The 230,686-nt window shown below is 35.9% G+C and carries 226 protein-coding genes, 1 tRNA gene, 1 other RNA gene and 1 riboswitch (1 of these 229 running past the window's edge); of the genes, 74 read left to right on the forward strand and 154 right to left on the reverse strand.

Annotated features, from left to right (window positions below):
- Nucleotides 1–133, reverse strand: partial view of an ArsR/SmtB family transcription factor gene (locus ACN5L8_RS05600; protein ID WP_419172546.1) — the beginning only. The gene continues 176 nt to the left of window position 1, outside the view; only the first 133 of its 309 coding nucleotides appear in the window; the start codon lies at nt 131–133; the stop codon falls past the left edge of the window.
- 90 nt (nt 134–223) lie between these two features.
- On the opposite strand from ACN5L8_RS05600, the gene ACN5L8_RS05605 reads away from it, so the two are divergent.
- Nucleotides 224–1,282: an alkene reductase gene (locus ACN5L8_RS05605; RefSeq protein WP_419172547.1), complete on the forward strand. Its 1,059-nt coding sequence runs from the start codon at nt 224–226 to the stop codon at nt 1,280–1,282.
- Nucleotides 1,282–2,259 (forward strand): LLM class flavin-dependent oxidoreductase, encoded by a 978-nt coding sequence (locus ACN5L8_RS05610; RefSeq protein ID WP_419172548.1) that lies wholly within the window; start codon nt 1,282–1,284, stop codon nt 2,257–2,259. Before ACN5L8_RS05605 ends, ACN5L8_RS05610 begins: the two co-directional genes overlap by 1 nt.
- Nucleotides 2,260–2,322: 63 nt before the next feature.
- On the opposite strand, the gene ACN5L8_RS05615 is transcribed toward ACN5L8_RS05610, so the two are convergent.
- The 8 genes from ACN5L8_RS05615 to ACN5L8_RS05650 form a co-directional block, all read right to left on the reverse strand.
- Entirely contained in the window at nt 2,323–3,603 is a 1,281-nt protein-coding gene (locus tag ACN5L8_RS05615) for a TRAP transporter large permease (protein WP_419172549.1), read from the reverse strand.
- The gene (locus ACN5L8_RS05620) at nt 3,603–4,064 is read right to left on the reverse strand and encodes a TRAP transporter small permease (RefSeq protein ID WP_419172550.1); all 462 of its coding nucleotides are present in this window, start codon (nt 4,062–4,064) and stop codon (nt 3,603–3,605) included. Before ACN5L8_RS05620 ends, ACN5L8_RS05615 begins: the two co-directional genes overlap by 1 nt.
- Nucleotides 4,061–5,062, reverse strand: a complete 1,002-nt coding sequence (locus ACN5L8_RS05625) for a C4-dicarboxylate TRAP transporter substrate-binding protein (protein ID WP_115361145.1) — start codon at nt 5,060–5,062, stop codon at nt 4,061–4,063. Before ACN5L8_RS05625 ends, ACN5L8_RS05620 begins: the two co-directional genes overlap by 4 nt.
- A 108-nt stretch (nt 5,063–5,170) precedes the next feature.
- A complete protein-coding gene (locus ACN5L8_RS05630; protein WP_419172551.1) occupies nt 5,171–6,022 on the reverse strand; it encodes an SDR family oxidoreductase in 852 nt (283 codons plus the stop codon).
- Between the two features lie 18 nt (nt 6,023–6,040).
- Complete coding sequence (ygiD, locus tag ACN5L8_RS05635; protein WP_419172819.1) at nt 6,041–6,841, reverse strand: 4,5-DOPA dioxygenase extradiol; 801 nt, start codon at nt 6,839–6,841, stop codon at nt 6,041–6,043.
- A 257-nt stretch (nt 6,842–7,098) separates the two neighbouring features.
- Entirely contained in the window at nt 7,099–7,296 is a 198-nt protein-coding gene (locus tag ACN5L8_RS05640; protein WP_115361149.1) for a cold-shock protein, read from the reverse strand.
- 16 nt (nt 7,297–7,312) lie between these two features.
- On the reverse strand, nt 7,313–8,011 hold the full coding sequence (locus ACN5L8_RS05645; protein ID WP_412474244.1) for a hypothetical protein: 699 nt from the start codon (nt 8,009–8,011) through the stop codon (nt 7,313–7,315).
- 305 nt (nt 8,012–8,316) lie between these two features.
- On the reverse strand, nt 8,317–9,363 hold the full coding sequence (locus ACN5L8_RS05650; RefSeq protein ID WP_419172552.1) for a methyltransferase domain-containing protein: 1,047 nt from the start codon (nt 9,361–9,363) through the stop codon (nt 8,317–8,319).
- Nucleotides 9,364–10,007: 644 nt separating this feature from the next.
- Between ACN5L8_RS05650 and ACN5L8_RS05655 the strand changes: the two genes are divergently transcribed.
- From ACN5L8_RS05655 to ACN5L8_RS05670, 4 genes are all read left to right on the forward strand, one after another.
- Nucleotides 10,008–11,756, forward strand: a complete 1,749-nt coding sequence (locus ACN5L8_RS05655; protein ID WP_419172553.1) for a hypothetical protein — start codon at nt 10,008–10,010, stop codon at nt 11,754–11,756.
- Between the two features lie 11 nt (nt 11,757–11,767).
- A complete protein-coding gene (locus ACN5L8_RS05660) occupies nt 11,768–12,598 on the forward strand; it encodes a LysR family transcriptional regulator (protein WP_419172554.1) in 831 nt (276 codons plus the stop codon).
- 213 nt (nt 12,599–12,811) lie between these two features.
- Entirely contained in the window at nt 12,812–13,165 is a 354-nt protein-coding gene (locus tag ACN5L8_RS05665) for a hypothetical protein (RefSeq protein WP_334679038.1), read from the forward strand.
- Nucleotides 13,166–13,202: 37 nt separating this feature from the next.
- Nucleotides 13,203–13,643: a methylglyoxal synthase gene (locus tag ACN5L8_RS05670; RefSeq protein ID WP_419172555.1), complete on the forward strand. Its 441-nt coding sequence runs from the start codon at nt 13,203–13,205 to the stop codon at nt 13,641–13,643.
- Here ACN5L8_RS05670 and ACN5L8_RS05675 read toward each other — a convergent pair.
- Nucleotides 13,640–14,806 carry a hypothetical protein gene (locus tag ACN5L8_RS05675; protein WP_419172556.1) on the reverse strand — a complete coding sequence of 389 codons (1,167 nt, stop codon included), beginning with the start codon at nt 14,804–14,806 and terminating at the stop codon, nt 13,640–13,642. The genes ACN5L8_RS05670 and ACN5L8_RS05675 overlap by 4 nt on opposite strands.
- Before the next feature lie 38 nt (nt 14,807–14,844).
- Nucleotides 14,845–15,147: a hypothetical protein gene (locus tag ACN5L8_RS05680; RefSeq protein WP_419172557.1), complete on the reverse strand. Its 303-nt coding sequence runs from the start codon at nt 15,145–15,147 to the stop codon at nt 14,845–14,847.
- A 145-nt stretch (nt 15,148–15,292) separates the two neighbouring features.
- Between ACN5L8_RS05680 and rluF the strand changes: the two genes are divergently transcribed.
- Nucleotides 15,293–16,222, forward strand: a complete 930-nt coding sequence (gene rluF / locus ACN5L8_RS05685) for a 23S rRNA pseudouridine(2604) synthase RluF (protein ID WP_334679036.1) — start codon at nt 15,293–15,295, stop codon at nt 16,220–16,222.
- A 22-nt stretch (nt 16,223–16,244) separates the two neighbouring features.
- On the opposite strand, the gene ACN5L8_RS05690 is transcribed toward rluF, so the two are convergent.
- The gene (locus ACN5L8_RS05690; RefSeq protein ID WP_419172558.1) at nt 16,245–16,742 is read right to left on the reverse strand and encodes a hypothetical protein; all 498 of its coding nucleotides are present in this window, start codon (nt 16,740–16,742) and stop codon (nt 16,245–16,247) included.
- 97 nt (nt 16,743–16,839) lie between these two features.
- Nucleotides 16,840–18,132, reverse strand: coding sequence for an ABC1 kinase family protein (locus tag ACN5L8_RS05695; RefSeq protein WP_419172559.1), 1,293 nt, complete (start codon nt 18,130–18,132; stop codon nt 16,840–16,842).
- A gap of 59 nt (nt 18,133–18,191) precedes the next feature.
- Between ACN5L8_RS05695 and ACN5L8_RS05700 the strand changes: the two genes are divergently transcribed.
- A complete protein-coding gene (locus tag ACN5L8_RS05700) occupies nt 18,192–18,956 on the forward strand; it encodes an SDR family NAD(P)-dependent oxidoreductase (RefSeq protein WP_419172560.1) in 765 nt (254 codons plus the stop codon).
- On the forward strand, nt 18,950–19,600 hold the full coding sequence (locus ACN5L8_RS05705; protein WP_419172561.1) for a flavin reductase family protein: 651 nt from the start codon (nt 18,950–18,952) through the stop codon (nt 19,598–19,600). Before ACN5L8_RS05700 ends, ACN5L8_RS05705 begins: the two co-directional genes overlap by 7 nt.
- A 19-nt stretch (nt 19,601–19,619) precedes the next feature.
- Here ACN5L8_RS05705 and ACN5L8_RS05710 read toward each other — a convergent pair whose 3' ends face one another.
- From ACN5L8_RS05710 to ACN5L8_RS05725, 4 genes are all read right to left on the reverse strand, one after another.
- Nucleotides 19,620–20,054: a hypothetical protein gene (locus tag ACN5L8_RS05710; protein WP_133296918.1), complete on the reverse strand. Its 435-nt coding sequence runs from the start codon at nt 20,052–20,054 to the stop codon at nt 19,620–19,622.
- 229 nt (nt 20,055–20,283) lie between these two features.
- Nucleotides 20,284–20,814: a hypothetical protein gene (locus tag ACN5L8_RS05715; protein ID WP_115361187.1), complete on the reverse strand. Its 531-nt coding sequence runs from the start codon at nt 20,812–20,814 to the stop codon at nt 20,284–20,286.
- A 122-nt stretch (nt 20,815–20,936) separates the two neighbouring features.
- A complete protein-coding gene (locus ACN5L8_RS05720; RefSeq protein WP_419172562.1) occupies nt 20,937–21,647 on the reverse strand; it encodes a cyclase family protein in 711 nt (236 codons plus the stop codon).
- A gap of 16 nt (nt 21,648–21,663) precedes the next feature.
- The gene (locus tag ACN5L8_RS05725; protein ID WP_334679027.1) at nt 21,664–22,005 is read right to left on the reverse strand and encodes a MerR family transcriptional regulator; all 342 of its coding nucleotides are present in this window, start codon (nt 22,003–22,005) and stop codon (nt 21,664–21,666) included.
- Nucleotides 22,006–22,083: 78 nt separating this feature from the next.
- On the opposite strand from ACN5L8_RS05725, the gene ACN5L8_RS05730 reads away from it, so the two are divergent.
- Entirely contained in the window at nt 22,084–22,923 is an 840-nt protein-coding gene (locus ACN5L8_RS05730; RefSeq protein WP_419172563.1) for an MBL fold metallo-hydrolase, read from the forward strand.
- Here ACN5L8_RS05730 and ACN5L8_RS05735 read toward each other — a convergent pair.
- The gene (locus tag ACN5L8_RS05735; RefSeq protein WP_162929540.1) at nt 22,920–24,233 is read right to left on the reverse strand and encodes a M23 family metallopeptidase; all 1,314 of its coding nucleotides are present in this window, start codon (nt 24,231–24,233) and stop codon (nt 22,920–22,922) included. The genes ACN5L8_RS05730 and ACN5L8_RS05735 overlap by 4 nt on opposite strands.
- A 67-nt stretch (nt 24,234–24,300) precedes the next feature.
- The gene (locus ACN5L8_RS05740) at nt 24,301–24,804 is read right to left on the reverse strand and encodes a GrpB family protein (protein WP_419172564.1); all 504 of its coding nucleotides are present in this window, start codon (nt 24,802–24,804) and stop codon (nt 24,301–24,303) included.
- A gap of 77 nt (nt 24,805–24,881) precedes the next feature.
- Nucleotides 24,882–24,995, forward strand: a riboswitch (TPP riboswitch).
- Here ACN5L8_RS05740 and ACN5L8_RS05745 point away from each other — a divergent pair.
- The gene (locus tag ACN5L8_RS05745) at nt 24,986–27,025 is read left to right on the forward strand and encodes a TonB-dependent receptor (protein ID WP_419172565.1); all 2,040 of its coding nucleotides are present in this window, start codon (nt 24,986–24,988) and stop codon (nt 27,023–27,025) included. Its footprint overlaps the riboswitch before it by 10 nt.
- A 25-nt stretch (nt 27,026–27,050) precedes the next feature.
- Here the strand turns inward: ACN5L8_RS05745 and ACN5L8_RS05750 are convergent, their stop codons facing one another.
- Nucleotides 27,051–28,028 carry a type II secretion system protein gene (locus tag ACN5L8_RS05750; RefSeq protein WP_419172566.1) on the reverse strand — a complete coding sequence of 326 codons (978 nt, stop codon included), beginning with the start codon at nt 28,026–28,028 and terminating at the stop codon, nt 27,051–27,053.
- A gap of 254 nt (nt 28,029–28,282) precedes the next feature.
- Here ACN5L8_RS05750 and ACN5L8_RS05755 point away from each other — a divergent pair, with 254 nt between their 5' ends.
- Complete coding sequence (locus ACN5L8_RS05755) at nt 28,283–30,031, forward strand: cystathionine beta-synthase (protein WP_419172567.1); 1,749 nt, start codon at nt 28,283–28,285, stop codon at nt 30,029–30,031.
- Here ACN5L8_RS05755 and mnhG read toward each other — a convergent pair.
- The 7 genes from mnhG to mbhE are packed head-to-tail and all read right to left on the reverse strand — an operon-like array spanning nt 30,028 to nt 35,277.
- A complete protein-coding gene (gene mnhG / locus ACN5L8_RS05760; protein ID WP_419172568.1) occupies nt 30,028–30,336 on the reverse strand; it encodes a monovalent cation/H(+) antiporter subunit G in 309 nt (102 codons plus the stop codon). The two genes, ACN5L8_RS05755 and mnhG, sit on opposite strands and share 4 nt — an antisense overlap.
- Entirely contained in the window at nt 30,333–30,602 is a 270-nt protein-coding gene (locus ACN5L8_RS05765; protein ID WP_419172569.1) for a monovalent cation/H+ antiporter complex subunit F, read from the reverse strand. Before ACN5L8_RS05765 ends, mnhG begins: the two co-directional genes overlap by 4 nt.
- Entirely contained in the window at nt 30,599–30,922 is a 324-nt protein-coding gene (locus ACN5L8_RS05770) for a Na+/H+ antiporter subunit E (protein WP_115361208.1), read from the reverse strand. Before ACN5L8_RS05770 ends, ACN5L8_RS05765 begins: the two co-directional genes overlap by 4 nt.
- A 10-nt stretch (nt 30,923–30,932) precedes the next feature.
- Nucleotides 30,933–32,405 (reverse strand): complex I subunit 5 family protein, encoded by a 1,473-nt coding sequence (locus ACN5L8_RS05775; protein WP_419172570.1) that lies wholly within the window; start codon nt 32,403–32,405, stop codon nt 30,933–30,935.
- Complete coding sequence (locus ACN5L8_RS05780; protein ID WP_120404370.1) at nt 32,405–32,722, reverse strand: NADH-quinone oxidoreductase subunit K; 318 nt, start codon at nt 32,720–32,722, stop codon at nt 32,405–32,407. The genes ACN5L8_RS05775 and ACN5L8_RS05780 overlap by 1 nt, the downstream gene beginning before the upstream one ends.
- A 1-nt stretch (nt 32,723) precedes the next feature.
- Nucleotides 32,724–33,149: an MnhB domain-containing protein gene (locus tag ACN5L8_RS05785; protein ID WP_334679019.1), complete on the reverse strand. Its 426-nt coding sequence runs from the start codon at nt 33,147–33,149 to the stop codon at nt 32,724–32,726.
- A complete protein-coding gene (gene mbhE / locus ACN5L8_RS05790; protein WP_419172571.1) occupies nt 33,142–35,277 on the reverse strand; it encodes a hydrogen gas-evolving membrane-bound hydrogenase subunit E in 2,136 nt (711 codons plus the stop codon). The genes ACN5L8_RS05785 and mbhE overlap by 8 nt, the downstream gene beginning before the upstream one ends.
- A 121-nt stretch (nt 35,278–35,398) precedes the next feature.
- Between mbhE and ACN5L8_RS05795 the strand changes: the two genes are divergently transcribed.
- A complete protein-coding gene (locus ACN5L8_RS05795) occupies nt 35,399–36,295 on the forward strand; it encodes a LysR substrate-binding domain-containing protein (RefSeq protein WP_115361219.1) in 897 nt (298 codons plus the stop codon).
- A 29-nt stretch (nt 36,296–36,324) separates the two neighbouring features.
- Here the strand turns inward: ACN5L8_RS05795 and ACN5L8_RS05800 are convergent, their stop codons facing one another.
- From ACN5L8_RS05800 to ACN5L8_RS05845, 10 genes are all read right to left on the reverse strand, one after another.
- Nucleotides 36,325–36,552: a hypothetical protein gene (locus tag ACN5L8_RS05800; protein WP_419172572.1), complete on the reverse strand. Its 228-nt coding sequence runs from the start codon at nt 36,550–36,552 to the stop codon at nt 36,325–36,327.
- A gap of 252 nt (nt 36,553–36,804) precedes the next feature.
- Complete coding sequence (locus tag ACN5L8_RS05805; RefSeq protein ID WP_419172573.1) at nt 36,805–37,143, reverse strand: hypothetical protein; 339 nt, start codon at nt 37,141–37,143, stop codon at nt 36,805–36,807.
- A gap of 1 nt (nt 37,144) precedes the next feature.
- Nucleotides 37,145–37,504 (reverse strand): DUF6488 family protein, encoded by a 360-nt coding sequence (locus tag ACN5L8_RS05810; RefSeq protein WP_334679016.1) that lies wholly within the window; start codon nt 37,502–37,504, stop codon nt 37,145–37,147.
- A 9-nt stretch (nt 37,505–37,513) separates the two neighbouring features.
- The gene (locus ACN5L8_RS05815) at nt 37,514–38,284 is read right to left on the reverse strand and encodes a HupE/UreJ family protein (RefSeq protein WP_419172574.1); all 771 of its coding nucleotides are present in this window, start codon (nt 38,282–38,284) and stop codon (nt 37,514–37,516) included.
- A gap of 43 nt (nt 38,285–38,327) precedes the next feature.
- On the reverse strand, nt 38,328–38,702 hold the full coding sequence (locus tag ACN5L8_RS05820) for a hypothetical protein (protein ID WP_419172575.1): 375 nt from the start codon (nt 38,700–38,702) through the stop codon (nt 38,328–38,330).
- 90 nt (nt 38,703–38,792) lie between these two features.
- Nucleotides 38,793–39,263, reverse strand: a complete 471-nt coding sequence (locus ACN5L8_RS05825; protein ID WP_419172576.1) for a hypothetical protein — start codon at nt 39,261–39,263, stop codon at nt 38,793–38,795.
- A 69-nt stretch (nt 39,264–39,332) separates the two neighbouring features.
- Nucleotides 39,333–39,605: an RNA recognition motif domain-containing protein gene (locus ACN5L8_RS05830; protein WP_115361235.1), complete on the reverse strand. Its 273-nt coding sequence runs from the start codon at nt 39,603–39,605 to the stop codon at nt 39,333–39,335.
- 250 nt (nt 39,606–39,855) lie between these two features.
- On the reverse strand, nt 39,856–40,065 hold the full coding sequence (locus tag ACN5L8_RS05835) for a DUF4177 domain-containing protein (RefSeq protein ID WP_115361237.1): 210 nt from the start codon (nt 40,063–40,065) through the stop codon (nt 39,856–39,858).
- Nucleotides 40,066–40,077: 12 nt separating this feature from the next.
- Entirely contained in the window at nt 40,078–42,399 is a 2,322-nt protein-coding gene (locus ACN5L8_RS05840) for a NeuD/PglB/VioB family sugar acetyltransferase (RefSeq protein WP_419172577.1), read from the reverse strand.
- The gene (locus tag ACN5L8_RS05845) at nt 42,399–44,201 is read right to left on the reverse strand and encodes a polysaccharide biosynthesis protein (protein ID WP_419172578.1); all 1,803 of its coding nucleotides are present in this window, start codon (nt 44,199–44,201) and stop codon (nt 42,399–42,401) included. The genes ACN5L8_RS05840 and ACN5L8_RS05845 overlap by 1 nt, the downstream gene beginning before the upstream one ends.
- A 400-nt stretch (nt 44,202–44,601) precedes the next feature.
- Here ACN5L8_RS05845 and ACN5L8_RS05850 point away from each other — a divergent pair, with 400 nt between their 5' ends.
- Genes ACN5L8_RS05850 through ACN5L8_RS05865 form a run of 4 tightly spaced genes read left to right on the forward strand, consistent with a single transcriptional unit; the run spans nt 44,602 to nt 49,342 of the window.
- Complete coding sequence (locus ACN5L8_RS05850; RefSeq protein ID WP_419172579.1) at nt 44,602–45,525, forward strand: lipopolysaccharide biosynthesis protein; 924 nt, start codon at nt 44,602–44,604, stop codon at nt 45,523–45,525.
- Nucleotides 45,515–46,717: an O-antigen polymerase gene (locus ACN5L8_RS05855; RefSeq protein WP_419172580.1), complete on the forward strand. Its 1,203-nt coding sequence runs from the start codon at nt 45,515–45,517 to the stop codon at nt 46,715–46,717. The genes ACN5L8_RS05850 and ACN5L8_RS05855 overlap by 11 nt, the downstream gene beginning before the upstream one ends.
- Nucleotides 46,710–47,939: a glycosyltransferase family 4 protein gene (locus ACN5L8_RS05860; protein ID WP_419172581.1), complete on the forward strand. Its 1,230-nt coding sequence runs from the start codon at nt 46,710–46,712 to the stop codon at nt 47,937–47,939. Before ACN5L8_RS05855 ends, ACN5L8_RS05860 begins: the two co-directional genes overlap by 8 nt.
- A complete protein-coding gene (locus tag ACN5L8_RS05865) occupies nt 47,939–49,342 on the forward strand; it encodes a right-handed parallel beta-helix repeat-containing protein (protein WP_419172582.1) in 1,404 nt (467 codons plus the stop codon). Before ACN5L8_RS05860 ends, ACN5L8_RS05865 begins: the two co-directional genes overlap by 1 nt.
- Here ACN5L8_RS05865 and ACN5L8_RS05870 read toward each other — a convergent pair.
- Genes ACN5L8_RS05870 through ACN5L8_RS05880 form a run of 3 tightly spaced genes read right to left on the reverse strand, consistent with a single transcriptional unit; the run spans nt 49,339 to nt 52,071 of the window.
- Nucleotides 49,339–49,851, reverse strand: a complete 513-nt coding sequence (locus tag ACN5L8_RS05870) for a polysaccharide biosynthesis/export family protein (RefSeq protein WP_115361251.1) — start codon at nt 49,849–49,851, stop codon at nt 49,339–49,341. The two genes, ACN5L8_RS05865 and ACN5L8_RS05870, sit on opposite strands and share 4 nt — an antisense overlap.
- Nucleotides 49,852–49,879: 28 nt before the next feature.
- On the reverse strand, nt 49,880–51,358 hold the full coding sequence (locus ACN5L8_RS05875) for a hypothetical protein (protein WP_419172583.1): 1,479 nt from the start codon (nt 51,356–51,358) through the stop codon (nt 49,880–49,882).
- The gene (locus tag ACN5L8_RS05880) at nt 51,355–52,071 is read right to left on the reverse strand and encodes a hypothetical protein (protein ID WP_419172584.1); all 717 of its coding nucleotides are present in this window, start codon (nt 52,069–52,071) and stop codon (nt 51,355–51,357) included. Before ACN5L8_RS05880 ends, ACN5L8_RS05875 begins: the two co-directional genes overlap by 4 nt.
- 168 nt (nt 52,072–52,239) lie before the next feature.
- Here ACN5L8_RS05880 and ACN5L8_RS05885 point away from each other — a divergent pair, with 168 nt between their 5' ends.
- From ACN5L8_RS05885 to ACN5L8_RS05905, 5 genes are read left to right on the forward strand one after another with little or no spacing between them, the layout of a single operon-like run.
- The gene (locus ACN5L8_RS05885) at nt 52,240–52,680 is read left to right on the forward strand and encodes a hypothetical protein (RefSeq protein ID WP_419172585.1); all 441 of its coding nucleotides are present in this window, start codon (nt 52,240–52,242) and stop codon (nt 52,678–52,680) included.
- Entirely contained in the window at nt 52,677–53,057 is a 381-nt protein-coding gene (locus ACN5L8_RS05890) for a PilZ domain-containing protein (RefSeq protein WP_419172586.1), read from the forward strand. The genes ACN5L8_RS05885 and ACN5L8_RS05890 overlap by 4 nt, the downstream gene beginning before the upstream one ends.
- Nucleotides 53,058–53,070: 13 nt before the next feature.
- Nucleotides 53,071–54,354 (forward strand): nucleotide sugar dehydrogenase, encoded by a 1,284-nt coding sequence (locus ACN5L8_RS05895; RefSeq protein WP_419172587.1) that lies wholly within the window; start codon nt 53,071–53,073, stop codon nt 54,352–54,354.
- Nucleotides 54,354–55,388, forward strand: a complete 1,035-nt coding sequence (locus ACN5L8_RS05900) for an NAD-dependent epimerase/dehydratase family protein (protein ID WP_120404354.1) — start codon at nt 54,354–54,356, stop codon at nt 55,386–55,388. The genes ACN5L8_RS05895 and ACN5L8_RS05900 overlap by 1 nt, the downstream gene beginning before the upstream one ends.
- Nucleotide 55,389: 1 nt before the next feature.
- Nucleotides 55,390–56,541 carry a glycosyltransferase family 4 protein gene (locus ACN5L8_RS05905; RefSeq protein WP_162929534.1) on the forward strand — a complete coding sequence of 384 codons (1,152 nt, stop codon included), beginning with the start codon at nt 55,390–55,392 and terminating at the stop codon, nt 56,539–56,541.
- A 3-nt stretch (nt 56,542–56,544) separates the two neighbouring features.
- Here the strand turns inward: ACN5L8_RS05905 and ACN5L8_RS05910 are convergent, their stop codons facing one another.
- Genes ACN5L8_RS05910 through ACN5L8_RS05920 form a run of 3 tightly spaced genes read right to left on the reverse strand, consistent with a single transcriptional unit; the run spans nt 56,545 to nt 60,964 of the window.
- Nucleotides 56,545–56,967 carry a hypothetical protein gene (locus ACN5L8_RS05910; RefSeq protein ID WP_419172588.1) on the reverse strand — a complete coding sequence of 141 codons (423 nt, stop codon included), beginning with the start codon at nt 56,965–56,967 and terminating at the stop codon, nt 56,545–56,547.
- Entirely contained in the window at nt 56,958–59,471 is a 2,514-nt protein-coding gene (locus tag ACN5L8_RS05915; RefSeq protein WP_419172589.1) for a putative inorganic carbon transporter subunit DabA, read from the reverse strand. Before ACN5L8_RS05915 ends, ACN5L8_RS05910 begins: the two co-directional genes overlap by 10 nt.
- On the reverse strand, nt 59,471–60,964 hold the full coding sequence (locus ACN5L8_RS05920; RefSeq protein WP_419172590.1) for a proton-conducting transporter membrane subunit: 1,494 nt from the start codon (nt 60,962–60,964) through the stop codon (nt 59,471–59,473). Before ACN5L8_RS05920 ends, ACN5L8_RS05915 begins: the two co-directional genes overlap by 1 nt.
- 150 nt (nt 60,965–61,114) lie before the next feature.
- On the opposite strand from ACN5L8_RS05920, the gene ACN5L8_RS05925 reads away from it, so the two are divergent.
- Entirely contained in the window at nt 61,115–61,411 is a 297-nt protein-coding gene (locus ACN5L8_RS05925) for a helix-turn-helix transcriptional regulator (RefSeq protein WP_115361269.1), read from the forward strand.
- 10 nt (nt 61,412–61,421) lie between these two features.
- On the opposite strand, the gene ACN5L8_RS05930 is transcribed toward ACN5L8_RS05925, so the two are convergent.
- The 4 genes from ACN5L8_RS05930 to ACN5L8_RS05945 form a co-directional block, all read right to left on the reverse strand.
- Nucleotides 61,422–64,478 (reverse strand): efflux RND transporter permease subunit, encoded by a 3,057-nt coding sequence (locus tag ACN5L8_RS05930; protein ID WP_419172591.1) that lies wholly within the window; start codon nt 64,476–64,478, stop codon nt 61,422–61,424.
- 12 nt (nt 64,479–64,490) lie between these two features.
- Nucleotides 64,491–65,720, reverse strand: coding sequence for a TolC family protein (locus ACN5L8_RS05935; RefSeq protein WP_419172592.1), 1,230 nt, complete (start codon nt 65,718–65,720; stop codon nt 64,491–64,493).
- Nucleotides 65,721–65,943: 223 nt separating this feature from the next.
- A complete protein-coding gene (locus ACN5L8_RS05940; RefSeq protein ID WP_419172593.1) occupies nt 65,944–66,636 on the reverse strand; it encodes a gamma-glutamyl-gamma-aminobutyrate hydrolase family protein in 693 nt (230 codons plus the stop codon).
- Complete coding sequence (locus ACN5L8_RS05945; protein ID WP_419172594.1) at nt 66,636–67,604, reverse strand: amidoligase family protein; 969 nt, start codon at nt 67,602–67,604, stop codon at nt 66,636–66,638. The genes ACN5L8_RS05940 and ACN5L8_RS05945 overlap by 1 nt, the downstream gene beginning before the upstream one ends.
- Before the next feature lie 199 nt (nt 67,605–67,803).
- Between ACN5L8_RS05945 and ACN5L8_RS05950 the strand changes: the two genes are divergently transcribed.
- The 4 genes from ACN5L8_RS05950 (at nt 67,804) to ACN5L8_RS05965 (ending at nt 69,427) form a co-directional block, all read left to right on the forward strand.
- The gene (locus tag ACN5L8_RS05950; RefSeq protein WP_115362289.1) at nt 67,804–68,280 is read left to right on the forward strand and encodes a ferritin-like domain-containing protein; all 477 of its coding nucleotides are present in this window, start codon (nt 67,804–67,806) and stop codon (nt 68,278–68,280) included.
- A gap of 27 nt (nt 68,281–68,307) precedes the next feature.
- The gene (locus tag ACN5L8_RS05955; protein WP_115361279.1) at nt 68,308–68,511 is read left to right on the forward strand and encodes a hypothetical protein; all 204 of its coding nucleotides are present in this window, start codon (nt 68,308–68,310) and stop codon (nt 68,509–68,511) included.
- Between the two features lie 21 nt (nt 68,512–68,532).
- A complete protein-coding gene (locus tag ACN5L8_RS05960; protein ID WP_115361281.1) occupies nt 68,533–68,784 on the forward strand; it encodes a hypothetical protein in 252 nt (83 codons plus the stop codon).
- 166 nt (nt 68,785–68,950) lie between these two features.
- Entirely contained in the window at nt 68,951–69,427 is a 477-nt protein-coding gene (locus ACN5L8_RS05965) for a TraR/DksA family transcriptional regulator (protein WP_120404345.1), read from the forward strand.
- A gap of 59 nt (nt 69,428–69,486) precedes the next feature.
- Here ACN5L8_RS05965 and ACN5L8_RS05970 read toward each other — a convergent pair whose 3' ends face one another.
- On the reverse strand, nt 69,487–69,948 hold the full coding sequence (locus ACN5L8_RS05970) for a hypothetical protein (protein WP_419172595.1): 462 nt from the start codon (nt 69,946–69,948) through the stop codon (nt 69,487–69,489).
- 107 nt (nt 69,949–70,055) lie between these two features.
- Between ACN5L8_RS05970 and ACN5L8_RS05975 the strand changes: the two genes are divergently transcribed.
- On the forward strand, nt 70,056–70,910 hold the full coding sequence (locus tag ACN5L8_RS05975; protein ID WP_115361289.1) for a LysR family transcriptional regulator: 855 nt from the start codon (nt 70,056–70,058) through the stop codon (nt 70,908–70,910).
- A 13-nt stretch (nt 70,911–70,923) separates the two neighbouring features.
- Here ACN5L8_RS05975 and ACN5L8_RS05980 read toward each other — a convergent pair whose 3' ends face one another.
- Together ACN5L8_RS05980 and ACN5L8_RS05985 are read right to left on the reverse strand one after the other, a co-directional pair.
- On the reverse strand, nt 70,924–71,349 hold the full coding sequence (locus ACN5L8_RS05980) for a cytochrome b/b6 domain-containing protein (RefSeq protein WP_419172596.1): 426 nt from the start codon (nt 71,347–71,349) through the stop codon (nt 70,924–70,926).
- The gene (locus tag ACN5L8_RS05985) at nt 71,349–71,615 is read right to left on the reverse strand and encodes a PepSY domain-containing protein (RefSeq protein WP_115361293.1); all 267 of its coding nucleotides are present in this window, start codon (nt 71,613–71,615) and stop codon (nt 71,349–71,351) included. Before ACN5L8_RS05985 ends, ACN5L8_RS05980 begins: the two co-directional genes overlap by 1 nt.
- Nucleotides 71,616–71,727: 112 nt before the next feature.
- Between ACN5L8_RS05985 and ACN5L8_RS05990 the strand changes: the two genes are divergently transcribed.
- The 3 genes from ACN5L8_RS05990 to ACN5L8_RS06000 all read left to right on the forward strand — a co-directional run bounded on the left by ACN5L8_RS05990 (nt 71,728) and on the right by ACN5L8_RS06000 (nt 73,971).
- On the forward strand, nt 71,728–72,381 hold the full coding sequence (locus ACN5L8_RS05990; RefSeq protein WP_334678979.1) for an endonuclease I family protein: 654 nt from the start codon (nt 71,728–71,730) through the stop codon (nt 72,379–72,381).
- 310 nt (nt 72,382–72,691) lie between these two features.
- Nucleotides 72,692–73,297, forward strand: a complete 606-nt coding sequence (locus ACN5L8_RS05995; protein WP_419172597.1) for a hypothetical protein — start codon at nt 72,692–72,694, stop codon at nt 73,295–73,297.
- Nucleotides 73,298–73,335: 38 nt separating this feature from the next.
- Nucleotides 73,336–73,971, forward strand: a complete 636-nt coding sequence (locus ACN5L8_RS06000) for a transposase (RefSeq protein WP_120404340.1) — start codon at nt 73,336–73,338, stop codon at nt 73,969–73,971.
- A gap of 61 nt (nt 73,972–74,032) precedes the next feature.
- Here the strand turns inward: ACN5L8_RS06000 and ACN5L8_RS06005 are convergent, their stop codons facing one another.
- From ACN5L8_RS06005 to ACN5L8_RS06015, 3 genes are all read right to left on the reverse strand, one after another.
- Nucleotides 74,033–74,701, reverse strand: coding sequence for a hypothetical protein (locus ACN5L8_RS06005; protein ID WP_419172598.1), 669 nt, complete (start codon nt 74,699–74,701; stop codon nt 74,033–74,035).
- Between the two features lie 61 nt (nt 74,702–74,762).
- The gene (locus tag ACN5L8_RS06010) at nt 74,763–76,079 is read right to left on the reverse strand and encodes an APC family permease (protein ID WP_419172599.1); all 1,317 of its coding nucleotides are present in this window, start codon (nt 76,077–76,079) and stop codon (nt 74,763–74,765) included.
- Nucleotide 76,080: 1 nt separating this feature from the next.
- Nucleotides 76,081–76,572, reverse strand: coding sequence for a hypothetical protein (locus ACN5L8_RS06015; RefSeq protein WP_419172600.1), 492 nt, complete (start codon nt 76,570–76,572; stop codon nt 76,081–76,083).
- Nucleotides 76,573–76,648: 76 nt separating this feature from the next.
- Between ACN5L8_RS06015 and ACN5L8_RS06020 the strand changes: the two genes are divergently transcribed.
- Nucleotides 76,649–78,481, forward strand: a complete 1,833-nt coding sequence (locus ACN5L8_RS06020) for an OPT/YSL family transporter (RefSeq protein ID WP_419172601.1) — start codon at nt 76,649–76,651, stop codon at nt 78,479–78,481.
- Nucleotides 78,482–78,539: 58 nt separating this feature from the next.
- Here ACN5L8_RS06020 and ACN5L8_RS06025 read toward each other — a convergent pair whose 3' ends face one another.
- From ACN5L8_RS06025 to ACN5L8_RS06040, 4 genes are all read right to left on the reverse strand, one after another.
- On the reverse strand, nt 78,540–86,387 hold the full coding sequence (locus ACN5L8_RS06025) for a hypothetical protein (RefSeq protein ID WP_419172602.1): 7,848 nt from the start codon (nt 86,385–86,387) through the stop codon (nt 78,540–78,542).
- Nucleotides 86,388–86,633: 246 nt separating this feature from the next.
- Nucleotides 86,634–86,897: a hypothetical protein gene (locus tag ACN5L8_RS06030; RefSeq protein ID WP_115361312.1), complete on the reverse strand. Its 264-nt coding sequence runs from the start codon at nt 86,895–86,897 to the stop codon at nt 86,634–86,636.
- Between the two features lie 60 nt (nt 86,898–86,957).
- On the reverse strand, nt 86,958–87,086 hold the full coding sequence (locus tag ACN5L8_RS06035) for a hypothetical protein (protein ID WP_255509241.1): 129 nt from the start codon (nt 87,084–87,086) through the stop codon (nt 86,958–86,960).
- Nucleotides 87,087–87,089: 3 nt separating this feature from the next.
- Nucleotides 87,090–87,674: a YajG family lipoprotein gene (locus tag ACN5L8_RS06040; RefSeq protein ID WP_419172603.1), complete on the reverse strand. Its 585-nt coding sequence runs from the start codon at nt 87,672–87,674 to the stop codon at nt 87,090–87,092.
- Nucleotides 87,675–87,911: 237 nt separating this feature from the next.
- Here ACN5L8_RS06040 and ACN5L8_RS06045 point away from each other — a divergent pair, with 237 nt between their 5' ends.
- Nucleotides 87,912–88,346: a hypothetical protein gene (locus tag ACN5L8_RS06045; RefSeq protein WP_115361316.1), complete on the forward strand. Its 435-nt coding sequence runs from the start codon at nt 87,912–87,914 to the stop codon at nt 88,344–88,346.
- A gap of 34 nt (nt 88,347–88,380) precedes the next feature.
- Here the strand turns inward: ACN5L8_RS06045 and ACN5L8_RS06050 are convergent, their stop codons facing one another.
- Both ACN5L8_RS06050 and ACN5L8_RS06055 read right to left on the reverse strand, forming a co-directional pair.
- Nucleotides 88,381–88,851, reverse strand: coding sequence for a 3-hydroxyacyl-ACP dehydratase FabZ family protein (locus ACN5L8_RS06050; RefSeq protein WP_412474201.1), 471 nt, complete (start codon nt 88,849–88,851; stop codon nt 88,381–88,383).
- Between the two features lie 3 nt (nt 88,852–88,854).
- Nucleotides 88,855–90,255, reverse strand: a complete 1,401-nt coding sequence (locus tag ACN5L8_RS06055; protein ID WP_419172604.1) for a phytoene desaturase family protein — start codon at nt 90,253–90,255, stop codon at nt 88,855–88,857.
- A gap of 173 nt (nt 90,256–90,428) precedes the next feature.
- Between ACN5L8_RS06055 and ACN5L8_RS06060 the strand changes: the two genes are divergently transcribed.
- The gene (locus ACN5L8_RS06060; RefSeq protein ID WP_419172605.1) at nt 90,429–90,851 is read left to right on the forward strand and encodes a hypothetical protein; all 423 of its coding nucleotides are present in this window, start codon (nt 90,429–90,431) and stop codon (nt 90,849–90,851) included.
- 15 nt (nt 90,852–90,866) lie between these two features.
- The gene (locus ACN5L8_RS06065) at nt 90,867–91,268 is read left to right on the forward strand and encodes an alkyl hydroperoxide reductase (protein WP_419172606.1); all 402 of its coding nucleotides are present in this window, start codon (nt 90,867–90,869) and stop codon (nt 91,266–91,268) included.
- A 6-nt stretch (nt 91,269–91,274) separates the two neighbouring features.
- On the opposite strand, the gene ACN5L8_RS06070 is transcribed toward ACN5L8_RS06065, so the two are convergent.
- The 3 genes from ACN5L8_RS06070 to ACN5L8_RS06080 form a co-directional block, all read right to left on the reverse strand.
- Complete coding sequence (locus ACN5L8_RS06070) at nt 91,275–91,670, reverse strand: hypothetical protein (protein ID WP_419172607.1); 396 nt, start codon at nt 91,668–91,670, stop codon at nt 91,275–91,277.
- Nucleotides 91,671–91,767: 97 nt separating this feature from the next.
- Entirely contained in the window at nt 91,768–92,745 is a 978-nt protein-coding gene (locus ACN5L8_RS06075; RefSeq protein ID WP_419172608.1) for an SAM-dependent methyltransferase, read from the reverse strand.
- Nucleotides 92,746–92,862: 117 nt separating this feature from the next.
- Complete coding sequence (locus tag ACN5L8_RS06080; RefSeq protein WP_419172609.1) at nt 92,863–93,810, reverse strand: LysR family transcriptional regulator; 948 nt, start codon at nt 93,808–93,810, stop codon at nt 92,863–92,865.
- A gap of 58 nt (nt 93,811–93,868) precedes the next feature.
- Here ACN5L8_RS06080 and ACN5L8_RS06085 point away from each other — a divergent pair, with 58 nt between their 5' ends.
- The gene (locus ACN5L8_RS06085; RefSeq protein WP_419172610.1) at nt 93,869–94,426 is read left to right on the forward strand and encodes an NAD(P)H-dependent oxidoreductase; all 558 of its coding nucleotides are present in this window, start codon (nt 93,869–93,871) and stop codon (nt 94,424–94,426) included.
- A gap of 32 nt (nt 94,427–94,458) precedes the next feature.
- On the opposite strand, the gene ACN5L8_RS06090 is transcribed toward ACN5L8_RS06085, so the two are convergent.
- The 15 genes from ACN5L8_RS06090 to ACN5L8_RS06160 form a co-directional block, all read right to left on the reverse strand.
- Nucleotides 94,459–95,115 (reverse strand): cupin domain-containing protein, encoded by a 657-nt coding sequence (locus tag ACN5L8_RS06090; RefSeq protein ID WP_419172611.1) that lies wholly within the window; start codon nt 95,113–95,115, stop codon nt 94,459–94,461.
- 43 nt (nt 95,116–95,158) lie between these two features.
- Nucleotides 95,159–95,353, reverse strand: coding sequence for a YwbE family protein (locus tag ACN5L8_RS06095; RefSeq protein ID WP_115361335.1), 195 nt, complete (start codon nt 95,351–95,353; stop codon nt 95,159–95,161).
- A gap of 14 nt (nt 95,354–95,367) precedes the next feature.
- The gene (locus ACN5L8_RS06100; protein ID WP_419172612.1) at nt 95,368–95,895 is read right to left on the reverse strand and encodes a flavodoxin domain-containing protein; all 528 of its coding nucleotides are present in this window, start codon (nt 95,893–95,895) and stop codon (nt 95,368–95,370) included.
- Nucleotides 95,896–96,020: 125 nt separating this feature from the next.
- On the reverse strand, nt 96,021–98,519 hold the full coding sequence (locus tag ACN5L8_RS06105) for a hypothetical protein (protein WP_419172613.1): 2,499 nt from the start codon (nt 98,517–98,519) through the stop codon (nt 96,021–96,023).
- 139 nt (nt 98,520–98,658) lie between these two features.
- Nucleotides 98,659–99,840: a hypothetical protein gene (locus ACN5L8_RS06110; protein ID WP_419172614.1), complete on the reverse strand. Its 1,182-nt coding sequence runs from the start codon at nt 99,838–99,840 to the stop codon at nt 98,659–98,661.
- 111 nt (nt 99,841–99,951) lie between these two features.
- Nucleotides 99,952–100,494: a thermonuclease family protein gene (locus ACN5L8_RS06115; RefSeq protein WP_419172820.1), complete on the reverse strand. Its 543-nt coding sequence runs from the start codon at nt 100,492–100,494 to the stop codon at nt 99,952–99,954.
- Complete coding sequence (locus ACN5L8_RS06120; protein ID WP_419172615.1) at nt 100,463–101,194, reverse strand: DUF6998 domain-containing protein; 732 nt, start codon at nt 101,192–101,194, stop codon at nt 100,463–100,465. Before ACN5L8_RS06120 ends, ACN5L8_RS06115 begins: the two co-directional genes overlap by 32 nt.
- 18 nt (nt 101,195–101,212) lie before the next feature.
- Nucleotides 101,213–101,935: a hypothetical protein gene (locus ACN5L8_RS06125; protein ID WP_419172616.1), complete on the reverse strand. Its 723-nt coding sequence runs from the start codon at nt 101,933–101,935 to the stop codon at nt 101,213–101,215.
- A 3-nt stretch (nt 101,936–101,938) separates the two neighbouring features.
- On the reverse strand, nt 101,939–104,527 hold the full coding sequence (locus ACN5L8_RS06130) for an AAA domain-containing protein (RefSeq protein WP_419172617.1): 2,589 nt from the start codon (nt 104,525–104,527) through the stop codon (nt 101,939–101,941).
- A 4-nt stretch (nt 104,528–104,531) separates the two neighbouring features.
- The gene (locus ACN5L8_RS06135; protein WP_419172618.1) at nt 104,532–105,293 is read right to left on the reverse strand and encodes a hypothetical protein; all 762 of its coding nucleotides are present in this window, start codon (nt 105,291–105,293) and stop codon (nt 104,532–104,534) included.
- A gap of 17 nt (nt 105,294–105,310) precedes the next feature.
- The gene (locus ACN5L8_RS06140) at nt 105,311–105,439 is read right to left on the reverse strand and encodes a hypothetical protein (RefSeq protein ID WP_419172619.1); all 129 of its coding nucleotides are present in this window, start codon (nt 105,437–105,439) and stop codon (nt 105,311–105,313) included.
- A gap of 38 nt (nt 105,440–105,477) precedes the next feature.
- Nucleotides 105,478–105,603, reverse strand: coding sequence for a hypothetical protein (locus ACN5L8_RS06145; RefSeq protein WP_419172620.1), 126 nt, complete (start codon nt 105,601–105,603; stop codon nt 105,478–105,480).
- An 81-nt stretch (nt 105,604–105,684) separates the two neighbouring features.
- Nucleotides 105,685–106,902 carry a PD-(D/E)XK nuclease family protein gene (locus ACN5L8_RS06150; RefSeq protein WP_419172621.1) on the reverse strand — a complete coding sequence of 406 codons (1,218 nt, stop codon included), beginning with the start codon at nt 106,900–106,902 and terminating at the stop codon, nt 105,685–105,687.
- 1 nt (nt 106,903) lies between these two features.
- Nucleotides 106,904–107,503, reverse strand: a complete 600-nt coding sequence (locus tag ACN5L8_RS06155) for an HNH endonuclease (protein WP_419172622.1) — start codon at nt 107,501–107,503, stop codon at nt 106,904–106,906.
- Nucleotides 107,500–109,458: a DUF2779 domain-containing protein gene (locus ACN5L8_RS06160; protein WP_419172623.1), complete on the reverse strand. Its 1,959-nt coding sequence runs from the start codon at nt 109,456–109,458 to the stop codon at nt 107,500–107,502. Before ACN5L8_RS06160 ends, ACN5L8_RS06155 begins: the two co-directional genes overlap by 4 nt.
- Nucleotides 109,459–109,683: 225 nt before the next feature.
- Between ACN5L8_RS06160 and ACN5L8_RS06165 the strand changes: the two genes are divergently transcribed.
- On the forward strand, nt 109,684–110,613 hold the full coding sequence (locus tag ACN5L8_RS06165; protein WP_419172624.1) for a hypothetical protein: 930 nt from the start codon (nt 109,684–109,686) through the stop codon (nt 110,611–110,613).
- On the opposite strand, the gene ACN5L8_RS06170 is transcribed toward ACN5L8_RS06165, so the two are convergent.
- The 5 genes from ACN5L8_RS06170 to ACN5L8_RS06190 all read right to left on the reverse strand — a co-directional run bounded on the left by ACN5L8_RS06170 (nt 110,610) and on the right by ACN5L8_RS06190 (nt 118,285).
- A complete protein-coding gene (locus ACN5L8_RS06170) occupies nt 110,610–113,591 on the reverse strand; it encodes an SNF2-related protein (RefSeq protein ID WP_419172625.1) in 2,982 nt (993 codons plus the stop codon). The two genes, ACN5L8_RS06165 and ACN5L8_RS06170, sit on opposite strands and share 4 nt — an antisense overlap.
- Nucleotides 113,588–114,994: an EH signature domain-containing protein gene (locus ACN5L8_RS06175; protein WP_419172626.1), complete on the reverse strand. Its 1,407-nt coding sequence runs from the start codon at nt 114,992–114,994 to the stop codon at nt 113,588–113,590. Before ACN5L8_RS06175 ends, ACN5L8_RS06170 begins: the two co-directional genes overlap by 4 nt.
- Nucleotides 114,963–115,883, reverse strand: coding sequence for a hypothetical protein (locus ACN5L8_RS06180; RefSeq protein ID WP_419172627.1), 921 nt, complete (start codon nt 115,881–115,883; stop codon nt 114,963–114,965). The genes ACN5L8_RS06175 and ACN5L8_RS06180 overlap by 32 nt, the downstream gene beginning before the upstream one ends.
- 8 nt (nt 115,884–115,891) lie before the next feature.
- The gene (locus ACN5L8_RS06185) at nt 115,892–117,706 is read right to left on the reverse strand and encodes a hypothetical protein (protein ID WP_419172628.1); all 1,815 of its coding nucleotides are present in this window, start codon (nt 117,704–117,706) and stop codon (nt 115,892–115,894) included.
- A gap of 375 nt (nt 117,707–118,081) precedes the next feature.
- A complete protein-coding gene (locus ACN5L8_RS06190) occupies nt 118,082–118,285 on the reverse strand; it encodes a hypothetical protein (RefSeq protein WP_419172629.1) in 204 nt (67 codons plus the stop codon).
- A 189-nt stretch (nt 118,286–118,474) separates the two neighbouring features.
- Between ACN5L8_RS06190 and ACN5L8_RS06195 the strand changes: the two genes are divergently transcribed.
- From ACN5L8_RS06195 to ACN5L8_RS06205, 3 genes are read left to right on the forward strand one after another with little or no spacing between them, the layout of a single operon-like run.
- Complete coding sequence (locus ACN5L8_RS06195; RefSeq protein WP_419172630.1) at nt 118,475–118,669, forward strand: hypothetical protein; 195 nt, start codon at nt 118,475–118,477, stop codon at nt 118,667–118,669.
- Nucleotides 118,669–119,988 (forward strand): radical SAM protein, encoded by a 1,320-nt coding sequence (locus ACN5L8_RS06200; RefSeq protein ID WP_419172631.1) that lies wholly within the window; start codon nt 118,669–118,671, stop codon nt 119,986–119,988. Before ACN5L8_RS06195 ends, ACN5L8_RS06200 begins: the two co-directional genes overlap by 1 nt.
- Nucleotides 119,988–120,368 (forward strand): hypothetical protein, encoded by a 381-nt coding sequence (locus tag ACN5L8_RS06205; RefSeq protein ID WP_419172632.1) that lies wholly within the window; start codon nt 119,988–119,990, stop codon nt 120,366–120,368. The genes ACN5L8_RS06200 and ACN5L8_RS06205 overlap by 1 nt, the downstream gene beginning before the upstream one ends.
- On the opposite strand, the gene ACN5L8_RS06210 is transcribed toward ACN5L8_RS06205, so the two are convergent.
- Together ACN5L8_RS06210 and ACN5L8_RS06215 are read right to left on the reverse strand one after the other, a co-directional pair.
- Complete coding sequence (locus ACN5L8_RS06210; RefSeq protein WP_419172633.1) at nt 120,369–123,635, reverse strand: Eco57I restriction-modification methylase domain-containing protein; 3,267 nt, start codon at nt 123,633–123,635, stop codon at nt 120,369–120,371.
- A gap of 31 nt (nt 123,636–123,666) precedes the next feature.
- Nucleotides 123,667–123,924, reverse strand: coding sequence for a cold shock domain-containing protein (locus tag ACN5L8_RS06215; protein ID WP_419172634.1), 258 nt, complete (start codon nt 123,922–123,924; stop codon nt 123,667–123,669).
- Between the two features lie 176 nt (nt 123,925–124,100).
- On the opposite strand from ACN5L8_RS06215, the gene ACN5L8_RS06220 reads away from it, so the two are divergent.
- A complete protein-coding gene (locus tag ACN5L8_RS06220; protein ID WP_419172635.1) occupies nt 124,101–126,692 on the forward strand; it encodes a Z1 domain-containing protein in 2,592 nt (863 codons plus the stop codon).
- A 20-nt stretch (nt 126,693–126,712) separates the two neighbouring features.
- Here ACN5L8_RS06220 and ACN5L8_RS06225 read toward each other — a convergent pair whose 3' ends face one another.
- The 7 genes from ACN5L8_RS06225 to ACN5L8_RS06255 form a co-directional block, all read right to left on the reverse strand.
- Nucleotides 126,713–127,684, reverse strand: coding sequence for a hypothetical protein (locus tag ACN5L8_RS06225; protein WP_419172636.1), 972 nt, complete (start codon nt 127,682–127,684; stop codon nt 126,713–126,715).
- A 325-nt stretch (nt 127,685–128,009) separates the two neighbouring features.
- Nucleotides 128,010–128,381, reverse strand: a transfer-messenger RNA (tmRNA) gene (gene ssrA / locus ACN5L8_RS06230).
- 419 nt (nt 128,382–128,800) lie between these two features.
- Nucleotides 128,801–129,289 carry a hypothetical protein gene (locus ACN5L8_RS06235; protein WP_115361425.1) on the reverse strand — a complete coding sequence of 163 codons (489 nt, stop codon included), beginning with the start codon at nt 129,287–129,289 and terminating at the stop codon, nt 128,801–128,803.
- Nucleotides 129,282–129,416 (reverse strand): hypothetical protein, encoded by a 135-nt coding sequence (locus ACN5L8_RS06240; protein WP_419172637.1) that lies wholly within the window; start codon nt 129,414–129,416, stop codon nt 129,282–129,284. Before ACN5L8_RS06240 ends, ACN5L8_RS06235 begins: the two co-directional genes overlap by 8 nt.
- Nucleotides 129,417–129,798: 382 nt before the next feature.
- A complete protein-coding gene (locus tag ACN5L8_RS06245) occupies nt 129,799–130,377 on the reverse strand; it encodes a pyroglutamyl-peptidase I (protein ID WP_419172638.1) in 579 nt (192 codons plus the stop codon).
- A 1-nt stretch (nt 130,378) separates the two neighbouring features.
- On the reverse strand, nt 130,379–131,200 hold the full coding sequence (locus ACN5L8_RS06250) for a hypothetical protein (RefSeq protein WP_419172639.1): 822 nt from the start codon (nt 131,198–131,200) through the stop codon (nt 130,379–130,381).
- Between the two features lie 46 nt (nt 131,201–131,246).
- A complete protein-coding gene (locus ACN5L8_RS06255) occupies nt 131,247–134,996 on the reverse strand; it encodes a hypothetical protein (protein ID WP_419172640.1) in 3,750 nt (1,249 codons plus the stop codon).
- A gap of 656 nt (nt 134,997–135,652) precedes the next feature.
- Between ACN5L8_RS06255 and pal the strand changes: the two genes are divergently transcribed.
- From pal to ACN5L8_RS06275, 4 genes are read left to right on the forward strand one after another with little or no spacing between them, the layout of a single operon-like run.
- Nucleotides 135,653–136,144 carry a peptidoglycan-associated lipoprotein Pal gene (gene pal / locus ACN5L8_RS06260; RefSeq protein ID WP_115361433.1) on the forward strand — a complete coding sequence of 164 codons (492 nt, stop codon included), beginning with the start codon at nt 135,653–135,655 and terminating at the stop codon, nt 136,142–136,144.
- 12 nt (nt 136,145–136,156) lie between these two features.
- The gene (locus ACN5L8_RS06265; protein ID WP_115361435.1) at nt 136,157–136,468 is read left to right on the forward strand and encodes a DUF4398 domain-containing protein; all 312 of its coding nucleotides are present in this window, start codon (nt 136,157–136,159) and stop codon (nt 136,466–136,468) included.
- Between the two features lie 21 nt (nt 136,469–136,489).
- Nucleotides 136,490–137,269, forward strand: coding sequence for a tetratricopeptide repeat protein (locus ACN5L8_RS06270; protein ID WP_115361438.1), 780 nt, complete (start codon nt 136,490–136,492; stop codon nt 137,267–137,269).
- Between the two features lie 13 nt (nt 137,270–137,282).
- Nucleotides 137,283–138,893 (forward strand): multiheme c-type cytochrome, encoded by a 1,611-nt coding sequence (locus ACN5L8_RS06275; protein ID WP_419172641.1) that lies wholly within the window; start codon nt 137,283–137,285, stop codon nt 138,891–138,893.
- 4 nt (nt 138,894–138,897) lie between these two features.
- Here ACN5L8_RS06275 and smpB read toward each other — a convergent pair whose 3' ends face one another.
- From smpB to ACN5L8_RS06300, 5 genes are read right to left on the reverse strand one after another with little or no spacing between them, the layout of a single operon-like run.
- Nucleotides 138,898–139,347: an SsrA-binding protein SmpB gene (smpB, locus tag ACN5L8_RS06280; protein WP_115361442.1), complete on the reverse strand. Its 450-nt coding sequence runs from the start codon at nt 139,345–139,347 to the stop codon at nt 138,898–138,900.
- A 2-nt stretch (nt 139,348–139,349) separates the two neighbouring features.
- Nucleotides 139,350–140,153 carry a 16S rRNA (adenine(1518)-N(6)/adenine(1519)-N(6))-dimethyltransferase RsmA gene (rsmA, locus tag ACN5L8_RS06285; protein ID WP_115361444.1) on the reverse strand — a complete coding sequence of 268 codons (804 nt, stop codon included), beginning with the start codon at nt 140,151–140,153 and terminating at the stop codon, nt 139,350–139,352.
- A complete protein-coding gene (gene tsaD / locus ACN5L8_RS06290; protein WP_419172642.1) occupies nt 140,153–141,226 on the reverse strand; it encodes a tRNA (adenosine(37)-N6)-threonylcarbamoyltransferase complex transferase subunit TsaD in 1,074 nt (357 codons plus the stop codon). The genes rsmA and tsaD overlap by 1 nt, the downstream gene beginning before the upstream one ends.
- 50 nt (nt 141,227–141,276) lie before the next feature.
- Nucleotides 141,277–142,611 (reverse strand): hypothetical protein, encoded by a 1,335-nt coding sequence (locus ACN5L8_RS06295; RefSeq protein WP_419172643.1) that lies wholly within the window; start codon nt 142,609–142,611, stop codon nt 141,277–141,279.
- Between the two features lie 53 nt (nt 142,612–142,664).
- A complete protein-coding gene (locus tag ACN5L8_RS06300) occupies nt 142,665–143,603 on the reverse strand; it encodes a calcium/sodium antiporter (protein WP_419168803.1) in 939 nt (312 codons plus the stop codon).
- 23 nt (nt 143,604–143,626) lie between these two features.
- Between ACN5L8_RS06300 and ACN5L8_RS06305 the strand changes: the two genes are divergently transcribed.
- Nucleotides 143,627–144,118: a hypothetical protein gene (locus tag ACN5L8_RS06305; protein ID WP_334678921.1), complete on the forward strand. Its 492-nt coding sequence runs from the start codon at nt 143,627–143,629 to the stop codon at nt 144,116–144,118.
- On the opposite strand, the gene ACN5L8_RS06310 is transcribed toward ACN5L8_RS06305, so the two are convergent.
- From ACN5L8_RS06310 to ACN5L8_RS06355, 10 genes are all read right to left on the reverse strand, one after another.
- Nucleotides 144,087–145,052 (reverse strand): hypothetical protein, encoded by a 966-nt coding sequence (locus ACN5L8_RS06310; RefSeq protein WP_419172644.1) that lies wholly within the window; start codon nt 145,050–145,052, stop codon nt 144,087–144,089. The two genes, ACN5L8_RS06305 and ACN5L8_RS06310, sit on opposite strands and share 32 nt — an antisense overlap.
- Nucleotides 145,049–146,065 (reverse strand): hypothetical protein, encoded by a 1,017-nt coding sequence (locus ACN5L8_RS06315; RefSeq protein ID WP_419172645.1) that lies wholly within the window; start codon nt 146,063–146,065, stop codon nt 145,049–145,051. The genes ACN5L8_RS06310 and ACN5L8_RS06315 overlap by 4 nt, the downstream gene beginning before the upstream one ends.
- Complete coding sequence (gene hpt, locus ACN5L8_RS06320; RefSeq protein WP_115361458.1) at nt 146,058–146,570, reverse strand: hypoxanthine phosphoribosyltransferase; 513 nt, start codon at nt 146,568–146,570, stop codon at nt 146,058–146,060. The genes ACN5L8_RS06315 and hpt overlap by 8 nt, the downstream gene beginning before the upstream one ends.
- Before the next feature lie 12 nt (nt 146,571–146,582).
- Nucleotides 146,583–147,425, reverse strand: a complete 843-nt coding sequence (locus ACN5L8_RS06325) for a uracil phosphoribosyltransferase (RefSeq protein WP_115361460.1) — start codon at nt 147,423–147,425, stop codon at nt 146,583–146,585.
- Complete coding sequence (locus tag ACN5L8_RS06330) at nt 147,409–148,071, reverse strand: thymidine kinase (RefSeq protein WP_115361462.1); 663 nt, start codon at nt 148,069–148,071, stop codon at nt 147,409–147,411. The genes ACN5L8_RS06325 and ACN5L8_RS06330 overlap by 17 nt, the downstream gene beginning before the upstream one ends.
- Nucleotides 148,072–148,201: 130 nt before the next feature.
- Nucleotides 148,202–148,873, reverse strand: coding sequence for a hypothetical protein (locus ACN5L8_RS06335; RefSeq protein ID WP_115361464.1), 672 nt, complete (start codon nt 148,871–148,873; stop codon nt 148,202–148,204).
- A 47-nt stretch (nt 148,874–148,920) separates the two neighbouring features.
- Nucleotides 148,921–149,469: a hypothetical protein gene (locus ACN5L8_RS06340; protein ID WP_419172646.1), complete on the reverse strand. Its 549-nt coding sequence runs from the start codon at nt 149,467–149,469 to the stop codon at nt 148,921–148,923.
- Nucleotides 149,469–150,962 (reverse strand): Gldg family protein, encoded by a 1,494-nt coding sequence (locus ACN5L8_RS06345; protein ID WP_419172647.1) that lies wholly within the window; start codon nt 150,960–150,962, stop codon nt 149,469–149,471. The genes ACN5L8_RS06340 and ACN5L8_RS06345 overlap by 1 nt, the downstream gene beginning before the upstream one ends.
- Nucleotides 150,959–151,717, reverse strand: a complete 759-nt coding sequence (locus ACN5L8_RS06350; RefSeq protein WP_115361470.1) for an ABC transporter permease — start codon at nt 151,715–151,717, stop codon at nt 150,959–150,961. Before ACN5L8_RS06350 ends, ACN5L8_RS06345 begins: the two co-directional genes overlap by 4 nt.
- Nucleotides 151,714–152,628, reverse strand: a complete 915-nt coding sequence (locus ACN5L8_RS06355) for an ABC transporter ATP-binding protein (RefSeq protein WP_419172648.1) — start codon at nt 152,626–152,628, stop codon at nt 151,714–151,716. The genes ACN5L8_RS06350 and ACN5L8_RS06355 overlap by 4 nt, the downstream gene beginning before the upstream one ends.
- A 150-nt stretch (nt 152,629–152,778) precedes the next feature.
- On the opposite strand from ACN5L8_RS06355, the gene ACN5L8_RS06360 reads away from it, so the two are divergent.
- Nucleotides 152,779–153,765, forward strand: coding sequence for a DHH family phosphoesterase (locus tag ACN5L8_RS06360; protein WP_115361474.1), 987 nt, complete (start codon nt 152,779–152,781; stop codon nt 153,763–153,765).
- An 11-nt stretch (nt 153,766–153,776) separates the two neighbouring features.
- On the opposite strand, the gene ACN5L8_RS06365 is transcribed toward ACN5L8_RS06360, so the two are convergent.
- On the reverse strand, nt 153,777–154,220 hold the full coding sequence (locus ACN5L8_RS06365) for a hypothetical protein (protein WP_115361476.1): 444 nt from the start codon (nt 154,218–154,220) through the stop codon (nt 153,777–153,779).
- A gap of 439 nt (nt 154,221–154,659) precedes the next feature.
- Here ACN5L8_RS06365 and ACN5L8_RS06370 point away from each other — a divergent pair, with 439 nt between their 5' ends.
- Both ACN5L8_RS06370 and ACN5L8_RS06375 read left to right on the forward strand, forming a co-directional pair.
- A complete protein-coding gene (locus ACN5L8_RS06370) occupies nt 154,660–155,313 on the forward strand; it encodes a hypothetical protein (RefSeq protein ID WP_115361478.1) in 654 nt (217 codons plus the stop codon).
- Between the two features lie 142 nt (nt 155,314–155,455).
- Nucleotides 155,456–156,088: a hypothetical protein gene (locus ACN5L8_RS06375; RefSeq protein ID WP_115361481.1), complete on the forward strand. Its 633-nt coding sequence runs from the start codon at nt 155,456–155,458 to the stop codon at nt 156,086–156,088.
- A 330-nt stretch (nt 156,089–156,418) separates the two neighbouring features.
- Here ACN5L8_RS06375 and ACN5L8_RS06380 read toward each other — a convergent pair whose 3' ends face one another.
- From ACN5L8_RS06380 to ACN5L8_RS06400, 5 genes are read right to left on the reverse strand one after another with little or no spacing between them, the layout of a single operon-like run.
- Complete coding sequence (locus ACN5L8_RS06380; protein ID WP_419172649.1) at nt 156,419–157,903, reverse strand: hypothetical protein; 1,485 nt, start codon at nt 157,901–157,903, stop codon at nt 156,419–156,421.
- 5 nt (nt 157,904–157,908) lie between these two features.
- Nucleotides 157,909–159,171, reverse strand: a complete 1,263-nt coding sequence (locus ACN5L8_RS06385) for a TRAP transporter large permease (protein WP_115361485.1) — start codon at nt 159,169–159,171, stop codon at nt 157,909–157,911.
- Nucleotides 159,152–159,649 (reverse strand): TRAP transporter small permease, encoded by a 498-nt coding sequence (locus ACN5L8_RS06390; protein WP_115361487.1) that lies wholly within the window; start codon nt 159,647–159,649, stop codon nt 159,152–159,154. Before ACN5L8_RS06390 ends, ACN5L8_RS06385 begins: the two co-directional genes overlap by 20 nt.
- Nucleotides 159,650–159,652: 3 nt before the next feature.
- A complete protein-coding gene (dctP, locus tag ACN5L8_RS06395) occupies nt 159,653–160,642 on the reverse strand; it encodes a TRAP transporter substrate-binding protein DctP (RefSeq protein WP_115361489.1) in 990 nt (329 codons plus the stop codon).
- A 13-nt stretch (nt 160,643–160,655) separates the two neighbouring features.
- Nucleotides 160,656–161,621 (reverse strand): TRAP transporter TatT component family protein, encoded by a 966-nt coding sequence (locus ACN5L8_RS06400; protein ID WP_115361491.1) that lies wholly within the window; start codon nt 161,619–161,621, stop codon nt 160,656–160,658.
- Between the two features lie 363 nt (nt 161,622–161,984).
- Between ACN5L8_RS06400 and ACN5L8_RS06405 the strand changes: the two genes are divergently transcribed.
- Entirely contained in the window at nt 161,985–162,173 is a 189-nt protein-coding gene (locus tag ACN5L8_RS06405) for a hypothetical protein (protein ID WP_115361493.1), read from the forward strand.
- A gap of 5 nt (nt 162,174–162,178) precedes the next feature.
- Here the strand turns inward: ACN5L8_RS06405 and ACN5L8_RS06410 are convergent, their stop codons facing one another.
- The 4 genes from ACN5L8_RS06410 to ACN5L8_RS06425 are packed head-to-tail and all read right to left on the reverse strand — an operon-like array spanning nt 162,179 to nt 164,979.
- Nucleotides 162,179–162,661 (reverse strand): hypothetical protein, encoded by a 483-nt coding sequence (locus ACN5L8_RS06410; protein WP_120404244.1) that lies wholly within the window; start codon nt 162,659–162,661, stop codon nt 162,179–162,181.
- On the reverse strand, nt 162,658–163,023 hold the full coding sequence (locus tag ACN5L8_RS06415) for a DUF167 domain-containing protein (protein ID WP_120404243.1): 366 nt from the start codon (nt 163,021–163,023) through the stop codon (nt 162,658–162,660). Before ACN5L8_RS06415 ends, ACN5L8_RS06410 begins: the two co-directional genes overlap by 4 nt.
- The gene (locus ACN5L8_RS06420; RefSeq protein ID WP_240406488.1) at nt 163,002–163,556 is read right to left on the reverse strand and encodes a Maf family protein; all 555 of its coding nucleotides are present in this window, start codon (nt 163,554–163,556) and stop codon (nt 163,002–163,004) included. Before ACN5L8_RS06420 ends, ACN5L8_RS06415 begins: the two co-directional genes overlap by 22 nt.
- Nucleotides 163,540–164,979, reverse strand: coding sequence for a hypothetical protein (locus ACN5L8_RS06425; protein ID WP_133296927.1), 1,440 nt, complete (start codon nt 164,977–164,979; stop codon nt 163,540–163,542). Before ACN5L8_RS06425 ends, ACN5L8_RS06420 begins: the two co-directional genes overlap by 17 nt.
- A 147-nt stretch (nt 164,980–165,126) precedes the next feature.
- On the opposite strand from ACN5L8_RS06425, the gene ileS reads away from it, so the two are divergent.
- Complete coding sequence (gene ileS, locus ACN5L8_RS06430; RefSeq protein WP_334678916.1) at nt 165,127–168,258, forward strand: isoleucine--tRNA ligase; 3,132 nt, start codon at nt 165,127–165,129, stop codon at nt 168,256–168,258.
- Between the two features lie 29 nt (nt 168,259–168,287).
- Here the strand turns inward: ileS and ACN5L8_RS06435 are convergent, their stop codons facing one another.
- The 7 genes from ACN5L8_RS06435 to rho form a co-directional block, all read right to left on the reverse strand.
- The gene (locus ACN5L8_RS06435) at nt 168,288–169,328 is read right to left on the reverse strand and encodes a hypothetical protein (protein WP_412474142.1); all 1,041 of its coding nucleotides are present in this window, start codon (nt 169,326–169,328) and stop codon (nt 168,288–168,290) included.
- Nucleotides 169,329–169,338: 10 nt separating this feature from the next.
- Nucleotides 169,339–170,346, reverse strand: coding sequence for a hypothetical protein (locus ACN5L8_RS06440; RefSeq protein WP_419172650.1), 1,008 nt, complete (start codon nt 170,344–170,346; stop codon nt 169,339–169,341).
- A gap of 94 nt (nt 170,347–170,440) precedes the next feature.
- Nucleotides 170,441–170,776 carry an HIT domain-containing protein gene (locus tag ACN5L8_RS06445; protein WP_115361510.1) on the reverse strand — a complete coding sequence of 112 codons (336 nt, stop codon included), beginning with the start codon at nt 170,774–170,776 and terminating at the stop codon, nt 170,441–170,443.
- A 10-nt stretch (nt 170,777–170,786) separates the two neighbouring features.
- Nucleotides 170,787–172,037 (reverse strand): UDP-N-acetylglucosamine 1-carboxyvinyltransferase, encoded by a 1,251-nt coding sequence (gene murA, locus ACN5L8_RS06450; protein WP_115361513.1) that lies wholly within the window; start codon nt 172,035–172,037, stop codon nt 170,787–170,789.
- Entirely contained in the window at nt 172,030–172,914 is an 885-nt protein-coding gene (locus ACN5L8_RS06455; RefSeq protein ID WP_334678912.1) for a HemK/PrmC family methyltransferase, read from the reverse strand. The genes murA and ACN5L8_RS06455 overlap by 8 nt, the downstream gene beginning before the upstream one ends.
- 11 nt (nt 172,915–172,925) lie before the next feature.
- Nucleotides 172,926–173,990 carry a peptide chain release factor 1 gene (gene prfA / locus ACN5L8_RS06460; RefSeq protein ID WP_115362293.1) on the reverse strand — a complete coding sequence of 355 codons (1,065 nt, stop codon included), beginning with the start codon at nt 173,988–173,990 and terminating at the stop codon, nt 172,926–172,928.
- Nucleotides 173,991–174,017: 27 nt separating this feature from the next.
- Complete coding sequence (gene rho, locus ACN5L8_RS06465; protein ID WP_115361517.1) at nt 174,018–175,265, reverse strand: transcription termination factor Rho; 1,248 nt, start codon at nt 175,263–175,265, stop codon at nt 174,018–174,020.
- A gap of 213 nt (nt 175,266–175,478) precedes the next feature.
- Between rho and ruvX the strand changes: the two genes are divergently transcribed.
- The 6 genes from ruvX to ACN5L8_RS06495 all read left to right on the forward strand — a co-directional run bounded on the left by ruvX (nt 175,479) and on the right by ACN5L8_RS06495 (nt 184,293).
- Nucleotides 175,479–175,937 carry a Holliday junction resolvase RuvX gene (gene ruvX / locus ACN5L8_RS06470; protein WP_115361519.1) on the forward strand — a complete coding sequence of 153 codons (459 nt, stop codon included), beginning with the start codon at nt 175,479–175,481 and terminating at the stop codon, nt 175,935–175,937.
- A gap of 33 nt (nt 175,938–175,970) precedes the next feature.
- On the forward strand, nt 175,971–177,026 hold the full coding sequence (gene mltG, locus ACN5L8_RS06475; protein WP_115361521.1) for an endolytic transglycosylase MltG: 1,056 nt from the start codon (nt 175,971–175,973) through the stop codon (nt 177,024–177,026).
- A gap of 13 nt (nt 177,027–177,039) precedes the next feature.
- Nucleotides 177,040–178,137 (forward strand): FliG C-terminal domain-containing protein, encoded by a 1,098-nt coding sequence (locus ACN5L8_RS06480; protein ID WP_115361524.1) that lies wholly within the window; start codon nt 177,040–177,042, stop codon nt 178,135–178,137.
- A gap of 128 nt (nt 178,138–178,265) precedes the next feature.
- The gene (locus ACN5L8_RS06485) at nt 178,266–179,819 is read left to right on the forward strand and encodes a hypothetical protein (protein ID WP_419172651.1); all 1,554 of its coding nucleotides are present in this window, start codon (nt 178,266–178,268) and stop codon (nt 179,817–179,819) included.
- Between the two features lie 140 nt (nt 179,820–179,959).
- A complete protein-coding gene (locus ACN5L8_RS06490) occupies nt 179,960–183,586 on the forward strand; it encodes a hypothetical protein (protein ID WP_419172652.1) in 3,627 nt (1,208 codons plus the stop codon).
- A 335-nt stretch (nt 183,587–183,921) separates the two neighbouring features.
- Nucleotides 183,922–184,293, forward strand: coding sequence for a TraR/DksA family transcriptional regulator (locus tag ACN5L8_RS06495; protein ID WP_115361530.1), 372 nt, complete (start codon nt 183,922–183,924; stop codon nt 184,291–184,293).
- 74 nt (nt 184,294–184,367) lie between these two features.
- Here ACN5L8_RS06495 and ACN5L8_RS06500 read toward each other — a convergent pair whose 3' ends face one another.
- A complete protein-coding gene (locus ACN5L8_RS06500) occupies nt 184,368–184,586 on the reverse strand; it encodes a hypothetical protein (RefSeq protein WP_133296928.1) in 219 nt (72 codons plus the stop codon).
- A 292-nt stretch (nt 184,587–184,878) separates the two neighbouring features.
- On the opposite strand from ACN5L8_RS06500, the gene ACN5L8_RS06505 reads away from it, so the two are divergent.
- Nucleotides 184,879–186,027, forward strand: coding sequence for a S8 family serine peptidase (locus ACN5L8_RS06505; RefSeq protein WP_115361534.1), 1,149 nt, complete (start codon nt 184,879–184,881; stop codon nt 186,025–186,027).
- Nucleotides 186,028–186,037: 10 nt separating this feature from the next.
- On the opposite strand, the gene ACN5L8_RS06510 is transcribed toward ACN5L8_RS06505, so the two are convergent.
- On the reverse strand, nt 186,038–186,700 hold the full coding sequence (locus tag ACN5L8_RS06510; RefSeq protein WP_334678909.1) for a hypothetical protein: 663 nt from the start codon (nt 186,698–186,700) through the stop codon (nt 186,038–186,040).
- A 63-nt stretch (nt 186,701–186,763) separates the two neighbouring features.
- On the opposite strand from ACN5L8_RS06510, the gene lnt reads away from it, so the two are divergent.
- Nucleotides 186,764–188,215, forward strand: coding sequence for an apolipoprotein N-acyltransferase (lnt, locus tag ACN5L8_RS06515; protein WP_334678908.1), 1,452 nt, complete (start codon nt 186,764–186,766; stop codon nt 188,213–188,215).
- Here the strand turns inward: lnt and ACN5L8_RS06520 are convergent.
- Nucleotides 188,212–189,177 (reverse strand): KpsF/GutQ family sugar-phosphate isomerase, encoded by a 966-nt coding sequence (locus tag ACN5L8_RS06520; protein ID WP_334678907.1) that lies wholly within the window; start codon nt 189,175–189,177, stop codon nt 188,212–188,214. The genes lnt and ACN5L8_RS06520 overlap by 4 nt on opposite strands.
- 65 nt (nt 189,178–189,242) lie before the next feature.
- Between ACN5L8_RS06520 and ACN5L8_RS06525 the strand changes: the two genes are divergently transcribed.
- The gene (locus tag ACN5L8_RS06525; protein WP_133296929.1) at nt 189,243–189,761 is read left to right on the forward strand and encodes a hypothetical protein; all 519 of its coding nucleotides are present in this window, start codon (nt 189,243–189,245) and stop codon (nt 189,759–189,761) included.
- Here ACN5L8_RS06525 and ACN5L8_RS06530 read toward each other — a convergent pair.
- The 5 genes from ACN5L8_RS06530 to ACN5L8_RS06550 form a co-directional block, all read right to left on the reverse strand.
- Nucleotides 189,758–192,946, reverse strand: a complete 3,189-nt coding sequence (locus ACN5L8_RS06530; protein WP_419172653.1) for an efflux RND transporter permease subunit — start codon at nt 192,944–192,946, stop codon at nt 189,758–189,760. The two genes, ACN5L8_RS06525 and ACN5L8_RS06530, sit on opposite strands and share 4 nt — an antisense overlap.
- Before the next feature lie 117 nt (nt 192,947–193,063).
- Nucleotides 193,064–193,855: a class I SAM-dependent methyltransferase gene (locus tag ACN5L8_RS06535; protein WP_115361547.1), complete on the reverse strand. Its 792-nt coding sequence runs from the start codon at nt 193,853–193,855 to the stop codon at nt 193,064–193,066.
- Nucleotides 193,856–193,882: 27 nt separating this feature from the next.
- Nucleotides 193,883–194,257: a DUF6165 family protein gene (locus ACN5L8_RS06540; protein WP_115361549.1), complete on the reverse strand. Its 375-nt coding sequence runs from the start codon at nt 194,255–194,257 to the stop codon at nt 193,883–193,885.
- Nucleotide 194,258: 1 nt separating this feature from the next.
- A complete protein-coding gene (greB, locus tag ACN5L8_RS06545; RefSeq protein WP_419172654.1) occupies nt 194,259–194,750 on the reverse strand; it encodes a transcription elongation factor GreB in 492 nt (163 codons plus the stop codon).
- Nucleotides 194,740–195,207 (reverse strand): low molecular weight protein-tyrosine-phosphatase, encoded by a 468-nt coding sequence (locus tag ACN5L8_RS06550; RefSeq protein WP_115361553.1) that lies wholly within the window; start codon nt 195,205–195,207, stop codon nt 194,740–194,742. The genes greB and ACN5L8_RS06550 overlap by 11 nt, the downstream gene beginning before the upstream one ends.
- Before the next feature lie 49 nt (nt 195,208–195,256).
- On the opposite strand from ACN5L8_RS06550, the gene def reads away from it, so the two are divergent.
- On the forward strand, nt 195,257–195,769 hold the full coding sequence (def, locus tag ACN5L8_RS06555) for a peptide deformylase (protein ID WP_120404231.1): 513 nt from the start codon (nt 195,257–195,259) through the stop codon (nt 195,767–195,769).
- Nucleotides 195,770–195,812: 43 nt separating this feature from the next.
- Here def and ACN5L8_RS06560 read toward each other — a convergent pair whose 3' ends face one another.
- Nucleotides 195,813–196,265 (reverse strand): hypothetical protein, encoded by a 453-nt coding sequence (locus tag ACN5L8_RS06560; protein ID WP_334678903.1) that lies wholly within the window; start codon nt 196,263–196,265, stop codon nt 195,813–195,815.
- Between the two features lie 252 nt (nt 196,266–196,517).
- On the opposite strand from ACN5L8_RS06560, the gene ACN5L8_RS06565 reads away from it, so the two are divergent.
- A complete protein-coding gene (locus tag ACN5L8_RS06565) occupies nt 196,518–197,801 on the forward strand; it encodes a hypothetical protein (RefSeq protein ID WP_419172655.1) in 1,284 nt (427 codons plus the stop codon).
- A gap of 9 nt (nt 197,802–197,810) precedes the next feature.
- Nucleotides 197,811–199,943: a phospholipase D-like domain-containing protein gene (locus ACN5L8_RS06570; RefSeq protein ID WP_120404229.1), complete on the forward strand. Its 2,133-nt coding sequence runs from the start codon at nt 197,811–197,813 to the stop codon at nt 199,941–199,943.
- A 28-nt stretch (nt 199,944–199,971) separates the two neighbouring features.
- Here the strand turns inward: ACN5L8_RS06570 and ACN5L8_RS06575 are convergent, their stop codons facing one another.
- Nucleotides 199,972–201,042 carry an SO_0444 family Cu/Zn efflux transporter gene (locus ACN5L8_RS06575; RefSeq protein ID WP_419172656.1) on the reverse strand — a complete coding sequence of 357 codons (1,071 nt, stop codon included), beginning with the start codon at nt 201,040–201,042 and terminating at the stop codon, nt 199,972–199,974.
- Between the two features lie 180 nt (nt 201,043–201,222).
- Here ACN5L8_RS06575 and ACN5L8_RS06580 point away from each other — a divergent pair.
- Both ACN5L8_RS06580 and ACN5L8_RS06585 read left to right on the forward strand, forming a co-directional pair.
- A tRNA-Asp gene (locus ACN5L8_RS06580) sits at nt 201,223–201,299 on the forward strand.
- Between the two features lie 547 nt (nt 201,300–201,846).
- The gene (locus ACN5L8_RS06585; protein WP_419172657.1) at nt 201,847–202,824 is read left to right on the forward strand and encodes a 2-hydroxyacid dehydrogenase; all 978 of its coding nucleotides are present in this window, start codon (nt 201,847–201,849) and stop codon (nt 202,822–202,824) included.
- Between the two features lie 49 nt (nt 202,825–202,873).
- Here the strand turns inward: ACN5L8_RS06585 and ACN5L8_RS06590 are convergent, their stop codons facing one another.
- On the reverse strand, nt 202,874–203,053 hold the full coding sequence (locus ACN5L8_RS06590) for a hypothetical protein (protein ID WP_419172658.1): 180 nt from the start codon (nt 203,051–203,053) through the stop codon (nt 202,874–202,876).
- A 190-nt stretch (nt 203,054–203,243) separates the two neighbouring features.
- Between ACN5L8_RS06590 and ACN5L8_RS06595 the strand changes: the two genes are divergently transcribed.
- A complete protein-coding gene (locus tag ACN5L8_RS06595; protein WP_419172659.1) occupies nt 203,244–203,627 on the forward strand; it encodes a carboxymuconolactone decarboxylase family protein in 384 nt (127 codons plus the stop codon).
- A 33-nt stretch (nt 203,628–203,660) separates the two neighbouring features.
- Here ACN5L8_RS06595 and ACN5L8_RS06600 read toward each other — a convergent pair whose 3' ends face one another.
- The 6 genes from ACN5L8_RS06600 to ACN5L8_RS06625 all read right to left on the reverse strand — a co-directional run bounded on the left by ACN5L8_RS06600 (nt 203,661) and on the right by ACN5L8_RS06625 (nt 207,808).
- Nucleotides 203,661–204,077 carry a DUF3703 domain-containing protein gene (locus ACN5L8_RS06600; RefSeq protein ID WP_419172660.1) on the reverse strand — a complete coding sequence of 139 codons (417 nt, stop codon included), beginning with the start codon at nt 204,075–204,077 and terminating at the stop codon, nt 203,661–203,663.
- Nucleotides 204,078–204,110: 33 nt separating this feature from the next.
- The gene (locus ACN5L8_RS06605; RefSeq protein ID WP_419172661.1) at nt 204,111–204,857 is read right to left on the reverse strand and encodes a helix-turn-helix domain-containing protein; all 747 of its coding nucleotides are present in this window, start codon (nt 204,855–204,857) and stop codon (nt 204,111–204,113) included.
- 171 nt (nt 204,858–205,028) lie between these two features.
- Nucleotides 205,029–205,592: an AAA family ATPase gene (locus tag ACN5L8_RS06610; RefSeq protein WP_334678890.1), complete on the reverse strand. Its 564-nt coding sequence runs from the start codon at nt 205,590–205,592 to the stop codon at nt 205,029–205,031.
- Nucleotides 205,593–205,645: 53 nt separating this feature from the next.
- Nucleotides 205,646–206,938: a pyridoxal phosphate-dependent aminotransferase gene (locus ACN5L8_RS06615; protein ID WP_419172662.1), complete on the reverse strand. Its 1,293-nt coding sequence runs from the start codon at nt 206,936–206,938 to the stop codon at nt 205,646–205,648.
- A gap of 50 nt (nt 206,939–206,988) precedes the next feature.
- Nucleotides 206,989–207,429 (reverse strand): thioredoxin family protein, encoded by a 441-nt coding sequence (locus ACN5L8_RS06620; protein ID WP_419172663.1) that lies wholly within the window; start codon nt 207,427–207,429, stop codon nt 206,989–206,991.
- A complete protein-coding gene (locus tag ACN5L8_RS06625) occupies nt 207,407–207,808 on the reverse strand; it encodes a rhodanese-like domain-containing protein (RefSeq protein WP_419172664.1) in 402 nt (133 codons plus the stop codon). Before ACN5L8_RS06625 ends, ACN5L8_RS06620 begins: the two co-directional genes overlap by 23 nt.
- Before the next feature lie 122 nt (nt 207,809–207,930).
- Between ACN5L8_RS06625 and ACN5L8_RS06630 the strand changes: the two genes are divergently transcribed.
- The 4 genes from ACN5L8_RS06630 (at nt 207,931) to fumC (ending at nt 212,204) form a co-directional block, all read left to right on the forward strand.
- Nucleotides 207,931–208,461 carry a rhodanese-like domain-containing protein gene (locus ACN5L8_RS06630; RefSeq protein ID WP_419172665.1) on the forward strand — a complete coding sequence of 177 codons (531 nt, stop codon included), beginning with the start codon at nt 207,931–207,933 and terminating at the stop codon, nt 208,459–208,461.
- 75 nt (nt 208,462–208,536) lie between these two features.
- Entirely contained in the window at nt 208,537–209,520 is a 984-nt protein-coding gene (locus ACN5L8_RS06635; RefSeq protein WP_419172666.1) for a cytochrome-c peroxidase, read from the forward strand.
- Between the two features lie 107 nt (nt 209,521–209,627).
- A complete protein-coding gene (locus ACN5L8_RS06640) occupies nt 209,628–210,734 on the forward strand; it encodes a methyl-accepting chemotaxis protein (RefSeq protein WP_419172667.1) in 1,107 nt (368 codons plus the stop codon).
- Between the two features lie 84 nt (nt 210,735–210,818).
- Nucleotides 210,819–212,204: a class II fumarate hydratase gene (gene fumC / locus ACN5L8_RS06645; protein WP_419172668.1), complete on the forward strand. Its 1,386-nt coding sequence runs from the start codon at nt 210,819–210,821 to the stop codon at nt 212,202–212,204.
- Nucleotides 212,205–212,209: 5 nt separating this feature from the next.
- Here fumC and ACN5L8_RS06650 read toward each other — a convergent pair whose 3' ends face one another.
- The 4 genes from ACN5L8_RS06650 to acnA all read right to left on the reverse strand — a co-directional run bounded on the left by ACN5L8_RS06650 (nt 212,210) and on the right by acnA (nt 218,101).
- Nucleotides 212,210–212,692, reverse strand: a complete 483-nt coding sequence (locus ACN5L8_RS06650) for a hypothetical protein (protein ID WP_419172669.1) — start codon at nt 212,690–212,692, stop codon at nt 212,210–212,212.
- A gap of 15 nt (nt 212,693–212,707) precedes the next feature.
- On the reverse strand, nt 212,708–214,741 hold the full coding sequence (locus ACN5L8_RS06655; protein WP_419172670.1) for a TonB-dependent receptor domain-containing protein: 2,034 nt from the start codon (nt 214,739–214,741) through the stop codon (nt 212,708–212,710).
- Between the two features lie 76 nt (nt 214,742–214,817).
- Complete coding sequence (locus ACN5L8_RS06660) at nt 214,818–215,408, reverse strand: energy transducer TonB (protein WP_115361590.1); 591 nt, start codon at nt 215,406–215,408, stop codon at nt 214,818–214,820.
- A gap of 86 nt (nt 215,409–215,494) precedes the next feature.
- Complete coding sequence (gene acnA, locus ACN5L8_RS06665) at nt 215,495–218,101, reverse strand: aconitate hydratase AcnA (RefSeq protein WP_419172671.1); 2,607 nt, start codon at nt 218,099–218,101, stop codon at nt 215,495–215,497.
- Between the two features lie 111 nt (nt 218,102–218,212).
- Between acnA and ACN5L8_RS06670 the strand changes: the two genes are divergently transcribed.
- Entirely contained in the window at nt 218,213–218,416 is a 204-nt protein-coding gene (locus ACN5L8_RS06670; RefSeq protein WP_115361594.1) for a hypothetical protein, read from the forward strand.
- Here ACN5L8_RS06670 and ACN5L8_RS06675 read toward each other — a convergent pair.
- The 3 genes from ACN5L8_RS06675 to ACN5L8_RS06685 form a co-directional block, all read right to left on the reverse strand.
- Nucleotides 218,413–218,751, reverse strand: a complete 339-nt coding sequence (locus ACN5L8_RS06675; RefSeq protein WP_412474134.1) for a plastocyanin/azurin family copper-binding protein — start codon at nt 218,749–218,751, stop codon at nt 218,413–218,415. The two genes, ACN5L8_RS06670 and ACN5L8_RS06675, sit on opposite strands and share 4 nt — an antisense overlap.
- 144 nt (nt 218,752–218,895) lie before the next feature.
- Nucleotides 218,896–221,034 carry a catalase/peroxidase HPI gene (gene katG / locus ACN5L8_RS06680; RefSeq protein WP_419172821.1) on the reverse strand — a complete coding sequence of 713 codons (2,139 nt, stop codon included), beginning with the start codon at nt 221,032–221,034 and terminating at the stop codon, nt 218,896–218,898.
- A gap of 279 nt (nt 221,035–221,313) precedes the next feature.
- Nucleotides 221,314–221,838 carry a peroxiredoxin gene (locus ACN5L8_RS06685; RefSeq protein ID WP_115361600.1) on the reverse strand — a complete coding sequence of 175 codons (525 nt, stop codon included), beginning with the start codon at nt 221,836–221,838 and terminating at the stop codon, nt 221,314–221,316.
- 171 nt (nt 221,839–222,009) lie between these two features.
- On the opposite strand from ACN5L8_RS06685, the gene ACN5L8_RS06690 reads away from it, so the two are divergent.
- Entirely contained in the window at nt 222,010–222,504 is a 495-nt protein-coding gene (locus ACN5L8_RS06690) for a methylated-DNA--[protein]-cysteine S-methyltransferase (RefSeq protein ID WP_115361602.1), read from the forward strand.
- A gap of 34 nt (nt 222,505–222,538) precedes the next feature.
- Entirely contained in the window at nt 222,539–224,479 is a 1,941-nt protein-coding gene (locus ACN5L8_RS06695; RefSeq protein WP_419172672.1) for a methionine--tRNA ligase, read from the forward strand.
- Between the two features lie 34 nt (nt 224,480–224,513).
- Here ACN5L8_RS06695 and ACN5L8_RS06700 read toward each other — a convergent pair whose 3' ends face one another.
- From ACN5L8_RS06700 to ACN5L8_RS06715, 4 genes are all read right to left on the reverse strand, one after another.
- Entirely contained in the window at nt 224,514–225,167 is a 654-nt protein-coding gene (locus tag ACN5L8_RS06700) for a hypothetical protein (RefSeq protein WP_115361606.1), read from the reverse strand.
- Nucleotides 225,168–225,316: 149 nt separating this feature from the next.
- The gene (locus ACN5L8_RS06705; RefSeq protein WP_115361608.1) at nt 225,317–225,988 is read right to left on the reverse strand and encodes an ABC transporter ATP-binding protein; all 672 of its coding nucleotides are present in this window, start codon (nt 225,986–225,988) and stop codon (nt 225,317–225,319) included.
- Nucleotides 225,988–227,229: an ABC transporter permease gene (locus tag ACN5L8_RS06710; RefSeq protein WP_115361610.1), complete on the reverse strand. Its 1,242-nt coding sequence runs from the start codon at nt 227,227–227,229 to the stop codon at nt 225,988–225,990. The genes ACN5L8_RS06705 and ACN5L8_RS06710 overlap by 1 nt, the downstream gene beginning before the upstream one ends.
- 2 nt (nt 227,230–227,231) lie before the next feature.
- Entirely contained in the window at nt 227,232–227,999 is a 768-nt protein-coding gene (locus tag ACN5L8_RS06715; protein WP_419172673.1) for an efflux RND transporter periplasmic adaptor subunit, read from the reverse strand.
- Between the two features lie 166 nt (nt 228,000–228,165).
- On the opposite strand from ACN5L8_RS06715, the gene ACN5L8_RS06720 reads away from it, so the two are divergent.
- Complete coding sequence (locus ACN5L8_RS06720; protein WP_419172674.1) at nt 228,166–229,500, forward strand: sensor histidine kinase; 1,335 nt, start codon at nt 228,166–228,168, stop codon at nt 229,498–229,500.
- A gap of 19 nt (nt 229,501–229,519) precedes the next feature.
- On the opposite strand, the gene ACN5L8_RS06725 is transcribed toward ACN5L8_RS06720, so the two are convergent.
- The 3 genes from ACN5L8_RS06725 to ACN5L8_RS06735 form a co-directional block, all read right to left on the reverse strand.
- Nucleotides 229,520–229,912: a hypothetical protein gene (locus ACN5L8_RS06725; protein WP_115361617.1), complete on the reverse strand. Its 393-nt coding sequence runs from the start codon at nt 229,910–229,912 to the stop codon at nt 229,520–229,522.
- A 90-nt stretch (nt 229,913–230,002) separates the two neighbouring features.
- On the reverse strand, nt 230,003–230,170 hold the full coding sequence (locus ACN5L8_RS06730; protein ID WP_419172675.1) for a hypothetical protein: 168 nt from the start codon (nt 230,168–230,170) through the stop codon (nt 230,003–230,005).
- 32 nt (nt 230,171–230,202) lie between these two features.
- Nucleotides 230,203–230,616, reverse strand: coding sequence for a VOC family protein (locus ACN5L8_RS06735; protein ID WP_419172676.1), 414 nt, complete (start codon nt 230,614–230,616; stop codon nt 230,203–230,205).
- Nucleotides 230,617–230,686 lie beyond the last annotated feature (70 nt).

A 230,686-nucleotide genomic window follows, 5' to 3' on the forward strand; every position in this document is an offset into this window, starting at 1 on the left:
CAAACGAGCCGCATGTCATTTCTTTATCACCACAACCTTCTTCATAAATAATAAGCTGCTTTATGACCCCCATTCTTATAGGGTCACCTAGTGATTTGAATATCTTATCGAGTGTTATTTCTTGTTTTTCCATTGTTAGATAAAATTCTAACAAATTGCTTGATTTTTTTCAAGAGCGGGTCTATTGTTTGACAAACATCTAACTATAATTTTAGGAGTACATATGCCAGATTTATTTTCCCCAATAAAATTAGGTCACCTTAAACTAAAGAATCGTATCATCATGGCCCCTCTTACTCGTGCAAGAGCAGGAGTTGAAAGAGTCCCAAATGAACTTATGCTTGAATACTATACACAAAGAGCAGGAGCTGGGATGATCTTAACAGAGGCCACTGCCATAACAAAAAAAGCTGTTGGGTATGCCAACACACCAGGAATTTGGTCAAAAGAGCAAATTGCCGGCTGGAAGAAAATTACTCAAGCTGTTCAAGAGAAAGGTTCAAAAATCTTTATGCAACTTTGGCATGTTGGTAGAATTTCCCATCCAATGTTCTTAGACGGTGAATTACCTGTTGCTCCAAGTGCTATTAGGCCAGAGGGTCACGTCTCACAGGTTAGACCTATCACAAACTTTGAAACACCAAGAGCATTAGAGACAAAAGAAGTTAGGGCCATCATCCAAGACTATAAACAAGCGGCCATAAATGCTAAGGAAGCTGGATTTGACGGAGTAGAAATTCACGCTGCCAATGGTTACCTAATCGATCAATTCTTACAAGACTCAACAAATAAGAGAGATGATATATATGGAGGCTCAATTGAAAACAGAGTGCGTTTTTTGCTGGAAATCACAGATGAACTCATTGAAGTATGGGGCGCTGATCGCGTTGGCGTTCACCTTGCTCCTCGTTGCGATAGTCACGACATGGGTGACTCTGATCCCTTATCACTATTTAGCTATGTTGTAGAAGAACTCAATAAGAGAGACATTGCTTTTGTCTTCACACGTGATCCGCTTGATGATGGAAGTCTTTTTCCAAAATTAAAGAAACACTTTGATGGTGTCTTTATTGCCAATCAAAAGTTTACAAAAGAAACGGCACAAAAGGCCCTTAATGATGGAATTGCCGACGCTATTTCATTTGGTGTTCCATTCATTGCAAATCCTGATTTAGTAGAGCGATTTAAAAAAGATGCTCCTCTTAATGAGCCAGTCTTTGAAACATTCTATGGGCCAGATAAAGTTGGCTACACAGATTACCCAACACTAGAGGAATTATAATGCAGACAAAGCTATCATTATTAGACTTGGTCTTTGTAAATGAAGGCCAAGAACTAAGCGATGCATACAATGATTCTGTTAAGACAGCACAGGCCGTTGAGGAATTTGGATTTAATCGTATTTGGGTTGCTGAACATCACAATATGCCGGCCATTGCCAGTGCTGCAACTTCTGTTGTTATTGGATTACTTGCTGCCCAAACGAAAAAAATTAGAGTTGGAGCTGGTGGGATTATGCTTCCGAACCACTCTCCCCTAGTTATTGCTGAACAATTTGGAACTCTTGAAGCATTATATCCTGGACGAATTGATCTAGGCCTTGGGCGTGCTCCCGGTACTGATCAAATGACTGTTCAGGCCTTAAGAACTACGGCCCAAAGCTCAAACAACTTTCCTAAAGATGTCGTCGAGCTACAAAGACTCCTTTCAAAAGAAAGTGGTAATGATCCAATTGTGGCCACTCCAGGACACGCAAGCGAAGTTCCATTGTGGATTTTAGGTTCAAGCACATTTGGTGCGCAACTAGCAGCTCATTTAGGTCTTCCTTATGCTTTTGCTTCACACTTTGCACCTGATGCTCTTCAAGATGCACTAGATCTTTATCATGCTGGTTTTGAGCCTTCACCTCAACAAGAAAGGCCATATTTTATGTTAGGGGTAAATATTATTATCGCTGACACAGACGAAGAAGCACAATTTCTAGCAACAAGCCAACAGCAATCTTTTGCTAACCTTAGACGTGGAGTTAAAAAGAAATTCTCTCCTCCAATTGAAGATATCAATACTTATTGGTCTCCTGAAGAAGCGATGATGGCAAAGCATATGCTTCACTTCTCTTTTGTTGGATCGAAAGAGACCGTTAAGAAAAAACTAGAGACTTTTATCACTCGCTATCGACCTGATGAACTGATGGTCGTCACATCAATCTATGATGTTGAAAAACGAATTCGATCTCTTAAGTACTTATCTGATTTATAGGGTGCCATGCACCTTTTGTTTCGCCACTGCGAAACAAAAGGTGCATGGCACCGCCTTACCGCCTTAAAGTAAGTTTGGTAAGAATAAAACAACGGCCGGCCAATACGTCACTAAAAGCAATGTTAGCAGTAAAGCAATAATGAATGGCCAAATCTCTTTAACAAACTCACCTATTGTGACACCTGTAATGGAACAAGTCGTAAACATCATGGAGCCAAAAGGAGGCGTTACCCCACCAATCATAATATTAACGATGAGAACCGCGCCAAAATGAATTGGATCAATACCAAGCTGAGTCGCCACAGGAACAACAAGTGGCGCAATGATAATAAGAGCAGCACCACCCTCAAGAAACATCCCCATTGCTAATAAAAGTACATTCATAATAGCAAGCATAACGTATTTATTTTGAGTTAAGCTTAGTAGGACCTCTGTAAGTCGTTGAGGAATCTGTTCCCAATTTAAGTAATAACCAAATACAGAAGCCGATACAATAATAAGAACAACAGTTCCCGTTCCATAGATTGTATCTTTCATAATAGGGATAAAGTGTTCTTTCTTAAGTTCCTTATAGATGAAAATACCAATTAGGACAGATGCTAAGACGGCGATTGCTCCCGCTTCCGTTGGAGTGAATAGACCAAATCTTAGTCCTAGAATAACTCCAAATGGTAGCGCAAGAGACCACATTGAATCAATAAACTGCATGGCAATTTCTTTACTATTTGCTTTTATTTCACGTGTTGGCTTATAGCCACGTTTTTTTGAAATAATTGCCACTGTGATCATAAGTACGGCGGCCATAATTAGGCCAGGAGCATAACCAGCAGCAAACATTTTAGCTACTGAAACCTGAGCAATAAGTGCATATATAATAAGAACAATCCCAGGAGGGATGACTGGTGAGATAGCCGATGAAGCAGCAGTAATAGCAGCAGAGAATGCCTTACTATAGCCACGTTCTTGCATTTGTGGAACAAGGATCTTACTTTGCATGGCCGCATCAGCATTGGCAGAACCAGAAACGCCACCCATAAATGTAGAAAGAACAACATTAACTTGGGCCATGCCACCAGTTAGATGACCGGTAAGCACATCGGCCATTTGCATAAGCTTTGCACTAATTCCGGAGTAGTTCATAACAGATCCTGCCATGACAAAGAATGGGATTGCTAAGAGTGGAAATGATGCTGTAGCAGTAATAAACTTTTGTAAGACTAAGTCTGTTGGCATTCCTGCATCCATGAATGTGAAATAGAAAATCGATGCGCCAAATAGAGCAAAGGCAATTGGTAAGCTAGAAAAATAAAGAATGAAAACAATTGCTACAGGTAAGTATTCCATTATGCTCTCCTCCCCTTTACATCTTCAATTAAAAACTTAATGGAGTGAAAAGTGATAAGGCCAAAGCCAAAGATAAGAGCACTATTATAAACAGCTGAACTAATGCCTAGAACAGCTGTTGGTTTCTTATATGCAATAAATGTAAAGACAATACTTAAATAGAAGATGTAGCCGTTAATCAATATGGTAAGTAAGTGAGCAACAGTTCTAGCAACCTTTTCTTTTTCTGGTGAGAGTCTTACAATTAAAGCATCAATTCCTATATCCATTTTATTTTTATAGACGGCACTAGCACCAACAAAGACAGACCAAACAAAGCATATCGTTGAGACCTCTTCCGCCCAGTAAATACTGTAATTAAAAAGATATCGTAGGATGACATTCAAAATAACTAAGCAAACCATTATAATAAGAAAGCTTCCGCTAATAATTTCTTCAAAGTTTTTTAGAAATAATTTCATATGCGCTCTCTTATACTTTTAAGCTCATTTTGGATTTTATTATACATTTGAAGATTTACTCCTGGTAAGCTTTCAAATACATTCTTCGTTCTTTTCTCAAATGAAGCACGATCTATTTCATTAAATTTAACCCCATGAGACTCGAGTTTTTTAACAACACTTGAGTGTTTAGACTTTAAAAGATTAATCATTTCACGTGCCTCAAAGTCAAATTCATCTTGTATGATTTTTTGATACTTCACAGGAATCTTTGCCCAGACTTCCGTTGAAATATAAACACCACAGACACCTAAAAAGTGCTTTGTAAGTGCTACATTCTTTTTTCCTGTCTCATAGACTTTTGTACTAATATTTGTAAATTCCGATCCTTCAAGTCCATCGACAACACCCTGTTGAACTGCACTAAATGTCTCCCCCCAAGGAAGAGGTGTTGCTGTTGCCCCCATTGCATTTAAAGTCTCAATAAAGAGCTTACTTCCAGGAGTTCTAAGTTTTACTCCTTCTAAGTCCTCAGGGGTTCTTACAACCTTATCTGTAATAAGATTCCTAAATCCAAAAATATATTCAAGTGAAAGTATTTTAATTCCTTGTTTTTCTAATTTCTTGGCCCAATCCTTAACCATCTGTGTCTTTATCAGCTCAGTGTATTCATCATAGCTATTATAAAGCATTGGACCAACAAGGGCAGTGAACTCAGGAACATAGTCTCCAATATAAGAAGGGTCTTCCACAGAAATAAAATGGGCACCTCTAGCAACAAGCTCCACTCCATCTTTATAAGTTGCAATTTGGCCTTGGGGAAAAGTTAAAATTTTCACCGCTCCATTCGTTTTTTCATCAATTCGTTTAGCAACTTTATCCATTGAAAGAGTTAAGTCTTCTTTAGGGCTAAAGACATGACTTAAACGTAATTTTATTTTGAACTTTGATGGATCTTTTGTCTCAGATGGACGACAAGAAATTATGCATAGTAATGCACAGATGAAAATCAACTTCATATAAACTCTCTCATTGACGTTTATAAGATAATTATAACTTGTTTAGAGAGATTTCCAAGAGAGATTTAATAAAATAAGGAGATGCTTAGCATCCCCTTCATATATGAATTAAGCAAGTCTTCTGATGGTCTCTTTCATTGACTCTGTAGGACGACCGATTAATCTCGATAAATCCTTACTTTCAGAATAAAGTCCTCCTTTTGAGGCGCCAATTTCTGAGTCGGCCAACATATCCGCAATCACTTCAGGAAGACCAGCCTGAAGTAAAACGTCTCTATACTCATTTTGAGTCATATTCTTATAAGAAATATCTCTTCCATACTGCTCACCAATTAGAGCTGCAAATTCACTTAAGTTATAAGAAGTATCACCTGCTAATTCGTATACCTTACCAACATGGACATCATCTGTTAAAATACTTGCCGCGGCCAAGGCATAATCATTTCTTGGAGCTGATGATATCCTCCCCTCTCCAGCACAACCGAGAACAACAGAATGCTCTAATATGGTCGGAATTCCCATTGTGTAATTCTCTGAATACCAACCATTTCTCAAAATTGTAGTCTTAATATCAAGATCATTGATTAGCTTTTCAGTATCAATATGTTCTTTAGCAAGTCCTAATGGCGAATTATCTGCATCGAGAATGCTTGTATAGGCCAAATGTTTCACTGAAGAATCTCTTACAACATCAATGACATTTTGATGTTGAGGAAGTCTTTTTCCTATTTCACTTGATGAGATAAGTAGTAGTTTTTCAACGCCTTCTAAAGCAGATCTAAGACTATCAGGTTTCTCATAGTCTCCATACCTAACCTGTACGCCCTTCTTAGCAAATTCATCGAGCTTATGTGTTGAGCGTGCAATGGCAACAATCGACTTTGGTTTTACACCCTTATCTAATAAATTTTTTATAACGAGCTGACCGAGTTGGCCTGAAGCACCTGTTAAAGCGATCATATTTTCCTCCAATAAGTTTTAATAATAACGAACTGACCTCATTGATAATGAACCAAGTTCTAAACCTTCATAATCAAAAGTCATTTTATCTTCTTTTGAGCTAGCACCTAGAACGTATAAAAGAGGTAGGTAGTGCTCATCTGTTGGAATGCTAAATTTACCAGCTTGCGTCTTAAGAGCATCACTCACTAGCGGAGCATCTTCTCTTTTAAGAAGTTTATCTTTTACCCATTCGTCAAACTCGATGGCCCAGTCATGGCCTAAGTATCGATGCTCACGACTCATCATTCTTAAATTATGGACAATATTCCCACTTCCCATAATCATGACGCCTTCATCTCTTAAGAACCTTATCTTTTTTCCAAGTTCGTAGTGATATTCATATGACTGATTGCGATCGAGACTTAATTGAACAACTGGTATATCCGCTTCAGGAAAAACATGTTTTAAAACTGACCATGTTCCATGATCAAGACCCCACTGCTTCTCATCAATATTAACTCGAGGCTTTTTTATCACCTTAGCAATTTCATCAGCTAAGTTGGCATTTCCATCTGCAGGATATCGAACATCATATAATTCTTGTGGAAAACCATAGAAGTCATGAATAGTCTTTGGATGATCCATTCCGGTAACCCAAGTTCCTTCAGTTTCCCAATGGGCGGAGATCATAAGCACGGCCTTGGGCCTTGAATAATCACGACGTAGTCTCTTGCCTAACTTTTCTAAACTTTTTGTAAAGTCGTTACTTTCAATGGCATTCATAGGTGATCCATGACCTAAAAATATTGCTGGCATTCTTTCTTTTTTAGTTGTCATAAACTTTCTCCCAAGCACTGCTGATGCTAGGCCAAAAAGAATTCCTGTAATAGCTTGGCGTCTTCCAAGTTTCATCATAGCAGTCTCCTGGCCGGTGATAATCTTAATTATTACCAAAAATCACATGTTGCAAAAGACTACAAATATGCAACCCAGTGTTGCCACAAAGGAACGCTAAAAAAGAATGTAAAATATTGAAATAATAGGAAAAAAAAGAGAAGCCAAGAATAGGCCCCTCTTTTTAAATTCTTCTTAAATTAAGAAAGAGATTTAACTTGAACAGCACATGGACCTTTTTGTCCTTCACCTACTTCAAATTCAACTTTTTCGTCATCTCTAAGAGTGTTACCTTCAACACCTGAGATATGTACGAAAAGATCTTGTCCACCATCGTCTGGCTTAATAAATCCAAAACCTTTCTCATCATTAAAAAACTTTACTGTACCTGTAGCCATAATTTTCTCCTAGCTATTAAAATTTTGTTAGATCTGTGATCGAACTATATATCTTAAGTTCACCTGAACTTAAAAAACCATTTGCTATCCAAAATTGCTTATATTTTTTCTCGATTAAATAATCCACTCTCTCCCCCTTTGTAATAAGAAAGAAGTTGTAGTCATCAATACGAGTTACAAGTTCATCTAAGATGTCGGAAATATCTTGCATCTCACTGAAGTCATAAATAAAGTAAACCTGTGCCTTAGGTAGAACAAAGTCCTCTTCTAAAACATTCTCCAAAAGAATTTCGCAATTAAGTAATTCCATTCTCTCAAAGACGCGATTACCTTCTCTTTGTCTTTGTTTTAGAATTTCATATCCAATAAAGCGAGCTTCTGGAAAAATTGAGCTCATAACAAGCCCGATGCGGCCATAGCCAGCACCTATATCAACAATCTTGTCGATGTTGTAATCCTTTAATAAATAAAGGGCATCAAATAAATGATTATATGGAGTTTGCAATGCTTGAGGGTGTAACCCAATCCAAGTCTGTGTTCCATCGTAATGTTGCTTACGACTTGAATCATCTGCATCTTTATAATAAGCGCGGTACTTTTGAGAAAGCTTTTCTTCAATCTTTGTGATTTTATAACCTAGCTCACGATCAAGATTTTTGGCGTGAATGCGAGGGTGAATATTCTCATCAAGCATATATGTTCTAGGATTTCTCACCTTTTCACATAACAGCTCGGTCTTAGTTTGCGTCTTAATAATGAACTTACTCTAAATGTTTAATAGACAAATACTTTTAATTCTCTGCCGAGTTAATAATTTTGCACATCGAATTAAAATAGGAAGGAACTTTAAGATAAACAAGGAACTAACTATAAAAATCAAATACAATTAATTCCTTATACCGACTTTCTGCACACAGGGCAACAAATTAAAGTATTTAACGCGACTTACGGGTTATCTTTACACTAAAATTTTATATCCATTCACCTAAACAATACAATTTCAACAACTTACAATTATACTTATTCTCTTGTTTTAAATACACATAGATTACCTTCATCGATAATTACAGGTCTAGGCCAAGAGTTTTCTTCTGCAATATCCATAAGCCAGCCCCTAGCATTACCTTTTGTAATGATAGTTATCTCCTTATCTTTACTATATTCCACAATTTGCCCTAGCACATAGTGATATGTCTCTTTAGTAAAAGGATCATAGAGATAATAAACATCGGCTTCTGGAATCTTAAAAGAGGCCAGTGACAGATCCTGTACTTGAAAGCTTAAATTCTCTTCAAGGCCAAAAGCCTTTGTAGCTATATTTGATATTTCAACCCGATGAGGGACAAATTCATAACCAATGAAATCGACATCCGGACGCAAAAGAGAACACACTAATCCAACTCTCCCATAACCAGATCCAAGATCAATAACCTTTCCACCTTGCTTTAACTGCATATTCTCCATGGCCAATAAGATTGTAGAATAGCCAGATTGAACTCCTACACCGGCTCCTGCATACAGCCTCTCTTTAATAGTAGAATCAAAAATCATATCTCGATCTAATTGGTAATTGAGGTTAAAGAGATCATCGAGATTATCAAATGTACGATAAAGATCAGGTCCCTTATGACCAAGACTTTGCAGTCGTCCTTCTTGGGCCTTTTCTTCCGCCAAGAAATAAAGACTCATCTCCTTTAAAGACTCAATGACAAATTCTTTTTGAGAGAGCTCACATGCGCCAAGAATTTGTTTTAAAACATTTTCTTCAATTACTTTTGAGTCCTTGGCCACCTTTTTTAAATTCGTTTCACCACTAGCAATTAAAAAATCTTTTAAAAAAGATATTCTTAATAAATCGTTTGAAAAAAGTGGAGTCATAAAATCACAGTACGAAATATCTCGTTCTTCTTGACGCTTTAGCCATAATTGATCCTTAAGAAAACCTGTGACAGTGACAAGAAATGCCGAATTAATATAGAGATGTGCAAGTTGAATAGGCCCTAATTCTAGAGTACTAGGGTTCTTACCTTCTAGTAGTCCTAGAAAAGTTTCTTTTGAAAGGTTCATTTAGCTTTTACCTTGATGCTAATACGATCATGGTTGCTATGCATGAGCCTATTTATTATTGATGACTATATCTTACGTTCTAATGGTGATGAAGTACAGCTCGTTGTTAAGGTATAAAAGGCCTTTTCGGCCGACAAACCGAAAAGGCAATTTTGGGGTTTACTGCTGCATGAAGAAACAAAACAGCAATCTTAATTATGCTTTAAATAATTGTCTTCAACTTTAAAGTTGGAAAACTTCTTTTGCAGCTCGGCCATTTCCATAGTTATCTCTTCTAAGACAGCTAGCTTCTTATTAATCGACTTATACCAACGTGAAGCCTGATAGAGTGCTAGAAATAGAAATAAGTTTGCAAACGTAAATAGAATAAAAAAACAAGTAAATTCATCGAGCTCCCTTAGTAACTGACTTCTCGTCTAATATTTTCAGACACTTAAGAACTTTTCATTAGTTTATGTTTTTAATTAAGTTTAACTGTATATCTTACTGAAATAACAATACTAAAGTTTGCCATGTGAAACATTAATTCGATAAGCAATATTTTCTTCAGATAAGCAAATGCTTAAACTTTAAGCGGCCGTACAAAATTAAACGGCCAAGATGCTATATCTATCATAAATGACGTTCAACTTCTGGCATCTTCTTTGCGATCAATTATAGGAATGAGAGAGATCCTATTTATAACATTTTTATGCAGTCTGAATGTATTTGCAGACATTGATTTCACAATCGAGAAATCATTCTATCAAGATCATCAAATTAAATATGACGCTAAGGAATTAACTTATAATAGTGAATATAATGAAAGCTCATATTGGTTTAAAACTAAGTATCGTGAATTTATTATTGGCAATATTGTTAATTGCCTTGAAAATAATTGCACGACATACCATCAGCGTGATCTCGATGAAATCTATAATGAATCACAGAATCAATTTGGAGAAAAAGACGCACAAGTATATTTCTCAAATGTCGTTGCCGGTCTCGTTATCTCTGCAGATGACTCACTAGAAAGACAAAATATTCTTTTAGAAGCGAAAGAATATATGAATTTCAATCAAAAAATTTATATCGGACATACTCTAGGCCATATGATGAACAATCACTATGATCACGACCGCGACCCAGATGGAATTGTTTCACAAGATGAAATCTATAGAGCACAACGAAATGGGTATGATGCTGGCGTTTGCCGTGATATCGCGGTAGCACAAGCAACAGTCCTTAAAGACCTAGGTATTAGTGAAACATATATACTCGACTATGCAACGGCTGGAGATGGTCATGCCATGGTTATTGCGCAAGACCCTGATAATAAGGATCGAATAGTTAGCTTAAATTATGGAGAAGTTAGAATTAATGAATCGCCAAGTGCTCAAGGACTATCTCAAGATTCAAGTCTTGCTGACTTTGGAATTAGTTATCGCATATTTAATGCTGACGGAACACCTCACGATCGTCTATCAACTGAATTAGGATATGTTTTAAATAAGGTACTAGGCTTCGATAATAACTTATCTTCACCTGGCTCTAAATTTGATGGTATCAACTTTAGCTCTGTTGATTATACTAAAGGTATTTTTACTGCAACTGCATTCTATTCAGATAATGCTTCCGGATTAAATACTCTTGGAGCAGGTGTATCTCTTAGAAGAGACACTGAACATTTAACACTAAATGCAGGAGCAACAGGATATCATTCCAGAAAAAGCTTGAAGCATCGTGAATTTCACAGTCAAAGTATAGGTATCTTTGGTGGCATAGAAGCACAACTTAGAACGGGAAAGACTGACTTTGGTTTCTTAAAGAATATATATGCTGATACAAGAGTACTCGTTAGTGGTTCGATGGGAAAAGGAGATTACTCAAATGAAAAACTCGATGAAAATAATGAGATCGATGCACTAGATGGTGATTACTTTAGAAGTGAGCATCATATGCTTGCCAGTTCTCTATATGCCGAAAGTAACTTTGCAAATATGACATGGAGAGGAATTGTTACGGCACATGCCTCTATTATGAAAGATGATATCAGAAATGAAAGTCACCATTCACTTCACTATCTTGGTACAACAATAAAAAATCAATTTAATACACCGATCTCTGATGAATATACCCTTACTTTAGAAAACACACTCTACCTAAAGCAAAATGGTTCAACGATGGACTTCAATGCTGAAGTGAGATCTGGTGATGATCTTTTCTCTTTTCAGTTAGGAACAAGTCGCCCTATCTCTGGTCAAACTGGTTACTGGACCACAGGCCACGAAAAAGAAACTTACTTTAAGTTAAAGGCAAATAGTAGAGACAATCGATTTAGTTTGGGACTAAAGATCGGAAAAACAGAATCACACGGAACCACATATAGACTCGAAAGTGAGTTTCGATTTTAAAGGAATCAATAATGTCGTTAATATTAGATGATATCAAATACTTTATTACCGTTAGTGAGACCTTGAATGTGACAAGGGCCTCAGAGAAAATCGGAATATCACAACCGGCCCTAAGCTATGCCATTAAGCGATTAGAAAGAGAGCTTGGAGGCGATCTACTAATAAGACTTAAGAATGGTATCCAGTTAACCAAACTTGGTGAAGAGTTTTTAAAACGTTCAAGAAAGCTAATCTTTGAATGGGAAGAGGCCCAGAACTTAGTATCTTCAGAAGGAGATATTGCTCAAGGAAGTTATACTTTTGCAATTCATCCATCTGTAGCACTTTACTCCCTTAAGTGCTTTATGCCAGAGCTTCAAAAAGAATACCCTAATATGGGGTTTAATTTTATTCACGGTCTTTCAAGAGAAATGACAGAAAAGGTCATTAGCTGGGAAGCTGATTTTGGTATTGTAGTCAATCCAATAAAACACCCAGACCTTGTCATTAAAAAACTATGTCTTGATGAAGTATCGATCTTTCATTTAAAGAATGCAAAAAATAAACTGATACTTGATGCCAGTCTTAGTCAGTCACAATATATCTTAAAAAAAATTGCCAAGAAAATTGATTTTGATGGCCATATTAATTCAGCAAACTTAGAAGTTGTTGCTAATCTCACATCCTTGGGACTTGGCTATGGCCTTCTTCCATCAAGAGTTGCTGCTCAGTATCCTACTTTAAATAAACTCAAGACTGCGCCAATCTTTAAAGATGAAATTTGTCTTATCTACCGTCCCGAAAAACATCGAAATAAAGTTAGTAAAAAAATCATAGAAATTCTTAAAACATCAACCTATTAGCTTTAACTTTTTATTCACTAGTAATTCCATAAGAAGCAATTAAGAATAAGTCGCCATAAAATAAATAAGGCTTAAATATTTAAAATGACGAAAAAAAATTCATCTTGTCTTGACTTCTATTTTTTTGCTACCATAGTATTATCGAGAGGTAACCTACTGAATTTACACCTCTAAAGAATCTTTTTTACATTACAACAGTATCAAGGAGGCTTTATGTTTAAAGAAAGTAACTCGGGTTTTTCGATGCAACCAATGGTTTCTTACTTTGGTATTGAACTCAATCAAAACCAGTATCAAAAGATTAAACAAAAACTTGATAGGCTCATGGATCGATGCCCAGTAAGTAGTTCTTATAAACTTGATTTCAAGAAACACCAGACGAATTATATCGGACAACTGACAATCCAGTCCTATGGTAAGAAGTTTTATGCAAAGAAAGTTGCCCATACACCTTATCTAACTTTCAAACTTCTAGAAGATGAAATTGATGATCAACTTTTGAAGTGGAAAAGAGAGAGGTTTAGTAATTCATTAGCACAAAATTTATCAGGACCAAGGGTCGCCTAAGCTTTACTTCATTAAATAGTGGGCATAAACTAAGGCTATGACAAAGAAAACAATAGCCTTAGTGGCCCATGACCATAGAAAAAATGACCTTATTCAATGGAGCTTAGAACATAAAGAAAAGCTTCAAAAACATAAACTTTGTGCAACAGGTACAACAGGTAAGCTTTTAGAAGAAAAGTTAGGTGTTACTATTGAAAAGTTTCTAAGTGGACCTATTGGTGGTGACTTTCAAATAGGAACGGCCATTGTTGAAGGCAAAATTGATATGCTTATTTTCTTTTGGGATCCTCTTGAGTCCATGGCCCACGATCCTGATATTAAAGCGCTTCTTAGAATTGCAACTCTCTACAATATTCCGATGGCCTGTAATCAAACTAGTGCAGACTTCTTTATCAACTCTCCTCTTATGGAAAATAAATACGACAAGAAGCTTACGGTTTTAAATAATTACACAAATGCTCGAAAAAGTTATAATTAGAATTTCATACTTGTAACAGGACAAATATATTCTTCAAGGCGCTTCTTGTAGCTATCTTCAAATTCTTCACGTGAAACTTTAGCAAGAGTACTAAACTCAGACTTCTTCATTTCAGCAACAAGATCAAATGGTAAATACATCTCAAGGGCAGCAAGGCCACCATCAATAGATTCAATAAGGTTCTTGTAGCCCCTAATATAGCCGAAAGCCTCATCTTGTCTCTTATAGCCGTCGTAGAATGCCGTTACAATTTCAGCTTTCTCTTCCATAGAAAGAAGATCACTTTCACCTAGAACCTTTCCCCAGTCATCCATAAATGGACCAACTGGAATTAAGAACTGAGATGATTTTCTAAGACACTTTGGCTGTCTCATGGCCATATGGCGGTGGTTTTCTTTTGAAGAGAATTCTTTATTTACCTTTCCAGTGTAAACTAGAATTGGATCATAATTTTCATTTAACTGGTGCCCGAGCTTAAAGATTCGCTTATAAAAAGCATCTTCAGGGTCCATATTCCACTGAACCATAACTCGGTCAAGATCACCAAAATTGTGGGCCATAAGAGGAGCCGCTCTAAGGAAATTGATATGATCCCTTTCCTCACGAAGCTTTAGCATAATAAGCTCTTCTTTTTTAATCTCTTCTAAAATGACATCGGCCATATCACAGGCGAGTTTAGTCTTACGATTTTTAACAAGAGCGCAGTAAGCACCAATCGCAACACTTAGCCATGTTCCCTCATGAGTACTCATGACTGTATTATTATCGTTATTGTAGGCTTTGCGACTGGTTACTTGAGAGTAATCCCAAGTCCAAGATTCAATCGTTAAACGGGCCATCTTCTCTATATGCTTTGAGATATGACCATGCTTCCAAAGAGTCTCACGGATTTGGTTATCCACATCGGTTGGAACAAAAGTACCAGCTGTTGCCCAATGAGCACTGATACAAATGTGGAAGTATTCAGCAAGATTAATATTATTTAGCTGTTTTAAATTCTTCTTGTAGAATTTGAGCTTTTCTAGAAAGGCCCTTTTCTCACCTGATGTATCTAGCTCACCTTTAAATAAGAAAGGAGCTGTGTTTTCAACGTGTTGAAGTAATATATTTGGTGCAATTCCTACACCTTGTAATGCCATACCGGACTTCTTCTTTTTGCTCATGGGCTTAGATAGCACAATAAAATAGAAGCTACTAGTAGTTAGTATTCTCTACAATTTTTGAAAACAATAATTCCATCTGCTGGTGAATCATAGAAAATATTTGTACCAGAGATTCGTTCATTGGCCCAAAGCTGCCCTGGTCCCATTCCCCTTCTATTTTGATAGCGATATGTATATTCAATTCGCCCACCAGAGACTTCGGCATAGACATCACTTGCCTGATAAGGCTTGGTTTTAAAGTCAAAACGACGTAATTTTACAGATTTAAGATCATTACAATGAATTTGCGCATAAATTTGTGACGCTGCTACTAACATAGCAAAAGTGATTAAGATTTTCATAATTCCCCCCAGAATTTGGAAGCTAATGTATCAGAATGATTAAATAATTCACCTTTAACTTAGTGAAATGTAACTTTTACTCAAAAAATAGCAATAAATCGTCTTAAACTATATTTATGAGTTAAAAATATGTTAAATAACTGGCATGGAAAATAATAATTCAATGAGAATTAATAAATATATTAGTCAAAGTGGAATCTGCTCACGTCGTGAAGTTGATGACCTAATTGAACAACAAATCGTAAAGATAAATGGAAAGCTTGCTGAAATTGGAGATCGTGTATTTGAAGGCGATGTCGTAGAAGTAAGAGGCCAGGTTGTAAAACCAAAAGTTGCAGAAAAAGAAATTATTATTGCTTTAAATAAGCCTCGTGGAATTGTTTCCACAACAGAGAGTAGCGAAAAAGATAATATTGTCGATTACGTCAACCATGTTGAGAGAGTATTCCCAATTGGCCGACTTGATAAAGACTCACAAGGCTTAATTTTTCTAACTAATAACGGTGATATCGTTAACAAAATTCTTCGTGCAGGAAATAACCACGAGAAGGAATATGTCGTTACCGTTGATAGGCCCATCAATGATAAATTTATTAATGGCATGGCCGGTGGAGTTCCAATTCTTGGAACAATGACGAAAAAATGTAAAGTCGAACAAATGAGCATGATGGTATTTAAAATCACTCTCGTTCAAGGACTAAATCGTCAGATTCGTAGAATGTGTGAATACTTTGGCTATAATGTAACAAAGCTAGACCGTATTCGTATTATGAATATAGGCCTTGATGGACTTGGTGTTGGTGACTGGCGAGAGCTCAACGATCAAGAAATTGCATCTCTTTATAAATTAATTGAAGGCTCTTCTTCAGAAGATCACCGCATTCAAAAAAGATCTGCCCCTAAGGCCCAAGTTAAGAAAAAGCCACAACAACAGCAACAGCGTAGAAAGAAAAAGAGTAAATACGACAAGCTCTTTAAAGAACTTGATAAAGAATTTAATTTAAGTGGAAAAACAACTAAGCGCGAAGAGAAACGAAAGCAGAATGCTAAAGGTAAACATAGAAGAAGAAAATAAAAAAGGCCATTAATGGCCTTTTTTATTGAGCTTTTGAAACTAATTTTGTCATAACTTCAAAAGTTTCAGGAGAAAGATATTGTCTATACTCTTCCCAAAGACCTTTTGATTCCTCTACCGTTGAGTCAGCAGTTAACTCTGAAGAAACCTCATTAAAGATAATATTAGCTTCTTCTATTTCACTATTATAAATGGCCAGAGAGTCAGTACTTACACCAATTTCAGATGCAAGATTAAGCTCTAGTTTTGAAAACTCAAAGTTACTTCCTTCTTCATCTAAAAGAATTCCACCAACTAGCAATCCCATAACAAGAAAGACAACGCATCCACCACCATCACAACTACTAGCGTCCATAGTCATTAAAAAACCACCACCTACAGAGCCAAGTCCAGCTAGAGCGACTCCACCAGCAGCAGGAACACCAGCAATAGCTAATCCACCAGCAACAACAGCTTTTGACTGCTGAATAGATGCTAAAGAAATTGAAAGTGCTAAAATAAATAATTTAATTGCTTTCACAAAACTCTCCTCTATTTGTCATAAGGAGCTTTTATCCTTGTAGATATAAAATGACAATCAACCATGTAAAAAGAATAGATTTATAATGAGAGAGCTATTAACGAATACTATCCGTATCCCCTGTGCTGGCGAGAACTTCCTTTAATAATTCTCTTACATCAAATTTTGCTTCTAATTTCTGAAGTACAAAGAAGACTCCTCCTATCTTACGATCTAAAAAGACTGTGTGTCTTGATGGATTTCCGACAGCGACTTCTTTCATCAATCGAGGTGCCATTTCAATAACCTTATCGGCTACATTTGAAGAACCCCAGTCATAGAAACCTCCTTGAAAAGGTGCTGCGATAACTTCTGCATATTCCCAAAAGAAGTCTTCATTCGTTTGCTTATTCTTAGAAAGATAATCCATATCGTAAAGATTCTTAAAGAATAATTCACGGTCTAAATTAGCACAAGCAATGATTAGAGTCTGATAACCTTTTAAAAAACTATCTGGTGGAGTTTTTGAAGCACCAAAATCAATGAGTCCCCATTGATTATTAGGAAGTAAAATATAATTTCCCATATGAACGTCAGTTTGTACTTTTTTAAAGTGGAAAAGTTCAAGAAACATAAGACGCATAAATTCACGACCTAACTCATTACGGTCATCTTGAGAGAGATTTAGATTTTCTAACTCTCTTAAACTATGGCCATCAAGATACTCCATGGTAAGAACTTTTTCATTTGAAAATTCTTCTAAAATATCGGGAACTTTAAATTGAGGATAGTCCTTTAATAATTCTCTAAATTTATTAATTGATTTTGCTTCTTCTATATAATTAGTTTCTAAAAAGAGCATATCTTCAATCTCTTCATATATTTCACGAAGATCCACTTCCTTAGGAATGACATTAAGGATCTTCATTAACATTTTAAGTGCCTTCACATCATTCTTAATGGCCTTTCGTACACCTTTGTATTGGATCTTCATGGCATAGCGTGCATTTTCATATGTAGCCAGATGGACTTGCCCTAAACTAGCGGCAGCAATAGGCTCCTCTTCTATTTCCAGACGATCTAGAAAGTCTATAGGAACTTGAGTTTTGACTTGCTCCCAATCTAAATAATAAGATTGGTTCTCTAATTGCTTTAAAACTTTTTGGGCCTCAGGAGGTAAGAAGGCACCAGCATATGTAGAAAGAAGTTGCCCAGCTTTCATCAATGAACCTTTCATTACACCAAGTTCATTTGCTATTAATTCAACATGGGGGCCAATCCCACCACTTAGCTTATTTTTAAGATCTTCATTACGTTTAGACCAAACATCCTTGCCCATTTTCAAGGCCAATTTGGCAACCCCCATTTGTCTGGAGATAAATTTATTTTTAATTTTATTTATTTTTTTCATCTGTCCATTTATTCTAACACTAACAATATAAGATAACTCTATTTTTTCGAGGGCATATTATGTCATTCAGGCTTAACAGTTGTAATTACGCATTGATAGTAGGTGCTGGCCATGGAATTGGTTTTGGACTTGTTCATGCCCTACTAGTAAAAAATTCAAAAACTAGAATTATGGCCACTTATCGAAAAAGAGAAAATGCTGAAAAGCTCCTATCTTTACAAAGTGAGTACAAAGATCGTTTAGAGATCATACAAATAGATGCAACTAAAGAGAGTGAAATTTGTAACCTTTCAAATTCAATTAAAGAAAAGAATATTGGATTAAATCTCATCATCAACTGTATAGGTATGCTTCATAATGATGATATCTTACCTGAAAAATCTCTTAAGGACTTTAACTGTGAAGCATTTATTGAGGTTATGAGAGTTAATTCAATTGTTACACCATTACTGGCCAAACATTTTGAAAAACAACTCAATAACGATGTAACAAGTGTCTTTGCAACGATTTCTGCTAAAGTGGGAAGTATTGAAGATAATCGCATCGGAGGTTGGTATAGTTATCGTGCTTCAAAAGCGGCCTTAAATATGTTGATTAAAACTATTGCAATTGAGTTTACAAGAAAGCGAAAGAAATGTGTTGTCTTAGCTGTTCACCCTGGAACGACTAAGACAGAGCTTTCGCAGCCATTTATTAAAAGAACTACTTATAAGATTCACGAGACACATGAAACAGCATCGAATATACTAAATGTAATTGAGAACCGAGATAGTCATGACACAGGTAAGTTTCTATCTTGGGATGCACAGGAGCTTCCATGGTAAAAGACAACATAAAAAGAATCAGTGATGAGGATTTTAAAGCATTTGATGATCGAAAAAGAGTAAAGATCATTAATTCTTTATCTGGCTTTAAATCAGCGAATCTAATTGGAACAATAAATAATCAAGGTCAAACAAACCTATCGGTAGTAAGTTCTGTCGTTCACTTAGGCGCTTCCCCTGCTCTTATTGGCATGGTCATTAGACCAGATGTATCCAGAAGGGATACTCTTAATAATATTCGTGAAAATGGTGAGTTCACAATTAATCATATCAATGAAGAAATAGTCGAAAAGGCCCATCAAACAAGTGCCCGCTATCCACAAGATGTAAGTGAGTTTGATGCCTGTAAACTGACTGAAGAAATTAAAGACAATTTTAAAGCTCCATTTGTAGCAGAATCAAAAATTAAGTTCTCAGTTAAATTTGTTAGAGAAATAAAAATCGAAGAGAATGGAACACATTTTATTATTGGCGAGATAAAGAACGTCTACTTACCAGAATCTTGTATATGTGATGATGGCCATATTGATATTCATCAAGCTCAGACAGTTTGTGTATCGGGCCTAGATTCATACTCAAAGCCAAAGCATATAGGTAGGTTAAGCTACGCTAAACCAGATAAGGCCTTACATTGGATTAAGTAAGGCCTTAGAAAAATATTTATTATTCTTGAACTAAATTATTACATTCTATTAAAGTTTTTTGTTTCCAAGTAAATAGGCCCTTCTTTTGACCATCTATTTTAACCTCTGTTGGGTTTCCATCAGTATCTAAAGAAATATCAACACGTCCTCTTGTCACAGCATGACCATTTCTATGACCATTACAAGAAATCATAATGCCTGTCCCAAGAGATCCATCAAGATAATTAATTTCAGTCTTATCATCTGCACAATAAACAAAGTCAGCAAGTTGATAATCATTAGTAAAACCAACAACTTGTTGTTGATCACCCTTAGATAGATATAAAATAACTCCATTTCTTCTTTGTTCTTTTTCAACTACACATCCCTCACTATTTGAGAAGATCGTAGTTTCTGCATATGTCGTAAATTGTGAAAGAAAGATAACTGATACTATTAGTAATTTTTGCTTCATATAAATCTCCATTTGTTTACTCTTTGTATCATGATTATTTTTGGCCTTAAATCGTAAATTAAAGATCGTATAATACTTACAATACAAATTTTAATGTACAAAAGTATACACTTCACTCAGTGTTAAATATTCCCTATCTCCACAAAGTAAATGTGAAGTAGGGATATATAGTCAATTACGTGAAAGTATTAAGAAGTATTTGAATAAGAAGCTAAGTGCCTAGAATTACCTAGCAGCCTTCAAACTTTCCTCTTAGGCATTGTAGTTGCAGATCATATTTTTTTGAGCACATAATTAATGCTTTTGCTTTAGCTGATTCTTTATCTTTTGCAACACCAGTGAAGCTTTGGCGAAAAACATTTAAAGTACATGTTGTATCTTGATTCATATTTTTAATAATATGATCTTTTGTCATTAATTCTTCCTCTAGTTTTTTTATCTCTTGAGTAAGATTAATTTTTGTATTTCTAATGACTTGATCTTTTCTCTTAAGTTTGTGTTTTAAGGATTCGATCTCTAGGCTTAAATCCACATTCGTATTTTTAACTTGTAATTCAAGTTCTTCAAGTAGCTTAAGAGCATATTGATTTCTATCTTCTAATTTCTCTAAAGTTTTCTTTCTAGAGCCAAAGCTTTTTCCATCTTCAATGATTTCGGTATTTTCTTCTAGATGAATTAATATATCCTCGAATAAACGACTATCATTTGCAAAAGTATAAGAACTAGCAATAAAAGATATTAATAATATTATTGATTTCATACCGCCCCTAATTTAGTTATATCTGACAAAATAATATCTATGGATACAATAAATAATTGAGTCAGTACACCGATTTCTACTTCAACAAAGCGCAGACAACACGACGCAGCACTAAGGATTCATTAATTGATAAAAGACGACAGATCATTTTTATCAAAAAGTACTGCTGTAACAGGAGATTCAGAAGAGCCTTCCATATTAAGTGGAAAACAGTTAATGAAATACTCTCCTTCTGGAACCTCATTTAAGTTAATATTTTCGAGAATTAACGCATTCTTAAAGATTTCATTATGAATTGGCCTCTCACTTGAGCCTGGCATAAAGTCGGATGATTTCCATGAGGTACCAAAGAGATTAAAGCTCTCAAAGCTTGTTAAATATCTTGCGGCCTCGTGTGAAAGAGTTAATACATGTTTTGGCTCATGAAAACCAAATTCATTCTCCTGTACATTTTCAACCGAAATTAAAACCTTACTAATTCCTTTATGGCCTTTTAATTTTTCTCTAATCTCTTCTTCTTGAATGACCTTTTGCTTAAGCCCATCACCTAATTCCTTCCAACCTTCATTTTTAAACTTTATAACAAGACAAGGGCCATAGAAGTGATTAGGGTTATTTTTAAAATAGAAGTCCGTAGACTTTCCTTCTTTCTGTGTATGTTTTGGTGTTTCAATGTGAGTTAAACTATGGGGCCTTAAGATATGTGTATCATAATGCACTGGAGGAAGTTTACCCTCTTCAATTTTATATAAATTTTCTTTTTCATAAGCGACTCCCTCAAGCCACTCACCTTTTGAGTTAAGCTTAATCGATGGAGAGATTATATATGGCATAAGTATTTCCTCTTTTTTAAAGTGGGCAGTTTGAGTCCAGAAGATTTCTAATATTCTTTTGAAACTTCCTAATGACCTTGATTTGATTATCGAGTTCAAGCATCTTATCTTCAAGTTGCTTTCTCAACTTTCCATTAGGATTATTGGTGGCCAATACTTTTGCAACAGTCTTTATCTCATTAAGAGATAAGCCTAAATCCTTGGCCTGTGAGATTAAATTCAATAATTCCACTGCCTCAATTGGGTAATCCCGATAACCATTATCACCACGTCTAGGAACAAGTAGTTCCATCTTTTCATAATAGCGAATGGCAGAGGCTGCGACACCTGTTTTTTTTGATAATTCACCAATTTTCATAAGCTAACCTTTCATCTTGACCTTAAAGTATAGTTTAAGGTTTATACTAGTGTAAATCATCTTACAAAAGGAATACAAGTGAAACTATTAATTACAATTTTCCTCATGATTAATCTCTATGCAAACGAAGAATATCCACGCTTTTCAATAATAAAGACAGGAACCGCAAAGTCCCTTGAAGGACTTATCTATGAAGAAGGAAGCCTATTTAAAACAATGATGGTAAATCATGCAGGATTTCTTATTCAACATCAAGGAAAGACAATTCTATTTGAAACTGGGCTTGGAGAAGAAGTCGATTATCAATTCAAAAATGATATGTCTTGGTGGGCCAAGCCTCTTTTTGCTTATAAGAAAGAACAGTCAATAAAAAAACAACTTAATAATAAATACACTATTGAAAGTATTATTCTCTCCCATGCTCATTGGGATCATGCGAGTGGACTTCGAGATTTTCCAAATGCAAAAGTAATTATTAGTAAAGAAGAAGAGCATGAAGTAAAACACCCCGTTGCAAATAGAACCTTTCCCACTCAATTTAAAGACGTCAAAACACAAAGTTTTCAATGGAAAAAAGAGTCCTATTTAAACTTTAAAAAGCATTATGACTATTTTGGTGATGGAACACTAATCCTTATTCCTCTATTTGGTCATACACATGGCTCACTTGGACTTATACTAAACTCTAAAAATAAGAAGTATTTCTTTGTTGGTGATGCAATTTGGACGACGAGGCAGCTGGGGCCAATACAAAATAAAGCCGCAATATCATCAATTCTCGTTGATACAGATAAAGACTTAACTCGAAAAAAGATCGATAAGATAAAGAAGATGCAAGACAGAGGCTATATCATTATCCCTACTCATGATTACTACTTACATAATAAACTTGGTCTATACCCTAAATGGATTGATTAGTTTTCTTCTTGAAGAAAGTCAAAGCGATCAATTGCACTAGGAAAACGCTTAATCTTATCTAAGTTAGCAACAAGATACTTTGAATCTTTACTAATTTCTAGATCAGCAATTGTTCCTTTTATCTTTTGGACTTGTGTACGAAGATTTGCCAAACGCTCACCTTTTAGCTTAGGTGTTGCAATCATTCGTTTATTTAAAGGATTCATCCATCGCCCACGTCGATCTTTAAATCCAAAATGAAGATGAGGTCCTGTGACTCGACCAGTTGCTCCAACAGTACCAATTACTTGATGAGACCTAACCCAGGCACCAACTCCAACACTTCGTCGGTTGAGGTGATAATAATAAGAAGTTGAACCGTCACGATGGCGAATTGCGATTTTATTTCCTGCATACTTATTATAAGTCGACATAATGACCTTTCCTGCGGCCACTGCATGAACTCTTTCACCAGTGCGCCCCCTTAGGTCAATACCTCGGTGCATTGCTCTTCTTCCTGTTACAGGATGCATTCTCCATCCATAACTTGAACGAATATGTAGTCTCGGTAAAGGATATCTTAGGCCAGCATTTATTAGGGCCTGTCCATCTGGAGTGTAATGAGCTGTATAAGTGGAACTTTTCTCTTTATCTTCATAGAAATAAGCATCATGGCTACCGGCCTTGATTCCACTATAAGATGTGAAGAGAACTTTTGTTTGAACAGTTTTTTTATCGTGTTTTCTTTCACTTAAAAGAACTTTATAACGATCTCCTGCTCGAGCGTGCATTCTAAAGTTCACTTTGCATAGAAGAACATTTACCACTTCATTTACAACTGATCTTTCAAGACCTAATGCAAGAAGATCATCTTGTAGAGTTGATCCTGTTTTTAGCTGTCCCTCGATCATTCGAGGTTGCCAATATGTTTCCAACTCCTCTAATGAATAATCCCATTTTCCAGAATTTTCATTAAGAGTTACGACATGTGTTTCATATTCATTTTGAGAAAAAGAAAATTTAATAAGATTATTAAATTCATCATAGGTTGCTTCGAGACGATCACCCACTTTAAGCTTTGAAAACTCAACTTCATCTCTTAGCTGATTGATTAATTTCAAGGCCTGCTTATTATCGATATCAATACTTTTCAAGGCCTGATAAAGTCCCTGTCCTCTTTTAACCTCACCTTTTTTAACAATATTTGCATGGCGAAGTGGACTTGCAATCATCATTTCTGATGATGCCTCAACACGCCCAATTACATGTTGGGTTTGGTTACAGCCATAGAGACTACTCAATAAAATTAAACTAATAAATAATTTCGACATCTTACCTCTAAGCATAGCAAACTTATCGGAAAAGACCAAAATTTCTTGATTAGAAATACAATGAAAATTAGCGAATCTTTGAAAGGACGGCCTCAATAAATCTTTGTTTCATACCCTCATAAAGAGCGAGGTCATTAGAGTGATTTTCCACGAGATTAAGCTTAGCATTCTTATACTCAGTGGCAATCATAGGCTCAGCATTAAGATAGTCTCTAAAGTCTAGAATATCATTAATCCTTTCATCACCTTTCTTTAAAATCTTAACATTTGTTAGAACGCGATCACCTTCTGGAGCCTTTCGCTCAAATACAAATTGCTGAGATTCATTTGAAACTAAAGAGAAGCCATGGGCCATAAATTCATTACGGAATAATTCAATCCCATCAAGGGTATGGACAACACAGAGAATATCTAAAATAGGACGGGCCAAAACATTAGGCATCGCAGTTGATCCTATATGCTCACAACCAATGAAGTTATTTCTTAAAAGTTTTGCAAGAGCAGCCTCTTCCTTTGCAAAAACCTTTAACCAAAAATCATCATACGCTACTAACTCTATTGTCTTATCCATGGCCAAACCTAACACTTTGCTTACAACTTTGGCCATGAATGATTTGCATATTCAAAATCAATATTGTATTCATTAGAAAATTTACACAAGGGAGCTACACCAAAATGTGGCTGAGAATAACGGGATATGGCCGTAAAACCTTCTAACTTGATCCAGGTAATGCTGGCGTAAGGAGACACAGATGAGACTACTGTTCGTAGTGCTATTTTCACTAATCACAACTGCCCAAACAAACAATGATGCCATCTACATTTATGGAACACTTATAGAAAAAGACTATTATAGCGATAGTAATAGTACTTCTGTTCGTCAAGCGAAGGACATACAGAAGTCTTTAAGCACAGACATGAGTCAAGCCTTCAAGATAATACCAAATCTAAATACAGCAAATGGAAGTTCTCGTTCAAGCTTTTTCCAAATTCGAGGAATTGGGGAAAGATCTGCGTATGAAGCAATTTCCAATTATTCAGTGGGAGTAATGGTAGACGAAGTCGACTACACAGGAATATCTGGTGTTACTAATCTTAATGGTTTATCACAAATTGAAGTATTTCGTGGGCCTCAGGCAACAGACTTTGGACCTTCTGCAATGGCCGGGATGATTCATTTAAAATCTCAAGACCCAACATCAACCTCTAAGACTAAAACCTATCTATCATATGAGTCGTTTAATACCTTTGAAGAAGCATTAAGTTACACCGGTATGCTTTCTACAAATACAGGGATGTCCATATCCTTTAATAAAAGAGATAGTGATGGATTTATGAAAAATGAGTATCTCAATCGCACAGATACAAATGGACAAGATGAACTTGCTTTAAGGACAAGCCTTAGACATGATTTCTATGACTCGACTTTAACCCTCGGGCTTCATTATTTCGATAAGAATAATGGCTACGATGCTTTTACACAGGATAATTCCTACACCACTAAATCTGATAAGCCAGGAAAAGATAAGAGTGAAACTTTCTCTCAATACCTAAAAATTGAAAAAGAGTTTAATGCAAACTTAATGAGTACCACAATATTTACCCATATAAAGAACGACTCATTTTATAGCTATGATGAAGACTGGGGCAATAATCCATATTGGAATTCTCTTCCAGGTTATAATGCTGACTACGATTACAATATAAAGTTCCCAAGAAGTCGCGAAGACTTCTCGCTTGATCAACGTTTTAATATAAGTAATCAAAGTACTTTTGGCATCTATATAAAGTCATCAGATGAAGACTTTAAAGAAGTTGGATACGAAGATGGAAATGAAAGAAAGAATATTCAAGGAGATATTAGAACTGAATTAGCTTCTGTATATGCTCAAAGAATTCATGATTTAAATAATAAGCTATCTCTTGAATACGGCCTTAGAGGAGAATTCCGAAAGGTCGATTACAAAGAAAATAATAGTGGATCAAATTCAAATATTCATACCGAAGATCTCATGTATGGTTTTAATATTTCAATCTCTAAAAAAGACCTGTTGGGAGAACTTGCTTATCTTAAGATAGCAAAAGGCTATAAGCCAGGAGGTATTAATACTCAATCAGCAGTGCCACAGAATCGTAAGGAATTTAAGCCAGAATCTCTCTACTCTTTAGAAGTTGGACAAAAAGCCAAATTAGATGACTCCCGTATCTCACTAAGTACAGCACTCTTTTTTATGTATAGGGAAGATGCACAAGTTAAGACTTCTTTTCAAGATGATCCAATGGACCCAAGCTCATTCACTTTTTATACAGATAATGCAACAAGCGGTATTAACTACGGAGCAGAACTTGAAGCAAGTTATAAACAAGAACTTGGCTTTAATGCACTATGGTCAATTGGACTTTTAAACACGAGATATCGTAATTACAATATCGGAACAAGAAACCTAAATGGCCGACAAATGCCACATGCCCCAAACTATCAAATAAACCTAAATCTTGAGTATAAATTTAAGTCAGGAGCTTATATTGGAGGAAACTTCTTTGCATCCGATGACTTCTATTTTTCAAACTCACACGATTTAAAATCACGTCCATATCAATTAGTAGATGCAAAGATTGGATACAGAAATGAAAGTCTAGATATTTCTATTTGGAGCAAGAATGTATTTGACGAAAATTATTCTTTACGTGGATTCTATTTTGCGAATATGCCTCCGACTTGGCAAGATGAACTCTATACTCAAAGAGAGGCGCCACGAAGCTTTGGAATAACAGGAAGATATATATTTTAGAAGGGGCAAGTCCCCTTCTAAGTTTTTACTGACAACAAATCACAAAAACTTTCCCTTGGGTCATACGGCTATCGGGCTGTGCAACACACCTCCAACCATCACTTCCCACTGGATAGTCTTTTACAATACGATGGCCATCATACCAGCTATTACTACAACCACCACCTGTTCGAACCCATCCTTCTTCACAGTTTACAGTTTGAATAGCACAATAACCTCCACCACATGAATGAGTTGGTGGTAGATTTTTTTCAAGAACCTTACAAGTCGGAGTTCCACCAACTTTTTTCCATTGCGTCCCATCACAGAACTCCATGGCCTTATCGCTACTATTATACTTCATTGTTCCTTCAACAGAAGCATTACACGTTGCTTGATTTCCAATTTTAATACCACCGTTAACATCAAGTTTTGTAACAGGTGAATTTGTCCCGATACCAACATTTCCTGCATTATAATAAATATCATTTGGATCTGTGGCACTTCTTGAAAAGATAGTACTCTCGCCATCACTCAATGTACGACAATCAATAATAGCATCTGAAGGGTCAACCTGTACCCATAGCTTAATCTTCTTCACAAGCTCTTCGCTATAAGTATTCTTTCCCTTATTGAATTGAATAACAAGATGGGTCTCACCAGTTGAGCCCGAGTTTACACTAACTTCACTAGCTGCTGAACTAAGTCTAATTGACTCTATCGTCACACCATTATACTTCTTATTTAAAATGTAACGGTCTTCATTAGTATCATTTCTTAATTGTGAGATAGGACCTGAATCATTAGCATTAAGACCTTGAAAACTATTCTCACAAGCAGTGGGAGTAGCTAACATTGACCTCATCTCCCCTACGATTTGATTAATTTCACTAGTTGAACTTGCTGTCTTCATGGTTTTCATGCTTGTACTGGTCATTCGCATTAATGCTAAAGCGAGGATGCCGATTAAGCCTGCCGCAACCATTATTTCAACTAAAGTAAATCCTCTATTTCTTAAACTCATAATAATCCCTATTTAAATTCATTATAACATGACTCAAGTTTCATAAAAGCTACCTAAGGCTCTGAAATCACAGAACAAATAAGTAAGAAAATTAACTAAGTCCATTATAATTATGAACTATAATAATCTTAGCTAACGCAACGAATCCCACTAACCCTTTAAGATACATAAAATCTTCTTCACAAGGCCGACATATCGATATTTTTAACGTAAACTGGTCCATCAAAGTTGATATAATTTAAGGAGTCATACTCATGGATAAGACAATCAAGGATAAATTAGCGCAAATTATTGAAAATATGCCTTCAGATTGGCTACGCTTAACAACACATAGACTCGATATTTACAATGAGTCACTAGCAAAGGTTGAGTTTCTTCAAAAGCTTGAAGAGATTACAAACTTTGAAAATCAAGAGTTAGAAAAATTACCAACAGCTTACGACTATATTCGCTTAGGCCATCCTCTTTCATGTATTCTCGAATGGGCCATCGCCAAGGCATCGAATTTAAATCCAGAAAGTGTTATTTCATTCTCTTCTCAAAGCATGCCAGTCCTTGCAGTACTGAGAGCAAATAAATTCTTAGGAAAGAAAACCCAAATCGTAAGTGAAAAGCCTATTTCAGAACTTTTTAGTAGTGTTTATCAATATGACTTTATTCAAACACAACAGTTGGAAAAAGACTTTGATGGTACCACGATAGTGATCAATGGTAGTGAAAAGGCAGAAATAAATGTAACGCTTTTTGATAATCTCGGAAGTGTCATTTCAATAAATGATAATAATATTGATTATATTAAAGAGATTCAACATGTAAGACGTCGAGAATCAATTGCCATGACTCCGCAAAATTGCCTAACAGCAATCAAAGGTATTTTAGGTGAAGCTGGCCGTGGCATAACAAAAACAGACACGTCAGAGCTTACAAAAACAATACAAGAAATTACAAGTTCAAATACACAAGTGGCCTTTAGTAATTGTGGCCTATCAGCTCAATACGCAATCATGATGGGACAAGTCCACTTTGCTAATGATAAACATCCTGGAAAAGACATCAAGTTTATCGTTCCTCCAAATTGCTACGGAGGTACCAATGATCAAGCAAGACGTGTTGCTGCCTGTATCGACAATGTTGAAATCATTGATCTACCTGTAGATAGTGGAAAAGATATGGTTACTGAGCTTGAGAGAATTTTAACAGATGTTGCACACGCTGATGCTGTCCCTTTTATTATTGGGGAAATTCCCACAAACCCTCGAGTTGAAATACCTGATTTAATAAAACTTCGAGAAACTTTAAAGAAGCCAAGGTTCACTAATGATGGGGCCACTGCAGTTGGCGCTGTTTTTAATCTCGACCAAACATTTTGTCCAAATGTTAAATTCTTTGGTGATCACGGCTATCTAAATGATGTAAAAGTAATTTCATATGTTAGTGGATCAAAGTTTCCAAGTGGAGGTCTTTGTACTGCAGGATATGCAGTTGCAAGTGACAGTGCTGCGGAATATATGAGTTACGTTGAAAATCATCTACAATTATGTGACAACGAAGCAACTGATTTACAACTTCAAATTTTAACTCGTGAAATGCCTGGTATGAACGAAAGAATTGCAAAGGCATATGCCAACACTCGTGGCTTTGTAGATTATATTCAAGACATACTACCAAAAGCAAAGATCAACTTTGTTTCACATGAATTAGCAGATGCAACTTTTACTCCCTCTGTCTTCTCTCTTGATCTACCAGCGCGCAACGAAGAGCATAAACGAGAACTAAATCACAAGTTAATCCGTATGATGATTGACACTATTCCGGAAGAAAGCAAGCACTGTGTGAGTTATGGACAACTAAAAGGTTGTTACTGGACTGTTCCTGCCACATCAACTCAAGGAACTACTAAGGAAAGTGACAAAGACTATATTGTACGAGTATCTGTAGCAGCAGATTTTAATCTCGCAAAACACAAAGAAGTATTCAAAAGATTCGTTAAAGAGTCATACTAAGAGCGAGGCCAAGCCTCGCTTTCTCTACTACTCATTCTTTTTTTCTTCGCATACGCCAAGGCATGTGTAGCAATTGGCGTTGTAATTAATAAGAAAATAAAGAGTGTAAAATTTGTAATTACAAAATTTAAGTCTGGAATAATTAAACTTGAACCAATCAGAACAAGAGCAGCACCAAAAGCAGACGCTTTACTAGCAGCTTGTAACTTCATATAAAAATCTGGCATCTTAATAAATCCCACTACTGCAAGGAATACAAATATAGAGCCTAAAAAAATTAAAATTTCTCCTATAAGCTGTATCATTTATCCTCCTTACTCATTTCAGATAAGTAAAATGCAAAAACAAGTGCAGTCACAAATCCAACAATTGCTATTAACTGGGCAATATTTAAGAAGAAAGGATTTCTATTATTTGTATAAAGCATAAGAAAAAGACTAACACCAGTCACACCAATCAAGTCAAAAGCTAATACTTTAACAAGCACATCCCTTTCTTTTACAGCTTCAAAAAAAAGCAATAAGCAGGTTAGAATGATAATACCTGTTGAGATCATCATTAGTATACTCATCGTAAAATCCTTAGAACTCGACTTTCAATTTGTTCTTTAAACTCTTTAATGGCATCTTCTTCATTTTCTAAAAACATCATGTGAATATATAAATATGAATTATCAGGTGCCAAATCAATAACCATTGTTCCCGGTGAGAATGTAATAAGATTTGATAGCAATGCTATTTCAAAATCAGTCTTAACCTCTAAAGGAAACTTTATTATCCCAGGTGAAGATAAGTCTTTAGGCGTAATGACGTCCTGAGCTACTCTTAATGCTCCTAAAGACAAGTCCCAAAGATAGAGTACAACGAATTGTAATATATACCATAACTTCATAAATACCCCGTTAATAGCCTAGTCCTAGTCTTGCGACATCTCTTGCTAAGCGAAAAATTAGAAGAGGGTTAAAACTTAAGACTAAAGTGAATAAACAAAGTAAAAAACAAGAAATATAAGATCGTATAATTGATGATCTTGAAAGAGTATCAATTGACTCTTGTTCTTCACCCCAGAAAACCCCACTCCATATCTTGACCATACTATAGAGAGTAAAAAAGCTCCCTATGATCATTGGTAAAATTATCCATATGAGCCTGCTTTCCACAGCGATCTTAAATAGCCCTAACTTTGCCCAGAAACCAGAAAATGGTGGGATTCCAATTAGACTCGCCGCTGGAATCATAAAGAGAATTGATATCAATGGAGATGCTTTAAAGAGCCCTCCGAGTTTTGATATCTTCTCTGATGCAGTAAAATTCTTTACCAATCCAGAAACAAAAAAGAGATTTGTCTTAACTATAATATGGTGAAAAATATAAAAAAGAGCACAGGCCAATGCGAGATTCTTAATTGCAATATTAGGATGAATACTGAAACTGACACCTACACCTATAAAACCGACCTGGCTTATAATATGATAACTTAAAATTTCTCTTAATTTATTTTGAACAACTGCGCACCATACCCCTATTAAAAGAGTGAGAATTGATAAAATAAGAATGATCCAAAATAATTGTAAATCTGCTGGAAAGACCTGTCCAAAGATTCTCATCATTGCATATAGCCCAAGCTTAGTAAGCAGACCTGCCAACACGCCACTTAAACCAGGTGATAACTTCGGGTAACTTTCTGGTAACCAAAAAAACAGAGGGAAAAAAGCAGATTTAATAGCAAATGCTCCAAATAGGGAGATCGCAAGAGATCGTACTAAGCCAGGATCATTAGTATATAAAAGTGATAGTCTTTCATTTAGAACCTGAAAGTCTAAAGTTTTAGTAAACTTATAGATGAAAGCGATAGAAATAAGAAAGATCAGACCACTTAAGAAATTAAGAACAATATACTTAAAACCACTTTTAAGTCGCTTCGTATTCCCATCAAGAACGACGAGAACATAACTACTCATTAAAGTAATTTCAAACCATACAAATAAGTTAAAAAGATCTCTAGTAAGAAATGCACCAGTTAATCCTAAAAAAAGAGTATTATAAAGAAAGTGATAGACCTTATTTCTTTCTACTGTCACACCAGGATAAGCATATAATGCACCAGTGAAGTAAATCGCCCCAATTACAAAAATCATCACTCCAGAAAAGAGATCATAACTAAGACTGATACCTATTCCACTCTCCCAACTACCAGCAACAAATGTAGAAGGCTCTTGAAAAGAGAAGAGAAAGTATCCTGCTAATGCGAAATAAATTAATGAGAATATATTTGTAAATATAGTTCGTAATTTATCTGATCTTTTAAATAAAAGAGATAATGATGCCGAGATCATTGGTAGCATTAATAATATAATAAAAATATTATCTATCATTATTGTGCCTCCTCTTCTTTGCGAACATCATTAATTTTCTTTACTAAAGAAATCACAAAACAAAGAGTTGCAAATGAAATAACGATTGCTGTTAAGACGAGTGCTTGAGTCAATGGATCAGCAAAACGTACAGTAGAGAATGCCTCCCCTTCACCATTAAAAGGATAGCCATGGGCCAAAACATTACCTATAGAAAATATAATAAGGTTTGCACCATTTCCTAAAGTAATAATAGCAAAGATACAATTTACCCATGTATTCTTTAACAAGAAAAGCAAACCTACTACAATGAATATACAACCAACTATAAATGTCATCTTATTGTTTATTCCTCTTTGAAAAGTCGACAAATTTCACATAGGCCATTGTTGTACTAGTAGAAACAATTGCAAAAACAATTGAATCAAATAGTAGAACCGAACTTACTTTTCCAGCGATAGGAAAAGGTATCTTAGTCCATATAGCACTTAAACCGGACTTACCAATAAACATTGGTGTGATGAAGACAAGTACTAGCAATAGAATACAAATGGCAACGATTGAAGAATAATTATCGTTCAACCACATCTTAGTTCTTGATTCACTTCGGGCAATGATGTGAAGGATCAAAGCTAAAGACATAAGTAGCCCACCAATAAAACCTCCACCAGGAAGATCATGTCCTCTTAAAAGAAAGATAAACGAAAGTATTCCTAAAAGCGGACAAACGACTTTAAAACTTCCTCGAATTAAAGATTCATTCACGTTTACCTCGCTTTGAGAAGATCGCTAAAACACCAATGATTGCAATAGCAACAACTAGAACTTCTCCAAAAGTATCCATCGCTCGATAATCCACTAAGATAACGTTTACGACATTCTCCCCTTTTGCAAGAATCTTTGAGTTTTCAAAAAAGTATCGACTAGCACTCAAATCAAACTTCATGCGATTTGCTATTGCAAATAACCATAGAGATAAACCAAAAAGTAATGCTACGATGAAATTTTTGAGTTTTATATTTCGCCTATAATTATCTCCATTAATCGGTACGGCCTTTATCAAAAAGAATACAAAGAAGAGAGAAAGTGTTTCAACCATTAGCTGTGTCATACTCACATCAGCGGCACTATGATAACCAAAGAATACGACTAGGAAGAAACCTGATATAACAAAGTAAAGGATTGCTTTAATATCAGAACGACTTAAGTATGCAAAAATAAGACCTCCTAGAACACCAGCTAAACATAAGGCCTTGGAAAGTGTAACGTCTATCTCAGGGATACTTATATTTGATATTCCAAATTGAGTACTTATAGTAAGTATTGCAAGGAATCCAACCGTACATCTTATATAGTGAGCAAAGTCTCCATTTACCATAAGAGAGTTCATCTTTTTGAATATATCAAGTGTACAATGAAGAGCTTTTACAAGCTTCGGCCATGGACTAAATTCAGAATACTTTTGAGATAATCGATCAAAACTTACAAAGTACTTATCGAGGATAAAGCTTCCTGAAATACTTCCTAGAATTGTTATAAGACTTAAGATAAGAACAATATTGTAAGGATATTCAAACCCATGCCATAACTTAATATGTGTATTGTCGTTGAAAAGGCCAGTATCAATTAAAACACCATCTGAAATACTACCTAAACCAAATAAATTAGGAGCGATCGCAACTAGTAAGGCCATCAATGAATATAATAATGGTGAGATCAGTAAGCTTTTATAAGCTTTAGCATGAATTGATCTTTCTTTGTCGACACGCTTTCTAGGCCAAGTAACTCGCAAGAGATTAATTGCTTGAATTCCCATAAAGAGATTACCTAGAAAGAAAGTTGGAGTAACAATCCATAAAAGTTCAGATTTAATACTCGTTGTATAAATAAACTCTTTAGCATAAAAACCGATACTCAAAGGAAACCCAACCATACTCATGGCACATAAAAGAGCAATAATGAATGGTAGGATACTTTTATTCTCACTATTAATAAGAGCTTCACGCTCCATCGTATTGTAAGCTTTTGCAAAATAGCCGACAAATTGAAATAGGCCCGCTTTATAAAAAGCATGCGCTACAACGAGTAATACAAAACTTATCATAGAGTAATCACTAGCAAGTCCAAGTAGAATAGCTAGCATACCGAGGATACAGATAGTTGAGTATGCCAACATGGTCTTAAAATTACCCTGTAAAAGGCATTGAAATCCACCATATAGAACAGTAATGACACCTGAATATACAAATAGGTCTTGCCATAGAATACTTTGAGAAAATAATGGAAATATTTTAACACCTAATAGCAATCCGGCTTTTACCATAGTCGCTGAGTGTAGAAAACTACTAACAGGAGTCGGCCCGGCCATGGCCAGTGGTAGCCAATAAGAGAATGGGAAGAGAGCAGATTTTGAAGCAATTCCTATAAATATTGCAAAAAGTGATAAGTTAAAATATTCATGTTGATGAAAGTTTGTAACCTTAAATAACGTTGGTAAGTGAAGAGATTCAAAAAATGTTAAACCGGATTCCATCCCTATTTGAGAAGTCATCATTATTCCGGCCAGAAGAAAGAGTCCTCCTCCAACAGTAGTATAGAGGGCCCACTTTGCCTTCTCCTTAACTTGTGAATCTTCATTCTTAAGTCCAATCAAGAAGAACGAAGTAACACTTGTCATTTCCCAAAATAAATAAAGTAATAATAGGTTTGCGGAATATATAATTCCAAACATTGAAATAGTAAAAAGAGTAAGGGATGTATAAAAAACAGTTTTAACTCGAGAAGAATAGCTCTTCATGTAAAAGTAACTATATAGAAAAACCCCTACCCCTATTATGGCAACAAGAGTACCAAATAAGTTATCTATACTTGTAGCTGAAAATAAATTATCCATTAGTATTTTCAATGTGTTCCTTCGTACAAACTTACGAATTTGATTTTAACAGCATTATAAGATATTAATAAAATATATAAAAATAATCTTTAGTATTGAAAAAATTAATAAAAGGTTAAGTATGAAATGGATTAATTATCATCATCTTATATACTTCAGAGAAATCGCCAGACAAGGTAGTATATCTAAAGCTTCAGAGGTTTTAAAGGTTGGACAACCCGCCTTAAGTACTCAACTAAAAAACCTAGAGGAATACTTGGGTGTACAGCTCTTTGAACGTAAAAGAAGAAAAATGGTATTAACGGGGCCTGGAAAAGTTGTACTCGAGTACGCCTCTAAGATAAATTCACTAGGTCAAGAGTTAATAGAGTTAATTGATGACAAGGTGTTTACTAATGAGATTCACCTAAGTATTGGTGCGCTTGATAGTATACCTAAACACTTAATATGTGACATTGTTGACTTGGCCCATCGTAAGACTGGATGCTTCCTTTCAATTTACGAAGGATCTCCTGATGAACTGTTAAGGCAGTTAAAGACACATCAAATCGAAGTCATGATATCGGATCAAGAAATTAACAAGCTAGAAAGACATAATATCTTTTCCAAAAAGATATTAACAAAACAAATTAGTGTCTACGCTTCAGCTGAATATGAACATTTAAAGAAAGGCTTTCCTAAATCACTTGATGGTGCACCTTGCATTGTTCCTACTTCCCATTCAAAAATTAGAAGCGATGTGGAATATTTCATGCATGAAAAAGGTGTTAGGCCAAAGATTATTGCAGAAACTCAAGATACTTCACTTCAAAGAATCTTAGCAACACGAGGCGATGGTCTAATCTTCTTACCTAGTTTCATTACAAAAGATCTCGTAAACGATAAGAAGCTTGTAAAAATTGGGAACCTGAAAGGTGTAACGACAAGTTATTATTTGATATATAGTAAGAGAATTATTGAGAATCCTGCATTGGACTTCATTCTTAAGCAGAACTTTGAGAGAATGAGGCTACGTTAATTAAAATCATAGCCTCATATTTTTAACTGTTAAGCCTTTTTGTACTTGTCTGCATTAGACAATTGTTCGTTTTTCTTTTTTGCCACTAAATGATCGGCCGTAACGCCTTTGTTCTTATCTTCTCTTTTATTCATTTTTCCGGCATTAATACGATAGTCTCGTTTCGATGATCTTACTTTAATAAATTTTTGTATCGAAATATACACTCCGATCACAGCTAAGCACGAAAGTAAGAAAATGATTTCGTTGGCACTCATTAAATGCTCCTTTGTTTATACCTTGTCTTAATATACAGGAACAAGTCACTTCAATAAAATATATATTGCCAATAGGATGTATTAATTTATTCAATAGTAATTTTTTCAACTTTAATTTACTTATGAATAATAACAGGCTCTTAACACAAACTGTTAGAAAATATTATGATTGTATAAAGGATTCATTCATTACTGGAGTGATTTGAGCAAGAAAAAAGAGGGAGAATGTTAATCTCCCTCTGTGATATGTCTTTAGAAGAATTTTACAACGTAAGTGTGAACAAAGTAGCCTACACCCAAGAGAACAATACCGCTTGAATAACAACTCCAAAACCCTAGATTAAACTTTTGTGCCAAAAGAAATGGAACAAAGAATAATAGAGAGACAGGAATTGCAACGAATACACTTTTTGCATATTCAACAGACTGACTTGAATCTCCCCACTCTAAATGAGAAAACGCTAATGCAAGTAATGTTGTTAAGGGAAGGGCCGTAATAAAGCCGGCCAATCCAGTTTTCTTACCTGATAACCACGAAACAAAACTAATTAAAATAGCCGCAACTACTGTCTTTCCTATTGCTAACCACATATTACTTCCCCGTAAAGTTTGCTGCAACAAACTCACCTGTTAGTTTTAAAAAGATATAAAGCTTCTTACCTTTTACACCTTTTTCATTATTAAATGTAACAACCCATTCAGTCTTCTTACCAAATTCTTTCTTTACTGATGTATCATAATTTGCAGCCTTCCATGACTTATCAATCTTGCCAGAACTAATAAGTCTTAGCATATGATACTTCCCAACTTCTTTACTCTTTTCTTTAGAGATTGAAACCTTTTTATGAGAGTGACTATGGCCATGAGAATGTCCATGACCATGTGAATGACCAGTTCCTGCAAATGTCAAACTACTTACACAAAGTAGAATTAAAAGTGATAGTTTTTTCATATTTTCTCCTTATAAATTATCATGTTGATATTCTTGCTCATTTTCTAATTTCATATGGTGGTGTATATGATTGTCTTCACTAAAGCCAAACTCATCTGGCCCAGAGGTATGAAGATAGCCATGTAATTGCATTAGAAGAAGCATGAAACCTGCTAGCATTATCCCATCATTAAATACTCGTGAGAGCCTTTTAAACATATGATGACGACGTAATTGTGTGATAATCAAAAGCATAATCGCAAGGGCCACGATCTGCCCAAGTTCAACCCCAACATTAAAAGAAATAATTCGCATTAGCATACCACTTCCCTTTTCTCCCAGAGGAAGTTGTTGTAAACGAGTAGAAAGGCCAAATCCGTGTATTAGACCGAAGATAAAAACCATCCACAATAAACTTGGCGACTTATTCATTCCAAAGTATTCTTGAAAGCCTTTATTATTATCAAATCCCTTGTAAATAACAGAAATAGCAATAACAGCATCAACTAACCAATAATTAGCTGTAATCCCCATAAAGGTTGCAAAGATTAAAGTAATACTGTGACCGAGTGTAAAAATACTTATAAATCGCACAATATCTTTAAATGTTTTTAAAAAGAAGATAACCCCAAATAAGAAAAGTAAGTGGTCATATCCTGTAATCATATGCTCAGCACCAAGCCAAACATATCTTAATAGGCCACCATCTATCATGGCCTGTTTTGCTTCTTCACTAATTCCGTGTGCAAATAGATTTGCAGAAAAAAGAAGAGGCACAAATCCGCGTATTAACTTAGACATTAATTCTCCTAGTAAAAAAATATAAAAATGAATCGTTATTTTTTTAACAAATAGGAGGCTTAAACAAGTTATTAGGTAAGAATTTTGAAACGAGGCTTTTTTCCAAGAATGTACTTTTATTGACTTCGAGAAATGGAGTCGTAAAGCTTATCTTAGAAAGATTATATATTTGAAATTCTGAGTTAGAGATTTTTCTCGTACCATGGTGATGCTCGTGCTCTTCACCATCTTCAGAGTGTTTATGTGAATGAGTATGGGGTTCATCATCAATATTATCATGATGAGTTTGGTTAATATTTTGATATTTAATTAGATGTTGATCAACCGAACTAACCCCATCATAAATAGAAGCAAGTGCCTTTGCCTGAACACACAGACAAATTATCAGTATAAATATATTTAAATAAAGCTTCACCACCTAGCTATTTTAATAGAATTCTTAATATATAGTAAAGAAGTAAAGCCCTTTATAAGGAATAATTGCGTCATTACCGAGAGGTATTAATCATTAGCACATGTGACCGCTTACGATACCCTGTGCATTTTTCATTGATGTCTCATATGTATGAGAAACTTCATGAACAAGACTATCAACACAGCACTCAAGCATGTCTTTATCTTGTAAACTTAAAACTTTTTGATTTGTTAACTTAGCAATCGTATTGATAATGTAAATCAAATCAAGTCTTGTAACTTCATGGTTATGATAATCAAGATTGAAATCAAATTCATTACAATTGATCTTCTTTTCTAGATTGATCAAAGCCTGCTGTAGTTTGTTTTCACAAGTAGCGATACGAATATCTTCTAAATGAGAAATTGAGATAAATTTTGTAATCCCCTCTTTTTCGAATCTAATTTCAAAAAAGTCACTAATACCATCATACATTTTGAAGATATTAGTAATTTCACCAACACCGCTTTCTAAAGAATAAACCTTAGTTTTATTTTTAATATAGTCATTTAAATCGATAATCATACTTTCCCCTTTGATTAGAACTTTTTTGTAATGGCGCCATAAATGACGCCCAGTTGTTCAAATAAAAGACTAGTAACGATTAGTTCTTTCTTTAACTCGTGTTTTTGCTAGATTAACAATTAATGGTCTTCCCATAAATTCTTGGTCATGAAGTTCAGTTATAGCTTTTTTAGCATCTTCTCCATTTTCCATTTCAATAAATCCAAAGCCTCTACCACGGCCAGAGTCACGATCTCTAATTAGGTTGATACTTACAACTTCTCCAACATTAGAAAAAAGTGTTTTTAATTCAGAATCTTCAATATTATATGAAAGGTTTCCTACGTAGATGTTTGATTTCATTTTTACCTCCAAGGTAAGTGATGAGACTATGATGTCTCTCTCGTAAAAGGTTACGAGTTATATTTAAAATATTTTGGTCTAGAGAAGTTTATAAAACAGTGATGATGAGCTACATGAGCTATAAAGACGTCTTCGGACTCTCTTAGTATACACTACAATGTCTTTAATAACAAACAAATGCTTTTGATCTATGATTACACAGCCTTAGATGATGATATTTTATAAAAGAAGGATTTATAGAATACTCGTTTTATCTTCCTACAGTGAGAATAACTGTCTCTCTTTGCCAAAATAAGAGAAATCGCTTTTTTTCGATAACTTGAAAAACCACCTGCCAACCTTGTGTGGCCAAGAAATTAATTCTAGCTTCTAGTTTTTTTACAGGAATATTAGAGGCGCCTAAGAATACCGTTCCTAGGCCGCCCTCTGAAATTGTTTCGACTTTATACTCTTTAAACATCAACGACCTATTCTATGCAACAGCAAGTTGAGGCTTTAGTAAATCGATAACCTCGATAAGGTTTTTCGATACAAAATCAACTTCTTCTTTTGTCATCATTCCATGAAAAGGAAGAGCTAGTGTTCGTGTACTAATATCAATTGTATTTTCTAGCCCAGAGGTATCTACTTTAAAGTTTTTCATAAATGGTTGCTCATGTATTGCATCAAAGTATGCTCGAGCAGGAATCTCTCTTTTTCCAAGCTCTTCAATAACAGCATCTCGGCTTATACCACGTCCAAGTTTGACCACATAGACAAACCAGCTCATCGTCACCCCTTCATCAATTACTTGAAGAGTAAGATTCTCATGCCCCTTTAGGGCGTCATTATACATATGAGCAACGCGCTCTCTATCATCAAGAATTTTATCAATTTTATTAAGTTGAGTAACACCAAGTGAAGCACTTAGCTCACTCATTCGGCAATTAAACCCTAGAAAGTCGTGCTTGAGCCATCCCCCCATGCTACTTCTTCCTTGGTTTCTTAAGGCCCTTACATGCATTGCCACTTCTTCGTCATCAGTAACAAGTATTCCACCCTCACCTGTTGTGATTTGCTTATTTGGATAAAACGCAAATGTAGAAACATCTGCAAATGTACCAACCATTTTTCCATCTATTTTTGCACCTAGTGCTTCACAAGAATCATCTATCGTTTTGAGGTTGTGTTTCTTAGCAATTTTACAAATCTCTTTCCAATTTGCAGGATGACCAAAGATATCAACACCAAGAATAACCTTAGTTTTATCCGTTATCTTTGCTTCAATATCTCTTGGACATACACAATGAGTAACGTCTTCAATATCAGCAAAGACAGGAGTTGCACCTGCATGAAGAATAACTGAAACAGATGAAACAAAAGTATAAGAAGGTACTATTACTTCATCTCCCTCTCCTACGCCAAGGGCAAGAAGAGCTAAATAAAGAGCAGAAGTACCAGAGCTTACAGCGACTGCTTCTTTAACTCCAATATAATCCTGAATATTTTTTTCAAACTCTTCAACCTTTGGTCCAAGAGAAAGAATACCACTTTCTAGAACTGAAACAACACCGTCAATATCATCTTTTTCAATAACAGGCTTTGCCATTGATAATCTAATATCTGCTTTTTCAACTTCTTTATTCACAGGTAATCTCCTTACTGGCTGACCTATATAAGTCCCCGGCTTATCAATATTTTTAATAACACTAGAATTAAGTCCAATAACAACTTCAGAACATATTTTTACAAGAGGTTTTACGACAGAGCCTGCTCCAACCATAGTCAACTCACCAATATGAACTCCTCCGCAAAGAGTTGTATTAGGACAAATATGTGAGAAGTCCTCAACGACACAATCATGCTCAACAATAGATCCAGTGTTGATAATGACATGATTACCAACGACAGCGTTAGGGCCAATATATGCACCACTTAGAACAACAGTTCCATGGCCAATGACAGCACTTTCATGAATCGTAGCACTAGGATGTATAATCGTTTCCCATTTAACTGATAAGTCTTGTGAAAGCTTCTTTCTAATTGAATTACTCCCAATTGCTAGAACCCCACGAACTCCTGTAATATTCACAGGCAGAGAATCTGTTAAAATTGCTTCCTTATAAGAATGAAGAGCTTGAATATTATCTAAGTTTTTATCATAGATTGCGTATATATCTTGGCCACTTTCCTCGGCCGCAAATTGTACTGAAAGCGAATGGCCACCACCCCCAAATAAATAAAAAGGATGATCGAATCGTTCCATACTCTTTGTTTTACTAGAATTAATACCGACAGGCTTAATCATCTGCTTTATTGTCATTAAAATTATTTTAATATCAAAGATGAAGGACTGTTTTTCAATATAAGAGATATCAAATTTAAACTTTTCATTCCAAGAAAGAGAGTTTCGACCTGATACTTGAGCAAGACCAGTTAGACCAGGTTTTACATCGTGTCTTCTCGCCTGCTCTTTTGTATAGAATGGTAAATATTCTTTAAGAAGTGGTCTTGGGCCTACAACACTTAAGTCACCAAAGAGAATATTAAAGAACTCAGGGAGCTCATCAATGCTAAACTTTCTTAGCATTTTCCCATAAAAGCCAATTCTTTGTGACTCATCAAGTGAAGTATCAAGACTCATCGTTCTAAACTTAATCATTTTAAAAATTTTATTTTTGTAACCAACACGCTCTTGTATAAAGAAAACTGGGCGCCCTTGAATAAGTAAACTTAGAAATGATACGAGGACTAAAATAGGAGAAGTAATTCCAATTGCAAAAATTGAAAAAGCAATATCAAAGGCTCTTTTCACTACCCGGCCTCACCAAGCTGAACAATAAAGCCAGACTTATTATTGATCGTATTATTTGTTTCGTTTATTAATTGCGACATCTCCAAAATACAATTTTGGTCATTCTCAATTGCGGCCAGAATAATTTCATTAATACGCTTCATTAGCATTTTACGAGAAATCTCATCATCAACGTTGCTACCACAGTCGCAATTTGGAAGAGTGACAATATCATCATGAGAAGTCTGATGTTCCTCACCAGTTAAATAAAGTTCTTCAAAAAGCTTCTCGCCTTTTTTCATTCCAGTAAAAACGATATTTAGGCTATCAAGAGTCTTCCCCATTGTTTTTGCAAGTCTTTCAACAATATCAATGATACGAATAGGCTCACCCATCTTTAAAACACATAACGAAGCATTCTCAGACACTGTTAAGCTATTTAGAACAAGTCCCACAGCTTCAGGAATAGTCATAAAATAGCGCTTCATTCGAATATCAGTAATAGTTACTTTTTCATTATTTAAGATCTGATCCATTACAATTGGAATTAGAGATCCACTTGAGCCAAGAACGTTTCCAAAGCGTACTGCACGATACTCACAACGACTCTCCTTTGCATAACAAGCTAAAAGGATTTCACATAACCTTTTAGTGGCACCCATTACAGAAGTTGGGTTAACGGCCTTATCTGTTGAGATTAGAATAAAGCTCTTTATAGGAAATTCTTTTGAAAGATCTAGTAAGTTCTTAGTACCTAAAACATTATTTACGATTGCTTCTTTTGGATTACTCTCCACTAGTGCCACATGCTTATAGGCTGCTGCATGAAAAATATAATCAGGACATGAAGTTTGAAAACAGCTTCGTAAGGCTTCCATGTTTGTGATATCAATCATGCGTGGAATAATCTTTGTATTTTCAAGGTTTAATGCTTTAACCTCATTTGTAATTTTAAATAAGTTGTACTCACAATTTTCAATTAGAACAATTTCTTCAGGCTGCATTAATGTCAATTGTCTAACTAATTCTGAACCGATACTTCCACCTGCTCCAGTTACACATACTTTTGCAGATCCAATTGAAACGGCCAGCTCAGAGAGGTCCACTTCCTTAGGCTCTCTCCCAAGAAGTGAATTAAGCTCTAATTTATTAATTTTAAAGTTTTGACCCGAAAATAGGTTTGCTTCTGAAATCGTAACTGATAGCTCATTACATACATCTTTAATAAGCTTAGACTTATTAAAATAGTTGCAATCAATAATGATAACTTCTTTGATTTTAAATTCTTGGATTACTTCTTTTAAGTTCTCAATCTTTCCAAGAACCTTAAACTTTCCTTTAACGAGATTGACATCAAAATCATCAACGAACCCAACGATATTATGTGTTTCTTTATTAACATGATTTGCTAGAGAGACTGCTTTCTTATCGCTTCCAATAATAAGTGTTCTTTGAAAGTTGTGATTATTTGCGTTTTCAAAAATTAATTTACGAACAATTCTCGAGATAAGCATAGTCACAAGTGATACAGAATAGAGACTGAATAGAAACTGCTGATCAACATTAAAAACAAAGTGTAATGAAAAGCAAGTTGCAGTTAGAGCAGTAGCTGCTCTTAAGATACTAAATGGAGTCGTATGCCTCCAAGAGTCTAAATTACTCTGTGTTACAACACTGAAGAAGATAAAAAGTGAAGTGAATTCAAGATAATTGTCGAAGAAAGACTCTTGCCTCACCAATCCTAAAACTACTAAATATGTATTAATAATTAGCAGATCCAAAACTGGTCTAAAGAATATATTTACGACATAGGAAAAACTCACAAATACCCCACACAAAAAGTTAAATAAATTTTAGCCAGACGCGCTATAAACATCAACAAGGTAAATTTATCCTTAATGTAAATAAAGTTGCGTTAAGTTATTATTAATAGGAATGAAGAGCATCTTAAAAAATAAAAGTTTGCCTATTTTTAATACAATAGGAATCGTTTCATATTCACTATGTCAGTGGGTAATAATTAAGATAATTAGTAATAATTATCCGACAGAGACTCTCGGGGACTACGCACTTTCACTATCTTACCTTGCACCACTCACTCTCTTCTTCTGTTTCTCACTAAGAAATTTTTTTAACAGTCATAATGAAGAAGTAAATGTCTCGGATATTTTTACTCATAGAATAGTGTCAACGATAATTTACTTTCTTTGTTCTTTATTAATATTGAAATTGTTCGTTCCAAACGTTGATAACAGTGTATTTATTCTATTAATGCTAATAAGAGGTGGTGACCTACTCTCTGACTTGGCCTATACAGTTAAACAAAGACAAAAGGATATACGCTATATTGGTGTAAGTCTTTCCTTGAAAAGTCTTTTCATAATCATCATTTGTCTTGTAGCCAATATTCAAGCCAATATGGCCATTGATCATTTCTTAATAGGAATACTGTTAATTACAACAATCTTCTTTGCAATTGATCTAAAGACCTCTATACGAAGTTTTTCATTTAAAACTGATTATATAAAGAGAATCACAATCCTAACCACTCCCCTTGCCCTGGCCTCTCTTGTTAACTCTGTAAATGCAAATATTCCACGATATCTTCTAGACTTCTACTATGACAAAACAAGTGTTGCCATCTTTTCAACATTTTTCTTTTTCTATTCTTCAATAATTATAATTACAAACTCGTTCATTCAAGTCTCACTTAATAAGTTATCACTATCACTTAATAGTCAGGTAGAGACACGAAAAATGATTAAGTCATATATTATCTTTGCTTTTATGACTTCTTTATCATTCATTCTATTTAATGAACTCATTGGTCAATTCATCTACAATTTGATCTTTGGTACAAAATACACTGAGTATGCCCATTACCTACATTATTTGAATATAATCATTCCTCAAGCAATTGCTATTATCATGATAAACTACTTTGTGATTGCTTTAAGATCTTATAAGACGAGCTTTCTCTTCACTTCTTTAACCTTAATCGTTCACTTTGCGGTGGCCATGGTTTTAATTAAAGGTAGTGAAATAGAAGGTAGTTTTGATGCATTCATTATTGCTCAGGCATTTTATATTATAATTAATATAGTTTTTATCACAAAGAAAGTTAGAGAATTACGACATGAATTTTGAATTAATCGAATATCATTTTTATCTATGTCTAATAATTCTCGTTATAAAGTTTTTCATCAATGGTTGGAAGGACCATTTAACATACTTTATCTTTTTCTACTTTTTCTTTTCAATGGGTCCGATTCTAAACCTTATCCTCGGAAACGGAATCTACTTTGGAACACCTAAGGACTACATCCATATAGCAAGTACGAACTTCCTATGCGCCATTGCAACGATGTCGACTTTATCAGTGCTAATAAGGCCAAAAAACACAGAAATTGAAGAAGTTAGAGAAAACTTCCCTCTTCTAAACTGGATCTTTATCGCTTTTATTTTCTTAGCAGTTTTTAATATTACAAAAATTGTAACGATTGGTCTCAATATAGACAAAGTTACAAAGATCTCATTAATTGGTAATTCGATACACTATATCTATCTCTTACTACAACTATTTCTTACGTCATTTTATTATTTGTGTAGAAAGAATAAAACAAGAAGATTCTATTTTTTAAACTTCTTTACTTATATTGCATACTGCTTGGTTACAGGAGAAAGAGATTTCATTTTCCCGTTATTTTCAATCGTAGGACATCTCCTAATTCACCATCGAACAAGTTTTAAAAAGAAGCTAATTCTGACCTCATCACTATCTCTTCTTGGGATTGGTGGTACTTTGATATTCTTACTCAGAGATGCTACTCAGAAAACAACGAACTACATTGAATCATTTCTTAATCAGGGATCACTTTTATTCGTAAACGCGTTTACAGCAAAAATGGTTGATATAAAATATAACTTCTTTTACGGAGAGACTTATCTACACAGCTTCTTAAGTCTACTTCCAAGCTTTATCTATAAATCTTCTTATAATAATCTTGCCTGGTTAAAAGATAATTATGCCCCTGGTGGAGACTCTGGATATGGATTTGGCCTAGATGCTGAAGGATATATGAATTTTGGATATATTGGCGTTATTATAACATTTGCCATTATCGTTCTAATACAAAGATATTGTAACTATAATATTAATCGTGGAAAGTTCTTTAAATACTATAGTGTATTCTTTCACGGATTTACGATGTATTGCTTTCGAAATGATTCCTTGGCCTTTTTTAAAGGGAATTTATACGCAATCATCATTTATTTTATAATCATTCAGGCCAATAATTTCATTACGAAAGGACAAGGAAAAGTAGCGACTCATGAATAAAGACATAAGAGTTATGCAAATTATAAAAACAACTGAAGGTGCTAGTTGGGCACTTCATCAAGTAAAGTCTCTTGTTCGTTGTGGGATTGATGTACATGTTGTCTTAAATAATAATACTGGTAAATTCTATAATGAATGGAAAGAAAGTGGTGCAACTATATATACCCTAGATTCAGTAATAAATCCTCTGCACCCTTTTAAAACTCTAAAGTCTATCTTCTCTTTAAGAAGATTAATTAAAGAAGTTAATCCTGATATCATTCATAGCCACTTCTTTATCAACACTATTCATATGAGAATGGCATCTTTTAGGTTAAAACCTACTCGAATATTTCAAGTTCCAGGGCCTCTTCATCTTGAACACGCTATCTTTAAATATATCGATCTATTTTCAGCAAGAAAGAATGACCGCTGGATTGCCTCTTCTAAACATATCAAAAGTCTCTATATCAAAAGCGGAATAAATGAAGAGCGTATCGATCTCAGCTACTACGGTAATGACTATAGTCAATTTAACTCTTCTGATAGTAATCTCTTAAAAAGAGATCATCATTTACGAAATAAATACGGATTCAAGGATAGTGACATTGTTATCGGAAATGTCTGTTATATCTATCCACCTAAGAAGTTTCTCGGACAAAAAGTAGGCCTTAAAAATCATGAAGTCATGATTAAGGCCATCGAAATTGCCAGGCAACAAGAGCCTAGAATAAAAGGGCTCTTCATTGGTGGACAGTGGGGAGATTCAACTTCATACGAACAATTGCTAAGACGATCAATTCCGGTCGATGAAAGAGAGAATATCGTTATCACTGGAAAGATCCCTCCAAGTGAAGCAGCAAAAGGTTGGCAAAACCTCGACTACGCTATTCACCTCCCCCTTTCAGAAAGCTGTGGTGGTGTTATAGAACCTCTTCTTGCACAAAGACCCGTTATAAGCTGTAAAACAGGAGGTATCCCAGAGATCATTATTGAAGGGTATACAGGCTTTATTACGTCACGAGATAATCCACAAGAAGTTGCTAATAAAATCCTAGAAGTAATTAAAGACAAGAAGAATGCGATTGAATATACATTAAATGGAAAAAATCTTGTTCTCGATATGTTTAATGTTGAAAGGACTGCCAAAGAGATTTTAGAAATATATAAGAAGATTATGAGTATACAAAATTCATATGAAGAATACTCTTCAAAGAAATATCTTAAAAGGGTCAACCCATAATGAAAAGATCACACTTTTTAAAACTTATTGGACTAAGTATAGCTGCACCAATATTTGGCCAAACAAGTACGAAGAAAAACTCTAAGATAAACACAAGTCGTGATAAACGCGCCGATGACATAACAAATTATGGAGCACTAAGTGATGGAAAAACAGATGCCTCAAGTGCTATCAAGGAATGTTTAAAAGCAAACTCAAGTGCCTACATACCTATGACGAAACACGGTTTTATCGCCGGTGATATCGTTGTGGATCAATCGAAAATACACGGTAATGGAACACTTATTCGCAAAAATAAATCAAGTTATACTCTCCTAACCAAGGGGAGCAATTGTGAAGTTAATGGGATTGTTTTTAAATCACAAGCTACAAAGTACACCAATGGAGTATCTGACATTATTATTGGAGAAAGTAGCAAAAGTATTAGAATTCATAATTGTAAATTTGAAAGTAGTCATTACTGTTCTATCTCAGCAGACAAAAATTCTGATTCAGATCTTAAATTAACTTATAAGTCCCCCGTTAAATCAATTGTCATCTCTAAAAATATATTCAGCGGTAAATATTCAAGGGCCTTGTATCTACACAGTGTTGAGGATCTCCAGATTATTGACAATATCATTAAGGAGACTTTATATGATGGTATTAGATTAAGACAGAGAATAAAGAAATGTATTATTTCAAAGAACTTATTTAATGATATCGGAATAAAGAAACATCAAGACTCACAAGATGCAATTGATACTTACTGGAGTGGAGAGGAGCTGATTATAAGTGATAATATCATTAAGAATTGCTCTAAGAATGCTATCGAGGTTAAGGGAGTCTCTCCGGATAGCACTGGTGCTACTGGAAAGGTGGTAATTTCAGGAAATGAGATTTTAAACACCGCTTATAGCGCTATTCACATATCTTCAGGAGCTAGCAAAACAACAAAGGTAAAAGACTTTGTCATTGCCAATAATATTATCAAAAAAGCAGGTACGGTTGGTGCCAAGAGAGGAAATGCTGCAATTTTCATAAGACATGGAGTTGAAAGTCTAGTTATTAGTTCCAATATTATTAGTGAGAATAATTCTAGAGGAATCTTCTTAGCGAACCTTGAAAAGGATCAAGGTGCCATAAAGAATGTCACGATTTCGGCCAATAACCTCGTTGATAATGGCAATAAGGATGAAGGATATGCAATTCTAAGCTCAGGTGTAGAAAATTGTATTATAAGTGCTAATAATATCGAAAATATAAATGGACTTCAAAAAGTTGCCATTGCAATTACCGATCAAAAGGATAAATCTAGCAAGGCCGTTATTAGCAGTAATATAATAAGTTCAAATCACAAGGAAACGATTTTCTACAACAAGAAGAATAAGAATATAAAAGTAGTGAATAATCTAATCAATTAGTCGATTTTCTTATAGATTAAGTATGAACCTAGTGTTGTCGCAAGAATTGAAAGAATTGATGTATACCAAATTCTATTTTCGTAGAATCGCTCTTTTCTTAAGTAGACAACGTCACCTGGCTGTAATTGAAAGTTGTGGCTATTGAAATCACCACCGCTACTAAGATCAAATTCAATTGTCTTAAGCTCTTTTCCACTCTTACGAGTAATTTTAACTTCATTTAAATTAGCATCACCTGTTGCTCCCCCAGCAAGAGAGAGACCGTTTATTAGGCTTGTTCCCTTTGGAACAAAGTGTAAACCTGCTGATTTTACTTCCCCCCAAAAGTTAGTCGGAATGAGTACTTCATTCTTAACTGACTTTGAAAAATAAAGTGAACCAGACTTCTTCTCAAGTCCTTTTACTTCAGTTGGTAAGACGAGTGAATTTAAGTCAATATTATTGGCCGCTTGCACGACTGGAGTGAAACAAAAGTTCAAGATGATTAAGCTAATAGTGATCAATTTCATAGAAATATCTTAATCAAACAAATAAACCTTAGCAAGAAACTTTTGTTATTTCAGGTGCTATCCCCAGATCTTTTGCGTCATGATAAAAGACTTGTATCTCTTCATGTGAATAGACTCGATCATCGAGGAAGTAACAGATGAAACAAGATACGAGGGCCGTGAAAACAGATAGGATTATACTCAATAAAATCAACAGCTTAAGTGTAAATTTCTTTTGATCCTCAATCTTTGGATTTAAAATATTAAAAGTTAAATAATTCTGTATTGAGTTTAGGCTATTACGCGTTTCTCTAATCTTATTTCTAATATCGACAATAGTACTCTTAAGAGGATTGAGTTGATCATTAGTAATAGTATTAAGATTTCTATCCTTTAATAGCTTATCTCTTTTTATCTTATTCTCACTAATCTGCTCTGTTAATTTACTAATTAGAATACTAAGCGTTTTCTTTTTTTGAATTAATTCTGGTATTTTTTCAAGTTCAATAGTTTTATTCTTCTTATCATCAGTTATAGAGGCATCACTTACCTTAAGTTTCTTAAGCTCATTGGCCAAGTCACTTCGCTGCTTTTTTAAGCTTACAATGATCTCTGAATTACCGGCCAATGAGCCAGACTTTAGTAAATCAATATTCTTAGACACATCTACAATCTGTTGCTCTATTTCAGCTTTCTTTCTAATTAATGAACGATCTTTTCCAGAAAAGGATACCTTTTTCATTTTTTTGTAAAACTTTAAGTCTGAGTCGACAGAAAAGAGAAGCTCTTTATTCTTTGCAAGGCTCTTTTCCTGCTCTCTTATAACTTCATCAAGGTCAGAGATTCTTGAATCAGCTCCGACATTGATAATATTGTGATTATCTAGGAGTTGCTTTTCATTCTTCTCTAATTCATTTTCAAGCGCCTGGATTTTTTCCTTTGCTAAAATGTAGTTTGAATTAAACTTAATGCTTTTTAAATTTTTAACAATAGAATCTTGAATAATTAGAGTCGTAAACTTGTTCTTACCTCTTGAATAAAGAACATAACCACCATAGCGAGGACTTTGCTTAATGCTATAATTATTTTGAATATTTTCTGCAATATATCGACTAATACACTCTTTGTTATACGAGCAGTACTCGTAAACTGAACGCAAGTTTTTCTTATCGCCATTATCATCTTCTATATAGAACTCATTAATATCTTCAACGGCCATAATATCTTGAGCGATACTGACTTTGAAGTCCCATCTTTCCACTAAAGAACGATAACTCTTTATTTCATCAATCTTATTAATACCAATTATTTGAGAGATTTTAGATTCTTGATTTACATTATCTAGCTTTGAATTGAAATGAATCTCTCTAACATAGTTCTTATCTTGATTAACATAAAAACTAACCAATGCACCAACACTTACTAAAACACATATTGAATTTACAATCCAATAACGTCTCAATAGAGTAAACAAAAGAGAGAAGTTTATTACTGAATCTTTATTTAAAAGTAGCGTCAGTTTTTTCATAGCATTTCCTCTTTAGCGTAAATCACTCCCCCTAATTTAACACCTAAAGACTTTAGATATTCAGTACTCTTTTTCACTGTACTAAGTCTAGTTTTACGCTCTCTTACAATGAAGTCACAATGTGAAGAAAGTAAAATAGGAGCTCTATCATCAACACCAAGATCAGTGAGTTCTTTATCATCAAGTAAGAAGATGACCTTATCAAATGTTGAAGTAATCTGTTTCATTGCACCAGCAAGAGCATGAGAGTTTCCAACAAATAAAGAAAGAAAATAGCTATAATTTAAAACTGAAATATTTTCTGATAGTTTTTTTGTATTTAGAGACCTTTTAGTAGGGCCTTTAAGTTCTATACTTGCCTCGTTAAGTGTTATGTCTTTAATATTTTGACCTATATCTTGATACGAGATAATTAGAACTTTCTTTTTAAAACATACATCAATACAGCTTGATATTGATACAATGATATCCTCAAGCCTTTGCTTATCGATCATCCCTACTATAGTTGAAACTTTACTTTCTTCTGATGTCTCACTAATTACGCGAGACATACTATGAAGGTCCTTTCTATTTTTGATACGATAGTAAATAGAACTCAAATCCTTCTTGCCCTCAGAAATATCGACTACATTCTCATTAATGATATTAGGATAATCATTTTGATTATGCATATTTTCAAAAACTAAGATTTTATTTTTCAAGCTACTTGTCATATGACCTCAGGACTTATTTAAAATCAAATTCGCCTTAATTATACATAATATTTATTAACACTTCCTTAAGGAGGTACTATATTCCACTCTCTAAAAGACATAGTGCAGGACTAGGGCATTTTCTACCACATAGCAGAATATAAATTTTATTGTGCATATAATGAGTGGATGGTTGAAACAAGTCCTACTACAAAACATAATAATATAGACTTTACTAGATTCACTTCTAGCCTGGGCCTATTCATCTCAAAAGACTCTTCAGACTTTATAAAGTGTATATTTAGCGCCCATAAAAGATCATCAAAGCCTGAGTTTCACAAGGGCAATACCTATTCAATCTATGAGATCACTGCCCTTACAAATACTCTTGCTATTACAAACGAAATCATTGATTTAGACGTAGATAATAGAATTATTGAAAATGGTTCAAGTCTTTCAATGGCCATCATTCTTGACTGGCAGCCCCACTTGAGAAAAGTCGTCACAATAACAATAGACGATGTTCATATGCTTCTTGACGAAGAATTAGAATATTTAAAAACAAAGAGTTTTAAAGAAGACGTTAGTAAATATTATCACCGCATACTATATACAAGTGAGTTTAAGTGAAAAAGCACAGTAGAGATTTTCAACGCTACCCATTTGAATCATATAAAATTGTCGCATATACGATTAAAGACAATAAGAGAGTTCAAGTAAAACTAATGAATATAAGCCTAGGTGGCTGTCTCATTAAAACTAATCTAAGTGAAAATATTGATAATCTATATCTCCACCTTGCTGATAAGCAAATCAAAATGGAATTAAACCAAGTATGGATCCAAAGTGATGGTGATCATAAACTTATTGGCTTCAAAATAAAGTTTAATGACTACTACAACTTCAACCTATGGAAAAGTTTAGTTCACTCCACTCAGAGAATCGAAAAGAAGTATAAAGAAAAGTATAATAAGAAAAAGAAAGAGATAAAAGACGTAAGTCTATAAGCCTGAGGTATTCATGGAAAAGAGTGTGTGTGTAATTGGTCTTGGCTACGTAGGTCTTCCGGTAGCATATAACTTTGCTAAGAAGTATCGTACAATTGGCATCGACATATCAAAAAAACGAGTTGAAGAACTAAGAAATCATCAAGATAGTACACGAGAAATTACGACAGACGAATTAAAAGCGCTTGAAATGAATTTTTCAACAAATATCGAAGATGCGTCTGATTACAACTTTTTCATCGTCACTGTCCCAACACCAATCGACAGTTTTAAAACACCAGATTTAACTCCTGTAATAAGTGCAACTCAAGCAGTTGCAAAAGTTTTAAAAAAGGGAGACACAGTCGTTTATGAGTCAACAGTTTATCCAGGTGTTACAGAAGATATTTGTGCAAAGATATTAGAAGAAAAAACAGGGCTTAAGTTTGGAATTGATTTCTTCTTAGGATATTCTCCAGAAAGAATTAATCCTGGAGATAAGGAACACACATTTACAAAAATAACGAAAGTAGTGTCTGGATGTTGTAGCGATAGTCTAAAAGAAATTGCTTCAATGTATGCAAGCGTAATTGAAGCAGATGTTTTTAAAGCGACTTCAATTAAAGTCGCAGAAGCCTCAAAAGTCATTGAAAATATTCAACGTGATGTAAATATTGGTTTAATCAATGAACTCGCTTTGATATTTGATAAAATGGATATTAATACTAGCGAAGTATTAGAAGCATCAGGAACAAAATGGAACTTCTTAAATTTTAAACCAGGTTTAGTTGGTGGCCACTGTATTGGCGTAGATCCCTACTACCTTTCATATAAATCAAAACAACTAGGAATTATTCCACAAATTATAAATGCGGGAAGAAGGGTTAACGATAGTATTGCTACACATGTATCACAAAAGGCAATAAAGCTCCTTATTCAGAATAATGTTAATGTAAAAGGTGCAAATATAGCAGTTTTAGGCTTAACTTTTAAAGAAAACTGTCCCGACTTAAGAAATTCAAAAGTTGAAGATATAATTAGAGAACTCAATGAGTATGCTACAAATACAATTTTAGTGGACCCACATTGTAATCAAGAAGAAGTCCTAATGAAATATGACAAAGAGATTCAAGAGTTTAATAAATTAAGAGATATTGATTTACTCTTAATAAATGTAGCTCATCGAGAGTTCTTGAACCTATCAGAAGAAGATTTAGTAAAAGTCTTTTCGGGAAAACCTCCCATTATAGTTGATGTTAAAAATATTTGCCCAAATACAATTAAAACAAATACCGAATACACATATTGGAGTCTTTAATGGATGAATCCTTACAACTTCTATCAGAGCAACTAAGAGAGAAGCCTAGAAAATGGCTTGTTACTGGTGCCGCTGGATTTATAGGGTCTAATCTTTGTGAGTTCTTATTAAATAATAATCAGATAGTAGTTGGTCTTGATAATTTTTCAAATGGAAGAAGAGAAAATATTGAAGAAGTAAAAATGGTCTGTAATGAACATATTGATAACTTTCACTTCCATGAGGGTGATATTAGAGACTTTGAGACATGTGTGAAAGTCTCAAAAGATGTTGACCACATTCTTCATCAAGCTGCTCTTGGTTCTGTCCCTAGATCAATTAACTCCCCTGACTTAAGTCATCAATCAAATGTTGATGGTACCTTCAATATGCTAAACGCAGCAAGACAAGCAAATGTAAAATCATTTGTCTTTGCTTCAAGTAGTTCAGTTTATGGTGACAATGAAAAAGATTTCAAAATAGAAGATTCAATAGGAACACAATTATCTCCTTATGCAGTAACAAAGCATGTATGTGAGCTCTATGGAAGAGTTTTTAATTTAACTTATGGACTCCCTACAATCGGAATTAGATATTTCAACGTATTTGGGAAAAGACAAGATCCAAACGGAGCTTATGCAGCAGTTATACCAAAATGGATAGAGCGAGCTCTAACCGGTAAAGAACTAGAGATTTATGGAGATGGAGAAACAAGTCGTGACTTCTGCTATATCGACAATGTTATTCAACTAAATATTAAAGCATCTCTAAATACAGATACGAATAACTTTGGACAAATTTATAATTGCGCCCTTAGCAAAACAACATCTCTTAATACACTATCAAAACTCATCCTAGACAATATAAAAGTATACTCAGGAAAAGAGTTAGTAAGTGAAATCACTTACAAGGATTTCAGAAAGGGAGATATAAAGAATTCCCAAGCTAATATTTCTAAAAGCATTGAAAAACTAGGATATCAACCAGAGGTTTATATCGAGGAAGGAATTAAAAGAACTGTTCAATATTATCTTTCTAAAAAAGAGAATATATAAAGTGAAAAGAGTAAATATCACACTGGATTTTAGATTCGTTAGATATAATGGCCAAGTTTGGACCAAGTCATCGTTCGATTATAAGTTCTGGCAAAGATACCTTATGACATTTGAGCACGTAAATATAATTGCACGGGTAGAAGACACTGACTCACAAGAAGGCCTAAAACCAGTAACAGGAGAAGGTGTATCGTTTACAGAGATCCCCTACTTTCTTGGGCCAAAAGATTACTTCTTTAAAAGAGGAGCAATAAGAAAGAAATTAAAAGAGATTATCTCACCTAATGAAGCTTATATTATGAGAGTTCCATCCACGATAGCAGATATTCTTCAACCACTTCTGATGAAAAATAATATCGAGTATGGGATTGAGCTAGTAGGAAACCCGTACGATACTTTTAAAAAAGGCTCTTACAAACATCCGCTAAGACTTTTTTTCCAGTACTGGCTAACAAAGAATGTGAAAACGCAAATCTTTCATGCAAAGAGTAGCTCCTACGTAACGAAGACTTTTCTTCAGGAACTCTACCCAAATCAAAATAGAGATAAGCAATTTAGCTATTCGTCCATTTCTCTACTTCCAGAGCACATTGTTGCAGAAAAAGAATCTTTTAATAAAAATAAGAAGCTTCTATTTGTTGGTTCTCTTGAGTACTTAGTAAAATCACCTGATACACTAATTAAGGCATTCTACAAGGCCTTACAAAGAAATAAAAACATTAGCCTAACAATAGTTGGAGATGGCAAGGAAAGAGATGGGCTTGAGAGCTTAGTGAAAAGCTTAGGATTAAGTGATAAGGTTACATTTCTTGGCTTTTTAAACGGTGGAGAAGAAGTAAGAGCTGTTCTTGATGAGCACGATATTTATATCCTCACATCAATTTCAGAGGGACTACCACGAAGTATGGTGGAAGCAATGGCAAGAGGACTTCCGTGTATTGGAAGTACAATTGGTGGCATTAAAGAGTTACTTGACTCAGATGACTTAGTTGATCCACAAAGTGTGGAAGAATTAAGTGAGAAGATTCTTGAGTTTTGCTCTAACGATAAAATGCTCAAAGAAAAATCAAAGAGAAATATTGAAGTCGCAAAAACATACCAAAATGAAATCCTTGACCAACAAAGAAAGTCATTTTATCAATCACTCACCTAATTCTTAAAGAGTTGTTATCTGACTATTCTCACTGACCTCTTCATAGGTATATACATTATTTCTAATCCTATGTTCCGTCACTTTAGCTAAATTGTAATCAGTATCAATATAAAGCTTAAACTTTAGATTTTTCGACTGATCTTCTACAATAATATAAAAAGGCAGTTCATCCCTTTCTCGAGCAAGCATTGGAGATTCAATCTTTAGCTGCTTTTGAGAGCTATTATACTCATCTTCATTATACTTTATCTTAACAACGGCCTGATCTGTAAGATTAAATTTATACATTGGTCCCCAGTCCCCCCAAACAGAATATTCTAGTTTAGAAAGATCGGGTAATGTTACCTCAACATCAGTTGAATTCATTGGACTACCCCAAATAAAATCAAATTTTTGATTTGAAACTTCTCCGATATTTAGTTCCACAAGTCCTCCTTTGGTTCAATCCAAGAGTCTGATTGAAATATTTTAAATTTTAAATTTTTAGGATTAATCGATATAATTTTTAACCAATTGTTAGAAATCAGCTCTCTAACCATTTGATGTTTACTGATAATTTCGTCAATTGCTGATGTCTCGGCCTCAATAAAGACTTGAAGTCTTAAAGGCTCATGAAAGTAGTCACCTTTATATAAAACAGATTGTTCTGTTAATCCTCCAAGCAGATCACTTTCATTACCTTGAATACAGCCAATTCCACCAACAACATTATTTAGAACCTTGTTACCTGCACCAAATTTTTGAGGATTTACTGTACTTGCGTAATACTGCATATTGATCCAATTCGTTACAATCATTGGTGCAGTCATAATAAGCTCTAAAATCGAAAGATCTTTATCTTGTTCAAAATCATAGTCATGAAGGAAGGCCCTTCCATCAAGCTCTAAACTTCTTGTTAATTCTCTGCGACCAACCACAAATGATGCATTTCTAGCAAGTCCCCATTCTGGACGAATCTCAGACCAGTCATTTGCCTTTTGAAAAAGCTCCCCACTTAATTCACTATCCTTAAGCTTTGAACAATTTGGTAAATTTCTTGCTCTTTCTTTCTGACAATTCTTAGAGGCTTCTCTGAACTTCTTTTCATACAAACTTAGCTCTTGGCCTTGCTTAAGGCTTAATCCCTCAAACTTATCAATATGTATTTCATCTTTTACAGTATTGTGCCAACCTGACATAAATAAAGTATCTCTAGGTATCTCAATTCCTTTACTTTTTAACTTAGCTTGAACTTCTAAATCATTTAAAATTGTGGCCAGGAATATGGCATTACTTTGTCCATTATGTCCTGCACATGCACCGCATTCTAAAGCAGATGCATATGGGTTATTTGAAGATTCACTTCCATGCCCAATGAAGAAAACAAACTTTGCAAAATTCTTAGTTAGCCCCATATTCTTTAAAGCATTAAAGGCCAAGTTTACTTTCTCTTCGATTTTAATTTTCTCAAAATCAAATTGAATATTCTCTTTGTCTTTTTCAGATAGCCCCATTGAAGAGATATCGAGATTAGGCTTCTTTTGAAAGATGCCAGACTTTAAAATCTTTCCGATATAAGAAAATCCAAGTGTTTCAACAAAAGAAAAGCCTGAATTAGCAGAAGCTTGAACACTCTTTTTGAAATACTGAGTCTGTGCAAATGCTTGTTTTTTATTTTTAAGTGAAGTCTCATCTTTTGTCTCCACTTCACTAATTTCATAGGCAGAGTTTAATAGAATGGGACAATTTTGATCACTCCCTTTATGCCCAAGCCCCTTCACTGAAATTGGCACTCCAAAAAATCCTGCAAAGCCAATTGTTTGTATTTTATGTGAGCTATTTTCGAGGTGTCTTCTTAGAACTTCACTACGAACATCAATACAAAATGCCATTTGAACATCGGGCCTAGAGTTAAGATCCTTACTATTAACAGAGCTTTTAATTGTCTCTTCAACTCTCCTTCGGTAGGCACATTCAACGGCATTTAACCAAATATAAATGAGATCTAAATCATGATCATCTTTATTTGAACAATGTTGGCCCTCTAGGCTTACAACAGAGATCTCATCAAGTAGAGCGATATCATAGGCCATTCTCATGACAACAATATCAATTAATCCTCCTATCTCCTTAAGCTTTGAACTCTCTCCTGAGCGATTGGCCTCAAATTCAAATTTTTGGATGTATGAACTCCAACCTAGCGTCGTATAAATGAGACGATAATAATAATTTGAAAGATCATCTAGTTCTAAGGATATCTTTTCTAAAAGTATATCTGTTAGAGATTCAAGTGCTTTTTTGGGACTTTCAGGAAGAAGTTCAACAATTTCATTGAATCGATTTGTTTTTCCATCAAATGGCCTGTCATATTTTACGAGGGACTTCCACCAAGTATAAAGTCTTGTATCCTTTGTCTCTATTTTCCATAGGGCCTGACCTTCATCAAAATACGCGGAGGCCCATCTTGAGATTTCTTTAGTTATTAACTCAGTAGTCTTTTCATTATTTTCTAAATCATAAAGATCACTAACTGCTCTAAACTTTAAGTCACAAACTTTTCTTTCAGATGATCTTATAAAGTCCATCAACTCTTTTATCGTAATATCACTTAGTGAATTGTTATGAATTTCTTTTAGATAAAGTTTTTTTGCAACTTCTAGATCATACTCTGTAATTTCACCAGATTGATATTTCTTTAGAAAGAACTCTTTCTTAGGCAAAGTATCTTTTCCTGAAATATGTCGCATATACTTGGCCAATTCGAGAAAGTTCTTATCTTTAAAGCCAAAGAAAGGATTTACAGCAACATAGTCACGTATATCCCAAAGAGGAGTTAATCTCTTGCTTACTTCAAGAAAAGTCTCAATGACAGACTTTTCTTGTCTAATCTTTAAAGACGTAAAAGCTTCTTTTCTAATTTTTTCTTTATCTAATTTTACGATTTCGTTCATTAGAAGCCTCCTCTTAGTGCCTTCACATAGATCTGTTTACCGACTTCTGTTTGAGAAATTTTGTCTAAACTATTTTGAATCAAATATAATGCTATGAAAAAGCCAGCAGATATAAGAACTGTTACAACTCCAACGATTCCAGGCATTGATACATTGGCCGGAACAATTCCCTCTAATAAGATTGTCATGAAGTTTGTTAAACCGAGATAGATTAAAACAATAGAGCTTGCAAAAAGCACCGCTTGGAATTTATCTTTTGAATCTAAAATCATTTGAGATGCAGCTAAGGCCAAAACAATTAAGAGAATGAAGACCCCTGGGTTTTCTAAGACATTTACGCCTGTATACATTAGGCTTCCAACGACTAAAACAATAGAAGTTGCACCTAGAAGAAAAGAGTTCCTAAATTTATTAGTAATTTGTTGTTTTGGAAAATAACGATTGAGCCTACCAAAATCTGTTGCTGTACCTGAACTTAAAAATGCATAGGCCTTGTAAAAAGCATGACCTATTATATGAACTGTTGCGATGGAAAAGGCACCTAATCCACATTGAAGCATCATAAATCCCATTTGAGCAATTGTTGAATAGGCTAAATTCTTTTTCACATTCACCTGAGTAAACATAACAATAGTTGCCCAAAATGCAGTGAAGCTACCAATGATTGCAAGTAATGAAAGCGCTAATGGAGTACTCGATAAAAATGGGGCCATTCTAATTATTAAATAACCACCAGCATTTATTATTCCAGCATGCATAATTGCAGATACTGGAGTTGGTGTCTCCATCGTATTTGGAAGCCAGTGATGGAAAGGAAATTGTGCTGACTTTGTCATTGCACCAAGAACAAGAAAGATTGAAGCAGTATTTAGTAATATGTAATTATCTTTTATCAAGAAAGTATTTTCGGCCATTGCAAAAATAGTATTAAACTCAAGAGTTTTAAATACATTTAAGAGAATTCCCCCTGCAATAACTATAAAAATATCACCTAGACGATTTATCCAAAACTTCTGTCTTGCTGCTTTGATGGCCCCTTGCCTATTTGAAAAATGAGTAAGCAGTTTATGCAGAAAGTATGAAGCGGCGGCCCAAGAGATAGAAAATAAGACGAGATTTGGTGCCAAAAGCATTGAGAATACAAAACTTAGCGTAAAGGCCAGATTCTTTTTAAATTGTTCGCTCTTAGGGTCATCTTCTAAGAATCTAATTGAGTAACGAGCAACGACTATACCGATGGTTGAAACTGTCGCAGCGATTAGTCCAGATAAGACATCAAGCTTTAAACCGACTGAGAAGTATTTAGAAAAGTTCCAAATGGTCAGCTGGATTGGACTTTTATCAATATAACTTAGTATTGAAAAACTAATAAATACAAACGGGCCAAGCAATTGAGCAAGGCCTAGGCTTAGCTTCTTTGAGCTCCCAGATAACTTATAAATTATTATCGGCAACAGAAGTAGCACGGGAAGTAAGTATTGTAATGAGTTCATAAATTCTCCTTAACAAGGCAAGCCTAACAGGAGAACACTATACATGCAATTTTTTTCATGTATTTTTTATCATGCATTGCATATCATGTAATAATTTTCATGTATATCTTTTCATGCAAATACGGTATCTTATAAGCTTGTGGAGGGGCGATGAACCAGAATGAAGCAAAGTGGACATTTTTTAGTAATCACGGGCACGTATACCTGCTGATAGCTGCAAATGAGGACATTATTGTAAGAGAAATCGCTTCTAGAGTTGGCATCACCGAACGCTCTGTTCTAGGAATTATTCAAGACCTTTATGACGCAGGGTACATAATGAAGGAGAAAGTTGGTCGCTCAAATCGCTACAAGATTGTTCCCAAGAAAACCTTAAGACACTCACTTGAATCAAATGTTCAACTACAAGATCTCATCGATCTGATTACTAAAACTAAAAATAGCTAATAATTCAGCACTACACCTCTTCTAGAATCTTTCTTCTTGGCCTTGCTATAAGTGAATAGAAACAAGGAACGACAATTAGTGTAAAAATTGTCGATAGGAAAACACCACCAATAATAACCAGGGCCATTGGCCTTCTCGTTTCAGAGCCTGCTCCCACAATAATAGCGGCAGGTAAAGCCGAGGCAAGAGTTGTGAAGGTTGTCATAATAATTGGTCTAAATCGAGTTTCACAAGCAACCAGAATTGCATCAGTTAATTCTTTACCTTCATCTCTAAGCTGATTTGAGAACTCTACGATTAGAATTGATGTCTTTTTAACAATCCCCATCGTTAAGAGAATACCAATCATTGAATAAATATTTAGCGTACTTCCAGATAACCATAGTGCAATAAAAGATCCCGCCAAGCCAAATGGGATGGCCAAGAAAACAGTAATTGGATCTGAAAATGAATTAAATTGACTGGCAAGAACCATATAAGCAATTACTAGACCTAGGACCATGATCATAAGAACACTGAAGAGAGATTCATTTAGGTCCTTAGAAAACTTAATATAGTATCCCTTTGGTAATACCTTCTTACTGACTTCTTTTATAAAAGCGATTGCCTTACTTTGAGCAACATCAGTATTTAAATTTGCATCAACTCGTATACCTCTTGCTCTATTTTCTCGGTAAATTGATTGTGGACCGAATGCATCCTCAATCTTTACAACATCATTTAGAGTTACAAATTCTCCGCGATTATTTTGTAACAGAAGTGAAGATATATTTTCACGTGTACGATCTTCTTCTTTTAATTGAACAAAGACATCATAGCGACGTCCGCGCTCTGTATACTTTGTTGCACTAACACCACCTACACCAACGTTTAGGGCCTCAGCAATTGTTCTAACTTCAACTCCCCTTTGCTGTGCTTTAATTCGATCTGGAATTATATGAACTTCAGGAAGCTCACCAATATCATCAGAACGGACACCAACCATAAGTTTTGATTCGCGCATCTCTTTTTCTAACTGCTTATAAAGTTGAGCTTGAATCTCAGCATCTGGGCCAGTAATGGTAAATTCAATTGGACTACCTCTTCGGCCACCAATTGCAGATCCCATGCGGTCTCGAATAATAATCTTGATCCCTTCTATCCCAGCTAATTCTTTTCTAAGGTCTGAGGCAATTTCAAATTGGGTCTTGGTTCTCTCGTTGCGATCCTTTAAGATCAGTACACCGAAGCCACGATTTCCACTCGTGGCCCCACGTCCACCACCAACGGCAACAATCATTCTTCGAACATTTTCATTCTTTTCAACGATGGCCTCATATTCCTTCACTTTTGCGTTTGTATAATCTAGACTCTTTCCATCTGGAGCAATAAAGATCACAAACATAAAGCTTCGATCAGACTCTGGTGCAAATTCCTTATCGATAAAGTTTAAAGACGTAAATGAAATAAAAATAACGACTAAAGAAGTTAAGAGAATTTTTATTCGATGACCTAGAGCAAAGTTTAGACATTTTACATAAGTTCTTTTTCCAAAATCAACAGCACTATCAACCCAGTGATGAATGAAGATCCCTTCAGAAGCAACATTTAAAAACTGAGAACATCTCATTGGAGCTAAAGTTAAGGCCTCAAGAGAAGATAAACTTACGGCAATACAAATTGTTAAAGCAAATTCTCTAAAGAAGCGCCCTTCTATCCCAGGCATCATTGTAATTGGTGCAAAGATAGCAACAAGGACAGCTGTCGTTGCAAGAACGGCAAAGGCGATCTCGCTACTCCCCTTAAAAGATGCTTGGACTTTATCGTGGCCTTTCTTGGCGTAGCGGACAATGTTTTCAAGCATTACAATGGCATCATCAACGACGATTCCAATTGCTAAAGTCAGTCCTAAAAGAGAGAACGTATTTAAAGAGAATCCCATTAAATACATGAATGCGAATGTTCCTATAATTGCCGTTGGAATTGCTAGGAGTATATTAATTGTTGCTGACATTGAGTTTAAAAAGAGCCAGCAAACAAGAGATGTTAATAAAACTGATAATAATAGGTTTTGTAATAATTCATTAATAGATAAACGAATAAAAGAAGTACGATCAAAGTTAACAGAGAGATTTGTTCCCTCTGGTAGATTATTTGATATCTCCTTTACACGCTCTTTTACTCTATCTGCAACTTCTACGGCATTTACACCTCTTTGCTTATAAATAGGCATAGAAAGGGAAGGTGTGCGATTAACACGAGAGATACGAGTTCGATTCTCAACCCCAGCATATATATGGGCAACGTCTGAGAGTCTTATTGGTACGTAATTCGCCCTTCCTCCCCTACGATTAATGATCATATTATTAAAGTCTTCAACTGTTCGACCTTCACCTAGAACACGAAGACTCGTTTCGGTTTCAGGTGTTTCAAATTTCCCAGCAGGTAACTCAACACTTTCTCGCTTGAGAGTTTCTACGATATCTGAAAGAGTTAATTGATATTGTTCAAGCTTTTCAGCTTTTACATCAACTCTCATCATTGGATCACGGGCACCAAATGCTCTTACCTCAGAGACCCCCTCAATTGTTGTTAATTGATCAATAATTCCATCTTTGAATAAAATATTTAGCTCTCGCTCATTTAATGTTGTTGAAACTAACGCTAAATACATAACAGGATCATCTGCTGCATTTGATTTTGTCACGGTTGGTGTTTCAACAGTATCAGGAAGAAGTCTCTGGGCCCTTCCTAGGAGTGTTTGAACTTCTTGTAATGCAAAGTCGATATTCTTATCAAGAGAGAATTCTAATTCAATACGTCCTTGACCACGGCCAGCAGTCGAGGTCATATCTTTAATCCCTTGCATAGAAACAAGTATAGATTCAGCAGGCTCTAATACATCTTTTTCAACTACTTCAGGTGTTGCGCCTTCATATTCATAAGAGATAGAAATCGATGGATAATCAACATCAGGGTTTTCATTTATCCCTAGTTTCGTAAAACCGAGGGCCCCAAATAAGATTAGTGAGAACATTAGCATCCATGCGAAAACAGGATTCTTAATCGATATTGATGATAATTTCATATTGAACCTTTTTTAACCCTTAGGAATATTTCCAAGATATGCATTGGCCTGATAGAAGATTGACTTAACTTCAAGAGATGATCTAATCGCTAATTTCTCAAGATCAATAACATCATCAAGAGATCTGATAACTTCAATTTGAGTGACTAGACCTTTATCTAAATCTTTGAGTTGTTCTTGATAGGCTGCTCGACTTCGATCCAGCGCTCTTCGAAGAGTAATTAATTCATTTTTCTTTGCCTCAAAGTTTCGAACGAAAGTATTCCATCGATTGATAGAATTACGTCTGGTGAAATCAACCTGTGCACTATTAATACGTTCGACTATTTTTTTGCTAGTAACTTTTGAAGATCTCTCTCCAAAGTCTAATAGATTAAGGGTAACATTTAAGCTTACCCCCCAGTCGCGATCTCCCCCCTCATTCTTATCGAGGTTGTAACTAGCACTTAAATCAATTTGTGGATATAAGTTAGCCTTTTCAATCTTACTTTCAAGGACTGAACTTTCATAATCGAACTTAAGACTTTTAAGTTCTGGAATATTCTCAAGATCAACATTCTTTGAAAGCTTAAGTCCTAGCGGATCAATACGATTTTTTAAGCCTTCAATCTTATCAAGCCCAGAAAAATTTCTAAAGTCTGTTATCGAACTTCTAACTAATGCTTTAGTTGCAACGAGGTTTGCTTCGAGTCGATGAAGCTGGGATTCGAGGGCAAAAAGATCGGCCTTTCTATCACGGCCAATCTTCGTTCTTTTTTTAACAATACGAACTCTTTTTCTTAGATTGCTAAGTAGTCCATCAATTCTTTCATATTCTTCAATAGCAGAAGAGACTTGAAAATATAAAGTAGCAAATTGACTATAGTAAGCTGCTAGATTCTTCTCTTTTAGAGCACGGGCCTGTTTAGGAACAACTTTCTTATAATCATAAAGTGCAAACTCAGCTCCACCCTGGAAGAGCTTTTGTTTCATCGAAAGATAAACCTCAGAATCCAATTCCTTATTCGTTGAGGAAAAATTTGGATACCTGTTTTCATAAGTATTCTCATTAACAATATCAAGACTTGGATATAGTGATGACTCAATTGTATTGAGATCTGAAATTGACTTATCTTCTGTTAATTCAAAGACCTCAACTTGTTTTGATTTTTTAAGTGACTTTATATAGAGGTCCTCGACAGAGGCAACTATTGTAAAATGTGACAGTAGGCATAGTGAAGTGAATAAATAAATTCGACTCAAAGTTTTATCTCCTGAACTTTTACGACAAGCCTAAATTACTCAAATCGTAACCTTTTTAATAATAAGTTAAAGAATTTTATTAAGCTTTACTTACAAGTTCAATTAAGTTGACATAAAACTGACATATGAATGGATATTATGAAAAGAATAACGGCCAACAGCACGCAAAACAGTTGAGTTCACAAACTAGTTCACCCTTAACGGCCAATATATTGTGTACAAATCACTGACGAGAATAATCTTTAGAGGCCGTAACAAATTCTCGAAACAAATTCCTTATATCTTTTCGATAAAAGAGAAACTCAGGATGAAATTGTAATCCCATGATAAATCGAGGGCCTTCATTTTCCACAGCTTGAATAACGCCATTATCCTCAACGGCACTCACATCAAGGCCTGTGCCGAGTTTATCAATAGATTGACTATGTAAGCTATTAACTTCAGTTTCATCCTTTTTAAAAATTTCATTTAAACGAGTATTAGGTTTAATCTTTATCTTTTTTCGATAAAAGACTTTACCCCACAAGCTACTTGGATAGTGTGCCCCTTCAAATACTTTTGAGACATCTGTATGAAGGGTCCCCCCCTTAAATACATTTAGAAGTTGAGCTCCACGACAAATACAAAAAATGGGAAGCCTCCTCTTTTTTGCAACCCTAAGCCAATTAAGTTCGAGCTCATCACGTTTATGATCATATTTATAATTCTCTTTAATGTCCTTGTTATTGTAAATTCCCGGATATAAGTCAGTTCCTCCTGAAATGATTAGGCCATCAATATCAAGATCTAATTGAGGATGTTTTGTTGAGAGATTTACTGATCTTGCATTACAAAAATATAAACAAACCCTAATTGCCAAGTTTTGAATTATGCCAGTTAATCCATATGATTTCGTAACACCAATAAGTGGCTTCATTAACGGAAGTCCTCAACATAGTGGTTACAAAGCCTTAACCACTTCTTTTCAAACGAGAGATTGCTATCGTGATAAAGGTCGATAAATGACTTAGACATCTTGCTAATGATCTCTTTATCATTGGCAATTCTTTCTAATAAACGCCAACGCTTCCATTCAACAAAGATATTCCAGGACTCTAACCCCAATTGACAACTAGGAAGGCGATAATGAAACGTAGGTCTTGCCTTAACTCGCTCATCAGTAACAACATTACGGACTCGCTCTTCATCGAGATAGAGAAAGAGTGGCAAGAAGTCCAGTCCCCTATTTCGAGTAGGATTGTATTCGAGATAATCATCAATAAGCTTTGAAAGATCTGGATGATAGTCTTGATCAAGAACAAGCTGCGCATAGTCATTTGGGAAATCATCAACGTAGCCAGTTAACTCCCTAGTAAGCCCAATATCAATTTGTGATTGCAGCCAAGAACTAAGTAAAATATAAGATCGAAGTACGCTTAATATATAAGAGCTTTCCTTAGATGTTATCTCTGGATTGAATTGCATAGCAAAAGCAAAATATGCAGACTCATTAGTCCCTCTGGCCCCAGCGTCATGAAGGCTTTCTTCAATTTTCTTAATAATATTAAAATTTTTTTCTTCTAAAGGAGGAGAAACGATCTCAGTTGGAACGAGTTCTTGTGTGATAGGTTCTAAGATATCTTTTATCACACCTTCAAAGTCAAACTTCTTCACTTTGATATTTTTTTCTGAAGACTGTGCTAATTCTTTTAAAAGTTTTGCATCTGTTTCGACTTTAAACTCACCGTATTGTGAATCAACTTTAAAACATGCATCACTAATTTTCTCGACGTCACCATCGAGGCAATCAACGATTAAGTTTGCCGTTTTTTCAGGTGTTAGGCCTTGAAATTCGATTTCAAAGCCTACTGTACGGTTTTGATCTTTGAAATTCTTTGTCTTCATTCGAAACATCATAACATATCTAATTTCAAGAATCGAATGGAGCAGTAAAGAACTCAACTTAAGAGTGATTCTGGCAACTTAGCAAATTGGATTTATTTCAAAAGATATCCTATGATGAAAATCAAACGTTAAGAAGGAGTTACAATTGAATAAATTTAAAATTGACCTTGAAAAGATTAAAAGCCGTGCTCGTGAAAAGATGATGGACGGAGCAATGACTGAGTCTTACAAAGCTAATGCTCAAGAAGTAATTGAAGTTTTAAACGAGGCCTTAGCAACTGAAATCGTTTGTATTCTCCGTTATAAGAATAATCACTTCATGGCAGAAGGAATGAATGCCGATCCAATCGCTGCAGAGTTTCTCGTTCATGCAAATGAAGAACAACAACACGCAGACTGGCTTTGCGAAAGAATATGTCAGCTAGGAGGAATTCCTAACATGAATCCTGAAGGACTACTTACACGCTCACACGCTGACTATTATCAAGGAGCTGATCTTAGAAAAATGATTGAAGAAAACCTTGTGGCAGAAAGAGTCGCAGTTGAAACGTACTCTGAAATCATTAGATGGATTGGAGACTCAGATCCAACCACACGTCGTATGTTAGAGGATATTTTAAAAGAAGAAGAACATCATGCTGATGATCTTGTTGGATATTTAGAAAAAGGGCTTTAAAAAATTAATAATAGATGGAGGTAATTTATGAGTGATAAACCAGAAGTTCCACCAAATAAACCAAAGCATCCGACGCCTTCGCCTAAGCCGCAAACGCCGAAGATACCAAGAGAAGTTCCAGAGCCGCCAAATGCACCTGATAGGACGCCAATAGAAGTTCCGCCAGATGTGCCCAAAGAGCCGCCAATAAAGGAGCCTGAAAAGCCGAACGAAAATCCACCGAAAGCATAAACAACGAAAGGAGGTTTATCGATGAAAACAGTTAAAGATTTTTTAAATGAATTAGAAACAACTAGAGATGAATTAAAAGTTCAATCACATTTATTAAAATCCGAAGTGAAGGAAAAATGGGATGGACTTGAGAGTAAATGGGAGAAGATTAACAATGAAGTTGCTCCTACTAAAGAGGCCACTAAAGAAGCAATCGACAATATCTCAGAGGCCAACAAACTCCTTCTAACAGAGCTTAAAGAAGGCTACAAGAAAATCAAAGATACTTTATAAATTACCTCACCATGCTCCTTTTGTTCAAAAAAAGAAATAAAAGGAGCATGGCACTTAAACTGCCTATTAAAAATAAGATTATCTTAAGTACTAAGTTACGACTTTCCATATTAATCTTAAGAGAGCATCAAACACTATTTGATACCAATTTTCAAAGGAGATTCAAATGGGAAGACAAGCTTTAAGTGACCAAAGTAAGTATAAACATAGAGCTCATACTAAGCACTATGTCGATGATACATTCGAAAAAGGTACTGATACTCGAAACTGGAAAAAAAATATAAAAAGAGATGAAGATATTCAAGATTCGGACAGAACGGATCTGCATGCAATCGAAAACAAGCTCATCATTATGCGACAAGAAATTACTGATAGAATCAACACGTTAACACGAGATAAAACACACCAAGATAACCCATTGACCAAAGATCACGACGACCAGTCTATTGCAGTGGAAAACGATGAAGTGATTGAAGACTTAGATGAGTTAGCAAGAATAGAGCTAAAGAGTATCGATCACGCTCTAGAAAGAATTAGAAATGGAAACTTTGGAGTCTGTGAGAAATGTGGTTCAGAGATTGAAGACAAGAGATTAAAAGCACTTCCCTATGCAACTAGCTGTATTGAATGCGCCCAAAATTAGCCAGGCCATACTCCCTTCTTAGAATCCTAACAAAGAAGCATGGCATATAAGTTTTAATATTAGAGATTGAAGTCGTAAACAACTTCTTGTCTAGTTATATCACTTAGTTCTTTTGGATAATTGATCATGCATGAATAATTATTAATTCTTGTAGGTGGACTCCCAGCACCAGGGTAGCCACCAGTAGTGACATCATCTTGTAACTCTGAAAAGTCTAAAGATAGATAAGTTCTTGAGCGAATCTGATAGCCCTTATCTCCATTTGTAACTAGCTCAACAACAGAACCTCTTCCACCACTTGTTGCCCTATAGCCTTTGTCAAAAAAGTGTCCTCTATAACTTTTGAGACGAAAAACATTTTCACCTACAATTGTTAATTGGAAAACCTGCTGAGCTCTCCCCTTACTCATATTTCCACCGACTCTTTTTGTTTCTAAAGCACAAGTTATATTATCGATCTCACTTGAAGCAAATGTAAGACTTGATGTAATGAAGAAAGCTGTTAGTAAAAGTATTTTCATATTCATCTCCTTTTTTGTGATTTTGTAGGTTCATTTATGACATTATTCTCATTGTAAGAATAATTCTTTATTGATATGGTGGTATAACTTTTAGATATAGGTGAATTATGCTTAAAGATCACTTAGGTAAACTTGAATATTTTTGTAATATTGTTGAAACAGGTTCTTTGCAAAAGGCAAGTCAAAAGGCATATGTAAGCCAGCCACAACTGTCCAAGGTTTTGCGACAATTAGAAGAAGAGCTTGATACACAGCTATTGATAAGACGCTCAGATGGCGTTATTCCAACTCCAGCTGGCGACAAACTCTATTCCTATGCAAGAGAGACGATTGATCAAGCAAATCAAATGCAACTCTTAATAAGAGATAATGTGCAAGCGAGCGGTAATGTCTATATTGGAACATACGACAGTATTTCGAGATATTTCTTTCCTGACTTTATCAAGTATTTAAGAAAGCTTGCCCCCTCTCTTAATATTATACTTTCAACTGGGCGAAGTTCACAGAAGTTGAAAGAATTAAAGAAAGGTGAACTCGATATCGCCATCATTGTATCAAGTGGTGTCAAAAGTCGCTCTCTTAGTGAAAAGATCATATACTCAGACTCCTTTGGGCTTTATCATTCTCAGCAAATTGAAAGCTCTTTTCTAGATCATATAATAAAGTTTCCAGAATCAATCCACTTTGATGCAACTAAACTAGGCTTTAAACATATTTTATCTTGCGATAATTTAGAAACAGTGAAATCTCTTACAGAGCAAGGACTAGGAGTCGGACTACTTCCTCATCGAGTTGCACGAGAAGGAGTCCTCCAAGGCAAGCTTATTCCTCATAAGAAAGTCTTAAGTCAAGAAAGCGAGCACAATATTTCATTATTTTATAGTAAGAAAAATATTAGCGCCCATGCACAAGTCGTTATAAATGAAGTCGAAAGGTTTTTAACAACGTGGGCAAAGAGCTAAAACCACTTGAGGTCTACTTAAACTTCTCACCAGTAAACATTAGAAGCCATGTCTTTCTCTTATTCTTATAAGCATCAATGAATACGCCACCAAGATGTGCAACAATCAATACAATTAAAGAGTTTGAAATGATCTCGTGAATATCTTCTAATAATTGATTGCCAAAGAAGCGATCAAGTCCCATGAGAAAACCAGTAATCCCAAGTCCACCAATTGCAGTCCACATTAACCAATAGACATACTTTGCTTTCTCATTATAGTGAGACACTTTGCGGCCTTTACTAATTAATAAGCGAATGAAAACAAAGGCAACACAGGCATAGCCAAGGTAGCGATGAATTTGCTTGCCTTCTTCAAGAATAAAAAGATTTAAAATGATAATAAAGGCCACTCCCCAATGGAGTAGCCTAAATTTTAAAGGTAGTTTCAAATCATTCACTAGTGATTCTCTTTCTTTACGATAGAACCATCAACTGGATTGAAATAGATTTCGACTTTATTCTTATCTTTGTCCCATCCATAGATTTCGTAGCAATTGCCTTCAGTTACTTTAAATTCATTAATCTTATATCCTTGTGATACGAGATTTGATTTAAAAGTTTCTTGATCTTGCCACTTGCTTTTGTCTTCAGTTGTACATTGTGTTTTCTTAGAACAAGAAACAAAAGTCATACCTAATAATACCATTACAAATATTTTCTTCATATATACTCCTTATGGTTCAACGTCATTACTTTTTTATATTATCTAATTGAATTCACATGAGGTCAAAGTTTTAGCTGTTGTAATAATATCTTAACTATCATATGACACACATATGAAAATCTTAATTCTACTACTTTGCTTTAGTGCTACGGCCCAAGTCATCAATCGCCAATCAATTGCCAAAATGGCAAAGAGAAATCATTTGGCCCTAGAATATAGTGAAGTTAAGAAACTAATGTTTTCAACAGTTGATAATATAAATGGTGTTGTCTGTAGTGCCTATACACCCAGTCAGTGTCAAGAAAGATACCAGCGTCGCTATAAACGAAACTTCAAACTTAATATTGAACACACTTGGCCGCAATCAAAAGGTGCTGATGAGCTGCCAGCAAATAGTGATATGCATCACCTATTTGTGACGAGTAAAGAGTCCAATAGCAAAAGAGCAAATCTTCCTTTTTGTGATGCAGTTTATGACTACTGGCAAATGGATGGAAGTATTCAAGGCTTTGATGAATACTCTCAAGACTGTTTTGAACCTCAAGATCATCACAAAGGAAATGTCGCTAGAGCGATGTTCTACTTTGCTATTCGCTATGATTTTTCCATTGATAAAGATCAAGAAGCAACTCTTAGAAAATGGAATATAATTGATCCTGTTGATAATCGCGAGTTAGAAAGAAATGAGATTATTCAAACTCTACAGGGTAATATTAATCCATTTATCTTAAATCCTGAATTTGTTGATGCAATAAAAGATTTTTAGAGCGTTAGAGCGTTAGCGTTAGGGGCGCGGGTACCAATGGAACTTTCAATAACTTAGAATTCATTTTGCACGTAAAATAGTAATGAAAGTGCCTAAATGAGCAGAGACTCAGTTAATCAGCCCTAATTTTAAGATAAATCACTAAATTGTGCGCCGCTCATCCTAGATTTTGACGAATTTTTTACGCTAAGTAGTTAAAATTTCCATTGGTACCCGCGCCCCTAATTGAAAAAATTTAATATCAAATTGAAAAAGTTATGCATTAATGCAGCAAGAGTATTATTACTTCGCTAACAAATGTGAGGTAAAAATGAAAACTTTAGTACTAAACTTAAACAACTCAAAAACAATTCAAGAAGTCTCTTTCTTATTCAAACAAGGCTGGGAAACTTATCGTAGAAACGCGCTTCCCTACAGTCTCTACACACTCCTGTCTTCAGGCTTAATCTGGGCACTATCTTCAATCCCATTCGCTTCAAGCCTAGTCTTCCCTCTTTACATGGCCGGTCTCTACACAGCGATAAAGTCGTCAGAAGAAAAAGAGATACTAACTCTTACAGACTTTTTAAATATTGAAAAAGGAAAACTTGGAGCAATTTTAAAAGTAGGAGCACTAACTTCACTATTAACAATGATTGGATTTATTGCATTTATTATTCCCGGTGCATATGCATTTTGCTCATATGCATTCACAACACCTCTAGTTCTTGATGCGAATAATAAAAATCTAACAGCATGGGAAATTTTAGAGAAAAGTCGTAGAGTTTTTCATAGCAATTGGAATTTGATTCTCGTCATGATGTCTTCATACTTTCTTATTTCAATTCTAGCACTACTTCCTCTAGGTCTTGGACTTTTCATCAGTACACCATTTTTAGCATGTGTTAACTACAGCCTATACAAGAAACTTAAATAACCCAAAGCGCTTCGGCGCTATTTCTTTGCGAGATAACTATGCCCAAGAAAAAGTTAATCAGACAAAACTTGTACCCCTATCACGTTATTACAAGAAACAACAACCGCGACTGGTTTAATATTCCAATATATGAAGTGTGGGATATTTGCAAAGAATCTCTTATCTATGCATTAGAGCGTGAAAAAGTAGAGATCAATTGCTTTGTTCTGATGTCAAACCACTATCATCTTCTCCTAACGACACCACATGAGAATATCGATCGATTCATGATGCATTTTAATTGGCGTATTAGTTTTATGATTTCCAATAGAATAAATGTAATTAATCATAAGTTTAGTAATCGTTATAAGTGGTCAATTGTATCAAAGCAAAGTTATCTTTTTAATGTCTATCGTTATATTTATCAAAATCCAATTCGTGCAGGAATTTGTGATGAGTGCAAGGACTACCCATATAGTTCATTACACTTTTCTAACTTTGAAGCAGAGTTATTCAACTATAGGCCACATCTTAACTACTCCGATTCAAAGCACTTAATAGAAAAAAGATTCGACTCTGAGTTTGATAACTGTATTCGTAATAGCCTAAAACGAAGCTACTTTAAGCCAAAGCAAAAGATATCTGTACTTTACAAGAAAAGACTTAATGACTTTAAATACGGCGTAAGTCATTGAAACTTCCATTGGTACCCGCGCCCCTAAAACCATTGGTACCCGCGCCCCTAAAACTCAAAACTTAGTAATCAACTATTCCATCGGGAACGACGACATAGCGAATTCGACTTCTATGCTCTTTAGAAATATTATTATTGATCCACTCTTTTAAGTTCACGGCATTTTGTGGGCGGATATATGAAAGATCAATTAGGATATGAATCCCATCCACTGCTTCAAGTTTATGCTTAATACTATTTCCAGACTGCTCGATATTAAAACGCCAATTTTGATCAAATAAAGGAGCAATAGGAGTTTTCACATCCCAGAAAACGCCCTGTCCATCAACAAATTCTGTCCCTTCTGGGCCACGAGAAATTCCTGCAGTAAGAATTCCACTCTCCTGAGCATAAAGGCCACTTACGGCCTCAAGAAGACTTGTTTTTGTTTGCTTAAAGTTGTGATCTGGATCTGCTGATAGTGAATCAAAGTCTTCATGGTCTAAATATCTCGCATTGACTTGTGCCATATCATCTTTAAAGAGATGCCAAAGCATAATATTCTCTTCATTAACTGAAGCAGAGAGATACTCAGACATTGCCTGTCGACAGCTAATATCGGCAACAGATCTTGAGGAATTAAAAGAGCTTGTGGATCTATTAATCCCACTTTCATCAATCGAAGAATAAAGACTTACAAATGAAAGTATTGTAATAAATACTATTGATGAAAGGAGAAACTTAAGTCGCATAATAGATTATCGACAATTTTACTCAATAGTTTAGTAGATTACGCTCAAAGTATTGAAATGATTAGTTTTCGTTATTTTTGGTTTTAGATAGAAACCAGTATTCACCTATAAAGATTAAAGCTAGTCCAATAAGAGAGGCCCAAATAATAAAATCATCCTGCTTAAGTTTGACCCAAAATAAAGCAAATAGAATTATTATATCAACAATAATTGCGGTTATAAGAATAAAGGCATTTGCTTTTATTTTGTTTCTAAGTTTTGTTAGTACTCCCCAATGTACTGCAATATCCATGATAATATAAAAGATGGCCCCCAATGAAGCGATACGACTTAAGTCAAAGAAGATCGTCAGTATAATAGCTATCACGATAGTATAGACAAGAGTATGTTTTTGAATACTCCCTGGCATACCAAAGTGGCTATGAGGAACGATTTTCATATCTGTTAGCATTGCAAGCATTCGTGAAACGGCAAATGCGCTAGCAATAACTCCTGAAACAGTTGCTACGATAGCAAAAATAACAGTAAGCCAAAGACCAGTTTGTCCAAAAGCAGGTCTCGCTGCTTGTGCAAGAGAGTAATTCTTGGCCTGTATAATTTCTACTACTGTTAAATTTGATGAGACAGCAAAAGAAGTAAGAAGATAAATAACCAAACAAATAAAAATAGAAATCAAAATTGCACGGCCCACATTCTTGTGTGGATCTTTAATCTCTCCTCCACTATTTGTAATCGTCGTAAATCCCTTATAGCCCAATACACCTAAGGCCACGGCTCCGAGAAACCCAAATGGGTCACTATGACTAGTGGTTTTGATCGCTTCATCAAAGTTAATACCAGTTGCCCAAAGCCCACCAATGGCCAATGCCAACAAACCGGCAATTTTAATAAATGACATAAAAAATGAAAAAGTTTGAATAAACTTATTACTTAATATGTTTATGAAAAATGCAAATATTAAAAGTCCGACACCTAAAACAGGAACCAAGTAATCCAACTCTTTTCCACCAAATAATTGCAGGGTATAAGTCGCAAATGTTCTTGCAACTAAACTTTCATTTATCACCATAGAAAAATACATAAGAAGAGCACAGGAAGCTGTCATGGTCCCTTTTCCATATGCTTTTTCTAAGAACATTGCTATCCCACCAGCTGAAGGATAGTAATTAGATAACTTAACATATGAATATGCACTAAAGCCTGCGACGATGGCAGCGACAAGAAAAGCAATTGGAAACCATTTCCCACTTAGCTCGGCCATCTGCCCTGTAAGAGCAAAAATACCTGCGCCAATCATAACTCCAGTTCCCATTGAAGTTGCACCCCAAAGGCTTAGGCTATTTTTCTTGTAATCTGTCGTGTGATTATCGTGATCCATATTAAAAAATTGTACAAACGTCTTCTAGTAAAGCTGCGTGTTTATTGCGAAGCTCAATTGGATCCTCAAAAGTCATGGATGCTGTCTTTTCAGAAAGTGTTGAGCTTTCACCGCTTGGAAGCAAGCACTTAATAGAAGCTGAGCATTCATTCTTATGCTCACCTATCATTTTAGTTTCAATATTTAGCTTAACTCTAAGTTCTTGAGAGGCTTTTCCAGGAAACTTCTTGCATAGATCAATGAGAGACTTCTTAAGCTGGGGATTCTCCCACTTTAGGGCCTCAATGATTGATGGCTCAGTAGAGCTAACACGATAAAGATCGCCGTCAATAAAACACTTAATCCCCTTATCTACGGATGTTTCAAGATAACGATATGCAAAGTTTTCTAAATTATGAATAAAGAGTGATGAAATCCCACCTGATTCGATTAACCAATCACGATTCTTAGCATTCATCTCTTCAGTAAGCTTTTCTTTATCAATTTTCGTCATATATACATAATACTTGCTAAATCAATCTAGTAAAGTAATTCTATAATTATAACTTTTTTATAACTAGAGGAAGAGTATGAGTAATGTATTAGAACCATCTTTAAAATCGAAGAAGGCCGGAATCGCCTTCGGATTCGTCATTTCCTTTGTTCTCGGTGCAGCATTTGTCTTCTCTGCACTAAAAGCAGGAATTACCCCAGGAATTAGCCCCCTTGTTGTTTTATTTGGTTGGGTTGCCATGGGTGCCTTCTTTAAGAAGGACATGAAGGGCTTTCTAGCGATGGCCCAAGTAACTGGATCTGCCGGAGTTGCAGTAACAGCTGGTGTCGCTTTTGTCGCACCAATTATCCAAATTTTAGCAGCTGAGCTTGGTGAACCTGTTCCGCCAGTTGATATTCTATCTCTTATTCTATCTTCTGCGGCCGGTTGTTTTCTCGGTTGGGGTTTTGTAGGACTTGCAACAGAGAGATTCTTAACTGATCCAAAGCTTCCGGCTCCCGAAGCTGTTGCTTGTGATCGCTTAATTCAAACAGCAGCTGATAATCCTCAGGCACGTCCACCACTAATGCTTTCACTTGTACCTGGTTTATTATTTGGTTTTGTGATGGCGTTTTTAAGTCAAATCAAAGTATTAAAAGCAAGTATCTATGACCTTAAGTTCACTCTTAGTGGCGTTGAAACAAAACTTCCACTGCCAATTAACCCACTCTATTTTGGAATTGGTGCACTTCTTACTGTTCCAACAGCAGTCTTAATTTTCTTTGGAGGACTTCTAAACGCAGTTGTTAAAGGAATGTCTGCGGCCCAAGGAATGCCAGGAACAACTTTTCGTTGGGTTGGTGGTGCGGCCATGGTTGTGGCCGTTGTTTATTCACTAATCGCTTATATTATTGAAGGTCGTAAAACTCGTAATGCCCTTGCTGATAAAGAAGCAGATTATAATGCTGAACAATTAGAAATCCCACACGATAGAAGAAAGCAGCTTCTAGGATCAATCGCTTTTGGTGCCATCCTACTTCTTGCCATGATGATTTATTCAGGTGCAACAATTGTAGGTATTGTGGCCCTTGGTATAGTTGCCCTACTACTAATCTTTTTCCTAAGTGGTCTAGGTGCTCTTTTATCCCTTCAAGTTGGTTCATCCGCTTCACCTGTTTCAGGAACAGTATTTATGGGAATGCTTGTTCTAAGTCTTGTGGGTCTTGCCATTGGACTAGAAGGAATTCAAGGTGTTTACTTCTTAGTTCCAATTATTGTTGCAGCTTGTGTTGCCATTTGTGCATCTAACGATTCATCACAAGATTATAAGACAATGCAATTTAATGGCCTAAAGGTTTCAAGCTCATTTGTTGGGCAAATCGTAGGTCTTCTTGGTGGAGCTATTTCAGTTCCTCTTGCAGTTTACGTTGCACATGAGACAGGAACTCTTGGAAGTGAGGCCCTACCAGCACCACAGGCCGCCTTCTTTGCAACAGTTTTAAAGTCACTATTTATTCAAAGTGATATTCCTCTTATGCCAGTTTTAGCAGGAACAGGACTTGGTCTTGTTGCAGTAACTGTTGAAATAATTGGAAAGCGCAAAGGAATCATTCTAAGCTCACTTGCCTTTGCCGTTGGGATCTATCTTCCTTCATATATTGGAACGGGAATTCTACTTGGTTCTCTTGCAAGACTATCGGGAACAAAGTCAGTGACTAAAATCACTCACCGAGGAATCCTAACAGCAGCAGGACTTATTACAGGAGATGCTCTCTTTGCACTTCTTTTTGGAATTCTTGCCATTGCAGGAATGGAAATTGCTGGAGTTGAAGGGTTTAACTTTCAAACAAGCTTAAGCGTACTTTTCTTTGTTGGTCTACTACTTACAACAGCAATCAACTACGCGAAAACTTCTGCAATCGAGAAATAACTCTCAGGGTGCCATGCACCTTTTGTTTCGCACATGCGAAACAAAAGGTGCATGGCACTTACCACTTACTATTGAGATAAGTATGTACGGACTGAATCATACTAACATCTGGAGTTTCAGTCGTTATGATAACTTCATTAATTTCTCCATTGAAGTAATCACCACTACCACCACCAGTTGTTCCACTTAAAAGATTTGTTTTACCTGAGCGGCCACCAAGACCAATTGCTCCACTTTTACCATTTGAAGGAAAGACTCTTGTTGTGGTTGATGCAGTACCAATACTATTTGAATTAACAACACACTCTAAAGATCCATTTGCCCCGTCAGGGCCAGTATAGTTAGAGTAATCATAGAGCCAAGATACATGGTAAACAGAATCAGCATTAATAGGTGTGTTAATTTGAATAAATGGTTGCGCGCCATCTCCATCATCAACAGTATTCCAAAATGCACAATATAACTTCCCTTGATCAATATAAATATTCATCCCTCTAGTCGATCCACCTTCTTCATAAACAACTTGAGTCGTACTGATATTGGCCCCTGTTTTTAATGAGATCGTTATATTTTTTGAAGTCGTAACCGTATCATTAATTCCAGCTTGAGTTGAAAGTCGATAAGTTGTATCCCCCGCAAATTCAAGGGCATTCGTTGATATATTATAATTTGCTCCTGCCCCCGACTGAATACTCCAGTCATATATTATTCCACTTCCAGAAATATCAAGTAGCGTACTCGCAACACCAGAAAAAAGCGGATCACTAGCGTCATAACCTGAAGGGTCTAAGATACTGGCTAAGTCCTGGCCATCGTAGTGTAGAATCGTAGAAGGTAGTCCACCACTAGCAATATCGTAAACTTGCCATACATTAGATGTGGCAATTAGAGAGTCATTATTACTCGTATCAACTCCCTTAACTGAAATATAGTAATCGACACCTTCATTTAATAATAAAGATATACCTGCCACGCCATCAATGGCCTGATAACTTTCAACAGTACCAATATTGGTCCATCCTAAGATATCATCACCACCTGCAGTGGTACCAATAGCAAATTCATAATGGTCAAGAATAAAGTATGATGACTGAATTGGAGACCAGCTTAAAGTAGCACTACTTGTTTGAGTTGAGTTATTAGTTAAGGCCAAATTATTTGGTGAACTTAGCTCACTACCAGACCATTTCCCTCTTAAATAATCATGGATAGCATTAACTCCAGTAGCGTCAGGAGTTGAAGCGGCAATAATAAATTCTAATATTTTTCCCTTAAAGAAGTAATCCTGATTACTATAAATCACACCATCATGAAAATGAGAACTATTCAATAAAGCACCAAGTCCAATATCTCCAGCGTGAGAAAATAAACGTGAAGTAGTCGCAACACTTCCAACTGAAGAGTTATTAATATAACACTCAACTGAACCATCAGGGCCTGCAGCACCAGCATAATTTCTATAATCCAGTGACCAGGTTATATGGTAAGTTGAGTCAGTTGAAATTGGTGAAGAAACAGACACAAAAGGCTGAACTCCGTCACCGTCATTTGAGTTATTCCAGAATCCACAATAGAGATTTCCACTGTCGATATAAATATTCATTCCGCGATTAGCATCACCTTCTTCATAAATGACTTGCCTTGTATTGATATCATTTTCAGTCTTAACAGAAATAGTTAAATTTTTCTCAATATCGGTACTTAAATTTAAGTCAGCATGCTCTGGAATTTTTAAATAAGTAGTTGATCCATTAAACTTTATATTTCCACTTATAAAGTCTGGGTCTGAAGTAGCATCAGCGATAGCATTATGAACATTGACACTAGCTGACTTATCTTCCCATGTATAAACATTGCCATTAAAAGAAGGACTATCTGCTGAAATTGCAAGATTATCTTTTACTGTTAATAAGTCGGCACTATCAAGCCATACCAACATATTTGGAAGTGAATCTTCAACAGGTGTAATTTGCCATGCAGCTGAAGTCATAACAGTAGATACGTTACCGGCATAATCAACGGCCCTTACAGATGTATAATAATCCACACCAGTACTTAGATTTATATTCATCCCATTAAGGCCATTTTGAGCCTGATAAGAAGTCACATTACCAATATACTTAAAACCTGACGTGATATCACTAGCACCAGGACTCGTTCCAATTGCTAACTCATAAAATCTCATGGCACAGTTATCAGTGGCACTAGACCAAGATGTAGTTGTTGCAACCGATTGAGATGCCTCACCTGAAACAGAAATATTTGAAGAGAATACGGGACTCGTATTATCATAACGGAAACCAAGCGTATCAGTTACGACACTACCATAAGTTCCACCTAAGGATTTCACTCTAGCACTTGGATAAATAATGGAACATTCCACAATTCCAGTAAGATTTGAGAAGCTGTGACTTTGATTCGTTCCAACATTTGTAAAACTTGCGATACTATCAGTTCCTGCAGATGAACCAAGTCCGACCTCAATAGAGTCAAAACTTTCTGCAGGGTTTGTCCAACTAATCACAGGACTATTAATTGGCGTTCCTCTAATCCAAACTGCAGCACTTGATAAGTTACTTACACCACCAGTAATGGTACTCGTAAAACTTACTCCGTTAGAGGTCAGCCCATTTAAACTCGCAGAAACGCTTGTTGTCCCAGCACTTGTGGCCACGACCTGCCCTGTAGAATCGACAGTTACAACACCAGAAGGAGAAACTGCATAGTTAGCAAAGTTTGTTATATCGATTGTCGATAAATCACTTAAATTTAATATTGCAGATAACTGAGCACTTCCTGAAACCTCTAAGACTGTTTGACTTGCCGATAAACTAATTGAAGTAAAAGTTGGACAAGTTAAATTTACATTAGTGATATCTGAACCAGAGATAACTCCAGAGGCATTAGCGAGACTACAGTTGATTGTAGGGTTTACTGTAGGATTAGCAATTGTAATGCTATAAGAATCGGTATCAAAAAGCTCAGTAGCAAATTGATAACTACTTGCCCCTGCTGGGATGTATAGATTCTCTACTCCATTTAGATTCAAAGTAATCCCACTATGATTAAGATTAGCAATAGAGCCACTAATCTTTCTTGAATTTGGTATTGAGCCCCCCATCCAAGATAGGATTGGAGCAGTGAAGGCACCATGCCCTTCTAAATTATAGCCTTCGTCTGGTACACGCCAACCGGGAGATGAGACAAAGTCGAAACTCGTATACCTTCCTGCTGAACTTGCACTGGCCTGTGCAACAGCACTTCCAAGAGTGTTAAAAGAGTCATCTCTATTTTCTTGGATATAAAATGATTGAGTGACCGATAAAGAACCTGCTGAAAACTCCTCACCAAGAATGGCCCCCATAGTTAAAGAGTCGAAACTTGAGCCTGTATTTTGAGTAACGATACCGTGAGCATAGACATCAGTAACCGAGTCCACAATTGTTGAATTTAAATATCCGACAATACCTCCGGCACTTCCGTCGGCTTCAACATTTCCAGTACTGAAGGAATCGGTAATACTTCCTTCTAATTGATAACCAATCAATGCAGAAATATTGCGACCGCTTGCAGTGATATTACCAGTAGCAAAGCAGCCTCTTGTATCACCTCGATGTAGACCGACCAGCGCTCCTGAAGAGTTTCTTACGCCAGAGACATTCCCGCTTGCATAAGAATTTTCAAGGTAGCCGCCTCTAAAATATCCAATCAATCCACCTACATAATCAGCAGTACCATTATTGATGATGACGTCACCAGTCGCATAAAGTCTTTCAAAGCGAGAGGTCCATGAATTGGCATATCCTAAAAGGCCACCAATATAAGATCTTGGTGTTGGATTGGTAATATTAACAGTTGAAGTTGAGTATGAGTCTCTAAATTCTTCACCAAAGAAATATCCAGCGACTCCACCAACAAATGAAGTTCTTGCATCAATTGTTCCGGTAGAGAAAACATTATACATGATAGAGTTTTCACCATGAAAGCGGCCAGCGATACCACCGACAAAATTAGATTGCGCATTGATATTCATTGATGAATTAGAGTCATGAATTGTCGAGTCATCACTAAGCAGACCAACAATTCCTCCAATATATGAAGTAACAGAATTATAACGATCATCCGCAACAGAGATTGTTCCGGAACTAGTTGAATTAGTTATTGTCGCACTACTTCCCGATCCAAGTATCCCTCCAACATGAGAAGAGCCAGCACTGATACTTCCAGTAAAACTACAATTATCAAGGTTAACGCTTCCAACAGAGCGTCCAATAAGTCCTGCAACATGGCCATCACTTGCATCTTTTGGCGAAGAAATATCTCCCGTTATTGTGACAAATGAAATACTTCCGCCAGCAATTTCTCCAGCTAGACCACCTACATAATTATTAAAAGCAAATACACTTGAATCAGAATTAACATTAGTAATAGTTGTATTTGGTTCTTGAATTTGGGCCACTAATCCCCCAACATATCCAAGACCATTAACAGTATTATTTAAGTCAATATTATCAAGGCTAAAGCTTCCATCACTTGAAGTGACGATACCGATGAGGCCACCGGTATAATTATTCCCTTGTACATTAACTGTACTAGAAATATTGCTCATACTTAAAGTAGCGCTAGAGCTGGCCACACCGATCATACCACCAGTATTTAAAATACCTGTTACACTACCTTCAAGCGTAATATTATCAAAAGTATTTACTCCATTAGCATTTCCAACAATTGAGCCAACTTTTGTATATCCATTAACTGAGAAGTTTAAGAAATCAATATTCTTAACTGTGGCACCACTCATGGTTTTAAAAATCCCCACATTACTAGCAGATGGCCTATTAATGACAAAGTTTTTAACAGCAAAACCTTTACCGTCTAAGACTCCAGTAAAATTCCCATTTAGCGGATTAATTGTACTACCTGCAAAATCAATATCATTAGCAAGTTCAAATTTTGCACTAGGATTAACTTCAATATTTTTAAAGTGATTTGGATTACAAATAATATAAGGGATGGTGTCACCATTACCGCCGCTATTATAATTTGCATATAAAGAGCCACTAGCACCACTATCACTACAAGAGTTACTACTAATAGACTTATTAAGAGTTCTAGTAATAAGCGGAGATACGATGGCACCTGTATCATCTTTTAGTTGAGCATTGATTGTAATAGTACCCGATGTAAGTTCTGTTGCATCAATTAGTGCTACCCAACGATTATTGCTCTGACATATCGTCGATAATGTTACTGAGCCTGTGATACTAATTTCTTCTCCAACAACTCCACACTCTCCGTGAATTAACTTAGTCGTTGCAATTGGAGCTCCATTGGCATCTGGATATGTAAATGAAATTGAGTAGGTTCCCACACTTACATTTGCGACGGGATCTGTAGAAGTTATAATGTCTAATTGTTCAGTATTTGCTGCAATAGCGCTTAATGTCTTTTCTGATCCAATCCCAAATAAATTTGGTGTCTCCTCATTAATTGGGTCATCACTAAAAGTTTGAATCGAATTAAAACCATAATTGGCCTCATTCATAAAATCAAAAATAGCGTAGTTATAATCAAGAGTTTCACCTGGAAGTTTGAATCCGACACTTGGCATGGACCAATCATTTGCACCAGCAAAACTAAATCCTGTATAACTTAATTCAGATGCCATTTCCTCAGCAGTAAGTTGATTCCCGAACCTGTTGAAACCATTAAAAGGTTCTGCAGAGGCCATATCTGTAAATGTAATCGAGTCCAAGAAGAATGTGTTATTAGCTAAGTTGACGTTTGAGCTCGTTCCAAAAACCGGTCCAAAGATACTTTCCCCTAACGTTGAGTCTGAAGACTTATTAATACTACCTACCATATAGGCATTCGTAATGGTTGTTGCATCATCGATATACCAGCCGGTAATACCACCAATATTTCCATCACCTTCTAAGTTGGCCTTAACAAAAACATCATTGATATTATTTTGAAAAGCAAGGCCTGCAATACCACCAATATAACGAAGTGACCCACTTATATTTCCACCAGCATAGGCATTGTATATTGGTGTTTTTAGATAACCAGCAATTCCTCCGATTAAAGATCTTGCCCCAGTAATATTTCCAGTATTGAAAACATTGCTAATACTTTGGGCCTCAACATAACCAAAGAGTCCACCAACATTATCTGCAATACCATTATTAAAGTGAATACTTCCAGAGTTGTATAATTTATCAAAAATAACATCACTTTTTTTAGTATAACCTGCGATACCACCAATATATGCCTTTGGAGTTGGGTTCGTAATCGTGATATTTGAATGAGAGAATGAGTTTGTAATAGACTTCCCACTCATAAAACCAACTAGGCCTCCAACATTTGAAGTCATTGCCTCTATCGCTCCTACAGAATAAGAGCTATCAATCGTTGTATTTTCTCCACCAAGGAATCCGACAAGGCCTCCAACATAGTAAGCAGTAGAGTTTATATCGACATGAGAGTGTGAACCTGAGATTGATGAGTCTAAGTTAATATTACCAACTAGACCTCCAACAAATTTTACAACACTATTATAGTAATCTTCATTAACAACGATACTTCCTCTCGTATAAGAGTTTGTTATCGATCCAGATAGTAATCGTCCGATTAATCCACCAGTGTAGCTACCACCAGAGGTAATATTAGAGACGACTTTAGAATTACTTATGGAATGCGTACCTTTGGCGTGTCCAATTAGACCACCAACATTTACATCAACAGCGTCTTTTGAAGTTCCAACAGAGCCAATATGAGAAACATTATCAAAGCTTCCCCCAGCACTCTCTCCAATAAGACCACCAACCACAACACCAGTACTTGTAATACTTCCTTTGTGGTGAACATTTGTAAAAGTTTGATTTGGCTCTAAAATTAAACCGGCAAAACCACCAACATAGTCATGGCCTGCTACATTTGAATAGATGTCTGTATTGCTAACATTTAAAAGGCCGTCGTTAGTATTGATATAACCAATCACTCCACCTGTGTAGTTATTGGCATTAACATCAACTTGTATTTGAGAGTCAGAAATATTAAGTGAGCTTGAGCTATTACCCAAACCGATTAAACCACCGGCCATAGTAATTGCATTTACTTTCCCTGAAACTCTGATGCTATTAATCGTTCCAGCTCCTCTCCAGTCTCCTGCGAGTAAACCAACACGACTATTCCCCGTCACCTGTGCGTTGTGAATATGTAATTCACTAATATTTGCATCCGAGATATATTTGAAAATCCCAACACTATTATCAGCGGCACGATTGATAATATAATTTTTAAGAGCATATCCTCGACCATTAAGTTCACCTGAGAAGACAGCAGCTATAGGAACAATATTTTGACCAGCAAAATCGATATCGGTCGCGAGTTGAAATCTTGAGTTTGGGTTAAGAGCGATATTTAAAAATTGCTGAGAAGTACAAATTTTATATGGAATCAAAGATCCATCTGCACTTTCTGAGTTGGCATATAATTTAGTTAAATTTGCAGAATCCTCACAGATATTGTCTTGCTTAGTAAAGGTTCTTGAAGCAACAGAAGAGCCTCCACTCATATTTTTATCTTTTAATTGAACGTTAACTGTAACAGCTCCCACTGCTGACTCTAATGCTGAAACTGGTGCTGCCCAATGATAATCACTCTGACAGATCGAGTATAAATTAACAGCACCTGTTACCTCAATTGGATAACCTGGCTTACCACAATGGCCAGAAATTACACTATAACCAGAAATTGAACTTCCATCTGAGCTAGGTCTTAGAATAGTGATTTCAAAAGCGCCAGGAGTGACAGTAAGACTCCCTTCAGTTTCAAGTGAGTCATCACAGGACACCATTGTGAACGCTAAGATTATAAGAATAAAATTTAGCAATATTTTGTTCATTTTCTACCGTCAATTAAAGAAAAATTGTTTTCAGGAAAACACATAGATGATTGTAAGCGACTATGCCTCCCCACAAACAATAATCCTTTATCTCATCGTAATTATATCTATTTATGTTTAGTAATTTCTGAACACTGCAAACAAAATAAATTGAAACCGGCAAATTTTATTGGCTAGACCAAAGAGGAACAAGTAAAAACAGGTACTTACTTTTATTTGTGCGAGCGCGAGAAGGCCCTTAAGATATTAATTCTTAGACGCGGCTTTAATAAAGGCCATGACATCTGCCAAACAGCACTTCCCTGATGGGTTTGCTCTTTCACAAAAACAGCCTGGATCTTTCATTTTAGCTTTAATCTCATCCACAATTAATGTTTGATTATTACATCTTACAGCTTCAAATAATTCTTTCTTTGATTTTTTAAAACAATAACAAATCAATCCGTCGAGATTCTCAAGATCAACTTCCTTACTCTTTTCATCATTATTATTTGAACAGCAATTACTCATATTGCGATTGTAGCATGAATTCTAAATTAAAAAATCACGTATTAGCGATCTGAGTTTATCTTAATTACTTTTCTTTTTACTCACCTTCTTCCACTGAGAATCACTCTTTTTAGATGCATCGATATGCTTTAATCCGTAAGCACAACTTACTAGTGATAAAAGCATTAGAATTGATATTAAATTTCTCATTGATTACCTCTTTGCTACTTTTGTATTTTTTGATCTTAATAATTCTCTTAGTCTTAAGGCGATATCACTTAGACACATTGATACAGCACCATTGAATCTTTCTTTGATATCAGTGTCTGTCCATACCATCTCAGTTGATCTTTCAACTTCTACAAAGTTTCTTTCGTATTCGTGTCCCTTTTTAATTTTTGCCCTTACATTTAAATCTGCGATACCAATCAGGCTTGCTGCCCAAAATCCAACATCTGGTTCAACAAATAATTGATTAATTTTTACATCAAGTACAACATCACTTTGTTTACGAAATTTAGAAACGATAAATCCTTGGATACGCAATTCACTTTCGATGGCATCTTTTAACCAGCGAGATTGCGACGTTGGTAAATATACCTGAGCAGTATCGATTCCATAACCATTCTTCTTTACACCGACAACTCGGTCCTCTTTATTATCAACATGGACATAAACTCTGGTATTACTTCTGCTCTTTTCAGTGGATTTAGAATAATACTCTCTTTGAATATTCACATCAGTGAAGGCACAAGAGCATAAAAACATTAAACTAAGTATCGCTAGACCTTTGGACATAACCTCTCCTCTTAAATCATTATCTTTTCTAATTAATCGGCTTTAGGGAGACAAAATATGAACAAAATCAACAACTTAAGATACAAAAGAGATTTGCTTGCTAAGTTATAGATTATACAAGAATAATTTGGGATGACTTTATTTGCTGTGAACTAAACATTGTCAAAAATACATTATTTAACTCAAGATATTTAATTTGCTGTATATAAATAAGAAAATTTATTCAAAGGCAAATATATGAAGTTACTTAGCTTAATTCTGTTAATCACTATTTCGTTCCAGGTTTCGGCCCGTCCAAGAAATGGCGCTCTTTACTGCGGAAAGCATGAGTCTCATATTAAAATCTATTTCAAACAGGATTCTAAGCTTTACTACTATATTGATAATACTGATTTAAGAGATCTAAAAGAATACGAGTGTGTGGAGTTCACACCAGAGCTTCCATTCTACGATGAAGTTCAAAGCGCATATCTTAAAGCACAAAAAGATGTTGAAAAATTCAGTAGCGGCTCAACTGCGCTTTATCGACTAGAGCATGATACGCGCTACTATTGTGGAAACCCACAATCAGGAGGCCTATATGCTGCTTACACAAAGAAGTATTATGAGGCGCTCTACCTTTACGATATCGAATCAAAGACTTTTGATACTTACGATTGTATCAATCTTTAATACTTTTTCTTCTTACTTCCAAGGCCAAACATAATCATTCTCCTGTTAGGTAGTCATCACTGATATTCACAAGGCTAAATTTCAACTTAGCTTTAAGTTCATCTTCTTGATAAACCTCTGCTGAAAACTTAAAAAGATTATCCATCTTATCAATGAGCTTAACCTTTGCCTTTAAGTCACCTTGAGGCTTCACGATACTTAAATACTTTGCCCCTTGAACTTTATTTAGAACCCCCAAGGCCCAGCCCTTGGTTTTATTAGAGTTATAATCTTTAACTGGTGAGTGATACTTTGTAATTAGAACTCCTGCACTTTGAGTGCAAAACTCCTGAATCATTGCCCCTGGAACGACTGGTGCATTTGGAAAGTGGCCTTTGACAAAGAACTCATCCCCAGAGAAGGTTTTTAATGACTCGATTTCATTCTCACTTGATTTCGTAACCTCAGAAACCATTAAGTATGGATCTCGATGATGTAGTAACTCTTGTATTTGTGTTTTATTCATTTCTTACTCCTTAATGGTATTTAGCGCAGACTGAAAGACAGAGACAATTCCTTGTCCTGGAAATGTATAGTCTCCAACAAAGTATATATTTTCGTTTTTCATTTTATTAGGAATTAAGCGAAGCAGAGAAAGTGCTGAGTTATGAATCAGACCACCTACTTCTCCATTAGGTCTTTTTGTATAGTGCTTAAATGTTAATGGAGTGCCGACACTATCAAAGGCCACCTCATCAATTTCATGCTCTTTAAAGCATTTATTAAAAGCATCCAGAACGTCTGTTTTAAACTTCTCTTTTTTATTTTTATAAGCATCATCTCTTTGATCAAAACCATCGCAATCAACATGGGTAGACACTGTTACCATTTGCATACCTTCAGAGCGGTGCTGATCATCAGGATGTGAGAATGAAAAGAAGAGTGATCCATCTCGGTAATGAACTTGCTGATATAATTCAGTGATAGGTATTTTACTTGAGAAGCTAAAATAGGCTGTCATAGCACCCCAAATCTTTCCCTTGTCTTGCTTTAACTCTTTATCCATAAATAATGAATCAAAAACTTCTGGAGAAATATTTGAGATTAGCTTTGAGCATTTAATCTGCTCTTTATTTGTTGAGATAAGATACGCCCCGCCCTCTTTTTCAATTTTCTCACAAGTAGAGCGATATTTAATCTCACCACCAAATGACTGAATCATACTCTCTAAGGATTTCACTAATCCCCACATTCCACCTTCAATAGCGTGGGTATCAAGCGGATAGAAGAAGCCAAGTATTCCCATAAATGCAGGACATGTCTTAGATGTTTGTTGAGTACTAATGAGAAGTAGTTGATCTAAGACACGAATAAATCTCTTATTTTTTTTCATCTCTTTAGGAAGGTAATTATAAAAAGATGATGTAAAAAGCTTAGGGTGTTTAAGAAGTTTTCTTGTTGGATTCATAAAGAACTTCTTAATTGTTGAAGGACCAATATTTGGAAAGTCCTGTACATAATCAAGACTCTCCCAAAGAAGATCCTCTAGGGCCTGCCACTTTTTTAGCGTCTTTAAGCAATCAAGATTAAAGACTCTTATTAACTCATCGTTAAGTTCATCTAAACTAGCGTAGAAGTTAAATACTTCATCTTCTGTATTAACTTTTATCCCTGGATTGCAGTGATAAGTTTTTAAATCTAAATTTAGTTTTTTTAAGATCTTATTTACTGGGCGGCCATCGGCAAGGCCACTTAGTGTTGTTGCACCGACATCGTAATATCCTTGCTTTCGCTTAAAGTATCCTGCACAACCTCCTCCAGCATAGTGAGATTCCACAAGCAATACTCGCTCACCTTTCTGAGCCCACAAGGCAGCGGCAGCAAGCCCGCCCATACCTGCACCAAGAACGACAACATCATACTCTTTCATAAAGTTATTCCGTTTTCTTCATACCATATCACAAATCATTTAAAGCTTACTAAACGATTTCGCAAAGTCTTAACTGTATAGGTAAAAAAAAAGGCTGAAGAAGCCTATACACATAGTCTTGATTAAGAACTTAAGACAACTTAAACTTATCATTAGTTTCGTGGAGCTTAGAAATGCAAGAGTTAACACTTATTCACTTTTCCCTATGCTTACTCATGAGTGGTGTCATCTGGATGGTGCAAATTGTTCACTACCCCTCTTTCAAATTTATCGATGAAAAGAGCTTTCATTCATTTAGTGCATTTCATGTTAAGTCCATAAGCTTCATCGTATTGCCTCTTATGCTATGTGAATTAGCAACAGCAACACTTCTTACAATCAAGCAACCAGACATGGCCTTTATCATCAATCTCGTACTTCTCATTTTTATCTGGATGATAACTTTCTTTATAAGCATGCCTCTTCATAAGAAGCTAGGAAGTAAAAGAGATGATCAATGCATCGACAAACTCATTCTTTCAAATTGGGCCCGTACAGTTTTTTGGACAGCAAGAAGTATTCTTCTTTTTGTCATCATAATCTCTAAAATGGAGTAAAGGGAAAAAAGTAAAATGAAAAAGAAGTGGATGAAATATACTTTAATAGCAGCGGGCCTTTATAATATCCTATGGGGATCTTGGGTAATCTTCTTTCCAACCATGGCCTTTGAGCTTTCAGGTGCAAAGATTCCAACCTACCCTCAAATTTGGCAATGTGTGGGAATGATCGTCGCAGTCTATGGCCTTGGCTATATCATTGCCGCAGCAAATCCGATTAGGCATTGGCCAATTATTCTAGTAGGTTTCCTTGGAAAAATCTTTGGCCCTATCGGTTTTGTTCAATCAATCATGCAAGATGTATTTCCTCTAAAGTTTGGATGGAATATCATCTTTAATGATATCATTTGGTGGGTGCCTTTCGGCTTAATCCTCTTAGAAGCTTGGAAATCAAATAAAAGAGTAAGAAGTTTGTAATACTTCTTACGACTCTATTTCACCACAAGTAAGCATCTTATTTCCGTAGTATGGATTCTTAATAGCAGAACCTTTTTGAATCCAACGGGCCTTTGCCATTGGACATTTAACGATCTTTAGCTCGCTATTTTCAAGAGACTTTCCATTCTTGATATAGATTTCTGAAAGAAGTTTAAATGAGTCTCTTAGAGCACTAACACTTTCAATATTCTTGCCACAGTCATTATACTTATAGTCCTTAGCATAATGGCCAAGTTCTTTCTCACACATTGTTTTCCAAGACTTTAAGGCATTACTTAGATTGCCTTCAACTAATGAACTCTGAAGCTTTAGATAATTTTGATACTCTAACTCATGACAAAAAACGTTAAAAGATAATATAAAAGCTATAAATAATTTCATGATTTCTCCTATGGAAACGTATGCTATCAACATACCCCCCTAGGGTATATCAGGAAAAACACAAAATCAAATTAATACTAATTAATCGAGAATTTCTTTAGCGAGTGGCCAAAATCACATACTCTTTCTTATGCGCAGGAACCTGGCGACTAATGATATTATTAAATCCCCAATCGTAAAACTGGTCTTCGAACTCTTCGATATTTTCAATATACTCTATCTTTACAACCTGAACTGTAAAAATGATTCCCTTAAGTGTGCGATTATACTTCTTAGCAAGTCTTAAGACCTCTTTAATAGATTGTTTTGGATTTATATTTATATCGGCATGAATCCAACGCACCTCTTCCAGTAAATCTTCATGAGAGAGATCTTGTACAGACCTTTTCATATGAGTAAAATTCTTGTGCTTACCTACTACTGGACTCACTTCAGCGGGATCAATCCCCACAACCTTACAACCATTATCCAAAAGATATTGGGCCGCTCCACCTGGAGCACAACCAAAATCAAGCCAGCGATCACCTTTAAATAATTTCACAGCATATAACTTAACGATTTGAGCAAGTTTTAAATGGCCCTTTGAAATAGCATTCTTAGGCGTCTCTATCTCAACAATTGAATTTGGATAGCGCGTACATCCGTTGGCCACACTATGGGCCCCAAACCATATTTCATTTGGTCCTAAGCTAATTAAATCGATGACAATCTTACCTTCGGCGCTATACTCATTCACCTCACGGCCAAAAGTCTTAGCTGCATCAAAATCAGTTTCACAACCAATTTCAAAGCTATGAATCATATGGTTTTCACTATCAAGTCCCGATGCCTTCACATCTTGCGCGATAGTCTCAGGCGTCGACTTCCCAAAGAAGATTCCACTACGAGTAGCAAACGTTAGCTGCAGCTGAGAAATTGTTTTTAGGTCATACTCAATACCTGTATTTTTAAATGTCACAAAGCCTTTCTTTGAAAAGCTAAAGACTAACTCAGGATAAAATATCTTAATTTCTTCTTTTAAAAGTATTTCATTTCCAGGATTGGTACATACGAAGATAAATTGTGGCTTGCTCATTGAGTTCCTTAAATATGATTTTTTCAATCATAGCACTTAATGAGGTGCCATGCACCTTTTGTTGCGCAACTGCGAAACAAAAGGTGCATGGCACATAAAATGGATTTGTAGAAATCCTTAACTGACTTCTTGAATAAAGTCCCAATAACTATCGCGGATATAATCCCTTAGCCATTTATGAGAAGAAGAGTTTTGGCGGCTCTTGTGCCAAACCATCTGATGCTTAAATGGACTCACTTCAAAAGGGACATCATATAGCTTGAGATCAAAATACTTTGCCACAGTTTTCCCATAGGCAAGAGGAACCATCGATAACATATTTCTCTTCTCGACAAGCCTTGGGATGGAATTAAGGTATGAAGTCTTAACCAATATATTTCGGCTTTCGCCAATGCTACTAAGGTAATTATCAATATCACTACCAGGCTTCTCTGTTGGAGTATAGAGAACATGCCCGGCCTTTAAATACTGCTTTAGCGAGATCTTCTTTTTATATTGAGAATTGGATTTACTCGCAATAATACAAAAGTCGTGGGTACCAAGAGTTTCGATACTAAAATTATTAATCTCATCAAGATTTCCAGCAAAACTTAAATCAATCTCACCTCTTATCATTCGATCTAAGAAATCCTCAAGAACAATCCCTTTCATCGTAACCTTAAGCTTAGGTGCGCTCTCTACTAATGACTCCATTAACTTAGGAACCCACATAAATGAATCAAATGCTGTCCCAGAAACCCTAAACTCTTTGCTAGAGTTTTGAGAATCCCACCCCTCTTGTTCAAAGAGATTCCTCTCAAGCTCATTTAAATAAGTTTCCAGAAATGAGCCGAGTTGAATGGCCTTATCTGTTGGAATAAAAGTTCGAGCAGTTCTTATAAATAGCTCATCATTAAGACTATCACGTAAACGATTAAGGGCATGGCTGACAGCAGGCTGAGAAAGCCCTAAATTTGTCGCTGTCTGACTTACACTTAACGTATTAAATAAGTCCTTAAAGATAACTAATAAATTGAGATCAAAATTTCTAATATTCATATGACTAATACCTGTAATTATCAACATTCATTTTATTTATACAATGACAAATTGTAAAATGTACTAAATGACACGGGAGAATCATATGAAAGTCTTAATTATTAATGCCCATCCAAACCTTGAAAGCTTTACAACAAGCATCTCAAATAAGATCCATGAGACTCACCTCACGAAAGGCCACGATGTAACCCTATTAAATCTTGCGTCAATTGACTTTGAAATAAGCTTTAAGGGATATTCTGATCGAGAGAAAATCGACACCCTTGAAGCAGACCTTGAATCCGCTCAAAAGCAAATCAAGAAAAGTGATCATATTATCATCACCACTCCCATCTGGTGGTCGACATATCCTGCAATCCTAAAGGGCTTCTTTGATAGAACGCTTCTTCCTGGCTTTGCCTTCAAATTCCACAAAGGAAAAATGGTTCAAGAAAAGCTTCTCACAGGTAAAACAGCAGAGCTTGTCTTATTAAGTGATGCGCCGGCTTGGTACAGACGTTACTTACTAAAAGACCCGGCCGCAACAATCCTTAAACGAGATATACTTGGCTTTTGCGGCATTAAAGTTAAAAAGATACATCGTATCGGAAGTGTCGGTAGCCTCGACGCAGAAGCTCGCGAAAGGGTGATTAAGACTTTTTAGTTAGTGTGGAAACGATTTTTGTCCTTTTCTATTTAAATTAGATGCCCTGTTTTCACAAAGATTATGGTTTCCTTCTCAACCCAAGGGTGGTGATTGGAGAGATGGCAACTTCTAAGCCAAGCTCCTTTTGGGTAAACGCCATGTTCATCTCGAAATTCACCACTTAAGACAAATATCTCCTCTCCTCCAAAGTGGGTATGGGAAATAAACCTCTCACCCTGTGGCCATTTAACCAAAGCGACACTTTCAGTTCCAAATCGATGAAGAGGCATCACTTCTAAATTTCCGTGACCTGGATGCCATTGAGTTGTTTTAGTATCCACTACGATTCTTTTCTTATCTTCTGGAGAAAATTGATTTAATTTTACAAATATAATACAGCCTTCACGACTAAAAGGTGAATGAGATGATCCAGGAGGGTTTCGAATATAAGTACCGGCCGGATAGTCACCATGTTCGTCAGAAAACACCCCTTCTAAAACAAAGATCTCTTCCCCTAGCGGGTGTGTATGTTCACTGAATTTTGAGTTCGGTAAATACTGTACGACTGATGTGGTATGGCCAGATTCTTTAGCTTCTCTTTCTAGAGGTTTTCTTAATACATTTGGTGAAGGAGATTTTACCCAATCCATCTCGGAAGTATTAATAGCTAAGTTTTTTGAAAAGTCTAAATTATAATTTTCTTTCATATTACAAGTTCCTGCATACTTTTCGATATGCGTCCCAGCTTTATCAATCAAGGATTTCTTTAACTCGCCCAACATCACCACTTTCAAGACGAACCTTAATCCCATGTGGATGATAATCTGACTTTGTTAGGATATCTTTTACAATACCTTCTGTTAACTCACCTGTGCGCTGATCTTTCTTTAAGACGATGCGAACTCGCTCGCCTATTTCAATGTGGTCTCTTACATTTCCTTCCATGGTTTATTTATACCCTATATTAGACTATACGCAAATTCCTTAACTTTCTTCCAATCAGTGTATTCATAATCACGGCCAAAGTCTGTTCCTTCACCGGCCCTCTTAGCAATCATTCTCATAATCCACTTCATAGGCCATGAATACTTCGAATACTTTAGTGCCCCGGCCACCATTTCAATCCGATTAAACGTTGTTATAAGTTGCTTGTCGACTCTCTTGCGGGCATCGTTTAACCACTCTTCCTTTAACACAGGATCTTTTGTCGCCGCACTTAATAGAACAAGAAAGAAGGCATTCGGCTTTGATTCGATTTGTTCCTTGTGATCATTGATAAAGCTAACCAACTCTTTTTCGATCCCACCAATATGCATGGAGCCACCAAAGACTAATAGATCAAAATCCTCTAAATTCACATTCCCTATTGTCCTTGCATCATGAAGAGAGGTTTCGAGCTTAGCTTCAATAAAGTGATCACGAATTTTATGTGCAACCTTCTCGGTTTGACCTTCACGTGTTGCATAGATGATAAATGCTTTTTTCATGGTAATACGATTTTAAACGATTGGTTTTAGGATAAAAACTTAATTTATTGCAAAGGCTTCAAAGGATTCCAGTAGACCTTTACGTGAAGAATAAGCACCTAGAACCAAAGATTTTAGAATATTAGTTAACATCCTCTAAGAGCGTTAACACTTTCTTCTTTAATCCAAATATCATACAAAATCTGGCAAGGCCCTGTTCCATCGCCATTTTCACCACATAGCGAATGACCATAGTTACCTTTTAGCCAAACTTCACCATCCTTAACTGTTGTCTCTTTTAGTTCAAAACCACTACAGTAATTAATGGAACGATCAATTTGAACTTTCTCTTTGGCTCCAGGATTTGGATAGTAGCTAGAAAGATTATTAACAGCACTGGATTGACCTACCCAACGCTTATCTACAGCAATAAAATCTTGAAAGTAAAGGTCATGTACCCAAGCACTTTTTCCATCATATCTAATATTAAACCAAGGTCCATTCATTTCAAAAACTTCCAAAGTCATATATTCATAGTGTATTTCTACAGCACCAACGATTTTTGACATATAGTTCTCATTTGAAATGTATCCACTCACTTCACTTTCCCAACTCGGTTTCTTTAATACTGGTATATTATTAAATTTTTCCATTCTTAAAATATTGTAGCCTCTAGGAGATATAAAACCGATCCTCTTCCCTTTAATACTTTCTAATCTTTTGTACTCGCTTGATAGAGTCATCGCCTTTTTACTTTCAACATGAAGTTTTTTATCACCTTTATAAACTTCATCTAAGAACTTTCTAACTCTCTTACTACCGTCTAAATTCACCTGATAGAAGCTATCAGTATTTCCAATTTTAATCTGCGTAGAATGAAGATTTAAATAATCAACAAAGTTCTGGTCATAAAAAAGTAAAGCGGCAACCCAAATTCGATAATTTTTTAAAGGAGATTCAATTCCTTTTGATTTTGTCATTTTAAAAATAATTTTAAATACACGTACAGAACACTGATTCTCAAGACATAAACTTAATAAACTAGAAAATAGTCTCTTGAGTTTCTTATTTTTCAAATAAGTTTTCAAATATTTATCTATAAGAGGACTTGGCTTAGCTCCCCTCTCCAACTCACTGATTATACTTATTGAGTCATTTAAAATTTTATCATCAAACATAGCCTCAAACTTCTTGTTTAAACTCTTGATATTTATATCACCAAGATGAATTCTGTTTTTTGAATTATTAATAAAGCTTAAAACATCTAGGATTGAATCAAAGTCATCATACTTAACTCCTTCATAGAAGTCTGTGATAAAGTACTTACTCAGAGAAGGCTCAAGAGAGCTTGAATTCGCACTAAAATATTCACCCTTGTCGACAAACATAACAAGAAGATCCAGTTCCTTAGAGTTTAATAGAGGATAGATCTTTTTATATCTTTCTCTACTGATGCCATCTATACGTACGGCCTTTAATTTTTCAAGAGTTGATATTCTTTTAACAATAATATCAAAATCGTCACTGGATACATATGATAGGTTGAGACATAGATATTTAAGGTTAGCGGATTGCCCTACTGTTCTTTCACATGGCACTTCTAATGGTCGATCCTCACGCATATGACGTATCCACACACCATTTTTGAATTTCTTTCGATCCACTGTTTCCTCAATTTTCATTCTATCAAGGTTACTTATACGACTATTATTTACACTAAATTTATCATCAATTACTCCACCAATAACAAGAGATTTAACCATAGGAAAATTTAGAATTCCCCTATAGTAAGCAGGAATTTTTCTAATAGATATTGCTTCATCATAAATAGCACGAGTAGAAAAAGAGATTTCAACATCTTCGATATAAGTATTATTACTTATAGCATTTTTTAGTTCTTTTCTTGAGAAATCATATACATCATATGAAATATGTAGAAAGGGAGATTTATAATTTTTTATGTATTGTACAATATAATCATTATTTCTACTAAAGGGGCTAACGAGTTCCTTTTCTTTTCCATTATCTGAAGTTTTGAAAGTAAAGAATTTTGACAAGTGTACTCTTCTAAATTTTTCATCTAATTTTAACTCTCTTACTTTTTCATAGAAGTCGGTATTCTCAGGGATCACAATAAAACTATCGTTATCAAGGGAGATCAACTCCCAATTTTTATTCGCAATTAAAACACCTTTATACTGCATGCCTCTAAGTTCATTTCTTAAAACTAAAGTTCTTCCATAGAAGTGTATTTGATTTTTTATAAAATCAAGCTTCTTAAAAAAAGAATCTATTAAGTCCTCATCACTTAAGTCAACAATGAAATATTTGAACTTTAATTTTCTAATATGAATTAAATATAAATCCTGATCGATGCAGTTTTTATTAACAAACAAAATAGAGTTCTGAAGATCAAAACAGACCCCACTATCTTTTGAAGAGAGATAGCTAGAAAGTTGCCTAGCCCCAACATCATCAGACTCAGCTCTATAGGAAGTTGACACTAAGTCTAACTGTCTCTTTACTTCTAGATCTAGCTCAAGTGATTCTAAAGTAAACCTCTCCCCCTTTTTCGGCGCAGCACCACAGAATATGGCAAGAATAACAAGCCCCAAAAGTATACTTAGAAGTTTTTTTGTATTCATTACTTACTTTCCCCATGTACTTTTGTATACCTACTTCTTGTAAACTGTCGCTCCAGATTTTTTTTAATTTGATAATTGATAGCAAGTAATACAAATATCAATAAAGAGAAAATGTCCCAATTGTATGAAACACGCTTAATCATTTCTTGATATACCAGTACGAAATAAAGACATCACTATTCTTTTCAACTATTGAATTAACTTCAAAACCAGAATTATGTGCTGCTTTATACCTATTCCCTAAATCAAAAGGATGGACCTCTACCTTCCCCTTAGACTTTATGATAACAAAAATTAACGTATTCCTCATAGACTCATTAACATCAAAAGGAATAGACAATCCCTCACTATCGCCCATATTCGTTTTTTGAAAAAGGACTTTCGTTCCTGATTTGTAAGTGAACTCATCCCCTTTTATGATAGGTGCGGTATCTAAAGTCTTAAATTCCAAATCTTGGACATATTCCGATCGATTAAACTGCAATTGATGAATCACTGAAGTTTTTCCATTAACAACTTGAATATATTTTCCAAGCTCTGTCTCACCGTTAACATACACAAAGTAAAAGCCATCAAATAGGTTTCTAATTTCGTCTCCTACTATCTCTTGAGTTACGGTTTTCCAACGCTCAATTTCTTCTTCTACAAAGCTAATATATGCAATTTTCGTATCAAAATGTTTTGAAAACGTAACCTTGCCATCTCCTCTCAGATAAGTCATATGTAGTTCAGACTTATGATCACCCTCAAGATAAACTAACTTCACGTTAAGTCTATTCTTGACCATCTTCAATTTAAACAAGACGAAGTTATCTCGAATATTAACGGATGAATCATCTAATAGCTTATCTTCAACAAAGACTTTAACCTTAGCTTTTGATTTATCGAGAGGAGATTTCAATTCAATAGATTCTTCAAAAGATTGGTCACAAAAGTAAACAATATTTGGGATATCTTTGAAGCCATTTTTATTTTCTATACCAACATGTTTTCTATAGAATACATATGTGTCCATTAAAGCTTCGCTCTTTCCATTCTTCCTAAAAAGCTCGACTGTATTTTTATCTTTTATAAGAGCTATTTTAAAGTTCGGTTTATCGACATATTCTCCATTAAACTTCCAAACTGCAGAAGCCCCCTTAAAATATGACTCTCCAGAATACTCACAAGTAACACTCTCAGCAGCTCTTTCTTCATCACAAACGATATTAATATAGTAATCATCAGTTATTATTACCTCAGGTGAATCTTGAGACTCTTTTTCGCCAGCACTTACTGTGATTGAAACAAATAGAATAATGAATAGTAAATATGTTTTCATATAAGATCTCATCGACATATTATGGCATAAAAATGAACAAAATCAGGAACTTATGAATAAAACAAGGTATAGAATACAACTAACTGAAATATTTATGAACTTCTATGAGAGCTAATTCTCCGACGCAATCTCGCGATTCGACTTACACCAATCCACCTTCTTCTTCGTGCCGCCATCGTAAGCATAGGCAAGGCCATTTTTAAGAAGATAGTATGACAACGACTGGCCATCGATTTTCACATCGGCCACCACGCGAAAGTACTTACCTCTTTGCACATTCTCTAGATCAATGCGCTTGGCGTGCTTTAAAAGATTCGTCACAATCTTCTTCGCATCTCGCCCCTTACTCTTCTCGCACGTATTCTTCGTTCGAATCTCCGGTGTATCCACGCCACTCACTCGCACATTGATTCTACTTCCAATCAGCGGATGCACATTTGGAATATCAAATGTCACCGTGTCCGCATCGTAGTTCTTCACATACTTTACGCAGCGGAAGTTCTTGGCGTCGTGGGTGCAGTCTGGTGTTGCGTATGTTGTTAATTGAAAGATTGAGATTAGGAGTGTGAGGGTTATGTATTTCATACGTAACCTATCGGATATTTTGAAAGATATATTAGCCCTATTCCTTATCCCAAAGTTTTTGCATATCATGCTCACGCCAATACTCACCTAAGTCCTCGTGAACCTCATCTTCAATATTTCTGAAACTAATAATACGATATTCGGTAAGAAAGTAGATTGCGTAAAATTCAAGGCCCTGCCAATTTATCTTATATACAGATATGTCGTTACCACGGCGCCACTTTACAAGCTCAACACATTCATCATCATTGATGATTAATTCATTTAACTCTTGTAATTCAGACTCTGTAATCTCATGACCGATACGCTTTTTGAATCTATTGATTGCGTGGATAGGTGTCTTCATTTTAACTTCTTTGCCCTTGGATCTTCTAAAATTTCTTAGTTGTAGTAATAACGTATCATTTTGATGATCATTTTGCTTAGCATACTCTTTAGCTACATCGACAGGATATTCGAGTGCATAATTCACACTTCCATCATATCCGAAGAGGTAAACAACTAGATAATCAAAATTCCAACTCCTAATTATTCCCAATTGAGAAGTTGTTCCAGTTTTAAGTTTTCTTGCTTTTATCTGATAGAGCTTCCCTTTAGGGCCTGTTAAGTCTGCACTTTTCTCAGAAGCAGGTAGAAGTTCTCCTCCATAATATTGGAGGGCCAAGTGCTCAGCATATTCTCCAACAATATTACTCGTTCGTCCAAGAACTTCAGAAAGCTTATTTGTGTATTCATTATACTTGAGCCAAAGCTCTTTTAATTCGTTCATAAGGGATACATTCATAAATCAAATCTTATCTTTAATTTTATGAACCACAATACTTGCAAACTGTTTTTCAGGGGAGGATACGTGATCTGCTCGTGGAATCGAAATAATATATAGTTCATGGTTATATGTTACAAAATTAGCACCTTTATGTGGAATTTGTAATCTTTGCATTCCTTGTACTACACTCCCTTCAATTTTGTTCGTAAGGTGTATCTGATGTAACCCTTTAAATACTTTCTCGAAATATATATTAAATGGAAGGCAATCTGATGTATTTATAATTACTGCTGTGTCTATACGAGTCTCTTCTTGAAAAAAACATTCAGTTGTTAAACTGTTGGTATCAATAAAACCTTTTTTCTGTAACTTTTTTAACATTGTTTCATTTGGACTATTTACATCAAAGTAACCCAAAGTATTAAAGAATTTATCAAGTTTATGAATATCTTCAATTCTAGGGCTTGCTATAACTCGATTAGCGCGAAAATCAGCACTAATTTCCAACTCAGTCATAACATTATTCATATTGGATGTTGCTTTATTTAAAATTACCAAAGACTCTGCACTTGGATACACTGACACTTCGACAAATTGATTACTAACATAACCGCCAAACGCTGCGAAAAAAGTAACAAAAGCAGCACTGTACGCCTCTTTCTTTTTTCTATTTTTGAAAAGATAATACTCACCGACAATAGTAAATAGAGTAAATCCTAATGCGATAATTAAACTTAATGGCATATTCTAACTTTCCCTTAAACTCTTTGTTATTTTTTCTCTCTCCCCACTCCCATCAGTTCTAAGCCTTAAAAGTGGAACACCTATCTTTTCAAATATACTATTCTTTAAAAGATCCTTCTCACCTTGCCTACTTCCTTCTTTATGATAGTTCACACCATCTACTTCAATTGCAAGTTTTGGCATCTTTCCAAACGTATCATAAATGAGAAAATCGACATGGGTCCATGAGTTCATTGCATATTTAATTTCTTCTTCTGTTAAGGAGCTATAGTCGTTAACAATCATTTTAACTGGAATATGAGAGCTACAACTATATGAAGTTCCCTCTTGCAGATTTAGTTCTCTAATCACCTCAGAAATCAATTTATATGCTAAGTTTTCACTATCGTATTGAGAAACTCTTTTTGTGCGTTTTAGATACTCCTCTCGTTCCTGTTTATAGCTGTCATATAGATAATCAAAAACAGAGTTAACCTTACTCTTAATAATAGAAAAGTTGTTATATTCAATATACCTAACTAGAGCACCGATATTTGTATCCTTAATTGAATCATGATCATTAACAACTAAGATTAACTGATCCTTTGCCCTAGAAATTGCAACATTTAAGCGATTTGCATTATCAGTGAATTCAGATATTTCATTATCAACAGTCGAAAGGATAACGACATCATTCTCCTGTCCTTGAAATTTATCAACTGTATCGGCTTTTATCGCTGTATCTGAGAATGCTTTTTGTAGAGCATTTGTCTGATCTCGATAAGGCGTAATGATTCCTAGAGAACCATCATCTACATTTAAACTTTGTTCAGTAATAATTTCATTCTTGATTACATCAATCTGTCGCTGATTCATGCGACTTCGTGCATGATTTCCTTGAACAGTCTTATAAACTATTAAGGGCTCTCGCTTACTTTTATTTTCACTTAGTACGACAAGTTGACCATCATAGAATTTCTTATTACAGAAATCGATAATTTTCGGATGACAGCGGTAATGCTCGCGGAGTAATGTTCTCGGGGCATCGGGAAATAATTCAATTAGAGAGGATAAAAGACTCTGGTTTTTATATCGGTAGCTCTCGACTATATCAAACTCTTCAAAAATCTCATCTGTAATATCTGCTGTTCTAGAGTCAACGACATGAGGGAGCTGTTTCAAATCCCCAACAACCACGGCCTTACGTGCACAAGAAAGAGCAAGAGCACCTGTGCATAAATTGACCTGTGATGATTCATCAACAATGACGTAATCATAAGTGATATTTTGAGACAAGCTACTTCTTATTGAATAAGTCGTACTTAGGATTACTGGATAATCATTAAGAAAATCTACTGGACTATTTTTAATATCTTCTAAATCATAAATTCTTTGTTTTTTATGATGGTATTTCTCTGCGAGTTTCGATTTAAACAACTTAAAGGACAAATCTGAATACTCTTTCATCCTACGGCCAAAGTCGTATACGCTTAATGTGTTCTCTAATGAGCCAACCTTCTCTCTTAGTTCAATAAGCTTTAACTCATAAAAGCGGCATTGAAATTGAAATATCAATTCCTCTTTTGAATACTTCTCTATCAAGTCGTAAATATAAATCTTACTCCCGGCCTTACCAAAGAATATTGATTTAATTCTTTCAAATATTACACTAAACCGACTCATCTCCTTAAATTCTTCGCACATAATCCATGATAAGAGTGCTTTCTTTGCTTCTCTTATATTCAACACTTCATCTATCAATTCAAACGTTTCACTCTTAGCAATATACTTTTTAAAATGATTTGCCTCTGTCTCAACAGAACTTAGTTGATGCTTAAGATTAGAAAGCTCTATTTTTTGCTTAAGTTTTTCTTGGAGTTCCTTATTCATCAAAACAAGCTTACCTAAAAGTTTTTCACTCTCTTCGCCCTCAAGCTTCCAGCTTTGCATATCAGGGCGAGGCTTTTGAGATTCAACAAACTCTTTCTTATTGTCACTATTCCCAAGATAAGCTGCAATAAATCCAACACCATACTGCTCTAACTTATCAAACACATTTTGAGTCGCAGAATTATTACTAGAAACAACTGCAATTGATTCACCATTAATAGCCGCATTTGCAATTATATTTAAAATTGTTTGAGTCTTCCCCGTCCCAGGTGGCCCTTCAATCAGGCTGAGTTTATTACTTACCGCTTCATCTACTGCTTTCTTTTGACTCTCATTAAAACCAAACGGGAAGATCGGTGTGACAGGATTATTATCTGCCTCTTCATTTGATTCTTTTAATTTTCCATTTAAAAAGACATCTAACATTCCGCCCGGTTCAACATAACTAATTTTTGAATAATTATATGCGAGAATATTAATTCGCTGACCATCCGAAAATTTCATCTCAAGACCAATTTTATTAGCAATTTTAGTTAGGTAATTCAGGACACTTTTTGATCTTTCAGATTGTGATGAAGACTTAATTACTTTGACGTTATTTGAAGCATATGTATATGTCTTACCAGACTTGAAGGTGACACTAAACTTCTTCCCATTGCGCGTAATCGATTTAATGTCTTTTGTTCTATCTTCTCCCTTAAGGAGAATTATCTCACCTTTCATTTATTCACTTATTCCTTGATACAATCTCTTTAATTTTTTCACCTATGAATATGAGTTCTTTTTCACCCTTCACTGCAGATGCACGACCTGTAACAAAAGGTATCACAAAAAGATAGGTACCAGATTTCAGACGACACCAAGAGTAATACTTGTTTAACATTCCTGTGTACATTCTAGGGATTTGCTCAACTTTTTCTAATTGCTCTTTATACTCATAAAACCCTTCAGTATCAGCAAAGGCTAAGAGAAAGTTATCTATTGCGAGCCGGGAACAACAAACAATAACTTCAACATTATTCTTATTTAACTCTAATAATGATTTAAAATTATCAAAACGACTAGGTACACCAATCAGATTGTTATTAATACAGATTGAACGTAATTCTGACTTCGTACGAATACCTGTTTTTTTGAATACATCCTCTTCATATGATTCTACAGATGAAGCTTGTGGCAACGGATAAAGATTGAGTTTAAATAGATCAGAGTCAGAACTAAAAATATTCCCCGTAATATTCTTCGCAAGATAAGCTTGTGCAATCCTTAAAATATTTCTATTAAAACCCTCTTTCATGTGCGCAGCGATATCCTTAGTAGTTAAATGAGGCGGACATTCAACACAATGAAGCTTCTTCATACAATAAATTTCTTCTAAAATATCCATCCCTTGGTACTCAAGTCCACAAAACCATATTTTAGCAGATGGATTCCCGCCCTGAAATCCAGACAGGCTTGAAATCCATCTTACAACCTTATTATTATACATTTCACACTTACCTTTAACTAATCCTGGAATTTAATTTTTCTAGGAATGATTTTTTTCACTATTTCTAGTAAGTTAACCTTTCCCTCTATCTCATAAGTTTTGTTAACTTTTAGCATTTCTTTGTATTCTTCATATTCTTTTGGCATAATAATACATTCAATATGAGCTGAGCTATCTTCAATCTCTACAAAGCATATATATATTGGCCTAAGCTTGTTTTTACTGGATTTATTTTCGTAACTTTCGCGACCACTTTAACATCCATTTTTCCTTCACCTTCTGGAAGTTTATTTATTTGATCAATTGTCATTTTTTCTCCATACATTGATTTCAAAGGTCACTAGAAAAGATTATCAAACACACAAAAGCTTTTGACTTAACAATCTTTTCATTACCATTCATAAAACTCTAAGGATGTCTCAATTTTCTCTATATCAGCCTTTGCTTTTTTATATAATTTTTCAAAGCATGCCTTAACAATGTTCGCATCATCACCATTGTTTTCTTCATCAAAGTTTACGGTGTAAGTCTTAACCCTAGATATCCTTGAATCCTCTTTATAACTCTGTTGTTTGATATCAAACCCAAGCGACACAAGGTGATCCAGAAATTTTTTTCTTTTTGCATATTCAGGGAAGTCACCAACTTCAATCCCCATCATGCATTTATCCTTTTTCTTAGATCTCTTGAACCATATAACCATTGGTGTTTCTCGTAAAAAAGAATAATAATTTTCCCCTCCATACTGAGGTAATAATTCATTCAACTTTGGTGTTAGGAAGTATAGTCTTGCCCAAGCTTTTGATCTAATTCCATCAGGGATTGCTTCTTTTACAACTTCAAAAGCCTCATCGTTAAAATTCGTACTCGTTGCAAATTGATTAATAAGATCAATCGCCACACGGTGCTTTTTGTAAATTTTTCGGCACAATTCTATAACTTCTTTGTCTTCCATTGTTAAAATCCTTAATGTATCTAAATAATGATTAATAAAAATGTATGGTTCATCTGGAATATTAGTTCTATTAGCTTCAAGGAGAGGCTGTAAAATTTGAAGAACTTCAAGGTGTGAGAATGGAAAATAACCAAGACTTTGTGCATGATCAGAAGGGTCTTCTCCATCAACTGTTAAGTATATTTTTACTTTCTGATATGTAGGAAACTCCTCATCAATTACTTTATTATATTTATCAAGCTGGCCTCTTGATTCCTTAGAGTTAATTTTATTCTCAATTACTGTTACAAGATTATTAGTATTATCCACTACAAGTACATCAATATCACGATACTCCCTTCTAACTTCAATATTATAAAAATCCATCAGCTCAACTGCTGCAGCACGAAGGTCGAGATCAACATCTTCTGCGTGTAAAATAGCACCAGATAAGAAACGTCTTAAAAACTTGTCTCCTAATTTGTGACTTTCATTAGGATCTAGTAACCAACCTAAAGTATTAGAGTGACGAATCTCCATTTCTGAAATTTTAAGGACATTAAATATATTGAACCGATTCAACCGATCTGTTAGTGTATCAAGGTCTGCTGAGTTGACTAAAAAATCGTCTAGATACTTCAGCATTTCTTTATGAGTAAGATTATCTTTATCCATACTAAACCTTTTTATTTACAGCGGTTTGAATCATAATTGCTTTCTTAGATGCATCATTTAAAAGTTTCTTTACTTTTTTTTGAATATTTATATATTCATTATACTCCTTTTCAACACCAGCCTTTTTCACTAAGTGTTTAAAATCAACAATATTAGCCTTGTGCTTTTTAACAAAAGCCTCCACTCTTTTAATTGCTATAGTAGGGTTATCGACTACACGTTTACTATTACATTTCTCCCTTTGTTTCTCTAGCCAGTCTTTCCACTCGGCTCCAGACTTCGAAGAATTACAGCTACTACATGCAGGTACAAAATTATTAATTTCATCATAAGATCCAGCGGGTAACCCCGATTTCACAATGGGATTTAAGTGATCAATCGTAGTAGCTTCTCTAGTATTACAATATATACAGAGAAGATTTTTCTTTTTATTTTTTTTGAAAGAGTTAATATAATTTGAAATTGATTTATCGTCTGATGTTTTAAAGGGTAAGACCCCTTGAACAAAACTATTATTAACTGTTGTAACCCTCTGCTTTGGACATTGTCGTCCTTTACCATTAATTCGCTTTTTCATCTTTTTAATTAATTTCTCACTCATTTTTTATCCTTTACCCACTCCCTCCAAGCCTCAAAAATCATTACCATGGCCATCGTATCAAGCTCACAGTAACGAAGAAGAGCACTTAAAAGTTCTTTTCTCTCTATTTCACTCATCTCACTGAATTGCATACGTCCATAAGCAGTTAAAGCTGCTCCACCGTTTGCCAGTTCATCATCTTCAGTCAATATTTCTAAATTCTTATCACTCACATCTGTAAACATCTTTGGAAGCTTCTTGTATGGATCAACAACTTTGCCATCCTTAATCTCAAGCCACTGCCAGTCTTTGAAGTTTAAGCTCTTGATACCAATGTCAGTCCCATAGATAGGTTTCCCATATTTCTCTTTCAGAAAGTCACTAGAGTTTAGTATGGCAGGAAGTACAGCTTTAATTGAGTTCGATCCACGTGTTGCAGGATCATAGTAGTATCTCTTCACAAGATGCCATAGATCCACCATATTCCTATCACCTTCCCATTTCTCTGCCTGAGAGCTTGAAGATGTTGTAATTGTCTTGATGAACTCACACAGCTCCTCTCTGTCTGGGATATCAGACTCATCTTCTCTTAATTGACGATAGATATGATTTAAAAAGGTATTCTCATGGGGTGAATACCTAAAAATGGTTCCCTCGTCTTCTTCAAGCTGACGCTTGAACTCTCTTAGAAATTCATAATTAGGAAATTCCCCAACATTGGTATTTAAAAACTCTCCTGAATGCTCCACTCTTCCATCCTCATACACAGTATGATGAGAAAATTGAAAAGCTATCGCTTCATAGGGACGCCTTCCTTTATTAAAAGGAATGGCAACCATCGTTGTTTCAAAGTCGATAAAATGTAAAGGATAGGTCCATTTATCCATCTCAAGCTTAAGACCGAAAGCATCGAAGTAAGGAGTATTATCATTATTTAGGACTTTCTCGACTTGGAGCCACTTTCTTTCTTTTGCAGAAATTCCTGGCCTACCATCTGTATCAGGTTCAAAATCATCAATAGTTAGATCTGATATTTTAATTCTTTCTGCTTCAATTAGTTTTTGCTTACCAGTAAACGACCAAATTTCTAAAACATTTGATTCTTTAAAGTCAGAATCTTCCCAGTCAAGAGCTCCTTTCCAACATTCTATAAATCCACTTTTATAGCCTTGGTCCTCATCTTCGCTACTGCACTGAAATTCACAGCCTGCGCAATGAGCCCCAATTGGGAAAGTAATCTTTTCGTCTTTTTCATATGCTGATGCAAGGTATTCAATATTTTCTAAGAAAATACCATCTTCCATTATCGTATCAATGACATCATCAACTGGAACTTTTACAAGAATTTGTTCTTTAAGATCTTCTTTACAAAGACTATTAGAGACAACACATCCCTTTCGCTTACTGTCATCCCTTACAATTTTAAACTTCTGATTTAACCCATCGACAGGACAAAGAGACGTCTTATCCGCTAGCATAAGATAACTATCCACTGTCGCATTAGGAAACTTCGAAGATAAGACATGCCTCTGAAAAGCAATCTCTTCAAGATATGGTTTCCAACTTGAAAGGATCCCCCCTTTCTTGCCAATGAAACAATCTTTATCAGGATCGAAAGATTTGGCTTTTACTTCAATTAGCTCAAAATGATTTCCATTCTTAACCAGCACATCAATTCTAATAAACAGATTATTAAATCTAATTGCTGGTTCATAGATAATAACTTTATCCTGCTTTAAGAGCTCATTTGTCTGTCTCTCAGCTTCTTCATAATCAAGAGTCGCAATATCATGGCCGCCAGGGTGATAACATTTCGCTAGCTCACCTACTTGAAATCCACCTTCAGCAAGCGCAGCTAAAAAGGAGTCATCCAATTTTGAATCCAAATATTCTTTCTTTCCTGTATAGAAAAGCTTTGTAGGGCATTCCATACCAAGTTTGAATCTTGATTTAGTTAAGTATCGAGGTTTTGTCATACCTGTTTATCGACATTTCAAGGCTAAAAATGAACAAAATCAACGACTTAAGTTTCACTTAAAGTATCATCTGCAACTATTTGAATTAATGTGAGTAAACACAAAATGCCAAGAAATATCACTATAAAATACCAAAGGGCGGCTGAAGAAATCAGTAATAAGTACTAATTTTTTTGTTGTTCAATTTTTTCCTCTATAATCAAAAAAGTCATATAGGGAGAGAAAATGAAAAATAAGAAATGGTCGCAAAAAACAATAATAGATATCCTAAACGCTTTTGCAGTGGCTAAGCAAAAAGAAATTATAAAATTAACGACTAAATTAGATACCGAATTGCTCCCTACAGCGCACAAGGATTTAGCGAGATGGATGGATACTGTAAATGGCCATATCGGTGGCTTTAATCATCGGGCCTTACACGGGCACGATCCAATAACAAACCTACCTGAGGTATATGATAGATTTGGCTTTAGTGGAGTTCTAAAATATCCTTATGAGTTATCTAAAGACTTTATGACATCAGCAGGGATTCCTCTCCCAGGAGTTCAAGTACTAACACAAAACAATTATGTTTCACCACGACTAGCAACAGAATGGTTAAGTTTAAATATTACTGACGTATTTACCGGAGGTCTAGCCTTCTGCTCAACCTACAAACTCTATAATAAAAATTCTAAAGAGAAGTTGAATAAATCTGATTATATTTTTGCTTCAATTGGAATTGGTACAAAAATAATTGGAGGAATATCTACAACTAACCCAATTCTCATACTTTCAGGAGTAGCAGATACGATTATTCTAATATCGAGTATTGAAGAAGCAAGAGATGCATTCAAGAAATTCTTTGATTGGGATCTCGTCATTAAAGCAGGAATATCAACAACATTAGCTATATGTTCAGGTACAGCGGCTGCAACAGGTACAACAACAGCGGTGACGGCCCTAGCGACAGCTTCGACAGGAACAGCAATCTCAACTCTATCAGGAGCTGCAGCAACAAATGCTACACTAGCCTGGATTGGAGGTGGATCCCTAGCCTCAGGTGGACTTGGTGTTGCCGGAGGTGTAGCAATACTTTCGACAGGTGGTTTAGCTGTAGGTGCAATTGTAGGTTATGGAGTTTACAGATACTTAAAGAAAGACAAAGCTGCTTAAACTTTTCGTTTTCTATAATCTGTAAAGTCAGTATTACTCTTCGAGTTATTACATTCTGCACATAGAGGTTGTAGGTTTTCGAAATCTAGCTTTAAATCAGGAAACAATGATACTGGCTTTATATGATCCACTTGTATTTCATATCCACTCTCTGCTGTAACAGAACATTTTAGGCATCTATGTCCATAACGCTGAAAAACCTTTTCTCTGAGCTCACGCCATTCATGAGATAGGTAAAAACTTGTGTCTTCCTTAATAGAGCAATTTGTTGAATCTTTAAAAAGCTTATGAAATTCTTCTTTAGAAAATGTTGTTGGTACAATTACATTAGAGGAAAGTATACGTTTCTCTTCTAATAATTTATCTAGAATTAAATCAAAGCTACGCTCACCAAGTTCACTATGTATTGTCAACGGATGATAAATAGTTACCTTCTTTTTTTGACCAATACGATAACATCTGTCAGATGCCTGATCCTCTACAGCAGGGTTCCACCAACGATCAAGATGTATAACATTATTAGCATTAACAAGTGTGATTCCTGCTCCCCCAGCCTTTGGAGAGACAATAATGACAGAGAACCCTGCTTTTTGTTTTTCAAAAGTTTCCACAACATGATCCCTAGCTTTAGGAGTCATAGAACCGTTGAATATCAGTGGTTCGTAAGTCATTTCGTATTTTGACTTTATTGCTAGATACATTTTTTTTTGAAGATTTCTATTCTCTATGAATAAAATAACTTTCTCATTTCTTTGTTTTATCTCATCTAAAATCTTAAATGTACCCAAAATTTTCCCACTACATTCTAAAAAATCTTCAACTCTATCTATATCGTCTAAATGAGGTGCGACTGATATAGATTTAAGAAAATTCACAGTTTTTAAGGCCATTCCCTTCTCTGTACTCTTTTGGGCTTGAGATATTACATCGTTATAAACATTTTCTTGAACACGAGACATAGGAAATTTTCTAACTAATACAACTTTTTCAGGTAGTTCAGGAATATTAACATCTTCATCACTCTTCATTCGCCTAAGCATTAAAGAAGGTGGATTATAATTTGTTAATAAGTTACGAAGATCCTCAAGGTTAGAATCTGAAGTTTCATATTTATCTCTAAAGAATTTATAAGTATTCAAGTAGCCAGGAGCAATAGTGTCTACAATACACCAAAGCTCCGATAATCTGTTTTCTACAGGAGTACCTGTAATTCCAATTGAAAACTGAGTGGCCATTGCTTTTGCCATTTCAGTCATTAAGACATTTGGATTATTAATTTTTTGACACTCATCAAACAATATAGCTTGCCACTCGATTCTACGAAAGAAGCATTCCTGGTCTCTTAATGTTTCATAAGTTGTTAAAACAATATCTTGTTTTTTAAGTTCGTTAATAACTTCAAAAACACCTTTCTTTCTAAGCTTTGAAAATTTAGACCCATGTGCTTCATAGATATTTGGGAATGTTCCATCCTTGACATGTCTTTCAATCTCTCTTACCCAATTCTTCAACAAGCTTTTTGGGCCAACTATAAAATATGGTCCAGTTTTTTGAATTTCTGATTTCTTGAGCAATTCAAAGTGCCAGCAAAGAAAAGTTAAGCATTGTAAAGTCTTTCCTAATCCCATATCATCAGCTAGAAGAACTCCTCTACGTCCTGACATATATGATTCTTGTAACCAGGAAACACCTGTTCTTTGATGATCATACAAAGAAGTTGTCTTTATGTTTTCGGGTATTTCATCAGTACTAAATTCCCCTCTTCTTTCATATGTATCTGAATAAAGCTCATCTAATAAATTATCCTTAATTATTGAGACTAATACATCCTGTTTTTCCGCACCATCAGTATTATTGTTCTTCACCTTACTAATATCTTCTTTTTTACTTGAATACTGTCTAACTTCTTCAAGAACCTCTTGAGAAACCTTAATTTCATTACCTTCGAATAAAATTGAACTCTCACCATTATTCAAAGCTTTTTCAATTTTACTTTCAAGGCTAGCGATACTCTCGGGATTTACAAATACAATATTTTCATCTAAACGAATTCCGATAGAATCCTTTGGAATCCAATCATTTTCTCCTGTAGGAATGAAGATATTTGTTTTAGGCTCCCAGACTCCAATATGGCTAATCCTAGAACTTACAAATTCTTCAATTTCTTTAAAGGGTGAATCTTCGACATTCTCATTTAGATCCTCAACCTCAGAAAAATAACGATTCGGATTCATTATAAAATTCTTTCGCTTTGACTTAGGCTTTAAAGATTCTTCTTTAATAACACCTAAATAAGGCCTTATATGTTGAGGAATAGATATAAACTTGTTCTTAGAAATTTTGTATGCTGACTTTGAGACATCAAATTTATGAAATTCTTCAAGAAATATTTCACTATCCATATCATCTAAAACATTGTCACTACCATCCGCTCCTAAAAGAACAGGATTTAAGGAGCACTGGTTACTTGTTGCATTTATAGATATATAACTGGGTATAACTACTTCTATGTCATCAAGAACACTGTCTTTAATATCGTCTTCAATACCAATTAATTGCTGAATTTCCTTAATCAAGAAAAAACGTTCTTCCCTATCTTGGCCAGCATTTATCTTATTAATAGAATCCGTAACCTTATAAATCTCAGGGGTAAGTCTGTATTCTATTCCCGAATACGTTAACAAGTAATCATTGAGGATAGCTGGGTATAATTGACGTCCATTTTTTAAATCGGTGAATCTATACTGCATTTGAAAATACGAAGTTAAAACTCCTCCCTCTGAGTTTATTTTTACTCCGCAATTAATTCTTTCAGGAAATCCATATTTATTTGCAAGAACATTATTTAAGGATAAATAATCATTAAGAGGAATTTCTACCAGATTCCCAGCTACTGAACATTTCTCCTCAGCAATTAGTATTGCAATATCTTCTTCATTTTTAAAACTTTCAATATCTTTAATTTCTATACTAATCATCTATTACCTAGCTTTATTCCTGTTACTCTATAAATAACCTTTTCAACCTCACGCATCCAAGAACCTCCACTATCATGCGGTAAAACAAGAAGCCGTGTTGGCGAACCATAAGTTTTTCTAACGTTATCGACGTTATAATGAGAATTGTAATCAGAAGGAGAAGATGGATCATTTTCATACCAGATTGAAACCTGGCCAGTTGGTGCAAACTCAACAATTTTTAACCTATCAATGTACATAATCAACATATTATTATCTTGATTGATTCTTCCAAATGGTATTTTATTATCTTTACTTTTTATCTTATTATAATACCTCTCTCCACGTGGGCATAAGACAAGCCAAGCGCTTTGTATATAATCCTTCTCTAAGTATTGACGCCAGAAATTCTCTCGCTTTTTCCACCTTTTAACATTGGTATCTCCACTCCCCTCTAAACTGTCAGATATCACTTTAAAGAACAGCTCAGTTGATGCGGATACTTGCCACTTAAGAAATACCTTTTTTGCTCTTTCGCTAATATTAGACCACTCGCTACGGATTCGAGGGTCTCCAATATTCGTATTAATGAATGAAGAAACAATATCAACGATTTCTTCAGATGTATTTCGACCTTCAAATGCTAATAACAATGATTCCACAAAACGATACAATTCTTTAGTAACAATATACTCACCTTTCTCATTAGTGAGTAATGAAAGTAAATGATTCACTCTATTTGTATCAATATTATTTAAATAAATTCTCAGTTCTTTACAAATTTCAACACTAACACGTACCCCAAAGTCTGTTTGTAAATCAAATGAGCTTAAATGTAAGCGTTTAAATACTTCATTATCATTTTCATCTAGTAGCTTTAATGCAATAGTTCTATAACATTCATCTGAGAAAATTTTAAACTCATGGTGAATCGTCATATACTTCTTTGATATATTCTTTTCAGATTTAACCTTAAAGAATATATTCATACATAATTGATTAATTAATTGACGTGAGTAATCTGAATATGTGTCACTTGAAGTTATTAAATTTTTCCAGATTCTCTTTGTTAATGAAACGGACTCTTCAACTTCAATTCGATTTACAATTTTTTCTACTTTAGAATCATCACAGGAGTATGGATCACCAAGCCCCTTTCCCGAAAATGAAAAAACATCAATCAATTTCTTCAAGTCCTTAAATGAACATTTAGATAAATCAAAATTTAATCCTAACTTATCATTGAATTCGGATTTAATATCGGATAGCTCCCGGACACTATAATCAGTACTATCCAAACTACTTAATTTTGTATTTAATAAAATCAAAGATTCAGAGAGATCTTTTTTGAATCTTTCTTCATTAATAGAAACTTCTCCAAATTTCTCATCACTAAATAGAGTCTTTAGATGAAATTTCTCCATCTTTTTCCTCCAGCATCTTAGGTAGTGACATGATGAAACGCAGGTCAATTCTTCGATATGATTTATATGTGAGATATTTTAATTTCTTTTCAAGGTTTTCGACATTTAAATCTTGTTTCATATATTGCTCAAGATGAGATAACTTTTTTCCATGTTTAACACTCTTCATAGAATTATATTTGTCTACTATTTTTGATGCCAATATAGTATTCCCCGGAATCAGTTTATTATATACGTCACCAGCTAAGCGGCTTGGTGGTTTTTGGGCTCCAAACCCAGCCGCGCCAAGAATTCCTTCACCTTTACGATTAAGAAATTTCTCATTATTAAATTTCTCTATTATCAAAGAATATGTATTTAGAGAGCGTTTTAGACTAAGATTCATATTAGTTCCGTGTTCTCTTTTAGCTCGACCTCTCAACTGAGAAGGGTCTGCATGTCCTTCTACTACAATTGAATCAACCCTAAGCTCACTATTATCATTACAAAGATATTTAATTTTTTTATCACTATTGCAATCTAGGTACGTATTTAAAGATTTACCAACTTGTTGAAATACAGAAACTCCCTTAGTGCTTACATTGGCTTCTCCACTCGCAAAAACTGTGCTCTCTGGAAATGAGATAACGCCATTCTCATCATCTACGAAAACATTTATCTTAAGCTTTCTAAGATCCTCCTGAATTTTAAGCATTAACTCATTTCTAGCTTTAATACTATTTGAATATTCAGACATGGCTTCTTCGCTATCTTTAATTTGTTTTTGAAGATTAACAGCAAGAGCTACAATTGTAATAATGAAGACAAACACTAAACATGACATTAAGTCACTCACGCTTGAATCAAAGCTTAAACTACTGCCATTTTTTTTCTTTTTACTCTTGGCCATATAATTCTCTAAGCTTTCTTCTCAACAACTTCGGTTAATTCTTCAATAATACTATTAAAGTGAGCTACTATTGTATTAAGTTGTTCAGTTAAACGAGCAACGTGCTGTGTACTTTTATCGCTTAATGTATCAATACCTTTGTTGAGATTTATAAACACATTTTCTAAGTTTTGATCAACGCCAGAAAAGCGAGAATCGTAGTTACTCCAAACTGTTTTCAAATTCTCGTTCAAAGAATTTGACTCTCTCATTATATTTTCAAGGTTTGAAATAACACTGGAATTAATATCTGATCCTTTTACTATCTGATCACTTGATTCTTTTATACTTCGTGCTGATGCCCCCATTGTTTCACTTGTAAGTTTAAATAAATTAACTGCATTATTTAATTCATTAGCGGGCTCTCGTAGATATGGTATCGAATTGGAAAAATTATCGACTGAAGAGCCCATATCATTGATTCCTCTATTAAAGTCAGTGATTGTTCTATCTAGGCCTTTAATTTTAGAGTTAAAGCTTTCTAAAATTTCTTTGTTTTGATTTCCAATTTGTTCATTTGCAGATTTTATTGAATTAACAAAGCTATTATTCAGATTACTTAGAGTCTCACTAAACCCTTCATTTATCTGACTAAAGCTTTCTTTTGTCTGAGTGATTACGTTGTCTGTATATTCAACATTTCGATTCGCGAGTTCTGAAACAAGTGACCCGACTTTTTGAGTCGAATTTTCAAATGTCGTAAAGGCGTCTTTTTGACTGTTCGCAACTCCTTCACTCATTTTTGTAACACTCTCTGCAAGTTGAAATTTTAAGTTTTCAACTAATTCATCAATTGATGAAGTAAGCTTATCTAATGACTCATTCATTGTTGATTGATAATTAGAAGCACCAGTATTCATCTGATCACTCATGCGAGAAATAGCCGTTTCAATTAACGTACTCATTTGGCTCTGTTTTTCTACAAGATCACTTAAAGTCGTTTGCATTGTATTAGCAATTGCCTCTAGTGCATTATGTGCACTCTCTCTAGCTCTATTTAGATTCTCTCCACCTGTACCACCAGTCATAACCTCGGCCATACTATTGGAAATAGTTTTAGATGATTCGATATTAGCATCTTTTATTTCTTCTAACTGACTTGTAATCCTTTCAGAAAAACCACTCATTGGGATACTTAATTTTTTTGATATAACATTTTCAAAGGCAAGGGCAATTTCGTTACCCATATTACTAATTTCTCGAGTTTGTTTCCGTGCCTCTTCAAGCATTTGGAGGTTGTTTTTTTCAACTGTGTAAAATTCCAAACAACGTTCCAAGCCGTTAATTAGATCATGTAGAGCATTACTAAACTTTCCATAACGACTTTTCTCAACATACGAGAATATCATTGATAATGATAGTCCTAGTAATGAGGTATAAAAAGCCGTACCTGCACTTTGTAAAAGTTCTTTAACAACTCCCATAAGTTGTGCACTATCTGCAGTATCTAGAACTGAAGTAGCTTCACTTACTCCTAGAGTAAGTCCCAAGAATGTCCCCAGAATTCCAATACCCGTTAACTTTGCAGAGATACTTTCTATATGACGTAGAGTAAAGTTCTCTCCAATAATTCCCTCTTCATCAAAATATTCAGACGGTGGTAACGTATTCATGTAGTGCATAACACGCTCTCCATCTGGAGCAATTATTTGTTCTTCAAACTCTCGCCATTGGTGGACTATGTCCTCATGGCCACAACTTTTAAATGCTTGTGTTAACTCAGGATAACTATTAACTAGGGCTTCTCTGGCTTCATTTGGATCATCTTTTTGGAATACATCCAATTTAAGAAGATTTTGAATAATCCTTAGCGGCCAAGAAATATTATTTCGAACACTGAAAAGACTATGCCCAGCATAAGCGAATAAAATTATAGTAAAAGCAATGTTAATTTTGCTTGAAAAGATTGCATTTAATAAATGTAAGAAATCCATCGACACCAACTATATAAATTAATATTGTTATTGATATCGACAAATTAGATGGAATTATTAGAAAAAAACCGATCTTTTTAATATGTTAAGCTTTATGCGTTAAAACATTGAAATTAAAGGACAAAACCTCATGTTCTTTATAACAATTTTAATTCCAAATGCTGACATGCTGTATACACGTTTAAGAACGTATCTAGCTAGATTCTAATTGTAAGCAATCTCTGGCTACCCTAGATATAGTAATAGACAGACTTCTACAGAGGGATAATCCCTATCTTCCATGAGTCTTCGATATAAGGCTTGATGTGAAATACCAATGATCGAACAGATTTGTTTAATCATTAGCCCTAGGCTAGCTAACTTCTCCATAATCTCATATTGTTCATCAGTCAGAACAATCTTCTCACTCCTAGTTTTACGTCTTCTCATAAGAACATTCCTTCTACTTAACAATGTAATTTAAATAATAAGACCTTGAATTTACGAACGAGGAATGAGTTCTAAACCATTATATCAGCGTATTAGTAGTTTATAAAATGTACAACTTTGTTATACACTGTTTGACCACCTGTTTTTTATATTGTAGAACCTGGCAAACTAAAACAACTAGGGATAGGTATGCCAACAAAAGCAGTTCGGTTTTCTGATAAAGAAGATAATGCCATTAAGGAGTTTCTTAAAAACAATCCTTACTTCGATTTCTCTACAGTAGCAAGAATGGCTATTTTGAAATTTATAGAGAATCCTGAAATCAACTTAGTACCAACCAAAGTTGAGGATAAAAAGAGTAATAACTCAAAGAGACTTCAATAATGGAAAGAACAGAAATTGTAGAAAATTCAAATATTTTAAATATCCCTGGTATGGATATCAGTACAAATATCGAACTTATCCCTACCCCTAAAAGTGATAAAATTTTTCTAAAAGCCGCTAAACTAAGTATGCTTTCCAATTATAAATCATCATTTGACTTCGATACTTATAGGGATTTAGAGCTAAGATTTGGGCTAGATCAACCAAGAGGTGGAATTACATTCAATACTACTTTCAAATTAGTTAATAGCCATACTACATGCCAGCAATGTCTATATGCATTCGAGCTAGATACCTATGGACGAGGATGTGTACATGACTGTGTTTACTGTTATGCAAAGGAACAACTGACATCCCATGGTTACTGGAACCGACCATTTCCTATGCCAATTGATATAACTGATGTTTGGAACACTTTTTATACTGTTTTTGAAACTAATAAACCTAATAAATGGAGAAGTGTTTTAGAAAGAAGGATACCCATAAGAATCGGTTCAATGAGTGATTCCTTCATGTTTATGGACAAGAAGTATAAGGTAACACAAGAAATTCTTAGAATACTAAAACACTATAATTATCCATACATTATTTTCACAAGGTCTGACCTAATTGCTCATGATGAATATTTAAACTTACTAGATGAAAACTTATGTTCGATTCAAATGAGTATTGCTTCTACAAATGATAAAATGAATAAAATAATAGAACCAGGTACACCAAGCTCAAAAAGACGTTTAATAGCATTGGAAAAACTTAGTAGATCTGGTTTTTGGACAACAGTGAGATTGAATCCATTTTTTCCAATTTATCCAGATGGATATTTTTCAGACCCTAACTTTGATAGAACTAAAAGCATTAAAAAGTTTGATTTCTCATCATTTGAAATGGTTGATGAAATTGCTGCTCATGGAGTACCTTCTGTACTCGCAGGATTTGTGAGGCTATCTCCATATGCCTTAAATCAGATAGAGAAGGCTACAGGAAGGAACCTTAGAAGTTTCTTCAAAGAAGATTTTCGTAAAAGTAAAAAAGACTATCATTTTTCTGATCAAGAGATTAGAGCTTACTATGAGAGAATTCATGCAAAGTGTAAGCAAAATTCTATCCAGTTTACTACGTGCTATATTGGAAACGGTGAAAATCATTTTTGGAAAGATCAAGATTTGTGGGATAACAAAAAAGATTGCTGTAATGCTAAAAACAGAATCCCCACTTTTGACAAAAACTCGAGAGATATTCCTTGGGAAACAAGAATCAAACATACAAATTATAAATGTACTACACCTAATGATTCTAAAAATCTTCATACGGAGTTATAGTGTCTAAGTACGATGGTATTAATATTCAATGGCCAATTTCGGAGTTAATTCTTAGTGGTGAAAAAGTTATCGAAACAAGAACGTATAAAATACCTGACCACTACTTAAATCAGGAAATATTAATGATAGAAACCCCTGGGCCTAACGGAAAGTTTAAATCTCGAATAGTTGCGATAATCAAGTTTACAGAGTGTTTCCAATATAAGAATAAAACAGATTTTTACAAGGACTCAAAAAAACATTGCGTAGATAAAAATTCTCCTTGGGCATGGACCGACAAACCTAAATGGGGATGGAAGGTAGAAATAATTAAAAAGCTATCTCCACCTATAAAATGCAATATTAGAGGAATAACCTTTCGAAAAGGCATTGAAATCTAACTATGCTGCATTAGCAGCTTCTTCATAAACACCATAAAACTTTTCGATTAACAGATCCAGCCTGTCAGAGTTCCCACTTCCACTACTCAACTTATTGACTTCGCTTTCAATATTGTTAAGAATTATCTTTTGAGCTGCATCCAACTTATCAAGGTTCGGCACAAGAAACTCCTTTGCATCTTTAATAATTATTTTAGGAAATAGACCTTTTTCTGCCTTTGCAGAGTTATGCAAAAAGATCTTACTTCCGAGTTTACTATTTAATATACCAAGAATGCACTCTAATGAAATTTTCTTTTGCCGAGGCTTAAGCAAAAGAACACTCGGATTGTGAACGTATGTCCCATCAGCAATAGCACAATTTAATACATAATCACCTTTGTTAGTAATTTCTCGTATTAAGATCCTCTTGCCTTTAAAATATTTTATATCAACATAAGTAGAAACCCAATCACCATACTTCACCCATGTTCCTGACCAATTCACAGCGAATCGTCCGATATCTTTACCTTGTAGCTCTTTTATATGATCTTTTGTTATTTTTTTATCTGCATGAAATTCTCTATCTTTTACAATTTTCTCAGCTTTTTCTTCTCCATGCCTTCTGACCAACGTGCTTCTTCTGTATGGTATATATCCCTGTTTAACTTCGAAGTAATCTTCAAGTTTAACCATCTCATAAGGTGACTTTTCAGAAATATCAATACCTCTACCCGACTTAACTAGATACTTCCAGTTTAAGTCATCAAGTAACCTCTCAAAAGACTCGATAGAAGAAGTAATTTCATATTTATCATTGTACTTAACTATATCGACATTACTATGTGTACATCTATCTGATACATAGAAAACAGATCTAACATTAGCATCACTGAAAACTTCTACTGAAGTTAAATCTCCAATTACCTTGGGAGGTATCACTTCTGCCATTTCTTTTCTAAAATTATCTGCATAAACATTAAACAACATTGTATTTGGTATAATTAATGAGACAATTCCGTGCTTACTGGTAATACTCGCTGCTAAATTTAAAAAATACTGTGAACTTTCATAATCTGCAACTTTTGGAAACGCCTTTGAAAGCCTCGCCTTTTCATCATCATTAAACTTTATTCCCCAAGGTGGATTTCCAATAACCAAGTCGAATCCATGTTTCTTAGAAAACACTTTCTTAAATTTTTTATCCCAAGAGAAACTACTATCGTCTAAACTATCTCCTTCCAAAAGCTGACTATTTAGATTCTCAAGTTTCTTCCCTGGAAAAGCTGTAAGCAACCAAAGACTCAACTTTGCAAGCTTAACTGCTCTTGAGTTCTTATCGACTCCAAATATGCAGTGATCTAAAATTTTTCGTGATGTTTCCTCTATACTCTCAACACAATCATCATTATTTTCATCAGCCCATTTTAAACGATACTGTTCAACAAGGTAATCCAAAGCTCCTGTTAAAAAGTGGCCCGACCCCATTGCTGGATCACAGATCGTTAACTCCAAAATTTCTTCAACATTTAATGATTTGATTTTAGGAGTTAATGAGTATTTAAGCATTTCTTGCACAACTCGATCTGGAGTATAAAAGCTACCAGTCATTTTTCTATCGATATTATTTGGACTAAAAAACAACTCTCCTTCTTTAACAATATGCTCATCAATAAGCTTAAGGCTTCTCACTTTTTTCGACTTCAAATTTGACTTCTTCCATCTACCAGCATTAAAAACCATATCATGCTCGGCAACCTCAAGACGATATTCAAGAAAGGACTCGTAGATTGATCCAAGCTGCCTAGGAGTAAAATAATTGTAAGGTATCTGTTGATACTTCCTTGTTTTAAAAGTAGATTCAATGAAATTTAAATTAAATAAAATTTGCACCATCTCTCGATTATGTATTTTATGTTTTTTTGCAAAACTCCATTCATCCTTACTAAAAACGGACTCTTTAAACCCTTCAATTTCAAAACCAAAATCCTTTGACGCGGCTGTTCCATCGTGAATAACCTCATAAAGGTTTACCAAACGATTAAAAATATCAAAACCACCCCAATCGAACTTCTTGCCAAAGGTACATCTAAAATCTCTCAAGTAATCATCTAAATCTTTCTCAGGATCGAACTCCATTGCATCTATAGTTTCAATAATTTCATGCAGAGATAACCTAAGATATTGAGTTGAGCTGATAGGCAAAACTCTTCTAACCTCACAAGATTTTACAAATAAAATATTAAACAAGTGGCTTTCTGCAACATTTCTAATGGTAGCTAATGAATATTCCTCAGATCTCTCTTCGCAACTCTCTTTCAATGAATTGCAAGTTATCCCCATCGTTATTAAAAATCTTTTCTTTAAATCCTCTTCAATGGAGTGGGCATACTTCTTACTATATTCAAAAACCTCATGAACAAATGGTGCCGTATTTGAATCCTCGACCTGGATTAAAGATTCTTTCGAGAAGAAGTAATAAAAATATTTTGCATAATGCCTAAATTTTTCTTCATTCTGATATGAGTCAAGATCAAGAGCTAACTCTCTAAGGTTCCCAAGGTCAAAGTCAAAACTTCTCCTATCCATACCTTGAGATAACTCTTTATGAAAAAGTCTCCAAGTTTTTCCATCTGTAAGTACACCAAAATCATGGTCAAAGATCTCCATATATTTCAGTGTTTGAAGCTCTGGCCCTAACGCACTGGCAGAGTCAGTAACTTTTGTATCTTTCTTAGTTTGCTCAGCCATGTGAGATAAGCGATCCCAATACTTGGCTTCTACTACAATCTTAGTACCTGTTCTTTTATTTCTAGCTTCCGATAACTTTCTATCAATATCTTTTTCTTTTTGTGTATAAGATTTATGCTTAGGTTTATCAAAGTAAATAAGATCAGGCCTGTAGGTTTGTTTCCTTCCATTATCTACAACAGTGAATGATTCATTATCCATGTACGAATTAGATCTTCGCTCGGAGTTATTCTCCCAACCAAGTAAATCCATAACATGAACAATCCAGTTCTTAACAGTATCAGCTTCTTTCCATTTCTCAAAAGTTTCATGCTCTGTCTCAACACATAGATCTACAAAGCCCTGGTAAAAATCATGAAACCCACCGATCTCATCATCTTCCCAAAGATGTTTATATTCTCTTGGAACATCATTTTTTAGGTATACGTCACTGAATAGAGATGATCTCCAGAATGGATTGATATCTCTTTTTGCATCAAATATTAATTCTGGTTGAAGAGCAAGCTCATTAGCCTTCTTAGCACTGTTTCGGGACATCCTGTCCTTCCTTTTTTACTTTAAATTTAAATTAAGCGTTAACTTCTGTTTTTCTTTTAATTGTCTTTGGCATCTTTATAGGCTTAACAACATCAACTTGCTTCATGTAAAGGTTTTCATAAAGTAGAAAATCTACCTGTTGACCTTTATCAAGTTTTTTAAACTTATCATCTGAATCAATAGCTGAGTAATGAACGTAATAAGAAATTCCATTTTCTTTATCGATGATAGAACCTTCTCCTGCATTTACATCAAACCAATGAACAATTCCTTTTCTGTACTCTGACATTCATTCTCCTCTCTATGATTTTGAACTATTTAACAGGATAATTTTATCCTTTTTAAGCATATAATTTGAGTGAGAAAAATATGTCGTGTGCTCATTTTAAACATAATTCATTTTAGAAAATATTAATTATTTCCGATGATGACCTAAAATAAAATTCATATAACTTAGGTGTGTCCATGTCTAATAAATTAGTACTTTTAGCTATTGAAAACGGAATAAAAGCTGGAAAAGACGTAAAACAGATTAAAGCGGAACTCAGAGAAGCCGACATTTCTGATACAGTAATTGATAATTGTATCGAAAAATATCTTGAGTATTTTAATCATGATAACAAGGATGATGCACTTGTTGATAGAAATCGAAAATTTGAAGAGTGGTATGGTGGAGCAAATGAATCAGAGAATTCTCATTGGTCGAAACTTAAATCGATATTAATAACAAAGAAAGGCTGGTCAAAGGATATGATCAATAGCCTAAACTCAAGCTCAAATAGCGTTGTCTCAAAGTTGGCAAATCCAAAATTAACATTGGATGATAGTGAAACAAATCAAATAAAAGGCTTAGTACTTGGATATGTTCAAAGTGGAAAGACTGCAAACTATTCAGCAGTAATTTCTAAGGCCCTAGATGCTGGCTATAAATTTATTATAGTTCTAGCGGGTATTCATAACAATCTACGTTATCAAACAGAGGTTAGACTTCGTGAAGAAATTGTAAAACCAAGTGAATTAATGGCCGATCCTATTACAAGAATGGATGAGAAAGGTGATTTCAATGAAAAACTTACACAATCAGCAAATCGTGTACTTGGGGGATCTGATGGTTTTGGTATTGCTGTTCTTAAAAAAAACGCCTCTGTATTAAGAAAGTTTAACACTTGGCTATCAAAAGCTAAACCAGAGATTTTAGCAAATACATCAGTTTTGATTATTGATGATGAATCAGATCAAGCGAGTATTAATACTTCAACTAAACCTGAAGAAAAACAAACTGCAATTAACAAACAAATTAGAAATATTATTTCACATTTCCCATCTTCTTCATATGCAGGATATACCGCGACACCTTTTGCAAATATTCTTATCGATTCAAATATTGAAGAAGACTTATTTCCAAAAGATTTCATTATCTCTCTATCCAAGCCTGTTTCATATATTGGAGCAGAAGAGCTATTTGGAGCACAAGATACTGAAGGCAATATCAATATGGGATATCCTCTAGTAAGAACAATAGATGAAATGGATGCTGCTCAAATCTCAGCCTCTAAACGTGGACAAGAAAAAGAATACGACTCGCTCCCACCTTCTCTGGAATATGCCATAGACTGCTTCATAGTAGCAGGAGCTATCCGAATCTCTAGAGGTCACAATAAGAATCACATATCTATGCTTGTGCATGGGTCATATCTAACAAAAGATCAGTCTAAAGTTCATGAACTTATAGAAGATCATGTTGGACTACTAAAATCTGATCTAAGAAGAGAGATTGAAGAAACTAGAGATAGAATACTAAAGATTAAAGAAGAAGAGTTTGATCCTACATCTGAAGAAATAACTGGCAATAAAAATCAGATTAGCAAGCATGACCTTTTTAGAAATATCAAATTATTTCTAGAACAATTTCAAATCATTCTAGATAACTCTGCATCCGATGAAAGGCTCTCCTTTGAAGAAAACTTTAAAGGTATCGTTGTTGGTGGAAACACTCTTTCAAGAGGCCTTACAATTGAAGGTCTTACAATTAGTTATTTTATTAGAAATAGTAAAATGTATGACTCTTTAATGCAGATGGGTCGCTGGTTCGGTTACCGTCCAGGATATTTAGATTTAAAAAGAATCTTTATTACAGACGAACTAAGAGATCACTTCTATGAGATGGCCACATCTGAAATTGCTCTTAGAGAAGAATTATCTGTGATGGCCGAAAATGGCGATACTCCAATGGATTTTAGAGTACGCGTTAGACAGCACCCAGGAATGAAATTGACTGCAGCGAATAAAATGAGAACAGCAAACACTGAAGCTAATTCATTTTCAGGAAGAAGAGCTCTACCCGACTTTATAAGGCTCCACGATAAAAAAACAGCTACTCAAAATAGAGATGCTGTAGAGAACCTGTTAACAAAATTAACTGAACAACAAATTAAAAAACAGAAAGAATCATTTTCAATGTTTAGAACATCACATACGTACAGAGGTGTAGAAAAAGAGTTAATTTTACAATTCCTAGATGAATATTTCATTAGTGAAGCTAACACATTGGCCAATAAATCTGATCTTATTGAATATATCTCAAAGAATACAAATCTTACTGACTGGTCTGTATCTATATTTTCACTAATTAAAAATGGAGATAGCCATAAATTCAAAAATGGAGATGAAATCATTCTACTTGACCGTTCTTTCGTTCCAGATGTTAAAAAGCCTGCAGATGAATCAGCCTCTTACCTAAGGGGTCTATATTTACCAAAAGATGAAATGATCGACCTAAGAGATCTTTTCGATACAGATAACATCGTAGAAGTTTTGAAAGACGATAATGATAGAAGAATAGGTACTGCAAAAATAAGAATGAATCAAAGACCAAAAAATAGGGCCCTCCTTGCGATTTATCCACTGTCAAACAATAGTAAATCTCAAGAAAGAACCGGTGGAGTTTACCATCTAAAGCCAATAAAGTGTAAGGATATTCAATTTGGAATAATGATTGTATTTCCAGACAATAAGGAATTTGGAAAACAGAAGTATATTGTAAACTCAACTATCTAAAAACTTAAAGAATGCTTAGACTACACCTCTAAGCATTCTCTAATTAAACGACCCAATTCTTTATACGAGATCGTATCTCTCTCAGTAAACTCTCTTAAAACATCATCACACTTAATCAAATATAAAAACTCATCTGGGTCATCTGACTCCACAAATAAATCATTCCTATCAAGATACTTTTCTAACTTATCAAATGCTTGCTTTAAAGAAATAGCCTTCTTCCCGAGAATGATCTCTAGCTCTTTTGGTGGGTTGAAATCACTAATATCACATATTTCAAGATTAGATTCTATAATTTCTAAAAATTCATCATAATTAACAACTTCTTTGTCACTTAGAGTCGAGAATAACTCTTCCATTTTCATTCTGAAATTTTGAATATTACTTTCGTTATCATTTTCATAATAAAAGAGTCCATATTCATCTGCATAATCAGCTAATGCTTCATAGGCATCATTAAAACTAATTGAAGCAAATCCTGTAATCGAATTAAGGTTCAGTGAAGGTGTATATTTTCCTTTCTTCTTATTAATTAAAATTGGCTTCGCAGGATCAGCATCTATCTTAACTACACTTTTATATTTCGACATATCAATTTGAGAAAGGCACTGTGAAGCAAAGTCCCCTTCAAGATTCCACCAAACAACTGCTCCCGTAGGCGGACGAACTTCAACAGGTTCTTTGAGAAAACGCGGGTTCTCCAAAACATAACCATATGGCCCATAAAACCACTTATGTGTTTTATCTGTTACCTCTTCTTCAATTATGCAATCAACGATATCGACAAAACCAATAATCTTTCCAAATTCACAGTCCTCTTTCTTTAAGTCTATTTCTTTAAACCAAGAAGGCCTATACGTTGCCGAAGCATAAATTGCGATTGTTCCACGAAAGTATGTGATTTGAGATCTATTTTCGACGTTCTTATCACCGAAGATAATATTATGGGCATTTGGTTGTGCAATATTTAAGACTTTAATTGTTTCAGACACTAATAACTCCTTATCAATAGAGTTATTTTACATGATATTGAAGTTTTTTATATTGGAAGGCAGGAAGGTAACCCTGCCACAATTTTGCCACATTTGAATGGAGTCATTAAGAGAGATGGTCTCCGCCCATGCATCGCCGACGTTGTAACGTCGCGAATGCACAACGGTAAAGCTGCGTCGTCGTCAATCACCGAAAGCCTTTCCCATACCTCCATTACCGAACCGTCGTGCATAAATGCACTCCTCTCGGCATAGTTCAAATTTCCAAATGTTGGGGAGGTAGCGGCTCGTTAAAACTCCTTGGGAGTTTTAACGCGCATGCGCTTGGTGGAGGTGGTGGGAATCGAACCCACGTCCGAAATGACGTCTTGATAGCGGCCTACGTGCGTAGTCTTCATTTATCGTCAGAAGACAAGACTGTCCGAGATAGGTGACCTCGGCGAACCCCGGTGACAGATTAACGAGATGCCCCGGCAGCCTCGGAACCTAGTTAGCCAGCAGATTCAACTGGGTCGCTACATTCTGTTTCTTGGCAGTAGCGCCTCACAAGACTAGATCCTAAAAATAATTAGGCAGCCATTGGCATTGCATAATCGTCTGCAATTAAACGTCGGTCTCCTTTTTACCAGGACCATGGACACCAGCCTGGACACGCCCGGATACCTGTCAGCCATCCCGTCGAAACCAGGGCACCCCCATTAGATTTTGACACGGATATTGGAACAAATATTCGTAAGCGGCAGTATAGCACAGCATTTCAAAAGTGGAAAGAAATCGGTTCAGAAGATTATTGGGATGGCCCAAAACAGTCTGCTCTCGGCTCCTGCCTCCGCAGACATACCGTTCATCCTAAACATAAAAACCCCGTAAAAACGGGGTTCTAATTGATTTTGGCAAATCATAGAATTGTGATTTCGAAGGGCACAAAACTATTAATAGAAATATACCATATTTTGCCAATTTCCTCCATTCTTCCTCAATGAGGAGGACTCTTTCAGGAGTTGTTCATGGAAGGACTTTGGCAAGTCATAGAAATCACAGTGATAATAATTCAGTTAATTCTGGTTCTAAGAAAATTGTGATTTCGGGGGCGCTGCGAAAGTTGCGCCCTTTTTATCATTCATTTTTTAAATTCGCTTTTCCAAGAATTGTTCCTCCAAAATATAAGATTTCACATAAAAGCAGAAACGTTAGGGCATAAGAACTTGCCTCGAGCACTGGAATTATCAATCCCTTCATTGAACCAAGGGTTAAGTTTACACTGCTATAAATTAGAAAGTTCCAAATCAAAATAGCGCCTACTAGCTCAATATTTTCAGATTTAGAAAAAACTCTTCTAATTAATGGGCCAAGCTCATCATCCTGAATTAAAGGTGCTTCAATACTTGGATTCACTCTCTTTATCGCTTTATATAAAACTCCAAGCATTACAATCTCAAGTGCAAAAGAAATGACAAGGAATAACAAGGACTCTACGAAAACATATCCCCATAATAACTCGGCGCTTGAATGACTGGCATATCTTCCATAGCTATCAACTCCGCCTAGAATGGATACAACGATAGGTACGAAAATTAATAAATACAACATTCTCTTACTAACCATGACTGATTCCTAGTTTCCAATTTGTGGCCCTTTCTCTAAGGCATTCAGCATCTAAACAATCATTTAAAGACTTCGCCCAAGATGAACTTGTTAGAAGTATTGCCAATATTAAAATTAAATTCTTCATAGAGTCTCCCTCGTTAATTTTGAAGTTAACGAAAACTACTTCAATCTCGTTTCAAAAACGAAATATTCCCTATCTGGAATGGATATTTCTTTAGATGAAAAATTTGTGTGAATTCAATGAGATGGCATGGCCCAAAATAACAAAACCCCGTAAAAACGAGGTTAAGTTTCTGGTCATTTTTAGAAGTCCCTTCGGGGGCACTAATAAAGAAAATATAACATAAATCTGACCTAGTTTCCACTTTCTCCTCCCAATGATGGGAGCTTAGGAGAAAGTCATGGAAGACTTCTGGTCATTTTTAGAAATCATGATCTATGTAGTTCAAATTATTTTGATCTTACGGAAGTTGTGATTTCGGGGGCGCAGCGAAAGTTGCGCCCTTCTATTTTAGCGCAGAAAGCATCACTTCAAGCGCCCTGCTCTGCTGGGCGACGTTCAGCTTTTCAAATGGCGGAAGGTGCACAAAGCCGGCCTTGGCCCGCATCTTCTTCATCTGAATCACTCGGCAAATTCCATAGAAGACATGATTGCAAACGAAGCGGCCGCAGTCGCGAGAGATGGCAACAGGAATCTGCGATTCTATCAAAGTATCTTCCATTTCTTTAAGTGGCAGCGTGGCATCCAAAGTCGCAGGTCCATCCTCAAAGATGACTTCCTCTTGCGGGCGATTGCCCTCATTATCATCAGTGCGAGCATCATCAAGGTTATGAGCGATCGCCTCCAAATTAATCTCACTCACCTTCGCATTTAATCCCAAGCAAATGATAAAGTCTGGATTTAAAAAGAAGGCCTCCTTCTTTAGGATTGCAAGAGACTTCTTAAAAACCACAGGCAGGATAAGCTTGTGGATCTCAAGTCCTTGAATCTCACTATCGAATTTTTCAACGAGAATTTCAGAGGGGTTTATCTCCCCTCCATCAAATGGTTCAAAGCCTGTGATTAAAACTTTCTTAGTCCTCATACTAACGAGACACGTATTCTAATTTGAAGCCCCAACGCTTCTCATCGATATTTGTGCGCGGATAGATAATATTCTTTTCAGCATCAAAGCGAGTCTGACAAGTGCCTTCCGTCAATTCATCCATTGAGATGAAGTTAGAACGCGTGGCCTCACCATTTTCTTTTGAGATAGCAACAAAAGCATCCCCATAGTGAAAGATCACTTCAGAATCTGTATACTCAACTCTTAAATTATTTTCTGCCTTATACTTCTTTGCAATGACCTTCACATCAGTGCGATAAATTAAATACTGATCCATGAAGAAGACATTGTCTTCAGATAAGAGAACCTTTCTAAAAGAGTATTCTTCATTTGTATAACTTCCAGAACACTTATAGAGAGTATTGAGAATATGCATTCCCCCTGACTCCATATAGATTGTCTTACCTGTTTCCATATTTCTTGTGATTGTATGACCTAGAAAGAGTTCCGCCTTACATTCATAATCAACTGAAATCGAAGATGTATAAGTTGTTCTCAAATTACCATGGTGCTCACCTTTTAAGAGGTCTGATCCCATCTGACAGCTATAAAGCGTTGGTGTGCCGTAGTCTTCATAGCAAACTTCAATTGAGTGTTTTAAGCCTTTAAGGTAGTTGAGTTTTGCTCCAACTTTTGCGCGAAACTCTTGTTGCCCGGCCTTATCCTGTGGATAAATTGTATTTGCAAGTTCTGCCTTTAGATCTTTTTTGAAGGTATTGGCAATCTCTTCAAGATTTGCACATTGGTTAGCATTTGCCGCAAGGCTTAATAATGTAAGTGTCCCTAATAATAGATTTTTCATAGTGGCATACTAGCAAAAAAAAAGCCCCCTTGCGGAGGCTTTTTTTCTATTTTGCTCTTACATCGAATACTTTGGACTGAAGTAATTCGCCTTTGTAAGAAACATCGACTTTAAACTTGAGTTTATCGTCTTTTGTTTTCTTCTTAAACTTATAAGTTAGAGCTCCTGTGGCCACAACTCCTTTACCTGGAGCAGCAACTTGAGTTTGAGCTTTCTTAAGATTGATGAACTTTCCACCCTCTAAAACACTGATTGCAACATCATAGCTTCCAGGCACAAAGTCTCGTAGACCAGTTAGCTTAACTTTTACATCGTGGCTTCTAAACTTACAGTTAAATAAACCTAGGAAACACTTGCGATCTTTTACTTTATCATCAAATTCTAATCCTACTTGTACCTCAGGGTTAACCATGACGTTTGAAACAAATGTTGCAACTTCAGTATAGCTTCCACGTAAAGCGTCACCTGGGTAAGTCAGCTCAATTTGCATCTTAACTTCAGATCCTGGGCGAGCGTTATTTGTAACCTTCGCTTGGATAACATCACTTAAGTCAATTTGAGATGATGCCGGTAGAACTCTTAAGTTAGCACGAGTATTTGATACCGAAACATTTGATGATGCTGCGATAACCTTTGCCGACACTGCTCCTCGGTTTGTTGCAAGCTTACCAAAGTTTACTAGTCCAAGACCTACTGAGAATTTTCCATCCTGAGTTAGACCTTTTGGATCTTCAGTTTTTACACTTGTTTGTGCGTATTTATTAAGGCGAACAACACCGCTACTTGCAAATAAGCTAGCTGCTTCACTCTTACCTTTGGCAAGTTGCTCAGAACGCTTAGCTGCAATATTCTCATCAAAACCAGCTTCTTCACCATCAGTTGCACCATTTTGGTAAGCAACTCCCTCACCTTCTAAGCGAGCTTCAGCAAAGGCCGTCTTATATGCTTTATCAAAAGCTTTTCTTGTCTCACCTGAGAAGTCACCGCTTGCAGCTTCATCACTTGCTTCTTCAAATAATGCTTCATAAGCAGCAAAGAAAGTGTCTTTGTGATCTCTAACAAATTGAGACTTATAAGCAGACTCATAAGAATCACCACAAGCTTCTTTAAAATCAGAAACACCTTTGTAGACATCAAAACAATTTTTGAAATCCTCATCAACATCGATACGAGTTGGTGCAGTGTAAACATACTGAGGCTTGGCCTTAGAAACTTGATCATTATCTTCATGACGAGCAATCTCTTTTTCAACGCGAGCGATTTCAACATCAACCTTTGACTTGATTCTTACTGGTGCAAAGGCCTCAGTTGAAACATAATCAGGTGTCTCAATTCCAAAGCTCTCTGTAAGTGTTTGGGCCGCAGTTGAGGCAAAGGCAAATGCCTTCTCCATAAATAAGCTTCCGTTTACACTATTTTCAAGAACCACTTTATTAGTTGGTAGTGTTGAAAATTTCTCTTCTTTAACTTGTGCATACCCTTGTGGGAAATTTTCTTTCTTAGCTAGAGCGACAGCAGTTTGTAGTCCTTGCTCATAACCTTTTGCGTAACCTTCATCATAACTGGCCTGAGAGTTAACACCTTCGTCATAACCAGCCTCAAGTCCTTGCTCTTTACCGTCAACAAGTCCTGCTAGATATCCTCTTAACTCACCAAGAGTTGTTCCATTCTTAGATCCGTATAAAGAAGCATCTTCTTTTACATCAGCAGATCCAGCGTATTCACCAGCAGTTGCACCGGCCGCTTGACCTTGAGAAGCACCCATTTGCTGTGCCTCACTCTTGTAATCAGCATATAATTCTTTACGATCTTCATACTCCTCATAAGTTTCTTGAGTGATTGATTCTAAATCACTTGCCACAGCATCAGCTTGTGCAAATTGACCTTCTTTTACAAGTTGATCTTCTAAAAGTGCGCTTCTTTGAGACTCAAGCTCTTGAATGCGATTTTCATTTTGTGCAATCTGAGATTGCTTAGAAGAGATTGTATAAGAGTTACTCTGCATACGATCTTGTGAGCTTTGGATCGTTTGTACGTTTGAAACGTATTGCTGATCTCTTTGCTTGTGCTCATCTTCAAGAGTTAGAAGCTGCGCTTGAACCTTATCAAGCTCTCCACGTAGGTGGCGGATTTCATCTTCAACAATTGAAAGTCTTCTTTGATATGAATCGCGCTCTGACTTAAGAGCATTTTGTGTATTTCGAAGTGTTCCAACCACACGGCGATTTGCATCGAAGTCATTCTTTTCTTGGTTTAGCTCACGTCTCATACGCTTTAGATCACTTGCAATGATAGTGATTCTCTCTTGCGCTTTTTGTTTTTGATCTTTAAGAGAAGCGATATCTCCTTCGATTCTCTTGATATCTTTTTTCACTTGAGCAAGGGCCGTCTGCTTCTGATCAAGCTTAGACTTTGCACTTGCTTGTGCACTTTGAGCACTTCTTAATTCAGTCTTAGCACTCGCTAGGCGATCCTTAAGTCTTGCAAGTTGAGGAACGGCCTGTGCGATTTCATTTTCTACCGCTGAGATATCAGCTAAGAGCTTCTTAACTTGAAGTTCAGCAGCTGCGACTTCTTGCTCGAGATTAGAAACTTTTGTATCTCCACCAGCAATAACCTTCTTTGCTTGAGCTAGTTCAGCTGAAGTTTTATTTAAATCTGCTTCAACTTTATTAAGACGTGGTGTTACTTGCGCAATTTTTTGTCTTAGAAGTTTTCTTTGCTCTCTAAGGTTTTTAATCTTATTAGCATTTCCACGATCACGATTTGCCATTAGCTCTTTAAGAGTTGCTTCAACTTGGGCAAGCTTTTCTTCAAACTTAGTTTTCTTCTCTTCTAAAGCATTCTTTTGAGCTGCAAGTTGTTGCTTTTCACTTTTAAGAGAAGAAAGCTTTGATTTAGCTGATGAAAGCTCATTCTTTGCCTTATTTAATTCACTCTTCTTAGAAGATACTGTTGATTGCGCCTTAATGGCCTGAGCGTTTAGTCTATTCTTCTTTTCAACAAGAGGAGCTACCTTGGCCTCTTGCTTTGAGATTTTACTTTCTAATTGATCAACCTTAGCCTTGGCCGCACTAACTTCTTGGTTTGCACTGACAAGCTCGGCCTGAAATTTCGTCACTTGATTCTCTAATTGTGAAATTTTTGATGTGGCCTTATCAAGGTCTTCTTTCTTTTGTTTGATATTATTTTGAATCTTAGGAAGCTTAAGATTTAGGCGATCGCTCTCATCGATTGCCGTTTTGATATTTCCTTCAAGATTTTTAATTTTATCACGATTACGATCTAACTTCTTTTGCGCCTTTTGTAGACGATCACCATTTTGGTGAAGATTCTTTGTTACTGAATCAAGGGCAGAACGAAGATTATGTGCATTTCTTTGAGGACCGACTAGATCATCTTGGATTTCTCTTTGCTCACTTGATAATTCAGAGATAGCGCGAGCAAGTCTTTGTAGTTCATCACCAAGGCCAAGGTTTTCTTCCGTTAGCATGGCAATTGTATTGTCGAGATCCATATTCTCTGTACTCAATTGACTGATGATAGCTACGGCCTCATCAATTTCTGATTTAGAGATTGCTATTGCAGAACCATTTGCTTCTAAGTCTGCAGCGATTTGCTGAAGCATGCTCTTAAGCTGATTGGCACTCATACGAGCACTATCAGAATCGGACTTTGCTTGAGAGTACTTTGATAGGTACGTCGGATAATCGATTTCATCAGGTAACTGTGCGTGAACGTTGGCGCTTAATGCCAATAGCGATAATAAAACTAAACTTTTAGTCGATCTCTTCATGAATCCCTCTCCTTTAGATCATGTTTCGTTAAATTAGTTCTATAACCCTGATTTTCCTTTGTGGAGACGGCCCATAGAAAACATTGTGAAAATACCTTAAATGTAAGAAAGTTTCAGAATATAACACCTAACCTTGTAAAGACTTCATGGATTCTGGTGTCAGAAGGGACAAAGTGGTCCTACAAGTTATTAAAAATAGGCCCTGTAACTATGAAGGATTATTGAAGAACTATTTGCAATGTTAGTGGAATATTAAGAATTGAGTTTAGAGAAAATGCCTGGCCGCAACTTAAGCAGAGACAGGAAAAGACGGCGGCCAGGCTTTTACACACAAGATAAGGACTTTTCAATAACCTCAAATAAACATTATTTTGATCGTTTCACATTGTAAATAGAGATTGAGAAACTTTACTTTTTCTTTAACTGTTAACCCATAAAATTTTGGCAAAAAGTTGCGAAAAAACGTGTTTAGATAAATAGTGAAATCCCGATAAATAATCATATCAACTATAGGTTTTCATGAAGCTGAGCACTTTTATCAGGATTTAATTCCTTTTCTGCCGGTATCTAAACACCTAAATTTATTATATACTTTATGGGTATATCTAATTTTTTCATTAACAAGAATAATCTCTATATATGGAAAGGGGGAACAAATGAAAAAACTTTTTACGTTATTACTTTTAGGTTCTGCACTAGTTATGACTTCATGTGGTTCAGACGCTAAGAAAAATGATTCATCTTCTGTTGAATCAGTAGAGTACGCAAACTCATCACTTGAGTTAAACGGTGATTCAGACTCTGGTAAAGCAGGTGCTCTAAGAACTGTTTATTTTGCATTTAATTCTTCAAACCTAAACTCGTCTACTAAGTCGACTCTTGAAGCTAACGCTGAATTTTTAAAAGAGAACACTGATGTTGAAGTACAAGTTGAAGGTCACTGTGATGAAAGAGGTGGACGTGAGTACAACATGGCACTTGGTGAAAACCGTGCACGTGCAATTAAGAACTACCTAGTAGCTCTTGGTGTTGATGCTTCAAGAATCTCTACGACTTCTTACGGAAAAGAAAGACCAATCGCTTTTGGTCACTCTGAAGAGTCTTGGTCACAAAACAGAAGAGGAAACTTCGTTGTTGTTTCTAAGTAATTTGAAGAATAAATGAAAGTATTAAAGTCTAAAATTACATTTTTACTTTTACTTCTAACTCTGGGTAGTTGCGGTCTAACGACCGTACGCCCTAAGTTAGAAATGACTTATGCACAGGTTGCTTTCCTTGCGGCAAAGGAAGCTGGTGGCCAAACACTCGCCCCTAACCTCTATCGAAAAGCCGAATTCTACTACTTAAAAGCTAAATCAAGCTACAAGAGAAAGTTTTTTAATAAAGCTAAGAAATACGCCATTTTATCAAAACAATTTTCTGAAAAGGCCGAATTCAAAGCCTATCGTAAAAAAACTCTCGATAGCATCTAATCATATTCTGGAGAATTTCTCATGAAGAAAACTTCCCTACTATCGACTATCACATTAATCACTTTAATGGGATCAATGACTTCTTGTAAGACACAGGAACAAATTGAGCGCGAAAAGAAAATCAATACAATGTCAGTTCAAATGCAGCAGAGTCAAAGACTAAATGCAGATGCCATCTCTAAGATGCAAGAGCTAGAGTCTTCTATCGCCGCTTTCCAAGGACAAATGGAAGAGTATACCAATGGTAAAGACCAGAAGGTTGAAGAGCTACAAAATAAAATTAATAAGCTCGAAGAACAAAACACTTCCCTAACTGATGAAGTAACAAAGCTTTCTGCAAAAATTGAAGAGCAAGATAAGTATATTAAAGAAGTTATTGCTCTGCTAAAAAAAAAAGATAAGCAAAGAAGAGCAAAAGCAGCTGCAAAGAAGCGCTCTCCTTATAACGAGGCCATGTATCTCTATGGAAAGGGTAAGTATTCTCAAGCACGCCCTATCCTAGAAGAGCTCTATAAGGCCGGAAAGATCAAAGGCAAAAGCAGAGATCGTATCAACCACAATCTTGGAATGGTTGCCTATATTCAAAAGAGATATGATGATGCCATCACTTACTTCTCGTCTTTATATACGAAAAAACCAAAATCACCTTATAACGCTAATGGATTAGTTTACCTCGCCCGCTCTTTTGAAAAGAAAGGACAAAAAGATCAGGCCATAGCGATTCTACAAGAGATGCTTAAGTCATTTCCTAAAAGTCGCCACGTTCCTGCAGCAAAGAAATTACTAGCAAGATTAAAATAAGAAAGGTCACTCAATGAAGAGAATATTTGGATTACTTACTTTAACTTTAGCACTTTCGTGCCAAAGTATTATCGACATGGATAAAGCAAACTCAGAGCTAAAGATTGAAGGCCCTAAGTTCTCCATCCTCTTCTCTCATTCAATCTCAGGTGAAACACATCCTTGTGGATGCCGTCAATTCCCTCTGGGAGGACTTCCACAAGTAGCAGGCTTTATGCACGAGCTTAAAAAAGAAAAGCAATTTCTCTATGTTGATACAGGAGATATGCTCTTTCCTTCTTCAATCGTTCCAACTCATATTGCAAAATCACAAATGCAAGCCGCAAAGGATGTTGCTAAAGGACTCGATAAACTTGGCCTAAAATACACTCTTCCTGGAGATCAAGATCTTGCTGCTGGTGTTGGATTTTATAAAGAAGTTCTAAGTGAAGTTAGCTTCACTCCCCTTGTTTCAAACTTAAGTGATGAAAAGAAGAAGGACTTCCCTCATCAGGAGTTTACTAAGATTGTATTTGGAAAGAAGACAGTCTATTTAACAGGAATTGTTGAACCAAGTACTATTCAAGGCCCATTACAAAGTTATTTTAAAAGACCTGAAGCAAGTTTTCCAGAAACCCTAAAGAAGCTTAAAGAAGCTGGATACGACGAGAAAAACCCACTAACACAGCTTGTGGTTATGTCTCATGCAGGACTTGATTACGATAAAGGCTTTGCTAAGAAATTTCCTATGATCGATTGGATTATTGGTTCTCACTCACAAAGTTTTACTAATTATTCAATTGATGTTGGTGATACTCAAATCGTTCAAGTTCTCTCAAAGAACCACTACATAGGAGAGATTGCCATCTCAAGTGGAAAAGAGAAGCTAGAAAAAGAATTTTCATACCACGAAATGCGTGAGCAATTAGGAGAGAAAATTCCAAATAACCCATTTACGGCCTATATCAATGAATCAAAGAAGAAATTAGATCAGATTCGTGATGAGGAACAAAAGATGATGTACACAGGCGGTAATGAAATCAAAAAGATTCCAGATGCTAAAAGCTGTCTTGAATGTCACGAGGCCCAAGGAGAACACTGGGCAAAGACTCCTCACTCAGTTTCTTTTGCAACGCTTATGATTGCAGGAGAAGAAAATAAGACCTCTTGTATGAAGTGCCACTCTGTTGGAATGAATGAAGAAGGTGGTTATATCAATCACAACGATATTGTTCACTTCAAAGACTTAAAGACAACAGATAAAGGCTTTAGCGGCCATAAGAATAAGTATTGGCAAGATGTTTCAAAGGCCTTCAAGGATGTTAAATCAATTCGTAAGCTCTCTGATAAGAAAGTATCAGCTCTTCGTGTTGAATGGGATAAGCTTGATGAGAAGCATAAGGTTGAGCATAGCTATGCCAATGTTCAGTGTTTAAATTGTCATGAGGTTGTTACTGATCACCCATTTGCTATTGAAAATGATGAGCAAAAATTGGCCCACACAAAAGCTTCAATAAAGAATAAATGCCTTGAGTGTCACACAAGTGACCAATCACCAGAGTGGTATAAGAAAGATCGCGATGGAGTTTATTCAGGTGTTGATGAAGATTACTTTGAAAAAATGTACAAGAAGATGGTGCACTAAAAGCTTAGTTGTAGTCACCTCTTCTTAACTTTCTTTCAACATCTTTTTTCTGCTGATCAGATCGCTTGTCGTGGAGCTTCTTACCTTTAGCTAAGGCAATTTCAAGCTTCACGCGAGAACCCTTAAAATAGATAATCGTCGGAACAATCGTTAAGCGCTCGGCCTTTGCACGGTGAGCGATTTCAGCGATCTCTTTTTCATGGAGAAGAAGCTTTCTCTTTCTCGCCTCTTCATGATTGAATTGATTTCCAAATTCATATTCAGGAATCTTGATATTATTGGCCCAAACTTCGCCATTTTTATCAATTGTAATATGGGCCTCACCAATTGAGACTTTTCCAGCACGCAATGACTTCACCTCTGTTCCAGCGAGAACCATTCCAGCTTCGTAAAGTTCAAGTAATTGATAATCGAACTTCGCTCTCTTATTTTTGGCTATTATTTTCTTTCCCATATTTACTCATTTAAAAATTTATATAGATTTTGCAAGTCTTCTAATTTTAGCGCTTCTGCCCTAACTGTCAAAGGTTGATTGATATGTGCTAGGCCCGCCTGAATTTTTTCAACAGAAGTATAGCTCTTTAGAACCTTTCCTAGCTGCTTTCTCTTAAATTGAAACACTGCTCTTAAGAATTTCTCAAATTTTGTAAATTCGTCCAGAGCAATCACAGGATTGTCTATTCTCTCAAAGCTAATAACGGCCGAGTCCACTTTTGGTGGTGGCGTGAAAGCTCCCGGAGGCGCCTTAACTAGAAGCGATGTTTTAAAATATGTTTGTGATAAGGCCATTAAAGAGCCCATGAAATTCTTCTTTGAAGCAAAGGCAAAGACCTTATCGGCAACTTCTCGTTGAAACATCAATGTCATATATTTAATTGATGGTGTTTGAAGAAATTTAAGAAGTAGTGGTGTTGAAATATTATAAGGCAGGTTTGAAACAAGCCATGTCTTATCACCTAGTCCCTTCTCATTAATGAAGGCCTCAAAATCAAAGGCCAATGCATCGGTAAAATTGATATGATCAGCTTTTACAATTGGTGCAAGGTATTCAATCATGCGCTCATCTTTTTCAACAACGTGAATATCTTGGTTATGAGCAGCAAGGTTCTTAGTAAGAATTCCAGGGCCTGGTCCTACTTCAATAATACTTTCGGCAACTTCAGCAAAGTCATCTGTTATCTTAGAAATAATATTTTGATTATTTAAGAAGTGTTGTCCTAGATCTTTATTGGCCCAAGGTAGTTTCTTGCTATCTTCCACTAAGTCTTCCTATGTTCTTTCTTATTAATAAATCGAGAACGTGCATCAATGCTAAGTGTAGCAGGATACTTAATACGACTCTCATAATTTCTTAGGGCATAATTAGCAATCATGGCACCATTATCTGTACAATATTTAGGTTCAACAAAGAATACGTTCTTATACTTCTCTTTTAAAACTTTTCTTAGATAGCTATTACAAGCGACACCGCCTCCCACAACAACAGGAAGATTCTTATGTCCCAACTCTCCAGCTTTCTCAATTGCATAGCGAAGCTTAAGCTTTAGGGCCGACACAATAGCGTGCTGATAAGAAGCACAAATATCTTTTGTATCCTGATTAATATCTTCAGGAGACTTCACATAATAATCTGGGTTCTTCTCTAGAAACGTTCTCAGGGCCGTCTTCACACCTGAAAAACTTAGGTTACAATCTTTTGAAGTCTTAAGTCCCACAGGGAATTCAAAACGATTGACATCACCTTCTTTTGCTAGATCATCAATAATTCGGCCAGCAGGATAACCAAGTCCCATTAGCTTTCCGCCTTTGTCATAGGCTTCACCTGCGGCATCATCAATTGTTGAGCCAAGAACTTCAACATCATCACTTGCGCGAACAAGAGTGTAGAGACTGTGGCCTCCACTTACAAGAAGTCCGATATATGGATAAGTCACTTCATGAGTAAGATGAACTGCTTCAAGATGAGCAAAGAGGTGGTTTACCGCAAAGATATCCACTTTCTTTAAAAGAGAAATCGTCTTGGCCGCATTTAGTCCCGTTAAAAGTGGACCAAGGAGTCCTGGGAAAGTCGTCACACCAACAAGATCAATATCTGAAAGTGTCACACCTGCTTTTTTAATGGTTACATCTAAGAGCGGGGCCAATTTATCGAGGTGATTTCGAGAAGCAATTTCAGGAACAACCCCACCCCATTGGGCAAGCATTTGTTCTTGTGAAAATAACTCAAATGCTAAAACTTCAGGGGCCTGCCCAGAAGTTGGATCACCTTTAAGAACCGCCACTGACGTGTCGTCACAACTTGTTTCAATGCCTAAAATATACTTTTGACTCACAGCTTATTACCGTTTTTTAAGTTATTGATTTATTTAGGTGCACCCTATCACTATTTGAGAATTTTATCGACAATTTTGACAATTTTTTCAAAGTGATCTTTGGAAAAGTTGGCCTGCATATGCTTTGCGATGTCTTCACTATACTCAAGATCGTAGTGATACTCTTCCATCTTCTTAGCTAGCTCATGGGCCACAATAAAAACTGCTGTTAAAGGCTTAATTTGTTTAGCATATAGCCCACGGGGAAAACCATTTCCATCAGGTCTTTCGTGGTGATTGACGAGGATTTCGTAAAGATTCTGGTCATTTATCCCCTCTTTTTCAAGAGTTTCAGATATCAGACGCCCGTGACTTAGAACAATATTCTTATCATAATCACTTAGCTCGGCCTTAAGAAGCTCTCCTTGAGAAGAGATGCGAGCAAGTGACTCATCTTCTAAGAGAAGATCGTGGTAAACAGAAGTCAGAATAATCGTTTCAATATTATCTTTCTTTCCCCAGGCCAGCTGCTTTAGGATTTCAACACCTAAGATACTTGTTAGGTAGCAGTGGTCATAGAGGTAATTTGTCATCTGCTCTCTTTCTGCCAAAAGATTCTTTAGCTTCACACTACCTTGGGATAGTTTTTTAAGATTAGAAACATAACTATCCACCACGGCCATGGAACCTTCACTAATTCCATAATTTCCAACCAGTCTCTTTAGAGTCATAATGGACTTTTGAGCAATATCCAGATGTTCAGCTGGCGTTGATGGATCGTATTTTAGAAATGAAACTTCACCTGCATTAACGACAAATTCATCCAGATCATCTTTATTGATATAGAGATAATTAATATCGCGATCAAGATAACTTTCAATTTGAGAGATTGTAAAAGTATCTCCCCTTTTGATGACCTTAACAAATTTTGAATCACTAAGTTTTACATAGGTATCGCAAAGAGCAATGGTTCCTCTAAGGAAGTACTCTGTATTAATTTTCTTATAAGCTGTTCGAGATTGAACAAAGCTTGAAGGGCCACTCAATTCCGTGACGATATTTTCAAATGAGACATAAGAAAATGGTTTTGGAAGGTGCGCTCTTTTTAAGTGATAAGTAATATCACGTTCAAAGTTTATAAACTCTGCTTCAGTGAATGATGTAATCGTTAGAGTTGGAATATTTAACGACTTACTATCGAGAAAAGTGAAAATATCCTCGTCCCCATCGCGAAAGTACTCTGAAATAATAAGATGATAATTACCAGACGCATTGAGCTTGGCCTTAAGATCCTTAAAACTAGCAACTCGCGTGATATTTGAATCTTGGAACGTGTTCTCGATACCTAAGACGTATATATCACTTAATTCAAAATCTGGTTCCGCAATTAAGACGTTAAAACTCATAGAAGATATTTTAACATTTGCCCAATTTTTTCCCTAGATGGAACTTTATGCTTTTATCTCACCCAGTAAAGCACCATTCCAATATAGCAGGCCAAGAAAATACTCCCCGCAATACGATAAAATGCTCTCTTCATATAAGAGATTGCAATTAAGAAAAGCGCTGCAAATACTAGAGCACAAACCTCGGGCATAAAATTTTCTGAAATTTTGATTTTATAAAAGACCAAACTTCCAAGAACGAAGGCTACGTTGAAAATATTTGAACCGATGATATTTCCTGTGATGATATCGGAGTTCTTTCCCTTCTTTACTGTCATGATTGCCGTAACAAGTTCGGGAAATGAAGTTCCAAAGGCCACAAAAATAGCGGAGATAACATAACTTGAAATGCCAAATGCCAAGGCAAGCCCAGTTCCACTCTTAACTAGTAACTCTCCCCCACCATATAAAAGGGCAAAGCCAGCAAAAAGGTGAAGAATTTCTTTCATTTTAATTTCATCTTCTTTATGACTTGGTTTTTCAGGGTCGGCCATATGGGCGCGCTCTTTTTTCATCTCTCTAAATGTGTCATAGAGGTAGAAGGCCATAAAGCCAAGAAGAAGAGCACTTCCCCACCAGTAGATCTGTTCTTGTAAGAGAACAACACCTAAGATTGCAGTAAGGATTAAATGAAGAATTAATTGTCTCTTAATATCTGCTGACGTCAAAAAGAGTCTTCCAAGAAGTCCCGAGACCCCTAGGATCAAAAAGAGGTTGGCAATATTTGAGCCCACAATATTTCCCAGAGCAATCCCTGGATCACCGCGATAGCTTGCTAGCTGAGAGACGAAGAATTCTGGAAGCGATGTTCCAAATCCTACGATTAAAAGTCCAATAACTAAAGGAGATAGTCCTAAAGCAAGACCAATTTTCTCTGCAGACTCAAGAGCAAACTCGGCCCCATAATAAAGCATAACAATAGCAAGAACTAATAACACAACTTGTAAAACCATAAATTATTTCCAATAATTAACATATGTTAGATTTAAAACGCATTTATCTTCAGTTTAGCAAAAAGAATTTCAAATTCCTAAATATTTCGTCGTGCTTTATTGCCGACATCTTTGTTGCTGCCTATATCTATATTCTCTATACAGATCCTAAGCTGTATGAGGATTATTTAAGCACCACAGCAAAAATGATGGAACAAGTAGATAAGGCCAGTGCATCAATGATGAAAGACCCTGTCTTTCAAAAACAAATTGTGGATCTGATGATTCAATCGGCCATAACTCTTATTTGTATCTATCTCATCATTCATCTCTTCATATACCTCTTTCGTTTCTATGATAAGAAATTTGCTGACGGCTACCTAAAATTCTATTGTTGGACGGCAGGTGTGCTGATGCCAATTGTGGCCTTATGGGATTTTTCAAATCCCCTAGTATTGATGTTTATGATCCCTGGAATCATACTTCTCTTTAATGCATTTGGCTTTAAGTACCAGAGACAAATGAAGGAAGAATAAAATTTGTTAAATGAGGAAGAGTCCAATCAGGCATACTGCGAGCCTGGCCTTTGGCCTTTTGAAGTCCGCATACAGCAAGTAAGAATGAATCAAAGGCACGAACATTTTTTACAATGATCTCTAAATCATTATCATAGATAAATATCCCTAGCTTATTTTCTATCTTTTTCACAATATCAAGACGGGCCTCAATTCCAAGATCAAGATCTGTTAGATTTAAGATATTCTTTTTTAGAATGATACGACTCTTTAATAATTCTAAGAGAATGAGGTTTACATGCCCTTCATAGAAGAAACACTCCTGAGGGAAATGTCTTTTCATATAAGAAAAGCGCGAAAGCATCATGAGTGATGTATTTCCAAATGAATCAAAAGTTGTATTAAAGAGTTCTAAGAGTTGATCGTGATATGAGCACCAAATCCAAAAATCAAGTGAGCGATTCCAATAAGGAACAAAACCTTTTTTCAATCTTCTCTTAAATGACTTTGATAACATGAAGTCCTGAGACTCTTTAGAAAAAGTATCGCGATCAAAGTGAGTGAGATCTTCAAAATTTCTTCTTCTCTCATACTCTTTTGGATTTTCTACTTCCATCTTTCGATCAATTTCTAAGATGGCCGTAATATCTTCTCTGACCTTCTCCACATGCCCCACTGGACACTTGGCAACACCTGGGCACTTTAGATTACACTCATGACAGGCCGGGCGAGAAAGAGGAAAATCCACAATGACGTGTTTTAAATCGTATTTATCAATCCACTGATTGAGAATATCATCTCCATCAGAGTATTCATCTTCATCTTTTACATCCAGAATAGACTTAAGAAACCAACGTCCGCTTTCTTTATGGTGATCAAGTAGGCAGAAAAAGAAATTATCTCTTCTTCCTCCCTTCATTGAAAGTCCGGCGACGCGATTAAAAGTTAAGTTCATAGTGGCGCTTCAACACTAAACTCTAAGACTTTCATCTTTGAGCGTGTAATCTCCTTTAATACAGCTTCTTTATGTTGTGGGCCGTGAGCAAGAATGAAACATCCGCCTCCACCAGCTCCACAAACCTTCATACCAATAACATGCCCACTTTCTCTAAGTTTTAAATAGAGAGCTCTCATGTCATCAGTAACAATTCCTGAAAATAACTTTTCTCTTTGTGCACCTTCACGACAAAGAAGTCCAAGAAAGTCATCAAATTGCCCATCTTTAATTGCGCGATAAGCAGAAAATGTTAAGTCGCGAATTGTTGCAAGCCCTTCTCTTACACCATTTTCATGATCAAAGAAGTCTTTGTAAACTTGCCAATTATTAATTGCTGAAAGCCTTAGCTTTCCAGAATAAACTAAAGTTAAATGAGACTCTAAGAAGTTTTTAAAAGAGTCACTATAGAGTTGTTCAACTGCAATAGCACTATCAGTTGCCTTTAGAGCAAGAACCCCTCCATAAAGAGCTGGATAATAATCTTGGTAACCACAAGGGCCCTTATTTAAGATCTTCGATTCAATATTTTGAACCGTATTGATGGCCGTTTGGCGATCAAACTCGCGATCAGTAAAATCACATAGCGCTTTATAGACAGTCACACCCATTGATGAAGAGCCACCAAGGCCAGCACCAGGAGGCGATCCCGATTCAGTCGTAAGACGTATTCCACTCGTTAACTGAAAGTGGTGAAGAATTTGAGCAAGAAATGAAAGTGGCCCAAAGGTCTCACCTTCAAAATCTTCATTTGTGAAATCGACACTAGAATGGCGAGTTGTTGATTCATAATCAATTGAAACAAACTCAACACCTTCATAGTCAACTTCTTCAACAATAACCTTGGCCTTAAGTGATGTTGCCAAGTTTAGTGTAATTGTATTTCTAAGAACCTGATTGATAGGAACAATATCGAGAGTTCCCCCTAAGAGATCAACTCTTACAGATCCTTCATTTGAAGCACTTTTAACCATTATAAATTCCAATATACGGCAGCTCTCTATAGCGTCCGTCAAAGTCTAGGCCGTAGCCAATAACAAATTTATCTTCAATTTCAAAACCAAGATAATCAATCGAAACTGGATGTGCAGTCTTTGCAGGCTTATGCAGTAATGTTGCAAGTTTAATTGATTTTGGTTCTCTTTCTTTTAGTAGAACGTTTAACTCACTAATTGTAAGTCCTGTATCCACAATATCTTCAACAAGAACAACGTTCTTGCCTTTAATATCAACTTTAATATCTTTAGTGATTGTAATCTTTCCTGTACTTTCTGTTCCCTTATAAGAGCTAGCTCCAATAAAGTCGAAATAAACAGGAGACTTCATCTGACGAATAAGATCGGCCACGAAAATAAATGCACCATTTAACACACCAACGACCACAACCTCTTCTCCACCGAAGTCTTGATCAATTTGCCTAGCTAATTCTTTAATACGTGATTCAATTTTCTCTTGAGAAATATAAGTTTCAATGGCCATAAACTTTCCTTACTATACAAATGAGTTATTTAAGATTTCACCGACACCACCTGCTCCTGGTACGATGTATTGTTTTCCAGTTAAACCAACTTCCTCATCCCAAAGAGTTCCAGGAACTGTTTTTAAAACGTGCTCCGGAGAAAGTCCTCGATCAAGCCTTAGCGCATAGATCTCCACATCAGGATGATCCTTTTGCATACGCTTAATATATTCAGGCGTTACAATGAGATTAATCGAAATATATTTTAAGGCCTTGCCCTTAACTTGATCTTTATAGTGTCCAACCGCAAAAGACATGGAACCACCAGTTGCCCCCATTGGATCAGGAAGAATGACAATAGCACCCTCTTGGCCGCCACCAATCTTTGATCCACTAACATCCACTCCAATCACTTGTTCATTTTCATCTACCTTACGATTAACATAGAAATGATCCTGACGGATTAAAGAAGAGTTTAAGAAATAGTTTAGATTTTCAAAACAAACGTGACTTGGGAAAGTTCCTGCGCGCGCAAGATCCACACAAACAACTGGTTGCTCTTTCTTTATGACCTCTTGATCAAAAACGGCCTTATCTGTAAGCCCTGCCATACGAGAGCGAACTTCAATAACTTCCTTAGGAAATGAATTTCCAAGTACTGCTTCAAGAAGAATAAAGTATAGCTTTTGTATTAAGTGATTGAGTTCTGGCTGAATGACGCCTTCATTTGAAAAGCGCGCTAATAAGCTTTCAGCCAAAGGATTGGAGAGAATGTAAACATTCTCTCCATATTTGTGTTCGATTTGACTTATTTTAAAATCGTTAGATTCGTAGTGTACGTCTTTAAGTTTTGATATTTTAGATTGTGTTTTCATTTTCCAATTTCACCTCGCTCTTAGAGTTTACCTCTTTTAAGCCTCCAAGTGAAATTGAAAATGCCTTAACATCTTGATCTTCATCTAAATAATCATAGTGAGCACGACATCTTGCTTCATATAAATCGGCCTCTCCCACAAGAACAGTTTTCTTATTCTCACTTGGTAGTCGATATGTTTTCGAAGCTGGTGCACCACAAACAGTACAGATGGCCTGAATCTTCATGACATCGTCTGCGATACATAGAAGCTCTGGCATTGGACCAAAAGCTTTTGATTTAAAGTCTTGATCTAGGCCTGCACAAATAACGCGAATTCCGCGACGAGCAAGTTTAGAAACGACTTTGATAATTGTGTTATCGAAGAATTGAACCTCATCAATTGCCACGATACGAGTTGAATCATAAACCTTCTGTAAGATTTCAACTGCATCCTTAACCGGTTCTGCTTCCACATGACGTGAAGAATGACTTACGACATTTGTCTTGTGATAACGGTCATCAATAACAGGTTTGAAAATTTGAACTTTTTGACGAGCAATTTGTGCTCGAGTTACTCGACGGATTAACTCTTCCGTCTTCCCAGAAAACATTGGTCCGCATACGACCTCAATGCCGCCGGTTTGGTGTGCGTGGCTTGCGTACATTGACTTAAACTCCTATTAATGTCAGATTTTTTGTGTTGTGTCTCTAGGATTTATTATGACGGCCTAAGGGTTTTTAGGCCACTTACATCTTCTATCAAAAATTGAAAGCAACGCAACGAGTGCAGTGAGCCTAAATAAAGCTTATGATGAGACTGATGTACATTAGCATCACTAGGAAAAGCCCTACGATCAGTATTAATGGGGATAAGAGAATAAAGAAGCTTTGCACAAAAGAAAACCTCAGGTTATAACGCAGTCCAAAATACAAGTAGACCACTTGAGAAACAAATTTTAAAAAGTCCCCAAAGATTGGAATGATTAAAAAGAAATTCCCTACGAGCGACGCAGCAATCGTATCTTCAAGATTAACTCCCTCAAGATCCTTATCAAAGAGTCCCGCAAAAAGAGAAATCACCACTCGCCAGAATTTAACAAAAACCCAGGCAGAAAGTGGGAAGAAGACCACTTTAAATAGTGTCGAAAACAAGAAGGCCTTTTGTTGAAATTCACTTGATGAGAAAATCGCAGGAAGAAAGCCTTCCTTTGCCATTTGCGCAGATAAGAGAATACCGATATGAATTTGTACCAGTGAATAAAGGCCATAGATTAGAACAAATGGCCAAGAGGCCAATGTAAAATCAGTAAACTTTAATTGTACTCCTCGTCGACTCTCATCTTTTACGATTTCAAAGAGACGCGCTTCGCGAATCTTTTCGAGCTCTTCCCTGTGGCTTGCTATATTTGAATTAACAAGTTTTGGATAAAGGAGGTACTTAATATATTGCTGATAAATGCTAATCACGTTTTTATTTTAATTGAATTCCAAATAAATGAAAATAGAACAATGACCTACTCTTTTAGTTCACTATAAAAGAATGATTCTGGCGTTTGGAGAACTTCACGAAATTTTTGGTAAGGAATGCTTGAGCGAAGTCGATCCTTATCCTTCATATCAGCTGGAAAGGCAGTCTCAAAGCGAACAATAAGCCAATGCTTCTTCTTATCTGATTCAACTAACATATAAAATTGCTGGCCAATGGCAATCTTTTGCCCAAGGATAAATGAGACCTCTTTACCATTTTCGAAAGTAAATTTTAATTTTGGAGGACTCTCCAAAGAAAGAAGTTCCTCTTTTACTTCTTCATTATTTAAGATTCGATCAACCTTAAGCTTTTGCAATTCCTCATAGAATAATTTTAGATTCTCATCTTTCGTTTTCTTAAGATCAATACTTGCACCAGAAATTTTAATTCCCGTCACTTGCCCGTAACTTGATAAGGCAAGTATCTCTCGTTTTTGCTTAATCTCTTGTGCCTGATCCTGCTCATCTCTTTCAACCGTAAAATAAGCGGCCGTTATTGTAAGAATCAAAATGATTAGTAGATAGACATTTTTCATTATGCAGCAAACTTCCTACGTTGATAAAGAACGAGGGCCACAATCAAAAAGATCAGTGGAAGGATCACAATTGAAAAATAAAAAATCATTTGCTTCTCTATGACTGATACTAGAAGTGGCTTCTCTTTAAAGACCACTGAATTCATGGAAGCAAGTTGTCCTTGTCCCGTCATCCAATGATAGAGATTTGATATAAATTTAAAATTTGATTGATAACTAAAGAACTTATTTGAAATAAAAGATGTATTTCCAATGGCCATTAGAGCTGGCGCATCTTCACGTGTAATAGCTGCGGCCATATCAATTGGGCCTGCAATATCGGCACTATCTTTTTTAACATCACCTGCAATAACTGAGATTAACTTTTGTTCGGCCCAACTCTTAGGAGAAGAACTTGCAAGAGAGTGAAAGTTTTTAACAAAGTCTTTTGCAACACTAACAGAGCTAGCAAGAGGAAGAAAGACGCGCTCTCTAAAATCTTGATTTATATGCAATTTATCAAAGCTTGTAATAATGGGTGCTGTCCCCTTTGAGGATTCAAGAGAGTTGGCCGGATCAATAACCACATCGTTATGAATAATTAGGCCATTATCCTCAAAAAACTTTTTAAGATTTGTAAGTTTTTCTCCGCGAAAGTTTGGCATAAAGGCACCAAAGATGCGTCCACCATTTTCATAATATGAACTAAGCTTTTCAACTTGCTCTTTTGAGAAATCATTAGTTGGCTCAAGAATAGAAAAGACATTACAAGTTTCAGGTATGGCCTTGGCCTGTAAAAGGTCAATTACATTTAATTTATAAGCTGATTGCTTAAGAACATGAATAAGTCCTGTAAAGCCATTATCAGTACTATCTTGAAACTTAGGATGATAATTAAAACAAATTGTCGGATCTTCTTTTCGTTGCAGACGAATTAACCCATTAGTAATTCCAAGCTCAAGAATACGAGTTACAATAACCTTCTTGTCACCTTTTACAAGAACAATAGAAGGCGAAACTGTCACCCCGTATTGAGCAATCATATCCGGCCTTAACTCAGGATCATAATAGCTTGTAACAAGTGAAGTATTTTCATTCTTATATAATTCTAAAAGAGAAAGAATAGCGTTCTTTGATTCTTTATTTGAGAAAACAACCATCTCAACTTTTTCATCAAATTTATCAACTGTTTTGACCGTTAAGTCTGATAACGTATTGAGCTTTCTTTGACTTAAATCCCAAATTCCACCTTTTTTAAAAACGATAAAATTTAAAACAGCAAGGATGCAAAAGAGTAAGAAAAATGCGGTAAAATTAGAAAGTAAATTTCTTCCAAAAGTACTCTTAACAAAATTTCTTATCTCAGTTAAATGAAAGTAAAAAGTTAGAATCGTCATTGCAAGAGCAATGATAAAAGTAGCTCCCACTAAGAAAGCATGCTCAGGAATAACTAAGAAGAGAAAGCATGCAATTAAATAGAAAACAGCGCAAAGGCTTAGAGTAATTTTTTTCATTTTCTAACCCCCATATTGCGAATGCCCACAAAACTAAAGAAGCCAATAAATGAAGCTAAGTAAAGTAGATCAAAGCTTGTAATTGCCCCACGTGAGAAATAGAAAATATGAGAACTAAAACTGAAGTATCTCATAATGGCCTGAACCATCTCATTTTGAATAACATTTGAGCTGGCATAGACAATAAGAAATGAAAATAGCGCCCCAAAAGATAGAACAATTGAAGCAATATATGAGCGACTTAATAATGAAGCATTAAGGCCGATGGCCAAGTAGCACATCCCCAGACCATAGATTCCAATCATATTTGTAAATAATATTGCAAAGTCATCAAATCCCTTTGGTGCTAGAAATAGCGGGATTATGAAGATTGGCAAAGTAATGAAAACAAGCTTAGTAAGGGCACTTAAGTACTTTGCAAAAAAGATCGACTCATCACTTAAGTTTGAAAGCTTTAAAAGAGAGAAAGTATTCTCTCTCTTTTCTTTAACAAAGGCACCCATTGTAATCATAGGAGCAAAGAAAAGTAGAATAAAATTTAGCGCCGAAAATGTTGGTGCAATAACAAAGTCCACGACAGTCTTATTTGTTAACTGTGGTGCCATTTGTAAATTATTATAGAAAATTGCAGACATTATAAAATTTGAGATGGCCGCAAAGATATAAATAATTGGAGATGAAAAACTCTCCACAACTTCTTTCTTATAGACAATTGAAATTCCTCTTAGGAGCGGTATTGTTTTTTTCAAACTCATGCCTTCCCTCCTGGCTTTGCCGTTAGCTTCTTAAAGATATCCTCAAGGCCAACTTTCTTATTCTGCTGTGAAAGAATAGATAGATCATTTTGTGCAAAGTATTTTGAAAGAATGACTCGTAAGTCCACATCTGACTTTTCTTTAGAACTCTCTTTAGAAAAAGTATAAATATCACCAGATATTGTGAAATTAACGCCAAGCTCTTTTAGCCCATTAAGCTTACTTGTATCAATATTTTCAAATTCAACTTCTACCTCTTGTTTAATCTCAAGAGTTTTTTCAATTTCATCAATTGGTCCATGAGCAATAATATGTCCCTCATTTAAGATGGCGATATCATCACAAATTGAAGCCAGATCACTTAATTGGTGAGAAGAAATAAATATTGTGTGATCTTTTGAGAGATCTTTAATCACTTCTTTAATTTGAATAATCGCATTTGGATCAAGGCCAACTAATGGCTCATCTAAAACAAGAAGTTTTGGATTATGACAGATTGCTGCTGCAATCCCTACTTTTTGTTTATACCCCTTTGATAGATTTTCAATACGCTGGTGAGAAACATCAGAGAGTCCACATTTTTCGATAATCTCTTGAATTGAATAAGCATTCTGAGATGTTGCGTAAATCTCTTGTACAAACTTTAAAAACGGAGCAACTGTCATGTGACGATACAGCGATGGTTCCTCAGGTAAATAACCAATTGTTAGGTCTTCACTTTTTATTAACTCACCTGCTGTATATTCTTGCTCTTCTAAGATTATCTTCATCAGGGTCGACTTTCCTGCACCATTTGGTCCTAAAAATCCTAAAACCCCTTGGCGACCGATAGTTAGGTCCACGCCTTTAAGGACTTCCTTGCCAGGAAATGTCTTTCTAATGGCCGACAATTTCACCAGGCTATTATCCATTCCTTGATCCACAGTAAAAATCCTTCTTTAAACCTTCATTTTTTAAAAGCTTCTTTAAAATCCTAACAAAAAATGAAACAATAAGAAAAGTCTTAAAATTTAATCATCAAACCTTTGAGAAGGTTTGCGAATCTTCCGATTAGGAAATATATGACCAAGAATGTAGAGCGTTTCAAAAACTTAGTTGAAAAAGCAAATAATATTGTTATCACAACTCACATCTTTCCAGATGCCGATGGTATTGGAAGTGAGATTGCCTTATGTATGGCCCTTAGAAAACTCGGGAAGAATGCCATATGTATTAACGAGGAAAAGTTATTTGATCGCTATCGCTACCTTGATCCAGATGGGGTTATTTCAAATTACGAAGATTCAAAAGATCATTTTAAAAAAATAGATTTATTCATTGTAACTGATACCAATGCACTTCCTCGTATTGGTAAGAATGTTCAAGAGCTAGTTTTAAAGTCTAGTGAGCTACTCTTTATTGATCACCACCCTTGCCCAAAAGAGCTTGCAGCAATTCACTGTGTGGACTCAACGAAAGCAGCAACAGGTGAATTAGTAGGAGAATTAATTGAGGCCCTTGGTGTTAAGTTTGATGAGAAAATGGCCTTGGCCCTTTATACTTCAATTATTATCGATACCAGCTCATTTCGTTACCCAACAGTAACGGCCAATACACACAAGATTGCTTCAAAATTATTAGATACAGGTATTTCTCCTCCACAAGCTTTTAATCAAATCAACGGGATTAAACAAGTTGAGTATATTAAGCTTTTAGGCCAGGTACTCTCTTCTTGCCAACTAAGTAAGAGCGGACTTGTTGCATGGATTTCCATGACTGAAAATGATATTGAAAATCATAATTGTGAAGCAGAAGATACACATGGTTTCATTAATCACCTTTTAATTCTTGAAGGGATTGAAGTGGCCTGTATGTTTCGTGAAATTGACGACAAAGTTAAAATCTCATTTCGAAGTGTAAATCAAACTGTTGATGTTGGAATCATTGCTCAAGCACTTGGTGGCGGCGGTCACAATCACTCAGCAGCAACGATTATTGATGGAACACTAGAGAAGACGATTCCAGAAGTAATTCAAAAAATTGATTTAATGATTGAATCAGAAGACTAAGCGTTTAGTGCTTATTGATCTTTAAGGATTTTTCCCAGAACTTCTCTTTCTTTTGCAGAAAAGTTAAATGCACCGGCAGTTAAAGCATCTTTTAATTTTTCCTTAGTACCAGGATCTTTTGGATCATTCTTTTTTACATCACCAAAAGGCTCCCCTTCAGGAGTAACTTCAACTTTTGCAGTTGTCGCCTCTTTTAAAGCTTGCGCTTTCTTCTTTGCTGAAGCTGCATCAAGCTTAGTTTGGAAGGCCTGCTCTTTTTCTAATTTATGATTCTTAATTTTAGCGTGTATCTGACTACGACTAAGATCATTTGGCTTAGGTCTTCTAACAATCTTTGCCCCATTAGAATTAGGCATCGGTGAAAATGAAGAAGTCGAACTATCTGTTGCATAGTCTCTTCTTGCTTTCTTAGCTTGGTTAGCTGGTAAATGTGGTCGATCTGCTAATAATCTCACAATTTCATTGTACAGAAGTCCTTAACTCTTTTTTAGGTGGAAAAAAGCACGACTCTGTTTTTAGATGTACTTTCAGTAACTTATAATGCCGGTGCCTAAATTTGTCGGCAAAATTCGCCTTGCTCCACCTCAACAAGCTCCATAGTGAATAAGGCCAAAAAAAATTCGACGAGTCCTCATTAAGTAACTGAAATTACTGAAAGATTTTTCAAAAAATTTACATTTTTTTTGAATTTCGTTAATCGAGGTACACATCATGTTGTTTAAATTCTTGAATTCTTCATAATGGCTTTTATCGAAATAAATCGAAGAGAGAACGATTTGTGGTCTTTGTCGTACGTCAGTTGAGTTCAATAAGTTGTAAAAGAGCACAAGCCTTCAAAGAGACTTCTATTAAAAAGGGAAATCAAAATCTAATAGAAAGTCATTTGAGGTAATTATGAAAAATTCACTAGTATTTAAGCAGTCAAAACTTTTAATCACTTCTGCACTTGTTACCCTGTCGCTACTAACGACGTCATGTGGTTCAGGGGACAGTTCAAAGAACTTGGACATTCCAGGTGTTGATGGACCGACAGTAGTTTTACTTCAGGATGATATCCTAATTGATATCGTTTTAGAAAATGTGCAAGTTGAGGGTGGTGCAAGATTCAACATCCCTAACTACACAAACTCTTACGTTGAGATCGCTCCAGATCTTCAGTCAAACGGAACGCTTCTAGCATTCTCTGTTTCACTTGATGATATTTTTGGTGGAAAAGCTGATCGTCTAGATCCACTTACTCTACCAGGTGGACGTGCTATCCCAGGTGTTTCTGGTGGTGCTCTTCCAGCAGTAGCTTTCTCAGTACCAAGTATTAAGAACATCGCTTTCTACATTGGGCCACAAATCTTTGGTGTTTGGGTTCCAGTAAATGGTCTTAATATGTCAGGTGCAATGCTTACAACTCGTTTCTACACGGATAGTAAGAGAGTTGGTAACCTTTCACTTGTTGGTGAAGATGCAAACGGAGAAAACGGTGGTTTCTTCCTAGCACTAACAGTTTCTCGTTCAGAGGAAAGATACCTAGAAAGAATGGCCGATCGTTACTAATAGTCGACCAAAACGATTCACATAGTAAAAAATGCCCCCAGGTAACTGGGGGTTATTTTTTTCCCAAAAAAAATTAAGAACTACTTCACTTTTGTCGATAGAAAGGCATATGAGAGAAATTTTCCAAAAGTGAGGTATCGATATGGAAATCACATTAAGAAAAAGACTACTGACAGTCTTAGCACTACTAAGCTTCTCTTTCTTCTCTGTTTCATGTGGAGAAGGAAACGTTGAAATCCCAGGAGTTGATGGGCCAAACGTTAACCTACTAGAAGACAATGTTATTGTTTCAATGGTTTTAGAAGATGTATCTATTGTTGCTGGAGCAACTTATAAAGTTCCAAAATACAAGAAATCATTTATCGGACTTAACCCTAACCTAGAAGGTCCAGGTTCAGTTCTAACTTTTACAGTATCACTAGATGATATTTTCTCATCAGATGTAAAGCGTCTTGATCCAAAGACTCTTCCTGGTGGACGTATGATTCCTGGTGTAGCAGCTGGTGCCCTTCCAGCAGTAGCATTTACTGTAGAAAAAATTAAGAATATGGCATTCTACGTTGGGCCAAAAGTTTTTGGTATTTGGGTACCACTACATAACTTCAACCTATACGGATTTGCTTGGACTAAGTCTTTTAAAGCTGGTGACAAAAGAGTTGGAAATATCTCTCTATTTGGACAAGATGAAAACGGTGAAAATGCTGGTTTCTTCCTAGCTCTATCAGTTAAGTCTGCATACGAGAAGAGACTAAAAAGACTTTCTAGAAAGCACTAGCCGCGGCATTGATTGCCCAAAGGCAATCTATGGGACGCGGTGCTAGGCCACTAGACTTTAGCTAAAAAATTATTTCAACAAGCCGGGTTCAAGCCCGGCTTTTATGTTCAGTAGGTAGGTACGTCGTTACTTTTGGCACTTCCAATAAGTTAGGTACCATTACTCTCCTCAAAACATTGATTAAAACAAACTATATTAGTATCTGCTAATTGATAATAAACGACCTTATTAGGATGAACTAAATATGCAGTATCTTAGGTGATCATAAATCTATTATTGGGGATATTTTGATGTGTAAACTATTGAAAATGCCAAAAGTAACGACGTACCTTATTCTGAATCTGTAACCCAGATCTTCCACTTAAACCCAGTATCCTTATTATTATCTAATTTAATCTTCACTGGACGACTCTTATTCTCCAGATCATTAATAACATAGAAGTCATTACTAAGAATTCCCGTCATATTGTAAAGACCCTGGTGAAGGTTATAATCAATAAGATACTTAATAAAAGTTAAACTCATTGGCGCCGCTACTGAACCAAGGTTATCAACCCTTTTCATCTTTGATAGCTGCTTGCGAGTTTGAAAGCTTCTTAAAGACCCATTGAACTTTTCAAGCGTCTTCTTTGAGAACTTATAATCAGTTTTAAAGCTCGTCATATCAACAACTGTTTTTTCTTTTGATTTCTCAAAGTTTCTAAGGGCCTTTTCAAAAGCAGAGACCTTTTCCACTGGCTTAGGCTCTGGCTTCTTTGGTTGAGGCTTTGGCTTTCTGATAATTTTAATACTTTTAATATCAACTGTTTTAACCGGCTCGGGCTTTTTCTCTTCGACTTTTTTTACCTTCTTAACTGGCTCAGGCTTCTTTTGTTCAACAAGGGTTATTCCCTGATCATCAAATTCTTTTAAAGCACCAAACCAAAAGACCTTAAGCTCACCCTTTGAAGTAAGGGCCGTCTTAATAATCCTCTTACTCTTATCATCAATCTCTTCCATGTCCTTGGCCATTTCTTCATAGCGAGTGAAACAGGCTTGCCCCTTCCCACTGCGATTAAGAATTTTAAAGGCTGATGACTTAAGAATTTCATTTCGAATCTCTTTAATCTGTGCAGCTGCCATGTATTCATCATTTTCACTACAAAGACTTTGAATTTCATTTTTTGCAAATTGACATGCTTTTATAAGATGACTCTTCTCATCTCCACCGAAATCTAATCTAAGAATCTTTACAAGATCAGGATGGTAAGTTTCAAGACTAAATCTTCGATCAGTCTTAAGCTTGATTGGATATTTCCCCCAGTCTACGATATCTGGAAAGAAGTCTGAAACACGCCCAATAAAGAGCTTCATATCTTTTGACTTAGGCTTACACTGCTTAAAAATTGTTTCGTAATCAATCTGGCAGCTCTTCTCATCACCATATTGATATAGGGCGATACTTGTTTGTCGATAAAACTCGTAAAGACTAGCAATTGAAGTTAAGCGAATTAAGTAGCGCATATAGGCCAAATTCTCTTTAAGTTCATACTTAGAGCAAGAGAAGTTTGGATAGATATAGCGATTAAAATCTTGTGAGAGATCCGTTAATTCTGGTACGAGAAGTACATCAAAGTAATTACGTCCAGTGTATTCATCATAGAACTCTTGTTTTTCATTTTGATGATCGATGATCAATCTTGGATCAAGTGGCCCATCATAATGCTCAAAGTCCCACTCACCTTTAACTCCATCTTCCTGTACAAGTGAAAGCGCACTTGTGGGATGAAGAATTAGGATGAGTAAAAATAGTTGTAAGTAATTAAAAATAAACATCCTCTTTATTGTACCCAAAGAAGACTGATGGCCGGCACATAGGTAATAATGGCCAAACAAATTAGTAGAATAAAGAGAAACGGCAAGGCCGAGCGATAAAGTTCAGTAATTGGTCTCTTAAAGCGAATGGAGCTAATAAAGAGATTAATTCCCACTGGAGGCGTTATATAACCGATTTCTAAATTGGTAAGAAAGACAATGGCCAAATGAATTGGATGAATATCAAATTGCTGGGCCAATGGAAGAATTAGTGGAACAACCACAATTATCGCACTAAAAATATCCATTAAACTTCCTACAATAAGTAAGAAAACGTTCAAGAATAAAAGAAAGGCGTATTTATTAGTAAGAACTCCACTAAAGGCCGTAAATAATTGATTTGGAACTTCTTCATCAACGAGAAAGTTTGTTAGTCCAAGAGCGCAACAAAGAATAATAAGAATGGCCCCAACCATAGTCATGGAGTCTTTGATAATCCCAGGAACATCCTTAGTAAGACTTAGATCCTTATAAACAAAGCATTCAATGATTAGAATGTAGAAGGCTGTAAATGCAGCAGCTTCTGTTACAGTAACAAAGCCACCATAAATTCCCACAAGAACTGCAATAGGTAGTAACAACTCAAAGAAGGCCCCTTTAAAACTTGCAATGGCCTCACTTAACTCAAACTTACCTCTTTCATTATTTTTCCCAGACTTAAGAATTGAATAAATGGCAAGGCCCACAATCAATAGGACACCAGGAACAATTCCCGCTTTAAAGAGTTGATCAATATCAACACCAGCAACAATTCCGTAGAGAATAATTGGCAGTGAAGGAGGAAAGAGTAAACCAAGAGAGCCTGAAGTCGTAATAAAGCCCATTGTGAACTTGTCACTATGTCCACGGCCCATAAGAATTGGATAGATTAGGCCACCAAGAGCAACGATCGTTACACCACTAGCTCCTGTAAATGCAGTAAAGAAGGCACAAAGACAAAGGCCAACAATGGCAACTCCACCAGGCATCCAAGAAAGCATGGCATTGGTAAAGCGAAATAATCTCTTTGGTGCATTTGATTCTGCAAGTAAGTATCCTGCAAATGTAAATAATGGAATTGTTAAAATAGTTGGAGCAGAAGCAAGTCGATAGATCTCAACAGAAACTGCCGATGGATCAATCCCATTATGAAAGAAGGCCGCTAAGGCGACACATCCTAAGACGATAAAAAGAGGCACACCAATTAGCGCCAAAATTAATGCGGCTATACTAATTGTTATTAAGCTCATGCTCTTCTTCCCTAAAGTCTAAGAATGCTAGAAGTGAGCGCCAAAAGATTAGCGCAAACCCTGCTGGAATAATACCTACTAAAACAGATGTGTGAACTCCCAGTGATGAAAGGCGTCCATATTCTTTTTCAACATTATAAAATTGTACACCTGAAGCAAAAAGCCAAGTGGCCCCAACAATTGTACAAAGACTGATAAATTTATTTAAAACAAAGAGTGATTTTTTATATCCTGAGTTTTCTAAGAACTTAGGAAGAATCTCAATAGCGATATGGCGAGACTTTCCACTTGCCATAGCAGCACCAAAGAATGCCAAGACAAAAACGAGGTGTCGAACTAATGGATCAATCCAAGAAAAAGAAAGATTGAACCATCTCAAAATAATTGAGGCGACACTAAAGCCTAAGATTGTTACGACGACAATAACAAGGCCAGTACTGATAAAATCATCGGTGAGCTTTTCGACTTTTCTAATCACAACTTAATTCTTCTTTTTACTCTTTTCTAAACTCTTTTCTAGCAGCTCATAGGCCTTTGCAGAAAACAGCTTCCCTTTTAATTTCTTAATTGTAGCTTCTCTAACCTTTACAGCTAGATCAATATCCTTATCACTTAGCTTAACAAATTCAACACCAGACTGCTTCATAAGATCAAGTGAGTCCTGATTATCTTTTTCATTTGTTGCTTTAACTTGATCGATATATCTCTTTGAAACTTCCTTCACAATCTTTTGATTCTCAGGAGAAATTCTTTTAAATGCTTTGTTACTAATTAAAAAAGCCCCCACAGAAGTTGAAAGAGGAAAATCAATTAAATACTGAACCTTTGTATTCCACTGCATTGAAAGAATCGCTAGAGGTGGCGCATAAGCCGCTTCAATGATTCCAGTTGAAAGTGAAGATAATACATCAGGAAGAGGAAGTGGGACTGAAACTAATTTCATTTCTTCTAAGATAGTTTCAACAAGAGGATCTCCTTCCCAAGACCAAATCTTTACTCCTTGAAGATTATCAAGAGAAGCAATTTTATTTTTAGAAACAAAGTACACCATACCGATATCGAAGAAGCCTAAGTTAACAAAGTTCTTAGCTTCAACGCTTTTATTTAGATATGGAGTTAAGTCATCAATTGCTTTTAATACGCGGTCTCTATCGTGATAGAAAGTAAATGGTAATTCTAAGACACGGATATCACCGTTAATATCCCCTAGAGTCTTTGCAGTAAAAACTCCACCATGTAATTGTCCAACACGAATTTTTCTTAAAACATCTGGCTCATCACCTTGAGAACCACCAAAGTAGAATTTTACTTTTACCTTTCCACCAGTTTCTTTCTTAATTGCCTTGGCCATCTTTTTTAGATTCTTGGCCCAATTAGTTCCCTCAGGCGTTAAGACACCAACTTTTAGAGTTAGTGCATAAAGGTTAAATGTAACAAGTAGTGTAAGTGCAATTTTTAAAATATTCTTCATATGATCTTACCTATTAAAAAATTTCTTTTTCTAAACTTTCAATAATCTCAAGTCGTTTATTAGCGATGAGATTAAATAGATTATTATAATTAATTTCAGGAGCTTCTAGTTTTCCACCGCTCCAATACTTTGATTCTAAATTTTCACGTGTATATTTTTCTATTTCTAATTTTTGATTGAGATAAACATTCTTCTCATACATAGGAACTGCGTAGAATTGAATAAATGCTAAACGTACCATCATATTATCTGGCCACTTTGCAATTGCTTTCTCAAATAAGGCCTTCCCTTCCATTGGATTACCACCAAGTCCACGTGGCCTAGATGCAACATAAGAGGCTGAAAAGATATCACAAGCACCGTAACCAAGTTTTGGATTCTTCTCACAAGACCAGTCATACATCACCTTGGCCAGTGGAAGATAAGCAACAGTTCTCATATTATCTCTTTGAAGATTAATAATTGAGGCCAAGGCCTGAGCTGTGTAGAAGACACCTTCAACATCAGAAGCACTATCACTTAATTTATCTTCAAGTAATTTATAAAATTCATCAGGGCTTGAGATATATTTTGTGAAGTCAAAGTTTTCAAAATCTCTTTCTTTAAAAAATAGAGCTGAATAACTAAGGGCACGAGTATAATTTGATAGCGCACGAGAACGATGAACAGAATTCATCTTTTCTTGTAGCTGATCTTTAAGATAGTATGTTTCATCAATAGCAAAGGCCTTGCCAGTGTAGCCTTTAATCAGAGTAACAATGAAGTCGACATTTGAGCGATCTGTAGCATAGAGCGTTTCTAGAACTTTGATATTTCCACTGATTGTTTCTTCAAACAAATTCCAGTCATTTTCCACTAAAACAGCATCTGAAGATTCAAAAATCATCTCCCCCATTTGCGAAGTCGCTGCCTTCTTAATAGTTGAACAAGAAACTACAGTAAAAAGTAGAATTAGCAATGCCAATTTTTCTTTGCACATTTTTGGCCATCCTTATAAAAACTATAGTAGTAATTTGCCTTATATAATTAGTAATTACAAGCAGTTATTACCTTTTTCTTGACGCTCGAGTCATCCACTACTGGCCGTATTGCACCATTTGTAAGCCCATGATATGATTAGAAAATATCATTCGGACTAAATGTTTTTTGCAGTTATTCCGAGTATATATTTAAGGATTTAAACTTTGTCACGGAGTGACCATTGAGAGTAGTTTTTCTACGAGTAGATGAACTACTTACCTAATCCGATTCTGAGTTAGTGAGCTTTTTCTCTCCACTTAGGTATCGATTAAGGTAAGTATTTTGAAAACCTTTTTCGGTAACTATTAACAAGGAGATGGAGATGTCATCACAAGGAACATCTAACGAAAAATTGACGCCAAACCTAAACCCAACTGGTCTAAACAGACTAAGAACTATTCGTAAGTCTGCTAGTCTAAAGCCTAGAAAGTCTCTTTTAAGAGTAAAGAGTCTTAGACCTACACGTGCTGTTTTAGGTGGAAGCAAGAAAACTGAAGAATCAGAAGGATAGAGAGTCTATCTCTTCTTTGATTTAGGTGAAATAAGTTGCTTGTCGTAAGTAGATTTCAAGCTACGCAGAGACTCGTCGCGAATTTCATCCAGTTTCTTAAGTCTTTGGTCGTGAAGAAAGTTGAGGTAGTTCTTCTTTGCAATAAAGAGGCTGTTTAAGTAGGTAACCTGAAATGCTCTCAACTCGCGGAAGCACAAGTCCTTTTCCACTCTGGTAAGCTTCCTACGACTTTCTTCAAGATCTTTTTGCGTTAGAACAAACGTTGAAAAATCCCCAGTACAAACACCTTTTTTAAGCTCAATGTAGCGATCGATTTCTTTTCTCAATTCCTGCGTCTTAGTTACGTAATCATCTGGTGGAAAACTTTTAACCTTTTCCAACTTATCATACATCTCTTTACTAACCTCTTTGTCAGTCTTTGCTTGAGGCTGAGCAACGGCCATCTTTGAAATGAGAATGAATGTTAAAGCGTAAGTTATATACTTCAAGCTAATGCCTTTTTAATTTTTTCCAAAAAATAATTACTATCTTTATTATGCGCAAAGACAAAGGTTATGGCCATTTTTTTAAACTTAGATTGTTGGCCACTCGTTAATTCTATGCTTCCTTTAGAGACACCAAATTTCTTAGCAACTAATTTCATAATTCCAGCATTGGCCTTTCCATCTTCAGGTGGCGACTGAGTGCTAACGATGAGATGTCCAGTATCAGCAATAGCGAGCTTTTCTACTTTTGCTCCAGGCTTGGCCCAAATATCGATCTCAATAATGAGATCATCTGCATCGCGCAATACCTGATGATGAATTCCTAACTGTGTTAGATAGTCACTTATTGAAATACTTCTCTCCACTTAGAGCTGTCGTAGCCTAGATCAGACAGAAAGCTCTTCATTTCATCAATAAAATCAGAAAGTGGAAATCCCACAACGTTAGAATATGAGCCACTTAAGTTTTCCACAAATAAAAGACCCTGGCCTTGAATTCCATAGGCACCGGCCTTATCCATCGCCTCTTCACCTTCCAGATAGAGGTCTAAAATTTCAGGAGAAATATCTGTGAACTTAACTTCAGATACTTTTGAAAAAGTTCTCTCTTTACCACCGCATGCCATATAAACGGCCGTGTATACTTCGTGCTCTTTACCGGAAAGCTCATTTAACATGGCCCTTGCATCGGCCTTATCTTTTGGCTTTCCTAAGACCTTATCCCCAATTGCAACCAAAGTATCAGAGGCCACAATAAAGTGGTTTGGAGTCGAGTCTTTCGTAAGAGAAACGATATCTCTTCCTTTAAGCTCGGCCAGCTCTTCAACGATTTCTCTAGGATGTTGTCTCGTAGTAATTTCTTCGACGTCAGAAGGTTTTATTTCAATTGGTACTTTCATCCAAGATAGAAGTTCCTTTCTGCGAGGACTCCCTGATGCCAGGATAAATTTTAGTGTTGATGCCATTTAGTTTTTTCCATAAATCAAGTTTTTCAGAATTAAGCTCTGGAAAATAACTTCGAGAGTTCTCCATTGCTCCTGCTCTATAATAACTTTCCTGTGCCTTAGTGTAAAAGTCTTTCCTAAGGACATCTTTATCTCGTCGGCCAACTCGTGCAAGAACTTGCTTTCGATAGCGATCAGCAATGGCCAAGTTTGTGGTTTCAATTTGTCTTGAATGTTTCCAGAGAAACTTTATACGATTATCAAGTTCACCCTCTTCCCACAGTCTCATGCCGTAGGCCCTTGCATAACCAACTTCATCTAATTTCTCAAATAGAACTTGTCCGTATCTCTCTAAGAAGATCTCTCGAGTATAGTAAATACCATTAATTCTCTTCGTCATTAATTCATTTTGTAAGAGAACATCATTTGGTTCCACAATAAAGTAGTTTCGATTTATAAAAGAAAAACGATACCAGGTCCCTTTACTTAATTGCTCAAATTCTTCGTTTGCATATCCTCTTAAGTTAACTTTTGGATTTGTCTCATTCTTATAAGAATAACCTAATTGCTCTTCATCTCGAAACTTAAGATAGCTATCATTACCAATTGAGACATAGGTTTCAAAAGAAGGAGAATATGCTTCAAATGAAAAGAGAGGCGATTGAATAAAGAATCGACTCTTTCTCATTACCTTCTTATTATTTTTTTTAATTAAATCATTTATAAATTTTGTACGAGATCGATAACGAATATCATCTTCAAATAAGTACTCATTTAGAGATACATTCTTATCAAAAACAATTGGATTTGTTCGATTAATTGGAAGAGGATGAAAGACAGCATCAGTGTCTCTCTTTTTACTCATTTTCAATTCTTCTTCTGAGCGTGAGATTAGAAGCATATTTCCAACATTTGCTCTTAGGTAAAAGAAGACCTCTTTTTCTAAGACATTAATTTCTTTAAAAGAAACCGAGCTCTCTGGCGCCATACGAATCAGGGTTCCATCAAAGAGCATTAACCAAAGATAACTATCCACACCAGTTTCAATATCATCGTTTTCTTTAATAAGTGAGCGGTAACCAACTTTATTCTCACCAAGATCGCGAAATAATGTACATTGGCCTACACATTTAATAACTCTTCCCATCTCTTCTCTTAGACCAGACATCTTGGCCAGATCACGCCAAAGAGGATAGCTTTCTTTAAAGCGTAAATCTTCCTTCCAGCTTTCATAACTGAGCCAGTCTTTGGCCTCTAACTTATCCCATTTAATTAGAGATTTTCGATCATCCTTAAACTTAAGTTCAGGGTTTGCGAAGGCCGCAAAGTAAATTGTGAGTAGTAATAAAACACGTAGCATCATAAACTTCATCGACAAAAGCTGGTCCTGGCCATAAATGAAGAAGAAATTGAGACTTTTTCGGCACTTTATGCCCGATCTAAACTGTCAAAATCATAGGTTTCGTGCTAAATTTTGGGCCAAATATTAATTTACACAGAAACTTTAACAGACAAGGTTGATACGATGAGTCAGGATAACGGACAATTTTCTTTTGTTAACACAGAACATGAAGTCTTAAAATTTTGGGAAGAAAACGATATTTTCCAAAAATCACTTGAGCAAACAAAGGAAAAAGAGCCATATATTTTCTACGATGGCCCTCCATTTGCCACAGGTCTTCCTCACCACGGTCACCTACTTGCTGGAACACTAAAAGATATCGTTCCAAGATATTGGACAATGAAAGGTCGCTACGTTCAAAGAAGATTTGGATGGGATACGCACGGCCTTCCAATTGAGCAAGAAATTAATAAGAAATTAGAAATGACTGCACACGAAGCATTAGAGAAACTTGGTGTTGCTGGTTATAACCAAGAGTGTCGCTCAATTGTTGATCGCTACACAACTGAGTGGCGTAAAACTGTTACTCGCCTTGGACGTTGGGTCGACTTCGACAATGACTATAAGACAATGGACCCAACTTTCATGGAATCATGTTGGTGGGTATTTAAATCTCTTTGGGATAAGGACATGGTTTACAAGGGAACAAAAGTAGTTCCTTACTCAACTGGTCTTGGAACAGGGCTTTCAAACTTTGAAGCAGGTCTTGATTACCGTGACGTTCAAGATCCGGCCATCACTGTTCTTTTCAAATTAGACGATCCAAAAAAAGCTGGTGCTGATTACGTGGCCGCATGGACAACAACTCCATGGACACTTCCATCAAACCTTGCTCTTTGTGTGGGTCCTGATATCGATTATGTTCGCGTAAAAGATAATGATCGTGGTGTAACAATCATCTTTGCTGAAGCAAGACTTGAAGCATATACAAAGAAGCGCAACCTTGAAGTAATCGGTGAATCATTTAAGGGAAGTGAACTTCTTGGACTTCGTTATGAGCCACTTTTTGATTTCTTTGCTGATCTAAAAGAAGAAGGCGCTTTTACAATCTTTAACGATGACTATGTAACGACAGATAGTGGTACAGGTATTGTTCACCAAGCACCAGCATTTGGTGAAGATGATAATAGAGTCTGTAAAGAAGCTGGAATGAAGGCCGAAGTTTGTCCTATCGATGATGCTGGTCAATTTACAAAAGAAGTTTCTGCTTATGCAGGTCAATACGTAAAAGATGCTGATAAACAAATCATTAAAGACCTTAAAGAAAATACAAAATTATACGATCACGGAAACCTCGTGCACCCTTACCCATTCTGCTACCGCTCAGGAACGCCACTAATCTATCGTACAATCCCTCAGTGGTATGTAAAAGTAGAAGAAATCGTTGATAAGCTTGTTGCTAATAACAAAGAAATTCACTGGGTACCAGGTCATATCAAAGCAGGTCGTTTTGGTAAGTGGCTTGAGAATGCTCGTGACTGGGCCGTTTCTCGTACACGTGTTTGGGGAACTCCACTTCCAGTTTGGATCAATGATGAAACTGGAAATATGAAATGTCTTGGTTCAATTGAAGAACTAAAAGAGCTTTCAGGGGTTGAGCTTACAGATCTTCACCGTGAGTACACAGATGAAGTAACTTTTAAAATCGAAGGAGAAGAAGGAACATATAAGCGTATCCCAGATGTCTTTGACTGTTGGTTTGAATCTGGTTCAATGCCATACGCGCAACTTCACTACCCATTTGAAAATAAGGAAATCTTTGAAAACGGATTCCCAGCAGAATTTATTGCTGAAGGTTTAGACCAAACACGTGGTTGGTTCTATACACTAACAATCCTTTCAACTGCCCTATTTGATAAACCAGCTTTTAAGAACGTTATTGTTAACGGTTTAGTTCTTGCTGAAGATGGTAAGAAGATGAGTAAGTCTCTAAGAAACTTCACAGCTCCTGATGAGCTAATGGAAGAATTCGGATCAGACGCTCTAAGGCTATACCTAATTAACTCTGGTCTTGTTAAAGGTGAAGAACAACGCTTCACTGACGCTGGTGTTAAAGACATGGTTCGCCGTGCCCTACTACCTTGGTTAAACTCTTTTAAATTCTTCCAAACATACGCATCAATTGATGGATGGAACTTTAATGAGCACGCTGAAAGTGGTGAGAATATCACTGATAATTGGGTTATCTCAAAACTACAAACTCTTAAAGAAAATATTGAAGCAGAGATGGCACAGTACCAACTTTACAATGTTGTTCCTGCGCTTTTTAACTTCATTGAAGATCTAACAAATTGGTATATCCGCCTGAATCGTTCTCGTTTCTGGGGAGAAGGCCTAACTTCAGATAAGAAGCAAGCTTACACAACTCTTTTTACAACACTAAAAGAAGTTACGATTGCGATGGCACCATTTGCGCCATTCTTATCTGAGCATATCTTTAGTGAGCTTAAGAAATTTGATTCAAGTGAGAAGAACTTATCAGTTCACTTATGCGACTACCCTGTTGCAAATACAGAGCTTAAGAACTCAGTTCTTGAAGATGCCGTTGATAGAATGCAACAGATTATCCTACTTGGACGTCAAAAGCGTAACCAAGTTCAAATTAAGGTTAAGACGCCACTTGCTCGTCTAAGTGTTATTCACAAAGACCAAGCTCTTCTAGATGAAATCAAGAAACTTGAAGGATATATTCAATCAGAACTTAATGTTAAGAGCGTTGAGTACACAACTGATGAAGATAATTATATCAAGCTATACGCAAAACCAAACTCTCCAGTTCTAGGTAAGCGCCTAGGAAAAGAATTTGGTAAGTTTATGGGAATGATCTCAAAACTTGGTGCAGCTGAACTTAATGAGCTTGAAGAAAAAGGAAGCCTTGAGCTTGCTGGTGAAACATTTGCTCCTTCAGATATCCTAATTTTTAGAGAGGCCAAAGAAGGAACACAGGCCCTATCTAATCGTTATATTTCAATTGATATCGACACAAACCTAAATGAAGAATTAATTCTAGAAGGTCTTGCTCGTGAAGTTATCAATAGAATTCAAAGAACAAGAAAAGACTCTGGATTTAATGTTGAAGATCGTATTGAAGTAAACTTTAATGCAACAGATCTACTAGCAAAAGCAATTGAAACTCACACTGACTACATCACAAAAGAAACACTAGCAAATAGCCTTAATGCTAGTAGCGATGCTCTTGAACATGAGTTTAAAGTTGATGATGAGAATCTAAAAATGACAATTACAAAAGCATAATAAAAAAGCCTCCGAAATGGAGGCTTTTTTTATTCTTGAATTAACACATAACCGACAGGTTTTGGTTTTAAATCAAAACACTCTTGTCTCTTATAATCCTCAACAGCATCTAAGACTTCTCCCTGAATTTGGATTTCACCATATACATGTTTGTAAACAGTTTCATCATTTAATACATCCCATCTTCGAGTTCTAAGATTCCAGTCTCTATACTCAACGACTCCTGTAACTAAGCAATCCTTAGACTTTGTAATTTCTAAATTTCCAAAATCGTCACGCGTAAAAAAATCGTTAAATTTCTCAACTGACTCCTCAAAGTAGTCAAAATATCTTACTGTATATTGATGTTGTACTTCGATTACACGATATGGTTTCCAATTTCGAGGTACAGGCTTAGAGATAATTATCTGAGGTACTTTTCGGTATCCAACGTCGGATACTTTTATATCGTGAAAAATGGGCCTTTTAACAACTGCACCAGTATAAATAGTCTGTGATTTAAGCCCCTTGCATTGCTCTGGTTGTACAAGGCTTTTAAATTCATCCAAACTAATTTTTCCAGTTATACATCCATTATCAACTTCATTATTATAAGTTACTATCTCGTCATTCTTAAGCCTTAATCTTAACGTCTTAAGATGTACTTTATGATTAATGAATGCATCCTCTTCTACTTCATAGAAGAAGATTTTTCTGTCATTTTGATGATAGTAAGCTTGATTTGATAACTCTTTACCATTTTTTGAGACAAGAATAAAAGTCGCTTCAACTACATTCTCATCTAATGAAACTTCTAGTTCAATCTCATTTTCGTTTGTAAGATCATAAAGAGAAAGACTCTTTTGAGAGTTAATGTTTCTTAAATACATTGGTCTATTAGTTGAGCCACTTTCTTCACAAGTTACTTTATTCTCACTAGAGACCAAGTTAGTTCTGAAATTCTCACATTCAATCGAGAATGTTGATCGCATTTCATTTGAAGCTAATTTAAAACTTTTATTTATTTTCTCCTTGTCTGATGAGTTACAAGATACAAATAAAACTGTTGCCAATACTAATAACTTTTTCATTACTCTCTCCTTATTCCTTAATTAGGATTGTTCCTACTAATTTTGGTTCAACGGGATAACACTTCTTCACACCAAGGTTTTCAGACATGCTAAAAAATCGATCATTTACTCCTAGGCCACAGTTTTTACAAAGTTTACTTGCTTCACTATTTTCAAGGCCTCGATTTACCTTCTCATAAACCGTTCCAAAAGGAAGATAGATTCCCTTTTCTTCATAAACTTTATGATCATAAAATCCTTCAGTGAAACATAAACGATCTTCAATTTGCTCAAGCTCAAATCCAAACTCTGTTTTATTAAGTTCGTACAGCTTTTCAACAGGAACCTGTTGAGTCGTCATGTGATCAAACAAACGATACTTTGATGTTATTTGATATACTTTGTAATCTACTCGCTTCATCTTAGGAAACTTCTTAGTACCTTCATAGAATTTTGGAGATTCAACTTCTGCTTTAAAGTTTGGAATAAATTTTAAATTTGGGCATTGGCCACGAAGATCATCAAGGTTAATATCTTCTACGTTAAAGAGTCCGGTGTCACATCCCTTATCTTCAATTCTTGCAACGGCCACAGGAGTTCCTCCTGTGTGATAGTTTGAGATCTTTAGGTAAACGTCGTGTGCACTAAAGTCTCCAATTCTAAGTTCCTTAAATTTAATAGAATTGAAACCATTGTAAAGCATATCTTCAGAAAGCCTCTTGCCATACTTAGAAACGAGATAAAAATACGCTTGAATTGGCCTTTGAGTTACAACTTCTAGCTCAACAACAGCATGTCTTTTTAACTTATCTTGCTCAATTAATTCTTCATCAATAGAAAATAGAAATTGTGCTTCTTCATTAATTAGAGATGTAGGACATGTGATTTTTTCTTCAATAATATCAGTCTTAATACCCACGCATTGAATACTCGACTCAGCAAGGCTTTGACGCTGATAAGTTAACTTCTCTTCTTTTGTTTGATTTTCATTACCACAAGATACTAGTGAAATAAGTGCTATTAATAATAGTAGACGCATATAAAACTCCTTTGATTTATGGCCGTTTTAGCGACATTTTTCTCAAAGGAGTCTTTTTTTCTAAATTGAAATGATATTTTTTAAACTTGAAATACTATGAACCAAAGCCTTTAAGCTGTTCCCCGCCAAGTACATGAAAATGCGTATGAAAGACACTCTGGCAACCGTGTTGATTAATATTTGAAACGACTCGAAAGCCATTGTTTTCGAGCTCATTTGATTGAGTAAACTCTTTAATAGCATCAAATACCTGGGCCATATCATCGCGACTCATCTCATTTACATTCTTAGAGTGGTTGCGATGGATGAAGAGATAATGCTCTTTTGCAAGAGGTTGAATATCTTTAAATCCAATAACGTGATCATTTTCAAATACTTTATCAGAAGGTATTTCACCTTTTAGAATTTTACAAAATAAGCAATCATCCATAACTATCTCCCTATTCGTTTACTAATTCGACATGGGCCCCGAGTTTTTGAAGCTTCTCTGGTAAATCTTCATAACCACGTTGTAGGTGGTAGACGCGATCAATCTTCGTTTCACCATAAGCACAAAGAGCAGCAAGAACAAGAGCAGCTGATGCTCTTAGATCTGTACACATCACAGGAGCTGCCGTTAGAGGACGTCCACCTTCAATAAAGACCGAACTTCCTAATTGCTCGATACTTGCACCAAGACGTGTTAACTCAGGTACGTGCATGAAACGGTTTTCAAAAATATTTTCAGTCACAAGAGAGTTCCCTTCAACAACAGTTAGAAGAGCAACCATCTGTGCTTGTACATCTGTTGGGAAACCTGGAAATGGCTCAGTTATAACTTTTGATCCTTTTAGAGATGAAGGATATGTCTTAACGTAGTTGTCACCAATTTCTAACTTAGCTCCCATCCCCTGAAGGTTTTCAAGAACATTAAAAAGGTGTTTTGGATTAAAGTTTTTTACAGTCATCTCAGACTTAGTCATTAATCCACCAATAATATAAGTTGCCGCTTCAATACGGTCACCTATTGCTTGATAAGTTCCGCCGTTTAATTCCTTCACTCCATCAATAACAAGGCGAGACGTTCCAATCCCAGAGACTTTTGCACCTAGAGAGTTTAGGAAATTTGCCAGATCATCAATCTCTGGCTCCATTGCTGCGTTTTCAATAATAGTTTGTCCGTCAGCAAAAACACCGGCCATCATAAGATTCTCAGTGGCACCTACTGATGGGAATTTTAACTTAACAAGTGCACCTGTTAGATGATCAGTTTCAGCAAAGACAAAACCATTTTTCATTTCGATCTTCACATTCATCTTCTCAAGATTGTCTAAGTGAATATCAATAGGACGTGTCCCAATAGCACAACCACCTGGAAGAGAAACCTTTGCCTTTCCAAGGCGTGAAAGAAGAGGACCTAGAACAAAGATAGAAGCACGCATTGTTTTTACGAGCTCATAAGTGGCCTCATGTGAGCTTAGTGAAGAAGCATCAAAAGTAACATTCTTACCATCTCTATTACATTCAACTCCCATCATCTCAAGAAGCTTAAGCATTGTATTAATGTCACGAAGCTTTGGAAGATTTGTGAGAGTCACTTTCTTATCCGTTAAAAGAATTGCCGCTAAAATTGGTAGGTATGCATTCTTAGCAGGAGATATCTCAACCTCTCCAGACAGTCTCGCTGGGCCTTTAACTATGATTTTATCCATTCTTTCTTCCTTTTAAAAAACGATAGCGATCAGTATAGTCCTTGATTAACTCAAGTTCGCCAAAGTTATATTCCCCTAAGATATCTTTTAATCTTTCCAGATGCAATTCACTACCTTCCATAATGAACAGCCCGCCATTTTTAAGCTTTTTCTGTGCCTGATCAAAGAAAGTTTTAAACCAATTATCGTAATCCTGATCTTTTAAGTAAAGGGCCAAGTGAGGTTCAAATGAATGAACTTGTCCATGTACTTCACTTAAGTCAGCATTTTCTTTGATATAAGGAGGGTTCGTAATAATGATATCCAGATCTCCTGGAATATTTTCCATACGATCTGATTGTTGAAATTTTAATTTTACTGTTTTTGGATAACGGTAGCGATGAAAGAATTTATTTGCACGAGCAACATCCAAAGCCTTCTCACTAATATCACTTGCAATGATCTCGGCATCAATTTCACCAATCTCCCCTGCAAGACTTAGCGCGATGGCACCACTTCCCGTACCAATATCCGCAATCTTTATATGATCTAATCTATTCTTTCTAATGTATTCGGCCGTCCACTCCACCATGATCTCAGTTTCACTGCGTGGAATGAGAACATTTTCATTTATGTAGAATGAGGAGCGATAGAAGAATGATCGATTGCTAATATATTCGAGGGGGATTCCCTGCTTAACTTTTTTTAGAAATTCTTCAATGACACCCTTATTTTCAGAAATGTAGATGTCATCAAATTGTGAATCGAGAATACGACAAAAGTTTTTCAGCTCTAGCTTTAATCTTCCTAAGCTTATTCCAGGGTAGTTCGCCTCTAAGAATTGCTTATTCTCATTATAGAAAGAGCTGATGTAGTCGCCGAGAGTGGTGAAGCTCACACAACTCTCCTTTATTCCTCTTGGCCTTTAAGAAGTTCTGCTTGATTATGAGCAATAAGTGCATCAATAACAGGAGCAAGATCTCCTTCAATAATCTTATCAAGAGAATAAAGTGTTAGACCAATACGGTGATCTGTTAGACGCCCTTGTGGAAAGTTATAAGTTCTAATTCTCTCAGAACGATCTCCCGTTCCAATTAGTCCCTTTCTTTCCGCAGCTTCTTCAGCATTCTTCTCTTGAAGCATCTTATCGAAGATACGAGCGGCAAGAATCTTCTTTGCCTTCTCTTTATTCTTAAGCTGTGACTTTTGATCTTGGTTATAAACCGCAATTCCCGTCGGAATGTGAGTCATACGAACCGCTGAATCTGTCGTGTTAACGTGCTGTCCACCTGAACCAGATGCACGCATAACTTCAACACGAACATCATTCATATCAAGTTCCCACTCAAGATCATCAGTTTCTGGCATTACTGCAACTGTGATAGTTGATGTGTGAACGCGACCTTGTGATTCAGTCTTTGGAACACGTTGAACTCTGTGAACCCCTGATTCATATTTCATTTTTGAGTAAACTTTCTCCCCTGAGATTGAGAAGATAACTTCTTTAATCCCTTCGTCATTTTCAGAAAGTGATTCGATTTCAACTTTCCATCCAAGTGCACGAGCATAGTTTTGGTACATTCTTAAAACGTCAGCTGAGAAAATCGAGGCCTCGTCCCCTCCGGCACCGGCACGAATCTCAACCATACAGTTTTTATTATCTAAAGGATCTTTTGGAAGTAGAAGAAGTTTTAACTCCTCCTCTAAATCTGGAATCAATGGCTCGTTCTCATCGAGAACTTCTTTTGCCATCTCTTTCATATCAGGATCACTTTCCTTAAGCATCTCTTTTGCTTCGGCAATATCCTCTTTTATTTGCTTATATTTCTTATAAGCAACAACAACGTCCTCTAAGTTTGATCTCTCTTCAGAGATTTGCTTAAATTCAGTTTGTCTTTCATATAATGTCGGGTCTGCCATTTTTTCAGTTAGTACTTCGAAACGTTGTACTACTGAATCAAGCTTATCAAACATACTCATTTAAAATCCTTTTTACTTCAATTAACTATTCATAGACTCCATGAATTCGTTATTTGTCTTAGTCTTCGTCAGTCTCTGAAGCATAAACTCCATTGCATCAATTGTACTCATTGGGTGAAGTACTTTTCTTAGAACATATGTTCTTTGAAGATCTAGTGGCTCCATAAGAAGGTCTTCCTTACGAGTCGATGATCTATTGATATCAAGAGCTGGGAAGATACGCTTTTCAAGAAGCTTTCTATCAAGTTGAATTTCAGAGTTACCAGTACCTTTGAATTCCTCAAAGATAACTTCATCCATTCTTGAACCTGTATCAACAAGTGCAGTAGCGATGATTGTAAGTGATCCACCGTTTTCAATATTTCTAGCAGCACCGAAGAATCTCTTTGGTCTGTGTAGAGCATTTGAGTCAACCCCACCAGAAAGAATCTTTCCAGATGGTGGAACAACAGTATTATATGCACGGGCAAGACGAGTAATTGAATCGAGTAGAATAACAACGTCTTTTCCAGCTTCTGTAAGACGCTTTGATTTCTCAAGAACCATCTCAGCAACTTGTACGTGACGATTTGCTGGTTCATCAAATGTACTTGATACAACCTCAGCATCAACGTTTCTCTTCATATCTGTTACTTCTTCTGGTCTTTCATCAATTAGAAGAACGATTAGTACGGCTTCCGGATGATTTTCAGTAATTGCATTGGCAACATCTTGAAGTAAGTGAGTCTTACCTGCTTTTGGTGGAGCAACGATTAGACAACGTTGTCCAAAACCTTGAGGAACAAACATATCAATCATACGAGTTGAATAATTTGTTGGATTATATTCAAGGTTAATTTTCTTTTCAGGATAAAGAGGCGTTAAGTTATCGAAAAGAACTGTCTTCTTGTGAGCTTTTGGATCTTGATCGTTGATCGTACTTACTTTAAGAAGTGCAAAGTATCTTTCATTATCTTTTGGTGGACGAATTTGTCCCTCAACAGAGTCACCTTTTTTAAGAGAGAATTTTCTAATCTGGCTTGGAGATACGTAAATATCATCGGCACCTGGTAGGTAGTTATATCCAGGAGACCTTAAGAATCCGAACCCGTCTGGAAGAATTTCTAAAACACCGTTTCCGAAAATCTCTTGTTTATCTTTTGCGTGGGCCTTAAGAATAGCAAAGATTAGCTCATGCTTCTTCATACCTGCCGAGTTTTCAATTTTAGCTTTTTCGGCAAGCTTGTTTAAGTCCTCAATTTTCTTTTCTCTCAATTCACTTAAATGCATAAAAAGTTTTACTCCTGAAAATATATGAATTTGAATATCTGAATATTAGTTAGAATTGCCTCTAGTAAGTCGGCCCATTTAGACATGGACGATGTAGATTAATTTCATTGGTAATGATTTTAGTAGATAAATTCATCATAAACTGTCACCCCTTGCTAGTCAAGCTAACATTGGCGTTGACTTTAAGCAGCAAAAAGCGCATAAATACCTAATATGAATGAATTTTCAAGCTATCCAAAATTTAATGAACTAAAAGGCCTCAATATTCTTTCCATCGATTATGGAGAAAAAGTTATTGGCCTTGGCTTCTTTTGTCCCGGACGAGAGCCATTTCCAATTGGAGCAGGTCGTATCATTAACAAGGGTTTGGCCCACTTTTATAAAGAGCTTGAAGCTATCATTGAAGACCTAGTGGTTGAAGTTATTGTCATGGGAATTCCCTACTACGTCGATGGTAACGAAAGTGACAAGACAAAAGAGCACAAGGCATTATTTAACGCATTAGTTGAGAAATTTCCTACGATAAAATTCTATCAGCAAGACGAAACTCTTACGACTAAGTCCGCCAAAGAGCGCATGGAAAATTCTCCAGAGTTCAATTTTCAATACGATCCAACAAAAATTGATGAGCTAAGTGCTGTTATCATTCTTGAAGATTTTATCCGTAGTTAAAATTCAAAGAAGATAATTTCACAAAGTCCAAAAATGAGATATCCTATTGTTATGACAAAGAAACATTTATTTATATTTTTGGTGCTGGCACCAGCGTTCGCAATTACACTTTTAGTGGCACACACTTATTACAATATTTATCATTGGGGATATTCTGGCCCACAGACAGAATTTCAAATAAATAGCGGTGATACATTTGGTACAATCAATTACCGTTTGGCCCAAGATAAATTGATCTATTCTCCTCGCCTATTTCACCGTTACGTGAAATTTGAAGGGCATCTAACAGACTTTAAAGCAGGTCGCTACGTCATCCCAGAAGGGATTACAATGAGTGAACTTCTAAAACTTTTAATAAGTGGTAAAAGCTTAACTGTAAAAGTCACGATTCCTGAAGGATATAACCTTTTTCAGATTGCCAAAGTTTTAGCAGATGAAAAAATCGTTGATGAAAAGGCTTTTATTAAGGCCGCTAAAGATAAGAAATTAACACAAGCATTTGGGATTCCTGCAAATCGTATGGAAGGTTATCTATATCCTGATACTTATCAATTTCATGAGAAGATGGAACCAAAGGCAATTATTGAAAGTATGTATAGTAACTTTAAAGATAAGATTAAAGACTTAGACTTTTCAAAAGTTAATTTAACAAAGCATCAAATTGTAACTCTTGCATCGATGGTAGAAAAAGAAACTGGTGCTAAGTTTGAGAGACCTACAATTTCTGGTGTTTTCCACAATCGTCTAAAAAAGAGAATGCGTCTTCAATCAGATCCAACAACAATTTATGGAATCTGGGAAAGCTATAACGGAAATATTAGAAAGAAACACTTAAGACAGAAAACTCCTTATAATACTTATAAAATCTCAGGCCTTCCTGTCGGGCCAATTGCTAATCCAGGTTATGCGGCCCTAAAAGCGGCACTTAATCCAAAGACTCATCGCTATCTATACTTTGTTTCTAAAAATGATGGAACTCACGTTTTTTCTGAGACGTATAAGCAACATCGAGAGGCCGTAAACTTCTGGCAAAAGAATCGCGCAAATAGAAAAGGGCGAAGCTGGCGTGATTTAAATAAGAAACAATAGTAAGGAAGTATAGATGAAGTTATGGTCATCATTTGATCAAGATTATATTTTAAAGAGGCTTACTTCCCTTTACGAAGAAGGTGTTACAATCAACTTCTGGCAAAGCAATGACGATGTCAGAGAAGATTATCAAGCAAAGTTCACTGGTGTAACAAGTGAGAAGTGCTCAATTAAGCTTACTGCTGAAACAGCTCCTCTCTACACTCGTATTGCGCCTTTATCACCAATCTTCTTCCACTATCCAGCTGGTGACTTAATTTTTAAAAAAGATATTTTTAAATTAGAAAATGGTGGTATCTCATTTAAAACGCCAAGTGAAATACGTTGTCGTGACCGTCGAAGTGTCGAGCGCTTCAATTACAAGTACCCTGACTATAAGAATATCTCTTACACTCTTGAAGATAGTGAAGAGATTATTAATGATATTATTATCGATATCTCTCTTAGAGGACTGGCCTTTGTCATTGATGCTAAAAAGAAAGATAAGTACCAACTTGGGACAAAGATTTATATTCGATCAATCACAGACCAAGAACTTCCAACAAAGCATGAGGCCAAAGTCGCCTCTGTTAATCGCTACCATGTAAAGGGAGAAGGATTACAAAATCACCTCTTACGCATTGGACTTGAATTTACTCAAACACTTGAGTCTGTAACCTATGACTCTATTGGATCTCTAGTTAAGAAGAGACAAAATAAGCTTAAAGGATTTGATACCAAATTTTTTAACGGATTAAATCCTGATGACTATGAAAAGCAACTCGCTGTTATTTACAGTAAAAATCCACAGCTTGCGGCCAATATCAATGAATCCGTTGAAGACATTGATCGTCTTCGCTATATGACAATTGATATGAAACGCGAGTTCTTCTTAGAATTTAGTTTAGATCTAATGGCATGTGCCCTTCGCATGTCTTCAAAAGAGCTTATTAACGAATTATTATCTGAAGTAACAGATGGTGTTCGTGAAGAATTCCTTGAAAAGTACGACCAACCAAAGCCGGCCTCGGCAATTAATAAGGCCCAAGATGAGCTTCGAAAATTCATTCGTGAAAAAGAAAAAGATGGCTCATTTGTCCTAAGTCCTAAGTCTTTTGTGAAATACGTCTAAATGTTGGCATAACTAGACTTCCCCAAGTACATAAAGAACTGAAATCACGTAACTTTTTAAAATAGACTAACTAAAGTTTATTATTAGTTAAGACGATGAATATTAGTATTAATTTGTGAGACATAGCTATGAAAAAGTATCTAAACTTTTTAATTTTGATCTTACTTTTGGCCTTCACTTCATGTGGAGCTAAAACTTCAAATGTAGCAGTAAAACTACAAGGCTCATTCTCACAAGTGGCAGGACTATTTGAAAATGGTGCTGTAATGATCGCAGTTGGTGGACCAAGCGACAAGCCACCTCTCCTTTATACTGTTCCACTTAATTCAGCATCTTTTGATCACACATTTGATAACGGTATTTGGAAAATTATGATTCTTGGTTGGGATGGTGCCACACCAGGTGAAACGATGAAAGGAAATCTCTACTGCTCAGTTGTGAACAATGTTTCTTTCCCAGATCAAAGCACCCTTAATTTTAATCTTAGCCAAGTTGATACAGACGCAAATTTAGTTGTCGATCCAGGACATCCATGTGGAGCATTTATCGATGGATTACAAACTGTAAAGTATACTTCAATTTGTGAAACTGAAACTTGTGATTCTGGTAACTACCTTAGATATAATAATACTAATCTATCTCTTAAATTTGGAATACCTTTCTATGAAGGACCTATTGATAAGCATTCAATTCTAACTCAAGCACGATTCACCAGTGAAATGAACGAATGTTATAGTGCTGCCAATAGTAATTTGATCGACGGGGCAGACTATGCAAAATTAGATATTGATCTTGCTGCCACAGGGATTACACTTCCATTTAGATTAACAGGTGGGTTTCACCTACCGATTCGAATGGAAGGATATGAAGACACTGTTGATAATACGATGGATTGCTCTAAAGGCTTTAACAATGCGGTTACCACAATTAACAGCATTGGTGAAGTAGACGCTGCAAGTGGACTACCGAGGCACTGGAGTGATGGTACAAAGTTTATCTACAAAATGCCGTTATCACCATTTGCAATAACTGGCCTACCTACTAATTCAATAGTTAGAAATTTATACGAAGTCGTTGATATTAATGGCCCTTACAATGACGATAATTACGGTGATGGTACTATTTCATATACATGTGACTACACATCGACAAGTGTCTCAACACCTCAAGTATGTCCTGCAGCCTCAACTATGATAGAGTCTGGTTATTTTTCATTTGATTCTACCAATGGCCAAATCATATTAGATGGTACGACTTATCCACACTTTGCGATGGGAAGTCAAATCACATTTAATATCGTTGCTAATTACACTGTTAATAGTACCAATTACTCTGAAAATAAGTCTTTCACTATTGTCTTTGATCCGATTTGGGGACTTAATTATACTCAGGCCCAAGGAGCACTTGGAAGTCTTAATAATACTGATCAGACTAGTAATTTCATTAATCTTACCAATATGGCCGACTCTCAGTTAAATATTACAGGAGTTAATATTACTGATAATATTGGTGAAACAGTCGTTCCTGTCGTAATTTATTCAAACTGTACGAATGGTTCTCCTTGTCGAGTGGAGCTAGATGCCTCTGCTGTAACGGCTTCGGCAACTGGTAACGTAAACATCCATCTAGAAAGTGGTGGTGATGTCACGACTGTAACACTCCCCTATAATTTCGGACCTTAATTGGCCCATAATTATGCCAAAATCGAGAAGTGTTCGAATTACAAGTAGCTAATATTAGATAATATTTAGAGCGTTCACTACTTAACATTAAAATTAAATTAACCGATAAGAGTATTGGATAGTAATGTTTTGGGGAACGTATGCACCGTAAATTCATTAAAGCTTTAGGATTAGTTTTTCTTTCAACTCTTCTTTTTACATCTTGTGCAAAGAAAGCATCTAATACAACTGTGACGATTTCAAAATCATCTTTCTTAGTTGGAGATCTCAGTAACACATTTGATGGTGGAGTTTTAATTATTGGAAAGAATCTCGATTCTAATCAAAGTTTTCAACTCGCACTTGACCCAACATCTCCTTCAACTATTGATATCGAACTTCCTTTTGGTACATACGATGTCAAGGCCATTGGTTGGCATGATGGAGCAACTCCAACAAAGATGAAGGGAACTAAATACTGTAGTCAAATAACCTCTGTCGTTGATCAAAATGAAACTCCAATGCAGCTAAACATGACACAAGCTACTTGTGCAAGTTTAACAAACCTCAATATCTATGACGGTACAACAAATAACGATTTTAATATTGAAGCATGCCATGGTGTTGTCAAAGTACCGGGACTTGGAGAAAGAGATAGTTGTGGCGAAGCAGGAAGTATTGCGAGGTCTCTAAAAGTTAAATACCTAAGTATTGATGCGGACGGAAACTTAAACAACGCACTCTCTCTTACTTCAGAATGTGTTAATGTCTATGCTCCAGGAACAGAAAACGAAGAATATTTTCAATATAGAGTTTCAGATATATCTGATATTGTTCAAGGTGAGGCCGGATATAAAACTCCAATAGAAGTCACAGCGTATCGATTACCTGGATGTCCTGTTGGTGGAGACTCCGTTACACGACGTCCACCAAGACCTGCTGATATACCTAATGATAAGTATTTTAAAATCAAAAAAAGTGATGCTGGATTAGACTTTATGATAGGAATTAATTCTTGTAATTTTCCAGGCGCACTATCTGCCACTCCTTTTGCAAATGGAGCGGCTATCGATAGAAACTTCAATGTGATTTGTACAGTGGCTCAATTTAATGCAATCACGAGTTATAGTGATAAAGAGTTTATTATTGGACAAACTTTAGATTTTGGAGGTACTCCTCCTGATACAGCATCTTCGACTCACTTCTCTGGATATATCGAAGGAGATATTTGGATGTCTGAGGCAAACGTCCCCCATATCAAAGGCCTTCCTGGTAGCTTATTTTACACCTTTGGAAGTAATGTTGCTGATTATTCAGCAGGTATTGAACACTTAAATGTCGATGTGAGTTCAATTACAAATGGACCAGTAATAGCAAAGCAGCTCAAAGATAAATCAGAGTTTTATCGAGTTACCTTAAATGGCCATATGACTAATTCATCTCCTTCAAGTATCCCTGACGGAACAAGTAAAGGAGAAAGTTGTGGTGCTCTATTTAATCAAGCCTACTACACGGGAGCAGGCTCAGAGGTTAACGTTGAAGCTGACTTTGAAAGAATCTCATTTAATAATTTTAAATTAAAATGTGAAAACTCTACAGCTACAGATAGCTACTACGTAGGAGCACTAATTGGAGCAGCAACATCAGGAAGTACTGATGATGTTAAAACTAGAACTTTTCGACTTGATCGTATTGAAGGTGACATCAATATAGAAGTTAATTCCCCAAATACACAACAAGTAGTTGGTGGACTAATTGGCTATACAGAAAATAAAACTTCAATAGATACATGGTCAAATCAGTTTTCATTCACAAATACATTCTTAGATAAGCAGCCATCTATAATTGGAGGACTAATTGGACACCATGAATCGATGGCAGCTTCTCAAATGGGAGAATTACATCTATCCGATAATAATATTCACAATAATATATCAAGTAACTTAGCGTACGCAGCTCAACAAGCTGCTGGTGGACTTATTGGAAAAGTTTATAATCCTAATAAGCTCGATATACGAGGCTCAATATCTACAGGAAATATCAATACGACACTTAAAAACGCAGGTGGTATTATTGGACACCTCTATTATAGCTCTACAGAAACAGCTTCAATTTATACCACAATGAATAATACCAATGTTCAAGCTGGTGGTAGTTCTGGTGGTCTCATAGGTTCTGCAAAACTAGATAATTCAACAAGCCTCTACTTTATGGCCACTACAAACCGAGGGGAGATCATAGGAGCAAGTGGAGCTAGTGCCAATGAAGGAGTCGGTGGCATCATTGGTACAATTGATGGCACAAGTGGTTTTGAGAACTTTAGTATTGATAGTTCATCTAATAAAGGGAAAATCACATCGACTAATGGTCATATCACAACATCTGCAGCAGGTTCCCTAGTTGGTCTTTTTAAAACAACAAATTTAGGTTTCTTTTCAAATGGGTTCTATGGAGATATTTCGCAAATCTTCACCGGCGGAAATGAAAAACCTTATCTTATAGGGTTTGTAAATGATTTAACTCAAGCGAATGTTACTAATTCTTTAAATCTATCTGATATAATTTTTTCAAATTACTTAGCGACGTCACCACTAAGTGAGACACTACTTTACTATGGAGATGACTCTAACCAATATCAATATACATACGATGACTTAGCTGCAGATCCATTTCCAGGCTCATTGGCAGATCACTCTCTTTTCACGCCAACTGCCGAATCCAAGTTAGACCTATTTCTAAATTACTTTATGCAGTTTGATGCTAATGGAAAGTCAATTGTAAATGGATCAGAAAGTAGTCCATTTCTTATAAACGACAAAGCTGACTTTGTATATGTAAACTCGTACCTAGGGGCGAAGTTTTCTTGGAAACTAATGAAAGACATAAATATGGAAGATCAATTTCTACAACTCTCACCATCAGATGCTCCATTTGAAGGTAATTTTGATGGTAATGGAAAAACGATCCATAACTTTTATAATGACTACTCTACTCTAACCCCATTAATGGCCAATAACGGTATCTTTCCTCATGTAACATACGGAAGAATAAAAAATCTAAACATTAATGATGGGGAAGTGATTTTTAAGTGCTCAACAGAAACTTACAACGGATCAGGTGTCCTAATCGGTCAACTTTCAACATATAATCAATGGGATGGAAACGGAGATCCACAAATCTTTAATATCTCTGTTTCAAATACAAAAATCAATATGCCAATTGGAAGTGACTGTAAGGGCGCCTCACCTTTTATTGGATATTTTAATTCCGATAATGGAGAAGATGCTGCTCGTTTTCAAAACATAAGCATCATAAATAATACGATTGATGCTAGTAAGTCTGCAGGACTAGTCGGTTACATCTACCTACCTTCAAGTACAACATTTCCATTTAAGAATGTTGAAGTAGTAGGAAATAAATTTATTGGTGAAAGTGTTACGACCTCAACTTCATCAAGCGCCTTCTTTGGTGCTTCCATTGCAAGTGGGATATACACTTCTTATGAAAATGTTCTCTTTATTGGTGATGTCAACGGAGATAATCCTGGTGCCATTACAAACGATGAAAATCTTGCCAACTTAGGTGCTTCAACAGATTCTCTAATTAGTAATGCCTATGCCTTCTTTGATGGCGGCCAGTATATTCAAGGAACTGCCTTTACAAATAACGGTGCAACAAGCTTAGCCGATATTGGAACGACATCATTTGATGACTACTTTATTCACGATGCTACAGTAGGCACTGTACGCTTAGACCGCGATTATATAACAGAAGAAATTTATGATTAAGATGCCATGATAAATTGGCAGAAATAGCGAGGACGCGTTCAGCGTCCTCTTTTTTTATCCGGCAGAACTTACCGATTTCATTAGCTTAAGGAAAATTTACTAAATAATTCCCACCGCATGACGATGTAAGCCTACAATAGACAGCCAAAGCTTTTGTCTCACTAGATTTTATCGGAAAAAGACAGAGGTTTTGAGGCAACTATTTAATATAAATTAAAAGCAACTATTGCCCATAATAAAAATTACTTTTGAGCTAAATAAAATCAAGGGTAAAATTAATAGGAAGGCAATTAGAAAATCTTTGCTTGTTTTACTTCGTTAAGGAGGAGGACTAAATGGAAGCTGAAAAATTGGAACATTTCAAAAAGAAACTACTAGCGGCTAAGGCGGAAATTCTTAACGGTGGTATTCTGACGAGTACAGAAGATTTAAAGATGTCAACGGATGACCTACCTGATGAGGGAGACGTTGCCAACGCAGTTATTAATCAACAGGTTACATTCAATATGAGAGCCCGTGCTATGCACAAGCTTCGTTTAATTGAAGAGGCTCTTCATCGCGTGGAAGACGGGACTTATGGTCACTGTGAAGACTGTGATGAGCCAATCGGTGCTAAAAGGCTTGAGAACCAGCCATGGGCCGAATTATGTATCACTCACGCTGAAGAAAGAGAGCGTGAAGAACAACACATGCGAAGAGTCGGTTAAGACTTTTTACATATTCCAAATGTTAGTAATAAAAGCCTGCATACGCAGGCTTTTGTTTTTCCTGTCTCCTATTCTTAGAAAGCAATACTTTCATCTACATGAAACTTCTCTTTCTTGATATAGACAAATTTAGAAATATCCTTCCTCAATATCTTTTTGATTTTTTGATTGGTTTTAATGATCTCATTCACTTTTGGACTAGTGGGAGATGACACTGTGTTGTTAATTGGCGCGACAATCATAATGTAAGCAAATAAGAAAATGCTAATTGATAATGTCCATATTGTTTTCACTAAACTACCCTCCATGGTAACTTCTTCTACGTTCATAAATAAGCACATGAGATGCCAAATTTTGGTATAATAATTTCGGTGACTTACTATAGTAGAGCGATGAACACGGTGGCTTTTTGGCCTTCTTTTAGGACACCACTAAAACAAAAGTGTATAAGATTTTGACACCTATCTATAAACTATCCATACTGACTATAGGTGAACAACTTAAGTAGGTAGAATCACTATATTAGTGTTGGCATCAAGCCTGCATTATATATAGTGAGTTTGAGTTTAGACATAAGGAGCACTCTTGAAACTTAAATTAAACCTAAAATCATTCCTACTTATTTCAACATTAGTTGCATCTTCAACTTTTGCACAAGATTCTGGAAAGAAGCTAACTCTTGATCAGTTAAGAGCACGTGTTTTCAAAAAAGAATATCAAAGCACAACGACAAAAACTGATGTACTTCACTCACGTTTTTCAAGCTGGGGTGTAAAGAACTCTTTTGATAAAGGTTCTATTAATCTTCCAGGTGCACTGAAGAAGTTACAAGCAAAACAAGATGTTGTTGTTGCTGTTATCGATACAGGAATTGATCCAACTCACCCATTCCTTAAAGACAACTTATATGTACCAAAAGGACAAGCAGGTCTTTCAAACTTTGGATTAGACTTTTCTAAAGGTGCAAAGAATGTAAAGACTCCATATGATAAGAACCGTCACGGAACTCACGTTTCAGGTATTATCAAGTCTGTTTTTCCAAACGTTAAGATTCTTCCTCTTAAGTATTACAACAGAAATGCTTCTGGGAAAGACAACTTAAATTCAACGATCAAGGCCCTTCGTTATGCTGTAGATCTTGGTGTTGATATTATTAACTACTCAGGTGGTGGACCAGAGCCAGATTTAGAAGAATTAGAAATTCTTAAAAAGGCAGAAAGAAAAGGTATTATCGTAGTAGCTGCTGCTGGTAATGAGCAAGAGAATATTGATAACTCAAAGTCTGCTTACTACCCAGCAAGTTATAAGCTTTCAAATATTATTACTGTAACTGCACATAACCAATCAATGCAAATCCTTAACTCTTCTAACTGGGGTGTTGAGACTGTTGATGTATCGGCTCCAGGTTATAAGATCAACTCTGCTATTCCAACTCAGAGAAATGGTCTACTAACAGGAACATCTCAAGCGACTGCATTTGTTTCAGGTGTTGCAGCAATGCTTAAAGCTGGCTACCCAGGACTTACTGCTAAGCAAATTAAGAAGATCATCTCAATCACTGCTAAGAAAGAGATTACTTTTAATGGAAAGGTTAAGTCTTCAGGACGTCTAGATGCGACAGCTGCAATTGATTTAGCAACAAAGCTTAATGATAAAACAAACGGTCAGCTTGCAAAAACAAGAGCAAGTAGAAGAGATGTTGCAAACACTCCAAAAGTAATTATCAGAAAATAATTTTCAAATACTAGATGGCCCTAAAATAGGACGTAAGCGCAAGGGTCATACTTATCACAAATACCGCCACAAGCATTCCATAAAGCACATAAGAAACCTTAAAAACTCCCATCATTTTATGATTAAAGAAGTTCTCGTATTGTTCCTTAGTACTTTGGTCTTTAGACTCTCCTATTGCGGCCTTAATTCGCTCGTATAAAGAGAATTCTTCAATACCTCTTTGAGCGTATGGATGCCAAATCTCTTGCTCACTAACTCCAGAGTTCATCATCTCAATGACAATATCTGCGAGCTCTTGAAGATAAAGAGGGCGCAGCTCATCTGATTTTGATGCTTCACTGTAGAAATAGTCTAAGAGATTATTATAGCGACGACGTACTTTTACTAAAAACTTCTTGAACTTCACATCACCTTTAAAGATTTGTGGGTTCTCCATTTCTAGAGGACTAAGAGTTTGCCAGTACTTTTCACGAAAAGTGTAAAAGCTCTTCTCCCCTAAAGGTGAGCCAAGGGGATTAAAAGATAAATCATAATCACACATTTGGCAGCGATCATTTTTAATATTATCGCTATTGCACTTAGGGCAAGTTATAAGATGCACTTCCTGTGCAAGTACTTCGTCCTTGAAGAGATGTTGATGTTTTTGTACGTCGTTTAGAAATTCTGTATCCATAAGAATATTGTAATTTCATAAGGTTAGTATTGGCAAATGTTAAATCATATATAACAATAGAGTATGATTGGAATTCTTAAGCACAAATTTGCTCTGCCCGTACTGCATGTTCTTGCAGGAATTATTTATGCTTTAAACTTTCCCTTTATTGGTGAATTCACAATTTTTCCAACCATATTCATTAGTGCGGCCATCATCTTCTATGGCCTAGATAAAGAAAGACGCTTCAAATTCAATCTCCTCAATATCTTCTTATTTTGTTGGGGTTATAATTTAGCAGGCTACTATTGGTTAATGTTCACTTTAAATGAATTTGGTGGACTATTTTTCCCATTTAACTTTCTAGTATGGCAGCTCTTCTCTTTAGTGATTGCACCACAATTCTATCTCTTCTTAATCATCTTCTACTTTTTAAGAGATCGTATTAAGCTGGAAAGTTTAATCGGTGGCATCTTCTACTGCCTAGTATTTGTGATACTTGAGATATTTACACCACAGCAATTCCCTGCGCTCTTTGGGCATCCTTGGCTTAAGATTTCACCTTATTTAAAACCAGCAAAGTATTTAGGTCAGCCTTTTTATAGCTTTCTGACTCTTTATATCGGACATCTTATTTTTAGTTTTTCAAAAAAGAGGCGTCTTCCATCCTTTGCGGCCGTGGCCATCCTTGTTCTCTTATCGGCCAATTTTCTAATGGGGCCGATTAAAAATGAGCTTAACAATGAACTTAATATTCGTGTTGTTCAAGGAAATATAGGAAATGATCTAAAACTTAAGTCAGAGCAAGGAGTTCGTCTTGCCGCTTCAGAGGTAGTTAATATCTATAAGTCGATGAGTTTAAATGATGGCATTGATAAAATGGACTTAGTCATTTGGCCTGAGACTTCATATCCAAGATTTGTTTTTACAAAATTAAATAAGAAAGTGAATGCTGAACTAAGTGAGCTCTTTATAAATTCAAATTCAAAGTACTTTATTGGGACTTATGATCTCGCATCCACAAAGCCAGATGTTTTAGAAAATACATACAATGCTACAATCTTGGCATCAAAAGATGGCGATATTGAGCAAGCCTACCACAAACAGGTTCTTATTCCATTTGGTGAAGGTCTTCCATTTGGCCCATTAAATAAGTATGTGGCCCCATACCTCACTAATGTTTCACTTTTTGCTAAAGGTAAATCTTTTACAAATTTTAAAGTGAAAGATAAGGGATTCATTTCTCTAATCTGCTATGAAGTACTCTTTCCTCGTTATGTCTCAAAGTATTTAAACGCAGTAAAAGAGCGCGGAGAAAAAGTCGACTTCATTGTTAATGTAACCAATGACTCATGGTACGGGCCTTACTCAGAACAGGAACAACACCTATTTCTTGCAAAGTGGCGTGCGGTGGAATTTGGACTTCCAATCATTCGCGCAACGAATACTGGAATCTCATCAGTAATTCTCCAGGACGGAAGTGAGTTAATTCGCACAAAGAATTTCGAACAAAGAAATATGGACTTTAAATTCTAAAAGCCTTCTTTTAAAAGATCGTGCATGCGGATGAAGCCTTCAAATTTACCATCAGTAATAACTGGTAGAACGTAAATTTTATTTTGCTCCATAAGTTTTAAAGCATCCATCGCAAGCTCATTAGAAGTGATATACTTTGGCTCTTTTGTCATGATTTCAGAAAGTGGTTTTTCAAGAGCATTCTCTTCTTTTGCAATAGATCGGCGAATATCACCTTCAACAAGTATTCCACTGAATTTATTATTATCCATTACTGCAAGAGCACCTAGAGGCTTATTAGTCATCTCTAGAACAGCATCTTTTAATAGCTTATCTGAAGTTAGAATAGGACTTTCTTTCAATGGCCACATGAGATCGCGAACTTTCATCGTTAATGACTTACCTAGTTTTCCACCAGGGTGATTAATTGCAAAGCCTTCCTTTGAAAGCCCTACAAATTTCTCATAGGCAACTGCAATAGCATCTCCCATAGCAAGAGCAACAGTTGAAGAAGTGGTTGGAGCAAGGTCATTTATACAAGCTTCCCTTTCAACAGAGCAATCAAATGCAATTCCACATTCCTTTGCAATTGCTTTTGACAAGTCTCCAACAAGAGCAATTCTATGGTCTTTGTGAATGCGAAGAAAAGGCATAAGCTTCATGATCTCACTAGTTGTTCCCGACTTTGATAAGAAAATAATGGCATCATTCTCACTTGTTCTTCCAAGATCCCCGTGAAGGGCCTCAGTTGGGTGAAGGAAAATTGAACGAAGCCCCAGAGAGCTAAATGTTGAAGAAAGCTTTTCACCAATTAGGCCAGACTTCCCAACACCACAAAGAACCATTTGGCCCCCTTTAGCGTGAAGGAACTCAAAAACATTTGTTAACTTGTTGCACATTTGCTCATCTAATAAGCCGATAACTCGGTTTATTGAGTCTGCTTCAAGTTTCAATACTTCCTTCATTTGACTAAAATGGTCCATTATAACCTCATTGTGTACCAAATTTTCATTCTCGATCGAGTGTATGACTATGTTATTATAAATATATGAAAATGTTAAAATTAATCGTCATCTTTACCCTACTTTTTAGTTGTAGTTCATATGAACAATTTGAACAATTAGTTGAAGAATCAGAAATGCCAGCTAAGACCTATAAGGCCAATTTCAATCAGACTTGGCAGGCCGTCTTAGAAATTATGCAACAATATGATATTTCAGTAAAAAACCAAGAAGCTGGGACAATTAAGACACGTTGGATAAATAACACGAGTCAGGTTAATTTCTCGGATGCATTTGGATCAAAAGAGATGGTTAAGGCCGCTCAATTTAAACTCGTTATCAATGTCATTAAGGGATATCGAGGAAAGAGTGAGGTTTCTAAAGTCTCAATCTATCGTCGCCAAATGATTGAAAAAGACTTTCTTCAAGGTTGGAGGGTTGTAAGATCTGATGGAATCCTTGAAAAGACGATTCTCTACCGAATTGATCGTATCCTAAAAAGAGAGAAGATGATCAAAGGTATCGAAGAACAAAAGGCCCGCGAGGCGGAGAAAGAGTTATTCTAATGAATAACGCTTTCTTCCTCTAAGTTTTGATTTACAAGAACAATATCCTCTTCAACTTCAATCGTATCATCCATATAAGAATCTCTTCTTCTTAGAATCTTACGGCTAAAGAAAACCATAAAGTCTCTCTGCACTAGAAGCATACACGGTAAAACGACAAGAGTTAGAACTGTCGCAAAGAGTAGACCCCATCCCATACTCATGGCCAGACTCTTAGTGAAGCCAGCATCTCCACCAATTGCATAGGCCATTGGAAAAACACCACCTAGAGTTGTAATACTAGTTAGAATAATAGGTCTTAGACGGCTTGCTGCCCCATCAATAATTTCAGGGCGGTGAAAGCTAAACCAGTCCTTACGATTCTCATTTATCGTTACCACAAGAAGAAGACTATCGTTTACAACAACACCGGCCATACCGATAATTCCAATAATGGCCATTAAGCTAATATCTAATCCCTGTAGGTAGAATGCCCAGATAACACCAATTACACCAAATGGAATTGCAGTACAGATTAGGATCGGTTGCATAATACTTCTAAGAACAATTGCTAAAATGAAGAAGATACCAAGTAGTGCAAAAGCGAACTTTTTGGCCATGGATGCCTTATTCTTACGAGACTGCTCATCAGCATCCTGAGCGTTAAATGTTAAATCAGGATATTTCTTTGAAAGCTCATCTGTAACAAGCTTCACTTTGTTAATTAAGACTTCTTTTTTAATCACTTCTTTGTCAAAAGGAAGATCAACAACAACTCTTCTCATAAGATTTGAGTGCTTAATCACTGACTGCCTCTTCTCCTTCTTCCAAGATCCAAGCTGAGAAGCTCTAATGATATTTCCATTAGAAAGAACAACCGGTAGTTTTCCAAGGTCTTCAAAATTCAATTCATCACCGTCTTTTACATATGTGTAGAATTTAATCTTACGATTACCTACTGCATACTCATAGACCTCATTCTTATTAATGAATTGCACTAGTTGATTTGAAACCTGAGCTAGAGTTAGGCCCCTTGATTGGATTTCATTCTTCTTTGGTGTAAATATCCATGCATCTTTAAATAGAGAGTCGTCTAGATCGACTGACTTAATCCCCTCAATTTTTAGATCTTCAATTGTCTTCTTTGTATCAGTAGTTACTTTCTCCACGTTAAATGGAGTTTGTGAACGAATTGTTACCTCAACTAGGTTTTCACGACTTTCATCATTTCCACCCTTAGCTATCTTCACTTCTAATCGGCTAAAGACACCTGTCTTTTGAAGCTTATCAAGCTTATCTTTTAAATAGGTTTCGACATCCTTCTTATTAGCTTCCACATTATCATCTAGCTGAGAAAAAGATAAACGGTAGCTAAAGTATTGCGGGCCAACTTGTTTTTTACCATTTGTATAATTCTGACCTACTGTAATTTGATAATTCTTATATTTATCCTTATCAATACCTTCCATGATCTTCTCGACTGGAGCTAGTTGCTTATAAGTATCCTTAAGCCCCTTCGTCTCTTTTAACTCTCCAATAAACTCAACAGACTCTGAAGAGATACTTAGGTTGAAGTTAAAGTTGATATTCTTACTAGCAAAAATCATCGAAGCGATCATGATAACCACAAATGAAGCCAGAACGATATAGCGCCACTTTAAAGAGAACTCCAGTAGCTTCACATATCCTCTTTTAAAGCGTTGAAAAACGCTAGACTCATGATGAATATTGGCCTTTGAAACAAAGTGATGTAAGTGATTTGGAAGAATAAAGAAACTTTCAAATAAACTTAAAAGAAGTGCTGCAAACACAACGACAGGAATGGCCAGTAAGATATTTGACATCGAATCTTTTCCTACAAGGATAGGAGTAAATGCGATGAGTGTCGTTGCAACTGTTCCACAAATAGGCTTCCAAGTAGAAAGTACTGCTCCAATAGCAGCATCTCGTGAAGAGGCGCCCTTTTCTAAGTTTTGCATATATTGTTCAGCAATAATAATTGCATCATCAACAATAATTCCGATAACAAGAAGTAGACCAACAACAGAAATTAGATCAATTGAAATTCCAAAAGTATCAAGAACTGTAAAAGTGAAGAAATACGCCAAAGGCATTCCTAAAGAAGTCATTAGAGACGTTTTTAATCCTAGGAATAAAAAGAGAGTGATAACAACGAGGATAATTCCTAAAAATGCATTTGATTGAAGAGCATTAATTTGTCTCTCAATAAATGCAGGGCCATCCTCTACACTAATGACATGTAGCCCTTCTGGAGCATTTTCATTAATTTGAGCAACTTCTTTTTCTAATACATTCTTAAGTGTAATAGAGTCTGCTTCAGTATCTTTGAAGATATTAAAGCTGCTTGAACGCTTTCCATTTGTATAATACTCTCTCGTCTTCTTTGGTAGTCTGTACTCAAGAGAAGCAATATCTTTTAGCCTAAGGGTGTGGCTAGAATTATTTGATCGAATAATAATATTATTTAGGGCCTCTAGATCATATTCGTTATTTTCTATCTCTACAGAATATGTATCACTTCCCTTAGTAATTGAACCAAGTGGATAAATTCTAAAAGTATCATTGATCTTTCTATAGATATCAGCAGGAGAAAGACGATAACGAGCAAGTTTTTCTTCATTTAATTGGATATATAAATTCTTTTCAGCGTTGTAATTATCAACTCTTGAGACTCCATTTACTCTTTCAAGCTGCTCCTTAATTTTAAGCATCCATTTTTGGTGAGTATCATTTTGTTCATCAAAGTTTTCAATTGCATAATAATTAAACCAAGATTCAGTCTGTTTAAGGTGGCGTACAACAATATCTTCCGTCTCACTTGGAAGATCTCCACGTATATTTTCGATTGCATCTTTGATTCTTGATTCTAACTCAGAGATATCTTCGTAATCATCTTTTACATTAACGTTTATTTTCATGTAGCCTTGTTGTGAATTCGACCAAATCTTATCGATTCCAGCACTACCTTTAATGGCACGCTCAATTGGATAAGTGAGAAACTTTTCAACTTGTGATGGCCCTGCTCCAACAAGAGTTGCAGTAATTTGAATCCTCTTGGATGCCCAATTAGAAATAAGATCTCTTTTCATATGACTTAATGAAATAATTCCAAATAGAATCATCATGACACTTAAAAGATTTACTAAGAAGCTATTATCAACGAAGTATGATACGAGTTTTTTCACAAGCTACTGCCTTATTTAATAAAATAATAAACAGTAGCTTCTAACATTAAGTATGTGAATAAATTAGATTTTTTGAATAAATGATCGAATTTACATGACCTAAGTATTTAAAAATACTTAGTAGGCCATGATATAAGTCACCCAAGACTCACAATTTTCTTCATCATTTGATTGGTAGAAGTTTCCGTCCCCTGTTCCGTCATCGTCCTCACCTTCCCAGTAAGTAACAACGTTCTCGAAACCAGCATCCTTCATAATGTCTTTAATTTCACCAACTGACCAATGTCTCCAATTATAAGAGAAAGCTTCACGGTAAAGCTTATTATCGTGGTGAGTTTTAAAATGAATATAATATTGTACTTCTTCTGTAAGAGGATTGTAGCTATCGCAATCCCAGAAGTATGTATGGTCTTCGTGCTCAGTCTCTTCTTCTAGTTCTTGGCGACATTCTTCTCCACCAAAGATATCAACCATGAAGATACTCTCAGGGCCCATATTCTTTTTTACTTGTTTGAAGTAATTTAAAAGAACATTTCTTTCTTTAAAAATGAAATATGAGAAGTTAAATGCAACAGTAACATCTGCAGTAAAGTCATAATCATCAAGAACATTTCCACGAATATAGTGCATACGTGTTTTTTCTTCTTCAGTTAATCGAGAGTAATGATTTTCGATACCATAGGCTTGTGGTTCTTCATCAAGATCAATTCCCCAAGCTTGACGATCCTTACCTTCTTTAACCCAGTCACAGGCCATTGCAGCTGTTCCACCGAAGTCTTCACGAAGTGTCTTTGGCTCGCGACCAAAAACTTTCTTATATTCTTTGTTAATAAATTCAATATCAGCTTCATGATTCTGAACTGACTTTTCATACAATTCGTACTTTAAATTCGTTGGAATTTTACTCATTCTCTCTTCTCTTTTTTATTTTAAAAATTACTTGTAAGACTTTACTTCTTTAATGCCAGAATTGTAACTCATATTGATTGAATTTTTAACCTTAAATCTCAAATCATTTGTCACATAGACACTACGTGCCAGAGAAATAAAGCCTTCACCAAAATCACCCTCTTTTTCTTTAATTCGGATATCATCTTCAATCACCCAAAGCTTTTCATTTATCTCTTTAAGCTCACTCATATACTTATCGAGACCTTCTAAGTTGAGTTCATTTAATCGTTTGGCCAATTGATCATATTCTTGTTGTGCTAGTTTCACACGCTCCGGATCTTCAATTCTTTCTGTTTTAATCTTTAGGATTGTCATCTTATCCACAAGCTCACCTAGCGATACTGGACATTCAATAATCATATTACACCTCGATATCAATATATTTAATTTCCACAATTGTGTATTCAAAATCTTCTTCAGGGGCCTGAACAATGACATCATCCCCTTCTTCTTTTCCAAGCATTGCTCTTGCTATTGGAGACTTCCAACTCACAAGTCCACGAGTTGTATCAACTTCATCGACTCCAACGATTGAATAATTTCGCTCGCTCCCCTGCTCATCCTCTAAGGTCACGGTCGCACCAAATTGTACTTTTTCAGCTTTTATTTCAGTTGGATCAACGACATTGGTCGCATTAATTCTCGTATTGAGAAAACGAAGTCTTCGATCAATCTCACGAAGTCTTTTTTTTCCATATTGATAATCTGCATTCTCAGATCGATCACCAACTGAAGCGGCCCATTTTACAGTGGCCGTCACTTCAGGACGTTCTACCTTTGTTAAATGCTCATGCTCATCCTCAAGTTTCTTCAAACCTTTAGGTGTAATGTAATTATCTTTCTTAATTGCCATAGCGTCTAAGGATCTCCTCGACTCCATTTTCCACTAAGTTTAAAACTTCTTCGAACCCTCGTGCTCCACCATAGTACGGATCAGGAACCTCTTCATAAGAAGCATACTCTCCCGTGCAATAATCACAGAATAACTCAACTTTCTTCTTTTGCTCTTGATTTGGATTTAACTCTAAAATATTGCGATAATTTGACTTATCCATCGCAAGGATCAAGTCAAATTTTTCAAAATCATCCTTATTAAATCCACGGGCAGTACTCGTCAGTAAATAACCGCGACGAAAAGCATGCTCTCGCATTCTTTTATCGGCTGCTTCTCCTGCGTGATAGGCACTTGTTCCTGCTGAATCCACTTCAATTACAGACTCAAGCCCCTGTTCTCGTACTTTATGAACAAGCACACCATCGGCAGCAGGTGATCGACAGATATTTCCAAGACAAACAAATAAGATTTTCATAATAGAATTATGATAGAATCATTGGTGAAAGTAAATCGAAGGATTTTTCATGACAGTACAAAAGATTAGAACAATGGGTGATCCAGTATTAAGAGAGATCACACAAGAGTTCACAAAAGAAGAAATTTTAGCTCCTGAAACAAAAGAGCTCATTCAAGATATGCAAGATTCAATGAAAGCTGCTGGTGGGATTGGAATTGCGGCACCTCAAATTGGAGTCTCAAAAAGAGTTACAATTATTGATGTCCCGGAGGAGTCTCGCTATGAAGAGGCCCAAGCTAGTCAACGAATGATAATCTTTAATCCAAAAATTGAATTTTTAACTCAAGAAGAAGATGGATATTGGGAAGGTTGTCTATCTGTGCCAGGTCTTAGGGGTTTTGTAGAAAGACCAAATCATATTCGCGTATCTTTTCTTGATGAAAATGCCAAAGAAGTTGTGATTGAAGCACAAGGATTTTTGGCCACAGTCTTTCAACACGAGATCGATCATTTATTTGGAAAACTCTACGTTGATCAAATCAAAGATATAAAACAATTAGTTTTTGAAGAGAATTTATAAGTAAAAGGGCCCGAAACCGGGCCCTCATTTTTTGATTGCTTAATTATTCAGAAACAATCGCTCTCATAACATCTAGTGTTTCTGGAGATACTGAATCTTCATAACGTGCCCAGATTGCTTTTGCTTCAGAAACTGAAGTTTCACGATCAATTTGAGTCACGACTTCTTCAAGAATTAGGTTCGCCTCTTCAACTTCAGAGTTGTAGATAGCGATTTGGTCAGCTGTCACACCTTTTAGTGTTCCATTAACTGGACCAAATTCTGCAAGTCCTTCATCATCAAGAACGATTAATCCAGCAAGTCCAATTTTAGCTGCTTTAGCCCAATCTTTTGTATCACCTGAGAAGATTGCTTTAATTGAGTAACCTGTACTAACTTTCATTGCAACTAAACCAGTATATGCTAAATAAGCATTCCCTGTTAACATCCCTACAGCTGCAGATGCATTAAAAGTTAGACCAGAAGCTAAAAGTAAACTTAGAATAATCTTTTTCATTTTTTCCTCCATGTTTTTTTGGTTGTAAATAACGATAGCTATTTCTGTAAAAAATCTAAACTTAATTAAAGGTAATTTGTTTTCTGCTGATTCAGTAAAATTCGTTGGCCATTTTTTAGAAGCTAAAAACTCGGTTTCTACTGCGCTTCTAAGTCAAACAAGTATTTTTAAGTATTTAGCATTGCTGGCTAAAGTTATTTTTCTTAATAACCGACAAGAAAGCAGGGTTATATAAAACTAAGAGAGATAAATATGAGTCAAAGTAAGAAGCAAAATATTATTGCACTAGTGGGTGTACTCAGTGTTAATGCATTTGTCACCTATCAATTCTTATCAACGTCGCAATTTGATAGCGTCTATTCAAAAGAGAAAATTCATCAACCTCGAACACCAGCCTCACAAAAGGCTCCCGGTGACTATAAAGAATACGAAGTACTCTATCCATTAGAAGACTATGTTATATACGATGACTTTAATGGAACCGTTGATTATAAGATGAGCGTAGACTTCTGGTCTGATAAAGGTGCTAAATACTTTACTGAAAATGGGAAAGAGGCCATTTCAGAAGGTTTAACAAAGGGCTTTGAGAGACTCATTAAAAAAGGAAATGATGAAGGAAAGACACTTAAAACAGAAGTTCTTCCTGAGCTGACAAAAGAGTTTTTAAATACATTTGTTTATACTATAAAAGTAGTGAAGCTTATCGATTCAAACTTTGAATTTGATATTATGTTTACTCCTTATGAAAAAGACTCCGCTACTTATAAAGACGAATTACAAACAAACCAACTAGTAAATATTGACTCCACTGGAAGCCTTTATAAAGAATATAAGAAATATAATGCAAACTTTTCAAACGCTATTATTGAAACACCTATTCCAGTATCTAATGAAGATTATCAATACCTAGGTGGTGCAATTACCCTTGCAGCTGAAGTTATTGATACAGATTGGAAGATTTCACAACCAATCCCAAATCCTAAGAAGAATGGTGTAAAAGGATTTCTTCGTTTAAGAAAGTACTTTCGAGTTAATTCTCCAACAGATTTAAAAGTGGATTCATTCAAGTCGAAGTACCTAAATATTACGGAACAAGACTTCAACGCAAAAAATGATATGCCTCAAGTTGTCACAGTTGACACGATTTACGAATACAATTTGAAAAATATTATCCCAAAGAAAACGAAAACAATTATTCACTTTGGTGAGATTGTCTCTCTTGATAAGAAATACGATAGCTTCTTTAAGAGACTATTCACCTTCTTTAAAAAGAAGAACGATATTAAAACATCAGAATTCAATTTCAAAGGTGATTTCTCAAGTGGCCCTATTAAAACCAACTTCAAGGGACAGATCAAAAAACTTGTTTACGATCATCAAGAGAAGAAATTCACAAGTAAGAGTCGTGTAACAGCAAACCCTCGTGATTTTGATCAACGAATGAAGCTACGTCATGCGATTAAAAAGACGTTCCTTGAGGATAATACAGAATTTATTATTAAGAATTTAAATTTAAGCAAATTTATCAATAACTAGGTTGTGAATATGAAAAAGATTCTAACGAGTACAATTCTTTCAGCTCTTGCGATGCAATCATTTGCTGGTCAATTCAATATTAAAGATCGCATTGAATCTCAAAAGCTAATGCTTGAAAGCTACGATTCTCTCTATGGACAAAGAGAATACTCTCATCCACCAAGCTTCTTTGATGCGCTCAAAGACCTCAAGGGGCTAAAAGAGAAATCGGCGGTAAAGTTCATGAAAAAAGCCGATGAGATTCTTCCAAATAAGATTGCGATGCCAGTTACTTATTGGGCTAAAGTCAATCCTAATGAGAAGAACCTTGCAGAAGTTATTCACTACTATATGGCCTACAAGCTCTTTATTCTTAGAGATTATATTGATAATCCACTAACAAGTGAAAAAGATAAGGCCCAAGCAGCGAAGCTATTAGAGAAAATAACAAGAGATGGTATTACATCAAATTCTATTTCTAATTATTTTTCAACTTTAAAAATACACTCTTTAAAAATTGCCACATCAAAAGATGTCATTGAAGAACTTTCTAATAATGAAATTATCAATATTGACTTCAATGAACATTTTAAGGATATCAATACATACTCGCTTTCGGCCCTGGGATTTGTTCCTTCTAATAAAACTGAAATTGTTTCAGAAAATGATCGATCTCTAGAAAGAATTGACTGGCTAAATCAACGAGTTATCTTTGCTGGTGGAAAGCTAGATTTTGATTCTGATTATATCAAGATGCCAACAGGAGAGGATCCAACAGGAAATATCATTTTTCAAGAAGATCCAATTTATATTAAGATTCGCGATATGATTGATAGTGCTGAGCATTCAGTATTTATCGATATCTTCTTATTTGGTGGAACACTAGGTGCGACTCTTTCAGAGTATCTTCTTGACCAGACAAAAGAGAAGCTTAAGAAGAATCCTAATTTTAAGGTTGTTCTTCTCCACGACTATGCAACAAATTACAATATGCTTGATGAGATGATGCCTATATTTGAATATATTAAAAAGCGTATTGAAACAGAGGATGAGCTAAAAAATAATGTTTCACTTCTTCAGGCAAATATTCAACGTCACCCTCCAGGGATTCCTTTTGGGATTACGAAACTAATTCCAAAAACAAAGGAAGCGATTCAATACTTTGAGTCAGGTAGTACGTATTTTGAATCAAAAATTGACCACTCAAAAGTAATTGTGGTTGATGGAAATACTGAAAATGCACAAGCATACTTTGGTTCAAAGAACTGGACTGACCACAGTGGTGGTTATTACTATGATGACGCCATTTATGTCACAGGTGCAGCAGCCGGACTAGTTCAAGCATCATATTATCGAGATCTAGAAGCGGCCTTAACTGAAGACCCGAAGGAATTACTTGGCTTTTATTATAAAGAACAAGGCTTTGATAATCGCGCCTATCTTGCAAAAAAAGACCAGATTCTAAAGGATATGAGTATCACAAAGGACAAATACGAAGTGAAAGGAGACTCTGTTATTCGCCTAGCTGAAGCCGATGTCGATGGAACAATCAAAAATGTTCGAAATATCTTAATTGATATGATTTCAAAAGCAGAAAAGAATATCTTCATGGAGCAGCTATTTCTCTATGATTCATATGTTATCGATGCACTGATAAAGGCAAAAAGACAGAATCCACTACTTGATATCAAACTTGTAATTGACCACAATGGAAACTTTGGAATGAATGGGCTACCAAATACTCTCTTTGTTAAGAGGCTTGTTGATGCAGGTATTGAAGTTCGTGCTCGTAAAACTTATGGTATTACAGCAAATTTCCCAGATGGTACAACAAAAGAATATCACCAAGAAAACCATCGCAAGATCACTTCAGTCGACGGGATTACAGTTCTAGGTGGATCTTCAAATATTAATCCTGATACTCTTCAAGGATCTTTTAGAGAGTTTGGTGCTCAAATCTTTGATAAAGGTGAAGTACTAAGTTTTGAAAAGCGCTTTAAAAGAGATTGGAACGATTCAGAAAAGATGGAAATCTTTGATATAGAAAATTTTGAAGCTAATATCCAAGGTGTTGCTTTTGGTAAACGCTCTTCTGCGATTATCAATGCAGTTGGAAGTATGGTTTACAAATCAAAAGATGGAATTGAAAAGAGACACAAATAATCTTATCTAATCATAATCAAGTAGCTGTTTAACCACAACAGCTACTTGATTGTTTCTTATTAGCTTTATAAAGCTTATATCTTCTTGGTAATTCTACTAATAATAAAGATCTTAAAATCAACAAAGTAAAAACGACAGCAAGAGAAATCTCCCACCAACTTGATACTTCGTGGTCATGATGAGCAACTTTAAAGTCTAATGGCCAAGTGAAGGCTTGATATAGATAATCTGTTAGAAATGAAAATACTAATGCGACAACAGCAATTGCTACAACATTGATTACCACTCCTCTTTTTCCAATATACTTACCTATGACAAGAATATTTGAGATATTAGTTGCAGGTCCTACAAGTAGGAAAAGTAATGCCATTCCAGGACTCATTCCCTTCATCACAAGTGATGCGGCAATTGGAGTCGTTGCAGATGCACAAATATAAAGAGGAATACCAACTAATAGAATTGCACCTCTTCCGGCCCAACCGTGAAGTCCATCAAAGAAGTTTGCAGGAAGCGCGAAGTCGATAAAGGCTCCGGCCAAGATACCAAATGCAAGCCAGACGGCCATATCATCAACAAGCTCAAAATAACCAAATTTAAAAGAGTCCTTTAATTTCTTTGAAAAGCTCTCACTGGCCACTTCCTTCTTCTTACTTGCACAACAGCTCTTAACTTCAGGCTTTTCATTTTTAACGAACTTATCTGTTTTAAAGACAAGTTGAAGAACACCGGCCACCATTGCAGAAAAGAATGCGGCAATAGGTCTGATTATTGTCATTGGAAGATCCATCATTCCATAAGTCATGGCAATTGAATCGACACCTGATTCAGGAGTTGAAATAAGAAAGGCAGATGTCGCAGAATTTGATGCTCCCTGCTTCTTTAAAGTAGCAGCGGTAGGGATTACTGCACAACTACATAGTGGAAGCGGGATTCCTAGTACAGAGGCCTTAAAAGCTCCCCATATTCCTTTTCCACCCATGGCCTTCTTGATGCGATCAACAGAAATAAAGGCCTTAATGATTCCAGCGGCCAGAAGCCCAAACATAAGAAATGGCGCTGATACTAATATATAATTCCAAAGAGATGTTAAAAAACCCATAATTACCTTCTTTTATTGAGCATATCATAGCAGAGCAAACACTGTTCGTCCTGCGTAGTTGCGTAATTTTGGGCAGTTGATAGACAAATTTTATAGATGAGACGAAAAAAGATGAACAATTTTTTATTTTTTCTATTGACGAATGTGATCCAAATCCCTATATTAATTCTTACGAAATGCGGGGGCGTAGTTAAGTTGGTTATAACGTCTGCCTGTCACGCAGAAGGCCGAGGGTTCGAGTCCCTTCGCTCCCGCCATTTTTATTTCGTAACATTCAAGTTTTAAACTCTTCGGAGTCTAAGATATTAAAGCCGAGTTAACCCACTCGGCTTTTTTTTTGGAGGCGGCAATTAGCAGTATGCTAATTGAAGCCGTGCAACCCTGACGACCGAGCACGATGCGAGGGAGAGAGGGTTTCCCGCAATCTAGATAATTTCTTTAAATTTATTCAACAACGCATGACCGACCCGGAAGGGAGGTCAGGTGAACCAACCCTGCAATCTCAATCACATTTTAATAGCACTGACTCTTTATCACAAAGAGCAGGAGCAGATGACGCAAGACAACCCAGAAGCGACCACGACGGGAGCTTTCGGGTAACCAACTAAGCAACACACGATACATTTTCAGAAAGCAACTAATACACCTACATCGATAACATTTGATTCAAATGAAGACCCCAATGTCGCTTTGAGTAAATTGATTATTAACTACTCAGGTATTAAAGAATATGAAAAGCTTTGAGTTTGCACAATATTAATTTCAAATGATAGTATTTAGAGTACCACCAACGATGAGATCATTATGAAAATAATTGTTTTTAGTGCCCACAATTTTGAAAAAGAATACTTACTACATTATGCAAATGAGCACATTATTACTTTTATTAGTGGCCCACTAAATTCTGATACGGTCACTCTTGCAAAAGGTCATGACGTCGTTAGTGTATTTACGAATGACAAAGTGAATAAAGATGTAATCGATCAACTAAGTGATTTTGGAATTAAACTTATCGCTCTAAGATGTGCAGGTTTTAATAATGTTGATCTTAGTCATGCAAAGTCAAAAGGCATCCCTGTAACGAGAGTTCCGGAATATTCACCACAGGCAATCGCCGAACATACAATGGCCATGATCTTAACTCTGAATAGAAAGACTCATAAAGCCTATAATCGAGTTAGAGAAAATAACTTTAATCTCGATGGCCTAGTTGGTTTTGACTTATATCAAAAAACTGTTGGTGTTATTGGAACAGGAAAAATAGGAAAAGCATTTTGTAAGATTGCTCTAGGATTTGGCTGTAAGGTTTTAGCATTTGACTTGAGCAAGGACAGTGAATTAGAAGAAATGGGAGTTCGCTATGTTGAATTCGATGAACTTCTAGCTTCTTCAAAAATCATTTCACTTCATATTCCTCTAAACAATAATACATACCATCTTATCAATGACTCTAGTATTTCTAAGATGCAAAATGGTGTTGTCTTTATCAATACTAGTCGTGGCGGACTCGTTAATACCAAGGACCTAATTAAGGCGCTCAAAGACAAAAAAATTCTAGCGGCAGGTCTAGATGTCTACGAAGAGGAAGAAAATCTCTTCTTTGATGACCATTCTCTCGATGTACTTCAAGATGATGATCTAGCAAGGCTTATGACCTTTCCAAATACTCTCATTACATCTCACCAAGCTTTTCTAACACATGAGGCATTGAATAATATCGCTCAAACAACTTTTGATAGTATTAACTCAATTGAAAGCAAAAACTTTAAATATCTTATTTAGGTATTTCAAAAAAGAAGTTATAAAACCCCTAATTAAAATCGACACTTCTTTATCTTTCCATAGCGCAAGCTTTCTTAACTCCAGTCTTGGTTTGAGCAATAATATCTTCTCCCTCTAAAATAATAGGAAGAGACTCTTGTTGAATGAGAGTCATTTCTAAAAACTTTAAATCTTCTAGATTTGATGTTAGGCGACTATCGATTTTTAAACTCTGAAAACTATTGTTCATATTTGTACATTCTTAATTATGATTAGCTCATTCTAATGTTCTATTAGTCCCCTTTTTATACAAGTCTCGTCAATTTATTAATGAACGACTAACAACTTAATCTCTTTAAACTAAGTTTATTAGAACTTCACCCCACAGAACTACATTTCTTGTTACATTTAAGACAAACTAGCAAGAAAGGAATGAAGAGATGAAAAACTTTGTTGATCACTACCAAGAACTTGGCACATGGATGGAAAAACTAGGAAAAAATCTTCCAAAGACGATGGAAGGATTTTCTTCATTACATGAAGCCTCAACGGCCGAAGGAAGTCTAGATACTAAGACAAAAGAATTAATAGCTTTAGGTATTGCTATTACTGTTCGCTGTGACGGATGTATTTCATATCATGTACACGATGCCCTAGAAAGTGGAGCAACAAAAGAAGAAATAGCAGAAACAGTTGGAGTTGCTATTTTAATGGGTGGAGGACCTTCAGTGGTTTATGGAATTGAGGCTATGCAAGCAGTGGAGCAATTTATTAGCTCTGGTACGATTGTAAACTTAGATGAACAAAGAGCAAAGGCAGGATAAAAAAGAAAAGGTGCATGGCACCTTTTCTCTAAATTATTTCACTAAGAAGTATGCGCTCAAAATACTAATCAATATAATGAGCCTAATAGCGACATCTCTCCAAACAGAATAGCTTTTAAGTAAATCAGAAAACTCTTCTGGAATTGGCATCGGCTTAACCGCACTAATATTGGCGCCACCAGTATTGCCCTTTGGAACCCATCCAAGAAGATATCCAGGAAAACATGCAAATATTCTTAAAGCTTGACCAAATATTTCTTTATTATTACTTTTCTTAACCCCTATCTTAAACATCCACCAATGAGTTTCAAGGTGAGGAAGAAGTGATTGTTGTCCCAATATATGGGCCCTTTCTAAGTTTTTAAAAGATTGGTCGTAAAATTTCTTATTATAAAGATCTTTTGCTTTATTTATTTCAACAAAGTAGGCTTTCTTTAATGCTCTATTCATTATCTTCTCTTCAGTATTTGATTCAACGATATATTATTTACTATTAAAAGTATGGTCAAATGGCCTAAATCCACAGGCAACGTATGTTAAGTGTGTCACTTCCTCAAGAGCATCTCGCCCATAAAGTAACTCTTCTCTTTTTGATCTTTTTGCAAACTCGTGTGACACTTCATTGAAAGCATCAAGCATCTCTTTTAGAGTTTCTTTCTTTAGATAAAGTGTTCCTCGCCCGCCGTGAGAAGTTCTCTTCTTTGCTTTAAATTCACTTTGTGCATGATCAAAGAAAGCACGATCGATACTAAAGGAAACCTTTTCTCCAAGTTGCGCCGAAATACTAATATCAGTTCCCTTAAATAAAGGCCTAACCCTATTACCTGATCCAAATTCAATTAAATCGACTTTATCAAGAGCTCTTAGAATTGAATGACAATCTTTCTCTGATAATTGAAATATGCTCATAAGCTTTTGCCACTCATAATTATTTGCCATTAACTCTGTAAAAAAATGATAATGTGTTGGATGCTTTAAGAATAACTCTTCTTGCTTCTTATTTAAGACTAAATTTGCATCAGAAATATCTTTTGAAATAGCAACGAGATCAGAAAAACTCATCCCAAGTATATCGCAGATTTGATCTAATTTACTCATTGAACAATCTTTTGATGCCATTAACTTCTTTAGTCCAGACTCAGACATATTAAGCTCAAGGGCAAGTTCTTTATAGTTCATTCCACGACTTTTAATAACTTCTTTTAAAGCAATAAATATTTCATCTCTCATGGTTATCTCCTCTATCTGTTAAACCGATAAAAGTAAGATACACAATACCGAACCATTAAATAAGAAACAACACAAAAGTACCGAATTACGGCACCAAAACGACAAAAGCCTTACCGAACACAACATAACTAACTGAAATCACGTTGAGACTATTTTATAAATAAAGTCTTATTATTTTACGACGTGTTTTAGAATTTCAATCCCTTCATTTATCTTTTGCATAAATGAATCCCTACTAGATACAACATAGAAATTAGGATGAGCTGACCATACTTCTTTTAATTTACGGTCTAACTCGATAGCTTGATTATTCGTTTCATTGCGGTAAATATTATTTGAAGTAATATCCCCACCAGAACATGCCCCTGTTTCAAAAAAGATGACAGCATCATATCGTTCTAATTCGTCATGATAATTTGATTTAACTTTATCAAAGAACTCGTCTCCACCAGCAGGCCAATAAGCGAGCCCATCAAGAGTTCCCCTATCACACAAAAGAATATGGTCTTTCTTTTGCTTTTCATAAATTGCCTCTAAGTTGACTTGATAATCGTAAATCATTTTTTGAATATCTTTAACAACTTCAGGACGTTTATCTCTTTCAACACCAGATTGAAAAATCGAAGAAGCAGCCTCTGGAACAATCGCAAGTTTTGCAGTGACTAACTCTCTTTTAAATAGATCTAAGGCCGTAGTTTTTCCACCACCTGGTCCGCCTGTAACGACAATTTTCAATTTAACTCTCCATGCTGAATTATTTAAATTCTACTAACCATTCTATCATAACTTTATAGAGTATTTAGAAATTCCTCTAGTCGATCACATGCTTTTTTAAGTTGAGGACAATTCGCTTCAACAAAAGAATAATCTAGGCTATCTGAATCTTTAAGACTTGCTTCTTTATAAACATTCTCACCTTCATAATCTACGCTAGCGACTCTTACGGCCATCGCATCCTTAGGGAAATAAAAATCACTACCAGGCAAAAGTGCAACTTTATAGTTCTCAAAAATAAATTCTGATAATTCCACATCGTTGTGGATATTCTTACTTTTTAATTTCTCTTTAAAACTTCCAAAGTCTGGAAATAAGTAAAAAGCACCTTTTGGATGAGAACAAGATAGTCCCATATTTTTGAAACGATCATGAAGGTAGTTTCCACAAACTTCATGAACCCTAGTACAAGTTCTTATATAATTATCAATATCATTATCTATTGAATAGGCCTTTACAGCAGCGTACTGAATTGGAGCTGATACGGCACTAAAGGTTTCACTAATCATTGCACTTAAGCACTTTATCACTGACTCCATTCCCTCTGGAGCATAGAGAAAGCCAAGTCGATAACCACCAGCAGCGTGAGACTTTGAAAGACCACTTGATACAAGTGTCCCCTCTGGGTAATGCTGGTGAAAACTAGGAAAGTCTTCTCCTGAATAATTGATTAACGCATATATTTCATCTGCAATCACAATGACATTATGCTTACGACAGACCTTAGTTAATTCTTTGATTTCTTCTTCAGTATAGACCGCCCCGGTTGGGTTACTAGGACTATTGAAAATTAAAACTTTCTGCTCTTCATCAAGGTGACGCTCACAAGCTTCCTCGAGCTCTTTTGCTGTCATCTTATAAGCATTCTCAGACTTGGTTATAACAGGATCAATCTCACGTCCTTTAATATTTAATTGTGGGCCATAACTAACCCAAGAAGGGGCCGGTACGATTACAGGACCTTCTAATACATATAAAGCTTGAAAGATTAACTCCTTACTACCTGGACCAACTAGGATTCGATCTTTATCGAATTGGTAACTAAAGCGCTTATTATGATAAGAAGCGATTGACTCACATAGGGCCGGCAGTCCTTTCGTTGGGAGATAGTCTTTTTGATGAGCATTCTTGGCCAATTCATCCTGAATTTTTTCATGAACATGAAATGGCGACTGACCAAAACCGAGATGGCATATATCATCACCGTTTCTTCTTGCGGCCCGGGCCTTAAGATTAATGGCCAAAGTCGCAGACTCTTTTAATTTTAAAATATTCGTATTTAGATGTAGCTGTGTTTTTTTCGTCATAATAAATTTTCAAATAAAAAACACTTGACCGCAATCAGAAACTTTTTCCATCAACTATTTTTAGTAGCTTGAATAAGAGCTTGAATGTGCTCTTGTTGAAGAACACCACTTTGCGTATTAATTAATTGATTATTTTTAAAAACGAGTGTCATTGGGATACCACGAATACCATATTTCACAGATAACATTGGATTCTTTTCAGTATCAATTTTAAAGAACTCGGCCTCCTTCCAGAGGAGTTCTCCCGCTTGTTGAAATATTGGTCCATACATCTTACAAGGGCCACACCAGTCAGCATAAGCATCCACTAAGATTGGCAATTGGGCATGCCTAGCGATTGTCTCTAGCTTCTCAAAAGTGATTGTCCTAATCTTTGGATTGGTATTGAGATCTGTCGAACACTTTCCACAAATCGGTTTCGTAGAATTAAGCTTGTCCACAGCAATACGATTGATAGCATCACAATGATCACATATTATGATTTTCTTCATTTAAAGCACCTTCTATAATTCGAGAGACATGGCCAATACCTCCCCCATTAACAATATTCTTATAACCTAACTTTAAGAGCTGAAGTCGTGCCATAGCACTACGAGCTCCAGAAGCACAGTAAATGATGATATCCTTATCCTTATCAATCTTCATATGGCCCTGGGAGATCTGATCAATAGGAAGATTGAGGGAGTGCGGTATTGAATTTGAATGAAACTCCCCTATACTTCGAACATCAACTAGTTGATAATTCCCCTTACTCACTATCTCTTTAAGTGTTTTCTTAGTCCTAAAATACTTATAGAACTTCCAAATAAAAAATAATCCTATAGCGACATAGAGGACATTATTTCTAATAATTTCAAGTACTTCTTTCATATGAGACAATTTTACTCCAGAATGATCAAAATATATTTGATTTCAATCAAATCTTTTTAAATAAGTCTGTAATACCATCTTCTAAGTTATTAAAGAAATTTAAAACAAAAGGTTTATTAAAAATGAAAGCAATTCTCTTAATTACACTAAGCTTATTCATTACATCTTGTTCAGCTCTCAATGCAACTTCAAATAAAGAGGCCGTAAAAGAGAGTTATACACTAGAGAGCACAAAGCTAGTTAATAACTTGGCCATTGCAGCTCAACCTTCTAAGAAAACATTAAATAATGTCCAAAAAGAAGGTTATGAAATTGTTGTCAATCTTAGAAACCCAAATGAATTCAAAGACTACAATGAGGCAAAGTATGTCTCAGAAATGAATTTAAAATATTACAATATTCCATTCTTTGATAAGAAGAAGAATATCAATAAGCGCTCCCTAAGCTTAATTTCAAAATTACTCAAAGATAATAAGGATAAGAAAGTCTTTATTCACTGCTCTAGTGGGAACCGTGCAGCGGCTTGGTACCTAAGCCATCTCTACATTCATGAGAATATGAGTTTAGAGGATGCAACAAAAATTGCTCGAAATGCTGGCCTTACAAAGCCGGGATTAGAGAGAATGATAAGGAACGCAATAAAGGATAAATAAATCCCTCTTCTGCTCAAATAAAAATTAAATATAATGAATACATTCATAAAATTATAATCGCAGAGGGAGATTACGATGAAAAAGTGTGTACTTTTTAGTATGTTAATTCTTGCCATTAGTTGTCAAAAGCAAGAAGAAAAGAAAGCGGAACCAAAATTTGACGACATGAACTTAATTCAAGATGTAAGTGGAATACTGGCCCCACTACCTTCATCACTAATTAATGAAGAGGCCAAGAAAGATATGATCCATCTTGGAAAGAAGTTATACTTTGAAAAGAAATTATCAATAAATAATACGATCTCTTGTAACTCTTGCCATAAGTTAGATGAATATGGAGTTGATGGTGAGCCAACATCACCAGGACACGATGGGACAAGAGGTGGACGAAACTCACCAACTGTCTACAATGCCGCTCTAAACTTTGCGCAATTCTGGGACGGCCGTGCAAAGGATGTAGAAGAGCAAGCACTAGGGCCAATACTTAACCCAGTTGAGCACGGCCTAGCATCAGCAGAAGATGCAATGAAGAAAATAGACACTAAGGAATATCGCTCACTTTTTAAAAAGGCCTTTGGCGATGAAAAGTCTTTTACATTCAAAAACGTTGGTGTTGCAATTGGAGCATTTGAAAAAACACTTCTAACACCTAGTCGCTATGATGATTATTTAAAGGGTAATTATGATGCTCTTACTTATAAAGAGAAAGTAGGACTAAAGAAGTTCAATGAAATTGGCTGTACGACTTGTCATACAGGAGCAAATGTTGGTGGTGAAATGTATCAAATGCTTGGACTAGCAGAGCCTTACCCAACAAAAGATACAGGCCGTATGGAAGTAACTGGTGATGAGATGGATAAGTTCTTTTTTAAGGTTCCTTCTCTTAGAAATATCACAAAGACAGGGCCATACTTCCACGATGGTAGCTTAAAGACATTAGATGAGACTATTGATGTCATGGCAAAATATCAATTAGGTATTGAAATTACAAAAGAAGATCGAGAAAGCATTAAAGCATTTCTTGGTGCCTTAGAAGCAAAAGAATTACCAAAATTTTAAATTAATAGTAGTTAAGGCGCGAAAAAAATCGCGCCTTAATTTATTTAACCTGATAAAAATCATCAATTTTCTCTTAAAGTTTCCACCAAACAACCGATTAGAACCCTATGGGAATTCTAAAATTTAAGACATATTTTGATAGAGATAGTAAAGACGACTCCACAAAAGTGAAAGAGCTGATCCAAGATCAGATCGTTCAAGAAAGGAGTCTACAAGAGACACGTGCACATGCTACTGAGCTAGAAAGTGAAAATGAATTCCTAAGAAAGAAAGTCGCATTATTAGAAAATGAAAATTATAAATTAAAAGAGAATTTATCTCTCATACAAAAGAATATGGCCGATTCAGTTGGAAATAGCCACCACGCCCTTAATAAATTAAATGAAGTTGATTCCTCATTTGATGGGCTCCGCCAAGACTCAAAAAGTATTCTAAAAGATATCACAGGACTTGAGAGTAATATGGAATACACTTCTAAGTCTTCCATTGATATTGAAGAAGGCGTAAATGCTATCCTTGAAGCAATTGAAGGGATCTCGACAATAGCCTTTCAATCAAAAATGCTCTCATTTAATGCATCAGTCGAAGCAGCACGAGCTGGTGAAGCAGGAAAAGGCTTTGCCGTCGTTGCAGAAGAAGTTCAAAAGCTAGCAACTTCAACGACCGAACTCTTAGAAAATATAAAAGATAAAACCGATTACTTTTCAAATATATCAAAGACTCTTCAAGAGTCTGCACAGGCATCACTTAAGATGACCCAAGACGTCAATACAAAGATAAATAACTTTGATGAGAGTATCTCAGGCACGACTATAAAGAATAAAGATGCACTTAATGATATCTCTGCAACTAATGATGAAATCTTTATGAGCTTAGCAAAGATTGATCATGTGATTTGGAAAATTAATACTTATATTTCTATAATTGAAGAAAAACCTGCATTTGAGTTTGTTGATCATCATAATTGTCGACTCGGAAAGTGGTATTACAATGGTGACGGAAAGAATAGTTTCTCTCACTTAATGTCTTACTCTCACATCGAAAATGATCATGCCCACGTTCACAATGGCACAAAGCATATCTTCGACTATCTAAGTAATGTAAAAGAAAATATTGAGCATATTACAGATGGCATCAATGAGATGGAAAGAGCAAGTGAAGGTGTTTTTGATGGGCTTGATCGAATCTTAGATGAGAAGAAGCGAAGTGCTTAAACTCGACTATAATACAGTAGTATATTTAAGATGATTTCTATTTCTTAGCATGAGATAATCCAAAAAAGACGAAAAAGGATGCTTATGGATTATCGAATTGAGACAGATAGTAATGGTGAAATTAAAGTTCAAACTAATCACTACTGGGGTGCTCAAACCCAACGCTCACTTCAAAATTTCAAAATTGGCTCAGACCATTTCCCTCGAGAAATGATCCGTGCCCTAGGTATTCTAAAAAAAGGTGCGGCCCTGGCCAATCTAGAGCTTAAGAAGATAACTAAAGATAAGGTCGATCTAATCATTCAAGCCGCTGATGAAGTAATTGCAGGTAAATTAGATGAGCACTTCCCTCTTGTCGTATGGCAAACGGGTTCTGGGACACAAACTAATATGAATGCCAATGAAGTGATTTCAAATCGCGCCATTGAATTAAGTGGCGCAGAGATGGGTTCAAAATCACCTATCCATCCAAATGATGATGTTAATAAATCACAGTCTTCAAATGACACATTTCCAACAGCTATGCATATTGCTGCTGTTGAGCAAATTGAAGATAAGCTTATTCCTAGTCTCGAAAGACTTATTTCATCATTTGATGAGAAAACAAAAGACTTTCAAGATATTGTTAAGATTGGAAGAACTCACCTAATGGATGCAACTCCCCTAACTTTAGGTCAGGAGTTCTCTGGTTATACAGCACAACTTAAAAGTGCAAAGAAAGACATTTTATACACTCTAAATAACTTAAGAGAATTGGCCCTTGGTGGAACAGCTGTAGGCACAGGTCTAAACACTCACCCAGACTATGCAGACTTAGTCGCTAAAAAGATTTCAGAAATTTCAGGTAAGAAGTTTATTACGGCAGCTAATAAATTCGAATCACTAGCAGCACATGATGCAATTGTTGCAGGATCTGGTGCAATGAAAAGACTTGCGACAGCCCTGATGAAAATTGCCAATGATATAAGATGGCTTGCAAGTGGGCCTCGTTGTGGAATTGGAGAAATATCTATTCCTGCAAATGAGCCGGGCTCTTCAATTATGCCAGGAAAAGTGAACCCTACTCAATGCGAGGCCATAACGATGGTATGTGTCCAAGTACTAGGAAATGATGCGGCCATTGGCTTTGCTGGATCTCAAGGAAACTTTGAACTCAATGTCTATAAACCAGTCATGATTCATAATTTTCTTCATTCCCTAAATCTTCTTGCTGATTCAATGGAATCTTTTAACGATAACTGTATTATTGGAATCGAGCCAAATAAAGACAATATAGAAAAACATCTAAATAATTCTCTAATGCTCGTTACAGCACTCAATCAACATATTGGCTATGATAACGCAGCCAAAATAGCTAAGAATGCTCATCACAAAGGAATTACTTTAAAAGAGTCTGCAGTTGAGCTTGGTATTCTAACAGAAGAAGAGTTTCAGATGTATGTTGTGCCATCTAGGATGACACAACCTTAGAAAAATTATTTTTTATTGTAGTAGTATACTGGTGATCCACCAGCTTCGCGACATGTCTTATAATTTGTAAAAGTGTCTTTTACACTTATAACAAGCTTTCCATCGTTGTACTCGTAATCAAAGATTGAGCCATTAGATTCTACACCAAAGTGTTGTTTTTTAAGTATTCCTTCCCATATTCCAAGGTTACAATCTACGTAAGACATTTCAAGTCCACCTTGGTACTGACCTGGCCCAACATATTTAAAATCTCCTGAATTGATTTGAGTACAGTTTAGAAGATATGGTGCCCACTTTGCACTCTTAGCAATTGCAGTCATTTCAGCTTTTTCTTCTTCAACTTTAAGAGTTACATTGTATCTCATGAATGCACCTCCAAGTTTAAGAGTCTCACCTGTCGTACATTCAATACGATCAAGAAGATAAGTCCCCTGTGGAATCATTGCAAAGCTAGATGCCGTAAGTAATAAGGCCAAAAGTGTTTTCATAAAAACTCCGAATTGTTAAAAATGTTTTATCTTATATTGAATACTTAATTTAAAATTTTGTCCTACTTCAGGAATATAAGAGCCATGTCTACGATATGACTTATCAGTTAAGTTATCAAGTCTTGTTGTTAGCGTCATCCCTTCAAGGGCACCTTTTCTAAACTCTTTCGAGGCAAAGATATTATGAAGTGTATAGCCTGCTGTCTCAGTTGTACGCTCAAGAGTATTTGGATTAACTCGATCTTGTCTCATTGCCATTACAGCATCGTATCCAACTTTAATTCCATATTGATCAAGATGATAATTAATACCAAATGAATATGTATTGGCCGGCATATTTGAAAGCCAAATCTCTCTGGACTCATCCCAACCGACATTTCTTGAGTAATTTGCGCGAACCTCTAATTGGTCGTAAAGATAACCGATTTCCACTTCTTGCCCGTACAATGAAACTCGATTACGATTTACAAATTGTGTTGTTCCATTTTTACCATCCACAATTGCGTAATCAGTGATCTCTTGATCAATATAATCTTTCGCAACAGATTTATAGCCACTCGCCTTAAAAGTGAGTAAATCATAATCTGAAAATAATTGTTTTTTAAATTCGACACCAAGCTCTATTGTTTCAGATGTTTCAGGTTTTAGGTTTAAATTGGAAACAAAGTAATTATCAGAGATAAAGAAACCATCTCCTGGACGATGAAGCCCTGTAGCATAAACCTCTTGAACATCAGGACTATTAAAACCTTGAGAAAGACTACTAAAGAGATTCAATCCACCTACTTCATAATTAATTAAAACTTTTGATGATAGATTACTATCTTTAACATCACGATAATCAAATTTCTTAGACTCTAGCTCATAGTCACTGAAACGAATCCCAGGAGCAATTATCACCCCACCAACTTTATAATTAACTTCTCCAAAGGCAGCAAGTTCTGTTATTTGTCCATCTGGATAATCTGAGACATTCTCATTTGAGCTCTTACCAGTCACATTATCAATCGTTGCATCAGAACCAATAAAGAAAGAAAGTTCATCATTGATTTTAAACTTCTTCTTTGCTCTTGCTCCAATCGTTTCAATATTTCTTTCTTCAGTGCGATTATCACTATCACGCTCTTGTTTATTGAATTGCTCAGAATAATAAACTAATCCATTTATATCAGTAGATATATAATTTAGAGTTGCAGCATGCCTTTTGATATTTGTCTTACCCTGTAGACTTGTAAGGGAGCTTGGTGGATCTAGAGTTGCATTTAGAGGCGAATCATCCTCTAGCTCATAGAGCTCACCAGATACTTTTAATCTCCTTGCCTTTCCTAAATCAAAAGAAAACTTAGACAAGAAATTTAAACTTTCAAACTCTGAATTTCTAAGCGTCGATCCATCACTTAATTTGATATCTTTTGCATCTTTTACATTGGCACTTAAGAGATAGTCTCCCTTATCAATAAGACCAAATGTCTTAATGGCCTGCCCATTTAAATTAGAGGCTTCTTCATAAGAGTATTTTAAAATACTTCCAGCCTTCTCCCCTCTGGCCAAATAGTCTCGCCCATCCTTTGTGACAAAAGACATTCCTCCACCAAGGCTAATCCCTTGAGAATAATCTGTATTCGACTTGAAGATATCGACTTTTTTAATACTGTCTGGATCAATAGCAAGATGTGAATAATTGTGGTTTGAAAAGAAGAAGGTTTGACTAACACCGTCCACATTAACAAATATCTTATTTGCTTCAAGCCCTCTAATTTGAGGAGTCTCACCGATTGAGCGCGGTCCACCTTTTGTTGTGGCACTTGCTGTTTTCTTTAAGACATCATCTAAACTTTGTGCAACCTCTTCTTCTAAATCATCTGAGCTTACTTCATCTTGTAAGCCTAGAGTTTTAGATTGAACTTCTTGGGCACTTTCAATTTCATCGGTAATATAAATCGACTCAAGACGATTTACGTCTTGTGCAAGAATAGGTGAATTTGTGAGAAGGCCTAATAAAACTATTGAAAATACAGGAGTGTATTGGCCATCAAACTTTTTTATCATGGAAGCAAACTACCATAAATGAACCAATTTTTGGAATGGTTTTCAAGCACTTGCTAGATATTACAATATATTGATTTTACAATAATTCGTATTTAATTGGGATCGCAATTTTAAGAACTTCAGACTTCAAAAAGTCAGGCATCTCAGGCAGCTCGTTTAAGTCTTCTATGGTTTCAAGGGCCGACTTATCTAAGATGGCATGGCCGCTACCTTTTTTAATTCGAATATTTGAAAGATTCTTTGGGTATGAGACTTCAAAGTATATATCCACAACACCTTGTTTTTTAAGCATTTTTGCAATTTTAGGATAGCGCTTTCTTGCAAGAATTTCATCTCTGACTCTCTTTAGATATCTTGCCTTTTGCGTTTCTTGTCCACTGTTAACGACCTTTTTTGGATTAGGTGCATTTTCAAGACTATGCTCTTTTACAACCTTCCTTTTTTTAGAAACAACTTTCTTGGCCTTCTTTACAACTTTCTCTTCTACCTTTTGTTCAAGGCTATTCTTTATTTTAACTATACGCTTAACTTGAATTCTTTGAGATTGATTCTTTGAATAATGAAGATTTGCGCTATCTTCTTTACTTTGAGTAGAAGATGCAAAAAGCAGCAGGCCATGAAGACCTGCTGATATGATTGCTGTATATAAAAAAGTATTTTTGCGCATATGAACTATTATTATCACTAAAATAGTTAAGATTCTCAAATCCTTTATCTATAATGTAGATTTTTCATCACATTTTACGCTGATTTTTAACTTTGCATCTCTCTTAAAACCATTTGTAGGATTCCACCGTGTTCGTAGTAGTCTACTTCTGCTGCAGCATCAATTCTTAAAGTAACTGCAAACTCAACAACACTTCCATCTTCGCGTATCATCTCAACATTTAAGTCTTGTCCTGGCTTTACACCACCGTCGACACCGATGATATTAAAAGTTTCAAGACCTGTTATTTTATGGGACTCAATACTCTCTCCTTCTTTAAATTGAAGAGGAAGAACACCCATACAAACAAGGTTACTACGATGGATACGTTCATAACTTTCAGCTAAAACGGCCTTGATCCCTAGCAGATTAGTTCCTTTGGCCGCCCAGTCTCGTGAACTTCCAGAACCATATGCACTACCGGCCACAACGATAAGAGGTACGTTTTCATTTTGATATTTAAGTGAAGCATCATAAATACTCATCTGCTTTCGACTAGGAAGATGAGTTGTCCAAGGCCCTTCTGTTCCAGGGGCCATTTGATTTTTAAGCCTAATATTTCCAAAAGTTCCGCGAACCATGACTTCATGGTTTCCACGACGAGAACCAAAGCTATTAAAGTCCTTCTGTTTTACACCTTGTTCAATTAAGTATTGGCCTGCTGGCGAATCTTTTCCAATTGAGCCAGCTGGTGAAATATGATCCGTTGTAATCGAATCCCCTAAAAGACACATGATCTTTGCTCCTTCAATATCTTTAAGAGGGGCAGGATCTTTTGGAAGGTCAACAAAGAAGCTAGGCTCACGCACATAAGTTGAATCTTTATCCCATTCAAAGAGATCACCTTTTGGAGAGGCCATACTCTTCCACTTATCATCCCCTGCAAAGATTCTGCCGTATTCATACTCATATTGCTCAGTTGATACAGAAGAAGAGATTAATTCATGTACTTCTTCAGGTGTTGGCCAAATATCTTTAAGAAAAATATCTTTTCCATTCTCATCTTGTCCAATTGCTTCTTTAGAAAGATCGCATAAGAAAGTACCAGATAAAGCGTATGCCACACAAAGAGGTGGAGAAGCTAAGTAGCTGGCCTTAATTTGACTATGGACTCGCCCTTCAAAATTTCGATTCCCTGATAAAACAGAAACAACGGCCAAATTATTCTCATTAATATCTTTAGATACCTCTTCTGGAAGAGGACCTGAGTTTCCAATACATGTCGTACAACCATAACCAACAAGATTAAAACCAAGTTGCTCTAAATATGGGAGAAGGCCTGACTTCTTCAAATAATTTGTCACAACTCGAGAACCTGGTGCAAGAGAAGTCTTAACCCAAGGCTTTGTCTTTAATCCTGCTTCAACTGCCTTTTTTGCGACAAGGCCTGCGGCCAACATGACAGACGGGTTAGAAGTATTTGTACAACTTGTAATTGCAGCAATTGCAACATCACCGTGCTTAATTGTCTTGCCTTCGTTTTTATTAACTTTGAAATTATCATCAAATGATTTTCTAGCATCAGAAAGATTCACTCGCTGTTGAGGAAGCTTAGGGCCAGCAAGACTTGGAACAACTTTACTTAAATCGAGATCAAGGATTTCACTAAATTTTGGCTCCACATCACCATCTTCTCTAAATAGTCCCTGTTCTTTTGTGTATTTTTCAACAAGCTCAACCTTCTCTCCACGCCCAGTCATTCTAAGATATTCAAGTGTGACTTGATCCACTGGAAAAAGGGTTGCTGTAGCACCAAACTCTGGCGACATATTTGAAAGTGTAGCGCGATCGGCAATACTTAAACTAGATAGCCCATCACCAAAGAATTCAACAAACTTACCAACAACACCATGAGCTCTAAGTTTTTCAGTAAGAGTTAGAACAAGGTCTGTTGCTGTTGCTCCTGTTGGTAAGCTACCAATTGTTCTAACACCAATAACAATTGGCTTTGGTAAGAACATTGGCTGACCAAGCATTGCTGCTTCGGCTTCGATTCCACCAACACCCCAACCAAGAACACCAAGTCCATTAATCATTGGCGTGTGAGAGTCTGTACCAACAAGAGTGTCTGGTAGTGCCCATCCATTTTTCTTTTGAACAACATGACCAAGGTGTTCAAGGTTAACTTGGTGACAAATCCCCATTCCAGGAGGAACAACTCGAAAATCTTTGAAGGCCTGCTGTGCCCAATTTAAAAGGGCGTAGCGTTCTGCATTTCTTTCATATTCTAATTCTAAGTTTTTTTCATATGAATCAGCATGGCCAAAGTTATCAACTTGTACAGAGTGATCAATTACAAGATCAACTCCAACATATGGATTAACGGCCTTTGGATCTCCTCCATTTCTAGCCATTGCACTTCTCATTGCTGCAAGGTCAACGACAGCTGGTACACCAGTGAAGTCTTGCATTAAAACTCTTGCAGGCATAAATGCTAATGAAGAATCCTTATCATTTGGCCATGTAGCAAGGGCCTCAACATCAGAGTCCTTAACATCTTTCCCATCAACTCTTCTTGCAATATTTTCTAAAAGAATTTTTACTGTATGCGGTAGTTTATTTAAATCAACATTGTGCTTCTCACATAGATCCTTAAGACTAATATACTTAAGTTCTTCATCTGCAACCTTAAGTAACTTTGTTACTTCATTCATTAATCACTCCTAATCGTTTTGGTTAATAATTATTTTTCTAATTTCACATTCTCTTTCTTTTCGAATTATTTTAACATAGATAAAGATAATTTTTTTCTTAAGGAGACAAATATGAGCGATGAATTAGCACCACATAACGTAACTGTTGAGGAATTTAAGGGAAATAAGATTTTAAAGATCTACAAAGTTGATGAAGAAGGTAATGAACTTGAGAAATATGGTACTGTTGTTAGTTTTGGCCTAACAAAAGCTAAGTATATTCTTGAGAATATTGATCATATAAAGAAGTTTGTTGAAACTTATTCAAAAGATTAATTTCTTACTTGGTTAAAGCTCTTAATCAAACGATCTTTTTTCATGGCCACTTTTGACTGATATGTTTTAATAAAGTTTTTAGCTTGAGCGTAATTAGTGGCCTTACCAACTTGAATAACACCGGCCATGCCCATGACAAAGTGAAATTTACAATTATAGATATGGATACCTTCTTTTTCAAACTTTACAGTAATTGACTTCCCTTTTTCAGCTTGCCACTTTCTTTCACCATCTGGAGAGAAAATAGATTGAGGCTGGTGAGCAAAACTCTCCATTGGCTTAAAAGTTACAGTATCGCCTTTGTTAATTTGTAAATAACTGGGTTCGAAGAACATTGTCTCCCTCCCCTTCACCTCGTATGCTTTAACGAGATAATTCTTCGAGTAAGTATTTAATTGGAAAAGTAATACTATTGTAAGAATGGATATTTTCATAAGAAGAGAAACCTGACCGAAAATATTCGGTCAGGATTTTTTTAGTTATTTATATTTTAGATCGAAACGGTCTGCTTGCATGACTTTTGTCCAAGCCTTTACGAAGTCTTTTACAAACTTTCGTTTACCATCGTTAGAAGCGTAAACTTCTGCAACAGCTCTTAGCTCGGCATGAGAACCAAAGACTAAGTCAACAGGAGTTGCTGTATATTTAAGTTCGTTTGTCTTACGATCACGTCCTTCATAAATTCCAGGCATACTCGACTTAACCCACTTATTATCCATCGTTAAAAGATTTACAAAGAAATCATTTGATAATCTTCCTGGACGTTTCGTGAAAACTCCATGCTTTGAACCGTCAGTATTTGCATCGAGAACTCTCATCCCGCCGATTAGAACTGTCATTTCAGGAACTGTTAGACCAAGCATATTTGCTTTATCAATTAGCATATAGATTGGAGTTCTTCCTGACTCTTCAGTGTAGTAGTTACGGAAAGCATCTGCTCTTGGCTCAAGGAATTTAAAAGAAGTAATATCTGTCTGTTCTTGAGTCGCATCCCCTCTTCCAGACTTGAAAGGAACTTTTACTTTCACACCAGCATCACGAGCTGCTTTTTCAATAGCTGCTGCACCACCAAGTACAATAGTATCTGCTAGAGAAGCTCCATATCTTTTACTAATCTTTTCAAGCTTAGGAAGTGCTTTTTCAAGAAGTTTAGGATTATTTACTTCCCAACTTTTTTGAGGAGCAAGAGCAATTCGTGCACCATTTGCACCACCTCGCATATCTGTAGAGCGGAAAGTTGAAGCTGAGGCCCAAGCAACTTTTACAAGCTCAGATACTGTTAGCCCTGAATTAAGAGTCGCTTTCTTTATACTATTAGCTGTTGCACTTGAAATCTTCTTTCCTTTTGGAGTTGGATCTTGCCATTGAAATGACATCTTAGGAACTTCCTTACCAATATAGCGGGCCTTTGGTCCCATATCACGGTGAGTAAGTTTGAACCAAGCTTTTGCAAATGCATACTCAAACTTCTTTGGATCATCTAAGAAGGCCTTTGAAATTTTTGCATAAGCTGGATCTTTCTTAAGTGCGATATCTGTAGTGAACATAATTGGAGCATGACGCTTACCTTTAATATGAGCATCAGGAACCATCTCCGCTGCACCCTCATCTGTTGGAATCCACTGATGAGCACCTGCTGGTGATTTCGTTAGTTTCCACTCAAATGCCCATAGATTATCGAGATAACCTGTTGTCCACTGAGTTGGAGTTGCATTCCATGCACCTTCAAGACCCGAAGTAATTGTATCTTCAGAGTGTCCTTTTCCACATTTATTCTTCCAACCAATACCTTGGTTTTCAATTGGTGCTCCTGCTGGGTCTGGCCCTAAACAGTCTTGTGGTTTATGGGCACCGTGTGCCTTACCAAAAGTGTGTCCACCGGCGATAAGAGCAACTGTTTCTTCATCATCCATTCCCATTCTTCCAAATGTTTCACGGATATCCTTTGCCGCAAGTAGTGGATCAGGCTTACCATTTGGTCCTTCAGGGTTTACATAGATTAGACCCATTTGAACTGCTGCAAGTGGTTTTTCTAACTTGCGATCACCTTTATATCTCTTGTCTCCAGCAAGCCATTGAGTCTCTGGTCCCCAGTAAACAAGGTCAGCTTCCCAATCATCAGTACGTCCACCGGCGAATCCAATTGTTTTGAATCCCATATCTTCAAGTGAAACGTTACCTGCTAGAACCATTAAATCGGCCCATGAGATTTTATTTCCATATTTCTTTTTAATTGGCCAAAGCAGTCTTCTTGCCTTGTCTAGAGATACGTTATCTGGCCAGCTATTAAGTGGTTCAAAACGTTGTTGACCACCGCCGCCACCTCCGCGGCCATCGTGACTTCTGTATGTACCAACACTGTGCCATGCCATACGAATAAAGAAAGGCCCATAGTGACCGTAATCAGCTGGCCACCAATCTTGTGATGTCGTTAGTGTTTTTCTGATGTCTTTTTTTACTGCAGAAAGATCTAATTTCTTAAACTCTTTTGCATAGTTGAAGTTACTTCCTAAAGGACTAGACTCTGGTGAGTGTTGTCTCAGTGGAGAGAGATCGATTCGGTTTGGCCACCAAAATGAATTTGGTTTTGCTTCACCTTTTGCAAATTGCTGTTGCATCCCGTCCCCTGAGTTTGATGCACAACTCAGAAGTGCGAAAGTGGCAATCAGCAAAGGAAGTTTTCTTTTCATGCTTAAAGCTCCTTTGAAAAATAAAAAACCATAATTTCGTTGAAACTATTATTGCGAATGAGTCTTTTTAAATACATTCTATTTTGTCTATTTAATGATAGATTTTAACTATAAGAAAAGTTAAGTTATTCAATAGATATAAAGATCTTTAATAAATACAGTAACTTAGAACTAGTTCTAAATTACTGTATTTGATTTATTGAGGATTTATTTTCCGCTTTGGCTTTGTAATTTTGCAAGGTTTTTACTCACCTTGTCAGCATCTAGCATCGGATCGACATCGCGATCAAGTGCCACAATTTTTAAATTAGGATCAATAATAAAGGTCCATCTTTTTGACATATTAAAGACGGCCATCTTTGCACCAAACTTCTTCGTTACTTCCCCACTTTCATCAGAAAGTAAATCAAAAGTAAGGGCATGCTCTTCATGAAACTCTGCTTGATCCTTTACCGAATCAACGCTTATACCGTAGACTTCGGCTCCTAGCTTTCGAATAGATTTAATACTATCGCGAAAGGCACAAGCCTGTTTAGTACATCCAGGTGTTCCAGCTTTTGGATAAAAGTAAAGAACTGTCCACTTGCCTTTACGTGAGGCCATAGTAAAGTCTTTCCCTTTATGATTTTTAACTGTGAAGTCAGGAACTTTTTGACCTAGCTCAACATCCTTGGCCTGAGCGCTAAAGAACATAATTAAGGTTAGTAAAGGTATCTGAATAAATCTTTTCATTATAACTCCAGTGTATAAATAATAATTAAACTTTAACCTATAAAACTATATACGCAAAAATAATACAATTGGATCATATTTAAATTATTTCTAATATTCCTCTTCCTTCTTCACTCAAACTTGGCAAAACATAAGTTCTTCTTAAGATTTAAGAATGCTATAATCTTCTCTATGATAGGAAGCTTCACTGAAAGACAAATAGAATATCACTCGAAATTTGGAACAATCTATATTTGTGCTAATCCAAATGGAATTTCCTATATGGGCTGGGAAGACCAAGAACTCGACCCTCCACATCTAGATGATGATCAGCGAATTATCAAATATCTCCACGATGCAGAAGGCGAAATTGAAGAGTATCTTGCAGGTAGCCGCAAGAAATTCACGCTGCCAATAACTCTAACAAGAGGAACTTCTTTTCAAAAGAAAGTCTGGTCCGAGCTTCTAAATATTCCCTATGGCAAGACTACGACCTATTCAGATATTGCCCAAAAAGTCGGCTCACCCGATGCCGTCCAAGCTGTAGGAAGTGCTAACGGAAAAAATCCACTATGCATCCTGATCCCTTGTCACCGCGTCATAAATAAGTCCGGTGAACTTTCAGGCTATGCTGGAGGAGCTCAAGTGAAAGAGGCCCTCCTCAATCTCGAGGGAGCTTTTGTATAGACGATGCTAGGCTCCAAATGTTAAATTATTTGTCATGACAAATGACAAGAATCAAAAGAAAAACATGCGTCCAAAACAGGACATTCCGACAATTTTATCTCGCGTTGAAAGACCTAAGAAGGCAGTCGTAACTGCAGGTATGCCATACGCAAACGGGCCAGTTCATATTGGTCACTTAGCAGGTGCACACGTTCCAGCTGATATTTATGCAAGGTGGACAAAACTTCTTATCGGTCAAGAAAATGTTCTCTTTGTTTGCGGTACTGATGATCATGGATCAACAAGTGAAGTAGCAGCAAAGAAGCTAGGAAAAACAACACAAGAATTTATTGGTGAAGTTCATGCTAAGCAGTCCAAAACAATGGAGCGCTATTCTATTGGACTTGATACATATACAGGAACATCTCGTGAAGAAAATTACGAGGCCCATAAAGAACTATGCCAAGACTTTTTAAGAAAGATGCATGGTAATGGGATGCTTGATAAGAAGACAAGTGAGCAATGGTTTGATCCTGAATTAAATATGTTTCTTCCTGATCGCTATGTTCAAGGTGAATGTCCAAATAGTGAATGTTCAAATACAAAAGCATATAGTGACGAATGTGATGTTTGTGGGAAAAATTATGATCCACATGAATTAAAGAACCCTGTTTCAACAGTAAGTGATGCAACTCCTGTTCTTAAAGAAACTGATCACTGGTATTTAAATATGTGGAAAGTGACTGACCAACTTATTGAATGGTTAGATACAAAGCAAAAGACATGGAGAAAACCAGTTCTTCAAGAAGTATTTGGAACAGTTTATCCAAGTGTGATCTTTTCAAATAAATCAGAAGCAGATTACAAAGAAATTAAGGGAGATCTTCCAAAGCACAAGAGCCGTTACGCTCCAGGAAAGAAAGTTGTTGTTCAATTTGAAAACCTAGCTGACCTTGAAACTGGTAAGAAACAATTAACAGATAAAGGTATTGAGTGTGAACTTAATGATGCTTGGGCACATAGAGCGATTACTCGTGATGTTTCATGGGGGATCCCTGTGCCAACTGACCTTGATGAAGGGATGGAAGGAAAAACTCTCTACGTTTGGCCAGAGTCTTTAATTGCACCGATTTCTTTTACAAAAGTAGCTCTTAAGAAAAAAGGACTCGATCCGCAAACTTATAAGGATTTTTGGACAGACCCTGATGCCAATATTTATCAATTCCTTGGAACTGATAATGTTTTCTTCTACGTTCTCATGCAAGGAGCGATGTGGTTTGGTGCTCAAGAAGACCCAATGAGACAAGCGACTAAAGGAGAATTCCAACAAACAGATATCTTCTCTAATTTTCACCTACAAATTAATGGTGAAAAAATGAGTAAGTCGAAAGGAAACTTCTATACTGGTGATCAATTAATTGATGAGATGGGATACTCGGCAGACCAAGTTCGCTACTTCCTTTCAACTCTAAGTCTTTCAGAGAAAGCTTCTAACTTTGATTTTGAAGTTTTCAATGCCAAGAATGCATTCCTTGCAGGTCCAATGAATGCCTCTTTTGAAAAACCAATCTCAGCTTGTCACAAGCAATTTGGTGGCGTGGTTCCTAAGGGTGAGCTTATTGGTAAGACAGAAAAAGAGACTCTTAAGATCGTTCAACAATATACGAAGTTTATGGCAAAGGGAGAATACCCAAAGGCCCTTGGTGCACTAGAGAATTATGCTCGTATTATTAACGGACTATTTAATCAGTATAAACCTCACGATGATCGCTTTGATGAGAAAGAGCGTACTGATGCTCTTTATTCAAGCTTTTATATCCTAAGAAATATTCTTATTATGCTCTCACCATTTGCACCTGAGACAATGGAGAAGTTAAGAAAGTCGCTAAACCTTCCTGAAAGTGTTTATTCGATTGATGAGCTTGCAAAAGAATTCCCTAAAAATCATAAAATTGGGGAACAAGACGTATACTTTCCAGCAGTTGAAACTGAGTAAAGATAAAAGAAAAGGCCTCAAACGAGGCCTTTTTTTAATCAAGATCTTCTAGCTGACCTTTTATTTTATTCTTTAATTGATCAAAATTAATATCTTCAATTTCAACAATCATTCCTTCTTTTCTTCTTTGCGCTTCTACATCATCAAGATCATCTTCATCAGCAACTCCGATAACTTGTTCTAATGCAATAGACATATCTCTATGAACAAAAGGATCTAATTCATCAAGGCCTGCGGCCATTGCAGAACCAGCAGCTGTTCCAGTCGGCGCACCAAAGAAGAATCCTCCAGCAGCAGCGACACCTCCATCAAGACTAACACCTGTTCCAATATAGTAAGCAGCTGTTGCTTTTGCTCCGATAATTAACCCTAGATAAGCTGAAACAGCTAAAATAGCGACGTCAGCACCGGCAGCATAAAGAGCGTGGCGGCCATTCATATCGGCCATTTTCTTAATGTCACTTCTTGCAAAGGTACGATAATCAGAAAATAGATTTCGACATTTTAGCTCTTCCCTATTTCCATGACATTCTTCAAAGATATAGCGATCGTTTACGATTTCAGTGGCCTTGATATACTTGAAAGCAGTTTCTTCGGCCTTAATAAAAGTCGCAGCATAGTTGATTTGTGAAAGGAGTAGAACTCCTGTTAAAATAGTTTTCTTTAGTTTCGGGGATAGATTTTTCATGACCTAATATTATCAAGATTATGAATAATTATATCCAATCCTGTAACTTCTTTAGGCCATGAAAAATCTTTAAACACCCAATTATCTCATGAAATTCTAGCTACTTAGATAATTTAAAAGATAGTTTCTCACTTGGAATAACAACTTGATTATGCACCAGTATAAGTTTCTGAGACATGGCCATCAACTAGAAAGATTTCTCGTTCGGCCATTTTAGAAAAGCCGCGATCATGGGTTACCAAAGCAATAGTTGTTCCCTTTTGCTCATTAGTTTCTTTTAAAATATTCATTACCACTTCTGCATTAGTGGAATCGAGATTTCCAGTAGGCTCATCTGCAAAGATATAGCGAGGCTCCATGATTAATGCCCTTGCGATTGCAACCCTTTGTTGTTCCCCTCCAGACATTTGACTCGGCAATTTATTTGCGACATAGCCAATATTTAATTGCTCTAAAAGAAACCGAGCTCGTTTTTGGTACTCTTTTAATAAGCCTAAATTTCGGGGAGGTAGTAGGATATTTTCTAAAGCAGTCAACTCCGGCAATAGATAGTGAAATTGAAAAATAAAACCAATATGTCGACTTCTAAATTCATGAACAGAATCAACACTCATATGTGTTACATTCTTATTATCAATATAAATATGTCCTGAGGTTGGGTCATCTAGTGAGCTTATAATATATAATAATGTCGATTTTCCACTTCCAGAACGGCCTGCAATTGAAACAAACTCCCCGTCTTTAATCTCCATGCTAATATCATGGAGGATGCGTTGTGGAGGTTCACCAAACTCTTTAACAATATTGTCTGCTCGAATCATCACTCTCCCCTAATGATATCAATTGGAGTCATACGGCTTGCGGATAAGGCCGGTAAAAAACTTGCTATCAAAGAAGCGATAAGGGCCGCAAAGAATGAGATAGCATATGTCGATGGTGCATAATCAATTAATAAATGATTATTTCCACCAATATCAATATTAAGTTCAATACTTTCAACTAATCTACTGACAACATAACCTAAAATCATTCCCAAAATTCCACCACTTATTCCTAAGAAGATTCCTTGGTACATGATGAGCTCTAAAATTTTCTTAGGCGCATAGCCGATAGAACGTAATATTGCGATCTCTTTTCTCTTTTGGTTAATCATAATTGTTAGTACGTTATAAACACCAAAAGCAGCAACGATAAGTACTGCTATCGTAATAAAATAGCGAACCATATCCTGCATCATGATCATCTCCATAAACATGGGATTTGCCTCTCGCCAGTCCTCAACTTTATCATGACTTAATAGAGACCATTGATCGGCCAACTCTCCAGACTTATCCATATTAAAGAGGGCCACTGCGACCTCAGAGATACGACCAGGAGTTTTATTTAACTTTTGAACATCTTCTATATGAGCAAAAGCAATGGACTTATCAACATTTTCATCTCCAAATGAAAGAAGCCCTACAACCTTAAACGAACTTCTCTGATCCAGAGATCCTGTAACCACTTCTACAAATTGTCCGACACGTACACCTATTTCTTCAGCGGCCTTTACGCCAAGAATAATCTTATTCCCACCACTGGATAAAGAGGAGAAGTCTCCCTCTCTCATATAATCAGCTATTTTACTTACTCTAATTTGACGTTTTGCCTCAGTCCCAACAAGGGCCAGATTATGAGTAAGGTCTCCTCTTTTAATCATGACCTGGATATTTAATCGCGGGCAATAGTCATAAACTTCAGGATGGTTTGAAAGACGATTTGCCCAACCTTGATAATTTTCTAATTTTGCTTCACTTCGTTTTCCATAAGGAGGAGTAATCCAACTCACCGTTTGATTAGCATAAAACCATTCGTCCACAAGTTTACGATCGATAATATCCTCTCTTCCCGAGATGAGAATATGGGCCGTATTATTTAGTAGAGAATTAATAATATATTTGCGAAACCCTAGTTGTATTCCAGAGATTGAAACATAGAGCATGGTTCCAAAACTTATTCCTAATAAAATTAGAAACGTTTGCTTCTTCTTTGAAAAAAGTTGTTTCATCGCAAGAAAGAGCATCACTACCTCTTTATGAAAATAAGATCATCTAAATTGATATCACCCGAGACGACCTCAACCCACATGCCATCACTATTTCCAGTTGTGACATCCACTTTTTCTCGTTTCTTATTTCTCATGCGAAGAACTTTTCCATCGCTTATGGCCTTAACTGGAATGAGGAGTACATCCTTTTTCTTTCCTACTTCAATAACAACATCTGCCGTCATCCCAGGTAGAATGCTCTTTTCAAGGCCCTCAACTTCAATACGTGTTATAAACTCTCCCTCTCTAGGATAGATTGTTTTCACATATCCTTCATACTTAAGCTGAGACTGACTTTCAAAAACAAGTCTTGCTCTTTGTTTTGGTAAAACTCTTAAAGCAGCATCTTGCTCAAGTGATACTTCTATGTATTTTTGATTTAAATTTTTAAGTGTAAGAACTGTAAATTGAGGAAGTACAATTTCTCTCTCTTTATTTGCAACAAGAGTAACTGTTCCATCAAAAGGAGCTTTAAAAAGGACCCGACCTTCAAAGCTTATAAGACGATCCCCCTTCTTTACGCTTTGCCCCTCTTTAACGTAGAGCTTTTCAACTATTGATAACACTCCAATCTTTACGTTAAATTCCTGATCTGACTCCACTCTACCAAGTCCATATATCGCCTCAACCACATCGCCCTTTTTAGGAGAAATTAATTCAAAGTTTTTTTTGAAATAAAAGACTCTAGCACCGATGGCCACAGCAATAAGAACGATTATAACTAATGCGATATAAAGCTTTTTCAAGACATCCTCCGATTAATATCTAAAAATTTTCGCATATCTCGTTATATAAGACCAAAGAAAAGCTAGTGATAAATATCAGTTTAATAAGTCAATAACATATGGCCTAAGATAAAGTTATAGTTTGTTATATTAATTAATTTGTCTTACCTAAAACAATAATTATAAAATGAAGAAAAGCTTACCATTAGGACTCAAGATGGCCGATAATATAAAAACTGCGACTTCTAGTATTAAAGAAGTCCTTCGAATTATGGACCTATGCCTAGGTTCATTTACGGCCATTTTATCATTTTCAATTTTTATCTATAATCTTACTAATGGTCTCGATCTAATCGGTCCGCTATTCATCTTATTCTTTCTCATTTACAACCTTGTTCTATCTCAAATCAGTATAAGAACGAGTAAATCCCAATTTGTAGAAGTCTTTAGGCACTTTACGACGCTAACCTTTCTATGTCCTTTAAGTCTAGTCTTGGTAAAAGAGCCCTTTTCACCATTTTGGTTTCTATATTTAATCATGATTGTTTCAAGTAGCTCGATCTTCTTTGAAATTTCACGTGGCTACCTATTCAGTATTTACACGACTATTTATGGCATCCTAAGTTATGTAATTGCTTCACTTATTCTGATTCCTGATAAACCAGTAACTGAAATAGCTCTTCATGTTTGGGTCATGGGAATGCTAAGTTTTCTTCTTCATCAAATATTAAAACTTGTTGATCGAAGTTATCGCCGAGAACAACATAAGTCCCTGGAACTATTTGAAACCCTGAAAGATCTTGAAGAAGCACAACAAAGCTTAATCTACAGCTCAAGACTTAATGCAATTGGTGAAATGGCCGGTGGGATTGCCCATGAAATTAACAATCCTCTTACGATTATTTCCGGAAGTGTCTTTAAGCTAAAAAAAGAAATGCAAAGTAATTCTTTAAGTGATGAGGAATTAAAAAAGAATCTTGATCGAATCTCAGATACAGTGAAAAGAATTACTCAAATTGTCACAAGCTTGAGGATTGTTTCAAGAGACTCTTCTAATGGAGAAAAATTAATAGAAGTGCCAATTCGAGATATTCTTCAAGATGCTCTTTCAATTTGTAGTGAAAGGTTTAAGGCCCATGGCATTGATTTAAAGCTTAGTCTTGATGATGAAGAATTTGATACTCTCGTAAAGGTTGATCGAGTTCAGCTATCACAAGTATTTCTAAACTTACTAAGTAATTCCTATGATGCCATTGAAGGACAGGAAGATTCATGGATTCGAATTGAGGCTTTTGAAGAAGGAAAAATGCTAGTTATTAAATTAACAGATTCTGGAAATGGTATCTCACAAGAGCATCATGAGAAGATATTTGAACCCTTTTATACAACTAAGGAAGTTGGTAAAGGAACAGGATTGGGACTATCAATATCAAAGAGTATTCTAGAAAAAAACCAAGGAGAATTAACCCTCGATACACACGCTAAAAATACAACCCTAATAGTGAAAGTCCCAAAAGCTTAAAGCCTTGGAAGCGTAACTGCTAGAAACATGAGATAAAAGAGTCTCCGATACTTCCAAGAACAATTTCTCCACTTTCGTCGAGAATATTTCCATATGAATTCCCACCATCGCAATGGTCTTCCATAGAGATAACTATTGTATAGATATTTCCTGTTTGAGTTGCCTCTAATTGCTTAAGAACTAGTGCATCTGCACAATATTCATAATCAAATTCTTTAAATGCTGGATACTTTGAGAACTCTTCTTTTGTTAATTTTGGTAAACTCTCAGAATGAACTTCTATATACTCATCACGATCATAGCTTGAGGCCAGATCCACATTATTTAACTCAGGACATGCCACAACCTGACCAGCAGCGACACTTGAAACAATCATTAATAATAGAACAACAACACTTTTCGCTTTCAACATTTTCAACCTCGTAATTTTTAATTCGAGGCATTTTTATCCAAGACTAAACAAAATCACAATTATATTAAAAATATGAAAGACATATAATAATTAGATATCACACTCATACATCAATGGCCCTTCTTGGCCAAGAGTTGTCGAAGCTGGCCCACGGGAGGTTGTAACCTCATCGGCATCATCATATTGCATGAATGATCCAATAAAGGCAGTGAACAATATTAACAAGAATAATGGTGTCGCAAATTTTATATTAAGCATAATTACTTTATCGACACAATTGGTTGAGTTCTTTAGTCCAGATTCACTAAGTGCCCGTCTTTACTAGGAGATTGGGTAATTTCCCAGCGATTTTTGTCCGGATCAATGAGTAGAAAACTCTTTTCTCCCCAAGGATGATCCTTTGGTTCTCCACTCACCTCAAAGCTAAACTCAGACTTTAAGTTCATAAGCTGCTCATAGAATTGATCCACATTTTCAACCGTAACTCCGTAAGAGACTTGAGCAGGATTATCAATAAGATCAAAATAGTCTTTGGCCTTGCCCACTGGCCTAAAAAAGGCCACGCGACTCATGTCTGGTAGAACAAAGTCAGCGAAGTCTTCATTTGCAAAATGGGCCTCAACTTTGAAGACGGCCGTAAAAAACCTTGAAATATTAATAACATCTGATGATGTTATCACTAAGTGAGAAAGTGCTTTTATCATAATCGATCCTATTTTATTTAATGCTATTACATTTTTATTGACTTAGATAGGTTTCCAGCATAAATCTTCT

Origin of the sequence: Halobacteriovorax sp., assembly GCF_048381875.1 — a bacterium.
Lineage (GTDB): Bacteria > Bdellovibrionota > Bacteriovoracia > Bacteriovoracales > Bacteriovoracaceae > Halobacteriovorax_A > Halobacteriovorax_A vibrionivorans.

Bases quoted from the DNA above. Each gene is read 5' to 3' on its own strand.
- ACN5L8_RS05605 (WP_419172547.1), top strand. From the start codon at position 224: ATGCCAGATTTATTTTCCCCAATAAAATTAGGTCACCTTAAACTAAAG.
- ACN5L8_RS05610 (WP_419172548.1), top strand. From the start codon at position 1,282: ATGCAGACAAAGCTATCATTATTAGACTTGGTCTTTGTAAATGAAGGC.
- ACN5L8_RS05615 (WP_419172549.1), bottom strand. From the start codon at position 3,603: ATGGAATACTTACCTGTAGCAATTGTTTTCATTCTTTATTTTTCTAGC.
- ACN5L8_RS05620 (WP_419172550.1), bottom strand. From the start codon at position 4,064: ATGAAATTATTTCTAAAAAACTTTGAAGAAATTATTAGCGGAAGCTTT.
- ACN5L8_RS05625 (WP_115361145.1), bottom strand. From the start codon at position 5,062: ATGAAGTTGATTTTCATCTGTGCATTACTATGCATAATTTCTTGTCGT.
- ACN5L8_RS05630 (WP_419172551.1), bottom strand. From the start codon at position 6,022: ATGATCGCTTTAACAGGTGCTTCAGGCCAACTCGGTCAGCTCGTTATA.
- ygiD (WP_419172819.1), bottom strand. From the start codon at position 6,841: ATGACAACTAAAAAAGAAAGAATGCCAGCAATATTTTTAGGTCATGGA.
- ACN5L8_RS05640 (WP_115361149.1), bottom strand. From the start codon at position 7,296: ATGGCTACAGGTACAGTAAAGTTTTTTAATGATGAGAAAGGTTTTGGA.
- ACN5L8_RS05650 (WP_419172552.1), bottom strand. From the start codon at position 9,363: ATGAACCTTTCAAAAGAAACTTTTCTAGGACTACTAGAAGGTAAGAAC.
- ACN5L8_RS05660 (WP_419172554.1), top strand. From the start codon at position 11,768: ATGTCGTTAATATTAGATGATATCAAATACTTTATTACCGTTAGTGAG.
- ACN5L8_RS05665 (WP_334679038.1), top strand. From the start codon at position 12,812: ATGTTTAAAGAAAGTAACTCGGGTTTTTCGATGCAACCAATGGTTTCT.
- ACN5L8_RS05670 (WP_419172555.1), top strand. From the start codon at position 13,203: ATGACAAAGAAAACAATAGCCTTAGTGGCCCATGACCATAGAAAAAAT.
- ACN5L8_RS05675 (WP_419172556.1), bottom strand. From the start codon at position 14,806: ATGAGCAAAAAGAAGAAGTCCGGTATGGCATTACAAGGTGTAGGAATT.
- ACN5L8_RS05680 (WP_419172557.1), bottom strand. From the start codon at position 15,147: ATGAAAATCTTAATCACTTTTGCTATGTTAGTAGCAGCGTCACAAATT.
- rluF (WP_334679036.1), top strand. From the start codon at position 15,293: ATGGAAAATAATAATTCAATGAGAATTAATAAATATATTAGTCAAAGT.
- ACN5L8_RS05695 (WP_419172559.1), bottom strand. From the start codon at position 18,132: ATGAAAAAAATAAATAAAATTAAAAATAAATTTATCTCCAGACAAATG.
- ACN5L8_RS05700 (WP_419172560.1), top strand. From the start codon at position 18,192: ATGTCATTCAGGCTTAACAGTTGTAATTACGCATTGATAGTAGGTGCT.
- ACN5L8_RS05705 (WP_419172561.1), top strand. From the start codon at position 18,950: ATGGTAAAAGACAACATAAAAAGAATCAGTGATGAGGATTTTAAAGCA.
- ACN5L8_RS05710 (WP_133296918.1), bottom strand. From the start codon at position 20,054: ATGAAGCAAAAATTACTAATAGTATCAGTTATCTTTCTTTCACAATTT.
- ACN5L8_RS05715 (WP_115361187.1), bottom strand. From the start codon at position 20,814: ATGAAATCAATAATATTATTAATATCTTTTATTGCTAGTTCTTATACT.
- ACN5L8_RS05720 (WP_419172562.1), bottom strand. From the start codon at position 21,647: ATGCCATATATAATCTCTCCATCGATTAAGCTTAACTCAAAAGGTGAG.
- ACN5L8_RS05725 (WP_334679027.1), bottom strand. From the start codon at position 22,005: ATGAAAATTGGTGAATTATCAAAAAAAACAGGTGTCGCAGCCTCTGCC.
- ACN5L8_RS05735 (WP_162929540.1), bottom strand. From the start codon at position 24,233: ATGTCGAAATTATTTATTAGTTTAATTTTATTGAGTAGTCTCTATGGC.
- ACN5L8_RS05740 (WP_419172564.1), bottom strand. From the start codon at position 24,804: ATGGATAAGACAATAGAGTTAGTAGCGTATGATGATTTTTGGTTAAAG.
- ACN5L8_RS05745 (WP_419172565.1), top strand. From the start codon at position 24,986: ATGAGACTACTGTTCGTAGTGCTATTTTCACTAATCACAACTGCCCAA.
- ACN5L8_RS05750 (WP_419172566.1), bottom strand. From the start codon at position 28,028: ATGAGTTTAAGAAATAGAGGATTTACTTTAGTTGAAATAATGGTTGCG.
- ACN5L8_RS05755 (WP_419172567.1), top strand. From the start codon at position 28,283: ATGGATAAGACAATCAAGGATAAATTAGCGCAAATTATTGAAAATATG.
- mnhG (WP_419172568.1), bottom strand. From the start codon at position 30,336: ATGATACAGCTTATAGGAGAAATTTTAATTTTTTTAGGCTCTATATTT.
- ACN5L8_RS05765 (WP_419172569.1), bottom strand. From the start codon at position 30,602: ATGAGTATACTAATGATGATCTCAACAGGTATTATCATTCTAACCTGC.
- ACN5L8_RS05770 (WP_115361208.1), bottom strand. From the start codon at position 30,922: ATGAAGTTATGGTATATATTACAATTCGTTGTACTCTATCTTTGGGAC.
- ACN5L8_RS05775 (WP_419172570.1), bottom strand. From the start codon at position 32,405: ATGATAGATAATATTTTTATTATATTATTAATGCTACCAATGATCTCG.
- ACN5L8_RS05780 (WP_120404370.1), bottom strand. From the start codon at position 32,722: ATGACATTTATAGTTGGTTGTATATTCATTGTAGTAGGTTTGCTTTTC.
- mbhE (WP_419172571.1), bottom strand. From the start codon at position 35,277: ATGGATAATTTATTTTCAGCTACAAGTATAGATAACTTATTTGGTACT.
- ACN5L8_RS05795 (WP_115361219.1), top strand. From the start codon at position 35,399: ATGAAATGGATTAATTATCATCATCTTATATACTTCAGAGAAATCGCC.
- ACN5L8_RS05800 (WP_419172572.1), bottom strand. From the start codon at position 36,552: ATGAGTGCCAACGAAATCATTTTCTTACTTTCGTGCTTAGCTGTGATC.
- ACN5L8_RS05805 (WP_419172573.1), bottom strand. From the start codon at position 37,143: ATGTGGTTAGCAATAGGAAAGACAGTAGTTGCGGCTATTTTAATTAGT.
- ACN5L8_RS05810 (WP_334679016.1), bottom strand. From the start codon at position 37,504: ATGAAAAAACTATCACTTTTAATTCTACTTTGTGTAAGTAGTTTGACA.
- ACN5L8_RS05815 (WP_419172574.1), bottom strand. From the start codon at position 38,284: ATGTCTAAGTTAATACGCGGATTTGTGCCTCTTCTTTTTTCTGCAAAT.
- ACN5L8_RS05825 (WP_419172576.1), bottom strand. From the start codon at position 39,263: ATGATTATCGATTTAAATGACTATATTAAAAATAAAACTAAGGTTTAT.
- ACN5L8_RS05830 (WP_115361235.1), bottom strand. From the start codon at position 39,605: ATGAAATCAAACATCTACGTAGGAAACCTTTCATATAATATTGAAGAT.
- ACN5L8_RS05835 (WP_115361237.1), bottom strand. From the start codon at position 40,065: ATGTTTAAAGAGTATAAAGTCGAAACAATTTCAGAGGGCGGCCTAGGA.
- ACN5L8_RS05855 (WP_419172580.1), top strand. From the start codon at position 45,515: ATGAATTTTGAATTAATCGAATATCATTTTTATCTATGTCTAATAATT.
- ACN5L8_RS05860 (WP_419172581.1), top strand. From the start codon at position 46,710: ATGAATAAAGACATAAGAGTTATGCAAATTATAAAAACAACTGAAGGT.
- ACN5L8_RS05865 (WP_419172582.1), top strand. From the start codon at position 47,939: ATGAAAAGATCACACTTTTTAAAACTTATTGGACTAAGTATAGCTGCA.
- ACN5L8_RS05870 (WP_115361251.1), bottom strand. From the start codon at position 49,851: ATGAAATTGATCACTATTAGCTTAATCATCTTGAACTTTTGTTTCACT.
- ACN5L8_RS05875 (WP_419172583.1), bottom strand. From the start codon at position 51,358: ATGAAAAAACTGACGCTACTTTTAAATAAAGATTCAGTAATAAACTTC.
- ACN5L8_RS05880 (WP_419172584.1), bottom strand. From the start codon at position 52,071: ATGACAAGTAGCTTGAAAAATAAAATCTTAGTTTTTGAAAATATGCAT.
- ACN5L8_RS05885 (WP_419172585.1), top strand. From the start codon at position 52,240: ATGGTTGAAACAAGTCCTACTACAAAACATAATAATATAGACTTTACT.
- ACN5L8_RS05895 (WP_419172587.1), top strand. From the start codon at position 53,071: ATGGAAAAGAGTGTGTGTGTAATTGGTCTTGGCTACGTAGGTCTTCCG.
- ACN5L8_RS05900 (WP_120404354.1), top strand. From the start codon at position 54,354: ATGGATGAATCCTTACAACTTCTATCAGAGCAACTAAGAGAGAAGCCT.
- ACN5L8_RS05915 (WP_419172589.1), bottom strand. From the start codon at position 59,471: ATGAACGAAATCGTAAAATTAGATAAAGAAAAAATTAGAAAAGAAGCT.
- ACN5L8_RS05920 (WP_419172590.1), bottom strand. From the start codon at position 60,964: ATGAACTCATTACAATACTTACTTCCCGTGCTACTTCTGTTGCCGATA.
- ACN5L8_RS05925 (WP_115361269.1), top strand. From the start codon at position 61,115: ATGAACCAGAATGAAGCAAAGTGGACATTTTTTAGTAATCACGGGCAC.
- ACN5L8_RS05930 (WP_419172591.1), bottom strand. From the start codon at position 64,478: ATGAAATTATCATCAATATCGATTAAGAATCCTGTTTTCGCATGGATG.
- ACN5L8_RS05940 (WP_419172593.1), bottom strand. From the start codon at position 66,636: ATGAAGCCACTTATTGGTGTTACGAAATCATATGGATTAACTGGCATA.
- ACN5L8_RS05945 (WP_419172594.1), bottom strand. From the start codon at position 67,604: ATGAAGACAAAGAATTTCAAAGATCAAAACCGTACAGTAGGCTTTGAA.
- ACN5L8_RS05950 (WP_115362289.1), top strand. From the start codon at position 67,804: ATGATGGACGGAGCAATGACTGAGTCTTACAAAGCTAATGCTCAAGAA.
- ACN5L8_RS05955 (WP_115361279.1), top strand. From the start codon at position 68,308: ATGAGTGATAAACCAGAAGTTCCACCAAATAAACCAAAGCATCCGACG.
- ACN5L8_RS05960 (WP_115361281.1), top strand. From the start codon at position 68,533: ATGAAAACAGTTAAAGATTTTTTAAATGAATTAGAAACAACTAGAGAT.
- ACN5L8_RS05965 (WP_120404345.1), top strand. From the start codon at position 68,951: ATGGGAAGACAAGCTTTAAGTGACCAAAGTAAGTATAAACATAGAGCT.
- ACN5L8_RS05970 (WP_419172595.1), bottom strand. From the start codon at position 69,948: ATGAAAATACTTTTACTAACAGCTTTCTTCATTACATCAAGTCTTACA.
- ACN5L8_RS05975 (WP_115361289.1), top strand. From the start codon at position 70,056: ATGCTTAAAGATCACTTAGGTAAACTTGAATATTTTTGTAATATTGTT.
- ACN5L8_RS05985 (WP_115361293.1), bottom strand. From the start codon at position 71,615: ATGAAGAAAATATTTGTAATGGTATTATTAGGTATGACTTTTGTTTCT.
- ACN5L8_RS05990 (WP_334678979.1), top strand. From the start codon at position 71,728: ATGAAAATCTTAATTCTACTACTTTGCTTTAGTGCTACGGCCCAAGTC.
- ACN5L8_RS05995 (WP_419172597.1), top strand. From the start codon at position 72,692: ATGAAAACTTTAGTACTAAACTTAAACAACTCAAAAACAATTCAAGAA.
- ACN5L8_RS06000 (WP_120404340.1), top strand. From the start codon at position 73,336: ATGCCCAAGAAAAAGTTAATCAGACAAAACTTGTACCCCTATCACGTT.
- ACN5L8_RS06005 (WP_419172598.1), bottom strand. From the start codon at position 74,701: ATGCGACTTAAGTTTCTCCTTTCATCAATAGTATTTATTACAATACTT.
- ACN5L8_RS06010 (WP_419172599.1), bottom strand. From the start codon at position 76,079: ATGGATCACGATAATCACACGACAGATTACAAGAAAAATAGCCTAAGC.
- ACN5L8_RS06015 (WP_419172600.1), bottom strand. From the start codon at position 76,572: ATGACGAAAATTGATAAAGAAAAGCTTACTGAAGAGATGAATGCTAAG.
- ACN5L8_RS06020 (WP_419172601.1), top strand. From the start codon at position 76,649: ATGAGTAATGTATTAGAACCATCTTTAAAATCGAAGAAGGCCGGAATC.
- ACN5L8_RS06025 (WP_419172602.1), bottom strand. From the start codon at position 86,387: ATGAACAAAATATTGCTAAATTTTATTCTTATAATCTTAGCGTTCACA.
- ACN5L8_RS06030 (WP_115361312.1), bottom strand. From the start codon at position 86,897: ATGAGTAATTGCTGTTCAAATAATAATGATGAAAAGAGTAAGGAAGTT.
- ACN5L8_RS06035 (WP_255509241.1), bottom strand. From the start codon at position 87,086: ATGAGAAATTTAATATCAATTCTAATGCTTTTATCACTAGTAAGTTGT.
- ACN5L8_RS06040 (WP_419172603.1), bottom strand. From the start codon at position 87,674: ATGTCCAAAGGTCTAGCGATACTTAGTTTAATGTTTTTATGCTCTTGT.
- ACN5L8_RS06045 (WP_115361316.1), top strand. From the start codon at position 87,912: ATGAAGTTACTTAGCTTAATTCTGTTAATCACTATTTCGTTCCAGGTT.
- ACN5L8_RS06050 (WP_412474201.1), bottom strand. From the start codon at position 88,851: ATGAATAAAACACAAATACAAGAGTTACTACATCATCGAGATCCATAC.
- ACN5L8_RS06055 (WP_419172604.1), bottom strand. From the start codon at position 90,255: ATGAAAGAGTATGATGTTGTCGTTCTTGGTGCAGGTATGGGCGGGCTT.
- ACN5L8_RS06060 (WP_419172605.1), top strand. From the start codon at position 90,429: ATGCAAGAGTTAACACTTATTCACTTTTCCCTATGCTTACTCATGAGT.
- ACN5L8_RS06065 (WP_419172606.1), top strand. From the start codon at position 90,867: ATGAAAAAGAAGTGGATGAAATATACTTTAATAGCAGCGGGCCTTTAT.
- ACN5L8_RS06070 (WP_419172607.1), bottom strand. From the start codon at position 91,670: ATGAAATTATTTATAGCTTTTATATTATCTTTTAACGTTTTTTGTCAT.
- ACN5L8_RS06075 (WP_419172608.1), bottom strand. From the start codon at position 92,745: ATGAGCAAGCCACAATTTATCTTCGTATGTACCAATCCTGGAAATGAA.
- ACN5L8_RS06080 (WP_419172609.1), bottom strand. From the start codon at position 93,810: ATGTTGATAATTACAGGTATTAGTCATATGAATATTAGAAATTTTGAT.
- ACN5L8_RS06085 (WP_419172610.1), top strand. From the start codon at position 93,869: ATGAAAGTCTTAATTATTAATGCCCATCCAAACCTTGAAAGCTTTACA.
- ACN5L8_RS06090 (WP_419172611.1), bottom strand. From the start codon at position 95,115: ATGAAAGAAAATTATAATTTAGACTTTTCAAAAAACTTAGCTATTAAT.
- ACN5L8_RS06095 (WP_115361335.1), bottom strand. From the start codon at position 95,353: ATGGAAGGAAATGTAAGAGACCACATTGAAATAGGCGAGCGAGTTCGC.
- ACN5L8_RS06100 (WP_419172612.1), bottom strand. From the start codon at position 95,895: ATGAAAAAAGCATTTATCATCTATGCAACACGTGAAGGTCAAACCGAG.
- ACN5L8_RS06105 (WP_419172613.1), bottom strand. From the start codon at position 98,519: ATGAATACAAAAAAACTTCTAAGTATACTTTTGGGGCTTGTTATTCTT.
- ACN5L8_RS06110 (WP_419172614.1), bottom strand. From the start codon at position 99,840: ATGAAAACATATTTACTATTCATTATTCTATTTGTTTCAATCACAGTA.
- ACN5L8_RS06115 (WP_419172820.1), bottom strand. From the start codon at position 100,494: ATGATATGCAAAAACTTTGGGATAAGGAATAGGGCTAATATATCTTTC.
- ACN5L8_RS06120 (WP_419172615.1), bottom strand. From the start codon at position 101,194: ATGAACGAATTAAAAGAGCTTTGGCTCAAGTATAATGAATACACAAAT.
- ACN5L8_RS06125 (WP_419172616.1), bottom strand. From the start codon at position 101,935: ATGCCATTAAGTTTAATTATCGCATTAGGATTTACTCTATTTACTATT.
- ACN5L8_RS06130 (WP_419172617.1), bottom strand. From the start codon at position 104,527: ATGAAAGGTGAGATAATTCTCCTTAAGGGAGAAGATAGAACAAAAGAC.
- ACN5L8_RS06135 (WP_419172618.1), bottom strand. From the start codon at position 105,293: ATGTATAATAATAAGGTTGTAAGATGGATTTCAAGCCTGTCTGGATTT.
- ACN5L8_RS06140 (WP_419172619.1), bottom strand. From the start codon at position 105,439: ATGCCAAAAGAATATGAAGAATACAAAGAAATGCTAAAAGTTAACAAA.
- ACN5L8_RS06145 (WP_419172620.1), bottom strand. From the start codon at position 105,603: ATGACAATTGATCAAATAAATAAACTTCCAGAAGGTGAAGGAAAAATG.
- ACN5L8_RS06150 (WP_419172621.1), bottom strand. From the start codon at position 106,902: ATGGATAAAGATAATCTTACTCATAAAGAAATGCTGAAGTATCTAGAC.
- ACN5L8_RS06155 (WP_419172622.1), bottom strand. From the start codon at position 107,503: ATGAGTGAGAAATTAATTAAAAAGATGAAAAAGCGAATTAATGGTAAA.
- ACN5L8_RS06160 (WP_419172623.1), bottom strand. From the start codon at position 109,458: ATGACAAAACCTCGATACTTAACTAAATCAAGATTCAAACTTGGTATG.
- ACN5L8_RS06165 (WP_419172624.1), top strand. From the start codon at position 109,684: ATGAAAAATAAGAAATGGTCGCAAAAAACAATAATAGATATCCTAAAC.
- ACN5L8_RS06170 (WP_419172625.1), bottom strand. From the start codon at position 113,591: ATGATTAGTATAGAAATTAAAGATATTGAAAGTTTTAAAAATGAAGAA.
- ACN5L8_RS06175 (WP_419172626.1), bottom strand. From the start codon at position 114,994: ATGGAGAAATTTCATCTAAAGACTCTATTTAGTGATGAGAAATTTGGA.
- ACN5L8_RS06180 (WP_419172627.1), bottom strand. From the start codon at position 115,883: ATGGCCAAGAGTAAAAAGAAAAAAAATGGCAGTAGTTTAAGCTTTGAT.
- ACN5L8_RS06190 (WP_419172629.1), bottom strand. From the start codon at position 118,285: ATGAGAAGACGTAAAACTAGGAGTGAGAAGATTGTTCTGACTGATGAA.
- ACN5L8_RS06195 (WP_419172630.1), top strand. From the start codon at position 118,475: ATGCCAACAAAAGCAGTTCGGTTTTCTGATAAAGAAGATAATGCCATT.
- ACN5L8_RS06200 (WP_419172631.1), top strand. From the start codon at position 118,669: ATGGAAAGAACAGAAATTGTAGAAAATTCAAATATTTTAAATATCCCT.
- ACN5L8_RS06210 (WP_419172633.1), bottom strand. From the start codon at position 123,635: ATGTCCCGAAACAGTGCTAAGAAGGCTAATGAGCTTGCTCTTCAACCA.
- ACN5L8_RS06215 (WP_419172634.1), bottom strand. From the start codon at position 123,924: ATGTCAGAGTACAGAAAAGGAATTGTTCATTGGTTTGATGTAAATGCA.
- ACN5L8_RS06220 (WP_419172635.1), top strand. From the start codon at position 124,101: ATGTCTAATAAATTAGTACTTTTAGCTATTGAAAACGGAATAAAAGCT.
- ACN5L8_RS06235 (WP_115361425.1), bottom strand. From the start codon at position 129,289: ATGGTTAGTAAGAGAATGTTGTATTTATTAATTTTCGTACCTATCGTT.
- ACN5L8_RS06240 (WP_419172637.1), bottom strand. From the start codon at position 129,416: ATGAAGAATTTAATTTTAATATTGGCAATACTTCTAACAAGTTCATCT.
- ACN5L8_RS06245 (WP_419172638.1), bottom strand. From the start codon at position 130,377: ATGAGGACTAAGAAAGTTTTAATCACAGGCTTTGAACCATTTGATGGA.
- ACN5L8_RS06250 (WP_419172639.1), bottom strand. From the start codon at position 131,200: ATGAAAAATCTATTATTAGGGACACTTACATTATTAAGCCTTGCGGCA.
- ACN5L8_RS06255 (WP_419172640.1), bottom strand. From the start codon at position 134,996: ATGAAGAGATCGACTAAAAGTTTAGTTTTATTATCGCTATTGGCATTA.
- pal (WP_115361433.1), top strand. From the start codon at position 135,653: ATGAAAAAACTTTTTACGTTATTACTTTTAGGTTCTGCACTAGTTATG.
- ACN5L8_RS06265 (WP_115361435.1), top strand. From the start codon at position 136,157: ATGAAAGTATTAAAGTCTAAAATTACATTTTTACTTTTACTTCTAACT.
- ACN5L8_RS06270 (WP_115361438.1), top strand. From the start codon at position 136,490: ATGAAGAAAACTTCCCTACTATCGACTATCACATTAATCACTTTAATG.
- ACN5L8_RS06275 (WP_419172641.1), top strand. From the start codon at position 137,283: ATGAAGAGAATATTTGGATTACTTACTTTAACTTTAGCACTTTCGTGC.
- smpB (WP_115361442.1), bottom strand. From the start codon at position 139,347: ATGGGAAAGAAAATAATAGCCAAAAATAAGAGAGCGAAGTTCGATTAT.
- ACN5L8_RS06295 (WP_419172643.1), bottom strand. From the start codon at position 142,611: ATGAGTTTTAACGTCTTAATTGCGGAACCAGATTTTGAATTAAGTGAT.
- ACN5L8_RS06300 (WP_419168803.1), bottom strand. From the start codon at position 143,603: ATGGTTTTACAAGTTGTGTTATTAGTTCTTGCTATTGTTATGCTTTAT.
- ACN5L8_RS06305 (WP_334678921.1), top strand. From the start codon at position 143,627: ATGTTAGATTTAAAACGCATTTATCTTCAGTTTAGCAAAAAGAATTTC.
- ACN5L8_RS06310 (WP_419172644.1), bottom strand. From the start codon at position 145,052: ATGAACTTAACTTTTAATCGCGTCGCCGGACTTTCAATGAAGGGAGGA.
- ACN5L8_RS06315 (WP_419172645.1), bottom strand. From the start codon at position 146,065: ATGGTTAAAAGTGCTTCAAATGAAGGATCTGTAAGAGTTGATCTCTTA.
- hpt (WP_115361458.1), bottom strand. From the start codon at position 146,570: ATGGCCATTGAAACTTATATTTCTCAAGAGAAAATTGAATCACGTATT.
- ACN5L8_RS06325 (WP_115361460.1), bottom strand. From the start codon at position 147,425: ATGAAAACACAATCTAAAATATCAAAACTTAAAGACGTACACTACGAA.
- ACN5L8_RS06330 (WP_115361462.1), bottom strand. From the start codon at position 148,071: ATGTACGCAAGCCACGCACACCAAACCGGCGGCATTGAGGTCGTATGC.
- ACN5L8_RS06340 (WP_419172646.1), bottom strand. From the start codon at position 149,469: ATGAAAAATGTCTATCTACTAATCATTTTGATTCTTACAATAACGGCC.
- ACN5L8_RS06345 (WP_419172647.1), bottom strand. From the start codon at position 150,962: ATGAAAAAAATTACTCTAAGCCTTTGCGCTGTTTTCTATTTAATTGCA.
- ACN5L8_RS06350 (WP_115361470.1), bottom strand. From the start codon at position 151,717: ATGAGTTTGAAAAAAACAATACCGCTCCTAAGAGGAATTTCAATTGTC.
- ACN5L8_RS06355 (WP_419172648.1), bottom strand. From the start codon at position 152,628: ATGGATAATAGCCTGGTGAAATTGTCGGCCATTAGAAAGACATTTCCT.
- ACN5L8_RS06360 (WP_115361474.1), top strand. From the start codon at position 152,779: ATGACCAAGAATGTAGAGCGTTTCAAAAACTTAGTTGAAAAAGCAAAT.
- ACN5L8_RS06370 (WP_115361478.1), top strand. From the start codon at position 154,660: ATGAAAAATTCACTAGTATTTAAGCAGTCAAAACTTTTAATCACTTCT.
- ACN5L8_RS06375 (WP_115361481.1), top strand. From the start codon at position 155,456: ATGGAAATCACATTAAGAAAAAGACTACTGACAGTCTTAGCACTACTA.
- ACN5L8_RS06380 (WP_419172649.1), bottom strand. From the start codon at position 157,903: ATGTTTATTTTTAATTACTTACAACTATTTTTACTCATCCTAATTCTT.
- ACN5L8_RS06385 (WP_115361485.1), bottom strand. From the start codon at position 159,171: ATGAGCTTAATAACAATTAGTATAGCCGCATTAATTTTGGCGCTAATT.
- dctP (WP_115361489.1), bottom strand. From the start codon at position 160,642: ATGAAGAATATTTTAAAAATTGCACTTACACTACTTGTTACATTTAAC.
- ACN5L8_RS06400 (WP_115361491.1), bottom strand. From the start codon at position 161,621: ATGTGCAAAGAAAAATTGGCATTGCTAATTCTACTTTTTACTGTAGTT.
- ACN5L8_RS06405 (WP_115361493.1), top strand. From the start codon at position 161,985: ATGTCATCACAAGGAACATCTAACGAAAAATTGACGCCAAACCTAAAC.
- ACN5L8_RS06420 (WP_240406488.1), bottom strand. From the start codon at position 163,556: ATGAAAGTACCAATTGAAATAAAACCTTCTGACGTCGAAGAAATTACT.
- ileS (WP_334678916.1), top strand. From the start codon at position 165,127: ATGAGTCAGGATAACGGACAATTTTCTTTTGTTAACACAGAACATGAA.
- ACN5L8_RS06435 (WP_412474142.1), bottom strand. From the start codon at position 169,328: ATGAAAAAGTTATTAGTATTGGCAACAGTTTTATTTGTATCTTGTAAC.
- ACN5L8_RS06440 (WP_419172650.1), bottom strand. From the start codon at position 170,346: ATGCGTCTACTATTATTAATAGCACTTATTTCACTAGTATCTTGTGGT.
- ACN5L8_RS06445 (WP_115361510.1), bottom strand. From the start codon at position 170,776: ATGGATGATTGCTTATTTTGTAAAATTCTAAAAGGTGAAATACCTTCT.
- murA (WP_115361513.1), bottom strand. From the start codon at position 172,037: ATGGATAAAATCATAGTTAAAGGCCCAGCGAGACTGTCTGGAGAGGTT.
- prfA (WP_115362293.1), bottom strand. From the start codon at position 173,990: ATGTTTGATAAGCTTGATTCAGTAGTACAACGTTTCGAAGTACTAACT.
- rho (WP_115361517.1), bottom strand. From the start codon at position 175,265: ATGCATTTAAGTGAATTGAGAGAAAAGAAAATTGAGGACTTAAACAAG.
- ruvX (WP_115361519.1), top strand. From the start codon at position 175,479: ATGAATGAATTTTCAAGCTATCCAAAATTTAATGAACTAAAAGGCCTC.
- mltG (WP_115361521.1), top strand. From the start codon at position 175,971: ATGAGATATCCTATTGTTATGACAAAGAAACATTTATTTATATTTTTG.
- ACN5L8_RS06480 (WP_115361524.1), top strand. From the start codon at position 177,040: ATGAAGTTATGGTCATCATTTGATCAAGATTATATTTTAAAGAGGCTT.
- ACN5L8_RS06485 (WP_419172651.1), top strand. From the start codon at position 178,266: ATGAAAAAGTATCTAAACTTTTTAATTTTGATCTTACTTTTGGCCTTC.
- ACN5L8_RS06490 (WP_419172652.1), top strand. From the start codon at position 179,960: ATGCACCGTAAATTCATTAAAGCTTTAGGATTAGTTTTTCTTTCAACT.
- ACN5L8_RS06495 (WP_115361530.1), top strand. From the start codon at position 183,922: ATGGAAGCTGAAAAATTGGAACATTTCAAAAAGAAACTACTAGCGGCT.
- ACN5L8_RS06510 (WP_334678909.1), bottom strand. From the start codon at position 186,700: ATGGATACAGAATTTCTAAACGACGTACAAAAACATCAACATCTCTTC.
- lnt (WP_334678908.1), top strand. From the start codon at position 186,764: ATGATTGGAATTCTTAAGCACAAATTTGCTCTGCCCGTACTGCATGTT.
- ACN5L8_RS06520 (WP_334678907.1), bottom strand. From the start codon at position 189,177: ATGGACCATTTTAGTCAAATGAAGGAAGTATTGAAACTTGAAGCAGAC.
- ACN5L8_RS06525 (WP_133296929.1), top strand. From the start codon at position 189,243: ATGAAAATGTTAAAATTAATCGTCATCTTTACCCTACTTTTTAGTTGT.
- ACN5L8_RS06535 (WP_115361547.1), bottom strand. From the start codon at position 193,855: ATGAGTAAAATTCCAACGAATTTAAAGTACGAATTGTATGAAAAGTCA.
- ACN5L8_RS06540 (WP_115361549.1), bottom strand. From the start codon at position 194,257: ATGATTATTGAATGTCCAGTATCGCTAGGTGAGCTTGTGGATAAGATG.
- greB (WP_419172654.1), bottom strand. From the start codon at position 194,750: ATGGCAATTAAGAAAGATAATTACATTACACCTAAAGGTTTGAAGAAA.
- ACN5L8_RS06550 (WP_115361553.1), bottom strand. From the start codon at position 195,207: ATGAAAATCTTATTTGTTTGTCTTGGAAATATCTGTCGATCACCTGCT.
- def (WP_120404231.1), top strand. From the start codon at position 195,257: ATGACAGTACAAAAGATTAGAACAATGGGTGATCCAGTATTAAGAGAG.
- ACN5L8_RS06560 (WP_334678903.1), bottom strand. From the start codon at position 196,265: ATGAAAAAGATTATTCTAAGTTTACTTTTAGCTTCTGGTCTAACTTTT.
- ACN5L8_RS06565 (WP_419172655.1), top strand. From the start codon at position 196,518: ATGAGTCAAAGTAAGAAGCAAAATATTATTGCACTAGTGGGTGTACTC.
- ACN5L8_RS06570 (WP_120404229.1), top strand. From the start codon at position 197,811: ATGAAAAAGATTCTAACGAGTACAATTCTTTCAGCTCTTGCGATGCAA.
- ACN5L8_RS06575 (WP_419172656.1), bottom strand. From the start codon at position 201,042: ATGGGTTTTTTAACATCTCTTTGGAATTATATATTAGTATCAGCGCCA.
- ACN5L8_RS06585 (WP_419172657.1), top strand. From the start codon at position 201,847: ATGAAAATAATTGTTTTTAGTGCCCACAATTTTGAAAAAGAATACTTA.
- ACN5L8_RS06590 (WP_419172658.1), bottom strand. From the start codon at position 203,053: ATGAACAATAGTTTTCAGAGTTTAAAAATCGATAGTCGCCTAACATCA.
- ACN5L8_RS06595 (WP_419172659.1), top strand. From the start codon at position 203,244: ATGAAAAACTTTGTTGATCACTACCAAGAACTTGGCACATGGATGGAA.
- ACN5L8_RS06600 (WP_419172660.1), bottom strand. From the start codon at position 204,077: ATGAATAGAGCATTAAAGAAAGCCTACTTTGTTGAAATAAATAAAGCA.
- ACN5L8_RS06605 (WP_419172661.1), bottom strand. From the start codon at position 204,857: ATGAGAGATGAAATATTTATTGCTTTAAAAGAAGTTATTAAAAGTCGT.
- ACN5L8_RS06615 (WP_419172662.1), bottom strand. From the start codon at position 206,938: ATGACGAAAAAAACACAGCTACATCTAAATACGAATATTTTAAAATTA.
- ACN5L8_RS06620 (WP_419172663.1), bottom strand. From the start codon at position 207,429: ATGAAGAAAATCATAATATGTGATCATTGTGATGCTATCAATCGTATT.
- ACN5L8_RS06625 (WP_419172664.1), bottom strand. From the start codon at position 207,808: ATGAAAGAAGTACTTGAAATTATTAGAAATAATGTCCTCTATGTCGCT.
- ACN5L8_RS06630 (WP_419172665.1), top strand. From the start codon at position 207,931: ATGAAAGCAATTCTCTTAATTACACTAAGCTTATTCATTACATCTTGT.
- ACN5L8_RS06635 (WP_419172666.1), top strand. From the start codon at position 208,537: ATGAAAAAGTGTGTACTTTTTAGTATGTTAATTCTTGCCATTAGTTGT.
- ACN5L8_RS06640 (WP_419172667.1), top strand. From the start codon at position 209,628: ATGGGAATTCTAAAATTTAAGACATATTTTGATAGAGATAGTAAAGAC.
- fumC (WP_419172668.1), top strand. From the start codon at position 210,819: ATGGATTATCGAATTGAGACAGATAGTAATGGTGAAATTAAAGTTCAA.
- ACN5L8_RS06650 (WP_419172669.1), bottom strand. From the start codon at position 212,692: ATGAAAACACTTTTGGCCTTATTACTTACGGCATCTAGCTTTGCAATG.
- ACN5L8_RS06655 (WP_419172670.1), bottom strand. From the start codon at position 214,741: ATGATAAAAAAGTTTGATGGCCAATACACTCCTGTATTTTCAATAGTT.
- ACN5L8_RS06660 (WP_115361590.1), bottom strand. From the start codon at position 215,408: ATGCGCAAAAATACTTTTTTATATACAGCAATCATATCAGCAGGTCTT.
- acnA (WP_419172671.1), bottom strand. From the start codon at position 218,101: ATGAATGAAGTAACAAAGTTACTTAAGGTTGCAGATGAAGAACTTAAG.
- ACN5L8_RS06670 (WP_115361594.1), top strand. From the start codon at position 218,213: ATGAGCGATGAATTAGCACCACATAACGTAACTGTTGAGGAATTTAAG.
- ACN5L8_RS06675 (WP_412474134.1), bottom strand. From the start codon at position 218,751: ATGTTCTTCGAACCCAGTTATTTACAAATTAACAAAGGCGATACTGTA.
- katG (WP_419172821.1), bottom strand. From the start codon at position 221,034: ATGCAACAGCAATTTGCAAAAGGTGAAGCAAAACCAAATTCATTTTGG.
- ACN5L8_RS06685 (WP_115361600.1), bottom strand. From the start codon at position 221,838: ATGAAAAGATTTATTCAGATACCTTTACTAACCTTAATTATGTTCTTT.
- ACN5L8_RS06690 (WP_115361602.1), top strand. From the start codon at position 222,010: ATGATAGGAAGCTTCACTGAAAGACAAATAGAATATCACTCGAAATTT.
- ACN5L8_RS06695 (WP_419172672.1), top strand. From the start codon at position 222,539: ATGACAAATGACAAGAATCAAAAGAAAAACATGCGTCCAAAACAGGAC.
- ACN5L8_RS06700 (WP_115361606.1), bottom strand. From the start codon at position 225,167: ATGAAAAATCTATCCCCGAAACTAAAGAAAACTATTTTAACAGGAGTT.
- ACN5L8_RS06705 (WP_115361608.1), bottom strand. From the start codon at position 225,988: ATGATTCGAGCAGACAATATTGTTAAAGAGTTTGGTGAACCTCCACAA.
- ACN5L8_RS06710 (WP_115361610.1), bottom strand. From the start codon at position 227,229: ATGCTCTTTCTTGCGATGAAACAACTTTTTTCAAAGAAGAAGCAAACG.
- ACN5L8_RS06720 (WP_419172674.1), top strand. From the start codon at position 228,166: ATGAAGAAAAGCTTACCATTAGGACTCAAGATGGCCGATAATATAAAA.
- ACN5L8_RS06725 (WP_115361617.1), bottom strand. From the start codon at position 229,912: ATGTTGAAAGCGAAAAGTGTTGTTGTTCTATTATTAATGATTGTTTCA.
- ACN5L8_RS06730 (WP_419172675.1), bottom strand. From the start codon at position 230,170: ATGCTTAATATAAAATTTGCGACACCATTATTCTTGTTAATATTGTTC.
- ACN5L8_RS06735 (WP_419172676.1), bottom strand. From the start codon at position 230,616: ATGATAAAAGCACTTTCTCACTTAGTGATAACATCATCAGATGTTATT.